This window comes from Catonella massiliensis (assembly GCF_016651435.1).
Classification (GTDB): Bacteria; Bacillota; Clostridia; order Lachnospirales; family Lachnospiraceae; genus Catonella; species Catonella massiliensis.
In genome coordinates this window covers 2,766,896-2,997,581 of sequence record NZ_JAEPRJ010000001.1, presented here as the reverse complement: position 1 = coordinate 2,997,581, position 230,686 = coordinate 2,766,896, and the positions used below count along the sequence as shown (strand labels likewise).

General features: G+C 37.5%; 227 protein-coding genes, 10 tRNA genes, 3 rRNA genes and 3 pseudogenes (2 of these 243 cut by a window edge). 89 read left to right on the top strand and 154 right to left on the bottom strand.

Annotated elements, in window-relative coordinates; genetic code table 11:
- A protein-coding gene (locus tag JJN12_RS13465; RefSeq protein WP_208430166.1) for a PDDEXK nuclease domain-containing protein crosses the window boundary here: on the bottom strand, positions 1-834 show its 5' portion. 192 nt of this gene lie to the left of the window's left edge; the window shows 834 of its 1,026 coding nt (coding positions 1-834); its start codon is at positions 832-834; the stop codon falls past the left edge of the window.
- 115 nt (positions 835-949) lie between these two features.
- On the opposite strand from JJN12_RS13465, the gene JJN12_RS13460 reads away from it, so the two are divergent.
- Positions 950-1,156, top strand: coding sequence for a hypothetical protein (locus JJN12_RS13460; RefSeq protein ID WP_208430165.1), 207 nt, complete (start codon positions 950-952; stop codon positions 1,154-1,156).
- A gap of 63 nt (positions 1,157-1,219) precedes the next feature.
- Here JJN12_RS13460 and JJN12_RS13455 read toward each other — a convergent pair whose 3' ends face one another.
- The 6 genes from JJN12_RS13455 to JJN12_RS13430 form a co-directional block, all read right to left on the bottom strand.
- The gene (locus tag JJN12_RS13455; protein WP_208430164.1) at positions 1,220-1,504 is read right to left on the bottom strand and encodes an RpnC/YadD family protein; all 285 of its coding nucleotides are present in this window, start codon (positions 1,502-1,504) and stop codon (positions 1,220-1,222) included.
- 115 nt (positions 1,505-1,619) lie between these two features.
- Positions 1,620-2,438: a PD-(D/E)XK nuclease family protein gene (locus JJN12_RS13450; RefSeq protein ID WP_328706825.1), complete on the bottom strand. Its 819-nt coding sequence runs from the start codon at positions 2,436-2,438 to the stop codon at positions 1,620-1,622.
- Positions 2,439-2,955: 517 nt separating this feature from the next.
- A complete protein-coding gene (locus tag JJN12_RS13445; RefSeq protein WP_208430163.1) occupies positions 2,956-4,383 on the bottom strand; it encodes an IS110 family RNA-guided transposase in 1,428 nt (475 codons plus the stop codon).
- Between the two features lie 81 nt (positions 4,384-4,464).
- Positions 4,465-4,869, bottom strand: coding sequence for a PD-(D/E)XK nuclease family protein (locus JJN12_RS13440; protein WP_208430162.1), 405 nt, complete (start codon positions 4,867-4,869; stop codon positions 4,465-4,467).
- A 33-nt stretch (positions 4,870-4,902) separates the two neighbouring features.
- Entirely contained in the window at positions 4,903-5,400 is a 498-nt protein-coding gene (locus JJN12_RS13435; RefSeq protein ID WP_208430161.1) for a hypothetical protein, read from the bottom strand.
- A 139-nt stretch (positions 5,401-5,539) separates the two neighbouring features.
- The gene (locus JJN12_RS13430; protein WP_208430160.1) at positions 5,540-5,791 is read right to left on the bottom strand and encodes a DUF1284 domain-containing protein; all 252 of its coding nucleotides are present in this window, start codon (positions 5,789-5,791) and stop codon (positions 5,540-5,542) included.
- A 116-nt stretch (positions 5,792-5,907) separates the two neighbouring features.
- On the opposite strand from JJN12_RS13430, the gene JJN12_RS13425 reads away from it, so the two are divergent.
- Together JJN12_RS13425 and JJN12_RS13420 are read left to right on the top strand one after the other, a co-directional pair.
- Positions 5,908-6,558 (top strand): IS1634 family transposase, encoded by a 651-nt coding sequence (locus JJN12_RS13425; protein ID WP_456298510.1) that lies wholly within the window; start codon positions 5,908-5,910, stop codon positions 6,556-6,558.
- A gap of 318 nt (positions 6,559-6,876) precedes the next feature.
- Positions 6,877-7,533, top strand: a complete 657-nt coding sequence (locus JJN12_RS13420; protein WP_208430158.1) for a hypothetical protein — start codon at positions 6,877-6,879, stop codon at positions 7,531-7,533.
- A gap of 144 nt (positions 7,534-7,677) precedes the next feature.
- Here the strand turns inward: JJN12_RS13420 and JJN12_RS13415 are convergent, their stop codons facing one another.
- From JJN12_RS13415 to JJN12_RS13400, 4 genes are all read right to left on the bottom strand, one after another.
- Positions 7,678-8,709: a DUF4179 domain-containing protein gene (locus JJN12_RS13415; RefSeq protein ID WP_208430157.1), complete on the bottom strand. Its 1,032-nt coding sequence runs from the start codon at positions 8,707-8,709 to the stop codon at positions 7,678-7,680.
- Entirely contained in the window at positions 8,702-9,178 is a 477-nt protein-coding gene (locus JJN12_RS13410; RefSeq protein ID WP_236013953.1) for an RNA polymerase sigma factor, read from the bottom strand. Before JJN12_RS13410 ends, JJN12_RS13415 begins: the two co-directional genes overlap by 8 nt.
- A gap of 66 nt (positions 9,179-9,244) precedes the next feature.
- Positions 9,245-9,751: a DUF2004 domain-containing protein gene (locus JJN12_RS13405; RefSeq protein ID WP_208430156.1), complete on the bottom strand. Its 507-nt coding sequence runs from the start codon at positions 9,749-9,751 to the stop codon at positions 9,245-9,247.
- 190 nt (positions 9,752-9,941) lie between these two features.
- Positions 9,942-10,013: transfer RNA gene (locus JJN12_RS13400), tRNA-Arg, on the bottom strand.
- Positions 10,014-10,287: 274 nt separating this feature from the next.
- Between JJN12_RS13400 and JJN12_RS13395 the strand changes: the two genes are divergently transcribed.
- A complete protein-coding gene (locus JJN12_RS13395) occupies positions 10,288-11,589 on the top strand; it encodes an IS30 family transposase (protein WP_208430155.1) in 1,302 nt (433 codons plus the stop codon).
- 361 nt (positions 11,590-11,950) lie between these two features.
- The gene (locus JJN12_RS13390) at positions 11,951-12,766 is read left to right on the top strand and encodes an alpha/beta hydrolase (RefSeq protein ID WP_208430154.1); all 816 of its coding nucleotides are present in this window, start codon (positions 11,951-11,953) and stop codon (positions 12,764-12,766) included.
- A gap of 74 nt (positions 12,767-12,840) precedes the next feature.
- Here JJN12_RS13390 and JJN12_RS13385 read toward each other — a convergent pair whose 3' ends face one another.
- From JJN12_RS13385 to JJN12_RS13375, 3 genes are all read right to left on the bottom strand, one after another.
- Positions 12,841-14,727 carry a heavy metal translocating P-type ATPase gene (locus JJN12_RS13385; protein WP_208430153.1) on the bottom strand — a complete coding sequence of 629 codons (1,887 nt, stop codon included), beginning with the start codon at positions 14,725-14,727 and terminating at the stop codon, positions 12,841-12,843.
- A gap of 74 nt (positions 14,728-14,801) precedes the next feature.
- The gene (locus JJN12_RS13380) at positions 14,802-15,020 is read right to left on the bottom strand and encodes a cation transporter (RefSeq protein WP_208430152.1); all 219 of its coding nucleotides are present in this window, start codon (positions 15,018-15,020) and stop codon (positions 14,802-14,804) included.
- A gap of 222 nt (positions 15,021-15,242) precedes the next feature.
- Complete coding sequence (locus tag JJN12_RS13375; RefSeq protein ID WP_208430151.1) at positions 15,243-16,691, bottom strand: ISLre2 family transposase; 1,449 nt, start codon at positions 16,689-16,691, stop codon at positions 15,243-15,245.
- 262 nt (positions 16,692-16,953) lie between these two features.
- Between JJN12_RS13375 and JJN12_RS13370 the strand changes: the two genes are divergently transcribed.
- The 5 genes from JJN12_RS13370 (at position 16,954) to JJN12_RS13350 (ending at position 21,139) form a co-directional block, all read left to right on the top strand.
- Positions 16,954-17,640: a response regulator transcription factor gene (locus tag JJN12_RS13370; protein ID WP_208430150.1), complete on the top strand. Its 687-nt coding sequence runs from the start codon at positions 16,954-16,956 to the stop codon at positions 17,638-17,640.
- Entirely contained in the window at positions 17,637-19,058 is a 1,422-nt protein-coding gene (locus JJN12_RS13365; protein ID WP_208430149.1) for a sensor histidine kinase, read from the top strand. Before JJN12_RS13370 ends, JJN12_RS13365 begins: the two co-directional genes overlap by 4 nt.
- A 99-nt stretch (positions 19,059-19,157) precedes the next feature.
- Positions 19,158-19,877 carry a coiled-coil domain-containing protein gene (locus tag JJN12_RS13360; protein ID WP_208430148.1) on the top strand — a complete coding sequence of 240 codons (720 nt, stop codon included), beginning with the start codon at positions 19,158-19,160 and terminating at the stop codon, positions 19,875-19,877.
- Between the two features lie 166 nt (positions 19,878-20,043).
- Positions 20,044-20,703 (top strand): DUF3990 domain-containing protein, encoded by a 660-nt coding sequence (locus tag JJN12_RS13355; RefSeq protein ID WP_208430147.1) that lies wholly within the window; start codon positions 20,044-20,046, stop codon positions 20,701-20,703.
- A 1-nt stretch (position 20,704) separates the two neighbouring features.
- On the top strand, positions 20,705-21,139 hold the full coding sequence (locus tag JJN12_RS13350) for a hypothetical protein (RefSeq protein ID WP_208430146.1): 435 nt from the start codon (positions 20,705-20,707) through the stop codon (positions 21,137-21,139).
- Between the two features lie 158 nt (positions 21,140-21,297).
- On the opposite strand, the gene JJN12_RS13345 is transcribed toward JJN12_RS13350, so the two are convergent.
- The 13 genes and pseudogenes from JJN12_RS13345 to cls all read right to left on the bottom strand — a co-directional run bounded on the left by JJN12_RS13345 (position 21,298) and on the right by cls (position 40,404).
- The gene (locus JJN12_RS13345) at positions 21,298-22,590 is read right to left on the bottom strand and encodes a TIGR02679 domain-containing protein (protein ID WP_208430145.1); all 1,293 of its coding nucleotides are present in this window, start codon (positions 22,588-22,590) and stop codon (positions 21,298-21,300) included.
- A gap of 2 nt (positions 22,591-22,592) precedes the next feature.
- Positions 22,593-26,678, bottom strand: coding sequence for a TIGR02680 family protein (locus JJN12_RS13340; RefSeq protein WP_208430144.1), 4,086 nt, complete (start codon positions 26,676-26,678; stop codon positions 22,593-22,595).
- Between the two features lie 111 nt (positions 26,679-26,789).
- Entirely contained in the window at positions 26,790-27,920 is a 1,131-nt protein-coding gene (locus tag JJN12_RS13335) for a TIGR02678 family protein (RefSeq protein WP_208430143.1), read from the bottom strand.
- The gene (locus tag JJN12_RS13330; RefSeq protein WP_208430142.1) at positions 27,895-29,403 is read right to left on the bottom strand and encodes a TIGR02677 family protein; all 1,509 of its coding nucleotides are present in this window, start codon (positions 29,401-29,403) and stop codon (positions 27,895-27,897) included. Before JJN12_RS13330 ends, JJN12_RS13335 begins: the two co-directional genes overlap by 26 nt.
- Positions 29,404-29,627: 224 nt before the next feature.
- Positions 29,628-30,344 (bottom strand): annotated as a pseudogene (locus tag JJN12_RS13325) (ABC transporter ATP-binding protein); the annotation flags it as partial.
- A gap of 66 nt (positions 30,345-30,410) precedes the next feature.
- The gene (locus JJN12_RS13320) at positions 30,411-31,580 is read right to left on the bottom strand and encodes an ABC transporter permease (protein WP_208430140.1); all 1,170 of its coding nucleotides are present in this window, start codon (positions 31,578-31,580) and stop codon (positions 30,411-30,413) included.
- Entirely contained in the window at positions 31,577-32,452 is an 876-nt protein-coding gene (locus JJN12_RS13315; RefSeq protein WP_208430139.1) for an ABC transporter ATP-binding protein, read from the bottom strand. Before JJN12_RS13315 ends, JJN12_RS13320 begins: the two co-directional genes overlap by 4 nt.
- A 210-nt stretch (positions 32,453-32,662) precedes the next feature.
- Positions 32,663-33,280: a response regulator transcription factor gene (locus JJN12_RS13310; protein WP_208430138.1), complete on the bottom strand. Its 618-nt coding sequence runs from the start codon at positions 33,278-33,280 to the stop codon at positions 32,663-32,665.
- The gene (locus JJN12_RS13305) at positions 33,252-34,754 is read right to left on the bottom strand and encodes a sensor histidine kinase (RefSeq protein ID WP_208430137.1); all 1,503 of its coding nucleotides are present in this window, start codon (positions 34,752-34,754) and stop codon (positions 33,252-33,254) included. Before JJN12_RS13305 ends, JJN12_RS13310 begins: the two co-directional genes overlap by 29 nt.
- 140 nt (positions 34,755-34,894) lie before the next feature.
- A complete protein-coding gene (locus JJN12_RS14670; RefSeq protein ID WP_208430413.1) occupies positions 34,895-36,562 on the bottom strand; it encodes an amino acid ABC transporter ATP-binding/permease protein in 1,668 nt (555 codons plus the stop codon).
- Positions 36,563-36,925: 363 nt separating this feature from the next.
- Positions 36,926-38,404: pseudogene (locus JJN12_RS14665) on the bottom strand (ABC transporter ATP-binding protein/permease); the annotation flags it as partial.
- Positions 38,397-38,825 (bottom strand): YbaN family protein, encoded by a 429-nt coding sequence (locus tag JJN12_RS13290; RefSeq protein ID WP_208430136.1) that lies wholly within the window; start codon positions 38,823-38,825, stop codon positions 38,397-38,399. The gene JJN12_RS13290 and the pseudogene JJN12_RS14665, both read right to left, overlap by 8 nt.
- A gap of 13 nt (positions 38,826-38,838) precedes the next feature.
- Entirely contained in the window at positions 38,839-40,404 is a 1,566-nt protein-coding gene (gene cls / locus JJN12_RS13285; RefSeq protein ID WP_236013804.1) for a cardiolipin synthase, read from the bottom strand.
- Between the two features lie 306 nt (positions 40,405-40,710).
- On the opposite strand from cls, the gene JJN12_RS13280 reads away from it, so the two are divergent.
- Positions 40,711-43,599 (top strand): transglutaminase domain-containing protein, encoded by a 2,889-nt coding sequence (locus JJN12_RS13280; RefSeq protein ID WP_208430135.1) that lies wholly within the window; start codon positions 40,711-40,713, stop codon positions 43,597-43,599.
- Between the two features lie 55 nt (positions 43,600-43,654).
- Here JJN12_RS13280 and JJN12_RS13275 read toward each other — a convergent pair whose 3' ends face one another.
- The 6 genes from JJN12_RS13275 to JJN12_RS13250 form a co-directional block, all read right to left on the bottom strand.
- On the bottom strand, positions 43,655-44,296 hold the full coding sequence (locus tag JJN12_RS13275) for a helix-turn-helix transcriptional regulator (protein WP_208430134.1): 642 nt from the start codon (positions 44,294-44,296) through the stop codon (positions 43,655-43,657).
- The gene (locus tag JJN12_RS13270) at positions 44,259-44,951 is read right to left on the bottom strand and encodes a DUF3990 domain-containing protein (protein WP_208430133.1); all 693 of its coding nucleotides are present in this window, start codon (positions 44,949-44,951) and stop codon (positions 44,259-44,261) included. The genes JJN12_RS13275 and JJN12_RS13270 overlap by 38 nt, the downstream gene beginning before the upstream one ends.
- Before the next feature lie 95 nt (positions 44,952-45,046).
- Complete coding sequence (locus JJN12_RS13265) at positions 45,047-46,174, bottom strand: metal ABC transporter permease (RefSeq protein ID WP_208430132.1); 1,128 nt, start codon at positions 46,172-46,174, stop codon at positions 45,047-45,049.
- Positions 46,167-47,054 carry a metal ABC transporter permease gene (locus JJN12_RS13260; RefSeq protein WP_208430131.1) on the bottom strand — a complete coding sequence of 296 codons (888 nt, stop codon included), beginning with the start codon at positions 47,052-47,054 and terminating at the stop codon, positions 46,167-46,169. The genes JJN12_RS13265 and JJN12_RS13260 overlap by 8 nt, the downstream gene beginning before the upstream one ends.
- A complete protein-coding gene (locus JJN12_RS13255) occupies positions 47,047-47,763 on the bottom strand; it encodes a metal ABC transporter ATP-binding protein (RefSeq protein ID WP_208430130.1) in 717 nt (238 codons plus the stop codon). The genes JJN12_RS13260 and JJN12_RS13255 overlap by 8 nt, the downstream gene beginning before the upstream one ends.
- Before the next feature lie 14 nt (positions 47,764-47,777).
- On the bottom strand, positions 47,778-48,716 hold the full coding sequence (locus JJN12_RS13250; protein ID WP_208430129.1) for a metal ABC transporter solute-binding protein, Zn/Mn family: 939 nt from the start codon (positions 48,714-48,716) through the stop codon (positions 47,778-47,780).
- 320 nt (positions 48,717-49,036) lie between these two features.
- Here JJN12_RS13250 and JJN12_RS13245 point away from each other — a divergent pair, with 320 nt between their 5' ends.
- Positions 49,037-51,268, top strand: a complete 2,232-nt coding sequence (locus JJN12_RS13245) for an alpha-galactosidase (protein ID WP_208430128.1) — start codon at positions 49,037-49,039, stop codon at positions 51,266-51,268.
- Positions 51,269-51,349: 81 nt separating this feature from the next.
- Here the strand turns inward: JJN12_RS13245 and JJN12_RS13240 are convergent, their stop codons facing one another.
- From JJN12_RS13240 to JJN12_RS13190, 11 genes are all read right to left on the bottom strand, one after another.
- Positions 51,350-53,125: a sensor histidine kinase gene (locus JJN12_RS13240; protein ID WP_208430127.1), complete on the bottom strand. Its 1,776-nt coding sequence runs from the start codon at positions 53,123-53,125 to the stop codon at positions 51,350-51,352.
- Between the two features lie 48 nt (positions 53,126-53,173).
- Positions 53,174-54,745: a response regulator transcription factor gene (locus JJN12_RS13235; RefSeq protein WP_208430126.1), complete on the bottom strand. Its 1,572-nt coding sequence runs from the start codon at positions 54,743-54,745 to the stop codon at positions 53,174-53,176.
- Positions 54,746-54,818: 73 nt separating this feature from the next.
- Positions 54,819-57,029 carry a glycoside hydrolase family 3 N-terminal domain-containing protein gene (locus JJN12_RS13230; RefSeq protein WP_208430125.1) on the bottom strand — a complete coding sequence of 737 codons (2,211 nt, stop codon included), beginning with the start codon at positions 57,027-57,029 and terminating at the stop codon, positions 54,819-54,821.
- A gap of 32 nt (positions 57,030-57,061) precedes the next feature.
- Entirely contained in the window at positions 57,062-58,399 is a 1,338-nt protein-coding gene (locus JJN12_RS13225; protein ID WP_208430124.1) for an MATE family efflux transporter, read from the bottom strand.
- An 11-nt stretch (positions 58,400-58,410) separates the two neighbouring features.
- Positions 58,411-60,369: a family 20 glycosylhydrolase gene (locus JJN12_RS13220; RefSeq protein ID WP_208430123.1), complete on the bottom strand. Its 1,959-nt coding sequence runs from the start codon at positions 60,367-60,369 to the stop codon at positions 58,411-58,413.
- Positions 60,370-60,414: 45 nt separating this feature from the next.
- Positions 60,415-62,001, bottom strand: coding sequence for an extracellular solute-binding protein (locus JJN12_RS13215; RefSeq protein WP_208430122.1), 1,587 nt, complete (start codon positions 61,999-62,001; stop codon positions 60,415-60,417).
- An 18-nt stretch (positions 62,002-62,019) separates the two neighbouring features.
- Positions 62,020-62,916: a carbohydrate ABC transporter permease gene (locus tag JJN12_RS13210; RefSeq protein ID WP_208430121.1), complete on the bottom strand. Its 897-nt coding sequence runs from the start codon at positions 62,914-62,916 to the stop codon at positions 62,020-62,022.
- A 19-nt stretch (positions 62,917-62,935) separates the two neighbouring features.
- Positions 62,936-63,865: an ABC transporter permease gene (locus JJN12_RS13205; RefSeq protein WP_208430120.1), complete on the bottom strand. Its 930-nt coding sequence runs from the start codon at positions 63,863-63,865 to the stop codon at positions 62,936-62,938.
- A gap of 211 nt (positions 63,866-64,076) precedes the next feature.
- Entirely contained in the window at positions 64,077-65,999 is a 1,923-nt protein-coding gene (locus JJN12_RS13200; protein ID WP_208430119.1) for a beta-L-arabinofuranosidase domain-containing protein, read from the bottom strand.
- Between the two features lie 67 nt (positions 66,000-66,066).
- A complete protein-coding gene (locus tag JJN12_RS13195; protein WP_208430118.1) occupies positions 66,067-67,062 on the bottom strand; it encodes an aldo/keto reductase in 996 nt (331 codons plus the stop codon).
- 59 nt (positions 67,063-67,121) lie between these two features.
- Complete coding sequence (locus JJN12_RS13190) at positions 67,122-68,216, bottom strand: glycoside hydrolase family 88/105 protein (protein WP_208430117.1); 1,095 nt, start codon at positions 68,214-68,216, stop codon at positions 67,122-67,124.
- Positions 68,217-68,633: 417 nt separating this feature from the next.
- Here JJN12_RS13190 and JJN12_RS13185 point away from each other — a divergent pair, with 417 nt between their 5' ends.
- Complete coding sequence (locus JJN12_RS13185; protein WP_208430116.1) at positions 68,634-70,166, top strand: hypothetical protein; 1,533 nt, start codon at positions 68,634-68,636, stop codon at positions 70,164-70,166.
- Between the two features lie 183 nt (positions 70,167-70,349).
- Here the strand turns inward: JJN12_RS13185 and JJN12_RS13180 are convergent, their stop codons facing one another.
- The 34 genes and pseudogenes from JJN12_RS13180 to JJN12_RS13020 all read right to left on the bottom strand — a co-directional run bounded on the left by JJN12_RS13180 (position 70,350) and on the right by JJN12_RS13020 (position 114,275).
- On the bottom strand, positions 70,350-70,562 hold the full coding sequence (locus tag JJN12_RS13180) for a hypothetical protein (RefSeq protein ID WP_208430115.1): 213 nt from the start codon (positions 70,560-70,562) through the stop codon (positions 70,350-70,352).
- 51 nt (positions 70,563-70,613) lie between these two features.
- Complete coding sequence (locus JJN12_RS13175; protein WP_208430114.1) at positions 70,614-71,465, bottom strand: CbrC family protein; 852 nt, start codon at positions 71,463-71,465, stop codon at positions 70,614-70,616.
- 28 nt (positions 71,466-71,493) lie between these two features.
- Positions 71,494-71,898 (bottom strand): hypothetical protein, encoded by a 405-nt coding sequence (locus JJN12_RS13170; RefSeq protein WP_208430113.1) that lies wholly within the window; start codon positions 71,896-71,898, stop codon positions 71,494-71,496.
- A gap of 92 nt (positions 71,899-71,990) precedes the next feature.
- The gene (locus JJN12_RS13165) at positions 71,991-73,502 is read right to left on the bottom strand and encodes an RNA-binding domain-containing protein (RefSeq protein ID WP_236013945.1); all 1,512 of its coding nucleotides are present in this window, start codon (positions 73,500-73,502) and stop codon (positions 71,991-71,993) included.
- A 95-nt stretch (positions 73,503-73,597) separates the two neighbouring features.
- A complete protein-coding gene (locus JJN12_RS13160; RefSeq protein WP_208430112.1) occupies positions 73,598-74,446 on the bottom strand; it encodes a hypothetical protein in 849 nt (282 codons plus the stop codon).
- Between the two features lie 475 nt (positions 74,447-74,921).
- On the bottom strand, positions 74,922-75,911 hold the full coding sequence (locus tag JJN12_RS13155; RefSeq protein ID WP_208430111.1) for a GNAT family N-acetyltransferase: 990 nt from the start codon (positions 75,909-75,911) through the stop codon (positions 74,922-74,924).
- A gap of 87 nt (positions 75,912-75,998) precedes the next feature.
- Positions 75,999-77,477 (bottom strand): RNA-binding domain-containing protein, encoded by a 1,479-nt coding sequence (locus tag JJN12_RS13150; protein ID WP_208430110.1) that lies wholly within the window; start codon positions 77,475-77,477, stop codon positions 75,999-76,001.
- A 62-nt stretch (positions 77,478-77,539) separates the two neighbouring features.
- Positions 77,540-77,728 (bottom strand): MerR family transcriptional regulator, encoded by a 189-nt coding sequence (locus tag JJN12_RS13145; RefSeq protein WP_208430109.1) that lies wholly within the window; start codon positions 77,726-77,728, stop codon positions 77,540-77,542.
- Between the two features lie 166 nt (positions 77,729-77,894).
- Positions 77,895-78,017, bottom strand: a pseudogene (locus JJN12_RS14745) (DUF6577 family protein); the annotation flags it as partial.
- A gap of 177 nt (positions 78,018-78,194) precedes the next feature.
- Positions 78,195-79,184, bottom strand: coding sequence for a GNAT family N-acetyltransferase (locus JJN12_RS13140; protein ID WP_208430108.1), 990 nt, complete (start codon positions 79,182-79,184; stop codon positions 78,195-78,197).
- A 101-nt stretch (positions 79,185-79,285) separates the two neighbouring features.
- The gene (locus tag JJN12_RS13135; protein ID WP_208430107.1) at positions 79,286-80,638 is read right to left on the bottom strand and encodes an RNA-binding domain-containing protein; all 1,353 of its coding nucleotides are present in this window, start codon (positions 80,636-80,638) and stop codon (positions 79,286-79,288) included.
- Positions 80,639-81,183: 545 nt separating this feature from the next.
- Complete coding sequence (locus JJN12_RS13130) at positions 81,184-83,082, bottom strand: ATP-binding protein (RefSeq protein WP_208430106.1); 1,899 nt, start codon at positions 83,080-83,082, stop codon at positions 81,184-81,186.
- A 20-nt stretch (positions 83,083-83,102) separates the two neighbouring features.
- On the bottom strand, positions 83,103-83,927 hold the full coding sequence (locus JJN12_RS13125) for an HNH endonuclease (protein ID WP_208430105.1): 825 nt from the start codon (positions 83,925-83,927) through the stop codon (positions 83,103-83,105).
- A gap of 9 nt (positions 83,928-83,936) precedes the next feature.
- Entirely contained in the window at positions 83,937-84,632 is a 696-nt protein-coding gene (locus JJN12_RS13120) for a phospholipase D-like domain-containing protein (RefSeq protein ID WP_208430104.1), read from the bottom strand.
- Positions 84,614-86,377, bottom strand: coding sequence for a DUF1998 domain-containing protein (gene drmB, locus JJN12_RS13115; RefSeq protein WP_208430103.1), 1,764 nt, complete (start codon positions 86,375-86,377; stop codon positions 84,614-84,616). The genes JJN12_RS13120 and drmB overlap by 19 nt, the downstream gene beginning before the upstream one ends.
- Entirely contained in the window at positions 86,377-89,844 is a 3,468-nt protein-coding gene (drmA, locus tag JJN12_RS13110) for a DISARM system helicase DrmA (protein ID WP_208430102.1), read from the bottom strand. The genes drmB and drmA overlap by 1 nt, the downstream gene beginning before the upstream one ends.
- A 19-nt stretch (positions 89,845-89,863) precedes the next feature.
- On the bottom strand, positions 89,864-92,593 hold the full coding sequence (locus JJN12_RS13105; protein ID WP_208430101.1) for a DEAD/DEAH box helicase: 2,730 nt from the start codon (positions 92,591-92,593) through the stop codon (positions 89,864-89,866).
- The gene (locus JJN12_RS13100; protein ID WP_208430100.1) at positions 92,593-94,278 is read right to left on the bottom strand and encodes a site-specific DNA-methyltransferase; all 1,686 of its coding nucleotides are present in this window, start codon (positions 94,276-94,278) and stop codon (positions 92,593-92,595) included. Before JJN12_RS13100 ends, JJN12_RS13105 begins: the two co-directional genes overlap by 1 nt.
- 9 nt (positions 94,279-94,287) lie before the next feature.
- Entirely contained in the window at positions 94,288-96,876 is a 2,589-nt protein-coding gene (gene drmD / locus JJN12_RS13095; RefSeq protein WP_208430099.1) for a DISARM system SNF2-like helicase DrmD, read from the bottom strand.
- Positions 96,877-96,894: 18 nt separating this feature from the next.
- A complete protein-coding gene (locus tag JJN12_RS13090; RefSeq protein ID WP_208430098.1) occupies positions 96,895-98,166 on the bottom strand; it encodes a DNA cytosine methyltransferase in 1,272 nt (423 codons plus the stop codon).
- 110 nt (positions 98,167-98,276) lie between these two features.
- On the bottom strand, positions 98,277-99,677 hold the full coding sequence (gene rlmD / locus JJN12_RS13085; RefSeq protein WP_208430097.1) for a 23S rRNA (uracil(1939)-C(5))-methyltransferase RlmD: 1,401 nt from the start codon (positions 99,675-99,677) through the stop codon (positions 98,277-98,279).
- A 1-nt stretch (position 99,678) separates the two neighbouring features.
- A complete protein-coding gene (locus JJN12_RS13080; protein WP_208430096.1) occupies positions 99,679-100,629 on the bottom strand; it encodes a 3'-5' exoribonuclease YhaM family protein in 951 nt (316 codons plus the stop codon).
- The gene (locus JJN12_RS13075; protein WP_208430095.1) at positions 100,626-101,912 is read right to left on the bottom strand and encodes a S1C family serine protease; all 1,287 of its coding nucleotides are present in this window, start codon (positions 101,910-101,912) and stop codon (positions 100,626-100,628) included. Before JJN12_RS13075 ends, JJN12_RS13080 begins: the two co-directional genes overlap by 4 nt.
- Before the next feature lie 2 nt (positions 101,913-101,914).
- Positions 101,915-103,330 carry a sensor histidine kinase gene (locus JJN12_RS13070; RefSeq protein WP_208430094.1) on the bottom strand — a complete coding sequence of 472 codons (1,416 nt, stop codon included), beginning with the start codon at positions 103,328-103,330 and terminating at the stop codon, positions 101,915-101,917.
- 98 nt (positions 103,331-103,428) lie between these two features.
- On the bottom strand, positions 103,429-104,112 hold the full coding sequence (locus JJN12_RS13065) for a D-lyxose/D-mannose family sugar isomerase (protein ID WP_208430093.1): 684 nt from the start codon (positions 104,110-104,112) through the stop codon (positions 103,429-103,431).
- Positions 104,113-104,123: 11 nt separating this feature from the next.
- Positions 104,124-105,398, bottom strand: a complete 1,275-nt coding sequence (locus tag JJN12_RS13060; RefSeq protein WP_236013802.1) for an ABC transporter substrate-binding protein — start codon at positions 105,396-105,398, stop codon at positions 104,124-104,126.
- A 14-nt stretch (positions 105,399-105,412) separates the two neighbouring features.
- A complete protein-coding gene (locus JJN12_RS13055) occupies positions 105,413-106,069 on the bottom strand; it encodes a response regulator transcription factor (RefSeq protein ID WP_208430092.1) in 657 nt (218 codons plus the stop codon).
- A complete protein-coding gene (locus tag JJN12_RS13050) occupies positions 106,062-107,396 on the bottom strand; it encodes a sensor histidine kinase (protein WP_208430091.1) in 1,335 nt (444 codons plus the stop codon). Before JJN12_RS13050 ends, JJN12_RS13055 begins: the two co-directional genes overlap by 8 nt.
- A 2-nt stretch (positions 107,397-107,398) precedes the next feature.
- Complete coding sequence (locus JJN12_RS13045) at positions 107,399-108,376, bottom strand: sugar ABC transporter substrate-binding protein (RefSeq protein ID WP_208430090.1); 978 nt, start codon at positions 108,374-108,376, stop codon at positions 107,399-107,401.
- 45 nt (positions 108,377-108,421) lie between these two features.
- Complete coding sequence (locus tag JJN12_RS13040; RefSeq protein WP_236013943.1) at positions 108,422-109,345, bottom strand: ABC transporter permease; 924 nt, start codon at positions 109,343-109,345, stop codon at positions 108,422-108,424.
- Between the two features lie 95 nt (positions 109,346-109,440).
- On the bottom strand, positions 109,441-110,925 hold the full coding sequence (locus JJN12_RS13035) for a sugar ABC transporter ATP-binding protein (protein WP_208430088.1): 1,485 nt from the start codon (positions 110,923-110,925) through the stop codon (positions 109,441-109,443).
- 210 nt (positions 110,926-111,135) lie between these two features.
- On the bottom strand, positions 111,136-112,173 hold the full coding sequence (locus JJN12_RS13030; protein WP_208430087.1) for a sugar ABC transporter substrate-binding protein: 1,038 nt from the start codon (positions 112,171-112,173) through the stop codon (positions 111,136-111,138).
- A 112-nt stretch (positions 112,174-112,285) separates the two neighbouring features.
- Positions 112,286-113,134: a class II fructose-bisphosphate aldolase gene (locus JJN12_RS13025; RefSeq protein WP_208430086.1), complete on the bottom strand. Its 849-nt coding sequence runs from the start codon at positions 113,132-113,134 to the stop codon at positions 112,286-112,288.
- 10 nt (positions 113,135-113,144) lie between these two features.
- Complete coding sequence (locus JJN12_RS13020) at positions 113,145-114,275, bottom strand: carbohydrate kinase family protein (protein WP_208430085.1); 1,131 nt, start codon at positions 114,273-114,275, stop codon at positions 113,145-113,147.
- Between the two features lie 286 nt (positions 114,276-114,561).
- Here JJN12_RS13020 and JJN12_RS13015 point away from each other — a divergent pair, with 286 nt between their 5' ends.
- Complete coding sequence (locus JJN12_RS13015) at positions 114,562-114,921, top strand: ArsR/SmtB family transcription factor (RefSeq protein ID WP_208430084.1); 360 nt, start codon at positions 114,562-114,564, stop codon at positions 114,919-114,921.
- An 8-nt stretch (positions 114,922-114,929) separates the two neighbouring features.
- On the top strand, positions 114,930-115,121 hold the full coding sequence (locus tag JJN12_RS13010; RefSeq protein ID WP_208430083.1) for a hypothetical protein: 192 nt from the start codon (positions 114,930-114,932) through the stop codon (positions 115,119-115,121).
- Between the two features lie 525 nt (positions 115,122-115,646).
- On the opposite strand, the gene JJN12_RS13005 is transcribed toward JJN12_RS13010, so the two are convergent.
- From JJN12_RS13005 to JJN12_RS12750, 52 genes are all read right to left on the bottom strand, one after another.
- Positions 115,647-116,351, bottom strand: coding sequence for an endolysin-like domain-containing protein (locus JJN12_RS13005; RefSeq protein WP_208430082.1), 705 nt, complete (start codon positions 116,349-116,351; stop codon positions 115,647-115,649).
- Positions 116,352-116,795, bottom strand: coding sequence for a phage holin family protein (locus JJN12_RS13000; protein WP_208430081.1), 444 nt, complete (start codon positions 116,793-116,795; stop codon positions 116,352-116,354).
- A 72-nt stretch (positions 116,796-116,867) separates the two neighbouring features.
- Entirely contained in the window at positions 116,868-117,017 is a 150-nt protein-coding gene (locus tag JJN12_RS12995; protein ID WP_208430080.1) for a hypothetical protein, read from the bottom strand.
- A 43-nt stretch (positions 117,018-117,060) separates the two neighbouring features.
- Positions 117,061-117,315, bottom strand: coding sequence for a hypothetical protein (locus JJN12_RS12990; RefSeq protein ID WP_208430079.1), 255 nt, complete (start codon positions 117,313-117,315; stop codon positions 117,061-117,063).
- A 17-nt stretch (positions 117,316-117,332) separates the two neighbouring features.
- Positions 117,333-118,232 (bottom strand): hypothetical protein, encoded by a 900-nt coding sequence (locus JJN12_RS12985; RefSeq protein ID WP_208430078.1) that lies wholly within the window; start codon positions 118,230-118,232, stop codon positions 117,333-117,335.
- Between the two features lies 1 nt (position 118,233).
- On the bottom strand, positions 118,234-118,698 hold the full coding sequence (locus JJN12_RS12980; RefSeq protein ID WP_208430077.1) for a hypothetical protein: 465 nt from the start codon (positions 118,696-118,698) through the stop codon (positions 118,234-118,236).
- On the bottom strand, positions 118,698-119,222 hold the full coding sequence (locus JJN12_RS12975; RefSeq protein ID WP_208430076.1) for a putative phage tail protein: 525 nt from the start codon (positions 119,220-119,222) through the stop codon (positions 118,698-118,700). Before JJN12_RS12975 ends, JJN12_RS12980 begins: the two co-directional genes overlap by 1 nt.
- Positions 119,215-120,279, bottom strand: coding sequence for a baseplate J/gp47 family protein (locus tag JJN12_RS12970; protein ID WP_208430075.1), 1,065 nt, complete (start codon positions 120,277-120,279; stop codon positions 119,215-119,217). The genes JJN12_RS12975 and JJN12_RS12970 overlap by 8 nt, the downstream gene beginning before the upstream one ends.
- Positions 120,272-120,676 (bottom strand): DUF2634 domain-containing protein, encoded by a 405-nt coding sequence (locus tag JJN12_RS12965; protein WP_208430074.1) that lies wholly within the window; start codon positions 120,674-120,676, stop codon positions 120,272-120,274. Before JJN12_RS12965 ends, JJN12_RS12970 begins: the two co-directional genes overlap by 8 nt.
- The gene (locus tag JJN12_RS12960) at positions 120,676-121,005 is read right to left on the bottom strand and encodes a DUF2577 family protein (RefSeq protein ID WP_208430073.1); all 330 of its coding nucleotides are present in this window, start codon (positions 121,003-121,005) and stop codon (positions 120,676-120,678) included. The genes JJN12_RS12965 and JJN12_RS12960 overlap by 1 nt, the downstream gene beginning before the upstream one ends.
- 9 nt (positions 121,006-121,014) lie before the next feature.
- Complete coding sequence (locus JJN12_RS12955) at positions 121,015-122,220, bottom strand: XkdQ/YqbQ family protein (RefSeq protein WP_208430072.1); 1,206 nt, start codon at positions 122,218-122,220, stop codon at positions 121,015-121,017.
- Positions 122,220-122,837: a hypothetical protein gene (locus JJN12_RS12950; RefSeq protein ID WP_208430071.1), complete on the bottom strand. Its 618-nt coding sequence runs from the start codon at positions 122,835-122,837 to the stop codon at positions 122,220-122,222. The genes JJN12_RS12955 and JJN12_RS12950 overlap by 1 nt, the downstream gene beginning before the upstream one ends.
- Positions 122,821-125,061 carry a phage tail tape measure protein gene (locus JJN12_RS12945; protein WP_208430070.1) on the bottom strand — a complete coding sequence of 747 codons (2,241 nt, stop codon included), beginning with the start codon at positions 125,059-125,061 and terminating at the stop codon, positions 122,821-122,823. Before JJN12_RS12945 ends, JJN12_RS12950 begins: the two co-directional genes overlap by 17 nt.
- A gap of 12 nt (positions 125,062-125,073) precedes the next feature.
- The gene (locus JJN12_RS12940) at positions 125,074-125,217 is read right to left on the bottom strand and encodes a hypothetical protein (protein ID WP_208430069.1); all 144 of its coding nucleotides are present in this window, start codon (positions 125,215-125,217) and stop codon (positions 125,074-125,076) included.
- Between the two features lie 23 nt (positions 125,218-125,240).
- A complete protein-coding gene (locus JJN12_RS12935) occupies positions 125,241-125,660 on the bottom strand; it encodes a phage tail assembly chaperone (protein WP_208430068.1) in 420 nt (139 codons plus the stop codon).
- A 10-nt stretch (positions 125,661-125,670) separates the two neighbouring features.
- Positions 125,671-126,111 (bottom strand): phage tail tube protein, encoded by a 441-nt coding sequence (locus tag JJN12_RS12930; RefSeq protein ID WP_208430067.1) that lies wholly within the window; start codon positions 126,109-126,111, stop codon positions 125,671-125,673.
- Between the two features lie 11 nt (positions 126,112-126,122).
- On the bottom strand, positions 126,123-127,187 hold the full coding sequence (locus JJN12_RS12925) for a phage tail sheath C-terminal domain-containing protein (protein WP_208430066.1): 1,065 nt from the start codon (positions 127,185-127,187) through the stop codon (positions 126,123-126,125).
- A complete protein-coding gene (locus JJN12_RS12920; RefSeq protein ID WP_208430065.1) occupies positions 127,187-127,627 on the bottom strand; it encodes a phage tail terminator family protein in 441 nt (146 codons plus the stop codon). The genes JJN12_RS12925 and JJN12_RS12920 overlap by 1 nt, the downstream gene beginning before the upstream one ends.
- Positions 127,624-128,061, bottom strand: a complete 438-nt coding sequence (locus tag JJN12_RS12915) for a hypothetical protein (RefSeq protein WP_208430064.1) — start codon at positions 128,059-128,061, stop codon at positions 127,624-127,626. Before JJN12_RS12915 ends, JJN12_RS12920 begins: the two co-directional genes overlap by 4 nt.
- Complete coding sequence (locus JJN12_RS12910; protein WP_208430063.1) at positions 128,054-128,413, bottom strand: phage head closure protein; 360 nt, start codon at positions 128,411-128,413, stop codon at positions 128,054-128,056. Before JJN12_RS12910 ends, JJN12_RS12915 begins: the two co-directional genes overlap by 8 nt.
- Positions 128,414-128,418: 5 nt before the next feature.
- Positions 128,419-128,712, bottom strand: coding sequence for a head-tail connector protein (locus JJN12_RS12905; RefSeq protein ID WP_236013800.1), 294 nt, complete (start codon positions 128,710-128,712; stop codon positions 128,419-128,421).
- A 25-nt stretch (positions 128,713-128,737) separates the two neighbouring features.
- On the bottom strand, positions 128,738-129,868 hold the full coding sequence (locus JJN12_RS12900) for a phage major capsid protein (RefSeq protein WP_208430062.1): 1,131 nt from the start codon (positions 129,866-129,868) through the stop codon (positions 128,738-128,740).
- A gap of 46 nt (positions 129,869-129,914) precedes the next feature.
- A complete protein-coding gene (locus JJN12_RS12895; protein ID WP_208430061.1) occupies positions 129,915-130,514 on the bottom strand; it encodes an HK97 family phage prohead protease in 600 nt (199 codons plus the stop codon).
- Entirely contained in the window at positions 130,504-131,730 is a 1,227-nt protein-coding gene (locus JJN12_RS12890) for a phage portal protein (protein ID WP_208430060.1), read from the bottom strand. The genes JJN12_RS12895 and JJN12_RS12890 overlap by 11 nt, the downstream gene beginning before the upstream one ends.
- Before the next feature lie 20 nt (positions 131,731-131,750).
- On the bottom strand, positions 131,751-133,436 hold the full coding sequence (locus JJN12_RS12885) for a terminase TerL endonuclease subunit (RefSeq protein WP_236013799.1): 1,686 nt from the start codon (positions 133,434-133,436) through the stop codon (positions 131,751-131,753).
- Positions 133,433-133,885: a P27 family phage terminase small subunit gene (locus tag JJN12_RS12880; protein ID WP_208430059.1), complete on the bottom strand. Its 453-nt coding sequence runs from the start codon at positions 133,883-133,885 to the stop codon at positions 133,433-133,435. The genes JJN12_RS12885 and JJN12_RS12880 overlap by 4 nt, the downstream gene beginning before the upstream one ends.
- 131 nt (positions 133,886-134,016) lie before the next feature.
- The gene (locus JJN12_RS12875) at positions 134,017-134,445 is read right to left on the bottom strand and encodes an HNH endonuclease (protein WP_208430058.1); all 429 of its coding nucleotides are present in this window, start codon (positions 134,443-134,445) and stop codon (positions 134,017-134,019) included.
- 74 nt (positions 134,446-134,519) lie between these two features.
- A complete protein-coding gene (locus JJN12_RS12870; RefSeq protein WP_208430057.1) occupies positions 134,520-134,948 on the bottom strand; it encodes a hypothetical protein in 429 nt (142 codons plus the stop codon).
- 5 nt (positions 134,949-134,953) lie between these two features.
- Positions 134,954-135,223, bottom strand: a complete 270-nt coding sequence (locus JJN12_RS12865; RefSeq protein ID WP_208430056.1) for a hypothetical protein — start codon at positions 135,221-135,223, stop codon at positions 134,954-134,956.
- A gap of 18 nt (positions 135,224-135,241) precedes the next feature.
- Positions 135,242-135,655 carry a single-stranded DNA-binding protein gene (locus JJN12_RS12860; RefSeq protein ID WP_208430055.1) on the bottom strand — a complete coding sequence of 138 codons (414 nt, stop codon included), beginning with the start codon at positions 135,653-135,655 and terminating at the stop codon, positions 135,242-135,244.
- 226 nt (positions 135,656-135,881) lie between these two features.
- Positions 135,882-136,085, bottom strand: a complete 204-nt coding sequence (locus tag JJN12_RS12855; protein ID WP_208430054.1) for a hypothetical protein — start codon at positions 136,083-136,085, stop codon at positions 135,882-135,884.
- 1 nt (position 136,086) lies between these two features.
- Entirely contained in the window at positions 136,087-136,281 is a 195-nt protein-coding gene (locus JJN12_RS12850) for a hypothetical protein (protein WP_208430053.1), read from the bottom strand.
- A complete protein-coding gene (locus JJN12_RS12845; RefSeq protein ID WP_208430052.1) occupies positions 136,268-136,426 on the bottom strand; it encodes a hypothetical protein in 159 nt (52 codons plus the stop codon). The genes JJN12_RS12850 and JJN12_RS12845 overlap by 14 nt, the downstream gene beginning before the upstream one ends.
- A gap of 10 nt (positions 136,427-136,436) precedes the next feature.
- On the bottom strand, positions 136,437-136,733 hold the full coding sequence (locus tag JJN12_RS12840; RefSeq protein WP_208430051.1) for a hypothetical protein: 297 nt from the start codon (positions 136,731-136,733) through the stop codon (positions 136,437-136,439).
- A complete protein-coding gene (locus JJN12_RS12835; RefSeq protein WP_208430050.1) occupies positions 136,733-137,578 on the bottom strand; it encodes a MazG-like family protein in 846 nt (281 codons plus the stop codon). The genes JJN12_RS12840 and JJN12_RS12835 overlap by 1 nt, the downstream gene beginning before the upstream one ends.
- Position 137,579: 1 nt before the next feature.
- Complete coding sequence (locus tag JJN12_RS12830) at positions 137,580-138,041, bottom strand: hypothetical protein (protein WP_208430049.1); 462 nt, start codon at positions 138,039-138,041, stop codon at positions 137,580-137,582.
- On the bottom strand, positions 138,038-139,369 hold the full coding sequence (locus JJN12_RS12825) for a ParB/RepB/Spo0J family partition protein (RefSeq protein WP_208430048.1): 1,332 nt from the start codon (positions 139,367-139,369) through the stop codon (positions 138,038-138,040). Before JJN12_RS12825 ends, JJN12_RS12830 begins: the two co-directional genes overlap by 4 nt.
- A 14-nt stretch (positions 139,370-139,383) precedes the next feature.
- The gene (locus JJN12_RS12820; protein WP_208430047.1) at positions 139,384-139,746 is read right to left on the bottom strand and encodes a hypothetical protein; all 363 of its coding nucleotides are present in this window, start codon (positions 139,744-139,746) and stop codon (positions 139,384-139,386) included.
- 14 nt (positions 139,747-139,760) lie between these two features.
- Entirely contained in the window at positions 139,761-140,015 is a 255-nt protein-coding gene (locus JJN12_RS12815; protein WP_208430046.1) for a hypothetical protein, read from the bottom strand.
- Between the two features lie 14 nt (positions 140,016-140,029).
- The gene (locus JJN12_RS12810; RefSeq protein WP_208430045.1) at positions 140,030-140,239 is read right to left on the bottom strand and encodes a hypothetical protein; all 210 of its coding nucleotides are present in this window, start codon (positions 140,237-140,239) and stop codon (positions 140,030-140,032) included.
- A 23-nt stretch (positions 140,240-140,262) separates the two neighbouring features.
- Positions 140,263-140,445 (bottom strand): hypothetical protein, encoded by a 183-nt coding sequence (locus JJN12_RS12805; protein WP_208430044.1) that lies wholly within the window; start codon positions 140,443-140,445, stop codon positions 140,263-140,265.
- Between the two features lie 14 nt (positions 140,446-140,459).
- On the bottom strand, positions 140,460-140,777 hold the full coding sequence (locus tag JJN12_RS12800; RefSeq protein ID WP_208430043.1) for a DUF7768 domain-containing protein: 318 nt from the start codon (positions 140,775-140,777) through the stop codon (positions 140,460-140,462).
- 9 nt (positions 140,778-140,786) lie between these two features.
- Entirely contained in the window at positions 140,787-141,143 is a 357-nt protein-coding gene (locus tag JJN12_RS12795; RefSeq protein WP_208430042.1) for an HNH endonuclease, read from the bottom strand.
- A complete protein-coding gene (locus JJN12_RS12790; protein WP_208430041.1) occupies positions 141,130-141,525 on the bottom strand; it encodes an RNase H family protein in 396 nt (131 codons plus the stop codon). The genes JJN12_RS12795 and JJN12_RS12790 overlap by 14 nt, the downstream gene beginning before the upstream one ends.
- The gene (locus JJN12_RS12785) at positions 141,522-142,115 is read right to left on the bottom strand and encodes a transglycosylase SLT domain-containing protein (RefSeq protein WP_208430040.1); all 594 of its coding nucleotides are present in this window, start codon (positions 142,113-142,115) and stop codon (positions 141,522-141,524) included. Before JJN12_RS12785 ends, JJN12_RS12790 begins: the two co-directional genes overlap by 4 nt.
- A 459-nt stretch (positions 142,116-142,574) precedes the next feature.
- Positions 142,575-143,318, bottom strand: a complete 744-nt coding sequence (locus tag JJN12_RS12780) for a rolling circle replication-associated protein (protein ID WP_208430039.1) — start codon at positions 143,316-143,318, stop codon at positions 142,575-142,577.
- Positions 143,319-143,637: 319 nt separating this feature from the next.
- Positions 143,638-143,850, bottom strand: a complete 213-nt coding sequence (locus tag JJN12_RS12775) for a hypothetical protein (protein WP_208430038.1) — start codon at positions 143,848-143,850, stop codon at positions 143,638-143,640.
- 194 nt (positions 143,851-144,044) lie between these two features.
- Positions 144,045-144,857, bottom strand: a complete 813-nt coding sequence (locus JJN12_RS12770) for a phage antirepressor (protein ID WP_208430037.1) — start codon at positions 144,855-144,857, stop codon at positions 144,045-144,047.
- Between the two features lie 21 nt (positions 144,858-144,878).
- Positions 144,879-145,829: an N-6 DNA methylase gene (locus JJN12_RS12765; RefSeq protein WP_208430036.1), complete on the bottom strand. Its 951-nt coding sequence runs from the start codon at positions 145,827-145,829 to the stop codon at positions 144,879-144,881.
- Positions 145,829-146,119, bottom strand: a complete 291-nt coding sequence (locus tag JJN12_RS12760; RefSeq protein ID WP_208430035.1) for a hypothetical protein — start codon at positions 146,117-146,119, stop codon at positions 145,829-145,831. The genes JJN12_RS12765 and JJN12_RS12760 overlap by 1 nt, the downstream gene beginning before the upstream one ends.
- The gene (locus JJN12_RS12755) at positions 146,103-146,453 is read right to left on the bottom strand and encodes a hypothetical protein (protein ID WP_208430034.1); all 351 of its coding nucleotides are present in this window, start codon (positions 146,451-146,453) and stop codon (positions 146,103-146,105) included. Before JJN12_RS12755 ends, JJN12_RS12760 begins: the two co-directional genes overlap by 17 nt.
- Before the next feature lie 103 nt (positions 146,454-146,556).
- On the bottom strand, positions 146,557-146,754 hold the full coding sequence (locus tag JJN12_RS12750; RefSeq protein WP_208430033.1) for a helix-turn-helix domain-containing protein: 198 nt from the start codon (positions 146,752-146,754) through the stop codon (positions 146,557-146,559).
- 157 nt (positions 146,755-146,911) lie between these two features.
- Here JJN12_RS12750 and JJN12_RS12745 point away from each other — a divergent pair, with 157 nt between their 5' ends.
- The 5 genes from JJN12_RS12745 (at position 146,912) to JJN12_RS12725 (ending at position 150,673) form a co-directional block, all read left to right on the top strand.
- Complete coding sequence (locus JJN12_RS12745; RefSeq protein WP_208430032.1) at positions 146,912-147,541, top strand: LexA family protein; 630 nt, start codon at positions 146,912-146,914, stop codon at positions 147,539-147,541.
- Between the two features lie 9 nt (positions 147,542-147,550).
- The gene (locus JJN12_RS12740) at positions 147,551-148,090 is read left to right on the top strand and encodes a TM2 domain-containing protein (protein WP_208430031.1); all 540 of its coding nucleotides are present in this window, start codon (positions 147,551-147,553) and stop codon (positions 148,088-148,090) included.
- A 545-nt stretch (positions 148,091-148,635) separates the two neighbouring features.
- Positions 148,636-148,887, top strand: a complete 252-nt coding sequence (locus JJN12_RS12735; RefSeq protein ID WP_208430030.1) for a DUF4160 domain-containing protein — start codon at positions 148,636-148,638, stop codon at positions 148,885-148,887.
- Positions 148,888-148,915: 28 nt separating this feature from the next.
- Entirely contained in the window at positions 148,916-149,338 is a 423-nt protein-coding gene (locus tag JJN12_RS12730) for a DUF2442 domain-containing protein (RefSeq protein WP_236013798.1), read from the top strand.
- A 237-nt stretch (positions 149,339-149,575) separates the two neighbouring features.
- A complete protein-coding gene (locus JJN12_RS12725; RefSeq protein ID WP_208430028.1) occupies positions 149,576-150,673 on the top strand; it encodes a tyrosine-type recombinase/integrase in 1,098 nt (365 codons plus the stop codon).
- A 143-nt stretch (positions 150,674-150,816) separates the two neighbouring features.
- Here JJN12_RS12725 and JJN12_RS12720 read toward each other — a convergent pair.
- The 14 genes from JJN12_RS12720 to gyrA form a co-directional block, all read right to left on the bottom strand.
- A tRNA-Lys gene (locus JJN12_RS12720) sits at positions 150,817-150,889 on the bottom strand.
- Positions 150,890-150,919: 30 nt separating this feature from the next.
- Positions 150,920-150,992 (bottom strand) — tRNA-Phe (locus JJN12_RS12715).
- Between the two features lie 6 nt (positions 150,993-150,998).
- A tRNA-Met gene (locus JJN12_RS12710) sits at positions 150,999-151,072 on the bottom strand.
- Between the two features lie 55 nt (positions 151,073-151,127).
- Positions 151,128-151,209, bottom strand: a tRNA-Tyr gene (locus tag JJN12_RS12705).
- A 5-nt stretch (positions 151,210-151,214) separates the two neighbouring features.
- Positions 151,215-151,287, bottom strand: a tRNA-Thr gene (locus tag JJN12_RS12700).
- Positions 151,288-151,312: 25 nt separating this feature from the next.
- Positions 151,313-151,385, bottom strand: a tRNA-Val gene (locus JJN12_RS12695).
- A gap of 24 nt (positions 151,386-151,409) precedes the next feature.
- Positions 151,410-151,483 (bottom strand) — tRNA-Asp (locus JJN12_RS12690).
- Between the two features lie 49 nt (positions 151,484-151,532).
- Positions 151,533-154,428, bottom strand: a 23S ribosomal RNA gene (locus tag JJN12_RS12685).
- A gap of 314 nt (positions 154,429-154,742) precedes the next feature.
- Positions 154,743-154,815: transfer RNA gene (locus tag JJN12_RS12680), tRNA-Ala, on the bottom strand.
- Positions 154,816-154,819: 4 nt separating this feature from the next.
- A 5S ribosomal RNA gene (gene rrf / locus JJN12_RS12675) occupies positions 154,820-154,937 on the bottom strand.
- 59 nt (positions 154,938-154,996) lie between these two features.
- Positions 154,997-156,530: ribosomal RNA gene (locus tag JJN12_RS12670) — 16S ribosomal RNA — on the bottom strand.
- The 16S, 23S and 5S rRNA genes sit together here with 9 tRNA genes alongside, the layout of an rRNA operon.
- Before the next feature lie 277 nt (positions 156,531-156,807).
- Positions 156,808-156,895 (bottom strand) — tRNA-Ser (locus tag JJN12_RS12665).
- A 703-nt stretch (positions 156,896-157,598) separates the two neighbouring features.
- Positions 157,599-158,189 carry a DUF6707 family protein gene (locus tag JJN12_RS12660; protein WP_208430027.1) on the bottom strand — a complete coding sequence of 197 codons (591 nt, stop codon included), beginning with the start codon at positions 158,187-158,189 and terminating at the stop codon, positions 157,599-157,601.
- Between the two features lie 80 nt (positions 158,190-158,269).
- Positions 158,270-160,759 carry a DNA gyrase subunit A gene (gyrA, locus tag JJN12_RS12655; RefSeq protein ID WP_208430026.1) on the bottom strand — a complete coding sequence of 830 codons (2,490 nt, stop codon included), beginning with the start codon at positions 160,757-160,759 and terminating at the stop codon, positions 158,270-158,272.
- Positions 160,760-160,908: 149 nt separating this feature from the next.
- Here gyrA and JJN12_RS14740 point away from each other — a divergent pair, with 149 nt between their 5' ends.
- The gene (locus JJN12_RS14740; protein WP_408610921.1) at positions 160,909-161,148 is read left to right on the top strand and encodes a DUF6199 family natural product biosynthesis protein; all 240 of its coding nucleotides are present in this window, start codon (positions 160,909-160,911) and stop codon (positions 161,146-161,148) included.
- Between the two features lie 137 nt (positions 161,149-161,285).
- On the opposite strand, the gene gyrB is transcribed toward JJN12_RS14740, so the two are convergent.
- The 5 genes from gyrB to dnaA form a co-directional block, all read right to left on the bottom strand.
- Positions 161,286-163,196, bottom strand: coding sequence for a DNA topoisomerase (ATP-hydrolyzing) subunit B (gene gyrB / locus JJN12_RS12650; protein ID WP_208430025.1), 1,911 nt, complete (start codon positions 163,194-163,196; stop codon positions 161,286-161,288).
- A 2-nt stretch (positions 163,197-163,198) separates the two neighbouring features.
- Positions 163,199-164,287 carry a DNA replication/repair protein RecF gene (gene recF, locus JJN12_RS12645; RefSeq protein WP_208430024.1) on the bottom strand — a complete coding sequence of 363 codons (1,089 nt, stop codon included), beginning with the start codon at positions 164,285-164,287 and terminating at the stop codon, positions 163,199-163,201.
- Positions 164,277-164,495 (bottom strand): RNA-binding S4 domain-containing protein, encoded by a 219-nt coding sequence (locus JJN12_RS12640; protein WP_208430023.1) that lies wholly within the window; start codon positions 164,493-164,495, stop codon positions 164,277-164,279. The genes recF and JJN12_RS12640 overlap by 11 nt, the downstream gene beginning before the upstream one ends.
- Positions 164,496-164,524: 29 nt before the next feature.
- Positions 164,525-165,637 carry a DNA polymerase III subunit beta gene (gene dnaN / locus JJN12_RS12635; RefSeq protein ID WP_208430022.1) on the bottom strand — a complete coding sequence of 371 codons (1,113 nt, stop codon included), beginning with the start codon at positions 165,635-165,637 and terminating at the stop codon, positions 164,525-164,527.
- Positions 165,638-165,879: 242 nt separating this feature from the next.
- The gene (gene dnaA / locus JJN12_RS12630) at positions 165,880-167,253 is read right to left on the bottom strand and encodes a chromosomal replication initiator protein DnaA (protein ID WP_208430021.1); all 1,374 of its coding nucleotides are present in this window, start codon (positions 167,251-167,253) and stop codon (positions 165,880-165,882) included.
- A gap of 431 nt (positions 167,254-167,684) precedes the next feature.
- Between dnaA and rpmH the strand changes: the two genes are divergently transcribed.
- From rpmH to JJN12_RS12575, 11 genes are all read left to right on the top strand, one after another.
- Positions 167,685-167,819, top strand: a complete 135-nt coding sequence (rpmH, locus tag JJN12_RS12625; protein ID WP_023355110.1) for a 50S ribosomal protein L34 — start codon at positions 167,685-167,687, stop codon at positions 167,817-167,819.
- A 57-nt stretch (positions 167,820-167,876) separates the two neighbouring features.
- The gene (rnpA, locus tag JJN12_RS12620) at positions 167,877-168,230 is read left to right on the top strand and encodes a ribonuclease P protein component (RefSeq protein WP_208430020.1); all 354 of its coding nucleotides are present in this window, start codon (positions 167,877-167,879) and stop codon (positions 168,228-168,230) included.
- Entirely contained in the window at positions 168,227-168,442 is a 216-nt protein-coding gene (yidD, locus tag JJN12_RS12615) for a membrane protein insertion efficiency factor YidD (protein ID WP_208430019.1), read from the top strand. Before rnpA ends, yidD begins: the two co-directional genes overlap by 4 nt.
- 24 nt (positions 168,443-168,466) lie before the next feature.
- A complete protein-coding gene (locus JJN12_RS12610) occupies positions 168,467-169,741 on the top strand; it encodes a YidC/Oxa1 family membrane protein insertase (protein WP_208430018.1) in 1,275 nt (424 codons plus the stop codon).
- Between the two features lie 17 nt (positions 169,742-169,758).
- On the top strand, positions 169,759-170,712 hold the full coding sequence (gene jag, locus JJN12_RS12605; RefSeq protein WP_208430017.1) for an RNA-binding cell elongation regulator Jag/EloR: 954 nt from the start codon (positions 169,759-169,761) through the stop codon (positions 170,710-170,712).
- A gap of 210 nt (positions 170,713-170,922) precedes the next feature.
- Positions 170,923-171,471 carry a GNAT family N-acetyltransferase gene (locus JJN12_RS12600; RefSeq protein WP_208430016.1) on the top strand — a complete coding sequence of 183 codons (549 nt, stop codon included), beginning with the start codon at positions 170,923-170,925 and terminating at the stop codon, positions 171,469-171,471.
- Positions 171,464-172,831, top strand: coding sequence for a tRNA uridine-5-carboxymethylaminomethyl(34) synthesis GTPase MnmE (gene mnmE, locus JJN12_RS12595; protein ID WP_236013797.1), 1,368 nt, complete (start codon positions 171,464-171,466; stop codon positions 172,829-172,831). The genes JJN12_RS12600 and mnmE overlap by 8 nt, the downstream gene beginning before the upstream one ends.
- A gap of 15 nt (positions 172,832-172,846) precedes the next feature.
- Positions 172,847-173,191, top strand: a complete 345-nt coding sequence (locus tag JJN12_RS12590; protein WP_208430015.1) for a phenylpyruvate tautomerase MIF-related protein — start codon at positions 172,847-172,849, stop codon at positions 173,189-173,191.
- Between the two features lie 123 nt (positions 173,192-173,314).
- Positions 173,315-173,542, top strand: coding sequence for a type II toxin-antitoxin system MqsA family antitoxin (locus JJN12_RS12585; protein WP_208430014.1), 228 nt, complete (start codon positions 173,315-173,317; stop codon positions 173,540-173,542).
- A gap of 87 nt (positions 173,543-173,629) precedes the next feature.
- Entirely contained in the window at positions 173,630-174,415 is a 786-nt protein-coding gene (locus tag JJN12_RS12580) for a class I SAM-dependent methyltransferase (RefSeq protein ID WP_208430013.1), read from the top strand.
- A gap of 33 nt (positions 174,416-174,448) precedes the next feature.
- Positions 174,449-175,114, top strand: a complete 666-nt coding sequence (locus JJN12_RS12575; protein WP_328706807.1) for a Fic family protein — start codon at positions 174,449-174,451, stop codon at positions 175,112-175,114.
- Positions 175,115-175,211: 97 nt separating this feature from the next.
- Here JJN12_RS12575 and JJN12_RS12570 read toward each other — a convergent pair whose 3' ends face one another.
- Positions 175,212-176,486, bottom strand: a complete 1,275-nt coding sequence (locus JJN12_RS12570; RefSeq protein WP_208429125.1) for an IS110 family RNA-guided transposase — start codon at positions 176,484-176,486, stop codon at positions 175,212-175,214.
- Positions 176,487-176,786: 300 nt separating this feature from the next.
- Here JJN12_RS12570 and JJN12_RS12565 point away from each other — a divergent pair, with 300 nt between their 5' ends.
- The gene (locus JJN12_RS12565; protein WP_208430012.1) at positions 176,787-177,107 is read left to right on the top strand and encodes a Fic family protein; all 321 of its coding nucleotides are present in this window, start codon (positions 176,787-176,789) and stop codon (positions 177,105-177,107) included.
- Between the two features lie 106 nt (positions 177,108-177,213).
- Here JJN12_RS12565 and JJN12_RS14305 read toward each other — a convergent pair whose 3' ends face one another.
- Together JJN12_RS14305 and JJN12_RS14300 are read right to left on the bottom strand one after the other, a co-directional pair.
- Complete coding sequence (locus tag JJN12_RS14305; RefSeq protein WP_236013796.1) at positions 177,214-177,957, bottom strand: transposase; 744 nt, start codon at positions 177,955-177,957, stop codon at positions 177,214-177,216.
- A gap of 135 nt (positions 177,958-178,092) precedes the next feature.
- The gene (locus JJN12_RS14300; protein WP_236013795.1) at positions 178,093-178,485 is read right to left on the bottom strand and encodes an IS110 family transposase; all 393 of its coding nucleotides are present in this window, start codon (positions 178,483-178,485) and stop codon (positions 178,093-178,095) included.
- Between the two features lie 297 nt (positions 178,486-178,782).
- On the opposite strand from JJN12_RS14300, the gene JJN12_RS12555 reads away from it, so the two are divergent.
- The 56 genes from JJN12_RS12555 (at position 178,783) to JJN12_RS12280 (ending at position 224,956) form a co-directional block, all read left to right on the top strand.
- Positions 178,783-179,583, top strand: a complete 801-nt coding sequence (locus tag JJN12_RS12555; RefSeq protein WP_208430011.1) for a Cof-type HAD-IIB family hydrolase — start codon at positions 178,783-178,785, stop codon at positions 179,581-179,583.
- Positions 179,584-179,777: 194 nt separating this feature from the next.
- On the top strand, positions 179,778-180,104 hold the full coding sequence (locus JJN12_RS12550) for a hypothetical protein (protein ID WP_208430010.1): 327 nt from the start codon (positions 179,778-179,780) through the stop codon (positions 180,102-180,104).
- A gap of 41 nt (positions 180,105-180,145) precedes the next feature.
- Positions 180,146-180,571 (top strand): hypothetical protein, encoded by a 426-nt coding sequence (locus JJN12_RS12545; protein ID WP_208430009.1) that lies wholly within the window; start codon positions 180,146-180,148, stop codon positions 180,569-180,571.
- A 26-nt stretch (positions 180,572-180,597) separates the two neighbouring features.
- The gene (locus JJN12_RS12540) at positions 180,598-180,942 is read left to right on the top strand and encodes an inorganic diphosphatase (RefSeq protein ID WP_208430008.1); all 345 of its coding nucleotides are present in this window, start codon (positions 180,598-180,600) and stop codon (positions 180,940-180,942) included.
- 64 nt (positions 180,943-181,006) lie between these two features.
- Complete coding sequence (locus JJN12_RS12535) at positions 181,007-181,498, top strand: GNAT family N-acetyltransferase (RefSeq protein ID WP_208430007.1); 492 nt, start codon at positions 181,007-181,009, stop codon at positions 181,496-181,498.
- A 25-nt stretch (positions 181,499-181,523) separates the two neighbouring features.
- Positions 181,524-181,961 (top strand): GNAT family N-acetyltransferase, encoded by a 438-nt coding sequence (locus JJN12_RS12530; protein ID WP_208430006.1) that lies wholly within the window; start codon positions 181,524-181,526, stop codon positions 181,959-181,961.
- A 31-nt stretch (positions 181,962-181,992) separates the two neighbouring features.
- Positions 181,993-182,247, top strand: a complete 255-nt coding sequence (locus tag JJN12_RS12525; RefSeq protein WP_208430005.1) for a hypothetical protein — start codon at positions 181,993-181,995, stop codon at positions 182,245-182,247.
- A 36-nt stretch (positions 182,248-182,283) separates the two neighbouring features.
- Positions 182,284-182,505 (top strand): hypothetical protein, encoded by a 222-nt coding sequence (locus JJN12_RS12520; protein ID WP_208430004.1) that lies wholly within the window; start codon positions 182,284-182,286, stop codon positions 182,503-182,505.
- A 653-nt stretch (positions 182,506-183,158) separates the two neighbouring features.
- The gene (locus JJN12_RS12515; protein WP_208430003.1) at positions 183,159-183,746 is read left to right on the top strand and encodes an MBL fold metallo-hydrolase; all 588 of its coding nucleotides are present in this window, start codon (positions 183,159-183,161) and stop codon (positions 183,744-183,746) included.
- Positions 183,747-183,774: 28 nt separating this feature from the next.
- Positions 183,775-184,272: a GNAT family N-acetyltransferase gene (locus tag JJN12_RS12510; protein WP_208430002.1), complete on the top strand. Its 498-nt coding sequence runs from the start codon at positions 183,775-183,777 to the stop codon at positions 184,270-184,272.
- Positions 184,273-184,304: 32 nt separating this feature from the next.
- Entirely contained in the window at positions 184,305-184,886 is a 582-nt protein-coding gene (locus JJN12_RS12505; protein WP_236013793.1) for a hypothetical protein, read from the top strand.
- 14 nt (positions 184,887-184,900) lie between these two features.
- Positions 184,901-185,293, top strand: a complete 393-nt coding sequence (locus JJN12_RS12500) for a hypothetical protein (protein WP_208430001.1) — start codon at positions 184,901-184,903, stop codon at positions 185,291-185,293.
- Positions 185,294-185,968: 675 nt separating this feature from the next.
- Entirely contained in the window at positions 185,969-186,592 is a 624-nt protein-coding gene (locus JJN12_RS12495; protein ID WP_236013791.1) for a DUF6630 family protein, read from the top strand.
- An 854-nt stretch (positions 186,593-187,446) separates the two neighbouring features.
- The gene (locus tag JJN12_RS12490) at positions 187,447-187,875 is read left to right on the top strand and encodes a hypothetical protein (RefSeq protein WP_208430000.1); all 429 of its coding nucleotides are present in this window, start codon (positions 187,447-187,449) and stop codon (positions 187,873-187,875) included.
- A gap of 53 nt (positions 187,876-187,928) precedes the next feature.
- Positions 187,929-188,132 carry a hypothetical protein gene (locus JJN12_RS12485; protein ID WP_208429999.1) on the top strand — a complete coding sequence of 68 codons (204 nt, stop codon included), beginning with the start codon at positions 187,929-187,931 and terminating at the stop codon, positions 188,130-188,132.
- Positions 188,133-188,166: 34 nt separating this feature from the next.
- Positions 188,167-188,559 (top strand): hypothetical protein, encoded by a 393-nt coding sequence (locus tag JJN12_RS12480; RefSeq protein ID WP_208429998.1) that lies wholly within the window; start codon positions 188,167-188,169, stop codon positions 188,557-188,559.
- 245 nt (positions 188,560-188,804) lie between these two features.
- The gene (locus JJN12_RS12475) at positions 188,805-189,617 is read left to right on the top strand and encodes a DUF6630 family protein (protein ID WP_208429997.1); all 813 of its coding nucleotides are present in this window, start codon (positions 188,805-188,807) and stop codon (positions 189,615-189,617) included.
- 34 nt (positions 189,618-189,651) lie between these two features.
- On the top strand, positions 189,652-190,473 hold the full coding sequence (locus JJN12_RS12470; RefSeq protein ID WP_208429996.1) for an alpha/beta fold hydrolase: 822 nt from the start codon (positions 189,652-189,654) through the stop codon (positions 190,471-190,473).
- 403 nt (positions 190,474-190,876) lie between these two features.
- Positions 190,877-191,380, top strand: coding sequence for a GNAT family N-acetyltransferase (locus tag JJN12_RS12465; RefSeq protein WP_208429995.1), 504 nt, complete (start codon positions 190,877-190,879; stop codon positions 191,378-191,380).
- A gap of 25 nt (positions 191,381-191,405) precedes the next feature.
- Positions 191,406-192,248, top strand: coding sequence for a DUF6892 domain-containing protein (locus tag JJN12_RS12460; protein WP_208429994.1), 843 nt, complete (start codon positions 191,406-191,408; stop codon positions 192,246-192,248).
- Positions 192,249-192,270: 22 nt separating this feature from the next.
- Positions 192,271-192,441, top strand: coding sequence for a hypothetical protein (locus JJN12_RS12455; RefSeq protein ID WP_236013961.1), 171 nt, complete (start codon positions 192,271-192,273; stop codon positions 192,439-192,441).
- A gap of 169 nt (positions 192,442-192,610) precedes the next feature.
- The gene (locus JJN12_RS12450) at positions 192,611-193,126 is read left to right on the top strand and encodes a hypothetical protein (RefSeq protein WP_208429992.1); all 516 of its coding nucleotides are present in this window, start codon (positions 192,611-192,613) and stop codon (positions 193,124-193,126) included.
- A 4-nt stretch (positions 193,127-193,130) separates the two neighbouring features.
- Positions 193,131-193,469: an immunogenic protein gene (locus JJN12_RS12445; RefSeq protein ID WP_208429991.1), complete on the top strand. Its 339-nt coding sequence runs from the start codon at positions 193,131-193,133 to the stop codon at positions 193,467-193,469.
- A 27-nt stretch (positions 193,470-193,496) separates the two neighbouring features.
- Positions 193,497-193,907, top strand: coding sequence for a DUF6608 family protein (locus tag JJN12_RS12440; protein WP_208429990.1), 411 nt, complete (start codon positions 193,497-193,499; stop codon positions 193,905-193,907).
- 141 nt (positions 193,908-194,048) lie between these two features.
- Positions 194,049-194,462: a DMP19 family protein gene (locus JJN12_RS12435; RefSeq protein WP_208429989.1), complete on the top strand. Its 414-nt coding sequence runs from the start codon at positions 194,049-194,051 to the stop codon at positions 194,460-194,462.
- 134 nt (positions 194,463-194,596) lie between these two features.
- Entirely contained in the window at positions 194,597-194,848 is a 252-nt protein-coding gene (locus JJN12_RS12430; protein WP_208429988.1) for a hypothetical protein, read from the top strand.
- Positions 194,848-195,075 (top strand): phosphohydrolase, encoded by a 228-nt coding sequence (locus JJN12_RS12425; protein WP_236013790.1) that lies wholly within the window; start codon positions 194,848-194,850, stop codon positions 195,073-195,075. The genes JJN12_RS12430 and JJN12_RS12425 overlap by 1 nt, the downstream gene beginning before the upstream one ends.
- 17 nt (positions 195,076-195,092) lie before the next feature.
- A complete protein-coding gene (locus JJN12_RS12420) occupies positions 195,093-195,869 on the top strand; it encodes a leucine-rich repeat domain-containing protein (RefSeq protein WP_208429987.1) in 777 nt (258 codons plus the stop codon).
- A gap of 115 nt (positions 195,870-195,984) precedes the next feature.
- On the top strand, positions 195,985-196,443 hold the full coding sequence (locus JJN12_RS12415) for a hypothetical protein (RefSeq protein WP_208429986.1): 459 nt from the start codon (positions 195,985-195,987) through the stop codon (positions 196,441-196,443).
- A gap of 53 nt (positions 196,444-196,496) precedes the next feature.
- Positions 196,497-196,700, top strand: coding sequence for a hypothetical protein (locus JJN12_RS12410; RefSeq protein WP_208429985.1), 204 nt, complete (start codon positions 196,497-196,499; stop codon positions 196,698-196,700).
- Positions 196,701-196,734: 34 nt separating this feature from the next.
- A complete protein-coding gene (locus JJN12_RS12405; protein ID WP_208429984.1) occupies positions 196,735-197,067 on the top strand; it encodes a hypothetical protein in 333 nt (110 codons plus the stop codon).
- Between the two features lie 31 nt (positions 197,068-197,098).
- On the top strand, positions 197,099-197,482 hold the full coding sequence (locus tag JJN12_RS12400; protein ID WP_236013789.1) for a hypothetical protein: 384 nt from the start codon (positions 197,099-197,101) through the stop codon (positions 197,480-197,482).
- Between the two features lie 172 nt (positions 197,483-197,654).
- Positions 197,655-197,951: a hypothetical protein gene (locus JJN12_RS12395; protein WP_208429983.1), complete on the top strand. Its 297-nt coding sequence runs from the start codon at positions 197,655-197,657 to the stop codon at positions 197,949-197,951.
- Positions 197,952-198,025: 74 nt separating this feature from the next.
- Positions 198,026-198,373, top strand: coding sequence for a hypothetical protein (locus tag JJN12_RS12390; RefSeq protein WP_208429982.1), 348 nt, complete (start codon positions 198,026-198,028; stop codon positions 198,371-198,373).
- A 21-nt stretch (positions 198,374-198,394) separates the two neighbouring features.
- A complete protein-coding gene (locus tag JJN12_RS12385; protein WP_208429981.1) occupies positions 198,395-199,246 on the top strand; it encodes a DUF2262 domain-containing protein in 852 nt (283 codons plus the stop codon).
- A gap of 37 nt (positions 199,247-199,283) precedes the next feature.
- Positions 199,284-200,045 carry a class I SAM-dependent methyltransferase gene (locus JJN12_RS12380; protein ID WP_208429980.1) on the top strand — a complete coding sequence of 254 codons (762 nt, stop codon included), beginning with the start codon at positions 199,284-199,286 and terminating at the stop codon, positions 200,043-200,045.
- A gap of 129 nt (positions 200,046-200,174) precedes the next feature.
- Positions 200,175-200,585: a hypothetical protein gene (locus JJN12_RS12375; protein ID WP_208429979.1), complete on the top strand. Its 411-nt coding sequence runs from the start codon at positions 200,175-200,177 to the stop codon at positions 200,583-200,585.
- 135 nt (positions 200,586-200,720) lie between these two features.
- Positions 200,721-201,785: an ankyrin repeat domain-containing protein gene (locus tag JJN12_RS12370; protein WP_208429978.1), complete on the top strand. Its 1,065-nt coding sequence runs from the start codon at positions 200,721-200,723 to the stop codon at positions 201,783-201,785.
- 16 nt (positions 201,786-201,801) lie between these two features.
- Complete coding sequence (locus tag JJN12_RS12365) at positions 201,802-202,878, top strand: ankyrin repeat domain-containing protein (RefSeq protein WP_208429977.1); 1,077 nt, start codon at positions 201,802-201,804, stop codon at positions 202,876-202,878.
- Positions 202,879-202,897: 19 nt separating this feature from the next.
- On the top strand, positions 202,898-203,488 hold the full coding sequence (locus JJN12_RS12360; protein ID WP_208429976.1) for an SMI1/KNR4 family protein: 591 nt from the start codon (positions 202,898-202,900) through the stop codon (positions 203,486-203,488).
- 150 nt (positions 203,489-203,638) lie between these two features.
- Entirely contained in the window at positions 203,639-205,057 is a 1,419-nt protein-coding gene (locus tag JJN12_RS12355; RefSeq protein ID WP_208429975.1) for an ATP-binding protein, read from the top strand.
- A gap of 17 nt (positions 205,058-205,074) precedes the next feature.
- A complete protein-coding gene (locus tag JJN12_RS12350) occupies positions 205,075-205,467 on the top strand; it encodes a DUF1294 domain-containing protein (protein ID WP_236013788.1) in 393 nt (130 codons plus the stop codon).
- Between the two features lie 234 nt (positions 205,468-205,701).
- A complete protein-coding gene (locus tag JJN12_RS12345; RefSeq protein WP_208429974.1) occupies positions 205,702-207,450 on the top strand; it encodes a sensor histidine kinase in 1,749 nt (582 codons plus the stop codon).
- Positions 207,447-208,931, top strand: coding sequence for a response regulator transcription factor (locus tag JJN12_RS12340; RefSeq protein ID WP_208429973.1), 1,485 nt, complete (start codon positions 207,447-207,449; stop codon positions 208,929-208,931). Before JJN12_RS12345 ends, JJN12_RS12340 begins: the two co-directional genes overlap by 4 nt.
- 148 nt (positions 208,932-209,079) lie before the next feature.
- Positions 209,080-210,426, top strand: coding sequence for an ABC transporter substrate-binding protein (locus tag JJN12_RS12335; RefSeq protein WP_208429972.1), 1,347 nt, complete (start codon positions 209,080-209,082; stop codon positions 210,424-210,426).
- Positions 210,427-210,535: 109 nt separating this feature from the next.
- Positions 210,536-211,441, top strand: a complete 906-nt coding sequence (locus JJN12_RS12330; RefSeq protein WP_208429971.1) for a carbohydrate ABC transporter permease — start codon at positions 210,536-210,538, stop codon at positions 211,439-211,441.
- A 2-nt stretch (positions 211,442-211,443) separates the two neighbouring features.
- The gene (locus JJN12_RS12325; RefSeq protein WP_208429970.1) at positions 211,444-212,298 is read left to right on the top strand and encodes a carbohydrate ABC transporter permease; all 855 of its coding nucleotides are present in this window, start codon (positions 211,444-211,446) and stop codon (positions 212,296-212,298) included.
- Positions 212,299-212,321: 23 nt separating this feature from the next.
- Complete coding sequence (locus JJN12_RS12320; protein WP_208429969.1) at positions 212,322-215,144, top strand: alpha-L-rhamnosidase-related protein; 2,823 nt, start codon at positions 212,322-212,324, stop codon at positions 215,142-215,144.
- Between the two features lie 218 nt (positions 215,145-215,362).
- A complete protein-coding gene (locus JJN12_RS12315; protein ID WP_208429968.1) occupies positions 215,363-216,079 on the top strand; it encodes a hypothetical protein in 717 nt (238 codons plus the stop codon).
- 130 nt (positions 216,080-216,209) lie between these two features.
- Positions 216,210-217,559, top strand: coding sequence for an ATP-binding protein (locus tag JJN12_RS12310; RefSeq protein ID WP_208429967.1), 1,350 nt, complete (start codon positions 216,210-216,212; stop codon positions 217,557-217,559).
- 76 nt (positions 217,560-217,635) lie between these two features.
- Entirely contained in the window at positions 217,636-218,100 is a 465-nt protein-coding gene (locus JJN12_RS12305) for an HpaII family restriction endonuclease (RefSeq protein ID WP_208430403.1), read from the top strand.
- Positions 218,101-218,148: 48 nt separating this feature from the next.
- Positions 218,149-218,589 (top strand): very short patch repair endonuclease, encoded by a 441-nt coding sequence (locus JJN12_RS12300; RefSeq protein WP_208429966.1) that lies wholly within the window; start codon positions 218,149-218,151, stop codon positions 218,587-218,589.
- A gap of 60 nt (positions 218,590-218,649) precedes the next feature.
- Entirely contained in the window at positions 218,650-220,272 is a 1,623-nt protein-coding gene (locus JJN12_RS12295; RefSeq protein ID WP_208429965.1) for an NgoFVII family restriction endonuclease, read from the top strand.
- A 119-nt stretch (positions 220,273-220,391) separates the two neighbouring features.
- Positions 220,392-221,372, top strand: a complete 981-nt coding sequence (dcm, locus tag JJN12_RS12290) for a DNA cytosine methyltransferase (RefSeq protein WP_208429964.1) — start codon at positions 220,392-220,394, stop codon at positions 221,370-221,372.
- A gap of 14 nt (positions 221,373-221,386) precedes the next feature.
- Positions 221,387-222,325, top strand: coding sequence for a hypothetical protein (locus tag JJN12_RS12285; RefSeq protein ID WP_208429963.1), 939 nt, complete (start codon positions 221,387-221,389; stop codon positions 222,323-222,325).
- A 135-nt stretch (positions 222,326-222,460) separates the two neighbouring features.
- Positions 222,461-224,956 (top strand): glycoside hydrolase family 3 protein, encoded by a 2,496-nt coding sequence (locus JJN12_RS12280; protein WP_208429962.1) that lies wholly within the window; start codon positions 222,461-222,463, stop codon positions 224,954-224,956.
- Positions 224,957-225,144: 188 nt separating this feature from the next.
- On the opposite strand, the gene JJN12_RS12275 is transcribed toward JJN12_RS12280, so the two are convergent.
- Positions 225,145-229,956, bottom strand: a complete 4,812-nt coding sequence (locus JJN12_RS12275) for a S8 family serine peptidase (RefSeq protein WP_208429961.1) — start codon at positions 229,954-229,956, stop codon at positions 225,145-225,147.
- 141 nt (positions 229,957-230,097) lie between these two features.
- Positions 230,098-230,686: the 3' portion of a sensor histidine kinase gene (locus JJN12_RS12270; RefSeq protein ID WP_208429960.1), read on the bottom strand. The gene runs 764 nt beyond the window's last position; only the last 589 of its 1,353 coding nucleotides appear in the window; its start codon lies beyond the right edge, outside the window; it ends in the stop codon at positions 230,098-230,100.

Here is a 230,686-nt window from a genome sequence, read left to right as displayed (position 1 = left end):
TTCGGCTTTATAGTAGTTAAGGTACATATTAAGCTGTCCTACTGCTTCCGGCATTAGCTTTCCTGTTTTTAACTCAATCAGAACATAGCTTCTTAGAATTTTATTGTAAAATACCATATCAACATAATAGTGGGTATTTCCAAGTGTTACCCTTTGTTGTGAGCCTACATACATAAATCCTTTGCCAAGTTCAAGCAAGAATTTTTCAATATGAGTTATTAGGGCTTTTTCTAAATCACTTTCCATAATTGGCTTTTCTTCAGGCAATCCTAAAAATTCAAATACATACGGATCTTTTATTACATCACTTGGAGTAGCTATTTCATTTCCCTTTAGAGCTAAATCTAATACTTTTTCTTTATTTTCATCTCCACTTGATAGCAATAATCTCTCAAATAATGATGTTTTTATTTGCCTTTTTAGCTCTCTTACAGACCAGTTCGCACTTACCGTTTTTTTTTCATAAAAACTTCTTTTCTTCTCATCGCTTATGGAAAGTAATTCACAATAATGCGACCAACTTAATTTTCCAGACACTGTCTGGAAAATCGGAAAACTCAAATAGAAATTTCTCATATTAAATAAGTTGGATTTTGAAAATCCCTTTCCATATTCTTTGGTAAGCCTCTTTGATAAGTCTGTTATTAACTGTTTTCCATACTCGGCTCTATCAGAATTTCCCTGTTCATCTTCTATGATAATTCGCCCAATCTCCCAATAAGTTTGAATGAGGATATTATTAACTTCTTTTGCAACACTATTTCTTGCATTATCCATCAATTCTTTAATGCTGCTATAAACATCTTTATGAATTTTATCTATTTCATTATTCATATAGCTACCACCTCTTTATCTGCTACGATTTTAATTATTTTAACACATATAAGTTGTATGGTACAGATATATTCTCAATCCGCCGAAAGGCATTACCAGCGAGGACATCCGTCACATGAGTGTTAGATACTTACTTGACAAGGATTACTTTCTAAACGATGAAGACACTTACGATGTAGGTAAAGAAGGTTTTATATCATTTAACCTCGCACCGCCTTGTTTTCTATGCCCGCATATTGGCGGGCATTACTGGTTTAAATGCCTTTACATCACTGAAAATGGAGGAATTTCTTATAAAATAAAAAGACAGCAAACCTCTTAGTTTACTGCCTTGTTTTCTATAATATCTTTCTTCAATAAAATATTTCTAAAAGCAAAATATTCCCTATAGCTTAGACACCTCATCTTCACTAAGTCCGGTAAATTTCATTATAAGTTCATTGTCCATCTTGCTATCCTTCATTTTCTTTACAATTTGTAATGAGTTTTCATATTTACCCATCGATTTGCCTTGTTCTATTCCTTGCTTTATCCCTTCTCTATATCTTGCTTTTAATACAAATTCCATTGCCTGCTCTTGCGAAAATACAGTCATCATAATGTCTTCGACCTCCTTCTTCTTTACTAAAAGTATATCCTTTAGTATATCATTATCTACACAATACTCCATTATCATTTTGAGTGTTGTAATATAATTCTAATAGGTCTTTGCAAGATAAATAAAAATCTGACTTACATACCAGGATTAAAGGTGCTTTAGACTTTCATAAAAATATCAGTCCATATTAATTTTTCATATAACCTGACAAAGGTTTTAATACATTGTAAAATATATTTTCTCCAATATACTTACTTTGTACATCCATCTCATCTATAAGTTCTAGCACCGAATCACTGTTTTCCTTAAAATTCAATTTACAGCCTTTTGTATTTTCGATATAAAACCATACAGAACGAGGGGAATAATGTAATTGAGGCAGATTTAGTTCTTCTATCTGTTTTATACAGCTTTTATAAAATTTAGGAAATAGCTTTTCAGCTTCAGTTTGTAGCAAAAATCTCTCTCTATATTCACAAAATCCAAAGCAGGCGTAAAGATTATGATCTATGACCAATTCGAATAATAAATAATATGTCTTTTTTCTATATTCTATTTCATCAATGTAAATATCAACAAAATTATCATAAAGTTGTATATCTAATTTACTTTTACGTTTTAAAATCTTTGTTGTATTTTTTAATAATTCCTCAGGAAGTTCTTTCATTTTTTCATCAAATCCATTTTTGATAAGTAATGCTGTCTTTGCCATATCTGTACTTATTATTAAATCTTTCACCTTCATCACCTCATCTTCAAGCTCAAGCATATGCCTGACTGATGCATCATATTGTTTTACAAAAGAGTAACTATAACTGTTATTGTCAACTATGTACATACAGGCTTGAAGCCAATTCAAAATATGCTTTTCAAAGCTTATTAAGCAAAGCTTTTCACTATTCATTCTCCCTATGCTTTGTTTTTCAGGCATACTTCCATTCAATGTTAAATAATATATGAGATAATCTTTCCCTTTTTTCTTACAAAATTTATCATACCTTCCTATAATGTCAAGCCCTAAATTATTGAATTTCAGGCTTTTATTTAAATATTTACCTCGTAAAACAGAGCAAAAAATGTATGACAGTCATTGTATTTTATACTGAACAGCTAAAAGAGAGTGTGGTTTATAAAGCATCCCATTGTTTTGCTTTATAAAGGCTATAAATACTCTGTTAACTATGATGGTGAACCTTCCGTGTCTAAAGGGATCGTATCCCAACTTCCTTCGTCCCACCTGTCCATACACCGAGTGCCTGCTAAGCTTTCTAACAGGGTCATGCCCTACGGAGAGAACTACTGCAAGCTACAGCTCTTGTTTGTTTTTTGATTTTACTGACCTGTCTACTCCGCAGGGTACGGATATTCCGTGGACGCTTACCCTGCCTCGCTTTGCTGGTCATTGTGATGATGTAGCGCTTGTAGCACTCCATCGTTATCGGGTTTCCTTCCAGAACCCTGCCCGATCTCGGAAGAATCCGACACCCGGCAAGGCTCTGGAATAAATTTTGCTGTCGACTGTCTTACGCTGCAGTCGATTCCTTATTTTCCGGACGTCTGATGTCCATCAACATCTTCTTCGGAGCATATTTCGTACCAGTATTCAGAATCGTATAGATAATCCTCAGAAGCTTGCAGGCTATCACAATCAATGACTGCATCTTTTTCAACGGATTATCGGCTCGTGTCGTATAATACATATGGAGTTCTTTGAATTCCTCTGCATGGGCCACTGCTGACTTTGCTGCCTGGAATAACCAATATCTGAGTCGTTTGCGTCCTCTATGACTGATTTTGGTTTCTCCCTTATGCTTTCCTGAACTGCATGCCACAAGGCCTAATCCGCTTAATTTCTGTATTTCCTTAACATCATCAAATCTTGAAATATCTCCCATCTCTGCAAGAATACCGGAAAGTGTATTTTCTCCAATCCCAGATATCTCCAGAACGTTACCTGTATGCGGTATCTCCTGACATTTCTGGTTGATCTGGTTCTCTATAACAGCAAGTTCAACATCCAGTTCCATGATTTTCTGCACGAACCACTTTACAGCTACCTTGCTTGCAATAGATCCATCCTTAATCCCAACACTTGCTTTTGCGTACTGTAAGATTTCTCTGGCTCTGCTGTACCCGCGTCCTCTAAGTTTAGCAGCATGCCAAATCTGTCTTATCCCTTCTTCTCCAAGTGCGGTCAGTTCATCCGGAAATGGTGCCTCTTTCAGCAGTTCAAGGCTAAATGCTCCATCGACTTTTCCCAATGCTTCCTTATACTCCGGGAAATATATCTTCATCTCCCTGTGCATCCGGTTGATTGTTCGAATTCTGTCTTCATTCAGTTGGTCTCTGAACATGGATAACCTACGAAGTTCAGCATAGATTTTTTCTGGAAGATATGGCATACCAAAGTTGCCATCCTTGACAAGATTTGCTATCAGTTTTGGATCCTTCCTGTCATCCTTGAGCTGGCTGTTATCTTCAACCTCCTTTGTCTGCTTAACAGCATAAGGGTTTACCTGAACAACACTGATTCCATTTGCAATCATCCAGGTAGCAAGGCAGAACCAGTAGTGACCGGTCGGCTCTAAGCCAAGTACTATCTGACTCTTATCATGTTCAGCAGCTATCTTTACTGCCCATTCTTTTGCACTCTGGAATCCCTCATAATCATTGTTGAAAGAATATGCGGACTTACTGAGTTCCCGTCCTCTGGTATCAATTGCTCTCACATAGTGCGTTTCGCTGCCTACATCACATCCCAAGATAAGCATGTCATCGCTGATAAAAGAGAGTTTTTTATTTTTATCGAACTTACCATTGGTTTCCAACTCACGCCAGGTTGAAGCTGTGAGATTTTCCTTAATCACCTCCGCTTTTTTCAAAAGCTCCTGCTGTTCAAAAATATTTGCTGTTACTACTTGATTTTTTTTCTTTGTGCCTTTAATATTCATTTTAGATACCTCTTGTATTTTTAGATTTTACCAACTGGCAGGTCAGTAATAATCTAAATTTACTTGAGGTATTTTTTTATGTCAATCTCTTGACCTATTTATAGTATACAGGAAGCTTTCTAACTGTCTATATCCATCTTCTGCATCTATTTTCATCTCAATAACTATCAAAAAATTTTCAGTTTCAATTACAAAATCTATTCTCCCTTCTTCAAAAACATATTCTCTGTATACTTTCCATAAGCATTCAGTATATTTTTTCGGTACTTTAATCTCTTTCAGAAATAAGTTTAAAAAATCGTTTTCTCCATTTTCATTATAAACTTTGTCTAACAAAAAATACATTATTTTTGAGTGAGCCTGTGCTTCATTTCGTTCTTCGTCGATTACTGCAAGAATATTGTAAGCTGATGTTTCTCTTGCCATATCAATTTTTCTTCTTTGGTCTACGATTTTTAATAAATCTTTCACTTTGCTATTGCTCATATAAACCTTTCCATATAATCAAAGCTTAATCTTCTAATCTTCTTCATAGCAAATTATATAAGCACTTATATTTTGGCCTTCCCCTGACCTGTTTAAAGGAATTGATAAGATATCTTTTCCAACATCTCCATTATAATATGCTTTTCTATCCTCAGGCGAATATAAATACATAGCCGCTGAGTAAGTATGGCCTTTTTCCAAATAGAGCTCAAATTGTACTTTTTCTGATTCTAAGTTCTTATTTGTTCCCATCCCTATATCTGTTGACTGGAAAATTCCTTCAAAAGAATGATTTCCTGCCTCAAGCGCCACTACCTTCTCAAGATTTTCTCCTGTTATAGGGCTGAATTCTGAGGCTTTCTGTCCATCTATACTTATATTTTTGCAATACAGATGTATAACAGCTTTGTCTTTGTTTCCCTCAGCAAAAGCCCCAGCCTTTGCTTTTCTCTTACTATTCATAATCATAAACGGTATAAAAAGCACTACCCATAAAATTAAAACAGCAGCAATAATGTAAATTGGATTCATAGTTTTTCCCTTCCTTTTAAGTAGCGTTATTTCAACGCCTTATTTTTCAAGATTATTATATAACTTTTAATGGGCTTTTACAAATATTTTTTATGTCTTTGTTTAACTTATTTAATTAAAACCGGCAAAGTTCATTCCACTAGCAATTACCACAAATTTCTTCACGCTTGCTTAAAAGTAAAATTTTTTCATAAACTTCTTTCTTAAAATCTAAATATGGCATAACAACTCCATCCTTAAATCCACATCTTTTAAGAACTTCTGTGTCATATCCGGTAACTTTCTTTTCTGCTTCACAGATTCCCTGTAAATTATGAGGGCATTTTGAGCAAATCGCATCTGTCTGTGAAGTAATACAGACTATGGGATTATTCTCCAGATTTGTTAGCATCTTTCCCATATAAGATTTATAAGGTTATCGAAGCAAGCACCCTCTTAGATGTAGGGCTTTATGAGGAAAAAATATTACAAAACGGTAAGATAAAAAAGATAAAATCCAAGGCATGACTGAAGCAGCATGTAAATATAACGTTTTCAAGAAAAAGTATGGAATATCAGAGATTTATCAGAAACCGCCAGATTGAAAGAGCAAAGTCAATCCTTGATAAAATGGATCCTGATGAATACAAGAAGGGACCAAATGACGTAACGCGCTTTATAAAGAAAGTTGGTAAAGTTAAAATCACATACGAAATTGACAATGACAGAATCCGTGAAGAGGAAAAGTATGACGGTTTCTACGCCATAGCAACAAATTTAGATGACGATGTCAAAGACATCATCGCAATAAACGAACAGAGATATCAGATTGAAGACTGCTTTAGGATACTTAAAACAGACTTTTCATCAAGACCGTACTTCCACAGGAATATAGGAAGAATAATTGCCCACTTCATGATTTGTTATACAGCCCTGCTGATTTACAGGTTACTGGAAGTCAAACTGAATTCATTCAATAAAGAAATCTACCCCACAACACACAACATAGTTGAAACAATGCAGAATATGCAGGTAGCAAATATCTCTGACATGGCATATGTGTCACAATATACCGGTTCCAAAGCACTGACAGCACTGGAAGGAGTATTCGCCCTTGGTCTTGACCGCAAAAACTTCCTACCGAAAGACCTTAATAAAAAATGTCGTAAAAAATTTTAAGATAAGCTTTGGATACAACATTTTTACAGCACTTAAAAAGGCGTAATATCCTTTAATTTTCAAGGGTTTACGCCTTTTAATATTTTTTTACTGTCGAAAACGGGATTATAGCGTGTAACAGGTCGGAGGTCTATGGGGTTTTGACCATTATTTAAATATTTTAAATAGCATTATCTTATTCTGATAAGTGACATCATAAGTGACATTTCGTGTCACTTATGAAATTCATTGTTGAAATATCTTGTAATTGTGATATAATATTTACATATTATATTGTTATATTTCGCATCAAACATATCAAAGTGAGGTGGATAATTTATGACTTATACAGACTATATTCGTGAGCTTTTATTGCAAAAGCCGATTGGAATGCCAATATATACAAAGATAATTGCTGCTTCATTAGCAGAAAAATTTAATTTGAAAGATAAAGATGCTGTAGCAGCAACTGCTGTGGCAATGAAACGCATTATGGATTCTAAAGTGATTCCTGAGCTCAGATTCTACCAGAAAGGAATTTATTTCAGAACAGTTACCACTCCGTTTGGAGAAAGAGGAATCAACAAAGAGAGCCTGATAGCTGATAAGTATTTGCTACCAGACAAAGGATATGAGACTGGATTTGCCCTCCTTCATGATATAGGGCTTGCAACACAAATGCCAAAAGAGCGTGTTATTGCCACTAATATGGCAAAAGATTGTACTCGCATGGATAAAAAATTGGGAGTAACAATCCGTCCTCCAAAAGCGGAGATTACTGCTGAGAATAAATCATATTTACAGACGCTTGATACGCTTGAGCTTTTGGATAAAGCTCCCATTGATGCAGAACATCCGTATTCCGTTATTGCCAGCCATATACACAAACTTAAGCTGCAATATGAAAAGCTTCTGTTCTTAGCAGACCGTTATTATAATAAAAATACAGTAATTCAGCTTGCACATACAGCAGGAGAAGGAGGCTATGCACTATGAAACTCCATATTGATATATTCATATGATAAATATATACCCAGTATAATAGCTTATTAAAGCCTACTATACCGGGTATATTACTTTATCTACCATAAGTTTATTATATTCTATTTACCATTTCTATATACATTCATTTACAATCCTCTATTTATCTATCGTAATATCAGCTGAAACTATAGCGTTTTCCTCTGATACTTTTTGTGTCCCACAGGCTAAACCGTCCTCACCTAAAGTAGGGCTGTCTACCACATATATATGCAGGTCATTATTTACGCGGATTCTTGGAATCTGTGTAATACCGGAAGTACGACCATATTCTCCCTGACTTGATATATCTTCATCTGCATATCCATCTGTATAAGTCCGGACTTCATAACTCGTTGTGTCACCATAAATATCAGGATAAGAGGTGTATATTGTTACATAGATCGGAGTAACAACAATCTTATCAATAGTATGGCCTTTTGCCTCTTTATTAATTTCATAAGTTACAACATCACCCGAATTTACATTTATTGACGGAGCAAAATGCCAATCCCCTTTTACATACTCTGTGTCTGCCTTTCCGGTAATTAAGCTTACAGAGTTTATTTTCATATCAAGCATAAACTTATCCGGAAAAACAGCCCCACTTAACGAAAAAGATTTTACACCTACAAAAGTAAAAGCATCTGTAAACTTACCTTCTAAACCGGTTAAGCCGGAATCATTCAGTGGCTTTCGTCCCTCACTGCTCTCAATATACATTGTTCCATCATAGTTTAACTGGCTTTTTATATATTCATCTGTTGTCCATGTGTCAAAAGCAGTTTCACTTTCTATAACAAAGCTTACATATAAATTAACACCATCACAGTATGCTTCCGACATTGTCATGGTTATTCCATTATCAGTAACTTTGTCTCCTATCTTAAAGGCATAGTTCGAGTACGCACCACCTGTATGAAGCCTGTCTTGGATAAAAGCAAACGCATTTCCGACAAAAGGAAGATTTCTTGCATATATCGGCATAAACACATTAAGTGATAGTCCTGTAATAATTATTGCCAACAAAATAGCTGCGGCTGCTTTGCTAAAATATTTAACCATCTTTTTTCTTTCACGATAAGACAATGCCTCCAACAAATATTCATCACTGATATTTCCCACAGCATTGAGAAATTTATAATCACTCATGATAAAACTTCCTTTCTATCAACCAGCTCCCTAATTGCTTTCTGATTCTGCAAAGTATAGTTTCTACCTGACTTTTTGACATTCCACACTCTTCTGTAATTTCTTTTACACTCATCAGCTGCCAATACCTTAAAACAAAGATTATCCTCTTTTTCTTTTTCAATCTTCCAAGAAACTCATCTATGCATTGTGACAAATCAGATTCTTTGTCATCCCTTATATGAAGTTCTAAATCAGAAACTTCATTTAATACATCCTCATAATATATTGTTTTAGCAAAGTCCCGCTTCTCTGCCCGATAATAATCAAGTTTTTTCATGGCAAGGTTTCTTGTTATCTTAAGACAAAATGCTTTAAAGTTTTTAGGCTCTGCTGGCGGTATTGACTTCCATAATCCTAAGTAGGTGTCATTCTCACATTCTTCTGCATCAGAATTATTCTTAAGAAGGTCTTGTGCAACAAAAAACAGTAAACCAATTTGATTTACTGTTTTTTGAAATATTATATGATGACTGTTATCTATTTTTTATTTAGATTAACTTTCATGTGTTACATAAAATACCTGTTTTTCTAAATTAAAATAAATAACCATCAGTTCATCTGTTAATTCCGGATTAAAACTTAAATCCATAATAAAAGCTTGCTGATTTGTTTTATTATCAATTAAGCTCCCAAAACGTATCATTTTTAAAAAATCTACCATTTCTATAAATGTTATTGTATCAACATTACTTGAAGGAAACAGCTCCAATACCGTATCAGCATCCATTTCATCTCTATGATATTCCATAAAATATGCAACAGTGCCATAGTATTCATTTTCCTCATTCGATAATGTATTTTTCAAAAAATCTTTAGCTGCTTCTACTAATGTATCCACTTCATCTATAATAGAGGCTACAATCGCCATAGCTTCATCATTTGAGGTTAATTCCTCTTCAACATCAAAGTAAAAAGAACTATTAATTTCCTCTGGTGACAAAAAAATTTCTTCTCCTTTTTCATATTCAATGGTTGGATAATTATTACTTTTTAAATTCATCTCAATCTCCTTAAATCTGTTGCAAAGTTGAAACTATTCATCATAACTGTATCAAAATACCTTCTTTTAGTGGACACCTTGAGGGACATCTGGCTGTCATTCCAGGTGCCAGCCGAAGTGCCGAATCATAAATATAAGTTTTGCATGAAAAAACGGTAATAATCTTATCTTCATTACCGCTTACAATAAATGTTCCCTGCGGGAATCGAACCCACAACTAGTGCTTAGGAGGCGCTTGTTATATCCATTTAACTAAGGGAACAAATGGCCTTGCCACCTCAACTATTATAATAAGGCAGGGACGCAAAGTCAAGAGAAATTAAAAATCAGATATGTCTGTGTTATTTGAAAAAGTAAAGTCCGCATTAGTATGGATTTTACTTATTCTAAATACCATGATTAACTCACTGGACTTTACTAATTCTAAAGATTGCATTTATACCTATGGACTTTACTGATTACATATTTAAAATATATATAGTGTGAGAACTCATTAGGTTAGGGTTATATATTATAAACCAAAGGAGTTTTTAACTATGAGCAAATATTTACATCTTTCTTTAGGCATGCGTTCCGATATAGAGGTTATGCTGGCTAAAAAATTAAGTTTCAATAGTATTGCGCAGGCCTTAGGAAAAGATAGTACGACCATTTCTAAAGAAATAAGGAAAAATATAATTATTGAACAAAAAGGCGGGTATGGGAGGTCTTTTAATGACTGCATAAAAGCGGCAGAAAAAACCTGCACAAAGAAGCACACCTGCGGCAGATGTTTAAGCAAAAGCAGGAACTGCATGAGCTGTGGTAAATGTATACCGTTATGTGATGAGTACGTTAAACGCATCTGTCCTCTTCTACTTAAGCCACCTTATGTATGTAACGGATGCCAAGATAGAAATAAGTGCCGTCTGGAAAAAAGATTTTATAGGGCAAAGGAGGCAGATAACAGGTACAGGAAAACATTATCCGTGTCAAGAACAGGTGTTAACATAACCGTGGAAGAAATTAAACATTTAGACGGAATAGTGAGTCCGCTTTTGCTAAAAGGACAGTCCATAAGACATATTTTTAATAACCATTCCGATGAAATCATGATTTCTGATAAAACACTTTATTCATATGTTAACAACAGCCTGTTTACCGCCAGAAACATTGATATGCCACGCACTGTAAGAATGAGTCCAAGAAAAAATAAAAGCAAGACATTAAAGGTAGACAAGGGCTGCAGAAACGGCAGGACTTACAAAGACTTTGTGAAATATATAAACGAACACCCTGACTCTATCATATGTGAAGGTGACAGTGTGGAAGGAAAAAAAGGTGGTAAGGTACTTCTTACGCTATTCTTCGTACAGCAGAACTTACAGCTTGCTTTTCTTAGAGACTACAATGATGCCAGATCTGTTACACATATATTTGAAAAGCTCTACATTGAGCTTAGGTCGGACATTTTCGGGAAAATATTCTATGTACTGCTCCTTGATAACGGAAGTGAGTTCTCAAATCCTGAAGCACTTGAATACGATATGCAGGGAAATAGAAGGCTTAGGGTATTTTACTGTAATCCTGCCTCTCCTTATCAGAAAGGCGGTTGTGAAAATAATCATGAAATGATAAGAAGAATAATACCAAAAGGTGTGGACTTTAGTAATTACACACAAGAAGACATAAACCTAATGATGAGCCATATCAATTCTTATTCTAGAGCGAAGTTTGGAAACAGGAGCCCTTATGATGTTTTTGCGTTTCAATATGGCAAAAAAATATTAAAGAGCTTAGGAATACAAAAAATTTCCCCAGATGAAATTACCCTAACCCCTAAGCTCCTAAAGAGATAAACCGGTATTTCCGGTTACAAGATGAGTTCTCATACCACAATAAGGGAGGGGGCGGAAGTTACTTATTCCGGATTCTGGAATGTATCCTCGGCTCCTGTTTGCTATGCGGTAAATAAGAGAAATCTATTCTTGTAAGGCTGATTATAACATTTTTTTCTGACAAAGTACATATTTACTCAGAAATATTTTTTAAATTTAGAAAAAGTAAGTTCCAGTCTTAACTTGAATATAAATAAAGAAGCCTAGATGTGGAACTTACTTTTTCAGTTCACCTCAGATATGTCTGTAGTTGACACCATAAGCTAAAAAGACTATTATTCACTTAAAGATGGTATAGATATAAACCAGGAGGTAAAAGATTATGTTAAATCAGACTATTCCAATCAAAGTAAATGGTAGTGAGGCTAAACTTTATACCTATCTGCTTGATAATTCGAAGGAAATCGATATATACAGAGAAAGGCCTTTAGCCTTAATATGTCCGGGTGGAGGCTATGGTTTCACTTCTGACAGAGAGGCAGAGGCAGTAGCTATTCAGTATCTTGCAAGAGGCTTTCACGCCTGCGTTCTTAGATACAGCGTTGCCCCGGCTGAATTCCCTCAAGCATTGTGTGAGCTTGCCATAAGCGTTGCTCATATAAGAGAGCATGCAAAAGAATATCATGTAAATAAAGATAAAATTGTAATTGTCGGTTTTTCCGCAGGAGGGCATCTTGCTGCAAGTCTTGGTGTGTTTTGGGATAAAGAGTGGCTAAGTAAGGAAACAGGTTTATCCTGTGAAGATATCAGGCCAAATGGGCTTATTCTCTCATATCCCGTTATAACTTCAGGTACAAAGACTCATGGAGGCAGTATCACAAACCTCATGGGCAAAAAGGAGAGCCCTGAGCTTAAAGAACTCCTAAGCTTAGAAAATCAAGTCACCGCCAATGTTCCTCCGACATTTATTTGGCATACACTGACTGATTCCGCTGTTCCTGTGCAGAACTCTCTTTTATTTGCTGAAGCACTGATAAACAACAAAGTGTCCGTTGAGCTGCATATTTTCCCGACAGGCGAACATGGTCTTGCCCTTGCAAATGAGGAGACTGCCGCCAAGGGAACAAGTTCCGGTATAAACAAACGCTGTGAGGACTGGATGGAGCTATCCTGTGACTGGCTTCAGCAGTTAGGGTAAATAGATATGGCTGAATAACAAAATGTGAAGAAACTTCTATCCCTTGCTTTTCACGGATAGAAGTCTTCTATATTCTACAAATCCTTAACCCTCAAAGCCCTTATAGCATTTAACACCGCAATCACCATTACACCTACATCAGCAAAGATTGCAAACCACATATTTGCTATTCCTATAGCACCAAGGAAGAGACAGCCAAACTTGATTACAAGTGCAAATACAATGTTCTGATACACTATTCCAAGGCATTTTTTGGAGATTTTAATTGCCTTTGCTATCTGCATAGGGTTGTCATCCATCAGCACTACATCTGCTGCCTCTATCGCAGCATCTGAGCCCATAGCACCCATGGCTATACCTATGTCTGCCCTTGTAAGCACAGGAGCATCGTTTATTCCATCACCCACAAAGGCAAGCTTTTCCCTGTCTGACTTCCCACTCAAAAGCTCTTCAACCTTTGATACCTTGTCTGCAGGAAGAAGCTCGCTGTATACCTCGTCTACACTAAGAAGCTCTGCCACCTGCTCTGCAGCTTTCTTCCTGTCTCCGGTTAGCATTATTGTCTTTCTTACTCCGGCTTTTTTTAGCTCATCTATAGCGGTCTTAGCATTAGGCTTCACTACGTCAGATATTACAATATGTCCTGAGTATTCTCCATTAATAGCCATATGTACTATGGTTCCTGATAAATGACATTCATGGTAAGGAATATTAAGTCTCTCCATCAGCTTTCCATTGCCTACAGCTACATCACTTCCGTCAACCTTTGCAAGTACTCCCTCTCCGCTTATCTCTTCGATATCCGTCACACGAGACCTGTCAATTTCCTTTCCATAAGCCATTTTAAGGCTCTTGCTGATTGGGTGGGAGGAGGCGCATTCTGCAAGGGCTGCATACTCTATAAGCCTAGCATTTTCCATCTCACTGTGATGAACTGCACTCACCTCAAACACTCCCTTAGTCAGAGTTCCTGTCTTGTCAAAGGCCACAATCTTAGTCTGAGACAGGGTTTCAAGGAAGTTCGAGCCTTTTACCAGTATGCCCTCCTTGCTTGCACCACCTATTCCTGCAAAGAAGCTAAGAGGTACACTTATTACTAAGGCACAGGGACAGCTTATTACAAGAAAGGTAAGTGCCCTATATACCCATACATCAAAGTCAGGGGAAAGGTTTAAGAAAAACATTCTCACAAGCGGAGGGATAAAAGCAAGTGCAAGTGCGCTATAGCATACAAAAGGAGTGTACACCATTGCAAACTTTGAAATGAACTTCTCAGACTTTGACTTTCTAGTCCCACTATTCTCCACAAGCTCCAGTATCTTAGACACTGTAGACTCACCAAACTCCTTGGTTGTACTAACCTTTAGCACTCCATTTATATTAATACAGCCACTTATAATCTCATCACCCTCTTTAACATCTCTTGGCAGGCTCTCTCCTGTGAGTGCACTGGTATTGAGGCTTGAATTCCCCTCTATAATGACGCCGTCAAGAGGTACCTTTTCTCCGGGCTGAACTACAATTACACTTCCTATGGCTACCTCATCAGGGGATACCCGGCTAATCTGACCGTCTTCCAAAAGATTCGCATAGTCAGGGCGGATGTCCATAAGCTCGCTGATATTTTTACGGCTCCTTCTCACTGCATAGCTTTGGAAAAGCTCTCCTATCTGATAGAACAGCATAACTGCAATCGCCTCATTATAGTCTGCACTCTTCTCATAGATAGCCAAGGCAAAGGCTCCAATTGTAGCAACTACCATCAGGAAGTTATCATCAAATACCCTCCTGTTTAGCATCCCTATTCCTGCTTTTTTAAGTATGTCATAGCCGATTATGACATATGTCACAAGGTAGAGACCTAAGTTTATCACTCCCTTAATGTGGAGCAGGTTCAGCGCCACAAGAAGGACTATTGTAATAAGTATTCTGATGAGCATTTTTTTCTGTTTCTTATTCATACCGCTCCTTTTAAGTTTCTATTTACAGTCAGTCTTAGCATTCTAGCAAGTTTATTGCCCCACTTCAGATATTATTAAATATCTATCTCACAGTCAGGCTCCACCTTCTTGCAGGCCTTAAGCACCTCTTTCATAACAGCCTTCTCATTCTGTCCGTCTTCAAACTCAACAAGCATTTTCTGAGCCATAAAATTCACTGCAGCATCCTTTACTCCGGCAGTCTTCTTTGCGACATCCTCCATAAGGTTGGCACAGTTAGCGCAATCAACTTCGATTTCATAGGTTTTCTTCATAATAATCTCCCGTCATCAGCTTTATTTATCAAACGATTAAATATATGTTTAATCGTTGCTATTATATTATCACTCTTATTTCATCTTGTCAACCCTTGGTTTATCCTAGTTTGTGTCAAGTACTCGTTGGCAAATTTCCTTACCTTTTTCTTTTATCATTGTTTTTTTATTTTTTTGTATCACAAACAAGCCCAGATTATGCACTGAACAGATATTTTTTCTTTAGTTGCCAAGTATAAAATTTCTTAATGCCTTTCTACCTGCTGTTAATGGCGTACCGGTTAGTGGAAGGCTTCCTCTGCCTACTTCCATATATGGAAGCCCTTTACCGTCTCGTAACGGTGATTTTGAAGCGCTGAGAGGCTCTTTTATCTCGCTCTGACTCTCATCAAATATCAATTCCCCAGAGTAACGGCAGACGGTCTCTATAAGGTCTTTGTTTTCTTTCCTGCACAGAAGCTTCGCAAGGTTATCAGCTCCTGATTCTGACCATCTCATGCGCCTGTGCTTCATTCTCAGCGTTATCAGTGTACAGTTTTGTGTTTCCTGTATACCCATGTTTTTATAAATGATGCCTTCTACAGGTTCTGGGAGTTTTATTCCCCGCTTGTAGTACGGCAGCAGCCCTTCTCTGTTATTGTGAAGGTAGGCGTACAGTTCCTCGGCTTTTTTACAGGTTTTATCGCTTTCATCTTCGCTTTTACTTACTCTTATATACTCACGTATATAAGCAAACATTTCTTCAATCTTCTCAGAATCAAAGAGCCTTCGTATATCCTTTTGTACAGCTTTACTGCTTATTTTCCTTAAAATTTCCTGATAAATATGGTATCTGTCAAGCTGAAACTCCGCCTCGTCATCATAAGGCTCTTTTATCCAGCTGCCACCATCTCCATTTAAGATACGCCTGCCTATTTCGTCAGGGTTATATTTCTTCTGTATCACGGCCTCTCTTTTATTGTGGAATCCGCTGCTTCCATCCATGCCTGCAAACACCACTTTCTCCACTAGAGTGCTGCGCCCTTCCTTTTCCTTCTCCGCATCCCAGCCTTCATACATGGTAAAGACCTTCATCTCCTTTTTACCCATGCGTTTATGCCCTCTGCCCTGCATCGAAAGCCATACTCCATCCATTTCCTCAAAAAGAACTCCGATTTCCCTTTTCCCATCAGGTCTGCCTGCCTTCATCTTCTTCACATCAAGGTCTTCCTCTGATGTTATCCTCTGGCCAAGCTTCTGGGCTATATTCCACACGCCTCCCGCACTTATGGTCTGTCCTGTAGAAGAGCTTAACATCTCAGCAGATGCCCTGTACGGGAGTTCCGTAACTGAATTGGCGATCTTCTCTGCAAGATTAGTAGATATTAAGCCTATCTTCTCCATACCCATTTGTTCATCAAGAAGATAAACATGGGCTTTCGTTCCATCTCTAAGCCTTGTCTGGTACACCCTTCTTTCATACTCGACATCTCCATATACGGTTCTTATCGAAGTCTTTCTCTTTCCTTTATTCCTATATTTAGAAGTATCCCTCTCTTTTGAAAGAATATCATCATAGTTTTCAAGTATGATTTTAGTGTGTTCCCTGGCAAGCTTGCAGGCCTCTTCAAAAATTTTCTTCTCTAAGGTCTTGAATGAAATCTTTTTTTCTTTTACAATAGCATTAGTCATACAGTTTTTTTCCTTTATGTTATTTTTTTCTCAAATCAATAATAAAATAAAACTGTATGATTGGGAAGGGGGCAACCCCTTCTTTTTTTGCTATTGCCAATTATAATTATACACTAACTTTATCCTATAATCAATTTCGTATTCTCTAATGTATTTAGCATCATTATAAAAGAATTGGAATCTATATATGGAGACTTATCTTTCTTGTAATTTCCCCCAAAATGTGCCAATATAGTAATAACAACTTTTTTAAGGAGTTACTATGGGAAAAATATTTATAGCTGATGATGAAAGGAATATAAGGGATTTACTTGGCAAATTCCTCGAAGATGCAGGGCACGAGGTCAGGCTTTTTGAAAATGGTGATTCTCTCCTTACAGAGCTTGATAATTCAGTCCCTGATATAGTGGTTTTGGATGTAATGATGCCGGGGATTGACGGGTTTACAGCCTGTGGCAGGATAAGGAAAGCCTATCCGGACATCACCATTCTTCTCCTTACTGCAAGGGATACGGATGCAGACTTTATGACAGGATTTATGGCAGGCTGTGACGACTATCTCACCAAGCCATTCTCCCCTCTAAAGCTAACACTCAAGGTAAATGCAATACTTAGTAAACTTGGGAAAAATGAAAAAAACACAGATGAAATGGCTTTTGGAGACCTCTCCGTTGATGTCTCTTCATTTTCCTGCAGGGTGCTTGACAGCGAGCTTAAGCTTACAAAAACTGAGTTTCAGGTGCTTTCCCTCCTACTTTCCACCCCTGAAAAGGCTGTCTCAAGGGATAAACTCCTTTCCGATATCTGGGGCTACAGCGAGGTCGAAACAAGGGTTACTGATGACACTATGAAGAGACTTAGAAAAAAGCTGAAAGATGCAGGAAGCAGAGTTCACATAGAAACTATCTGGGGCTTTGGCTTTAAGCTAACCTTATCGGAGGCAGTATGAAGAAGAAAAAACTTTTACACAGAATCTTTGTTGTACCCTCCTTTATAGTGTTATTTTCGCTTCTTGCCGTATTTATTCTCTTTCAGATAATTTCCGACCAGTATGTTAAGGCACTTACAAGTGATGCCCTTAAAAATGAAATGGACAATATTGGAAGTGTTACATTTTTTGCAGAAAGTGATGACGAAGATGTGGAAGACACCGCCCTCATAGTTCCTGTCATGCACCTTGTAATAGATGCAGGCGGCAATCTCGTCTCCCCTACTCCGCCTTGGTACTATGATTATGAGGTAAAGACAGCCAGTGCCCTCGCAGGAATAATAGCGGATTCGCCTGATGCCTACAAGGATTCCCACCACAAGCTGAATGTAAACGACAATTTTTATCTGGTTCAGGCTGGGGATTACAAGGGCTTTATTGAAAATGGTGTCTTCGTTCCTGACAATGAGAGCAAAGACAGCAAGGACTACTATGTACTCTTTTATATCAATATCACCCCTATGCAAAAGTTCATAGACAGGGTTAATCTGGTGCTAATGGCAGCTCTCGTGCTCTCAGGCATTGGCTCCATTTTCTTCCTTTTTCTTACCACAAGGCAGGCAAATAAGGACTTTGAGGCCCTTAAAGACTACCTCATTTCTATCGGTAAGAAAGGCAGAGAAAGCTTAGCAAGCCCTGAGTCCAATTATTCTGAAATAGAGGCTGTTATAACAACAGTCAATGAAATGTCTGAAATGCTTGCGGAGAGCGAAAATATACAAAAGAGATTTTTTCAAAATGCCTCCCACGAGCTTAAAACTCCCCTCATGTCCATTCAGGGCTACGCAGAGGGGATTAAGTACCATGTCATACCTAAAGAGGAGGCAACAGATGTCATCCTAAAGGAAAGTGCAAAAATGGCTGACCTTATCAATGAAATCCTCTTCCTTTCCAAGATGGAGGCTTGCGAGCCTGAATTTGAAGATGTAGATATATCAGCAATTATTGCTGAAGTGGCAGACAATTTCAGGCTTATGGCTAAAGAAAAAAATATAAATATCATCTGTGAAACCAAGACAGCATCAATCGTATCCGCTGACGTTAAGCTCATTGAGAGGCTTATATCCAATCTTCTTTCAAATGGGATAAGATATGCAAAATCAGAGATTACACTCTCTTGTGAAACTTCTGACAAAGAGACGATTATTAAGGTTTCTGATGATGGAGACGGTATAGACAAAGAGGATATCCCACATATTTTTGAGAGATTTTACAAAGGAAAGGGAGGTAAGTTTGGCATAGGACTTTCTATGGCAAGCGATATAGCAAAGCTACACAAAGGCAGGCTGGAAGTGGTTTCAGGAGAAAATGGTACCATCTTCACTCTCATTTTGCCACAGATTTCCCACACTTTTTCCAAGAACTCCTTACATTTTTAAGGAGATTTTACCTAAATTTCTAAGCTATACTACATACAGATAAAGGATAACACATAAGTTATCAAGAATAACACAAATATAGAAAGGACGGTAAATATTATGAAAAAATTAGCGATTTTATTAGTAGCAGGAAGTTTGATTGTATCAGGAGCAGCTTCCGGATTAAGCACAGCTCGTGCAGCTGAGGAAAAGAAGCCTTCAAGCAACAAGATGGTAGATAAGGATATGAATTTTATGGAAACCGATGAAGATTTCTTTGCTTATCCAAGTGATATGCCATCTAAGGCTGATCAGATGAAGGCCCTTGAGAACTTCTTAAAAAATGATGGCAAGCTCACACAGGCTGAAAAGCAGTCCTTGACCGAGAACTACAAGAAGCTCTTAACCACACTTGAGAACATCGACAAAACCTACGAACAGATATACAAGGTTACAAATAAGCTTACCAACAACTGGGAGATAGAAGATAAGTTTGATGTTCTTTCCAACAAGAATGTAGAGCTTTGGAACAAGATATATGATAATGCGACTGATGAGGATCTTGAGATAGAAGATAATATAGAGTTTATCAAGTCTTCAAAGGCTCTTACCGGCAAGGAAAAAGATACTCTTATCAAGACTCAGAAGGAAATCGATGCTCTCGTTGTAGAATATGACAAGCTCTATAACAAGGTTGAAAAGGCTACAAAGGAGCTTAATGCTAAGCTTGACTCTCTGTATGAGGATTCAGAGAAGCTTATGAATAAAATGCAGCCTTTAGCAGACAAACTCGGCAAGAAATTCAAAGAAAACTTTGGTTGCTGTGATTTGTACCGCTAACACCTGTATTATAAAAAATGTATGTGGAAAATACAGTAACAAGGGTTACGCCTTATCTTAGGGCGTAACCCTTGGTTTGTCCTATAATTGACTTCTACTCTTGTCTTAAAGCATTTCGTATGCGATAATGTATATAACATCATTATAAAAGAATTGGGGGCTATATATGGAGACGTCAAAGCTTATACGCATTAATGAGTCTATAACTCTTTATCATGGCTCAAAATCCGGCATTAGTGGGAATATTACACCAACAAGCAGAGAACACTGCGATTTTGGAAAAGGATTTTATATGGGCACCGAAAAATCGCAGCCTCTCACACTAATTTGCAATTATCCAAATGCCAGCCTTTATACCCTGAATCTGGATTTAACAGGTCTTGATATTTTAGATTTGAATCTGGATTTGGACTGGGCACTGTTTGTGGCATATAATCGTGGTAAAATGGACCTTATTAAAGGCTCTTCGCTATACAACAGGTATGCTGACTTAGGTAAAAACTGTGATATAATAAAAGGCTATATTGCAAATGACAGGATGTTTATTGTATTAGACCGCTTTTTCAGTGGGATAATCACTGATATTGCACTTATTCACAGCCTCTCAGCCTTAAAGCTCGGTGAGCAGTATGTAGCCTTAACAAAGAAAGCCTGTGATAAAATTGAAATTATTAACAGCCAAGTCTTAACAGATGGCGAGCGTGAAAACTTAAAGCAAGAAAGCGAAATAAATCGTTCAAAAGGTGTTAGCTTAGCCGAGGAAATCTGTAGAAAATACAGGCGAGAGGGCAGATTTTTTGATGAAATCTTAAATATGGAGAATTGAGATGAAAAATTTTACACTCGAAAAAATGCAACTCTGTGATATACAGGGAAGACTTTTTGAACTTGCACTTAAAAAAGGTTATGACTGTCCTTCTTTCATAGAAGCCTTTATGAATAGCAGGGTTGCTGCCTGTCTTGATGATGTTTACGACAGAATGCAATGGGCAGGCGAAGAATATATGCTCGAAGAACTAGGTGACGAGGTAAATGGGCTTAAAAAAGCAGGTACTATTTTTGATAATGAGGTAATGTATTGGACGGGCTATTGCTACCGTTATTGGCATTATTATACAAATGAGTCAAGCAAGAGGATATATACAATCGCAGACGCTAAAACCATGAACGATTGCTGGCAAGGTTTTCACACCCTCGATGTAGAGATGGCAATTGAGAACTTGAAGGAAATATACGCTCAAAAACAGGCTATGAATATTTAATATTCCACTTAACAATTAAGCTTATAACCAAGGATTACGCCTTATCTTAGGGCGTAACCCTTATTTTTTACCGATTATTTGTCTTTTTCATCACTTATATAATGTCTTTGTCCTTATTTGCCTGAGTTTTACAACCTGTTCTTCTGCTTATATTCTAATCACATAGGAGAGTTTACATATTCCTCTAGCATACTCTCCTGGTAGGCCGCACGCCCCTCTTCTCTCATAAGCTCTGCAATTTTAAGGAGGGTAGCATCCCTAACTCCATCCAGTTTTTTAATTCTCTGCTTGGTCAGTTTCTCTTCCGACATATACTTTAGATATATGTCCGTTTCATACTTCCAAAAGATCAGCCTTTCTCCATATCTTTTCTTAAGTCTCTCCGCTATAAGAAGACCTTCAGGATCAAAGTCTCCCGCATAGGAAAATACTGTATTTTTGTCAAACAAGTCTAAAAGCATAAATACTGCCCTTCTTATCTGTCCATAACTGCATATGAAAGCCTTTTCCGGAAAACGGCTTGTAAGTATGGAAAATACTGCCGGATTCTCAACTATATATACCCTTCTATCTACGCTGTTTGTGAATGTTTCTTCCAGATTCGCAAGTGTAAGCAGGCTTAACTTAACCGGTTCTTTCTGGTGAAGAAAGCCTTCCATCCCCTGATGCAAACTGCCATCCACGCATCTTCCTCTTATTCCGTAAGCTATTACATCATTCGACAGAGTATCCTTTATAATGCCTGCCTTAAACAACACCTTACTTCTGTTCTCAGCTTCTAATAAATCATCTTCATATCCGAAGCGAAAATAATCTCTAAGAAATGCTGTAAGAAGATTCCCTGCCAAGGTGTTATCATCAAAGAAATGCGGATTCCCGGCAGTTTGTGCGGCAAACACAGCAAGAAGTTCTTTCTTTTTACCTCCCTGAAAGTAAGGTAGCATAGGAATTGCTTTAATTAGCTTTTGTAAAATAATCTTAAGCTCGTTTTTATCTGCATTGTAGCTCCTTGCAATGACCACTGCACCATCTGCACCTGTGCAAAACACCCCGGTTAACCACTCCTTTATATATGCTTTATCTGCATATCCCGTTAGTTCTGCCAGATATTCTGCCCTTTTGCCCACGTCCTCTTCGCTCTTTTCTTTATTGGTACGAAGCTTTATCCCAAAGTAGTGGGTAATTATATCTAGGATAGTTAGACTACTAAACCTGCTTTTTAGTAATGCCTTTTCAAATAATTTTGCAGAAACTCTTACCTCTTCTTCTGATGTAAAGTCCTTCATCAAAAAGCTTGATATATCCTCTTTATCACCTGTGCTAAGTCCTGTAAGCACTGCTATCCCGCCTATCTTTCCATGACTTTCATATTTCTTTTTAAATTCATTAAATAGCTTTTCATAGACAGGCTTTTTCTTAAAATACTCTACCGCTTCATTTATCTCAGACAAAATTAGCCCCTTTCACTTACACCATCAACCAGCTCTCTCCTTGTTCCATTCCATCTGTATCTGATAACTGTTACATACTTTGCATTTTCAGGCCTTACAAGCTGATAGATAGCAAGAGCAGGAACGGTATCATAATCTCCCCACAGACTTTGTGAGTTAATCACGAAGTTGAACTCAAACTCCGACATCAGCCTAAACATATCCCTGATATTGGTCTCGTCAACTCCTGCAAAGGCCTCATCCAGTGCTACGAGTCTAGGCGCATCCTCCCTTGCTCCCTGGTACTTGGCAACAACAGCAGAGAACAGCGGCACATACATAGCCATAGCCTTCTCTCCACCACTAAAGGTAAAGAATACCCTATCCGTTAACTCCTTCTTGTTCTCTCCTGCCCTCTGATACATCAAAGTAAACTCATACCATTTTCTATAGTCAAGTATATCCCTTATTACCGCATAAAAGCTCTTCATTCCGCCTGATTCTTCTGTCGCCTTCTTTGCTTCATTTATCTTAGAGCGAAAATGCCCCGACAGATTAGCGGAGTCCTCAGGCCTAAGTATCTCCTCATCCCTCATAAGTATATCAACCAGAACCTTCGTCCCAAGCTCCTCTTCCTTTTCCGCCTTCTTTGGCTTCCAAGCAAGGCTTAAGGTTAAACCACTGGAGGTTTCCATTGATTCCATCAACAGCTTAATCTTTCCTACCCATTTTTCTGCAAGACGAATCTTTGCCCTTATCTTCCTACCCACAGTCCCTATCAATATGTCTTCATAGATTTCCCTGTCACTTTCTTTAAGGATGTTTTCAAGCTCCAAGACCTCACCATCAAGTGCACTTACAAGGCCACCGAATTTTACCTGGCTTCCCTTGTATTTTGCAGAGATATCAAGCCTTTTCACATTTTTAACACTTCCGTAGTCCACAGCTTCCCCGGTAAATAGATATTTCATATTTACGTTATATCTGGTAAGTCCTCCCCTGTATTTATGGAAGGTTTCCTGCAGTCTCCCAAATACATCTTCCTGCTTTGTATCGCCCACCGCCTCTCTTAGGCTTAGTCTAAGCCTTTCTGCAAGCTTTAACACTTCTTCATTTAGCTCTAGTACCTCTACAAGCCCTAGCTTTAACTCATCCTTAAAGGCTCTTTCCATATCATCTCTATGTTTTAGTCTTGACTCAAGCTGTGGCTTAAATCCCTCAAGGCTCTTTTCGATATCAGCTTCTTCCTGCTTTCTTCTTCCAAGAGTCATAGAGGCTTCCGTTCTTACCGGTGGTATCTCATTAAGCCTTTTTTCTATACTGTCAATCCTATCCTTTATCTTATCATAATCCGTAAGTTTTAACTGCTCCCTTACCGAATCAAGCCTTGCTCTTACGTCCTTAAGCTCGGCTCTGTCTGTAGAGAGTTCATAGCGTATATTGTCAAGGTACTCTTCTACCTCAAGAAGATTTGTCTCCTTGGAGCATATCAAGTCAAGCTTTGCAAGGTATCCTTTGTGCGAAGAAGATAGATTAACAAGTAGAACTCTATACTCCTCAAGCGCTGTATTAAGTTCTTCAAACAGACGAAGGTTTGCCTTTACATAGCATTTTCCACAAGCTTCACTGGCTGCAAGCCTTATTTCATCCAAAGCTTTTTTCTCACTGTCTAGCTCTGTTTTAAGCCTTGCTATATCCTCTAGTATCCCCTTAAGCCTTTCCCTTACTTTATTTAATTCTCCAAGAGCTGTATTCATACTGTCAGGCTTTGGAAAACTCTCCCATTCCTTATTAAGCTCTTCCTCCCTCGCCTGTATTATCCTAAGATTTTCTTCCTTAAGCCTTATTCCCTCCTGTAAATTCCTAATATCATTCTCAAGTTCATTTATTTTTTCAATCCTGTAGTTTTCTCTGGAAAGTGCTCCTATGAAGCTTGCCTTATATTCTCCTGTGGTTTTTCCCTCTATTACTCCCAGTCCATAGCTTCCGTTTTCACCTATCCAAGTTCCGCTGTTTTCGGTTTTCTTTAGGGAAATGCTTGAGAGAGCTGCATTTATCTTGAAATTTGAGAAAATATTATTGTACTCTTCCTCGATTTCAAATTTGTTAAGTATATTATCATTTACAGCCTTGACATCATCAAAAATGTACCTGTCACCAAGTCCCTTGTCAAAAGCTAGCACCTTATCCCTGTCCTTACCCGAAACTATGATAGCATCAAGGATTCCCATGTCAAGCAGAGCCTCTTCAAGACTGTTTCTCTCGTCTTCCGCAAGGTTTGCTGCAAAGTCCACCGTCTTATAAAAGTTTAAGAATTCAATGCCCTCTGACCTTAGTTTTTCTCTATTTTTTATTACACTTTCCTCTCTTAATGGCTCAGGGTCTTTTTTATTCTGCCACTCTGCTAGTTCTAACTCCTTACCTTTTATTTCTTCTTTCAGAGCAAGGGTCTCATTATCTATTCTTAGCTTCTTCTCAAAGATTTCTCCATAAACTCTTTCATAAGCGGGCTTTAGAATATTTTTTATATCATAATAATTCTTGTTCTCGTCATAGTATTCTATTTCTCTTTCTATACCCTGTAAATGTGCAGTATCGACATGTAGCTCTACATTCCCCTTTTCCCAGGCATATACCTCTTCCGTAAGCCTTTGTTTTTCGTCATGTAAGAGTGTCTCACACTGCCTCTCGGTCTTTTCTAAATCATCCTGCTTACTCTTATATTCATCAAAGACTTTTAGGACTCTGTCATATTTATCACTTTGTTTTGCCTCCTCTTCAAGAAGCCTCTTTCCTTCCTTTGCCTTGGACGCATAGTCCTCGAAGGTCTTGGTGTGAGGCTCAAAAGAATATTTTTCATTTTTATTCTTTTCAAGCTCCTCCCTCATAAAAGCAAAATCATCAAAAGGTACTGACTCAAGCTCATTATCCATCTCATTAAGGATAGACTCACAGGCCTCCCACAAGGATTCCGCCTCGTCTTTGTCTTCTCTAATCTCCTTTTGTAAGCTTCTCTGTCTTTCCTTCTTATCCTCTTCCCTCTTTTCTTTATCCTTTATGGTATCTTCCAAAGACAGAGCTTTGCCTTCAAGTCTTCCTTCATTTTCCTTAAGCTTTACTATCTCTTCACTTCCTAAGGAGTTCTTCTCTTCCTTTAATCTGTTTTCTTCACTCTCAAGCTCTTTTAACACAGTATCTTTTGATTCAATCTCCCTTTTTACGTCTTCAAGCCTCTTTTGACTCTCTGTTTCTTCTTTTTTAAGTTTCTTGTAATCACCTTCCGCTTCCAAAAGAAAGCCTGCCTTGTTAAAAAGCACAACTTCGTTATATAGCTTATATACTTTTTCTATCTGCTTCGCCGAAGCGAGGCTATCCTGCAGATTCTCAAGATTTAGCTTAGTCTCATCCATCTTCTCAATTGCATCTGACATAGGCTTTAAGTCGTCATCTGAAAGAGGCTGCAAAGAACCGCTAAGTATCTCACTTATAAGGGTGGGCTTGAGGTCTTTAGACAGCTTTGGCGCTCTAAGCCTTATAAGTATATCGATAAGTTCCTTATATTCATCTTCATTTTCAAACCCAAAAAGTGTCTTATTTACCGCAGTCAAGTACTCACTCTGGCTCTCCATCACCCTTCCACCCTCTGCTAACTTGTTCTTAAGCTCAGTCTTTGAAAGGGTAATCTTGCCATCCATTTCCTTGTACAAAAGTATATCTTTCCCTATCCTTCTGCTGTCAGTAATCTGAAAATACCACGACTCTAAGGATTTATTTCTTCTTGCCCTTATACCTATGCCAAATGAAGCATACTCTTCATTTTCTTCTCTTTTAAGCTCCATATAGAGGTAACCTGTTCGCTCTTGTCTGTCATCATCCTCTTCAAGAAGATAGTTCTCCATTTTCCTTGCCTTTGTACCAAAGGCATCAAGCCTCTCAGGCCTCATATTTCCGTCTAAAAGCAGGGGGATGAGGCTCTGCATGGTTACAGACTTACCTGAGCCATTCGCTCCCCTAAGGAGCATCCTCCCATCATCAAACACAAATTCCTCGTCATCATAATACCAAAAATCCACAAGACCTACCCTGTTTATCTTCCAGTTGCTATTCATCTGCCTCTCCTTACTTTTCCTATTCCACACAGCTACACCAAACTTATTGCTAAGAGTGCAAACCTCTTCACTTATAACTGCTGCTTTTTACTATATCTATACAGTGTCCGTCTACGCATCTGTTGCTAAGTAATCCTTTGGATATCTTCCTGCCACCTTACCTACGATTGGATTGATTCTTACATCGCCACCAATATATTCTACAAATTGAAGCTCCTTCATATACTCTGCTGTCACAGTGCACATTTCCTTAGTTGTCATATCTCTGTAGGTCTTTGCAAATCCGCTTCCATACAGCCTCTTCGTTTCCTCAATCAATTCATCAAAGCTTTCTAGCGATAAAATAATGCTCTCATCTATACCCGGTTTAAGTTTATTTTCATCTATTCTCTTAAGGATCAGGTCATTTACAAGGAGTACTATATCAGACAAAGTATTGTCCTCAGGAAATGACCTCCCTAGTCTTGAACCCTCGTTTAACACCAGGTAGGCGCTTGATTTATGTAAATGAAGACTACAGTCAAACAGTCCCTCAAAGTCATCTGCTATTATCCCCCTGAAATTTCTTATATAGTTAAAATCCTCTTCCGTCTCTTCATTCCTATAAAGCCCGGGCGAGAGCAACAGCTTTCTGTAGACTCTCTGCCTGCGCACTATTCCCCTGTCTTCGTTGGTATCTATAAAGTCTCCCTCTTCAAATTCAGATATGGACTTGAAGTTTGATATGTCCTTAGTGAAATTCCTTACAAAATACCTGGATGCTCCCGTATTTTCATATAGCACTTCACTTACCCCATCCTTAGCAAAGTCTTCTTCATTGCCATCGTTAAGCTCTAATATTCCTGATGAGACCAGATACTTCATAACTTTGACAAGATACTTTCTACTCCTGTAGACTGTCCAGTCAATCTGCTCCACCTCTACTGTTGTCTGTATGTATTCTGTAAGCTCTGAAAGGACAAACTGCTCTCCCATATCCTTTTCTTCTAAAAACATAAGGGTAGTCAGGAAAATCACATATTCCATCTTGTCGCCAAATTCTCTTATTCCCATCCAGCTTTCAGCTACAGCGGGGATTTTCTCAAGCTTTATAAGATATGGATTGACAATCACCTGAAATCCAAGCTTCTCTATCAAAAACTGCTTAAACTTAGGCAGCTCATCTCTTACAGAATAATACAGCTCCCTGTCCTTTGACTTTAATATCCATCTTTTACTAAGCAATACTTCCAACGCCTTCATCTATTTCATCCTCAAATATAATTTCATAAGACGGCATGTACAACACTCCGTCTTCACTTTTAATCTCACACATTTCATCCTTAACAGGATATATAAGCCTGAATCTTTTACCCTCTTCAGTCTTACCCCTGCCATCTTTATTTTCCAAGGCCTTTGATATCCAAGTTAAGAATACATCCCTCACAAAAGGAGTTATCTCAGGTAAATCCTTAAATACAAGCTTCCCGTCTTTTATATAGCTTGTTAAGAGTTCTCTTTCAGCTGCAAGCTTTTCTATGGTTGCAAGCCTAAGTTCTTCTTTTTCCTTATAGTTATCCTTAATTCCGCTTCTTTTTGCTTTTTCCCTATAAGTCCTAACCCTAGGTATAACAGTTTTTATAGAAGCCTTTTCTTCATATACTCCGCTGTTTATGCTCTCTGTCTGCCTTTCTCCTATTCCCTTTAAGTGGAGTACTGTCTCTGTACCAAAGACAAGTCCTGCAAAGCAGTGAGCTTCATTTATATCCTCACATTCATAAAATATCTCTGCCAGCTTTTTGTATTCTTCCCTCCTGTTGGCACTGCTGCCTCCGCTCTCGCTTATCCTCGCTGCATAACCTGTTATTTTGCGGATTATCTCATTGGTTGTATCAAAGACCTTAACTACCTCGGACTCCTTGCTGCCATCACTTACAAACCAGTCTTTTATACTATTAAATCTTCCCTTTATATTATCAAGAATTATCTCCACATCCACAACAGTTTCAAGCCTTGGGATAGATAACTCATACTGAAATATCCTGTTTATAAGCGACTCTACCATTGTTTCCTCAAAACCCTTGATGATAGCCTCAATAATCCCTACATTTGTCTGAAGTCCCTTTACAAAACTCCTCAGATATTCAATCAATCTGTCCTTAAACACCAAGAATTCCTTTGTACGCATAAGGTTTTCAGCCTTCACACTGTTTAGCTCCCTCATATAGTCCTGATAATTCTGATTAAGCCTCTTAAAGTCATTGTTTAAATCATTCCAGTACGAATACAGCTTCTCATCATTTTCCTCTAACATCGAAGGAAGACTTGCCAGGCTCATCCTTATTCTCTCAAGGAGGCTCGGCTCTAAGGAAGAGCTTTCTATGAAGAGATTCTCTATCCTTATTATCATTCGCTCTATTTCTACTGCTGTCTCGGATAGCTGATAACGGAATTTTTTATTGGCGAATTCCTCCAGAGTTGCTGCCCTTCTTGTATCCTGCATAGCCAGAAGGTTGCCCCATTCAGTAAGAGTCTTTAAGTCCTGCTTACACTGTTCTATGTTGTATTCTGCAAAGTATGCATCTTCTTTTAGTTCCTCAAAAACCTCTTCCTGATATAACCAATATTTCAATTTCTCATAATTTAAATAAAAGAGCCTGATAATGGGGCGGTATCTGTCTGAATTGTCCACATTCAGATACTTCGCCTCCACTACAGGCTTCTTAATAATCTCACTGACCTTCATAAGCGTTTCCCTTCTCAAGTTATATAAACTCTTAACTAAATCATACGCTTATTATATGCCAAATACCCCATTTTTACAATGTACCTTTAGAGGCTATTTCCTTCTCTTTTGTTTTTGCGATGCTCTAGCTTACCAGACTTAACCAAGGGTTACGCCTTATCTTAGGGCGTAACCCTTGGTCTACTCTCTAATAGTTATCTTTAATCAGGTTTAGTCCATATTCTTTACCCCATCTCCACCATTTCATCCACAATATTCATAGTGGAATCCCTGTGTGAAACAAGGAGAATGGTTCTGCCCTTGCTCCTCTCCTTTAGAGCCTTCAATATGATTCCCTCATTTAATGAATCCAGATTGCTGGTTGGCTCATCTAAGAGGATGAAAGGCGCATTGTAAAGGAATGCCCTCGCAATACCAAGTCTTTGCTTTTCTCCACTTGAAAGGGTATCTCCAAGCTCGCCTACCTTAGTATCATAGCCCTTTGGAAGCCCCAAAATAAACTCATCTATTGAAGCTGCCCTTGCAGCCTCCCTTATTTCACTAAGCGTGGCATCAGGCTTACCAAGTGCGATATTTTCAGCTATAGTACCTGTGAAAAGGTGGGTTTCCTGAGTCACATAGCCCTCAAGCTTTCTTAGATCCTCAGTAACTATCTTCTTTATATCCTTCCCTGAAATGAGAATCTCACCACCATCAGTCTCCCAGAACCTCATAAGAAGCTTAAGGAAGGTAGACTTACCTGAACCGCTTGCTCCGTGTATGCCTAATATCCTGCCCTTCTTTATCTCCAAAGTGAAGTCTTCAAGGATAATCTTATCACCATAAGAGAAATCTACATTCTTTGCCTTTACTCCCGAAAACTCCTTAAGAGACACCCCGTTCTTACCCTTTTTAACCTCAACAACCTCAGGTTCCTCCTCAAGTAAGGCAAGCACACGCTCTCGACCTTTTGCTCATATCATACTTCATAATATTTCTTTTATAAATTGTATTTCTACTTACAGTAATCATTTATTCATTATTGTATTCATTGAATTTTTATATTTTATATATATCAACGGTAATATTAAAATCGAAACGCAAGTATAAAAAACAAAAATAAAAGGAATTTGTTTAAACACTATATTTCCAATCTGATATATATACGGAATACGAACACTATTCATTACGTTTGTCAATTGATCCGGAGTCAGACTAAAGAATGTTTTAAAAGGTAATGCTCGCCCAATGAATGGAGATACAAAAAACAAGACAAACGATAAACCAATAGCAAGACTTGAGCTTTTGAAAACAGTCGCAATCAACATGGATACTGCTCCTGATAGCAAACAAGCTACATATCCGGATAAAACAATAATCATATATAACCCTCTCATACTAACTACATACATTGAAAAAGGACTGTATACTTGGTATAAGGTTGATGCGCCGCTTGTTCCCATTACTCCAAAACATATAATTGATAATAAGCTTATGCCGATCCAATAAACTAAACTTGTAACAATTAATCCTGCATAGATTTTACATTTGACACATTTACTTTTTCCATATTTGGTAGAAAACAATACAAGGTATATATTGTTCTTAAACTCATCGGAAAATATCCCTGATGTCAAAAAACTTGTAATAATAATTAATATTAAACTATAAGTTGTTGCATATAAAAACATCGTTTCCCAAGAATCCGCTGCTTCATAATAGAATGGTGTCTTTATTTTTTTATATTGTTTCTGTAAAAAATCTATCTTTTCAATAGTATCTCCGTTATCTTTGCTTTCTAAATCCAAATTCTTTCTATAAATCTCATAAATTGATGATATCTCATCAGAAGTTGCCTTTGCTATTTCATTCCCGCTAAAATTTTCTTCCAGATTACCTTTTAACATTTTACTTGCTCTGAAAATAATATCATCCGTTGATTGCCATTCCCCATTCTTATATGATTTAACAATTTCAGAAAGAGTATCCGATGTTATTTCCCCCTTCCATTTATTTTTTTCTTCTATTAATAAACGTGGGGAAGATATACCTTTTTTGATGTTATCATTAGAATCAACAAATCTGAAACTATCTATGGCAAATATACTAAAAACTATAGCACCTAAAAAAGCCGCTATAATTAGTAAACGATTTTTTCTATTGTTAAATACTTTTTTTATTTCTAATTTAGTCATCATAATATTTCTCCTTCTCTTCCAAAATAATATAAGAAAGCATCTTCAAGAGTTTTTTCTTCTTCCTTAGCACCTGATATAGGAGTTTCTTTGGAAATAATTCGTAGTTCTACTCCATTTGAAGTAGATTTAGAACTGACGACAAGAAAATTTTTTAAGTAAAAATCAACTTTATCCCTATGAATATTACAAGTCCATGCTTTTGTATCCAAAGATGATATTATTTGCATAGGTTGTCCTTGCAAAAAAATTTTCCCTTTATTAATCATTATTACTTCTTCTGCTATGTGTTCAACATCCGAAACGATATGTGTAGATAAGAGGACAATTTTATCTCGTGCAATTTCACTAATCAAATTTCTAAATCTGATTCGTTCATTTGGATCCAACCCTGCTGTAGGCTCATCTAAAACCAACACTTTAGGATCATTAATCATCGCTTGAGCAATCCCTACACGCCTTAACATACCACCTGATAAGCTTCTCATTTTCTTCTTTATTTCTTTCTCGAGCCCAACTTTTTTTATTAAATAATCAATTCTTTTTTCTGCTAAATCAGTCTCTATTCCTTTTAAACAAGCAATATACCTCATATAATCAAAGATATTCAAGTCCGGATAATATCCAAAATTTTGAGGTAAGTATCCAAGTATTTCTCTGTATTTTCCATCAAGCTTATAGATATCTTTTCCGTTAAACATAATGCTTCCACCACTCGGTTTACTTAGAGTACAAATCATATTCATTAATGTCGTTTTACCTGCACCATTAATTCCTAATAGTCCATACACACCGTTTTTCAAAATAAGACTCTGATTGCTAATCGCCTCATACTTACCATACTTTTTAGTTACATTGGTTAAATTTAACTCCATCTAAACCTCCTCCTTGTTTATGGTCTTTGATTTTGTAAAAATAGAATAACCTATTAAATACATAAAAAAACCACCTTCAAATCGAAGATGGATTAATAAACCACAAAACTCACTCAGTAACCATCTTTCGATCTATTCGTTATACTATTTTCAGGATAATAACAGTATATCTTTGTATAAATCAAAAGTATTGGTACTAATGTGCAAAGTTTAAAAGATATTTTTTTTAATATAGCCAAGCAGCGTTGCTTTTCTAAGCATTTCTTGATAGTTTTTCACATCAAGCTTATCATAAATTATATTCAAATGATTCGCTAATGTTCTTAATGAAATAAATAATTTTGAAGCAACCTCATTTCTTGTAAATCCTTGAGCATATAAGTTTATAATCTCTAATTCCTTGTCAGTTAAATCAGTTAACTTATCTTCACTTATTTTAAAATGTCTTTTGCCTTTTATTATTTCTTTTATAATGTTGTATAACTTATCTGTTCCAATATCCTTATTAAGAAATCCAACCGCTCCGCTCTTTTTAGCCTCCTTTTCAAATGCATAATAATCATATCCGGTCAAAATTATAATTTTACAATCGGGTTTTTCCTTCAAAATATTTCTGCACAATTCAAGACCATCTATATCCAGTATTTTTTTTATATTGATGTCTATTAAGAGCAAATCAAAACTATTACTCAATATCTTGCTAATTATATCTCTTTCAGTAGTCTTATAATCAACAGTTTCAACACATTGAATATCGGAATATCTTAACAAAGAGTTTTTTAAGCTTTCAGACAAAAGCCTATGATCTTCTATTAATAGAATTTTCAATGATATCTCCCCCCTTTAATGGAATGTTTATTATTATAGTAACCCCTTCATTGTTCTCTACCATAATCTTTCCTCCTATCATTTGAACTGTCTTATAAATTCCAATTAGCCCGGAAAACCTGTTATTTTCATATAACAAGTTCTCATCCAAGAATCCCTCATCATTAAACGCTTCAATGCTAAGAATAGATTTTTCTATACATATTTTTATTTCGGCAAAATTAGATTCCGTATGCTTATAGATGTTATTTACCAGTTCCTTAACCACTCTTAGCAGCAATTCATCATATGGGTTTTCTAAATAAGCTTTCTCATCACAAAATAGATCTAAAACAATTTTTTTATCAAAATGACGATTTTTTATCTGCTCAATATTTAAACATAAATTTTCATATAACGATTTATCTAAATATATAGAAGGCGTCAAATTATCAAGCTTTAATCTTAACTCATTTATGATATTAGATAATATCTCAGAAACTTCTTCTTTGGATACATTCTCATCATCCATAGATTTCTTCAAATAAATAATATCTTGTAGGATCGAATCATGTAGATAATCTGCTATGTCCTTATTATATTTTAATTCATTACTCAGATGACTAATCCTCATCAAATATGTATTTTTAATTTTTTCTTTTGAATGTATTCCAAATTTCGTATAGTTCACAATAACATAAACAAAATTAACTGTTAATAAGAGCAATATCTGAAGATAATAAAAATTTGTAAGAAATACTAAGATGCCAGCAACCAATAAACCCATCAAATATTTTTTTATTCTAAAAACAATTCCAGCGTAATAACTCAAAAAAATATTTTGAATAGAATACTGGAAACAACTGATAATTAAAAATAGTCTTACTGCCGAATAGCTACTATCTAATAATCCCATTTTTATATACAAGACTCCAGAAAAAAGCCACGATACAATCAGAAATGTTATTATGTTCTTTTTGTATTCCATGTAGTTTGTTATTCTTCTGTAATGTATCATAAAATATATAATCGGAATAAACATTACAGCTAAAACAGATATAAACAAATACCACTCTAATAATTCATTTTTTGATGAGAATATAATATACCCCACCAGCGAATAAATTGTAACCACTATAGAGATAACTATATTGTAAGTACGATAAATCTTATTATCCAATATAAAATGCCAATTGCTTAGTAGCAATAAAACCATTATTAATAATAGAATATGTGCGAAATAGCTATCTACATCTTGTAGATAAATAAAAGAAACAAATAATAATATAAAACTTGAAATCCCGAATTTATATATCAAAAAATTACTCATTCTTGTTTCAAACATTTCCATTAACTGTATACAAAAAACATTAAAAAAATACATAACGATATAGTGTCCACTGCTTAATTTATGATATGAAGTAAGAATCAAAAAAATACCCATTACTCCAATATATCCTATTTCCAAAAATACTTTCAACGCTTTATTATTCATTTTATCAATTCCTTTATCCTATATATTAAATAATAATTATGTTAATCTTCCTAATAAATGTAGTCTGATTAAGATATTTATGTTTTAATCTATTTAAAAGCATTAAAATTCTAATCTAAAGAGACGGCAGTTCAGACTCTTTACCCCATCTCCACCATTTCATCCACAATATTCATAGTAGAATCCCTGTGTGAGACAAGGAGGATGGTTCTGCCATTGCTCCTCTCCTTTAGAGCCTTCAATATAATTCCCTCATTTAGAGAGTCCAGATTGCTGGTTGGCTCATCTAAGAGAATGAAAGGCGCATTGTAAAGGAATGCCCTCGCTATACCAAGTCTTTGCTTTTCTCCACTTGAAAGGGTATCTCCAAGCTCGCCCACCAAGGTATCGTAGCCATTTGGAAGCCCCGAAATAAACTCATCTATTGAAGCTGCCCTTGCAGCCTCCCTTATTTCACTAAGTGTGGCATCCGGCTTACCAAGTGCGATATTTTCAGCTATAGTACCTGTGAAAAGGTGGGTTTCCTGAGTCACATAGCCCTCAAGCTTTCTAAGATCTTCAGTAACTATCTTCTTTATATCCTTCCCTGAAATGAGAATCTCACCACCATCAGTCTCCCAGAACCTCATAAGAAGCTTAAGGAAGGTAGACTTACCTGAACCGCTTGCTCCGTGTATGCCTAATATCCTGCCCTTCTTTATCTCCAAAGTGAAGTCTTCAAGGATAGTCTTGTCACCATAAGAGAAATCTACATTCTTTGCCCTTACTCCCGAGAACTCCTTAAGAGACACCCCATTCTTGCCCTTTTTAACTTCGGCAACCTCAGGCTCTTCCTCAAGTAAGGCAAGCACACGCTCTCCACTTGCAAGGGTCTGATTCAGATTATTGGAAAGGGATGAAAGCGCTACAACAGGTCCAAAGGAACTCATCATAGCAATAGTTGATATCACCACAGCTTCAAAGCTTATCACTCCATTACTATAGAGAATGAGAGTTAAGAATAACATTCCATAAGAGAATAACTGTATTGCTCCATTGGTAAAGCTGCGCTGTCTTCCCTCTGCCTCAGCCAGCTCTTCCTGTATCTTAGCAAGTTTCACCGACTTTTTATAAATTGCCTTTTTCTTCTTCTCTCCCGCACCATATTGAATGGTCTCATCTATACCACGAAGCTCACCAAGTACAAAGCTAGACAGCTCTCCCACAGAGTTTCTAAACTTCATTCCAAGGGCACTTCCCCTTCTGCCATTAACGACAGGGATGATGGCACCTATTACCACATAGGCTATGAGTGCAAATACACCTGCTACTACCGAATAACTGCCTATAAACACCGTCATTATAAGAGATACGATGGCTGCAATGGCTATCGGAGATATTGTATGGGCATAGAAAACCTCCAAAAGCTCAATATCAGTAGTTATTATAGAAATGAGGTTACCCTTGTCCCTGCCCTCAAGCTTAGCAGGGCAGAGCTTCCTAAGTGCCTCAAATATCTTATGTCTGATAACCGCAAGTAGCTTAAACGCTATGAAATGATTGCAATACTGCTCGATGTAGTGGAATACCCCTCTAAATACAGCCACAAGTACCATAGCTGTCATTATCTTGCTTACTTCCGCACTAACTCCCGCATTTTTAGAGAGATAATCCACAGCGCCAGTGAGGAAGCCTCCTGTAGCAAGGCTAAGCGCCTTCGCTCCAAGTATGGTAAGTGAGATGGCACAGAGATAGCCGGCTACTCCAAGCAAAATAGCAACAGCCATTATATGCAAAAGTGGCTTTATAAGGACTATAAGCCTGCCCATAATAGCAAGTCCGCTTCTTCTTTCTTCTACATTTGGTTCTGTATACTCTATTTCTTCACTGTGTTCTACGCTATCAGCCACTACAGCCTTTCTGATATTAGGCTTAAGCTCCTTCTTCTTTGCATAGGCTTCAAGGGCAGTCTGTGAGTTAAATAGCTTTGCATACTTGCCGTCCTTTGCCAACAGTTCCTCATGCGTACCGCTTTCAGCTATCTCACCCTTCTCCATCATATAGATATTGTCAGACTCTATTACATTGTAAAGTCTGTGAGAAATCATAATTACGGTTTTCTTGCCTGCAAGGCTCTTTATAACCTCCATTATCATCTCTTCGCTTTCAGCATCTATATTTGATGTAACCTCGTCAAATATCATGACCTCAGACTTAGAGAGCAATGCCCTTGCAAGTGCCAGTCTTTGAGCCTGACCGCCTGAGAGATTGCCTGCCTTTTCACTAATCCTTGTATCAAGTCCGTCTCTCTCCTCAAAAAGCGTATCAAGCCTTACCTTTCTTAGAACCTCCCATAGTCTTTCAGGTGTGGCATCCTTGTCAGCCATTCTAAGGTTTTCCTCAACAGTTCCCTTAAAAATATAGCCATTTGACTTAACTAGGGTTACCTTTTTAAGAAGGTAAGTCTCATCTACTTCCCTAAGCTCCTTACTGCCTATCTTTATACTGCCGGTGTAGCCCTTATTTCTCCCTGAAATTATACCTACAACCGTACTCTTGCCGCAGCCCGACTCACCAACAATGGATGTAAAGCTTCCCTTAGGAAAGAGCAGGTTTACTTTTTTTAATATATTTCTTTCTTCTTCATACCTAAAGCCCACATCATAGAGGCTTATTACAGGAACGCCCTCATCTAACTCTTCGCTTCCCTTCTCTCCCTCATCGGTATCAAGAAGCTCAAATATCTTGTCGGAAGCTGACATCCCGTTCATAGCTATATGGAAATACGAACCTAGTATTCTAAGAGGAAGGAAGAACTCTGATGCAAGGAGAATCACCGTAAGCATGCCTGCAAGGCTTATCTCTCCCTTAAGAAAATACCCTATGCCTACTAACATACCTACTGCTGCCCCGCCATAAGCCATAACATCCATAACAGTTGTCGAGATTAGCTGCATGGTAAGGACCTTCATTGTTATCTTCCTAAAATGAGATGCCTCCACGTCCATTTCTGCAGCTTTTCTCTCGTCTGCCCTGTATATTTTGGAGGTGGTAAGTCCCTGTAGATTCTCCAAAAATGTATCTCCAAGCTCAGAATACACTCCCCAGTATTTCTTAAAGAGCTTTCCTGCTATCTTCATAACCGCCACTATTGAAACAGGAATGAGTGGTACAAGAAGAAGGAGTACGAGGCTGACTGCAAAGTTTACCTTGATGGCAAGCACCACAAAGAGAATAAGCGGTGCTGACATACTGTAGGCAAACTGTGGAAGGTACCTGCCAAAGTAGGTTTCAAGCTGCTCCACTCCCTCTGAGCTAAGCTGAACTACCTGAGAGGTAGACACCTTTTCCCTGTACCCTGCACCAAGTCTAAGGAGCTTGTCATAGATTTTCTCCCTTATTATCCTCTTCACATCTACGCTTGCAAGGTAGGACTCCTTTGCTTCAAGCTCTTCACAGGTAACTCTTATTATATACACTACTACAAAGGTAATGATTGCTATAAGGACAGCATTCCTGTCAAGTGCACCTCCTACAGCGTCTTCAAGCACATTGGCAAGTGTAAATACAAGGACTATCTGAGCAATTAACGACAGAATCTGCAACAATATATGATAAATAATGTGCTTCCCGGCGTGTGACAATAGTCCTATCAGTCTCTTTTTAATCATTTTCCTCTCCCTCACTCTCTATACCGGGTGGATTCTCCCCCTCGGTGTAGTTCTTTACCCCAAATATAAAGTAAACCACATGGCAGACCCACACTATAGCGAGTACTATCCTGCCAATAGGCACATTTTTCATCATAATAAAGCCAAATCCCATTACCAGTGTAACGCTGACAATAATCCTGATCTTGGTTTTAACTGTCATTCCTTCTTTCTTTACAAAGCTTTCAAGGTTTTTCTTGTAAAGATTGGTTGATATAAACCACTGATGAAGCCTATCCGAGCTTTTTGCAAATGCAAAGAGAGTTAACATATAAAACGGAAATGAAGGTAAGAGGGGAACTACAACTCCCACCGTACCTATACCAAAGCCAATAAAGCCGAGTATTATCCAAAATATCTTTATAATCTTATGTTTTTCCATGGTCTTCCTTTCACTACAATAATGATGCAAACAGCCTTAAGAAGAGCTGTCCAAGCCTTATTACCGATCTTTTACCTGTGCTGTATTCTTCTGTCACCTCTCCGCACTGCCTAAATGTCTTCTCAAAGTCCTCTCTCATTTCAGTTGCGATACCCTCATCTACTATAAAGCAGGCATTTTCAAAATGATGGTAAAGGCTTCTATAGTCCAGGTTTATAGTGCCGCAGACAGCCATTTTATCATCTACCACATTCATCTTCGCATGGCTAAACCCCGGAGTCCACTCGTATATCCTCACTCCATTTCTTGCAAGACCGTTGTAGAAAGAGCGGGTTACCTTATATACCAGCTTTTTATCAGGTATGCCGGGAGTTACTATCCTCACATCCACTCCACGCTTGGCCGCAAGGGAAATTGCCTGGCTCATCTCATCTGTAATTATCAGGTAAGGAGTCATAAAGTAGCAGTATTGCTCCGCCTTATTTGCCATGCTTATATATACATTTTCTCCCACCTGTTCTTTGTCTATCGGGATATCAGCATAAGGCTGTACAAAGGCCTTACTCTTTGCCACATAGTCAGTCCTTGGAAGGTATTTTTCAATGTCAACATCATCCTTGTCCGAGCGCTTTACTGCATTCCACATCTCTAAGAATGATATTGTAAGAGACTTAACAGCATCTCCCTCAAGCCTTATTCCTGTATCCTTCCACATTCCATAAGGATGGGTTAGGTTGAAATACTCATCTGCAAGGTTATAACCGCCCGTAAATCCAACCTTTCCATCTACTATAGTCATCTTTCTATGGTCTCTGTTATTTAAGAACACATTGATACCGGGCATAAACGGATTAAACACCCTGCAGTTAATCCCAAGCGACTTAAGCCTTTTTGCAAAGTCTCTATTTACAAAGCTCACAGAGCCTACATCATCGTAATACACTCTGATTTCCACGCCCTTCCCAGCCTTCTCCACAAGTATCTCTTCTATTCTTCCCCAGGCAACTGTATTCTGTATGGCAAAGTATTCCATAAAGATAAATTTCTCCGCCTGTTTAAGTGCCTCAAGCTGTGCCTCAAGCCCATCTTCAGCCCTGTCATAGTAGGTTACATCAGTATTTTCATATACGGGATAGTGCGAGTACTTACTTAAGTAAGCTGAAATACCGTAGGCATTGGGGTCACTCTCTTCAAGTTTATCTAATACATGCCTATTCTCAGGTAAAAGTGGAAATATCTGCTCATCCACCTTCTTATAACGCTCTCTCATCTTCTTCGTACCGCCATTTAAGCCGACAAGCAGGAAAAGGGTTACTCCCACAACATGAGTAGCCAGTATAAGCAGTATCCAAGGCATTTTCATAGAAGCCGTCTTATGTCCACTGTATATATATAAGCCTAAAGGTATGGTAATAATTCTAATTATAATCTCTACCAGCACATAGTCCATGTAGAGAAAGTTTATAAGCATCAGTATAAGTCCTATCTCAAACAGAATTGACAAAGCAATAAAGCTCATTCTCTTGATGCCGTTTCTGGTCTTACTCTTACTTTCTATTGTCTTTATTTTATCCACCATCATACCTCCATATCATGTAAAATAATCAATGACTTTCAATATCGTATACTATTTTAACCTAACAACGCTTTTAATTCAATGATATGGACTCTAAATGTATATGAGATCCTTTGTAAATTTACATTTTTTAATGACAAAAGAGAAAAACTGTGATACACTATAGTTTGACTGGTTACTTTTTGAGTTTTTGTCTTTCTAGCAAATACATTTATGTAACCCTTTGTATTATAAGTCATACACTACTCAACAAATCAGCCGATATAACCGACATTATTAACAGATAGTCATTGAAGGAAGGACGGAAAAATGTTAAATAATAAGAACCAGAAATTATTTACTCTCTCAGCAAGAGGAATTTGCTGTGGTTTACTTGCAACAGGATTGCTTATACAGACCGGCACTTACCCGGCTTATGCAGCTACCTCCGGTCATAATAATAATTATAGAAATGCTCTCGCCTCTCTCTCAGACAGCAAGCTTCAGACTCTTCACGAGAAAATATGCAGTCTATGGGCTTATACTCAGGCTGAGGACGAGGATATCCTTATAAATGAGCATGAAATCACCCTAGATGTGGGCGATACCTTTAAGCTTGAGCTTAAAAGAACAAACGGTGAAGCAGTACACGGTGTGGAATGGTTTGTAAAGACAAGGATTCCTTATGATGAGCTATTTACTGCCGAAAGCTACAATCTCCAGGATGGTGCCTGCTCTATAACAAGTGACGGACTTGTGACCGCCAAAAAGGCTGGAACCACCGAGTATTGGGCAAAGTATGGAGATGCCCTTTACAGATGTGTTGTAGTGGTAAATCAGGCAGGAGAAACCGCTCTTTCCAAAAAAGTAGTTGAAATAGCTGATAAGTTCAGGCATTTGAGCGATGTAGACAAGGTAATGGCTGTCCACGACTATCTCATAGACCACATAGAGTATTCCAATCCTCATATCAGAAGCTTTGCCTACGGCGCTTTGATTGAGGGAAAGGCAGTGTGTCAGGGCTATGCCCAGTCCCTTGCCATGATTCTTAATAACCTGAATGTTGAATGCCATACAATAGTAGCCATGACCAAAGGCTCTAATCCTGTGCTGCACGAGTGGGTAAGGGTGAAGCTTGATGGAGAGTGGTACTACATTGACCTCACCTGGGACGATACCCCTTGGGCAGAAGACAAGAACTATAAATACTTTTTGATAAATACTGATATGATATCAAGAGACCACGAAACAGGGTATTCTCTTGCAGGCGGACCAGAGGTAGATGGAAGTAAATATCTCTACTACGCTTACAAAAAGCAGGGCATATTTGCAGAGACAAAGGATGATATCGATAAGATTATAAGAGACCAGATTAATGCTACAAATCAGTCATATACTACGGTAAAAATAGCTGTACCTGCCTCAGTCCCTGACTATGAGATTCATGGTGCGATAAGGAGAATAGCAGGGAGCCAGGCGACCTTAAAAGAGTTAAATGATATTAAAAATACAAGTGGCAGTTATCATCATTACGGCTTTAATGTAGGCTTTATAAAGGCGGTTCCTTCAGTAAACGCCGAGCTTACGGGAATCAGGCCTATAAATGCTGCGGGTGGTACCACTACGGGCTTAGAGCTTACTTTTAGTGAAGATATAGGAGAGCTTACCCCTTTCAATGTAAAAATTGGTGACGCCCATATTACAGATATCAAAAAAACAGGAGCAGGCATTTACGAGCTTAAATTAGGGGAGCTTTTATCAAGAAATGATACTGACCTTACTGTATCAGTAAGTAAAAGAGGATATAACATCTCAAACAGCGAAAAGACTGTTCATATAAGCGTAGCTAAGGAGGCTACACCCGATGTTGGCTTTGAAGCTACAGGGCTTAAGGAGGGCAGGCTTGTAGGTGTAGAGCCCGGGCTTAAATACAGTGTGGGAGACGGTATCTGGCACGATATAACCTCCACTTCTCCTGTTAATGTTACAACAATTTATAAGACTCCCATAGCTATCGTTAGAAAAAGCACAGTGGATGGCAGACTGGATTCAGAGCCCCAGTTTATTCGTCCCATCAATACCAGAGAGCCTATAAATCTAAGAGCAGTTAACTGCAGCACAAATAACAATGACGGTAAAATCCTCTATCTAAACCGTCAGATGGAATACCAAAAGAGTGGCGGCAGCACTTGGCTGGCAAGTCCCGGAAAAGAAGTTACAGGACTTTCAAGCGGAGAATACAAGGTAAGATATAAGGCTAGTGGCCTGAACCTGGCCTCAGGCGAGGTCACAGTGACCGTAAATGCAGGCCCTGCAAACACGGATGTACAAAGACCTTACACTCCTATATTTAGACCCGGTGTAAATGCCGGTACAGGCAGTCCTACAGGCGAAAATAATGGTTCAGTGGGCGGCTCCTCTGCCGGTGAGGTTGGAGGCTCTTCCGGTGGCGGCTTCGCTGGGGGCGATTCTTCTAGTGGCGGTGGCTTTGTAGGTGGCGGCTTTGCCGGTGGCGATTCTTCTAGTGGCGGTGGCTTTGCCGGTGGTGGCTTTGCCGGTGGTGGCTTTGCAGGTGGCGGCTTTGCAGGTGGCGGCTTTGCAGGTGGTGGCGGCTTTACCGGTGGTGCTGATACCGAGGCTGATAGCAAGAAAGTTGAGACCTCTAAGCCTGATGATACAAGCGTAAAAGAAGTAGAAAGCAAGGACAATACAGCCTCTTCTACCGAAGGCACTGATGTTATAAGCATCTCAAAAAAGGTTGCTTCTTTTTCAAAGTCTGACCTTAGTGACATTGTTAAATCAGGTGTTAAAGCGCTTAACATTATCGGCAACAAGGTAAGGCTTAGCTTTGAAGCAAAGGCAATTAAAGCGATTAGCAAGCAGACAGAGGAAGATATAAATATAAAGGTAACAGGCAATAATACCGTAGGACTTTCCTCTAAGACAAAGAAGCTTATAGGCAGCCACCCTGTATATGATATCAGTATTTCAGGAAAATACGGCACAAAAATAACCAATCTCGGTAAGGGATATGTGACAGTATCCATCCCTTACAAGCTTGGCAAATCAGAAAAAACTGAAAATTTACTCATATATTACATTGACAAAAAGGGTAATGTTAAAAAAGTATCAAAGGCAGTTTATAGCTCTAAAACAAAAACCATAACCTTTGCAACAGGCAGGCTTACCCGCTTTGCTGTAGGGTATAAAAAGAAGTAAACTCCGCTAAATATGGTTTTACTTTAATAGCCCTCCGAATACCCGGAGGGCTTATTTATCTCTCAATCAAATCCTCTACCTCACAGCCGAAGACTTTAGCAAGGCGGTAAGCTGTTTCAAGACTTGCTTTGTTTATATCTTTATTGCGTTGCTCATACATTTGAATTGAACGAAGGCTAACACCTGAGAGCTTGGATAATTTTGATTGAGAACAACCATAGGTTTTACGAAACCGTTTTAAGTTTGTTTCAGGAAAAAAGCTCTTCACCCTCTCGTCTATAATTTCAGCTGATTTTGTTATGTCTGCCTCATGTAAGGTATGGTACATTCTCTGTAAATCTTCAAATGACACAGCTCTTAATATTTCGCTAAATTTCCTGTTTGTATACCATTGATAATAGGCTACAACCCAGCCAATCCAGTACTCCTCACTACGTCCATAGGACTCTTTAGCCTCTACCTCAAGTATTTCTCCTTTAGTCTCAAATACAATTTCTCTCACAATTTCAATGCCGCTTTTGCCCACTATACTGGATGCTTCCCCATTTTCAATATGTCTGCTTACAGAACTTGTTGCAAATAGTTTTACAAAGTCATCACCTAATATTCCACAATCGTTTACAGCGTAATCAAAAGCAGTCCCAAGTACTGACTGTGCTTTACTCAGATATATTTCTTGGTATGCATGGATTGTCATTTGTTATGCCTCCTCTTATAATATCCTGAATATATAGTCCGTCGCTTTCTTTATCCAACATTTCAAAATACTGCCTATTAGCCTCATCATTTCTCGATTTGCGATGTACATAATATTTTCCCTGTTCTGCAACCTCAAAACCTTTGTACTTTAGCTTTGTAAATGCATACTTTGATTTGATAACAATCTGCTCTCCTAATTTGCCAAGCTTCATAGCCTGTGCAAGCTGTTCGACAGAAATAGCATTATTGATAAACGACTCTGCATAGTCAAAATATGAATCATCCGCACGATAGCCCCTAATAATATCAAAGGCATTGACATTTACGCCAAACTTTTCAACAAGATAGCTTTTTGCCTTTCTTGCGACAGGCGTTGTAATTGAAAATAAGCGATGCTCCACTAACACAGCAATCCAGTTAAGTATAGTGTAAGCAGAACTATTTAAATTCAATATATTTAGATATTTGGTATCAAGTGTGTATTTATTGGCAAACCCATCGCGTAAAGATGATACTGCCCATTCTTTTGCCAGTTCAAGACTTTCAGTACAATAAAAGCCTATCCCAAAGTCATTATTCTTCCTGCCTTCACCCCATATTGGATGCTCGATAATTTTCTCTGAACCATGAAAAATAGTGATATAATCTTCCATCTTTTAACCCCCTTTTTGCGGTTGCTTTGATTATATCACTATAGTGATAGTTTTTCAATTGATTTAATTAGGCTTTGTGTTATATTCCGTAGGATTTATTCCCCAATCTCTACAAACTTCTCCCTGCCTCTCTCAGTCAAATCATAAATATTCTTATCTGTATCTATTCTTATTAACCCATTATTTATAAGTCTTCCTGCTGTCTTATCAACCTCAGCCTGTTTCCACTTAAGATGGTCTCTGATTGAATCTAAGCCCAGCTCCTCTCTTTCCTCCTTTTTGCCTGAATGGTTACCTATATGGGTAAGGAAAAGTTCGGATTTTAACTCACTCTTTCTCTTAAGCCTTATAAATATAGCAGTAATCAGCCCCTCTCTATTAAACAAAAAGGTAAGCAAAAATGTAACTCCTGCGACTGCTGCCGTCATTCCCGACATAGATACATTCATAAGAAGCGAAAGCACATAGCCTATACTAGAATTGATAACCGCATAGCCAACAGATATGGTTATCATCACCTTCAAATCTTTGCTTACAAGATAGGCTGCCGCCCCCGGAGTAATCAAAAACGAAACCACTAAAATAGCCCCAACCGCATCAAAGGCTGTAACCGCTGTAAGCGATGAAAGAGTCATCAGTGCATAAAATAAAGTTCCCGAAGAAAACCCTGCAAGCTTTGCAAACCCTCTGTCAAAGGTAGTTACCTTAAGTTCCTTAAAGAAAATTATGACAAAGAGCAAGTTTACCACAAGCAATATTCCCATCTGTACAAATGCCTTAGAGAGGTCGATTCCCATAAATTCTATCCTGTTTAACGGCGCAATGATGACCTCTCCCATCAGCACTACGTCTGTATCCAGATGTACATTCCTTGCAAATTTCGTAATCAGAACTACTGCAAGGGCAAAAAACATCGGGAAGACTATACCAACCGCATCATCATTTTTTACAAGTCCTGTTCCCGAAAGTAATTCTACCGCAAATACTGTAATCACGCCAAATATCGCCGCTCCCACTATTAAAAACGGAGAACCCACATCCTTTACTATGAAAAATGCAATAACTATGCCCAGTAAAACAGAATGCGAAATGGCATCTGAAACCATTGAAAGCTTCCTTAAGACCAAAAACGGACTTAACACCGCACAGGCTGCGGCAGTTGTAAGAAGTACAAAGTAAGACTCGTAGGATATGGCAAAGTAAGATATTAATGACTCAATCATTTCCTCCATGCCTCCTCATCCTAAGGTTCTTTATCATCCCATGCGGCCCTGTTACAAGAGAAATGATTGCAAAGCTTCCCATTATGAGTATTATGGTTGCACCTGTGCTCATTCCGTTAAAAGCCGTTGAAATATAAGTTCCGATAAGTGCTGATACTCCGCCAACCACACCCGCTATTATAAGTACCCGACTGAATTTTTCACTCCATTGAAGAGCTGTAATTGCGGGTATTATAAGCAGTGATGATATGAGGATCGCACCAACAAGCTTAAGCCCTGCGGCTATTATTCCCATTGTCATTATAAGAATTATCCCATACAGCAAAACCGTTCTTATTCCTATGGTCTTTGCATATATTTCATCAAATAAAAACAGCTTGATTTCTTTATAAAATAAAACAAGCAAAAGCAAAGTAGGAACACCAATATACACTATGAGCTTCACATCATCTTTCATTATATATGCTGCCTGTCCAAAGATATAGCTTGAAAGCCCCGACTGAGCAGCATCTTTATAATTGCTGTTACCCTGAATGTAGCTTTTTAGCACCATTCCCACTCCAAAAAATGACGATAAAACTACTGCAAGTATCGCATCTAATTTAAGCTTTGAATTCTCCTTTATGACCTGGATGAGCATGAAGGCTGTAGCGCCGGAGGCTACTGCTCCCAGCGTTAAAAGCACAGGCTCCCTCTGCATAAAAAGCATAAAAGACAGGATTATACCCGGAAATGCAGCATGTCCTATGGCATCTCCTATCAGAGACTGTCCCTTAAGTACTGTAATACAGCCCACAGCCCCTGCTATGGCTGCAAGCAAAAAAGTCCCGCTGCCAACTATGATAAATGAATAGCTTGTAAGTATGTCCATGTTAAGCATTTTTCATCATCGCCTTTTCTAAGTTTTCATTTGTAAACGCCTCACTAACCCTGCCCGTGGCTACTACCTTTTTGTTGATAATTACAACATGGTCAAAATATTCCCTTATGGTGGCGAGGTCGTGGTGGACTATTACTGCAGTTTTCCCCTTTTTCTGCTCTTCTTTAATAAAATCTATGATTACCTTCTCCGTAACCTTATCTATGCCCGCAAGAGGCTCGTCCATAAAGTAAATATCCGCCTCCTGTGCTATTAACCTTGCTATAAATACTCTCTGCCTCTGTCCTCCTGAGAGCTTTGATATCTGTCTGTCCCTATAGTCATACATGCCTATTCTTTTTAGCGCAGCCTCTGCCTTTTTCCTATCCTCCCTTCCGGGATGTCTAAACCAGCCTAGGTGTACATATCTGCCCATTAGCACCACATCCATAACAGTGGTCGGAAAGTCCCAGTTTACCTCAGAAGTCTGCGGAATATAGGCTATTTTCTTCTGAACCTTTTTAATGGGCTCTCCCAAGATAAGAATCTCACCTGCAAGCTTATTTTGAAGTCCCAATATTCCCTTTATCAAGGTGGACTTACCGGCACCGTTTGGTCCAATAACGGCTGTAATCGATCCTGCCATTATATCTATATCACAATCCTTTAGCACAGGCTTGTCGTGGTAGGCTATGGTCAAATCCTCCACCTTTACTATCACTTCTTCCATGCCCACCACTCCTTTTATCTTAAATTCTCAGTAATCAGTTTAACATTATGCTTATACATATCTATGTATGTATCGCCGCTTTGTCCCTCGGTTGCAAGCGAGTCGGAAAACAGCTCATTTCCCTCGCCGCTTACAACCTTTACATCAAAGCCCTTAGCCCTGCAGGCCTCTTTAAGCTTCTCCATCCTTGCAGGATCTGTGGTAGATTCTGCAAATATAGCTTTGACCTTATGCTCCACTATAAAATCCACAGTTTTGTCTATATCCTTATTTGCTACTTCTGAATCTGTACTAACCCCCTGTGGCGCTACAACTTCAATGCCATACCTCCTTGAAAAATAATTAAAGGCATCGTGTGGCGTAATCAGGTACCGTTCGCCTTCAGGAATCTCTGCAAGTGATTTTTTATTTTCTTCATCAAGAGCTGACAGCTTTTCTAAGTAAGCTTTTGTATTTTTATCTATTTCATCTTTTTTATCAGGTAAAAGCTCAGAAAGCTTTGCGCCTGCATTCTCGGTGGCTTCTTTGTAAAGATCTATATCAAACCAAAAATGCGGATCTATTATTACCGCCCCATCTTCCTCCATCTTGCCTATTTTGTCCTCAGGAAATGTGGATGCTACCGCATATCCCTTCTTTTCAAGCACCTCCTGCATCTTCCCCTCAAAGTGCAGTCCATGAAAAAGCAGCAAATCAGCCTCTGCTATCTTCTTTAAGTCCTCAGGCTTTGCTACATATAGGTGAGGATCCTCTCCCGCAGGGATAATAAGCTCTTTATCCACCATGTCACCTGCAAGCTGATTTACCATGTCGTACAGAAATGAAGTTGTTACTGTTACCTTCTTTTTAGGTTTAGAATCAGCATTACTTACAGCTTCCTTAGTACTACCCATATTCCCACAGCCTGTTAAAAGCAATACTCCAAGTAGTAAAAATAATATTGTTTTTCTCAATTTTCTATTCTCCTTTTAGAAAATAATTTAAAGCATGGATTGGTTAGTTGTAACTAACTTATGCTTAGTATATTCTTATAGAGATTTCATGTCAAGTAGATTTTTCAGGAAGGAGTTTTCAAAAGCCTAAGTAAGCCTATTTTTAGGTTCTTTTCAAAATTTTAATCAAGGTATTGAAACCCGTCATATTAAACTGTAGAATAGACTTAAGTGGGAAGAGGTAAAGCCAACTTCCCCGTTTATAGGCAGCTTAAACCCTGCTTATATCTGTTTCAGAGTTTTTAACATTTGAACTTACACCACTTAAACAGGAGGTATCTATGCCAATAGTATTTCACGAAAGTTCTATGACCTTCCATTTGTCAAATGGAAAGATAAGCTACATAATAAGCGTCATTCAAAATGGAGGAATCGAGAACCTCTACTATGGAAAGGCCATAAAGGACAGGGAATCATTTGCACACCACCACGAAGAAACTTACCGCTCACACAGTGCAGTTTGTGTACCCGAGCCTGGAACCCTTGCCAGACAGTACATTAGAAATGACTATCCAAGTTATGGAACAGGCGATTTTAGAAGCCCTGCCTACACAGTTTTGCATGAAAATGGAAGCCGCATAAGCGATTATAAATATATTGGCTACAACATACTCAAAGGTAAGCCAAGTCTTGCACCGCTTCCTTCTACTTATGTAGAATGTGATTCTGAGGCTGACACCCTTGAAATTACTTTGGTTGATGATGTAACAAATACTGAAATGATACTCTCCTATACCATTTATGCTGATTATCCTGTCATAACGAGGCATGCCCGCTTTAATCACAAGGGAGAGTCCCCGATAGTTCTCACAAAGGCTCTAAGCTTTGCCGTAGACTTCCTTGATATGGATTACGAAATGATTCATTTCTCAGGAGCTTGGGCTAGAGAACGTTACCTAAAGAGAAGAAAACTTGAAATGGGTATCCAGTCGATTGGAACCGTTACAGGAACAGGCTCCGGCGCTGACCACAACCCTTTTATAGCCCTTGCCAGACCTGAAACCACAGAAAGTTCAGGTGAGGTCTATGGTTTTAGCCTTGTCTACAGCGGTAACTTTTTAGCTCAGGTTGAAGTTTCTACCCACGATATGACCAGAGTTATGCTTGGCATACATCCTGAGAACTTCGCATGGAAGTTAGAAAAGGACGAAAGCTTTGTTACTCCTGAGGCTGTGCTTGTGTACAGCGAGAGTGGCTTTAATTCTATGAGTCAGTCCCTGCATGACCTCTACAGAAACCGCTTGATGCGTGGAGAATGGAGGGATAAAGCTCGTCCTATACTTCTTAATAACTGGGAGGCTACTTATTTTAACTTTGATGAGGAGAAGTTACTTAAGATTGCTTCAAAGGCTAAAGAAGTAGGTGTTGAGCTCTTCGTCCTGGATGATGGATGGTTTGGAGCAAGAGATGATGATTACAGGGGACTAGGTGACTGGTTTGCAAATACAAGAAAGCTGCCTGGTGGTGTTCCCGGACTGGCTGACAAGGTAGAGGCTCTCGGGCTTAAGTTTGGTATCTGGGTAGAGCTTGAAATGGTGAATAAAGACAGTGACCTCTACAGAGCTCATCCTGACTGGCTAATAGGTGCACCGGATAGATTTGAATGCCACTCAAGACATCAGCATGTTCTTGATATGTCAAGGGATGAGGTGGTTGACTATCTCTATGGCTGTATGGATAAGCTACTCTCAGAGTCAAAGGTCTCTTATATCAAATGGGATATGAACCGCTATATGACGGAGCCTTTTGGTAGGGAGCTTCCTTGTGACAGGCAGGGAGAGTTCATGCACCGCTACATCCTAGGCGTGTACAAGCTCTACGACAGGCTTACAAAGAAGTTCCCTCACGTTCTCTTTGAGTCCTGTGCAAGCGGTGGGGCAAGATTTGATCCGGGTATGCTCTATTATGCACCTCAGACCTGGACCAGTGATAATTCTGATGCAAATGAAAGAACCAAGATACAGTATAGCACTTCCTATATGTACCCTATCGTGTCTATGGGCTCTCACGTATCCGCAGTGCCTAACCATCAGATGAGCAGAATAACCAAGCTTTCAACCAGGGCTTCTGTGGCTTACTTTGGTACCTTCGGATATGAGCTTGACCTCAATCTCCTAAACGCAGAAGAAATTGAAGAGGTGAAGAAGCAGGTAAGATTTATGAAGGAACACAGGGAACTCATCCAGCTAAAGAGTGACTTCTACAGGCTAATCAGTCCTTTCGACCACAATGAAACTGCCTGGATAGTTGTTGCAAAGGATAAGAGCGAAGCCATAGCTATGTACTATCAGAGGCTTTGCAAGATAAATGGTGCCTTCCTAAGGTTTAAGCTTGAAGGACTTTGCCCTGAGACCTGCTATGAAGTATCCTACAATCTCTTAGGTAAAGATATATCCTATAAGGCTTATGGAGATGAGCTTATGTCTATGGGTATCCCTGTAAATAAGGGAGACCTTGGAACTATGGGTGGTGATTTCTCGGCTATAATATTTGTGATTAGAAAAGCATCATAAACTGCAATTAAAATCCCTATCCTTTAGAATGTATTAGAAATAGGCTAAAAATTAAACAGGACTGTTATATGGCAGTCCTGTTTAATTTTCTTTATATGGTATAGCCGGTATACTCACTGTTGCTACAGTGCCGACATTTTCCTTGCTTTCAAACACTAAGCCAAACTCGAGACCATAGTATAGCTTAATTCTTTCATTTATATTTTTAACCCCGTAACCTGACCCTGCATGCTTTATCTCGTTTGTATCTTTTAGCAGATTATCTATCTTATCTTTGGACATTCCTACCCCGTCATCTTTGATAATTATATAGATTCTGTCTCCTTGATGTACGAAGTTAATTTTTATTATACCTCTACTGTCCTCTTTTTCAAGGATACCATGCATGATGCTGTTTTCAACCAGAGGCTGAAGTATTATCTTTAATATAGAATACTCCTTAAGCCACTGTTTTTCCTCTATATCAAGACTGATTTTCTTTTCAAAACGCATATTTTGTATACGCACATACGCCTGTACATGGCGGACCTCATCTTGAAGCGAGAATATCTCTTTTCCTCTGTTTAGACTTAGTTTATAAAATTCAACCAAGCTATTAATCATATCTGCTATTTCCGGAACATCATGCTCGATAGCAAGGCAGTTAACCAAATCCAAGGAATTATAAAGGAAATGTGGATTTATTTGCGCCTGAAGAGCCTTTAATTCAGCATTTTTAACCTCCTTACCCATCCGATACTTCTCATCTATCATTTCTTCCATACGAAGTGTCATTGCCTTAAAGCTTCTCATTAACTCTCCGATTTCATCTGAACCTACAGGCTTGATTTTGTGCGAAAAGTCTCCCGATTCCACACGTTTCATTTCTTTATTCAGAATAAATATCCGCTTTAAGTTGGAATTTATGGTCAAATATGCAAGACCATATGACACTGCTGCAATCCCAAAAAGCGCTATTAAAAGAGTCAGATATAAGGCCTGCTGCTTCTCTAGCACCGATGCTTGTGGCACAAGAACATTCAGATGCCATCCATTGGCACTTAGCATTTCTGTCCTAAAAATATATTTAACATTACTATATTTAACAAAGCTCCAGTCCTTACCAGCCTGCTCACCCCTTATCTTATCCAGTTTTCCCGTTTCAAATTCTTCTCCATTTCCTTTAAGGCCATAAATAATATCTTTCCCATCACTGAGTAATACAGATGTCTCCGGATTAAACTTAATTCTCTTTAATAACTCTTCTATTTTACTTTTGTCTATATCTATTCTTAGCACTGCCATAGGCTCGCTTAATGAATCAGGCCTATAAATTATTCCCAAATACGAGAAAAACCTTGAGCCCTCTCCATCCGGTTCAATAATAAAGCCCGGCTTTACCCAGTGCCTGCTGTTCATTTTTGTATTAAGCTTCTTATACCACTCTGATTGTTCAGCCATATTTAGTGAAAATATCTCTTCATCATTTATGATAGATGGCCTGTCGCTTTTTACATAAAGCCTTATTCCATCAATTTGTGATGACTGATTTATATAACCTATTCTTTTCATAAATGCATTATAATAAAATCTCTGACTAAATACAGTATCACCATCTATACTTTCTGCAGCTAACTTATATACCTCGTCATTTGATAATATATTTCCGAGGGCTGTTTCCATAGCATCAAAATATCTATCTAAGATATATATTGCTTCATTATACGTATATGACATCGTATTTATCGTTTGTTTAAGGATTAACTGGTTGGTAAAATAATATGAAACTGCAGTAAAAAGAAGCAGTGGCAGCACAAGGAAGAATACAAAAACCAAGTTGATTTTTGTACTTAGAGCTGTATGTGCCAAGATTCCCATCCACCTTTTATAAAATGATTTCATACTTTTAGCCTTTCTAACCGCCCTCTATATGCTCTCCCTATATGCCTTTGGTGTTACACCTGTTTCCTTCTTAAATGCCTTAGAAAAATAATTTGCATCATGATATCCTATTTTCTCAGCAATAGAACTAAGAGGCGTCCTATCCTTTTTTAACAGCGCCTTCGCCTTTTCTATTCTTACCTCGGTTATAAACTGATTTATGGTTTTGCCTGTATCCTTCTTAAATAATAAGGACAAATAATTGGGCGATAAGTACATTTTACCCGCTATCTGTGATATACTAAGTCTCTCATCTGAATAATTGTCGAGTATATATTTTGCAACCTTTTCGGAAAGCTGTGAATACTGAGACTTACTGTCTTTGTTATTGAAATATAATTTTGCCGTATCCTTCAGACATTCACCCATTTCTTCAAGGCAACAAGCTTCTCCAAGAGCAGATAAAGCCGCTGCACTTATATCTCCAAAGTCAACGCTGTTCTGACTTTTAGCCCTTTGTGTCAAAGTAAGTAAAAGAGTAAGATAATAGCCACGTACGCTGTCTACTGTGGTTTCCGTGAAAGGTGATATCTCATCTGCAAGTGTGGATAATGAATTCTCCAGTTCAGCGTAATTCCCATACCTCCACAAGTTAAGTATTTCAATGGGTAGTTTACCTGAAAAATCATACCTTCCCATCCCCTGTTCTTTTGCATCCTTTATCACTCCACCTAAGAAACATTTCCTCCTTGCAGCCTTTGCCTGTATAGCAGAATCTTTTAACTCTTTTACGTCTCTTACAGATAATCCCACTCCCGCAAATACACGGCGTAGCTGTGGCAATTTATGCAATAATCCTTTCCTTAGTTTTTCAGTAAGACTATATACCTTATCCTTCTGTAAGTCATTATCTATATTGAATAAAACAACAATATGATTTAAGTCTTTTACTGTAAACAGGCAATACTTGCGAAACATTGCATCATCAGAGTCATTTATATCAGGAACTCTGCTTTTAAGCAGTGAGGCGATTAATTCTTCCAATACTAATGACAGTGCATTCTCATCATATTCTACTTCTGCTGAAGGATCCTGAGGATAAATCCTAAGTTCAGATGCAATATATTCCAAACCTCGTAAAAAAGGGTATTCTTCGATGTCAGCGCTTACTTTCTCTCCTGTCAGAATTTCCATACATATCTTTTTCTGCTTGGCATAGTAGTTCCTATTCTCAAGCCTTTGCTGTTTCTTAATTTCATCAACCGCTGATTTGACTACCTCTTTTATCTCGTCAGGCTTGATAGGTTTCTCAACGTAGCTTACTGCTCTTAACTGTATTGCTTCTTTCAAATACTCTCTATCAGAATAAGCGCTAAGGAAGATAATTCTACAATCCTCCTGCTCTGCCTTTAAGCATCTTGCAAGCTCTAAGCCGTTCATTTTAGGCATTCTTATATCGCTTAGTACTATATTAGGCTTGAAGCCTTTGGCTATCTCAAGGGCTTCTTTTCCGTCACCGGCAGTTTCAATTTTAGTGATGCCTATTTCTGACCAAGGTATATGGTTTAATAGTACATTTCTTGTGATTCTCTCATCATCTACAATCAAAAGCCGCATACCTGCTCCCCTTTTCCATTGATTCAAATATTGGAAAATCACGGGACCAAAAAAGTCCCGTGAAATTTACCCCTTATATTAGTTCAAATGAAGCTTTATTTTCTGTAGCACTACTGTTTCCTATAAACAGATTGAAGTGCCCCTTCTCGCTGCCTACTGTATAATCAGCTCTTACAAAGCGAAGCATAGGCTCTGTTATCCTAAAGCTAACCTTACCTTCTTCTCCAGCCTCTAACGTAATCTTCTTAAAGTCTTTAAGCTGTTTTATTGGCCTTGCTACACTCGCTGCTATATCATGAATATAAAGCTGAAGTGTTTCAGTTCCCTTTGCACTTCCTAAGTTTTTCACAACAACCTCGGCTGTTATTTCCCCATCACCGCTAAGTTTATCTGACGACAAGGTAATAGGAGAAATACTGAAATCAGTATATGTAAGACCATGTCCAAAAGGATACAATGCCTCATTTGGTGCATCTAAGTACTTAGATACAAATCTCTCTCCCGCGTCTTCCGGTGTGAGTGGACGGCCTGTCTGTAAGATATCATAGTGAATAGGAACCTGCCCCACATTGTAAGGGAAACTCATAGGAAGTTTGCCTGAAGGTGCATATTTACCTGTAAGTACATCCCAGATTGCAGCGGCTCCCATGGTTCCAGGCATCCACACTACAAGTATGGACTTTACTTTATCACAAATATCGGTTAAAGCAAGAGGTCTTCCTGTAAAAAGAACAAGACTTACATTGTCATTTAATTCACAGATTTTCTCAAGCAGTCTTACCTGATTTTTAGGTATTGTAATATCTGTCCTGCTTGCAGCCTCACCGCTTTGTAAGAAGTGCTCACCCATAAAAAGAAGTACTTCATCTGCCTCTTTTGCTGCCTTAAGAGCATCTTCTTCCATAGCACGGGTTCTATCTGCATTATAATCTATTTCTTCCAGCTGCACAAAACCAGGCATTTTAGTTCCTTCAGGAAGTATTTGACAGCCTTCGTGGAATGAAAGTTGATAGCCATCAAGCCTCTCTCCAACCTCTTTTACCGTCTCCACAGGACCTTCATCACCCATTATCGCCCAGGAGCTTAACAGCTTTTTACGGTCTGTATATGGTCCTATGCAGGCAATCTTTTTTCCCTTCTTTACTGGAAGGCTTCCTTCATTTTTAAGCAGTACAAATGACTCGCGTGCTGCTTTCTTCGCCAGTTCCTTATGCTCATCACAGAGGCATAATTCTTTTTCCTTAACTAAATCCAGTCCTTTGAATGGATTCTCAAATAAGCCCAAATCATTCTTTAGCTGAAGGATTCTCATTACGCTCTCATCAAGCAGTTCTTCACTAACTCTTCCCTCATCTATAAGTTCACTAAGATGCCTTGAATAGTCACCTGCCATCATATCAATGTCACAGCCTGCTTTAAGTGCCATTTCGGCGGATTCCCTATGGTCCGCGCATACTCCATGCATAACGGCTTCTCTGATGGCCGCAAAGTCAGATATAAGAACTCCCTTAAAGCCCATCTGCTCTCTTAATACATCCCTCATAAGCCTTTTATTGACTGTTGTTGGTATACCATCAATTGTATTAAATGATGTCATTACCATCGCTGCTCCCGCATCAATTGCAGCTTTGTATGCAGGCATATAGTATTCTTCAAGCGTATGTTCAGACAGCTCAACTGTATTGTAGTCTCTACCCGCCTCTGCTGCTCCATATCCTGCAAAATGCTTCACGCAGGCTGCAAGAGTATCCTCTGCCTTAAGATCATCTCCCTGATAGCCTTGTACTGTACTTTCAGCCATTACTTTATTAAGATAAACGTCCTCGCCTGTTGACTCAACAACTCTTCCCCATCTTGCATCCCTAACCAGATCAACCATAGGTGAAAATGTTACGTGAAGTCCGGCTGCTGCTGACTCTCTTGCAGCCATCTTAGAGCACTCTTTAAGTAATTCCGGTGAAAATGTCGCTCCCATCGCAAGCGGCATAGGGTAAATGGTTTTATATCCATGGATAACGTCAACCATAAATATAAGAGGTATATGGTGAGGATGGTTCTCCATATATTTTTCCTGAATCGCCTTTAGCTGTGCTCCACCACTGCTGCCAAGTCCAAGGATGGTCCCACATAGTGCTAAATCCTCATCCGACAGCCCAAGATCCTTTAGCGGACCTGTAAGCACCGCATCGTCTGACAGCATATGTCCCATAATCTGAAATAGCTGTCCTATTTTTTCTTTCCTACTCATAGAGTTAAGAAGTTCTTTTAACTTGCTCTGTTCCATATTTTTTCCTTTCTCGTTAGGATGGTTGATATTTAAGTTAGATTATGTATCCATTTATCAGACAGGACTCTCGGGATGCCCCATATAGGTTTAATCATATCTTCAGCATTGACAAGCAGGAAGACTATCCATAGCGGAAAGCCTAGTTTCACGCCTATAAATCCAAAAGGTACACTAAAAAGCCAAACCGGCAATATATCCAGGAAACAGGCAAAGGTCGTATCACCGCCACTCCTTAGAATGCCTACAACCATGACCACACTGAAGGCCTTCGGTATAAAAAGTATAGCATGTAAAAATAAGAGCAATCTGACACTTTCCATCGTTTCCGCACTAACTTCGTATATTGATAGCAGTAAAGGCCTGCTTATAATTAGGATTATACCGACAAACGCTGCCAATATGGGGAGGATAACAAGAAACCGCCTGCTGTCTCTTTTCGCGTCTTCTTCCCTTCCCTCTCCTATTGTATTACCAAGCATTACCGCAGTAGCATTCCCGGCACCCCTTACAAATACAAAAAGGATTTGTGCAACGGCAGAAGCAATCTGTACTGCTGCTACCGTGGATGTGCCCATAAGCCCAAAAGCAACCATGTACAGGGATGTTCCTACTGACCAGGCGATTTCATTAAATAACACCGGGGCTACTTTGCTAAAGTACTCCTTTACAAAACCTCTTTTCCACCCTGTAAGCTCCCCTACATTGGCCGCTCCTATAAGCTTCTTTTTATAAACTGTAATTAAAATTATAAGCATTTCTATGAGTCTTGCAATCACCGTAGCTATCGCAGCTCCCGTAAGCCCTAAGGCAGGTGCCCCGAAGAGACCAAAAATAAGTATAGCGTTACCAACTATATTGGTAGCCATAGAAATGAATCCGGCAACCGTAGGAAGCCCGACATTCCCCGTACATCTGCAAACAGTTGCAAGAGAAGTGCTTATTGCTGTAATTATATAGCTTATACTCACAACAAAAAGGTAACTGCTCCCATACTTTACAGCATCCGCATCGTGAATATAAAAACGTATAACCTGCTCAGGTAAAAATAATCCTAAGCAGGTAAAAAGGGATGATACACCTCCACTTAATACATAGATTAGACCAAGCACCTTTTTTATGTTTTCATTTTCTCCCGCTCCCCAGTACTGGGCGATAAACACCGAAGCTCCGGAACTTATACCAAACTGTATAATTGTTAACAGGAAAAATATCTGATTAGCTGCCCCTGCCGCAGCTATTTGAGCATCGCCAAGCTTTCCTATCATCATAACATCAATCAGGTTAACAGTAGATGATATTAAAAACTGGATTGAAAACGGCAGGGTCAGTCTAATAAATTTTCTTAAAAAATCTTTATCCTTTAGCACTCAACATCTCCTTAGGACAAGTATCTGACTGATTCTGTATAAACCTTGCAATTCTTGTCTGGATAAACTTCTGTCCTGAAATCCTTAAGCACCTTTTTAGGTTGTGGATTTGCCACAAGGCACTTATAAACTGTCTCTTCGCCTTTTTTAAGAGGGAGAGTAGCAAAAGACATTTCAAGAAGATGATCTGCAAGCTTAAAACCGTGATTATATCCCGGGTCTCCGTCCTTGTTTCTCTCCCATTTCACATCTTTATTGCCTATGTTGTACCCATAAGTTAGAGGTACCTTTTCAGTCTGTCCATCTTCATATTCAAATACCAGCTGACCAATCTCATATACTTCCTTTTCAGGGAATACTCCATCTACAAAGAACTTAAAGTCAACAAAGTAGTCAGTAGTATGAATAAGCTCTACATACGCAGGATGTCCATCATGGCTCTCCTTTGCCTCAAGTCCCTGTGCGTCTGCATATTTATAATGATAGAGATATTCAAAGGTCTTGTCTCTAATTGTCTCATAATCTCCATCTTCATAATTATGATTCCAGAACATTTCATACGCATAGGAAATACCGAAGAATATAGTATTTCTCTGTAAAATTACCTCATTTAATGAACTCCAGTTGGATATAAATGCTCCGTGGCGGCCACTCTTTTCAATATGCTCTTTCCAGTTTGAGAAATAATATCCTTCAAAGTTACCATAACGGATATTAAAGTTCTTATCCAAAAACTCATCTTCAAGATGCTCTCCAAGATTCCAGTTCCAATGTAAGATCAGAAGATCCTTAGGCACCATATCGATTGCCTGGTATGTTGCAGGCATAATACCTATCTTTTTGCCATCTTTTTGGTGGAACTGAGGCATATACATCTGTATCTCAGCCCCGCCAAAAGGTCCTGCATTAGGTACCTTAGCATTCTTCAGAAGCTTATCACCCCAAAGTAAAGTTTTTACACCCTTTGATTTCAGGTAATTATATATCTTATTCACATCACCTGCAAAGATGTCAGCCCCACTCTTTCCTCTGCATTTTTCACAAACTCCAATTGTATAGTATTCATCATGTCCTATATTAATAACTTCAGGATTAAATACCTCTATAACTTCATCAAGTACATCAAACAGAAGCTCATAAGAAGCCGGGTTTGAAGGGCAGTAGGTGTCCGCATATGGGTCCTCCGGTCTTTCAGCTATGTCCATGTGTCCCATCATAAGATAGTCACAATGTCCAAGTGAAGGTACTTCAGGAATAACTTCTAACATCCTACTCCTACAGTAAGCTGCCAATTCTCTGACCTCATCCTGTGTCAGGAAATTGCCTCCCCCGTTTTCCATATGTATGGCATTTTTGTACCATGGATAGGTGTAGTCCTGTATCTTTGTTGTTTTTCCTGAGTATTCGCTCATTTCTTCACAGTACTTAATCCATCCTTCATTTATCTCGGGATGTCTCTTGTACTCCATTGCACCGCCGATTTCTATCATGATGCTGTTAAACTTAAAGTAACAAATCATATCGACGAATTTCTTGAAAAATCCTATATCCTTTGATGCAGGTAGAAATACCTTCATTCCTCTTTCATCACATACCGGATAGTCATAAGCAAGAAGCTCATCAACACAGCCTTTTTCCATCAGGTGGATTATAGATACTGCACCGTAAAACAAACCTCTTTCACTTAGTGCATATACCTGTATCTCATCACCTTTAGCCTCAATTATGTGGCATTCACTATGCGAAGGCTTTGGGACATTAAACTCATTGCTTATACGCTCACCAATAGCGGCAGGTATTTCCTTATGAAAGCAAATAACTTTGAAACCTTCTTCAGTACCGGTATTTTTTATCTTTTCCACAAGGATTTCCTGTATCACCGGGATATCTGTCTGTATTTTAGTCTGCTTGTTTATGTGTCTTGCTGGACCTGTCCTTTTTATATACTGCGGAACAATTCCTCTGCTCATCAGAACCCCCTTCTATTGTTTCTAGTCTTTTTGTATAAAAGCAGATTATTTTTTAGCAGCATCAAAAACTGCCTGTGCCTGCTTGGTTATTTCCTGATTAAATTTCTCCTCACCAGCTGCTTTAAGCTTTTCTTTGAATTCAGCTAAGGTTGCCATAGGGTCTTCAGCAAATCCCAAGTATAAGATAGGTGAATACTCAGTTCTTACATTATATACATTTGCCTGCTCGGTATTTACAGAATCAAGGACGAATGACATACCATCTACCGGGTTAAATACAAGCTGCTTAAAGTAATATGATGCCTGAATTTCACCGTACTTAGGGAAAGAATCTATAGGAAGACTTGGCGCATTTGCAAAGCACCAGGTACTGATTCCGCCGTAAGCATCAGGTTTAATTACTTCTATCTGCTGGAAATCATGTCCATCTATCTTAACAGTTCCAAGAAGCTTACTGTGTACTCCAGGTATACCGTTGTTAATAAGGAAATTAAGATCCTTATCATAGTTAAGAAGGTCTGTTGCCATCAAAGCTCTTTCAATATTTTTACTTCTTGCATTGAAGCCAACGCCGTTACCGGTAAATCCTGCAGAACCAAGTGGTTTATTTTCAAGAAGATTGATATACTCTACTTCCCAGTCAGGGTGATTCTGTTTTGCGTTCTGCCAAGCTGTGTTTGCATCACCTATATTGCCGAATTTAACTGCACTCTTACCGGAATCAAAACGGTTTGTATTAGATGATGTAAGATCACTCTTTGAGATATAGCCTTTCTGGTTCCAATCCTTCATACGCTTGATATGCTCTTCAAATCCAGGAAGGTCATAAAATGGTACAAGATCAAGCTTTTCTGAATTGGTATAATCGTATGTCAAGGTATGTGAGAGATAGTAACGTCCCTGTGGATACATAACGAGAGCTCTCATAATAATCTCAGCATTGTTACTTGAGACATCTAGAGGAATCATTCCAGGCTCATTCTCTTTAACCTTAGCCATAAACTTCTCTATATCCTCAACTGTCTTAAGTGGCTCCATACCGTATTTTTTACGAAGGTCACCACGGACAAATGCGCCGTAATGATTTGCCCAGTAGTTATTCTGTGGAATCATATAGTTCTTTCCCGCTACCTGGGTATTTACCCATGCATTCGCAGGAAGTGCTGCCTTTGCAAGAGGACAATATTTATCTACCATCTCAGGTGTTATTTCATAAAAACCGCCCTTTGATGCTGTCTCGGCATAAAACGCCCAAGCAGCAGTATAAATCATATCAAAGTCTTCACCTGATGAGAATAAAAGCGGATATCTCTGCTGATAGTCTCCCCAAGATAAGTAATGAGGCTCAATTGTAGCGTTGATTTTCTCTTTCAAATGCTTGTTGATTTCTTCAAAAACCATGTCATTGTCGGACTGTGGCTCACCTATGAAATACATCTTAAGTGTAACCGGCTCCAATGTACTTGCCTTGCTCTCTGTGCCTGATGACTTAGACTGAGTGGAAGCCTGCTTTACGGCACTTCCATTTGCATTGCTTTTGGTATCATTCTTTGCCCCGCTTCCACACGCAACCAAGGCTAATGCCATAGTCATTGACAGTCCTGCTGCTAACCATTTTCTTAACTTTCTCATAGTTCTCCTCCTTTTATTTTAACCTTTTACTGCTCCGATCATTATTCCGCTTACAAAGAATCTCTGTACAAACGGATACAGTAATAAGATCGGTCCTATTGTTACCAGTGTCATCGCCATCTTAAACGATTCCTCCGGTGGTGTTACAGCTGCTAACTGTGGCACCTTTGCTATCAGATTCCTAAGCATTGATATCTGTGACAGCATCCTGTAAAGATAATACTGTAAAGGAATCAGCTTCTGCTCATCTACAAACAGCATAGCGTTAAACCAGTCATTCCAGTAGTTAAGAGCCGTGAACAATCCCATTGTCGCCAAAATAGGCTTTGAGAGCGGAAGTATCATTTTAACAAAGATATGAAATTCCCCGGCTCCATCAATCTTGGCTGACTCTGTTATTGAGTCCGGAATACTGTTGCTTATAAAGCTTCTTATGATAATGATATAAAATACGTTGAAGAGGTTTGGCAAAATGAGAGCCATAATATTATTCTTCATGTTAAAATATCTAATCATAAGGATGTACCATGGAACTATTCCACCATTAAATATAGTTGTGAAATAGAAGAAGAAGGAAAAGAAGGTCCTTGGCCTAAATTCTTTTCTCTGTAGTACATAAGCTGCCATTGATGAGAAAAATATACCTACTACAGTACCAACTATTGTGATAAATATAGTAACCCCATAAGCATTAAAAATATTTTCAGGTACCGCAAATACTGCTCTAAATGCTTCAAGTGAGTACTCAATCGGAATCAACGAGAAGCCGTGTTCCAGAATTGACTGTTCCGATGAGAATGCACCTGATATGATAAACAGAAAAGGAATCAGACAGCAAAGTGATAAAAATGTAAGTATCGTATATGCGAAAAGTCCAAATCCCACATCTGCTTTTGATATTTTTTTAGTAAGCATATAAGTTCACTCTCCTTTCTCAGAATAATGCGTAATCTTTCTGGTATCTCTTCACCAGGCTGTTTACCCCGAGAAGGATAACCAGACTGATTAATGACTGAATAAGACCTGCTGCAGATGTCATTCCCACATCCTGTATCTGTAAGAGAGATCTTACTACATAAGTATCAATTACGTCTGTACTATCGTATAAAAGAGGATTATTTGCTGTAACCTGATAAAACATATCAAAGTCACCCCTAAATATCCTACCTACATTAAGCAGGGTCATAATTATAATCTGAGGTGTAATAAGCGGTAGTGTAATAGAAAATATCTTACGTACTCTTCCTGCACCGTCTATTGCTGCTGCTTCATACATCTCACTATCTAGCCCGGTAATGGCTGCCAGATATATAACCGAGCCATAGCCGACCCATTTCCACGCGTTAGCCACTACAAGTACATACTTCCATACACCAACATTATTATACATATCAACAGGTGTAGCACCTACAGCCTTAAGCATAGTATTTAATGAGCCGTATTCGTAGTTAAACAAATTGTAGAGGAAGCCACCCACAATTACCCACGAAATAAAATATGGTAAAAATATTATGGACTGTGAGGCTTTTTTAAAAAACTTTGATTTTATCTCAGTAAGTAAAATAGCTACTCCTACCTGTAGAATGAGGTTTACCACAATGAATACTGCGTTATAAGCTATTGTATTAAAGGCAACCTTGAAAATCTTGCCACCACTGAAAAGAAATTCAAAATTTTTGAAGCCCGACCATGGTGAAGCAAGTATTCCATCTGCATAGTTAAACTGCTTGAATGCAAGTACCGTTCCACCCATAGGAAGATAAGCAAAAATCAGATAATAAATCACTGCCGGAAGTATCATAAGATATAACGTGAGGTTTAACTTCTTAAAACCCTTTTTGGCAGTTTTTTTAGGTTTAACCATAAAACCACTCCCTTCTCAACTTTCTCTTTGTGTATCTTGCTCTATATCATATGTATTATTCTTATGCTTTTAGTATATTTTACGTAAAATATTATTTCAATGGTAAGAATCTATGATTAAGGTAATTTTCTACTTATCAGGCCGGGTGCTGTAAAAAAGCTGCCACGTCATAATTAAACGCAGCAGCTTTAATATATAAACTTAGTTAGGATTACTTAGTTAAAAGCCATACAGCTATTTCTTTCTTTTTGTCTTTTCCCGCTGAAGCATAGTCTTTTAGGTGTAAATCACCATCTCTAGTCTTAACATTTCCTTCAAAAATCGAATGGCAGTCTTCCTTGTCTGAAAGAGTCTCAAGACTAACTGATAAATTATCATCAGTTTCAATTTCTATCTCTCTTGATGCCTTTGACTTTGAAGAATCTTCTACAGCCAGCATAAGCGGACCACGTTCAAGTGCAATATGTCTCTTTGCAAGCGGATCCTCCAAATCAAAGGTAGGTACAAGATAGTCATACTCAAAAAGCATGTTATTTACAAGCAAATCTTTACCGTATGGAACAGGATGTAAAACAAAGGTTCTCATATCAAAGGACAGCAATACCTCGTCACCCTTTTCCCACTTTCTTTTTATTCTTAAATATCCACTTCCTTTTGTAAGATCAGAAGTATCAATTATAGGCTTCTCGCTCAGAGCTTCATCTTGTATCTCTTCACCATTAAGGCTTGCAGTAGTAACTCTGCTCCAAGCAGGAATTCGGAAATTCATAGCAAATTCATCATCTCCACTTTCTTCAATCCTTATTTTTACATCTCCTTCAACCGGATAAGCTGTTTCTATGCTAAGGCTTAACTTTGAACCTGACTGGCTGACAGCCTCAATTCTCCCTTCTTCGTAAAAGTTAAGATTATATCCTTCACTGGAATGAATAAACATTATTTTAGGTATGATGCCAATTCCTGCGGAGGCTATACTTGCACAACAGCCATAAGTATTTCCTTCTTCAAGAATCATAAATCCACCAGCCTGCTTTCCTCTTCTTCCCAGAGTTAAAGGTGCATAACTGTCATAAGGAAATCCTTTTTTTACAATTCCCTGCATTTTTTCAGCCCTATCATCCATAAATCCTTGTGGATTTTCTGCCCCAAGATAAGCATTGTAAAAAGAGCGTTCAATAGCATCTGCAAAGCGGCTGTCTCCGGTTATCTTTAATATTCTGCCAAAGAACTTCATAAGTGTAACTGTTACACAAGTTTCCTGCATAATAAATTCATTGGTTGTGTTCGCCTGTCTGACTGTTGAATGATCAAATAACTCGTGAGTACATCCAGCACTTCCTATAACAGTAAAATCTGTATCAAGAATCTTGTAAGCATAGTTTATAGCGGCCTGTTCCCATTTTTTATCATTTTTTACCTCTGCATACTCCAAAAGCCCCTCAAAGCAAGAGGTCATTTCATAAGCCTTTGTGACCGGAAACTGATAAGGACTTGCTTCATTTTCCATGGCAAGTTCAAAGATATTGGCAATTGACGTTCCTCCATGGCTTACTATATGCTCCGCAAAGTCAAGATACCTTCTTTCTCCTGTTAGTTTATACAGTTTCACAACAGGCTCAAGTATCGAGCTTGAATTAAGCCCCCTCCAGCAGCCTGACGCAAAAACTATCGGTGTTTTCCCATCCTCATCTCCAATAAACTTCATTATGTAGTCTACCTGTTTTTTAATGCAATCTATTACATTCTCCTTAAGCTTTTTATCCTTACATATCTCAAGGAAATACTCCATACCTAAAATTACATATTTTCTGCACCACAGATCCCACCCATTGAACTCGGTTTCTACAGAGTAGCTGCTTATACGTCCGGTAGGAGCAGTAACTAAAATCATCTCCCTAACAGTTTCATCAAGAATCTTATATAACTCCTCATTTTCAGTATAGCTGTATACAAGCGACGCTCCACGCATCATTTTACCCCAGAACTCGCCTCTCCAGCCTCTGTCACCTTTATCTGTCTCTCCCTTAAATTGACTTACAAATCGTTTCCATAGTTTAGGGTCAATTAGCTGTTTATTTTCTGCAAAATGCATTGCTTTATCCGCTAAGCCCTTTAATGAATATTTTATCTCCATTTTTCCACCCCTTTATATATGACTACAGGGGACTGTACTTAAGCACAAATCCCCTGATTATTAAATTTTACCAATTTTCTGTTGTAATCTTCTCAATTTCTTTAAGCTCTTCCTCAGAGAATGGAGCACTGTGTATGGCGCGAATATTGGTAAGCAGCTGCTCTGCTCTGGAAGCCCCTACAAGCACAGAGGTTATTCTAGGGTCTTTTAATAGCCAAGCAAGCGACATTTCCGCAAGGCTCTGTCCTCTCTTGTCTGCAACTGCCTTCAGCTCCTTTGCCTTCAAGATGTAGAATTCAACATCCTTCTCCTTAAGGAACCTTCCGTCTGTTTTTACACGACTGTCTTCAGGAATACCATTTAGATATCTGTCAGTAAGCACACCCTGTTCAAGCGGACAAAAACAAATTATTCCCTTTCCTAATTCTCCGGCAGCATCCTTAAGTCCGTTCCTTTCAATCGTCCTATCAAAAAGATTGTATCTGTTTTGATTAATTATAAATGGAACATGACGTTCTTTAAGAATAGCAGAAGCCTCAGCCATCCTTTTACCATCGTAGCTTGAGAGCCCAACATAGAGTGCCTTACCGCTCTTTACTATCTGTGCAAGAGCCTCCATAGTCTCCTCCAATGGAGTATCAGGATCAGGCCTGTGATGATAAAAAATATCAACATAATCAAGTCCCATACGCTTAAGACTCTGATCTAATGACGCAATCAAATACTTCCTGCTGCCAAAATCACCATAAGGACCAGGCCACATGTCATATCCTGCCTTGGTGCTTATAATAAGCTCATCACGGTAAGCACTTAAGTGCTCTTTTAAAATCTTTCCAAAGTTAATCTCAGCCGCACCGGCTTTTGGACCGTAATTATTAGCAAGGTCAAAATGTGTTATACCATTATCAAATGCTGTAAAGCATATATCTTCCATATTTGAATACGCAGCAGTGTCTCCAAAATTATGCCATAATCCGAGGGATACTGCTGGAAGCTTAAGCCCGCTGTTTCCTGAACGGTTGTAGATCATACTTTCATATCTTGATTCATTTGCCTTATACATATTTACCTCCTAAGTAAATTAATATTTTTTGCGTGTCAAAAGATAATAAAAACGGTTACTTATATTGTATCAGTTCCCTCTTCACAGGCCACCAACGCCCAAAGAACTGCAGCAACGGCCTCTTTAGCATTTACACATCTCGTATAGTCCACATACTGATCATAGTTATTCTGAACACATAACCCGTCACAGGCATCTGATATATTGTATCCGCCATCAATCCCGGCAGAGCATTTTGAGAGAATTGCTTTATAGCCCTTATCTATAACCTCTTTTGCATATTCATTGTCTATGAGTAAGAGATCATACGCCTTTTTTAGTGTATACACAAACATTGCACTCCCGGAGGTGTCATGGAAATTCCTTGGGAATCCGGGTTTGTCAACCACTTGATACCATAGTCCACAGTTCCAGTCCTGAGTTTTCAGCAAATCCTCACATAACAGAATAAGTTGATTTCTAATTTCCTCCCGCCCATTAAAATTCTCGGGGATTATTCCAAGTGCTTCAACCAAAGCCATACCATACCAGCCAAGCCCTTCACTCCAGACCTCCGGGGAACAACCGTTTAGCGGGCTTGCCCATTTTGTATACGGATTATCACTATAAGCATGGTACACAAAGCCTGTTCTATCCTTCCTGGCATTTTCAAAATATAAGCTTAATTGTTTTACCACCTCTTTATAGCTATTCTCTTCATCCCCTATGTATTTCCCATATCTTACCAAAAACATCAATTCCATAAATAGTCCATCTGCCCACATTTCTCCCGGAAGATGCTTTCCATGTAAGAATCCACCTTTAGAATTCCTCGGATATGAGTCTAGTGCCTTACGAGCCTTTTTAGCAGCAAGCTTAAACCTTTCTTCACCTGTTTTTGTATATAGCCAGATAAGGATAGATGCCGGCATAATATCATCAAGGCAGTCTCCAACAAAGCAGGAAATTGTCCCATCATCTCCTACGTGAGTGTTACCATAAGCAAGCACATAATCGTAGTATCTTTTATCTCCGGTTTTTTCAAATAACCTAACTATAGCCCATAGATAAAAGCCCTGTGGATAACTCCAGCTTTTATAAGGATAACTATCAGCCAGAGGATATTTTCTCATTAAATACTCTGCTAATTTAGTAGCATTACAGCTCAAGCTCATCCCTCCTATCTCATTGTTTCACCATTTTTGTTTATAGTTATTTCAAGATGTGGTTGTCAAATGTACTGGCAACCATTGATACAGGATTGCTACAGCTATACTTTTGACATTTGTATCAGTATATTAATCTATATCATATTTTTCAACAGTAATTATCTCTGAAAATAGCTTTATTCTACTTTTATCCCATTAATTATATAAATTTTTATTGAAAATAACATAAATATCAAGGTTGAAATATGTGTAATCCTAATATTAATGGTAATTTTCAACAAACATTTTAGATATTATAACATTTTTATTGACAAATATAAACCTTGAACATTATAATTATCGAAAATTATCATGATAATTACATAGTGTTATAAACAAACTTAATATTGTGGGTTCAAACTATCAGAAAGGGGTGTTATTCTATTGAAAAGAAAAACAGGTAGTATGAAAAAAAGTGCTATGGGACTATTTTTATCCACAGCTTTGCTTACATCTGCAATCTTTCCGGCAAATGCTCTAGCTGGAGAAATGTCAAAAAGCCTCAATATTTTTGAGACTGCTGAAAACGCCATTCCACTTGGCTCTGCACTTGCAGAAAATACTGAGATGGCTGTCCAAATGTCTAAGGCAGAGAAGAAACGCGCTATAAAACAAATGGGTAAAAATCAGGGTAATGTTTGGGTTTGGTCAAAAGAAAACGTGGTAAAAGATCAGGAGCGTGGCCCAAACGGCGGACCCGGACAATTTAACGGCGGCTCTGTAGTATTAGGTGGTAGAGCTTCTTATGACCCACCTGCTGACTGGTATTATTTGGGCTATAAGCGTGATGGTATGACCGATGAGCAGGCTAAAGAGCTGTTTGACAGCCAGCGTGGTAAATACTTAGACCGTATGGATCCTTGGGGAGTTGTCATGGAAATGCAGGATAACAAAGCCAAAAATGCCTGGTTTGATGTACGGAATATGCAGGCTTTTGTACTGCGTGAAAATGAAACAACTTGGGAAAATCTTATAAACGATCCTTTAGCTGTTGATTGGATTGATTATTTTGAAGGAAATATGTACGGATGGATAGGACCGGCCGAACGCGAGAAAGTATACGGCTTTGGTACCTCTGTAAAAATGCGGCCAAAAGAAGACAAGGTTGCACATTGGGGCTCTAAGCAGATTTTAAGTGTTCCAAGTCCTGAAAGTATCCGTGCAGTATTGATTTCAGTTGAAGCGAGGATATCTGAAAAATCCGATCCTAAGGCAAAATTAGGCATACAGGTAGGTGCAGATTGGAAATTCTCAGATGAGAGTCCTGCTGAGCATCCACTATGGTATCCCGGCGCAGGCCTTTCAGGTGTACAGCGATTAACAAAAGACTGGGCAAGGTATTACTTCGTAAGTGTAGAGGGTATCCAGGATGCAATGCCGGAAAGAGCAATTTCTAAAGATAAATTTTACTCAACTGTTGTTCCTTTAGCTGATCTTAGCACAAGTAATGATGAGAGTACAACCGTTACAGTTAGCAAAGAGGACTTAAAGAGCACCATAGAAAATAAGGAAAAAACAGTGACTTTGGCAACATCTGCCGCTAAGTTTGAGCTTGATAAAAAGGCATTTGAACCACTTTCCAAAAAAGGTGATGTTTCCATTTCCCTGACACCTGCAAATAAGCTTAATGGACTTGTCAAAAAAGCTGTAGGAAATAGACCTGTATATGATATTGTCTTAAAAGCAGGGGATAAGAAGGTTGCTAATCTTAATGGAAAACTGAATATCAGCCTTACTTACAAGAAAAATGCTAAAGAAAAAGCAAAAGGACTTTTTGTTGCTTATGTAAATAACAATGGAAAACTGGTTAGGGTAAAAGATTCTTCCTACAATGGCAAAACCGGTAGAATAACCTTTACTACAAAGTCCTTAAAGAGATTTGTAGTTATGTATAAAGCCCCTAAAAAGGCCAAATAAAAATCAGAACTTCTGATTTTTAGTCAAAATTTGAGCTGTGCAGCCAAAATCGGTGCACAGCTCAAAATATTAGATTCTTAGTACATTTACCTTCTATTTCTCCAGCTAACAGACTTCCGATGTTCTTGATAAATTTGTTTTATAGTGTTAGTGAGGTACATACTCTGCATTACCTCCCTGTGCCTAATCGACCTCCCTGTTTAACCTGCGTAAAAACCTCTCAGTTCTAGGATTTGCTGCAGGTCTTTTTGCCTTTGTATCAGCTATTACTTCAGCTACTCCATTTAATCTCCTGCCTTTATTACAGGAGAGCTTATCTAACGGACACTGCCAGCCACAGCCCTTACAGACTCCTGTAGCTGTTTTTTTCTCTAAAATATTGCTATTATTTTCCATTACTATGTTCTCCTATATCCCAATTAAATAATCTTTTCCAACTCTCTTACACTAATCCGCATCCACCCACAGGTGATATTTTTTACAATGCAGGCAACGGAATAAATAACCGCAAAGAGAGCCGTCTTTTACAAGATATTCCTCTATATCTGCATACTCGTCTCTTTTGGCATACTCGCTAAAGACCTCATCTGCTATATCCATAGCCTTTAATTCCTTTGTGCCAACTGTTCCCAGATACTCACAATAATCATTACAACAGGAGAGCCAATGCTCACCCTGCCAGCTTAAATACCCGGGTGTACGGCAGAAAAGCTCTTCATCCTTCTCTTTATCCGGTTCACCACTCCACTCTGCATCCTGTATGAAGCTGGCATCATATTTTCTTGCAGCCTCACCCGATGCAATGCAAAAAGGACAGAGATTCTCCACATTTTCAATACAATATGGCTCACTATAATAGTAGACTGTACTCTCCTTGCCGCAACATGGACAGGTCCTTGCCTCCCCCTCTTCAAATACACCGGTACCCACAGGATCCGGATAATAGCGAAACTTAGGTAAGTCTTTTAAGCGTTCATTCCTTGCAGTTTCTTCCTTTTCTGTAAGAGGACGAGGAAGAACAAAGTTATCACCCTCATCTTTACTTGCCTCCTGTAAAGTAGCAAGCTTTTTTAATTGCTTCCTATCCGCCTTATTGACAATGGTTGAGAATAACTTGTAAGCACTCTCCATAATCCCCAATAAACTGTATACATCCACCAATACTGCTTTTGCTTCTTTTTCATCTATTGCAGAGAGTTTGTCTGCAAATTGATAGAGAGCCAGCACGCTGGATTTACTCCCGTCTTTTTTATAATAATTTTCTTTCAAGCTAATAAATTCTTTAAGATACTCGTTCATTTTGGCCTCCCTGTTTTATTTCAAACCCTTAATAGGTTTCATAAATTAATTCTTTATCAGCCCGTAGCTGCTTATCAAATTTTACCAGTATATACAGCCTGCCAGCAGGTGATTCTCCCATATCATATCCGAGAGCAAACTCTTTATAACAACCACTTTTATCAAATATAATCTCCGTCAGATTTAACTTAGACGCATCTTCATCCGGATGGACAGCTTGTATTACCTCATGGGCATTATAGTCTAGCTTCTCCAATTCCCTAAAAAGTCTTTGCATAAAATCATCCGGTATTAGAGACATATCCTTCTCCGTAAATCCGGTGAAGTTAAAATTTACCTCTTTATTACAATATTTGCCTGTAAAATATATCCCTGCGTTATTTTTATCCCAGTCTTTTACATTCCATAATGTGAGCAAATCTTCTTTTTTCATTTCGCAAATGCTAAGTATACGGTACATTCTTTTTCTGCATCATACTGATTTGGCTTCCTATCCATCACCTTATTCTCAAGCTTAAATGCATCTCACATCATTTCAATATACCGCAAATTACTTGTTGCTCCCTTCTTCTTTAAATAGTTCTTATTGCACATCTCTGATAATATTTTTCTAGCCCTTCGTTCCTTTATATTCAGTAATTTACAAGCTATAGCAGTTGTTATCATTTTCTGTTCTCGTACATATTCAAATATTATTTTCTCTTGTTCTGTCATATATTCAACTTCGGCACTCTTCGGCATTTTTTCGGCACTCTTCGGCACTACTGTAGCTTGCTCTTCAACACTCTCAACCTTTACCATATCAAGTTTCAAAGTAACCTGATTTAGTATAGTATCTTCAATCAGCTCAGGTTTCACCCAGCCTTCAGCATCCCACGCTGCAACTATAGTAGGAAAACCAGAGCCAGCATTATCACCAAAGCCAACCATTCTAAGCATAGTCTGCATATGTGAGTTACGGGGTTTAGAATTACCGCCACGAAAAATATCTTCAATCGGCAGTTTAAGTATTCCAGGGTTGGTAAATTCAAATGACTTATTCTTCTTTATTACCTTCAACGTACCCGCATCCATCAAATAATCTGCATGGATTATAAGATTAACAAATGCCTCTCTAACTGCTTTATGAAGCGGAGTTTCATCAATTCGTTGTATCCCTTCAAGCTTAAATGGCTTTGGTAAATCCTCAGTAAGTTTTGGCGTTACTTTAGAAAAGAAATTAAACAAATTATTCTCCCAAGTTCCATCATAGGTAATTCTATCGTTCCAGCGTACATCAATTGTAACTTTAGACTCTTCACGGTAATCCATGAAAATGTTAGAGAATCTTTCCCTTATAGCACGACCTGTACCGAACATTAAAAGACCTGCAACTGTAAGCCCTTCTACGCCGGTTTTACGATCACGATTGTACCCACCTAGCTGTTCAAGAAAGGCCTTATCATCCAATGGATTCCAGACATGTCCGTCATTTCTAATTTCAAAAATCTGACGATACTTTCTCAGGGTTTCTTTGTCAATGTCAGCCATAGTGTAGTGTTCCAAAATCGTTCCATCATTACCTTCCAAGCTCTGATCTCGAATCATACTTCTAGTCTCATGTTCTGTTGCATGATAATCACCATCGTGATTTCTCTTATATGTACCTTTGTACGGATTCTCACCAACATATACCGGACGCATATTAAAGTCGGCTCTAGGCACGTGAATAACAAGAAGTTTTATATCCCCGTCTTCAACTACAAAAACATCTTCATCTTTTAAAACGTTAACATTTACTTTATTACCATTGATGGTGTTCCAAAAGTCCTCTTTTTGAGCCTCAGGATTTTTAATTCCTCGAATAATAAAACGTTCCTCCAGAACAGTTTTTGTTTTGTCTTCTATAACACCCAATATAATATATCCGCCCTTTGTGTTTGCAAATGCAGAATATGATTCATATACAGATTTTGGCACGTTACCATCCGCTTTTTTACATTCTATATCCACTTTTTCGCCCTGATATATAAGGCTTTTTAATTCCTGTATGTTCATTGCCACACCTTCTTCCCTAAGACTATACTCTATATCTCTCTTTTAGGGAACTTTTATGTGTTTTTACATTCAAAAAGTTCCCTAAACCTCACCAGTCACACCCCAAATCCTTCTAAGCCTTTAATATATCTTATATTCTTACCAAACACAAATATTCTATAGGCGGTTTTCCCATCCAGACTGTAGCCCGGCACATCATTTCGTATAAAAGGGATGAACATTTCTTTAAGCTTCTTTTCCGCCTCCAAAATCTCTTCCTCATCCATTGTAAAAGCTGCCAGGTGAGAGTCATCTACTTCTCCTTTAGAAATCTGCTCAAGTACATAGGAAACCGCTGCCTCCTCATTGTCAAAATGCTTTATTATATCCCTATGTCCTCTCTCTTCATAGCCATAGATAAAGCCGTTTCCGTCCCTATCCAAAAATAAACCCTCTAACGCCCTATATTTCCCAATTGAAAATGAATCAAAGGAATAGCACTCCTCTTCCATAAATTCCACCAGCTTATCAATTGTCTTTATCCCAGATGCAATGTAATTAAACAAGATTCCACTTATATAATTCTCTTTATTTCTGCTAATACATTCAGTAGCAATAGCCATTGGTGCAATCTGGGACTCCCCTTTATAGGATGCATCTGTTAGTGTAATTACGGGATGATGCGCATCTTCCTTATTATCAATATCTATATCCCACTCACCGCCAAGATATCCTCTAAAAGTTTCGCCAATATATATTGTCAGATAGTCCAACATACTACTGTCATCAAGCAATTCGTTAGCATCCTGATAGTGACTTAGAATCCATCTTTCTAAATCATTAAGTGAAGCCATAGTATAATCAAGAATCAAATGATTATTTCCTGCAAATTCATGCGTAAATCTATCCATTTTATCAGGTATATATGATATCCATTCTTTACAATTTTCCTTTGTATCTGCCATAGTTTCATTCCCTCCGGCGGTCTGAGATTTTTCTGTCACTGCAAATTCTAAGTTGTAGGGCTGTTGTGTTTGTTTTTTGACTAAGTTACACCTTCGCTGATAAATGTCCAGACTCGCTCCGGTTTTTCTGCAAGGTGCTATTTTTAAGTTTTTACAGGATGACGAAAAACCTGATGCGCTCGCTTAGGCATTATCAGCTCCGGCTGTTTAATTGATGAATAATTGCAAACAAACACATCAGCCACATGTGGGCAGGTTGGGGGAGCTGCCTTTCATTTGGTATTCTAGTTATTATTTGTATAAATTTAAGGTGCCAGCTACGAATGATAAATTCTAAGCGAGCGCATTAGGCGTAGCGAAGCGGATGCCGGAGCGAGTCTGAAATGTTATCATTCGGAGCGTCACCTAGGTAAGTTTATATAACTCGACAACAGGTGCTATCTTTGATAGCGGTATGGCTATCTTGGGACAGTCTTTATAGTTCTTTTTTAAGCATGATAATTTCGCTTGTTCTGTATTCTTCAATAAATCCTTTCTTTAGAAACATCGTGACGGCTGGATTATCTATTGCGATATCGTCATACAACAGCTTTATGCCATTTTGTTTAGCAGCACTACATAACAAATCCAATCCAATACTGCCATAGCCTTTTTTTCTATATGGTGCATAGACTATAACATCAGCTATATAAAGGTTTCGATTGCTATCGTAATGATAGGCAATCTCTCCAATAAAATGGCCAGCATTATCCTTTAAGTATCTGTAATAACGCTTGCCCTCATGATTTACTATCCAATAATCATACCAGCCAAGCCACTCCTCTTTCGGAAAAGGAATTGTACCTCCCCAAGCGTGGTTATACGACATGGTTTCCGTATCTGCCATCATTTTCTGCCGAAACCAAAGTTCTTCCAAAGACGGTGTATATAGCGTGATGAGGTTTTCCCATTCTTCTTTCGTTAATAGGCTTACGTGTCCATTTCTTATTTCGCCCAACAGCGGAACCGGCACATCCTCAGTAGCCCATTGATACTTGAACCCAAGCTTTTCCTGAACACACTTTGATTTCTCGTTGCCATCATAATAGCCACACCAGATGCGAACAAGGTTCAGATCCTCAAAGGCATGACGCAGCAGCTCTCTTCCCGCCTCAGGCACAAGACCCTGTCCCCAATAATCAACTCCCAGCCAATAACCAAGCTCCGCTTCATCATCCTTTTCTGCAAGGTCATTGTGGTGAAAGCCGATGCTGCCTATTGGAAGTCCTGTTTCCTTCAGTACAATAGCGTAGGTCTCCGGTGCCATCAGCACATCCCTAATTAGCTGTCGGCTGTTCTCTTCACTTGTATGCACAGGCCACCCTGCAACCGGACCTACTCGTGGATCTTTTGCGTATTTATAGCATTCCTCCGCATCCGATTCTTCCCACGGACGAAGGATAAGCCTATCTGTTTCTAAAATCATATCTACCTTTCCTCTCTCTTTGTAGCTGGAAGTGGTTCTTGCTCACCATGGCCTCAACTTTTTTACCTACAAAATCTTATACTTCGATTATTCATTTTTTAACTTATACATTCGATTTCTATTTTCACCAACAGGGATAATATCTTCCATCTTTGATAGAATTACTCGTGTTCTTTCAGCGCTTAATTCAATTATGATGGCAAGTTCTTTAGCACTTGCTAGCTTGTTAAATGCTAGATATTTACGTATTTTCTCCCTATGTATTTCTGTTTTTGATGTTTGTTTTTTATCGTTTGTTTTTATCGTTTGTTTTTTATCGTTTGTTTTTATCGCTTGTTTTTTAGCAAATTCAAGCGATAAACGAGTTCTATCCGGATTATAGCTTTCCTCGACAACAGGCACTGCCCATCCCTCATTTTCCCATACATTGTAAATATCAGGTATCCCGCTGCCTGCTCTTTCACCGATACCAATCATATTGAACATTTTCATCAATATTTTATTTCTAGGATCTGAAATACCCCCTCGAAGCATCTGTTTCTTGCCAGTGCGTATGCTTCCAGGGTTCTCCATTACCAACTTATCCTCTTCCTTTTTAATCACTACCCCACAAGGCAGAAAATAGTCCGTGTTAACCAAACAATTTACCAAAGCTTCTCGAACTGCCTTATGTACAGGTGTGTCGTCAATCCTTGTAATACCCTCAAGCTTAAATGGTTTCTTAATATCTTTTGCAATTTTACTGTTTACCCTAAAAAAGAAATCAAACACATTGCCACTCCAATCACCTGAACTAGACTGAAGACGGTCTGTCCAACGTATTGTAGGATCAAGCATCTCCCTATAATCCAGAAAATACTCAGGAAATTCCCTGACTATGTGATATTCTTCACCAAACATAAGTAACCCTGCCGTTGTAGGATGAAGTTTACCGTCTTCACCATATCCTGCTGCACCAATTCTCTCCAGATATTCTTCCCACGGTAAATTGTTAAATACATGCTCTGGACGGTAGCTTTTATGATGATTTCTAAATCCCTTTAATGACTCTGTATCAATTACAGAAACGTCAAACTGCTCTACAATCTTCATATCCTCTGTCTCGTCTGCTGCATCACGAAGCATACCTTTAATTTCTGCCTTTGAGCAGTGATAATCACCCTCCCAATCTCTACGGTAACATCCACCGAATAAGTCATTGTTGATGTAAACAGGCTTTTGCTCACGCTTAGCTCTTGGCACATTAATAACCAGAACCAGGTCTCCATCAACCTCATAAGACTCTACATTTTTATCTGATAAAAGATTGATGCTTACTTTCTTGGTATCATGGATAATATTCCAAAAATTTCTCTTTAGCTTGTCCACATTCCTTAAACCTGTTGTGTACCAGCTTCCATCCTGACGCTCTCCAACACCAAGTATAATAACTCCACCATTAGAATTTGCAAATGAAGAATAAGACTCCCACAATGATATAGGAAGTCCACTCTCCGCCTTCTTCACTTCCAGACAGTTGTCTTCTTTATATTTATTAAAGTTCGATAAATCAAATAATCCTGACATACGAGAATCTTAGCTCCTTTCTAACAAATCTATAAGCATAGTTTTAGTGCATATCCCATACACTACTTTTCCTTTATGTATTTTCCACTTTTTATGCGCTCATCGCGCGGTTTTTCTGCATCAGCAGGAATTACCCAGTAAAAGCCTATTTTCGTCGCTCCTTGGATGCGTCCTTCTGAACATAAAACCTGTATTCTCCTGGCGGAAATTCCCCACTTCTCAGATGTTTGTTTTATAGATAAGTATTCCATACCATCCTTCCTTAAACTATAAAAAGTCATTAATAAAATCTAATAATTATTATATGCTAAACTACGAATAAAATCAATATTTATCATCTATATGGTTTTATGTACTACCTTTTCCATAGTTTTTCAAATAAAATGCAACATGGTGTTGAGCCTACTACTGATTTCCTTAATACCCTTCAAAATATTTCAATAGTATATCCTGTCGATTGCGCCTACGGGCATATCTTAGCATCCTCACTTTATCTAAACGATACCGACTCTGTGCCTGTTCATAAATATCGGGCAACTCCGCTTTTCTGAAAGTTTAAGTCCGATCAATCCTTTGGCTGCATCAGAATATACCGACATATACAATTCTTCATACCAAGGCATAATATCAACTCCTTTGCACCAATACGTATATCGGCAAACCCAATATGTTTTTGCCGATATGTAGTATAGCTCTCTTATAAAAATCTGGCAAATTTCATAGTTCTTTTTTAAGCATGATAATTTCGCTTGTTCTGTATTCTTCAATAAATCCATTCTTTAGAAACACCGTGACGGCTGGATTATCTATTGCGATATCGTCATACAGCAGTTTTATGCTATTTTGTTTAGCAGCACTACATAACAAATCCAATCCAATACTGCCATAGCCTTTTTTTCTATATGGTGCATAGACTATAACATCAGCTATATAAAGGTTTCGATTGCTATCGTAATGATAGGCAATCTCTCCAATAAAATGGCCAGCGTTATCCTTCAAATATCTGAAATAACGCTTGCCCTCATGATTTACAATCCAAAAATCATACCAGCCAGGCCACTCCTCTTTAGGAAAAGGAATTGTACCTCCCCAAGCGTGGTTATACGACATGGTTTCCGTATCTGCCATCATTTTCTGCCGAAACCAAAGTTCTTCCAAAGATGGTGTATAAAGCGTGATGAGGTTTTCCCATTCTTCTTTCGTAAGTAGACTTACATGTCCATTTCTTATTTCGCCCAACAGCGGAACCGGCACGTCCTCAGTAGCCCATTGGTACTTGAACCCAAGCTTTTCCTGAACACGCTTTGATTTCTCGTTGCCATCATAATAGCCACACCAGATGCGAACAAGGTTCAGATCCTCAAAGGCATGACGCAGTAGCTCTCTTCCCGCCTCAGGCACAAGACCCTGTCCCCAATAATCAACTCCCAGCCAATAACCAAGCTCCGCTTCATCATCCTTTTCTGCAAGGTCATTGTGGTGAAAGCCGATGCTGCCAATTGGAAGTCCTGTATCCTTCAGTACAATAGCGTAGGTCTCCGGTGCCATCAGCACATCCCGGATGATCTGCCGGCTGTTCTCTTCACTTGTGTGCACAGGCCACCCTGCAGCCGGCCCTACTCGTGGATCTTTTGCATATTTATAGCATTCCTCCGCATCCGATTCTTCCCACGGACGAAGGATAAGTCTCTCTGTTTCTAAAATCATACTACTGTTCCTTTCTCTCTACGGTTTTACTGTTTCAATTCAACCGCTCTTCTCTTGCTAACTATTCGTTTGCCTGACTCTATTTCCTGTATAAATCAAATTTATTCGTTGATTTGCCAATGCCCATAACGCTTGCCACCAATGCGTTCTATACGGCCTTCTTTCCTCAAGATATCCATATAACGTATCAATGTTCTTCTTGCTATTTCAGTTCTTGCAGAAATCTGGTCAATAGTGCATGATGAGTCTTCCTTTATTGCTTCAATAATCTTTAGTGCCAAAGTGCCATCCAAAGTGCCACTAAGATTGGCACTTTGAGACTTTAGCTCTTTAGTTTTATCTATAAGCGCATTTGGGAGTGCCTTGAAATGTATCCGAAGCGCAGTACCGTTCAGCTCATAAACCGGAAGCTCTGTACCAAGTTCATAACATTCATCACAGATCTTCTGAATACCCTGTCCCCAGTTTTCAATATATCCAGCACGATAAAAGACATTTGCCATGTCAGGATTATAAGGTTGCGAACGATGAGGCTGCATAAATGAATCCAGCGTCCAACCATCCGGTAAAATACAAGAATTACTAATAATCATTGCGTCCTCTTCAATGCGAATCTGAATCGGAGCTCCGAACATGTAGCAGTTATGAATGATAGCATTATAAACCGCTTCACGGATGGCCTCCCGGGCGAATGGATATGTTTCGACACGGCGGTCATGCTCATAGGTTATTTTAGCTTTCAGGTACATCAAATAAATCAGATCAATGACTTTGCTCGCATTAACAATCAGCGATTCCTCCAAATCGTGGTGATAGACCACTCGTCCTCGTACATCAAATTTCCCAATCTTTACAAAACTGCCATTCTGAACTACGCTTGGATCCTTATAAAATAACAGCACAGCTGAGCGTTTCAGCTTACCATCAGACATCAAGTGCAATTTCTCAAGCAATTCTTTATTAGAAACATTCAGTTCTGCTTCGCTCATTCGCTTTCTTTTCAGTGCTTCAGTTCGAAAAATCTTAAAGCTTTCCTCATCCAAATCTTCTACAGTTAAATTGTCAACAGTGACATCTTCCCAGCGGAACCCCGTCTTTTTCATTATGAACTGAGACAGTGCGATCCCAGTCAACTGCTGCTTTGTAGCACCGCTTCTGTAATGAAATTCTCCGTGATAACTAATCGGAAAACTACTCGGCTCAACTTTGATTTCAATATAATCAAGTCCATCCTCGGTATGCTTATTGATATCTGCAATAATTCCAAGTCCAGCTTGAATCTTATTTGGAATATCTTCAAGCAGTTTCTTTACGTTCTTAACCCCTACAACTCTCCCATCATCATGCACACCAATATAGATAGTGCCACCTTGCGCATTGGCAAATCCGCACACCCATTTCAGGTATTCGTCACGCCATGATTCTTTATATTCAATATTTTGGCTCTCTGCCATGTGCTACGACCTCCTAATCTCATTACAAAAACTCAATATTTAATCTCTTCGGACGAAGTGCTCCTACAGCCGCAAAGTGGCTTGCTGAAATGATTCACTCGTTTGTATATTTGGCAATTATGTTACTGTTGTTAAGTGTAATATAGTGGTTATGATTCATGATATCTATCTCCCAAAACCATTAATTTACAGGACTATTATATCATGATATGGTTTTACCTTACAGGTGAATTGTAATAAAATATAAAACTATTAATAAGCCATGGTATTGTAGGCATTTTCATAAAAGTAAGGTTTTTAACTTCATGGGTTCATGAAACTTCTTAAGAGGACGTCCACTCTTTCCATACCATTCCGTGAGCTCATCATATGTAGGATTAGCATCTAAAATATGACGCTCATCTAATAAATTCATTTACTATAGAACCAACACGAGTGGAATACTTTACCTTTTTATATTCCTTAAGTAGTAAACGCGACTTTTATTTATCTCTGTTTCAAGTTAATCCTTACCACCTCTACAAGTTTTTCTTTGAATACAAGAATTATTCACCAACATTTTCATTTTTCTTGCTTGATATATTTTCATACATTCTGTACAAATCATCATTATATCTTCTTGCTTCAGCCAATAAATCAGAATAAGATTTCACGAAAATATCAACAGACTCTAATCCTTTTCGAACCTTTTCTGCTCCCGGTTCATATGTCATATTATCCGATATTAAGAATCCCTTAACATGACCCTGTGTTTGTGGAAATTGTGTCTCAATGAATTCTACATATTCAGAAATCTGTTGTATTTCCTTTGTTTTCAGTCTGATTCTTGGTCTCTTTAATTCAATAATATGAATAACTCCCGCACTATTGGTACACAAAAAGTCCAATCTTCTGTTACTGTCTGGAAGATCAGTTTCATCAGAGAAATTTCGTTTCAACAAATTTGTATAAGTTATTTCTCTTTCAAATTTAGACATCTTGGGATCTAATAACCATGGAAATTCTTCCAAGAATTTCTGGATTATATCCCGTTCCGATGCATTATCTTTAATAAATTTCTCAAACTGTTCAATAGTTTTTATTCTGCCAATTGTTATCTTAGCATACTCTTTAGCTTCTATGTTATTCCAGTCTGTTAGCAACCTTATAGCATGTTCATTATCTAATTCCTGAAGTTCATCTAATTCAGCTGTGAATTGTTTAAAACCCTCAAAACTGTACATATCTTTAATACAGCCAATATATTCTGCCGCAGTCTCTTCATTTATATCATCATTGTCAATAATTGCATCGGTTAGTTTTTTAGCTAATGTTTTTTCTGCTGGATTTAAAGTTTTTATCCATTCATCAACATTATGTCCATGAGAAGAAACCTTCTTTTTCTTTTCTGCTTTTCTTTCTTCTCTCCACTTCTTTTGAGACACAGACACAAGTTTTTTTAAAAGTTCCTTCAATTTATATAATTCTTCATTTTCATCTATATCCCAGGCAAGTGATTTTCTATCTGTAGAACAGTTGTCTACTTCAAAACTACTATCAATAAAATCAACATCAAAATACCCTGACATATATTGAAAAAAATTGTCATTTGCTCTGTCATCAAATGTGCTATGTTCCTGAACAAGCTTTCCTCTCGAAAACAAAACGATTCCTTGTACGGCCTTATTTAATGGTGTTTGAGAAGTATAGATTTTACCATGTACTCCCTTCTCTTTCCCAAACTCAAATAAATCCTTAAACTTATCAATTTCCGTATCAAAATCCTTTTCAAAGTCTTCTGGATATCTCCACACAAACTGGAATTTATCATCTGGAATATCATTTGACTTAATTTTATATTTTTCATCATCGTTTATATGTACCACAAATTTATCCGAATAAATATGAAATCTAGTCTGCAAGTTCCTGTATAATCTCTCGATATCAAAGTCTGACTTTCTTGATAATTGCTCAATTAGGAATGATGTTCCATTCTTTTCATCAGTTTCAACACAATAGTCTATGACAGAAGGTTTGTATACATTGCCTTCACAATCTTTTAATTGCTTATAATCCATAACAAAAGTATTTTTGATTCCAGATTTAATAGTAGAAATAGTTATTTTTTTACCAATTCCAAACATAGATAATTTGCCCAATCCTTTTTTCCCCAATACTTTTCTTCCACCTTCAGTTTCATCTTTATGCATTTCAACCCTACGATTTCTTCCGACCTTCAGAAAATGCTCATTTAATTCAGAAAAAGTCATACCCGTACCATCATCTGAAACCGTAATTGTCTTTTCACCTTCGTTATTGAAATTTATATATACATTACTTGCATCGGCATCCCAAGCATTAGATACAAGCTCAGCAATCATTGGTGGAATTGTCGAATAAAGTTTCACCCCTAAATGATCTATCGTATTTATATCAAATGTTACTTGTAATTCTTCCTGCGCCATTCTATAATACCACCTTTCTCCTAATTATCATAATAAAAATGATATATATTATTTGTATATGTCTTTATCCCTTTCTTTTGATTGCACTTACTGCACATTAACTGTAAATTAGAAACATCATTAAATCCGCCAACTTCTAATGGAACAATATGATCAAACTGTTTGTCACGATATTCTTCTACATCCATTATTCCAGATAAGTCTTTTTGGAACATTACACACTTGCACTTGTCTCGGTATTTTACCGCCGATTTTACCCAAGTCGGTATATTTTTTCTTTCTGATTTACCTGGATGAATATCTGAAATTAAAACATTAAATTGCATCAAAAAGTATCTATTTTGAAACAATAAATAAAACACTTCATTCTTAATACTGTTAATAACATCATAATAGTTACCTTCAAGATAATTAGTGTAATTTATTGCTACATCCAATGCATCAAACTCCTCTGGTGCTACATTCTTTGCAATCCAATCTTGCATCTTCTCTTTACAACCTTGATAATGTATTATTGCCAATTCAAATATAGTATATTTATATTCATGACTGTAAAAAACCTCATGATTATTATTAATAACATTTTCATATCCATCAGCTTCTATGGCAGCCGCTATATCTGATGCCTTATACTCATTTTGTTCAAAGAGAATTCTTTCCACTGTAAAATCAACAAAGCTTTGAAGATATGATTCTTGCGGGAAATCTTCTCTTTTACATTCACTTAGCAGCTCCGTAAACTCAGCTAGCGTTCCTACATAATCTAAATCAGAATCCTCGATAATATATTGAATCACAGAACAAAAATAATATGTATTAAAATACTTCATTTCTAATCTTCTCAAATATAACACCTACTCTCTCAATCTACTGAATACCTTCATCCTCACCATTTCCTTCATAACCTCTTCTATTTGCTTTGCCTTATCATGAGACTCAATCAAGAATCCCATCTCAATATTCCCTTGCATTCCATGATATGAGAGGTTTGCAGATGACACCAATGATTTCTTCACATCTGATACGATAAGCTTCGCATGTAAGGCTGCCATTTTGTCATCTTCCTGTTTCTGATATTCATATACCTGTAAAAACCGAGAACGATACGCCATCAATCTATCAAGAGCTTCCTTCTGCTTTTCAATATCATTTACATACATTCGAACATATATACCCTGCTGGCTTTTCTTGATAATGGCATCTAGCATTTCTGCAAAATAATCTGAAATTGAGTATCCAGTTATAGTAAGACTCTTTTCTGTATTCTCTATCAGCATTCGCATAGTATCTTTTGTTCTTAATGTTTTTACTCGGAATGAATCTGGTGCAGTAAGAACAAGGTCTGCATGTTCAATTTTCCTTGATGAATACATCTTCATACAGAGGCTGATTATATCTGTAATTTCTTCTTCGGAACAGTTAGTAAAATGATTCCTAAGTTCTACAATTACCTGGTTAAACTGCGCATTCACTCCATTTACGGAGTAATTCTCAAGTGCATCTGCAATTAGCCCTGCAATATATTCAATCTTTACACTTGTATTCCACATAAATCTCTCACCAGTTCCCTGAAATATCCCATTTCTTCATGTTCTGGCACAGGTACTACCAATGCTCTGTCAAGAAGTCTATTACCATTCTCACATGCAGTTTCTGAAATCATAGTGCACGAATGGCAGGCAGCCCCATTTAATCTGTCACTTGTTGGGTTTTTCATAAAACATTCTGGATCCGTTGTACAAGTTAGCCCATTTTCTAATGCACCTTTTAATAATGGTAAAAATTTATTCAACCCACCAAGTTCAACAAGTCCTCCTAATGAACCTTCCTTATCAGCTGCACCTGTATAAATTAATATACCACACATATCCTCACTACTATATATGCGCTCATGTAACGCAGATGACGAATATCCTGACTGCATAGACATTTCCTTGATTAGCATGTGAGAAAGTGTATGCAGCAATACATATTCTGCATTTCTTGGTTTGAAGTTTTCCCATCCCTTCTTCTGACAATATGCAGAGTAGCATTTCTCATATTTATCTGAACGTGTTTTTACACTCTCAATATGCATCCACTGGTTCAGCTTTTCTCTGCTCAATTCTATGAATATGCCTTCACCATTGATTTCAACTGCCGGAAGCCACTTCTCTACAGATGAACTCTTCAGCTTAACTATATGCGACTGCTCATCAACCTCTGGTTCTGGCGCTTCCAATCTTGTAAATCCAGTCAAAACCCTTACCTCACGTAATCTATGTATTTTGACAATTCTGGAAATATACTCTTTTATACTATCACTCAAAGCCACCTCTTCTGCCTTGAAATACTTAACATCATGCTGATACTCTACATCTTCATGATGTGTAATAGCTGCGTATTCCATTTCTTTAAGTTCAGTAATTTCCTTGATATTTTGGCTTAATCTATCATATGCTGCCTTGAAATCTTCATAAGCATATTTATCTGCAAAGTACTTATGATATGCAAATGAAAGACCCGCCTCTTCACCCATAGCTTCTACCAAGGTCTCAATTGTTGCTCTTTGCGCCTCCATAATATCATTAATAGGATTTGTCCATGGTGGAATTGATATAGCATTTCTTGTAACTGTAAAGTACACATTAGATGCACCACGCTGGCTAGGAACAACACTCTTTTTACATATTTTTGCTTTAGCTCCAGGTCTATGTGGATGATTACCGGAACAACACAAACCTGCAAATTTCTCTTTTTGCATGGCACCAGACATAACTCTCTTCGCGCCGCATTTACACTCCACACGAAGTTCTGCAAGCGATGAGGTATTACCCATAGATTTTAGATACATATCATCCTTACAACTTTCTTCGCCATAATGTACCCACCATCTCCAAGGAAAATCGTCCATATGTCCATCTTCGCATACTGTTATAAATCTTGAAGGATATGCCGGGAACCCACACTTAGGACACTTAACTTCGCCTTGATTATTCTTATACTGGTCAATGTCAAAGTAGTCCCTCATATCAAACAAGAACTTGCATGTTCCTTTTGAACACACATGGTAATAGGGGAAGGAGATAACTGGAATGTCCTCTTTTCCACCTGTCTTTGGCATAAAAAATCTACGCACTTTCATATAACTAGCCAATCTTGCATCTCTAATTTCTTTTCCAATATTATTAGTATCCCAGTACTCAATATCTAAAACTGTTAATGAATCATTAACAGCATCCATTATTGATCCTGGTCCATATGTAGTTATTAACTGATTTGGACGTACTTCGCCCAATTTCTTATAAAAATTCATCAGATACCCTCCCAATAAAATACTGTCGATGATTGCTCAACATCACGCATAGAGTTTAAAGTAGGCTTCTCCTTATCTCCAAAATATACGCCATAATATGTCAGTAATCTCTTCTTATCACCTGCTATTGTGTGAACAAAGTAAGATAACTTATCATCTTTTGCTATGCTCTTCCAAGTATTAATAAATTCATCAATTTCCTTTTCAGTATCTACATAAGATGATGGCGCAATTATCTTAACTCGCCCAAGAATCTTATCTTTAATTTCTTTAATCTGTTTATCAGATATTTCATTAATCCTTGAAGCTCCATCATTATCTGCCATTGATTCAACCTGTAATCTAAATAAAGAAACCACCAATGCATGTAATACTCTATCTCGTGCTCTAGCCGCAAATGGTGTTGCTGTGGTTCCTTCAACATATCTATACATCTGTGAATGGAAACCAACAAAATTCTCATAGTTGGATAAATCACGTGGTCTATATGGATTGTAAACTGTAAATATAATCCCAGGGTGCTGACGTCCCACTCGGCTTGTTGCTTGGATATATTCCGAGTTCTGTTTTGGCTGACCAACAACAGACATAAGTCCTAATCGGTCAACATCCATGCCTACAGCTATCATATTGGTTGCAATTACAACATCGTAGCAACCTTGTTTTTCTTTGTTTTTATCATAAGCAACTGCTAATTTTTCAAGAATCTGTGAAATCTCGTATGAAGGAATACGAGATGTAATCTCCTTTTTCCCTTCAAAGCTAAGATATCTCTGTTCCGGACTATTATATTTATTCTTAACAACACGAATACGGCTTGCAATATCGTCATCAAGAAGACGTATCGCACCGCCAAGTTCTCTTATACTATTAAAGTATCCTATTAAGGTATAATATGGATCAATATAGTCTTCATACTCTGGTTCTTTTGCTATATCCAATACTGTCTGTAAAATAACCGAATATAAACGAGTAAGTGTTGTCTTAACAGATTGCCCACTTGCACATATACCAGCATACTTACGGAATGGTTTTTGTCCTTGATTAACCATTTCTTCTATTTTTTCTTCTGAAACATTAGCTAAGTTATCTGTTGGAAGTGGTATTTCTTTAATAAAAAATGAGTCCCTAGTATCAAATCCACTTGGTGGAAATTGAACAAATTCATTTCTGCCATAAAGGAACTTAATCTGCTCTCCGGCATTTCTAATGGTCGCAGTAGAAACAACATATTTAGGGCGAATCTTCTTTCCATTCCTCTCAATACAGCACATTTCTTCTACTACAGTTTCATAACCGCCATAAATTGTTCCAAGTGGACCTGTAATGAGATGCAACTCATCTTGAATAATTAACTCTGGTGGATAAAATGGTTTACACTCAACTACTTTAGCCATTTCTAACCCTACTTTTGTATCTGCATTATGTTTTCCATAATGTTTCTCTCCAATAGCGATATGTCCACATCTATCACAAAATCTATTTGTCCTGCCAAAAAGCAAACCAACTTTCTCTGACCATGGAAGTCTCGCAAATTTATCTACAGTTGAAATAATCACGGTCGGACACTTTGCATAAATTTCCTCATCAACAAGGTATACCGGTATAGTTCTCCCAGTTTTTAATGAGAACATACAATTATCATCTGCACAGTGTATTTTTACATACTTTCCTTTTTCATTGATGTCATATTCACCTCGTGTGATTTCCTTACCACAATATGGACATTTAATAATCTGCTTTGTAAGCTTTCTTATAAACTCCTTCTTTTTAAATTGGTCAGTATTACTATAATCACTGAAATTGTTAGGAGTAACATTACCACCAACCCAAAATCCTATCGAGATTCTCTCCTTACCATATAACTCCTGATTCTTTTCGCGCAATTGTTCCATCGCAACAATAAGACGCATCAACCTATCTCTCTGCTGAGTTGTTAGTAAACGAAGTGTGTATCTTAAAAATACTGTCACACCACCGTCTTTCTCATATTCACTTTCATCTGAAGCAGTCAACCTTCTATATGCAATAGTAAATGCAATTAATCCTAAATATGCTTCCGTTTTTCCTCCACCAGTAGGAAAGTATAGCAAATCAACGATATCTCTCTCTAATGATTCTCCATCCATAATTCCATATAAATTCAAAAGTATAAAAGCAATCTGGAATGGTCTCCAGTCACTATGATCTTGTTTTCTGCCCTTTTCAGGTATATCCGTCATATAATCTCTGAGGCTGCAAGGAATTCCATTACCATAATCTTTTGAGAATGATGTAATACTCCTCTGTAAATACATTGCCTGATTCATAAATACAAAAGCCTGATAAGCCTTGTCATTTCTTTCGATTAAGTCGATTCCTGCATTCATTCTACGGTTAGCATCATTGCATTTATCTATAATTGAGCAACCCATGCCCTTAAACTTATCGTCTAGCATGGCTTCATTATTTACCAATATGTCTGTAATCCAACTTCCATACATAGCTGTCAATGTACGAAGATTTTCAATAACCTCCACTTTATTCTTTGGCGTGCCCATCTGCAACATAGAAAATGCATGCTCCGGCATATCATCTATCTGTGCACTTACACTAGGTATTTCATAATCAGGTATAAATGAAGATTTTATAGCAGTAGCATTTACATCTTCCTCTTTCTTTTCCCAAGTAGCAGCACACCCTCTACCTCTTGCATAAACCGGTCTGCCCTTATAGTAATATTCATCCTCTAATTCTACTTTTCTACAGATATATTCCGGTACGAATATAGGACTCATCAAATCATCTGCGATGAGTATCTCTACCTGAAACATTACTTTTTCATATTCTTTTTCATCACAATTTGACTTATCATTATTATGCAAATAAACTGATACCATCTTGTATCCGTTATCTAATTGCATCTTCATAACATAGATATAGATGTTTCCATTTGATTCAAGTGGAATCTGCTTTGAGTGACTAATCTGATTAAAATCAATTTCCACAACATCATTCATCTGCTCACGAATATATACAGTGTGTTTTTTCTTTTTCTTATTTTCAGCATCTTCCTCTAATGTTCCATCAACCACTTCACCCTGTACCTGCTCTGCATAATATTTGCCCCAATTAATATAAGCATTAATCTTCTCTACATCGTCTGGAACATAGAAAGACACGCCTATAGAAGACGGCTTTTGAAAACCACCTTTTATTCTATCCTCTGGTTCATCATCTTCAAAAATTCCTGCCTCCATAGATTCTCCATCAGCATCGAACTTCTTTTCCGTAAACTCCACATCATAATAATTTTCGTCTTCCGTAACAGCTGTATCAGCAGGATACAACATTCCTGTAATATAACTGCTTGTCGGAATTTCTTTCAATTCTTCGTTCGCATAAGAAGGTCCAATTAAGTCCTTTCGTACTGCTTCTAGTATCTTCTGACGAACAATAGCATGTTTAAAATCTCTTATATTTGCCATCTACACCCTCCGATTATTCTTAATCTTTAACAACAGGAACAGCCATACCTATCACATACTTGAATGTATTACCAACCACAATTTTGTCTCCAGGCACCAAACGATACTCCCAAGTTTTTCCGTCAGCATCTACCTGTGATGCACATTCGCACCACTTAATTGCAGCTCTTGCTTTTTCTTGAACCTCTTCGTTATCAGTTTGATTGACAGCCTTAACTTCAATCATATATTTTTTATTAGTAGTCTCCACCAAAAAATCTGGATTATACTGCTTTGCGGCCTTATAAAATAATCCAAGTTGATTTAATGGCGGCTTAATGTATCTAATTACTTCAGAATCCTCTTCTAGTACGACCGATAATCTTCGTTCATCATCACTATCAAACGCATTTTCAGCATAGTATGATTTCTTAAAGCCTTCGAACAAATACTGCTTAATATTTTTTTTGTCAGGTACTTCCTTCTTAAAATTCAAGCGTCCATTTTCCTTCATATTCTTTACAAAGGTTCCAAATACGATGAGAGCTTGCTGGACATTAAACACAAACTCAGTGTTCTCTTCCTTGGATGCATATATTTGTTTTTTTAAATCCTCAACCATCACAGTTGCATATCTGCGTACTATTTTCTTTTTCTCTTCATCTGTTCCACCAATCAGTGCTAAATACCTTTTTACAACATCAATGATAAATTCTGCATCATCTGAGCTAAATTCAGGAATGCTCTCCAACAATGAAACTGCAAGCATGTTCTCAGGATTATCAACAATAAGTGCATCTGCATCCAATACTTGTAACAGTTTTCCATTTATAGTGTCGTATCTTTCAATCCTTGACACAGCTACATCAAAGTCAATAATATTTCTTTTAACTGAAAAAGGCTTAAATGTGATTGTGGAACTATAACTAATTCCTATCTTAGGAACTGAAATAGCCACTCGCTTTAATTCCTCAACTTTTTTAATAAATTCCTGCTTCGCATATGGCAATACATTCTTCCCGCCAGATGATTTCTGTAAATCAACCTGTCTTACATTATCATCCCATTGTAAAATTAATGACTTCTCAGCTCTATCAGAAGGATTACTTATTTGAGAAGTCTCTGACTTGGGGCTGGTATTACCGCAGATTTCTACACTTTTGTTTTCGTTATAAAGTGAATCAAAAATAGACATCTGTCCACTGTTATCCTCAGATTTCTTTATAATATTATTCTTCACAAAAGCCTTTTGATACGCAGCAAATACACTTTCAACTGATTGTTCGTTATTCAAGTCCTGATATGACTTTACATTACTTTCTCGCAAGGCTTCATCAAACAATGAAATCTGTCGATTCTCAACAACAGGTTCTACCTTAACCATTTTAGTATCTGGTATATCTTCCTCATCAAGATTTCTTTTCTTAAATACAGGATTATTCCTAATATCATCTATAATTTCTCGATAATGATCATGTGCAACAATATCCAAAGTATCGAGTTCTTCTATTCCTGTTATTTCACCAAAAGGAAGCCTTAATCCTCTACCAATTGTTTGAAGCGCTAAGATGTCACTCTTCGCTGCATTAAGTGGAATAATAGTAAATAAGTTATTTACATCCCATCCTTCTTTAAGTTTATATACATGCAACACAATCTCGATTGGATTGATATTCTTCTCAATAGTAAGTAATTTCTGAATATTTTCCTCTGTCTCAGCACCACTGGTACTAGAATCAATTTCTATTACCTTACCTACATATCTTCCCCCAAAAAAAGAATCTGAATCTATCTTTTCCTTTATCTTTTTCGCATGTGTTGTATCTTTACAAGCAACCAATACAATTGGTTTTACCTGTTCCAGATTATTTTCAATACAGTATTTATACACGATGGACTTTCTTCGTTCATGAAGCTTAATTCCATCTTTAAGTTTCATTTCTTCAATATCATCATCTGAATATCCCGCTGTATTGGTTCTTCCCATTACAACAGGGATTTTCAAAAACTTACCCGCACCCTCTTCAAGACCATAGTGATAAATAATATTTTTATTTGTACTCTTAGGTGTAGCCGTAAACTCTAATCCAAGTACTGGATTTAAGTAATTAATAGCCACTTTTGATGCAGGTGCATAATATCTATGTGCCTCATCCATGCATATAACCAAATCATCAAAAGAACGGAGTACTTCAGCAAATGAGCCTCCCAAGTTCTCATTGAACTTATGAAACTTAAATTCCAAATCACCACGAGTAAAAATCTTCGAAATATTAAAAATGAAAATCTGTATTTCTGATGTTTTCTCTACTACTAATTCCTGCTGCACATACTTTACAGGATATGACAAATAGTTCTCTCCATCATATACCTTAGGTCTTCCCATTTCTGCTTCAAGACCTTTAAACATGTACTTTGGATGCCCTGGCACTGACTCTCTACGCATTTTGTCATAGATAGTATTTCCAGGAGCCAAGATGAAGAAATGCTTATATCCCTTGGTTTTATACAAATAATAAATACAGGCACCCATCAATCGAGATTTACCAATACCGGTTGTCATATCAAAACAGAATGACGGAAAATCAAATTCCTTATCTACTGCTATAGTATGTGGTTCTTGGCAATTCTCTGATGCTATTTTTTCAGCATCTATTTTAGAGCTAGTTCTATACTCAATCTTTGAGCTGATTGCATCAAAATATTTTAATGCCTCATATTGAGGGTCGCGCAGGCTCATAGCCCATTTGATTTTATCCACTGAACTCATTATTCCTGCACCTCACTTTCAAATTTACACTTATCCAATAAATCCTTCGGAATCCTCTTCACTTCAACATTTTCAGGAAGTATCATATCTGCCTGATTCTTCTTGCAATAAATAAGCAAACTCTGCTTCTCACCTAAACTCTTCATAACCGACATCACATATTTTGTATTCACGAATTCTTCTGTAACATGTATAAATCTATTTTCTGACGGATGACCTTGGAATTCACCAGATGGCTCATAAGTAAACCCCTCAATCTTACAAATAGCTTCACATACCATATCCCATGTATAAGATGGATTTATCTGATAAACTGGAAGTGCAGTGTTTTTTACAAGGAGTGGTTCAGCAAGTTCGTAAAACTTGTATCCTCCACCACCTTGCCAGTTTACTTCTTTTGAAATTCCACCTTGTTCACCGTTAATTACATTATCAAGTCTCACCTTACAATGAGTGTATGCTTGTTCTCCCATCTCTATTCCTATCCATCTGCGCCCCATTTTATGTGCTGTTGCAACTGTTGTGCCAGATCCCAAAAAACTATCCAGAACCAGATCACCCTCATCAGATGCCATTTCCAAGATTTGTTTTAAAAGACCTTCTGGTTTTTTGCCATTTGGAAATAAAACCAAACCTTCTTTTGTAACATTAATCCAACTAAATCCATCCCAATATGTTCCTATCCTCTCTTTTTTATATATTTTGCCTTTTATCAATTCAGCTGTATCTTTTAACCAAATAACTAAAACTTTCTGTTTTCCCATCAATAATAACTCTGTTTCTTTACCTTTATTTTTACCAGTTTTTGGAATATAAACTGCTCTATACATATTATTTTCACTATCTGTCGCATCCCAAATTCTTGTTCTTATTGATGTTTGTGCGTTTGTTGTTGTCATTATTTTTTTATAATATTTGCTATATACTTCTGCTTCAGTAATGCCTTCTAATTGAGCTACCTGTTTAACACTTTTTACTTCATAATCATTTACCTTAAAAATTTTTATATCATCACCAGCTCCATCTTTAATAGTTTTATAATATTCAAAGTCTTCACAACGATATAAGATTGATGTATACTTATAACTTTTCCCATCTTCTTTCATATTTTCAATATATTTCATCAACTCAGTTTTTTTATAAATTGGCTTAAAGCCAGGAAAAGAATCCATATTCTTACAATATATCAAGATATATTCTATATTCTTTTTTAATTTCTTATCTTCACCACCGCCGGATGCCCCAGCGCTAACTTTTGTGTTTACTGAAATCATGTTCAAAAAATTCTTGCGTCCAAATATTTCATCGCATAGTACTCTCAAATATGCCTGTTCATTATCATCAATCTGAATAAAAATAGTACCATCTTCTCTCAGGAGAGTTTTCAAACACTTTAATCTTTCATTCATCATACTTAGCCATTTAGAGTGTTCTACTCCATCATCATAATACTCAAATGCAGTACCAGTGTTATATGGAGGATCAATGTATATGCACTTAACATTTCCAGCAAATTGTAGCTCAAGCGCTTTCAATGCCAGTAAATTGTCGCCATGAATTAACATATTTCCATTACTGCTATTTCCAGTTGAATTATCTTCAACTTCTATCAAAATCCTTGGTTCCAATCTTGAATTTTTGTACTTGTCTGTCCAAGTCAGCTCTAACTTTCCCTTCTTCTCCATGGTATCCTCCTAAAACTTAATCACTATCTTTGTTATAAGTTGTGGCTTTACCAATATGCTTTCTTCAAATTCCTTCTGCATATTTACAGCCTCATCTTCCAATAATGACATTTTATCATGAAATGCCTCTATCATTTTTTGTTTCTGTATTTCTATATTCTCTATTTGTTTCTTTAGTGCAATCTTCAGCCTAAAATCACTTTCAGCTGCATATTTTTCTTTAATTTCATCTAATTCTGATGTATCTTTAGCTTGAAGTAAATATTCTTCTTTTCTTAGCTGTAGCCAATTATCCATCTTTTTCTTATTCGTGGTTACAACTGTCCTTTTAGACTCTGCGTGCTTCTGCTGCATAAATTCATCTACTTTATCAATATATGAAAGAATTTCTCGATTGTTTGGTGTATTCTCTTCCAGATACTGCTCCTGCAATTTCTCACAAAGAGCTCTAGCCAATTTATCCGTAACACCATATATTCTTCCAGTCGAATCAATAATTTCAAATACAGCCTCTTCGAGCAATTCTCCAACATATGAACCGCCTAATATCAAATAGCCATGTTGAATCCCCGGGATCTCCAAATCCATATTAACTTCGTAATACTTTGGATATGTTGCTTCTCCCTTTTTGCATCTATTATTCCAGTATTCGCACTGTGAACTATATTCTGCAATTTCTTGCATTATAGCGCCAAAATGAGATTTATGCTGTTCTTCTGTCTTATATGTAAATATGGATTTCAGCTCATCCATCTTCTTGTTTCTTTTCTTCTCTAATTCCTTTTCTAAAGCTTTGAATTGCTTTGTAAAATCAGCTACCGTTTTACATTCCTGATAAATGAGTGTTACTCTTTTTTCAAAATCTGCTCCACCTTCTAACAATCCAATAGCCTTATCCGATGCACCAAATACACCTTGAAATAGTTCAAATTTTTCTGAAAGAATTTCATATACTCTCTTGTCTGCTATATTCTGTGTATTTAGTAGATTGATAACTACAACATCATTCTTTTGACCGTAACGATGACATCGGCCTATTCGCTGTTCAATCTTTTGCGGATTCCAAGGCAAGTCATAATTTATAATAGTGTTGCAAAACTGTAGATTTAATCCTTCGGAACCAGAATCAGTTACAAGCAATATCTTGTATTCATCCCTAAATGCTTCTACTATTGCATTCTTCAATTCAACATTTCTACTGCCCACATACTTACCATAATTTCTAGCTTTCCATGCCTTATAAATCTGTTTCGTAGTAGGGTCATTTGTACTACCATTAAATTTAAGTATCCGCCCTTTATATCCGTCATGAGATAACTCTTCGTACATATACTGCTGCGTTCTAATAGATTCTGTAAATACAACAATTCTTTGCTGTATATCAGCCTCTTCTTGGAACGCAAATGCCTTTTTCACCGCAAGTTTTAAGGCTGTCATCTTCGCATTCCTTTTTATACCTTCAGCTTTATTAATAATATCTATTACTTCATCTATTTCATGCTGAATAAATTCATTTACCTTTTCTCTAGTATATAATTCATCCTGCTCACTATCATCAACTGTTTCTATTTCTTCATCGTCAAAGAAGCTCAGAAAGAAATCAATACTCTCATCTGCTGATTCAGTTCTAGTTGTCTCCTTTAAAATTTCAAGTCTTCCTTTTAACACCTTAAACGTCTCTGCAACTGCCATACTTGAGGATGCAAGTAATTTTCTAATAACAGAAGTAATAAGTGTTCTGTGAGAGTTGGGCAAAGCATATAAGATTTCCTTTTTCAGATAATTATTAATCATCACATAAAGCTCTATCTCCATTGGCGATAATTCAAAGTCAATCGTCATCTCTTTACGCTCAGAAAATTGAATGTATTCTGCTACTTCTTTTCTTAGAGTTCTTTGAACAACAGGTTCTAAACAAGCCTTCAAGTCACTATAATCTTCTCCACGCAAATACCTTTCTGAAAATACTGACTTGTTATAGAAAATCTTGTCATCGATATATTGAACAAGTCCATATATATCAAGCAAGGTATTTTGCATTGGTGTTGCAGTTAATAAAATCTTAGGGATTCCTTTTGTTAATTCATATAATACACTAGCCATTTTAGAGCCATTTTTATGAACATTTCTAAGTCTATGAGCTTCATCAAATACACAAAAATCCCAAGGTATTTTTGTTAATTCTGCTTTTCTCTTAGATGCAAAATGATATGAAACAATAACAACCACCTGTTTGTCATTAACTTTAATCAAATAATCATCCCAGTTGGAACTATCCACAATTAATGACTCAATATCAAATTTTTCTTCTAATTCAACCTGCCATTGCTTACGCAAGTTTGATGGCATAACAAGTATTATCTTATTTTTGCCACTACACAATAGATACTTAATAACCAGCCCTGCTTCAATGGTTTTACCAAGACCTACTTCATCAGCTAGAATAGCACCACCAAGTTCCAGAGAAGATAGCGCAAATGTGAATGCCTCAATCTGGTGTGGATTAATATCAATATCTGCCATGTGTAAGCAACTATAAGGATTATTATTTAATTCTTGCTGCTTTAACTCTGAATATGTTGTTTCAACAATTCCCATTTGCGAATTCCCCCTTTCTTATTGTCCTAGCTGTTCTTTTATCTTATCTGCTATTATTTTTGCCATCATTGGAGGTACTGCGTTTCCAACCTGAACAAATTGAGAAGTTCTCGGCCCCTCAAAAAAATAGCTATCTGGAAATGATTGTATTCTTGCTGCTTCTCTTACAGTTATAGATCTATGTTGCTTAATGTCCGGGTGTATGAAGTAATGTCCATCTTTTGATAAATGAGCTAATATAGTATGGCAATAGTTCAAGTCGCCTTCTACAACCTTAAATCTATCTACAAAAGATGTTCTATTTTTATGGGTTTTCAGCTTATCTGGTAGATTATTATATTTAAGTCTCTCATGTCTTGCATTTTCAAACCACAAATTAATTGTTTTCTTATATATCTCTATATCTTGTTTTGTATGCGGTCTTGCAACATGACTAGTCAGAACATCTGACTTGGTTCTAATCTTATTATCCTTAACATATTTTTTTAATCTACGCATATCTGATATTATATAATTATTCGCTGATTCCCCCGGATATAATGGTGGCAAATCATCCAACAAATCCCACACCTTGGCATCGCTATGAATAATTTCAAATTTGGGATACTCATATTTCATTTCTTTTAACCAGCCAATTATAATTACTCTTTTTCTGTTCTGTAAAACTCCAAAATCATTTGCATTAAGTTCTTTATAATCTATCTCATATCCTACCCTACGCATATACTTTTGAAGATTCTTAAAAGCTTGTCCACCACGCGCAGTTTTAATACCCGCAACATTTTCAAATACAAACATTTTAGGCTTGTATTTGTTTAAAAATTGGACATACATCTTGTATAGCTCATTTCGAGTATCCTCTTCCATAGGCACTATCATGTGACTACTCTGTGCCCTACCCACTAATGAATATGCTTGGCATGGAGGGCCTCCAACAATTACATCTACTTTACCAATTTTTTTCTCATCAATAATTTTATTTATTGACTGAAAAATCTCCTTAATAGTTGACTTTGACATTTCCTTGTTAATGACAGTCTTCAATTCACTTCTAGGAATTAACTCTAATAACTGCTCACGCGATATTTCATTCCTCTCATATTGATAATAGCTTTTTAAGTTGCCATTTTCTTTAAGATAATAATAGGCAATTCTTGTTTCTAATGTTTTTGCTGCATACTCATTCATTTCCACATGTGCAATTGGTCTATAACCACTTTGAATGAAACCTTCTGACAATCCCCCTGCACCAGCAAAGAGGTCGATATAACTTAAGCCATTATCATTCATTGCTACCCTACCTTATCATATCATATTTGCTATACTAAATCAGTAAAATTATTATTTATATCTTATCTATTTCTTAACGGTATCTAAATCCATTAACTATATAAATAAAACTAATATTCTATACTTAGCCTCACCACACTCTCCACATGCACCCCCCTAGAAAACTGATCCACTGCCTGCACCTTATCCAGTCTATACCCCCCATCTCCACATAGCACCTTCAAGTCCCTCGCAAGTGTAGCCGGGTCGCAGGATACATATACTACTCTTTCCGGCTTATAATTCATTATCGTCTCAAGGAGCTTTTCATCGCAACCCTTTCTTGGCGGGTCTACTACTATTACATCAGGCTTTGGGAGTTTTTTAGCCTCATCCTCAGCTTTTCCTACTGTGAAATGCACATTCTCCATTCCATTTAATTTAGCATTTTCCCTAGCATTTACCACTGCTGCCTCTACTATCTCCACCCCGTAGACTTCCTTAGCCTTCTTAGCTAAAAACAGACTTATGGTACCGATGCCACAGTAGAGATCCCAAACCACTTCTTCTCCCGTAAGATCTGCAAACTCCAAAGCCTTACCGTAAAGTTTCATAGTCTGGGCAGGGTTTACCTGATAGAATGAAAATGGAGATATCTTAAACTTAACATCCTCTATCATATCCACTATGTAAGGCTCTCCGTAGATGCATTTAAGCTCATCCCCAAATATCACATTGGTAACCTTCTTATTTACATTTACGCAAATGCTACTTATCCTTACATCACTCCTGCCCTCAAATGCCTTAAGCACTATAGCTGTAAACTCATCATCCTTTGGCAGTACATCCCCGTTGATAACCACACAGATGCCTATTTCACCGGTTGCAAAGCCCTTTCTGGTCATTATATGTCGGACTAACCCCTTGGCTTTTTCAGGTTTTTTCGTCTTTGGATTTATTTTTTCCTCGTAGGCAGATATTTTATACTTCTTCATAAATGCCATAAGGGTATCCAAAATAAGCTCATTCTCCTCAAACTGAATGTAGCATTTGGTCGTATCCACTATCTCGTGGCTCCTCTCAGCGTAAAAGCCCGTAACTGTCTCGCCCACTTTATTCACACCAACAGGAAACTGCGCCTTATTCCTATAATGCATAATCTCTTCACAGCCAATTATAGGGAGCATAGGTATAGCCTCATCGCTAAAACCACCTATTCTCTTTATGCAGTTAAACACTTTCTTCTGCTTGAACTTAAGCTCTGCCTCGTACGAAAGGTGCTGGAACTGACAGCCTCCGCATCTCTTTGAAATGGGACAGACAGGCTCTATCCTATCTGTTGACGGCTCTATAATACGCTCGCATCTGGCATATCCATAGTTTTTTCCTGCCTTTACCACCCTAGCCTCTATCCTATCCCCCGGAACTGTATCCTTCACAAAGAGGGTATAACCATTTGCATGCGCTATACCCTCTCCCTCACTTCCTATTGCCTCAATCTGAAGTTCTAAAATTTCATTTTTTTCAAACATATTATTCCTTATTCTTAGTAGCTATTCTTATATTCGACTCAAAAAACTTGTTGTAACCAAGCCAGTCCGTTCTGCCCTCATTTACCTCCAAAAGCTCGGTAAATGTCTCCATCTTCGCATCCATGTTGTCAGCAAGGCTGAGTGCAAAGGCTTCCATAAGTGCAGGCATCTTAGGCGAACCAAATTCCAGAGAGCCGTGATGCGATAAAATGCAGTGAATAAGCTCATCTGCCAGTCTTTTTGGAAAATTTTCAATGCTGTTAATCTTCTCATTTATCATATTTGCACCAATGTAAATATGACCTAGAAGCTGGCCTGAGTCAGTATATTCATTTGTTGGAAATCCGCTAAGCTCAACCATCTTTCCTATGTCGTGCAGTGGTGCCGCCGTTATAAGCAAATCTCTGTTAATCATAGGATATTGATTAGACATGAAATCACAGACCTTTACCACTCCCAGAGAATGCTCCAAAAGCCCTCCCACAAAGCTATGGTGGACTGTCTTTGCCGCAGAATGATTCTTAAACTTCTCTGCAAATTCCTTGTCCCTGAAAAATGTATCCAATAACTTTTTATAATAAGGATTCTTTACTGTATCGATGATGTCTAAAAGCTTCCCATACATCTCATCTCTATCGTACCTTGAAGTAGGTATGTAGTCCGCCAGGTCATATTCGCCTTCACCACATCTTCTGGCTCTGATAATTTTGCCCTGCAAAGCTCCCATATAGATAGAAACCTGCCCCTGAACACAGACAAAGTCGCCACCTGCAAAGTCCTCTATTCCATTTGAATTCGTATCCCATACCTTAGCATCAAGACTGCCTGTTTTATCCTGCAAAGTCATTGAATAATATGGTTTGTCATTTTTACTTCTAAGCTCCTTCTTCTCCTTACAGTAATAGATGCCGTTTAACTGCTCTCCGTCCTTAATATCCTTTATATATCTCATTTTATACCCCTGCTGTCTCCTATCTCTACTTCTAATTCTATTTTCTTACCCTCATTCCTTGTTACCCTGTAAATGAGGACTTTTACCTTATTCTTTGGCTTTTTACTTTCAAGGAAGCTCTCATAGTCGCTCATATTTTCAATGTGTACGCCGTCCATCTCGTATATTATATCGCCTTCCTTAAAGCCCGCATCATCCGCAGGAGAACCCTTGGTGACGCTGTCTACCATTACTCCTCCTGATATTCCTGTCTTCTCCTCAGCTCCGTCAAAAGCCTTGGACTTAATTCCTATATAAGGCAGGGGCTCATCATTCATCATTTTCTCAAGTAAGGTCATTATCTTTGAAATGTTAATTATCTGAGTTACATCCTGATTTCCCTTATAATATATGCCTACGACATTTCCATCAAAATCAACAAAGACAGCATCTCCGTTCTTGGCAATATCTATGTCTGTAAACTGCGAATCAAAGCTATAGTCATCTTCTATCAGGGATGTCTCAGCACCTGTTATAACTCCCGGTAATACTGAATAGATGTTTCCATTCGGATTACCTATAGCCATAATAGGCTCACCTATGCTCTTGTAGCTAATTCCTCCAAACTTAAGAGGTTCAATATCATCCTTCTTTGCAATTCCCTTTAGATTGACCATCACAAGAGCAAGCTCCAAATTAGCCGAATAATTCTTAATTATCCCCTCTGCAAGGAAGCCCTGCTTAAATTTAACCTTTATATTATCAGCAGACTTAATGCTCTTATAATCCGTTAATATATAAGCCTCGTCGTTCTGAACCGCAATTATATATCCTGCAGCTTTATTTACAGCGTCATAAGGATTTTCAAACCAGTCCTTTCCCTTTACCACAGATTGCACTTCAACTACAGACTGATTCTGCTCATTGGCTAACTTACCAAACTGGCTTAGAGCCTGCTTATAGTCGGATAAATCAGCAGAAACTCTTTTCTCAATTATCTTAACCTGCTTTTTATCTGTCTCAGGCTTACTCTCCTTAGCTTCCTTTACAGAACTTTCAGTAGCTATCGAAGCTCCGCTCGCCACCTCTTCATTTTTCCTAAGCTCAATTGAGTGATTTTTCTTAAATAAGTTAAAATGCGGTAGCACCTCACCTGTAACTTCAAATACAATTCTTTCCGTAACTCCGAAAACAACACCCAAAAATAAAACTACAATCAAGCCAATAAAAAATTTCTTAACAGGATGCATCTTCTTTTGAACTATTTTTTCATTAATGAATTTATAATCCTTATCATCACTCATAATCATACCCCTGCTTTACTAATTGTAAATACAAACTCAGTTCCTGCATTTTCAGTGCTGATTACATCAATTTCTTCTCCATGCGACTGGATAATTTCCTTAACTATAGCCAGTCCCAGACCACTGCCCTTCTTGTCCTTCCCCCTCGAAGTATCCGTTTTATAAAACCTCTCCCATATTTTCTTAAGACTTTCCTTCGGTATACCAATGCCATAATCCTTAACGGACACTATTACCTTATTTCCCTTAGATTTTGTAGTTATATTTATATCTGAATCGTTGTGGCTGAACTTGATTGCATTGTCAATCAGATTGTAAAATACCTGCTCAATCTTTCCCTTGTCAGCCATTACAAGCGACTCATCCCCTTCAAATATAAGATTCAGCGAAATATGCTTGTCCCTGCATTTTCCCTCAAATGCCTCCACTGTCTGCTTTATCATACTATGTAGGTCAAACTCTCTGATGTCTAAGAGAGCCTGATGACTGTCAAACTTGTTAAGCTCAATCAATCCGCTTGTAAGCTTGGTAAGTCTGTCTGTTTCAAAGCAAATGGTACTAAGGTACTTATTGTAAAGCTCAGGAGGAATGGTTCCATCCATCATTGCCGTAGCAAAGCCCTTTATAGAGGTAAGCGGTGAACGAAAGTCATGAGAAATATTTGAAATAAATTTTCTCTGATATTCTTCCATAAGGCTCAGTTCTTTAGCCATGTATTCAATGGTGTCCATCAAATCCCTAAATTCATCGTGTCTGTTTTCCTCAGTGGCAAATACATAGTCAAAATTTCCTCTGGCATATTCTCTGGCAGCCTTAATTACCGCTCTTAAAGGAATAATCGATATCCTGTAAAGAAATAGCAGGGCTATGAGAAATACTACTCCAAGTATCAAAAAGCAAATATTCAAGGTATCTATACTATACGAGGCGTCTTTCTCAAGCTCTGACACCTCCATGGAAAGCACTACATATCCTTTAAGTACAAAGTCTATATCAATAGGGGAAATTACCGCCACTATAGCTTTATTAGATAATTCCTTGATATTGCCACCCACATATGAATCCTTCTCTAAGAGCCAGGCAGGAAGCCTTCTTCTCTCATTCTTATCGTTAAAAGAAGTTCCTCTTGTATCAGAAACTACTTCACCTACAGCATTTATTATCATTATTCTTGCATCTGCAAATGTATCGATAGTCTTTAGCCCATTGTCTACGTCAAAAAGAGACATATTTCCGGAATAATACCCCTTCATATAATCGCTTGTTATTGTCTCTGCCTCTATCTTCATAGACCTGATATTATCGTTTATAATTCCATTTCTGATACGCCCTGCTCCTACTGTGTTTAGTATAATAAGGGAACTAATAACTATTAGGAGGTAGCAAACCAGATACTTAAAAAACAGATTTGCTTTCATAAAAATGCACCTTCACCCATTGTTAATACACTTAACTACAGTATAGCGAAATTTGATGTATTTTACAATAATTATGTGATTTTATTTATATTTAACAATTAGTTTTTTGCATCTGGATATTCATTGCATAAAAGCCTGTATGGAGGCTCATCTTCTTCAATTTTGGGAAATCTTCCGATTTTCTCATAGAACCTATTATCTGTTTCATCATCATTGCACTGCGAAACTTCGCCAATAAGCACACTTCCACTGCTAGGAACTACATGGAATTCATGATAAAGATAAGGAGTTATAGTTATACTTTCACCCGGTTTTAGCTCAACCATTCCACCCGCCTCTATAGTATATTCTCTTCCATCGGAATGTACTATTACATCTGTGTCCAAAAGATTTCCATCTTTGTCAGAGTTATACAGTTTAATAAGCATGGTGCCTCCTCCCCTGTTTATTATATCCTCCGACTTAAACCAATGAAAATGCATTGGTGCCATCATATTATCTCTTAAAAAGAGGATTTTTTCTGCATATACTTTTTTATATTTCGGATTATGCTGGTTTCCATTTCTTATAGTAAAAAGTCCAAATCCAACTTTATTAAAGTCACCCAACCCAAAGTCAGTTATATCCCATCCCAGCCTATTATCTCTTATCTCATCATATTCTCTTCCTTTTGTTTCCCATTCTTTTGGAGTCCATTCTGCAAAAGGAGGTAGTTTAAAGCCATTTTCCTTAATAAGTATTTCCATTTCTTTTATTATATTATTGATTTCTGAACGCTTCATTTTAATTCCTCCTATTTTGATATATATTCCTGTACCTTTCTTTGGATAATCCTCATTGCATTGTCCAAGTCCACATCCTGAGTATAATAATTGTTTATTTCTGCATCTGCTATCTGTATAGCGCCTTCATATCTTTCAAACTTTGGCTTTACACTTCCACTATCTATGACTTTTCCAATAAATTCTCCATCAATATCCTTTATAAGATTTTTATCTTCAGTCACAGAATGTAGTACAGATGCTGCTGGTGCATTTAAAAACATATCTTTTTGAACTTCTTCATTTCCTGTCATATATTTAAGAAATTCCCAAGATAATTCCTTATGTTTGCTATCTTTTCCCATCCCTATATTTAAGCTGTCGACCACTGAAGAATTGCTTCCTTTTTTACCTCTTGGAAGAGTTATACAGTCCCATTGAAAATCAGTATATTTTTTAATCTTATAAGGGTATGCCTTATAAGTTCTATATTCAGCATAGCTAAGTGGCATAAAAGCAACTTTGCCCTTATCAAAAAGCTCTTTTGTGACTTTTTGATTTTCATCTAATTCACTTAAAGCTTTCGTAAACTTAATAGCTTCCTGTAGTTTGGTGCTAGTAAAATAACACTGCTTCCCATCATTTGAAAACAACCTAGCTCCGTTAGAGACTGCCGCCTCCTGCCAACTATACTTAAATATCCCAAACTGGTCTATAATTCCATCTCCATCTAAATCCTTTGTTATTTTTTTGCAGATATAATATAAGTCATCAAAAGTATAATCTTTATCGGGAATATCTATGCCCTCTTTATTCAGCAGAGTTTTGTTTACAAACATAAGGTATGGGACGGTTTCAAAGGGCAATGCATACTGTACATTTGCTATTTTCCCCGATTTTAATGCAGTTTCATAATATCTATTAGCATCAAATTCCTTATCCTTTTTCAAATAATCATCCAGATTTTCCAGTATTTCAAGCTCTGCAAAGCGGTTGAAGTCCTCATCCTTTATCATCATGACATCAGGTGCGTCCCCCTTTAGTATCTTACTACTAAGCCATTCTGAATAATCTTCTTTAGGTATGCCACTTACGTAATGTACCTTCACACCCGGATGCTCTTTCTCAAACCTATCAATAGCCCTGTCTATAAAACTATAACTATCCTGTATTTCCACATTCCAATTGCTACCGTTAAACATAGCAAATTCTAGAACCACAGGTCTTTGATTTAACCAAATGGCATATGACAATATGACAATGGCAGTAATTATCATCCCTATTACTAATATTTTCTTCTTAATCAAGCAAATCTCCTATCTTAATGGCTTCTATGTGACTGTATCGCCCAAATCGCAAGCTGAGTTCTGTCTCTTAAAGACAGCTTTTCAAGAATAACTGACAGATAATTTCTTACTGTTCCCTCTGACAAAGCAAGTGTTTCTGAAATCTCTTTATTTGATTTTCCCTTTGCCACCTCGTCTATTATTTTCCACTCACCTGTGGTTATATCTTTGACCTGAAAGTCTTCGATTTTTATTAGCGATTCATCCTTAGCCATATCTGAAAAAAATTTCAATACCTTTGTAGCAACATCAGGATTAATCATTGACTGTCCCTGATATGCCGCCCTTATGGCCTCCTGTAGTCCTTCCATGCTTACTCCCTTTAGCAAATAGCCGCTCGCACCAAATCTCAGGGCATTATAAACATATTCATCATCATCAAAAGTTGTAAGTATAATAATTTTTATATCCGGATATCCCTCCTTTACCATCTGAGTACACTGAACCCCGTCAACCTTGGGCATTCTGATATCCATAAGTATAACGTCCGGTTTATTTTTTCTTATACTCTGAATGACCTCAAGTCCATTTGCTACTGCATCTGTAACCTCAAAATCTTCTTTACTGTTTAATACAATTTTAAGGCTTTCTCTAATCATTTCCTGATCATCCGCTACCAATACTTTAATCATATTCTTTCCCCCATCTTATTGGAACCACTGCCTCTACCACAAAGCCATCCTTATTGGCAAAGTTAACAGTTCCATTCAACATTTCTACTCTTTCTTTCATATGTCTTGTTCCAAAGCCTTCTTTAATTTCAGCGCAACCTATACCATTATCTGATATTTTCAAATATATTTCAAACTGTCTTTTTTCAAGTAAAACCGTTATTTTCGTAGCCATTCCATGCCTTATCGCATTGGTAATGCATTCCTGTACAATTCTATAGATTGCATTTTCTTCATCCTCGTCTAATTTCAGCTCTTTTTCATTGCAATAATAATCTACCTCAACCCCCATAACCTTTCTTGTATTTTCAATGAGGTTGTACAGGGCTTGGTTTAGATTCAGCCTCTCTAAAGTATCAGGTCTTAGAGAACTTACTGAAGCCCTAATATCTTCAACTCCTTTACGGCTAATCTCTGAAATCAATTTTAGTTGCTCTCTTAAGATTTCAGGCGAGTCTTTTGCAAGTGCTATACAAGCGTCTATTCCAGCAATTATTCCTGTTAAAGTGTGCCCCATGGTATCATGAATTTCCCTAGCTATACGGTTTCTTTCTCTTATTTCTGCCAATTTTTCATTTTCTTCAACCATGCATTCAAGTTCTTTATTAACTTTGATAAGATTGCTATTGGCAAGTGATAACTGCTCGTATAAATCCTTTGTTTTCTTTATTGTTTCATCCTTTTTCATTATAATAAAAAGGCAGCATGCAAAAAATGCAATTATTGTCATAATGTTTAGTATATTATAAGTGAGATAGAAGTAGCTCTGCTCATCCTTAGAATATACCGAAATATAATCTGCAATATTATAATTCTTTAGCCACATAGATGCAAGGTTTTTATCTGTAATTACATAGCTGATTACCCCTCCTCCAATGTATAATCCTGAGAAGCGGCTCTTTATAAGATGTGCAAGGAAGTTTGTAAATACCCATAACAAAACCCCATTATAATTAAAGTTTAATAAAATAATAATACGAAATGCTATTAAATAATCTACAACAAGAGTAATCGTTATTATTTTTTTTACTTTTTTACCAAAATAGGTCCTAAGCCCAAATGTAACTCCAAACATTAGCATGTAAAAAATAGTTTTTTGTGCCAAAACCTCAGCATTGCCTGGTAGTCCACTTATCTCAGCAATAAATTCCCTTGCACCAAAGTTAAGTGTTACCTTGGCTATACTTAGGCATACAAACTGGGAAATCCAGATTGCTGTAGAAAAGCATATAAAATACATAAAGATAAGAATCTTGTTTGTTTTAATACTAAGAAGTTCATTTTCCATATCTATTGCCATTCATTTATATTGGTTTTATCCATATTTTCTTTAGTTACCATATCAACATCTATAGTAATATTTTTTTCAACTTTTTTATTTTTTAGATATTTATACGCTGTATCTGCTGCAGTTCTTCCCATGATTATAGGATGCTGTGCTGCAGTACCAACCATATATCCTTTTGATATTAACTGTTTGGCATAAGGCGAACCATCAACTCCATATACCATTATCCCTTTTTCTGTCAGCTTATTTACCTCAAGAGCTGCAAGCGCCCCAACAGCTGTTGGATCATTATTTCCAAAAACAACATCAATCTTAACTCCCGATTTAATAATCTTATCCATCTCCATATTTGCAACTTCTATTTCTGAACTATTATACGAATTTGCTACTATTTTGTACTCAGTATGTCCTTTTATCTTGTCTAAAAAACCCTCTCTTCTTACCTGAGTAGATTGTACACTATAATGGGATAAAAGCACAATATTAGCGCCTTGCGGAAGCCTTTTCATCATGTCTTCTGCCACTAGTTCACCCGCTTTGTAATTATCAGACTGAATAACCGAAACAACATTATCTGTATCCTGAACCTCGGTATCTACAACAAATACTGCAACTTTAGCCTTCTTACATGCCTCAAGCGCAGGCTCTATGGTCTTAGAATCTACAGGGTTGGCAAACAATACTTCAATGCCCTCATCTATCATTTCAAGTATTTGTTGATTCTGTCTATCCTGACTTTGTGCAGGGTCTCTTGTAAGCAATATATCTCCATTTGCTTCAATTACCTCCCTAAGGCTTTCATTAAGCACGGAAAAATAGGGATTATTCATAGTCATATAGGTAGCACCAAAAACTCTCGGTACATGCTTATGAATACTATTATACGTTATTTTTAGCCCAATTAACACCGAAAAAAGAATAGCTCCCGAAATAATAGGAATTATCCAATCTTTAAGGTATGTTCTTACGTTGTTTATCATTTTACCTCTAAAATAAGGGGTGAGTCATCCCCACCCCTTTTATATTTATTTATTCTTTTTAAGTGTACGGATATAGTCTAAAAATACTGCAAGAAGTATAACTACACCCTTTACTACAGTTTGCCAAAAAGAATTGACATTCATAAGGTTGAGTCCATTACTAAGTATACCTATAATCAGCGCACCAATCAAGGTACCTCCTAATTTACCCGAACCACCTGACATAGACGTTCCACCAACTACAACTGCTGCAATTGCATCCATTTCTGCACCGTCACCCGCTGTAGGCTGTCCGGAGTACATACGTGAAGCAAGAATGATACCTGCAAGGCTCGCCATTATTCCGGAATAAGCATATACAAAAAATTTTACTTTTGATACATTGATTCCCGAAAATCTTGCTGCCAATGGATTCCCACCTACTGCATATATATGTCTTCCCATTTTGGTTTTATTCATAATAAGTATTGATAGTATAAAGACTATTACCATTATTATAACAGGAACAGGAATACTTGCAATATAGCCTGCACCTAGCCACTGCCATTCCTTGGATACGACTCTCACTGGAGAACCACCTGTGTATACTCCTGCCAGACCTCTTGCTATATTCATTGTTGCAAGGGTTACTATAAATGGTGGTATAGTAGTTTTTGAAATAACAAGACCATTAAATGCTCCTGAAACAACTCCAATAACAACACCAACAAGCAGGGCTACCGGTATACTCATTCCATTTCTTGATACCAATCCTGCAGAAATAACACCCGTAAGTGCAATAACCGAACCAACTGACAAATCAATGCCACCCAGTATAATAACCATTGTCATTCCACACGCTAAGAGCATATTGGTAGAAATCTGCCTTAATACATTTAGCATATTTTTCACAGTTGGAAAAGTTCCGCTTGTTCCTGGAAAAATAGAAAGGAATATGCATAGAATTACCAAAGCCACCATTATTCCCATATTCTCCTTAAAGAATACGGCTACCTGGTTAGCAGATACCGCTTTACTGTTGGCTGTAACAATTTTTTTATCTTCCATCTTATTCACCTCTGTTTTTAGATTGCTGCAAGATGCATGATACTTTCCTGAGATATTTCTTCCCTGCTTATGCATCCTCTTACTACTCCACCTGCCATTACATATACCCTGTCACTCATATTAATAATTTCAGGCAATTCCGATGAAATCATTATAATAGAAACTCCCGTTTTTACGAGATTATTCATTATCGCGTATATTTCTGATTTAGCTCCTACATCAATTCCTCTTGTCGGTTCATCCAATATCAGCACCTTAGGCTTTGTAGCAAGCCACCTTCCTATCATCACCTTCTGTTGATTTCCACCAGAAAGATTTCCTATTTCCTGTGCCTGCGATGGAGTCTTGGTAGACATAAGATCTATATATTTCTGAGTAATTTCAGTTTCTCTTTTGTCATTAACCCTAAACTTGCCTATAAACTCCTTAAGTACCTCAATTGTAGTATTATATTTAACACTTTGTACAAGGTATAATCCCTGCTCCTTACGGCTCTCTGGAACCAGCGCAAGCCCATATTTAATGGCATCTTCAGGATTATTTATTTCTACTTTATTTCCTTGTATATATATTTCACCCGTCACATTTTGTGTGAGACCAAAAATAGCCTGCATTGTTTCACTTCTTCCGGCTCCTACAAGTCCCGCAAATCCAACAATCTCACCTTTTCTTATATTAAAATCGACACCGTTTACCTTGTCTCCATCAGAAAGCCCAACTACCTTTAGTATTTCTTCTCCTGGCGTGCCATAGTCTCTTACATAATAATTAGTCAGAGTTCTTCCAACCATCATTGCTATAAGCTCGTCTTTAGCTGTTTCCTTTACATTCTTAGTACCAACATATTCACCGTCACGCATGACTGTAACTCTATCACATATCTCATCAAGTTCACTCATTTTATGTGATATATAAACTATTCCAACTCCTTTTTTAGTCAAATCTCTCATTATCTTAAATAGGTTTTCTACTTCCTTGTCACTTATAGAAGAAGTTGGCTCATCCATTACCAATATCTTAGAATTTACTGATACTGCTTTGGTTATTTCCACCATCTGTTGCTTGGCTATAGGAAGATCCTTAATTAGACTTCTTGCATCTATATCCATTCCCAAATCATCTAAAATCTTCTGTGCATTTTTAGTCATTTCTGATCTATTTACAAATATACCACTTCCAACCTCACGTCCCAGATAAATGTTTTCGGCTACACTCATATGTGGCACCAATACCAGTTCTTGGTGAATAATAGCAATTCCATTCTGCTCCGCATCTTGAACACTTGCTATGCTTACATTCTTGCCTTCAATCTCAATATCACCCTCTTCAGCATGATATATACCGCCAAGTACCTTAATCAAGGTAGATTTACCGGCTCCATTTTCACCAAGTAAGGCATGTACTTCTCCACTCTTTAACTCAAAGTTAACATTTTTTAATGCATACACTCCGGGAAAGCGTTTATTAATGTTTTTCATTCTAAGAATAATATTATCGCTCAACTAATCATCCCCTTACTCTATAAATTTACATGAAATCTTCATGGTTCTTCCAAAACCAAATAATCCATTTTTTTCATATAGGCACCAAACTCCTTTGGCATCTACATACAGATATAAAAACTTTAATAGTTTGTAAAAAAGGTGCTAACTCCTTCCCTCCGGACGAAGAAAGCACCTTTGCTTCCTAATACAATTTATTATTGTTAAAATTTACTGCCAACCATCTGTGCCATAGTCTTTTACATTATCTGCAGTAATAAGGAAGGTATCTACCGGATATTCTTTATCTACAGCCTTTCCTTCCACATGATTATACATAATCTCAACTGCCTTTTCTGCAATTGCCACTGGAGACTGGGCACCTGTTCCTTCTATAAGTGATGTTCCAGAAGCAAGTTCTTTCTTGATATCAGGAGAGCCATCGATACCATAAATGAAGCATTTACCCTTCTTGATACCTGCTGCATTAGCTGCTGCAAGAGCTCCAAGAGCTGTAGGATCATTTCCTCCGAAAATAGCAACTACATCACTATGTGCTTGGAGTAAGTCTTCTGCAATACCCATGGCAACCTGTAAGTTACCCTTTGCATCCTGCTGTGCAACGATTTCGAAACCATGATCTTTAATCGCATCTAAGAAACCATTAGTTCTATCAACTACCGACTGCATTGTAGGAGAATCAAGAACTATAATCTTACCACCCTTTGGGCACTTCTTAACTAAATCCTCACCAACGACCTTTCCTGCATTGTAGTTATTTGAACCTGTATATGACACGAGGTATGACATATCACCAACCTGTGTGTCAAAGCCTACCATTGGAACATTGGCCGCCTTAGCCTGATCAAGTGCAGGAATAATTCCCTGTGCATCTACCGGATTCATAAATAAGCCATCAAGATTTTGTGAAAGCATATCTTCAACCTGTGAAATCTGCTTTGTAACATCATTTCCAGGATCTGTTGTTACCAGTTCATCCCCCTTTGCTGTAATTAGCTCTTTCATCTTATCCTGAATCGTAACAAAAAATGGATTGGTTCCATCCATACAAGTATAACCAAATTTATAATGTTTACCTGTTGTACTTGTTTTACTACTTGCCTGAGTACTTCCTGTTTTACTTGCAGTGGTACTTGCTGCACTTCCACTTTTTGTAGTACTTCCACTACTTGCATTACCGCTTCCACAAGCAGTAAGTGAACCAACCATAGTTGCTGCTAAAATAAGTGCTAGAATTTTTCTTTTCATAAATCTTCTCCTCTTCAGATCCATATTATTTTTTAGTTCTAGGTATATAATACCTGTTTTTTAATTTCGATACACCTGTTTTTTGTAATCATTTTTTATTACATTTGTCATTTTACTTCAAATTTGCAAATATCTTGATTGTATCAATATATGTCTTTTTCATTGATTCTAACCCCCATACAGCCACGTCATGATAAAATACATATCCTGAACTTTCTTCTAGCTTTTTCTTTACATACTCTCCTGCATATTTTGCCGCATATGTATAAAAATTAATCTTTCTAACTCCATTTTCAATGCATTTTCTAAAATCCTCATCGCTAATGCCTGAACCACCATGCATGACAACAGGAACTCCAGTTACCTTACGAATTCTAGCTATTCTATCTATATCTAGTTTTGGCGCACTCTTATAGATTCCGTGTACAGTACCAAAAGAGCAGGCAAGTGCATCAATCCCAGTTTCTGCTACAAATTTTGCAGCTATAACGGGATCAGTATAACAGCTCTCATCTGCCTCACCACCATCTTCACTTATTTCTGCACCCATTGAACCAATTTCAGCCTCAACTGAAGCTGAGTACTGACTTGCCAAATCAACCACAGTCCTTGTATTAGCAGCATTAATTTCATAAGGAAGAGCAGAACCATCATACATGACGCTTGTAAAACCTAAATCCAATGCTCTTTTAACTTCTTCAAAGTCTGCACCATGGTCAAGATGTACACAAACTGGAACACTTGCTTTATCCCCAAGTGCTAACATGGCTGGTGCAATATTTTCAAGAGATACATACTCCTTATGTGCTGCATTTGCAAACTGTAAGATTACAGGTTGTTTGAGTTCCTCAGCAGCCTCTATAACCGCCCTAATTCCTTCCAGTGTGGTAAGATTAAATGCTCCTATTGCGATATTTTCTGCTTCCGCAATACCTAAAACTGATTTTAACGTAACTAACATAAACTCCTCCTTATTTATGAATAAAATTTTGTTCCTTCCAACCGTTTTGTATCTTATTTTTAAGTATACTTATCGGTAGCAATCCCGACAAAGTATCATATTCTGTTATACATGATGCACCAGTACCCGCAGCTATCCTTAAAGTATCTTCAGGTGTCATTCCTTTGCATATCCCATATATAAATGCCGCTATTGACGTATCCCCTGCTCCTGTACCAGACAATATTCTATCTGGTGTATAGCTATTTTGAAATATTCTCTTGTTTGACCATTCTTCTATGCTTATTTTACCATCGAGTTCTTTCATTCTTATGCTGTCTGATGTCATGAGATACATTCCTGCTGCACCGCATTTTATGAGTACACCTTTACAACCGAGAGTTATCACTTTTTCTGCCATAGGAACAATATCTTCTGATAGTGATAAATGCATACAGACATCATCACTTGCTCTATTTTGGATCTCGTAATATTTATTCTTATCTAACATAAAACAAAGCTCTTCAACACTTGGTACAAAAAAATCTACATAAGGCAAAACCTCAGATAGCCTTTGATTCCAGTCAATGTCTGCCTGCTCACTGTCTGGATCTATTGTTGTTACATCTAGACTTGTTATAAGTCCAAAATCCTTCACCTTCTGAAACATCTTTCTTAGTTCATCTTTATCTTCCCTAAAAAATTCTTTCATTAAGGTAGGGTATCCAAAATGAAAATAGTCCGAGTTCTTTACTACTTCATAGTCTATATCTTCTTCACAAAAGCTGTCATTAGCCGCGCTATCATGGAGAAATGCCCTATCACATCCATTGAGTGCTAAAACTATTGTATATGATGTGGTATCTTCCCCACTTACTATAAAATTTGGTTCAACACCTTGTTGTCTATATTTCTCGTATAAAATTTCTGCAAATTCATCACTACCAACTTTTGCAATAAGTTTAACATCCACACCAAATTTTTTAAGAGCCAGTCCTGTATTGGTAACACAGCCTCCAGGTGCAATAGCCACTTGACCTACATTTACCAATTTACCTGCTTTTATTACACTGCCTATTGAACTTACTTTAGTCCTCATATTGAACTTTGGTGTAAGATCAAGCGATACATGCCCCACCACTACAATCTTTTTCTCTTCCATACCAATTCTCCATTTTATATTTTAATAAGCGTTACAAATTTAATTGACTAAAACACTGTTGGGCATTTTCAATCAACAATATCTTTACATTATTATAATGATATTTTTTTAAGATTAAAGTTACAATAGTAATCTTTTTATATAATTCTATATATTGATGTGGGTGTCAAAAGCATTTGTAGATTTTATCTCAATATGCTATACTTCTATAAATTGATATGAGTGTCAAACACAAATGATACTTATATCATAACATTATTTAATAACAACTTTTGTGAGACAATATATGTTACATTTACCTCATGACCATCACAACAATAAACAGCATGAAGACGCAATATCCCGTCTTGCAGTTATAGATGATTTCAATTTAACTGCTGAAGTTTTTAAGCAGCTTGGAGATGGCAGCAGACTTAGAATATTCTGGCTTTTATGCCACTGTGAAGACTGTGTGCTTAACATCAGTGCAATGGTAAATATGTCTAGTCCTGCAGTTTCTCATCATTTGAAGCAGTTAAAAGCAGGTGGACTTATTACAAGCAGAAGAAGTGGTAAAGAAATGTTTTATAAGGCTGCTGATACTGAAAGAAGCAGGCTCTTACATTGTATGATTGAGAAATTGATGGGTATAGTTTGCCCGGAATAGGAGAATACATGGACGACAAGAAGAAGTATGATTCACAGCTCAAACATTTGCGTTCGAAATATGTACGCTTTTCTCTCGACTTTCGTCCTGATGAATTAGAAGAGTTTAAGCAGATTTGTAAGGACATTGGTACAACGCCAACAACTGAGATAAAGAAATTTGTCAGGACATTTTGTGAGGAAAACAAAATACATAACTAATTTTTTGAAATTTTACCAAACTTAAATTTTTAATATGATATAAAACTGGTTTATAAGTCTAACGCATTATTAAATATTGTCACCACAAGATATAGTGGTTAAGATATTATTTTTTTATACCTGTCATGATACGAAAATGATATATTGATATGAAAATGATGCATTTATTTTCGGCAAAATCGTCAAAATCAGGGCAAAAATCAAAAATAAGAAAAAGGCTCAAACCCTTGAAACTACCGAGTTTAAGCCATTTTTATCTTCTGAGACATGGGGGAATCGAACCCCCGACACCTTGATTAAAAGTCATTCCGAAAACACTTGCTAAACAGCCTATTTACTGCGTTTCTGATAAAAAAATGATATGAAAATGATATATTATTTTTTTATGCTGATTTTAGTCTGTCTATATATAGTGTTCCACATCATGCCTAAAGGCAGCCAGCATCTACTGGTTGCCTTCTTCGAGGTCTTTTCTAGCTTTAGTGGCCAGATACAAGTGTTATTACCTGTATCTGACCTAAAACATCATTTGAGAAGCTTATTCACTACCGCCTGCACCTCCGCAGGCGCATAGCCAGCCTTAATAAGTTTATCTTTTCTTTCGGGGTTATTGCCCCACTTGCCAGCGATTACCTCTCTAGCCACATCTTCAAGGCTCTTTCTGCCTGCCTTATTAGGCTTTGGCTTTACTGATGGCTTAGTGGTGGGCTTAGCAGTAGACTTTCCATCCTCTCTTGGATAGCCTTCGGTTACAATTACGGTATGCCCCTTGGCTCTTGTTACAAGCACATCGCCCGCACAAAGCTTAGTGTCGTTAGTTACAGTTACAGCCTTTTGGAAGGCTCCTGTCTTTTCAAGGACAGATACTTCGCTTGAAGTATTGAAATCACCCATCTGTATTCCTGCCTGAATGCAACAAGCTCTTACAAGTGAGCTACAGTCTGCCTCTGTAGGCTCGTTGATTTTTGCGATTCTTCCGTACTTCTTAAGGCAATTAATCACTCCGTAGCGTTCGGACTGGTCGTAGCCGATATTGTTGTTAAGGCAAGCCTCAACCATCGCAAGACCTATCTTTCTTGCAACTGCTGCATCTTTAGGACGCAGCAAATGCCAGCCTAGCCTATGCTTATAGTAAGGCTCTGTGGCTACCTCTTTACAGGTTTGGTCGCCAGCTTTGCCCTTGCTGGCATTCCCACGCTCATCTATTCTTGCTGAACCTATAATAACCATCTATTCGCCCTCCTTCTTGTTAGTTTCCTTTTCATCTTCTTTTCTCTTTAATATGTCTATAGCTTTTATAATTGCTTTTGGTACAGGTATGCCCATAAGCCCTGCGTTTTCTATAATTGAAATACTTTCATTGACTATATATGCAATTACGACAGCATCCCTGATAAAATTTGTGTGCATTACTAAATCCATTCTGCAAGCGATTAGCACGATTAAAAGTGTCATACCTTTTCTGAATAACCCCTTAAACCCCGCCCTACTCTCCAAGGCACCTGTTTCTGTCTTAGGGCTTTTCTTGAATACTGCTGCCACTATAAGACCGCTAATGTAGTCAATCGCCATAAATATAAGTAATGTCACCATTGCCGTATCCCATCCTCCAAATAGTGAAGCGATGGAAGCTCCTAATATCCCTATCACCGCTTTTATAACATTTAATTCCATTTAACACCTCCACTTTTTAATAAAAATATCCCATATCACCTTAAGCGATATGGGATATAGACTACTGCCTATTTAGGCATTGCCCTTTGGTTCTTCTTCTGTTGCAAGTTCAGGATGCCCAAGCTCTTCAAGTCTAGCCTTTACTTTTGGCTTTAAAAATGACAATACATCTTTAAACTTTTTAAGCTCTGATACAACAAGAAATGTATAAAAGTCTACCATGTCGCCACCTCCCTTCATAAAAATTTTTATAATAACGCATATGTCATGCATTATTTGCCATAGTAGCTTCATAAAATTCGGCGAGCGCAAGCGCCGTCGAATTAAGATGTGTCTTAAGCGCCTGATTCTCCTCCGATAGGCTTGATATTGCCCTCTTATTCTCCTCATCTTTTCTATTCAACTCCTCTTTAAGCTCTTCTATTGTCTTATTTTTTTCGCTTAGCTGAGCTTCTAGCTCATTAATTTGAGCGTTCATGCTGTCTGTCCGCTCATTAAATTCGTCTATAAATCCTTTCATTGCTTTCCTCCTTACTATTAGGCGCATATGATTGATACATTTTTACAATATTGTGGGTAACCAAAGTTATTTGACACTAAACTGTCTCTATTGTAATCAAAATCAGTTATAAATTTATTCTTAACAGATATGTTTAGTTGAGCACTCTCGCCAACTAATGTTATTGTGCTTTTACCTATGGCGCCAGCTCCGCCACCAGTGTACCCCGCACCATTTGTATATTCACAAAGTAATGTTGGGGTCTGAATTATATGCCCGCTTGTATAATATTCATGATTAATATTTCTTTTCTCGACTTCATCCGCAAACTTAGCCCTTAATACATCTGATAATTTATTAAATTTAATCATAATGGTTTCGGAACTCTTAAATGTATTTAGAGCTACTTTAGATTTTCCCATTATAGTAAGCATTTTCTCAATGTATTCACTGGACTTAAATATTTCTGTTATCGCTGTACTTGAAGAGGCTACTGCCTGCATCGCTGTACTTGAAGCCAATACTGCCTGCATCGCTGTACTTGAAGCCAATACTGCCTGCATCGCTGTACTTGAAGCCAATACTGCCTGCATCGCTGTACTTGAAGCCAATACTGCCTGCATCGCTGTACTTGAAGAGGCTACTGCCTGCATCGTCCGCAATGTTTTGAATTCGTCTTTTCTCCCAAGGTCAAATATTTGCGTTAACGTTTCCCCTGCGTGCTTATTATTCTTCAGCAAATACTCAAGAGCCTCTCCGTTGATGTCTTGGTCGTTCATGGAAATATACGTACATTCGTATATCCCATGTAGCAAGTCCTTGATTTGGAATACATAGGACTTCTTCCCATGCATCTTGTAGTCCGTTAGATGCATCTTTATATCCAAGGATGCATTAAGGAAATCTCCATTAACTTTTGATACTTCTGCCCAACTCATATTATCCCACCTCCGTTGTTCTTATAGATTTACTTTCAAAAACAATCTTTAAGGTCTTGCTTGTTCCGTTCTTATATGCGTGTTTTTCAAGGATTGACTTATCAGCCTTATTGAAGGTTGTAGTAATTACTTCAAGGCTGGTCTCGGTTGTTATTGAGCCGTCAGCATTGAAGGTTGTTGTAGACGCTCCCTTGCTGTCGGCTATGTCCTTGATGGCCTTTGCAACCTCTTTTTTTACCTCTGCCATCTGCTTGGCAACATCTTCTTTCTGCTTAATCAACAACTGCTCTGCTTGTGTTTTAAGCTCTTCCTTTATCTGTTCAGAGTTTACGGCTAACTCAGGCAGCTTATTATTGAACTCAGTCAGCTTACGATCGATTATCTCCGAGTTTTCGTTGAAGTCTTCGATATTGAAAAAGTCGTCTCCTTCAGGAAGCTTCAACTGTAAATTTGTGCTTCTCCTCATTATTCAAATATCCTTTCTCTTAATTCACTGCACTTATACACCTTTACATCCTTATACTTCAAATGGCCAAACTTAAAATACTGATTGAAAAGAACACTTACCACATAAGTCATATTAAGGGGCAAGGCATCCTCTAAAAAGCTCTCAACCGTTTTTTGCATCCTCCTCGACTTAAGTCCTATCTTTACATCTACCGACAGCCTATCATCCGAAAAGGACACTCTACAGCCCTCTTCACAGAAGTTACTTATTCTTCTTTTAACAATCCTTCGGGAATACGGAGCCTTTTCAAGGCTTTTTGCGTGTACCCTAAGCCGCCTTTCTTCGAGGGTATCATCATCTAAGGGAATGATGTTAAATATCTTTTCCCACCTTTTTATCCCTGATTCCCTCATTTGATCAAAACTTGTATTATCATCGAAGGCATTCAAAGCCTCGTCAAGCTCTATTGCCTGCTTATCATTTCGCTTGTACAAGGTTGATATCTCAGGGATTTCAAGAATTATCTCCGGCGCATTAAACATTTATAACCACCTCACCTTTTACTGGTATTTTTTCATATGTCAAAGTTGTGTTGCCTGGCACACCATTTAGAGTTGTGTTTTCAATATCAAGAATACCCGGAATATTAAGGATATTAGCCTCAATCCTTGAAAGCCTTACCGTCATGTCGTTGAACTCGTTAGCCTCCCATCCTTTCCTTAATTCACTTAAATACTTCTCAATAGCTTCCTCAATATGGCTTCTTGAGGTTTCGGCAGAATAGCCACCCTCAAATACAATTTTAGCTGATATGTTGATTTTTACGCTTTCAGCCCCTTTTATCTGTACAGAATGGCAGCACGGAGCCATCCCATCGCCTTCGCCATGCGTAGCCTCAGGATCTATATACTCTTGAATATCTTTTATGACCTCAGCAGACGGAGTGTTGAAGGTACTTGATATTACTACAATATCTACCCAAGGACTGCCCTCCGCTCTTCTCTTAGGCTTACAACCTCCAACTTCCTTGCGATCGTTTAGCAGCTTTCGGTAATCCGCTTTATTCCCGCCAAAATGAATATTCTTAAAGGTGTCAAGGAGCCTCTTTCTAAACACTTCTTCCTCTTCATCATCTGCACCTTGAATTATAATCTCAGTAATCTCTCCACCCTTGTAGTCATCAATGTAGTTAGCAGGGATAAGCTCGCCCTTATTGGTGTTCACCTCAGCCCCATCCGTATCACAGGTGAGCTTGTAGGTGTGCTCCTCAATCTTTTCAGATACAGTATAGGTATAATTGCCACAGATAAACTGTTCTCCTATTTCGATATCCTGCTTAAATACCCCCTTTACCACGGCAGGATAAGCATATAAATACTCAATCTTACCCTTTGCGTTCCTTATCAGATGAGGCAGGTCCTGAGTATCCGGATACATGTTTCGCTCCAACTCGTCCATGTCGCCATAGACATCTTCCAGCTTTTCGGCAATTTTTGCACACGCGTTGAAAGCAAGCGAGCCTTCATCTGTTCGCACATCTGCGCCGAAATCCGCCATCATTTCAGCCATAATATTATTGTAGGTCTTATCCTCATACATCTATATCACCTCTTCCGTATATAGTCTCCAGCCCAAAGGATGTCTTGAGCTTTTCGCCGTTAGTATCACATTTCAAATCCTCAATACCCTTTATAGCCTCATTTATTAACAAGGCTTCATTTAATATCCTTTTTACTTCACTTTCTATATAGTCTTTTGAATGGTTCTTCCCTATAAGGTTCTGCAGCTCACTTCCATAGTCCCAACTATATTGACTATAAAAGTACCTTTCAGTCGCTAAGGTAAGCCTTGCCCATTGGACTACTGCTGCCAATCCTGTAATTATTCGCCCGGTCAATCTCCCGGTGTTAAAATCTATCTCATAATCTGTATTAAGGTTGCTTTCGCCCTCAATAACTTCTTCCTCATCCTCTATGTCTATGTCAAAAGGGAACACTACAAACTCACCACCCTTTCTATTACTACATATTTTTCTTCACCAACTTTGTAAAGTAGTACTTTGTCGCCCTTCTTAAGTGGCTCAATATACTTACATTTATCATTTGTGCCTGTCTTGCTTACTCCTTTATCGTCTGCCTTTATATCAAGCTCACTTACCACTCGCTTAGTTAAGTGCTCAGCAAATAGCAAATCCTCTTTATCAAGGCTCAAGCTACCTATTGCACATTCGTTCTTTGATGTCATTTCTCCGATAAAAAGAGAGGGTGGATTGTTCCTTGCCCCCTCTTTTCTTATGGTCATTATTAGCTTTTCATATCCATTCATAGGCTCTCCTTAATCAGTCTTGCAGCATATCTTGCAAGCTCTATACTTTGACTTGCCTTTATTCTTGCCTTTCTTAAGTGTCTCTTTCAATAATTCCGATAATATAGTCTTTTTAGGAGTATTCCCCTCGAGCACACGGCAAGATGAATTTGAATGATACACATTTCCGGACTTGAGGTAATACACGGTAGATGTAGGAGTAACCTTCTGCTTAGCTGTTCTTCTGCCCTTTTTCTTTTTGGACTTCTTTCCTTTCTTCTCTTCTGCGTCTTCAGAAGCTTCTTCGTCAAATAACTTCCAAGCGAGGTCTAAGTCCATCATGTGAGTTCCGTTTTCAAATCTATGACTATCATTGGTGATATAGAACATCCCTTTTAATCCGGTAGCACCGTCTTTTATCACTATGCTTTTCCCTGCCACAGCCTCAATATAACCAATAGCTGATACAGATACCTCTCGTGTCACACCTACAAGCATCTTGCCTGCCTCTGTGTTAGCATTTACTCCATCTTCCTTCTGATAAGTGGATTGATAAATGCCGAACTTATCTATATTGTCTTTATGCCTTACCTCTCCTATCTGCTTCATACTATCGTTGTAGATTTTTACAAGATTAACCATGTTGTCAGTAGTATCCGAATAGGTCGCCCCGGTTATATCCTGCGACTGGTTAAGTGTTATCCCGCTTTTTAGACCTTTTTCAGATACAACCAGCTTATCAGCGTTCATAGACAGCAGATACCTTTTGCCAGTCTTAAGAAAAGCCTTTCTGTATGCCTTGGCAATGATGTCATAAAGGCTCATATCCTCACATATCATCTTGGGTATTACTACCCCTGTAGTAGCAACCTTTTCTATCTTAATGCCTACACTGCCACAGATTTGTTTAACAATCTGCTCAGGAGTCTTATTCTTAAATTTATACATGCCCATAGATCTAAGCAGATAATGTAAGAAGTCTCTTGCGGTGTAGCTTTCTGTACCTATCTCTGCCGACTTTTCCCTTGCTGTTATAACTCCTAAGAAAAGCCTTGTCTTACTATCATACAGGCTTACGATATCACCAAGTTTGATATTTACATTCTTAAAGCCTTTATCGTAACGGTTGGCCGGCAATGAAAAGGTAATCTGCCTTGAACTTTGATTGTGCGAGCCTGACCATTCTACGCTTGTATAATCAAGCCACTTCTTATTCCATAAAAGCTTAATAGCCATTATCTAATCACCACCTCATATCCAATAAGAGCCACCACTTCTTTTACTTTTGCCTTCTTCCTCATAGCCTTTTTGATAACCGCCTTGTTGTTGTTCCTGATTTTTTTCCATCCATCAGATGTACCGGTGCACTTCTTTACAACCTTGCTCCAGGTGTCGCCTTTCTTCCAAGAGTAATTTGCTTCTCTTGTCTTGGTGGTTATTCTCTTTTTAGCTGCCGTTTCTCTGTACTCCTTAAAGGCTAACGAGTATTTAACATCGCCGTTCCTCTCTGCTTCACCATACTTAAATGCTTCAATTGTGCAGAACATATTTATATCCGATTGCGTAATGATTAAATGAACTGTAGTATTTTTTTCATACAGTTTCTTTAACTTCTTGCAGTAGTATTCATAAGGTGGATGATATTCTCCATTTATGAAATCATAATCCGTGGCAGGGAAAAAGGACTCCAGTGTAATTGCATAGAGCCCTCTCTTGCCTTTAAGGTTAACTTCACCCTTGTTATGAATGTATACAGAAGTGTTATTCTGTGCGCCTTCAATCTCAAAGCTAGCAGGATTCACTGGGAGAAGTATAGAGTTTTTTTCATTATTCCAATTAATAAATATATCCAATCTCTTCCCCTCCCATATTGTCGCTTGTCTCAAATATTTTCTTAGCTAATGCTTCAGCTATCTTATCAATGTCGCTTTCGCTTTTTACAACTATAGAATCTGCAAGCTTTGCGATATATACCGACTTACCATCGTTTCTCTTGGCACCATCTGCGTATGCTTTCCTTACAGTCTCATCGTGTGGATATACTCTAGCTCCTGAAGGAAGGTCTACAATCTCGCCACCTTTCTCAGAGATTTGAGCAAATCCACCTTTCCAGTTGTCCGTGCCTCGTGCAAGCATAGGCAACTGCGGGATATTGATGCCGAACTTCTCGCCACCGATACCGGGCACCCAGTCAGGGATATCAACACTTATACTGTTTATGCCCGCAATAGCTCCATTTATCATAGAGATTACGCCATTTATTGGCATTTTAAGCATTCCACCTAGTCCCTCAAAGATACCGCCGAAGATGTTTTTTACACCTTCCCAAGCCTTGCTCCAATTGAGTGTAAATACTCCTGTTATAAAGGTTATAATCCCATCAAATGCTGTTAGTAGACCGCTAATCATAGTTGTTATTCCGTCGAAAAGTGAGTTAAAATATCCAATTGCAGAACCTATGGCAGCTCCGATGAGAACAGAGAATACAGCATGCACTGCTTCACCTATCTTGCTGAGCAAAGGACTGACAACCTTCCAAAATCCTTGTATATGCTCCCCTATTGCGCTGAACTTCTGCCCTATAGGTGCAAGTTTTTTCTTAAGACTGTCTCCTGAGATTCCAATTCTTTGAAATATATTCTTAACAAAGTTCCACAATCTGCCGGCTGCTGCCTTTATCTTATCCCAGTTTTTATATATAAGAACTCCGGCAACTACTACCGCTGCCAAGCCTAGTACCACAGCATTTGCAGGGGCTGTAACTAAGCCCATTACTGTTTTGGCTGTTTTGAACGCATTGCCAACCATTCCAACTGTCTTAACAAGCTTACCAACAACCATGACCGTTCTACCAAAAAGGAAGATAGCAGGACCTACTGCGGCTGCTATAAGTCCCACTTTGATGATAGTATCCTGCTGAGCTTTAGTCGGTGAGTTGAACTTATCCGCTAATCTCTGTATAAATTCCGTGCCTTGCTTAATATATGGCAGTAACCGCTCACCAAAGGATATCCCTATACCTTCAATTGTTGACTTTAATATGGTAAGCTGGCCCGATAGGTTGTTATTTGCCGTGTCATACATTTTTTTACAAGCACCATCTGAGTTGTAGATAGCCGTTGAAAGCTCGTTAAAATCGCTATCGGCAGAGTTGACTATTGCAAGCAATCCACTCATTCCGGTTTTACCTGCAAGAGCCGCAGCATACTGTGCCTTCTGCGATTCGGTCAGCCCTGCAAAGCTCTTTCTTGTCTCCCTCATAATTGTATCAAGGGATTTCATGTTGCCCTTAGAGTCTGTTAGAGATATACCAAGAGCGTCCATCGCTGTTTGTGATTCTTTTGTAGGCTTTGCCATCCTTGTGAATAAACTTCTTAAAGCAGTACCGGCAGATGATGCCTTTATACCACTATTCGCCATAAGTCCAAGGGCAGTAGATACATCCTGAGCATTAAACTTCAATGCTCCAGCTACAGGAGCCACATACTTAAAGGATTCTCCCAGCATAGACACACTTGTATTTGATTTGTTCGCCGTCTGCGCTAATACATCAACAAATTTATTTGTGTCCTTTGCCTGCATACCGAAGGCTGTAAGGGCATCTGTAACGATGTCGGAAGTGCCTGCAAGGTCTTCTCCTGTAGCTCCTGCAAGGTACATTACTCCCTCTATACCATCTGCCATCTCCCCGGCTTTCCAGCCAGCCATAGCCATGTACTTAAATGCTTCTGCGGATTCACTTGCTGAATACTTTGTTTTTAAGCCCATTTCCTTAGCTTTCTTCGACAGCATTTCAAGGTCTGTCCCTGTTGCTCCGGATATCGATTGGACGGTACTCATTCCCTTTTCAAAGTCTGCTGCCAGCTTTACTGAAGCAACTCCAATTCCCGCAATAGGGGCAGTAACTGTTTTTGTTAGATTAGCACCCACGCCGGCAATGGCTTTCCCTGACCTTTCTATCTGCTTGCCAGCCTTCATCCATTGCCTTGCATTATCTTGTAAATATGTGCCTGCAATCCTTAAAGGACTCGACATTTTATCAACAAGCCGTAATGTTACATCAACTATTTTTCCCATTTATCCACCTTCTTAGCCTTCATACATTCTCTTAAGCTCTTCCTCTCTGTCTTGCATTTCCTGACTTATAAAGGCTTTCAGTATCGTTCTTTCGCCTCGCCCCATCTCTTTGACACAGCTTGGCAATATGTCGTGATAGCGAAAAAGGAGGTACATAAGTTGTACCTCCCTATTCGCCTTTATAAGTTTTTTATTTCTTCCTCTTCATTCTCATCCTTGGTGATTCCGCAAAGGGCAGATATTTCATCGCTTAACTCGTTTACCTCAATTCCGAAGAGCTTTTCGCAAAGGTCTCTCGCGGTCTTGCAGTCAAAATGTGCCTGTAGGCTCTTGTTCATTAAGTCCGGCTCTACAAGTGCCTCGGTGCAAAGAATAAGCTTTGCATCATAAGACTTTGCAATATCAAAGCTACCGTTTTTATTGAACTGATAACCGATTATGTCGTTGATTCTTCTTGATGGAATCTCACTTATGGTTACATCAACAGTCTCTTCTTTGCTACCTAAGAGTGTCGCAAGTCTCTTTGACTTAAACACACCCTTTTTAAGCTCATCCGCCTTTTTGGAATCTATCTTTAATAACTCATCAACTAAATTCATGTATTCCTCCTTACTGTGCAGGGACATAGTCAAGGACTTCCCAGCCTGTGAATGTGAATGGGATTGATTCCTCACCAAGTTTCTTTACTTCCCAGTTAGCAAGAGTAATCTCATCAAATACGCAGCCTGTGAGCTTTACCCTTTCTATTCCGTCAGAGTCAGGATCTGCAAGCTTTGATATAATGGTGCACTTAACTACTTTTCCCTTCTTTATGCTCTCTGAAAGCTTAGTTAAGAAGTAGCTTGTAACCTTGTTTAGCTTCAGCGTTCCCTTGCAGTCTATACCTGTCACTTTGTAACCCTTGACAAGAGTTCTTGCCTGGTTAACTTCCGTTTTTTCAAGTGAGGCCTTTGCCTCTAATGATAAAACCTCGGCTAAGTAGTAATCATCAAGCCACACTTCGCCAAAAGTACCATTCATTACCTTTTCAGGTGATAGCGTTCTCTCCATGTCTAACCTCCTTAAATAGTGATATTTAATGCCACATCTTCAATGGCATCTGTCATTGTGAGGGCAACCTTTAGGAATACATTTGAGCCTGTATTCGCTCTTTTAATTTCCTCATCACTCATTTTAGTTACATCTGTACCCCTGCCCTTTAAGAAGCTCCTATTTGCCTCAATGTCGATTTCAAGGGTATATCCTTCGATTACTGAAAGCCTCATAAGCTCGTCAAAGTAGTTGCCGATTGCTGACATAAGAAGGCACTTGTTATCATAATTATTTGGATACTTACCGATATAGTTATCCTCGGTTGTCCTGCGGATGTCATCTGAGATCATATCGAGGGCATCCATGATTTTTATTTTTTGGAACTGTGTATTTTTCTCCGGAGTAAGGGTAGTAAGTGAATTAACTCCCCTGCCTGTCTTTACCTTTTCACCGTCCCACCAAACGATAAACTCTCCGCCATCTACTGCAGTATCCATTCTTTCCTTCGTAAGCCTTGTACAGTCTGTGAGTTCAGGAAGTGGCGCATAGGTGCTTGACATCTTAAGCGGTGTGCCTGCTATTATGCCGGCTATTCTGCTACAAAACTGTTCTGCAGTGTAGGCTTTATCACCTATAAAAGTCTTTTCAGTGGTGTAGTTGATAATAGCCTCATTATCTCCCTTTGTATTTGGTAAAACTGCCTTAATAAGTTTTTTAGCTGTTCTCTCCGCCTTTACATAAGACACAATTTCAGCTGTCTTTTTATCTGTCCCAACACTTGGAACTACAAGGTAGTTAAATTTGATGGTTTTAAGGTAATCAAGTGCAGCCTTGTAGTTATCCGCCGTTTTATTGAGCACATAAGCAATAACCTTGCTAGGTGCATTTACATAGCCCCTTAAGGCAAGCCTAATCTGTTCCTTGTTGTCATCACTAAGGTTTGCAGGGATATCCGCTTCAGATACGCAGACAACCGGATTAACTTCCGGGATATTGGTGTCTTTTAATATCATTGCGATAATCCCTCTGTCTCCTCTTTTTATAGCCGTTGCAGCTATCTCAGAAAAGGAGATTGAAATACTTGGCATTCCCATTATTCGTCCTCTACTTTCTTTGTAAATTCAACATTATCAATAACTTCGCTATCGTCCTGGTGTGTAATTAAATTACACCATTCTAAATTTATGGTTATCTGTGGGATATTCCTGTCTATTCCCACATAATCCCAATCAAAGCCTTTTACATCTATTGCCCTGCTGCCTACTTTCACGAAAAGTCCAAAGATGTCTTTTATCCTGTCAATTACTCTTAAGGTCTCAACTTCATCCTTGCTTTTTTGCAGATAAGTTATATAAAATGCCATAGAGTTGTACATCGTGTTATAATTGACAGGCGAAACCTCCAAGGGCTTTAGCTGCGTAAAAAAACACGGTCTGTCATAGGCTTCAATGACATCCGTGCTATAGTATTTATAGTCAGGAAATTCACTTTTTAGCAAATCAAGCAGGGCTTTCTTTACATCTATCAGAGTCATATAAGCCCTCCCTCTTTTAATAGTGCTTCTACCATGTTATCCACATGTTCCTCGAATTTATCCTCATAGACCTTAGTAGCCTTATCAAGGTAATGTACACCCTGTACAAAGCCTATAGTCTTTCCCTTAACCTTTAACTCGTGCCCCTTCTCTACAAGGTGGAAATGCGGAGACTTTGCAGAAATCTCAACAAACTGGTTATTCATAAGCCCCTGAACCTGCGACACTCTAAAAGATGACAACTTTCCAAGCGACTTTTTATGCTCGCTCTTCGTCTTTGTGAGTTCTTTAGCGTTATTTACTATATTGCGCCTAAGAGCCAAGGCATCCTTTTTCAATAAATCGCCTGCCTTATCCGGGTACTTAGCCACAAGCTGGTCAAATGACATCTTTAACTCATCTAATCCCTTGACTTTCAATTCTGCGTCAGCCAATATCCATCACCTCTTTGTTGACATAATCCACACATCTGATTTCAAGCAGTTTACGCTCAAAATCCACATCTATAACGCTTTCTATTGAAAAGGTCCTGTCTTTATACTTCAAAAAACAGTTAGTGTCTATCCCTTCTGTATAGCGTATATAGCATTTGTGGGTTACTTTGCTTTGCACCTTTTGCACTTCGTAATATTCAGCCCCTCTAAGTGGCTGTAGCGTACCCCATACAGTCTTAATCAGTTGCAATTCCTTTGTAGTTTGCCCCAAACTGTCTTGGATATCGGCTAATTTATAAAAGGAAAGCCGTTTATTCAGCTTTCCGATTACTAAAGTTCTTATGACAATCACCTCCGTTACAAAAGGTTAACGCTGTGAGAGTTTAATATCGTCATCACCATTCTGTTTACTCCTCCAGCCTTATCAAGCTGATAATTCCTATTGTCAAACATATCTGCGATAAGGACAAACAGTGCCTGCGTAATATCCGGATATTTATCAAGGCTCTCATCATCAAGCCCTGTATAAGTTTTGATATGCGCAACAGCACTGTCTTTCATCCTTTCAAGTTCAGAGGTTTCAATTTCGTTTGGCTCGTCAAGACGGATAAAATTTACAAGGTCATCAACCGTAACTTCACTAACTTTCATTTTTACCGCCTCTTTCTAAGTGTGGTTAGCCCTTAATTACAAGCTTTGCGATCTTCTGTGCGTTCTGCACCTTTGCATCAAGTTCAACAAAACCAAGTACCTCAACAGCATGCTGCCTTGCCTTAACTTCTGTAAGTACCTTGATATTGATGTTTTCAGATATCTTTGTAGCAAGTCCGGTATAGTCGCCGTAATACATTACGGTTGCGCCAGCTTTAACATCATCCATATTTTCAGAGGTATACACATCATGGCCAAATAAGGTATAGCCCCATCTTGAATTGGCATCCTTATTAAGCAAATAGTTACCCTGTCCGTCTTTAAGCTTTCTGACTGCAGTTCTTGTTTTTCTGCTCATAATAAAATACGCATTTGCCTGATAAGCATCAGGGATAAGCTCCTGAAGGTCAATGATCTCATCCGCTGTAAAGTTTGCCCCGGCTGTTTTTAACTCCTGCACTCCCTTTGACAGTCCATCGATCTTATTAGGTGTTCCTTTGAGAAGCTCCTTCTCTATAAACCTTGCAATGCTCCCTGCCATTCTCCTAACTACAAATCCCACAACATCAAAGCTAGAATCATTGATAAGGCTGATAGATACATCTGAAATTGCTCTGCCAAGGAATCCTGTTAAGTTGATTGATTTAAACTTACCTGTCTTGCTTTCACCATCTGTAAACTCGTCAGCGTATTCCATAGTTATGTCAGAAGTGCTTTCATCGTAATATGGAATGCTTAAGGTTCCTTTCACATTATATCTGTCAGAATCCTGAAATATAGGGCAGATTTCAACAACTTTCTCAATAATCTTGTTTGCGATTGTTGTTGGGATAACGGCTCCATTCTCTCCCTTAGTCAACTCTCCTGCTCTTGTCTCCTCACTTCTGATAAGCGCATCAAAAGCCTCGTAATCTCTTTCTTCAACACTTCTTTTCTCTTCTTCTACAGGTACCTGTGGCTCGCTCTCTGTTAACTCCCTAGTCTTTTCTAATGCTGCGATGGTCTTATCAAGTTCTCTTATTTCAGTTTCAAGGGCTTCAAATGATGTGATTTCATCCTGATTCATTGCCCTTTCTTCTGCCTTAGCCTTTTCAATAAGTGCCTTAAGCGCTGCAAGTTTCTGTGCTCTCATTTCAAGCATTTTCTTCAAATCCATTTTGTTTACCTCCGTAAAATTAATTTTGATAATAAAAAAAGAGCGGTTATATCGCTCTTAATTCCATGTATCTGTTTTCATAGATGTGGTTGTTGTTAGGTTCTTTTTCCTTAACTTCAACCGTTTCAACTTCATCCGGTAAGAATCTAAGTTCAATCAAGTTATCAAACTCTTCTGCCCTTACCTCGATACTTGTGCCGTTATAGGCAGGCTTCCTTGTATCATCTAATATTGATACCTCTTTAAGCTCCAGTTCTCTGATTGTCCTATGCGGTATGTCTTCGTCTGTCCTTTCCTCTTTTATAGGGATAAAGCCAAATGACCATCCAACCAATTTTTTGTTCCTAGCCTTTTCAATTACCTCCTTATCTCTGATTTCACATCTACACCTTAAGCCTATGTTGTCCTCACTTATATGGGTTTTATCATCGGCGTTTGATGATAAAACTCTTGTATAATTGTGATTTAACAACACCTTTACCGGGCACCCTGTCCTATTGGCTCTTTCAAGTGATCTTCTGAAAGCTCCTGATGCTATTTTTTCTATGAACTTGCCCGATGTGTCTGTAAGTACCTTGCTGTCTCTTTCAACGGCATTAACATAGCCATCAATCAAAACCGAATCGTCTCTAACTTCAATCCGCATTAGTTTCATCTCCTTTCTTTGTATCGTTTATGTTGGTGTATTTGTCCGTATTTGGTGTATATACCTGTCCTGATTCAGGATAATAAAGCACATCCTGCAAGCCTAACTTGATAAAATCAAGACCGAACTCTGGCAGCCTTTCCTTTTTTCTTACTTCGTCAAGCTGCATAAAGCCACTATCAAGAGCAACTTTATATGCTGCGAAACGCTTTTCTATATCCGTCTTAGTCAGGTCCGTATCGTCAAAGGCAAAGAACATTACATTCTTTTCATCCTCTTGTAATAATACACTATTGATTGCTGTCACAAACCTAGCTAATATTGGATAGATGCAGACCTCGTAAAAGCGTTTTTTATCTTCCTCCGTAGCTCCTCCGTTTATGATTGACGGTGGTACAAGGAATATTTTGCAAATATCACGGTTATTTGTTTCTTTATTCTCATTAAGCTGCAGCTCTACAGATGAGTTTGAGGCTTCTTTGAAGGACAATCCATCATTTAACACAACAACATTCTCTGTGCTATTGGAATAAAGGTTGTGGAAGGCTCTTTTTAACGCTTCCATTGCCTCAGCACTAAGTCTTATTGCCGATTGAATAAAGCCTTTTTTGTTGCCTCCAGTTTGGACAAGATTCTTTTCAAACTTCTGTGTACTGAGTATTATCCCCAACAGTTCAGGTGTTTCAGCTATGATAGATTGTCCACAATATCCATTTTGCGTATTCCGAAGTATTTTAATAAACTGCCAGCCCTCATAACTTACTCCGTTAACCAGTATTTTATAATCCTTGAATATCGGATCTGTATTGTACATAAAGCTAATCTTTTCAGGTTCCACATAATGAAGAGATTTAACCTCATTATTTACCCTGTTTATGTAGACATACCCGCCTTTCGATAGAAACATGTCCATAATCAGGGCTTTTTTCATTTGGCTAGCGTCTAAGGTGTCTCCTGTGTCGTCATTTAGCAGGGTGGTCCTGATGTCGTCAACAATCTCCTCAACCTTATCACCATCCTTTTTATACAACTTGATTTTTAAGGATGATACTGTGTCCGAAATCATATTTATACAAGCTGACAGAGCCGGGATATTCATTGCAGTTCTTCGACTTACTTCTTCATCACTTAGCAGCATCCTCAAAATGTCACTTGATACATCTGGCTCATTATCAGCCTTTTCTCTTTTTTCTTTTTTCCAGTTAAATAAACCCACTTTTTTCACCTCCTTTCAGGCTATACCACCTGTACAACAAATCCGTCATTAAACATAATATCCTGTTGCACAAGGTAGATAGCATTGATTAAGGCCACGACCATATCCACCTTACCGCTTGACTTCTTTTTATTAACATATCTATTCATATTGGTATCATAGGTACATTTTGCGTTTTCAAAATTGATTTCAAGCAAGGTATTAGCCTCATATCTAAATTGTCCGTTTTCAACCTTTTCAGCCAATAACTTGGTAGGCGGATGCAATGTATCCGAATGCTGCCTTATTTCTACAGTTGTATATTTCTGATTCCACTTTTGCGCCGAACTCATAGCATTGTATCGGTCATAACCAATAGCCACTACCTCACAACCAAGCTTTGCCTCCACGTTAAAAACAAACTCCTCTATTACTCCATAATCAACTACCATATCGCCACAGGCGATACATTTCATTTGCTCTACAAATCGCCTGTAGTCCACATGTTCAAACTTACTCTTTTCATCTATCCGCCCTTCCGGTATGAATGCCATAACTGATGCAAGGATATTATCCTCATCATCTACACCGGCAATAGCCACTGCGCAGTTGTCATTTGTCTGAGCAAGGTCTACACCAAGCCATACCCTCTTATTAGTCCAGTCAATTTCTTTTACGCTGCACTTCTTAACCTTGTTTATGTCAATATAACTTTCTGTTCCTATGCCCTGATAGATGATATTGCAATGCTTGGTAAGGAAGTTCTCCCTTGCACTTTCAACCTCTATAGCTCTTTGCCTTTTAGTAAGTAAATCCTGCCACATCTCCTTTATCTCAAGGGCTAAAGGATTAGCGTGTGCAAGTATATTGTCATTATCAGTCCAATTTTCTTTGTCATCAGGTTCGTAAAGCAGTGAAAACACCTTATCATCCTTCACGAAGCCATCAAGAACTTTCTTGCAATACAAGACTTCATCCTCAAATGGGTTATTGGCTGTAGGGTACTTTGTGGATATGATGAAGCCCAGCTTATTTAATATAGTAAGCTGACCGGAGCGCATAGCCTCAATAGCATAAGGATTTGGCAAGGCTCCCACCTCATCAACAAGGAAAACATTCGGCAACTTTCCGTCAAGCCTGCTATTTGAGTAGTTCAGAGGGATATATTTTGAATTAGTCAAAAAGCATTCAATATCATCTCGCCTTACCTTAAACATCCTATCCTTTCCCTCTTTGGGGAAAATCTTAGGATTGTAGCCTATAATCTCCTCAATTGCCTTTTTAATCTCCCTTGACAGCGAGCCATCAGGAGCTACTGAGTAAAAATATGAATACATAGGCTCCAGGAAAAAGAGCAAAATAAAAAGAACGGCAATTGTAAAGGTCTTGCCATTCTTTCTTGCAATCTCAAGCACAACAGTTTCATACCTTCGCTTTGCCTCGTTATCGCTACACATAACGCATAAGGAGGCTATTATAAGCACCCATTGAAAGCCTGCCACGCAGTCATATATGCTATGATTAATCTTAAGCCCCTTAGGCATCCTGATAAACATAAGAATCTTATCAATCTTTTCTACTCGGTCTGTATTGATAAAAAACTTCTTGCTCTTACCATCACAGATTTTAATAAATTCTTTACATTGTTTTTTGACATAAGCAGGCACTTTTGATTTACTGCCACAAGCCTTTTTAGCGTATCTATAGGAAGGATGCTTTTTAATCAAATACCTAATACCTCTAATAGTGGATTTTGATTATCTCTTATTGCTTTCACATTCGCTATAGATATCTTTGCTCTTGCCTGCGGTGATAAGGACAACTCGTTGCAGCATCTAAAGAAGTCTTTAGCTAAATTTGTCCTTGCTGCTATCAGCTTGCTCTTTTTCATTATGTCATCGACCTGATTCATAGCCTTATCAATTTGGATAATGCTATCTATCGTGACTGCGGTCATAGCCAGTATATAATGGTCTAGGTTACCCAATATTTCTGCCTCTTTTAAGTTGTCAACAATGTATTTATATATAGCTTTCTGCTCTTTCGTCATATACCGTGGCGGGATAAGTTTATCCATCCCACCTCTTGCCTTTTCCTCTGCTGCCTTGCGTATTTCTACATCTTTTTTGGTGTTATGCCTCGAATTTGTTGATATAGTTTTAGCCGGTCTACCCATCTTTTTCCTCCTTTTCCCTCTTTAAATCTCATTTTGGGAATTTTATGTGGAAAAAGGGTGCGCGTCGGTCTTGGTTTTTTTCAATTTTCCCCTCTAAAAAGGTAGGGGGGATACTATAATTTTTTTTATATTCACACAACAACCACTCCTCTTCCTTCTGCGTTAAATTTCTCTATAGATTCCCTCACGAGTTGTCTTTGATTGTCTCTTGTAATCTCGCCTGCTTCGCACATCTCATGATGCACTGCACATAAAGTTATTAGATTTTCATTCGACAAACGTAGTTGATAATCCTCCTCGATTGGCACGATATGGTGTACCGATAAGTCATACGTGTTAAGCTGTCTTGTTGTGCCAATTAACATTGCCTTACAACATAAACAACAATACTTGTCTCTGTCTCTTATCTCTCTGCTCTTTAAGGTCCAGTCATTAGTTTTCCTAAAGGAGAAGGCCTTAGTATTGCGACGGATGCCCCACCGCTTACTTGCCTTGTCCTTAGCCTCGCAGACTTCTTTCTCTTCGTGTATGCGCCCGCAATATTTACAGCTCTTAAGCATATACTCACATCCTTTAAAATGTAAAGAACCGGGAAGGAGGAAACCCGGCTCTTTGTTGTATTTCAATGATACCATTATACCACATTACCAACCGACATTGTATGGCATGTTTCAAAATCTACTAAGGCTTTCTTATGAATCCTTGTCACATGGTCATAGCTGTAATTTAATTCAACTGCAATGCTTTCAAAGCTCATATACCTTACATAGCGCCTATAAAGCACTTGAATACACCTTATGTCTGTCAAAGCCTGAATCCTTGATATGATTATATTTTTCTTGTTTGTAAACTCCTGTATCTGTTCCCTTATCTGTCTTTCCAATTCAACACACTTAATAGCTTCATTCTCAAGCCCATCTCCTCGTTGACTCGTCTGCACCCTCTCAGAGAGTCCGCAGCCTTTTAGCCCATATAATTCTTTAAGGCTAGATAGCTCTTCCAGTCTTTGGTTGATTTGCTCCTCCATTCTTTGAATCTCCTGTAGGTACTTTTTCGCCCACATTGGCATCACCTCCCTGTATTGGTTTTCTTATTCCTTTTCTTGGTCTTTTTTACTTCTTTCTCTTTGATGGCTGCAATCAGCTTGTCTCCATCTATTCCCGTCCAGTATTCAAAGTTTTCAGATTGGAAAAACTTTTCTACAGGCGATAGGTCTGATATGTTCTGATTGGGTAGCCTTTTCTTTTTTCTAAGCTCTGCCTTATAGTCTTGTACTGCACACTTAACTATGGCATATACCAGCTTTTCAACATTGTATAAGCTTTGTACTTTTTGCATCCTACACCTCTATTATGCTTAATTAAAAGGCAACTCACTCTCTACCCCATCAGGAATATTCATAAATCCATCACCTGGCATAGAATCATTTTGCTGGCTTTGTCCTGCTGCCTTGCTTTCAGCGAATTCTATCTCTTCAACCATAATCTGAACGCTGTACACCTTCTGACCGTCTTTATTAGTGTAGTTGTCATTCTGAATGCGTCCAGTAACTACTATCTTAGTACCCTGTTTAAGATACTTCTCTACAAATTCCCCTTGCTTGCCAAAGGCTGTACAATTAAAGAAGTCGGCCGTGGTTTCATCACCCTGCTTTTTATACCTTCTGTCAACTGCAAGCGAAAACCTTGCTATAGCCATATTGCTGTCAGTCTGCGAATATCTAACATCAGGATCTCTTGTAAGCCTACCCATTAAAATCACTTTGTTCATTTTCTATCCTCCATTTTTCTTAAGTATCCAAACATTCTTTTTTGCAATCGAACTAGTATCATGTGATGTTCACTTTCGGTTATAAGCTCATGTAAGCGACAAGTTATTAGCGTCTCCATTATTTTTTGTGCTATACCTGCATACTCCCCTAGTGTATACCCTTGTTCATTTGCTTGCGATTCTAACGTGCCTTTTGACAACCCGTAGTAAAAGCCTACATTCATTCTCAACCCTCCTTGCCCTCAATAAAAGCCTGTACTTTTACTAGACACTCTGGGCAAAGGTCATAGGCGTCATTACAGAAGTATTCCCCTTCATCGTTTGCTAACACAAATGCCACTGAATTAGCATCTGATAAGTTGCAATAGCCTTCTATCCCTTCATAAAGTTCGTACAGTTTCCCACATTTATCACACTTTTTTGCTAACATGTTATTCCTCCTCAAATTCTATTAAGCCCTCTTTTACCTCTGTAAGCTCCTTAACGATATTGCTATAGGTATTAAGGTTGTTAAGATAAATCTTGCAGTTTTTTTCTAACAGCCTGATTATATCTACAAGCTCCTTCTTTGGTAAATTCATCAAGGTGCTATCTCTGTAGGTCTCCCGTCCGTCACCTATCCCCATTACTTACCTCCTGTTTAGCCGTTTTTCTGCCCTTATTAAATCCCTCGCTGTGTGCCTTCTTGACTCGATTCTCAACATAAGCCACAAGCTCCTCATCTGTCATTGCGCGTATTTTATCTGCTTTTTCTTTTATTTTATCTGTCATAGCTCCTCCATTAGCAAGAATATTCTATAGCCAAATATCTGCCATCTTCTGTTGGAAAATAATATGTACCCTCAAACGAATCGCCAGTCCATCCTACAGAATGCTGGTTGCAATATTGACCATATCCTTGATGTTTCCCTTCGGGTTCGTCAACTATTGCCATATCTGTAACAAATAAATCTTCAAAGAATCCTTCATACAGTTCGTCTATTTGTACGACTATATACTCCCTATCTTCTTCTGAAAGCTCATCAAAATCACCACATTTTTCAACAATCTCAATTACATCGTTTGGTAATTTGTCCATTACAAGTCCTCCTCTTTTACAAATAAGCCGTTTATCATCTTGCCTTTTCTGTCTTTGATTTCATCGTAAGCCACTCTAATGCAGTCGTTTATATCAAACCCTAACTGCATACAGAGGACGACCAAAACAACATACATACCACCTATGTGTTTAATTATCTGCCCTTCCTTGCCCTTATCGATACCATTTGCCAGCTCTACCAGCTCCTTCACTATCTCTATCACTTGAGCTTTTGGGTCGCCCATATTGAGATTTCTGTCAGCAGCCCACTTCTTTATAAGATCCGTTATATCTTCTGCATCTGCCTCGATCTGCTCTATTGGCTTTTCATCGGGTATATCAACTGGTGTATCCTCTTTCAGTTTACAAACAGGTCGGACACCATTGTCACGAATCCACCCATATAAACTGCTTAATAGTCCATCAGTACCCACATACATTACGACATCATCGTTATTAGCTGTGTAAGATTTTGGAGTTGCCAACCACCATCCATTGTCAATAGGCTTCAACCAACGTCTATTTTTTCGGTACAAGTCAGCAGTTAACAACCCTATCTCCACATTAAATGGTTTACTTTCATTCGTACCGTCATCTGCTGTTAAATCTAGTTGAAAATTCTCAAAATTCGTTGACAACGCTCCATTTTCACAAAGACAATCCGCGAATGCGTCTGTTAAGAAGGTCTTAATATCGCTTATCGTATATTCATTGCTTTGACATACGCTAAATTTCATATCCTCAACTGTATCTTTGGTTATTGCAAGGCCATCTTCTAACTTTATCCACTCATACCCTGCGTAGGTAAATATCCTGCCTGGCTTAATCTCTTTTATTTTCCGCATATTATTCTCCTTTCGCTCTATCCCTATTTGCCGACCTAAACATCATCAGCAACATTTCAGACACTGACCTTTGTCTGTTCATTCTCCTAGCTTGTTTAACAGATTCAAGGGTACCGCCTGAAGGACAATACACTCCAACGCTGAATGGGATTTCAGCGGATACCTTTTGATAAACCTCGCTAGGCATCACATAATAGTTATAATCTCCGATGAAGTTATGCCCATTCTTTGAGTGAAAGTCCTCCGCAGATGACTTAATTTCGTAGCAATAAAAATCTCCCTTTTCGATACCGCTTACAGTGGTATTTAGTGGCTCAAATTTCATATAGTCAACCCTAACACGATTAGATGTGGCATAGTCAAAGGTTACCTCTCTAGCCCAATACATGCGGCTGTCATTGTTAGGATTGATTAGCTTTTCTGTAAGTTCTGACAGCCATTTAGTTATCTCCGGTCTGCTCAATTCCCCTCCTTCTCATAAAGCTCATGCTCTCCGTTCATAAGTTTATAACTTTCCTCATCTGCAAAGGAAAATCCAAAGTTGCTAAGAATGTAATGCATTGCATTAAGCTTCTCTCCTGCTGCCTCGTTGTACAACACTCCGTAATACCCAACAAGCGTTAAATATTCTAAACTGCTGAATGCTACCGCTGTCATTTGGTATAGAATTGGCAATGCCGTTGCTCTCTCTGTGGCTTTCTTTTTCTCTTCTTCATCTGCATTTTTATATGCTTGCGCACCTATTAAGACACTTGTCAAATTGCACTCTAAAACTGCTACCCTGTATTTAAGGATAAATTCCCATGTCAGCTTACCTATATACTCAGCATTATCAGGAGGTTCCACTTTACCCTCTAGGATATTTCTAACAAAGTCCTCCATATCCTTGTGCATTTCTTCGTACTTTGCCTTTATTTTTGCCCTTTTCTCTTTGATTTCTTCTTGGCGAAGATCAATTTCTTTCTCTTCCTTTTGCTTTTTCTCTTTTTTTATTATGTCAAGGCTAGTGTATGAAACTACATAATACAGTCCTTCTGTATGCTTTATCCCTATTTCAGCTTCGTCGGAATCTAGGCTAATGTGTTTAATCTGTAACCAGCCATTAGAATAATAATTTACTCCGTCAGGGGCTTTATTTATTCCCAGCTTTTCGCATTCCGCTATCAGCTTTCCCTTATTCTTTTCCCGTATTTCTTCCCTTGCTGCTTGCCTTGCTTTGTTGGCAAGGTCTTTTGAGTCCCAAGCCTCTTTTAGAATCTTATTCCTTGTATTTACATCCTTAACCTTTTCAAGGGCATACAGGTCTGAAAGTGATAGCTGGAACTCTTTATCTTCTACTTTTTCTACAAGTGTCTCCTTGTCGAGCTTAGCAATATTAAGCCTGTGGTTGATGGTTGTCTTTGAAAGTCCTGTTTTTTCCTCTATATCCTCTACCTTCAGACCGAAGTCCTCAAAGCACATCTGCATGGCTTCTGATTCTTCATAGACTGTAAGGTCTTTACGGTTCATATTCTCCATAAGCATGGTTATAATCTGCTCTTTTTCGGCCATATCTTCTACTACCACACAAGGAGCAGTCTCAAGTCCTGCCTCTCTTGCAGCCGTTAGCCTTCGGTTGCCGATTACAACCAAATACTTGCCTTCTTCCTCTTTATCAGGCACAACAGTTAAATTCTGCATGATGCCATTCTTTTTTATACTCTGTGCCAGTTCCTCTATACCCTCGTATTTTTGCCTTACATTCTTAGGGTGTATCTTTAAATTTTCAATTTTTATCTCAACAACTGCCATCTCAACCTCCTTAATTATTCTTCTTCGTTACCATCAAATATTGTCCTTTGTGCTGTACCGGTTATAGGCATCAATATATATTGCTCTGCGCCATCATCCCATACCATTTCACAGCCTCCACAGTTTTTCTTGCCTTTGATTTCGCTCTTTAAGTGCATTGCGGAACTTATTTTGTAGGTAAACTCCGGTGTTATGCTTACTGTCCCTACAGATGCATCATCTACAAGCTCAACATCTACCTTAATTGTCATACATCCTGCCTTACTTCCTTTTTTCATCATAGATTCCAGTAAGTCTCGTAGAATAACATTTGCACCTGCTCTTAGTTCTGAAAAAACTTCACCTTCAAAGCTTATCTCCTGAGAATATTTATTCATTCTTTTTCACTCCTTTACTTGTACAATGTGCCTATCTGCTCCATTATTGCCTTAAGTTTAACCTCGCCTATGCCCTTTACATCTTTTATCACTTCTCGTATATCCTCCGGGGTAACTGCTGCCTCCCTATTGTCGTTACCTGCCTTTACTCCGTTATCAAAGCCTTCCTGCCATACTTTCGTGTAGAACTCACTCATGCTAGTATGGTCCATTCTCTTTATCTCTTTGTATTTATCTCTGCTTATCAGATTTTTAGACTTTTTTGACATCTTCTCTCCTTCCCTTACTCAACGCACACAGTATTACTCTCAGACAATCCCTCAGCTTTTAACTCTTTGATAAGCTCCGTCAAGTCTGCACAAGTTTTTCCAATCTTTACGGCGCGTTCATAGCCTCTTGCAGACTCTCCCGCATAACTAATTATCATTTCATCAGATAGCTCTAAAAATGAGTTCATCCGCCTAAGCCTTTTCAAAATCTCTTCAAGTGTCATATCTAATCCCTCCTTGAATTACCCTACTCTTCTTTTTCAAGCTTTATCTCTTCGTTACAATAAGATAATGCCATAGCTGTAAATATAAGGACTGCTCCACTTCCCGCTATCTTAAGCCCTACTAAGCCACCCCATATCGCTGTTAATGCTCCCAGTGTGAGTAATAGCACTCCTGCATAAGTTATAATATTGACTGCTCTATCCATTTTCATATCCTCCATTATTCCAATATGTATAAAATCTTAATTCCCATCTTCTCAGCCAGTTTTATCTCTGCTGCCATACCTTCGCTGATTCCGTACTTTGTGCCAACAAGCACCACATCACACATCTTTAAGAGCTCAAGGCTTAATCCAGTTCCTTTTTTCCGCTCTTCCGGATTGCTGTCCTTAAGGACTGCAGTAAGATACAGGTGTGGTGTGATTGGAATAGTTTCAAAATCAACCATTAGCTTAGTTAGATGTCTTGCATATCTCTTATTCCTGATTCGCTTAAATATATTCCCTCTGTAAGGGCTGCATACATAGCCGTATAACATAACTCCTCCTTAATATGTTCTGTCTCCCATCAATGCCCTTACAATGTCTTCACGCTTATAGAGGCCTGCAACATTGGGCACTTTTCGGAATTTCTTTTCAAGTTTCTTTTTATCCTCGCCTATAAGGTCTATTATCTGAGAAAGGGTATAGGTATCTTCAAAGAATAATGCCAACAACTCCATCTGCATTTCCCTTTTGTACCTTAAGTCAATCTCTTTCTTTTTGTGTGGGCTTTCATTTCCTGTATGGTGTTCGGGACATAGGTATTTATAATTTAACTTAAAATCAAGCCCTCCCTGAGACCTAAACACGATATGGTGCCTTTGCCCTGGCTGATTACAACCCTTTACTTCACAGATTTCCATCACTACCTCCTATGAATTTGACATTATGCAATTTCAAGGACATATCAAGCAGCTTCCACAGCTCCACATTTGCAGGAGGCTTGCCATCTGACTTCTTCCACCCTGACTGCTGCCAACTTGTTAACCAACCATTATTGATACAGTTCTTGATATATTTACAGTTAAGGCTAAGCTCTACTTCACAAGGTTTTATAAGAGCCTTTAGGACCTCTACGCTTAGCTTTAATGCAAGTGCGTTCCTCGTGTCATTATCTATATCTGTCTTAATCTCCTTCTCATGCCGTTCTCCCTGTTCATCCACATAGATAATCAGAGCTTTAGCCGTTCCGCTACCTTTGGGATTGCCCTTGTGGTCTAGACTGGTGATTACTTTAATTTTCATTCTGCCACCTCGTACAATCTGCTTAACTCAGCCGCACGCTCAGATACTTTAAGAGCGTAGTCGCTAGGAGTATTTATGTTCCTTTTTGCGTATGCCACACCTCCGTTACATGCCATAAGCACAAAGTAAAGGTCGCTATCTTTTTCTTTGTATTCCAGTAATATATCTATTGCTACCTTTACGCAGCCTCTTGGCTCTCTTAGGTCATCCACTCCAAGCATCTTCATCCTTCCCCAGCTCCACCTTGGTTGTATCTGCATTAAGCCTATACTTGCTCCATTGTCTCCTACTGCATTAGGATTCAATCCGCTTTCTCTTTCTGCTATCGCAAGTATTAGAAAAGGATCTATGCCTTTACTAGCAGAGTATTCTATTATCCACTCCCCTAAGGAAGAGTTCATAAAATCCACAGCCTTTTTATCTGCTGCCTTTAGCTTGGCTTTCTTAGGCTTAGCCCTCTTTACTTTAGCTTGCTTTGCTTTGTCAGGCATTACAGGGCTTATCTTCACCGCCTGTATAGATTCCTCTATAGGCTTACCCCTGATAGTTAGCGACAGGATAATTAGTAATGCGATAACTCTTAGATTCATGTTTTTTCCCTCCTTAAATCTTTCCTTCGTCTAGCGTTTATCACATTTATTAAGGTTTTGAACTAATGTGTTCATTGTGGATAAGTCTGCAAACCCTATTAAACGCTGATCGAAACGGCTTTTTTGATAAATTGTAGAATGTGTCGCAAATCTTTGGTTCGTTTAGCGTTTATGCACCTTTCAGAAGTTTTTTAGTGCTTTTTCAACATGCCTACTTTCCGCAAACCCTATTAAATGCTAATCGGGGCAGACTTTTTGTATTTTTCTTTATTTCTTAAAATCTTTCTCCCGATTAAGGTTTATGCACCTTTCCGAGTTTTTGAACATTTTTGAACTGCCTAAAAATGCCCTCAAACCTTATTAAACTTTAATCGAGACAGACTTTTATATAAAATGTAGAATGACTTGCATATCTTTGATTCGTTTAGCATTTATGCGTCTTTCAGACTTTGAACAGTTTTATCCACTTTTGCCCTTTATCTCCGGGAGCTTAACCATCGTATACTTTTGGATAGGTGCACCCGTAAAAGGATTGATTCCGTTATAAACTGTATCTTTATCTATGTAATATCCCTTTTTAGGTTTAGGTATATCCAGCCAATTTATTGACTTGATGATGGTAGTCTTCTTTACCGGCTTGATTAAATTCCTGCTACAGGTATAATGCTGTTTAGCCCCTCCATCATTTGCCTTGTAAGTCTTGGATGTCTCTTTTATAAAATACGCTGCCAGCTCTCTATACTGGCCCGTATCATCTAAAGGGGTAAAGTGAGGGCTACCCCATTCCCAACAATCCCTGACTATCTTATTTATATTAGCCTCTATACCATTTATGATTAGGTGGTGGTGGATAGCTGTGTTTAAATACTCAGTCACGCAGATATATTTAAGCTCTTCCTTGTATTTTTTATACTCTCTTCTAAGGACTCTTAAAAACTTAGCCAATCTTTTTTTGGCTTCTTCCGGACTTGGCCTTAAATCTTTTCTGTAAGTAAGGACTAAGTGATAATCTCCATATCCGAAGTTAGCATTTATAAGCCTTGCTAATCTCGCCTCAGTATTAATCCTATTTATTTTTTTCATATCCTCAGGAGTAATCTTTTCCCTGCCCTCTCTAGGTCTATGATCATTTAAACTCCTGGTATGACTTTTTATAACTTCTATAGTTTTTCCTGCTTCTATTTCAGTTTTATAATATGGCATGACTTTATACCCCATTTCTTTAAATATAGTCGTAAAGTTAATAGTTTGAACAAGTGCTAAAAGCGTATAATTACGCGGTTTTTCAAACTTTTTTCTTTACTTTTTTGCCGAAACGTAGTATAATAATCATGCAGGATATTAAACTACGTTCCAACTTAGAGGCGGTCTTCCTATCCGCCTCTTTTTTTATGTCATGGTGGCAAGCATCTTTTTCTCAAAGGCTATTTGCTTTAAGCGGTACAACTCTAAGGCTTCAGTATCAAACATTATTTTGCTGTTAGCTCTAGTGGGGTCTGCCCTCCATGCTATCTGTGTACTCTTATCCACATATGCTCTTCGCAGAAAAGATTCTGAGATTCCCATTTTTACGAGTGCCTTCATTGACATGACTTTGGCAGGATAGTTCATGACTTTCTCCTTTCTTTGTATCCGTAAACTTTATTCCTCTTTTTTCGTGCCTTTCTTGGCAGTTGCACTTCTCGCCCGGATCTAAATTACCTCCACAGCCGGGGCATATCTTAAAATATGGCATGCCTGTCCTCCTTTCCCTTTAGTTGCCTTATCCTTCTAATTCCTCTTTCATCTCTTTGCTGACTTTAGCAAATGCCCACACCATCAATATTATTGGTAATGTGACAAATACGATTTTTACTCCCTCCAATACATATCCCATAGTTACCTCCTCTTGTAAGGGTGTAGATTGTGTCTACCCCCTTTTTCACATCCTTAATAGGTTAGTCTCTTAAGAAAATAGTTGATAAAGTATCTCTGTCCTATGCCAGTAACCTTTGTAGTCTTGGTTATCCTTATACTTCCATCTGGATTATTTATTGTGGTTTCTTTGACTTCAAAAAGCTTCATCTCCATAGCCTTTTGTGTCGGCATGTTCCTGCTTGTCCCTGACTTCATTAAAAAGCCTTTGCTTCTTAAGATTTCAAAAAGTCTTTGCTGTCCTGTATTGTAGCCATTCTGCTTAAGTATCTTAGCAAGGTCACCTATAAGTATGGAGGTGTTGCTTGAGCTTACTGCATCGGCAAATATAACCTTTGGTTTATCCTCTTCAACCTTTGCTTCAAGTTTCTTTCTTGCTTCCTTTTCTTCTTTCAGCTTCGTTAGAAGTTTTATACCGAAGTCCGGATTTGCAAGAGCTTCTTCAAGTGTGCTATCCGTCATATATGCCCCATGCTTTCTTATAGTTGGAAGCACTTCCCCTGTAACCCACTTTTTGAACTTCTTGGCACCTTCTAAAGTACTTCCAAATATTGCTTGATATAAACCACTCTCATTTACTAAAAGCATTCTCCTAATATTTTTGTTGGGTTCTAAGCTCATTCCATTTTGGACGAACCCAGTAAACAAGCGATTTTGAGGGTCTATCTCTTTGTATTCCGTCTCATCTAAAAGTTTTCTCATGTTTGCGGTTTCAGCATACCCTAATATCTCAGCAACATCTTTACCGACAAACCAAGGCTCATTATCAACCTCAATAACTCTTACATTCCCAAATTCTGAATTACTAAATGTTTTTAGCTCTGTCATCCGCTCTCCTTTCTAACAGCATTAACCAGTTTTCACTATTTCCAACGCAAATTTTTTAATGACATTTACAGCATCATCGCAAAGCTTAAAAAAATCATTCTTTGCTTCTTTTCGCCCTAGTACATCGGACTGTAATTCTGCATCAATGCGGTAGAACTCAAGTGAGTCCTTTAGGTTCTTTAAAAACAGATGCTTACATTCATTTGAATTTATAACTGGATCAATACATTCTTTTTGGATATCTTCAAAAATGTAGTTAGACACCGCAAGGTTGAAATCATTTCCTTTTATCTCATCCAGTGAAGCCCTTATTGATTTGTTAAGCTGTAGGTCTTCAAACTCAACAAATCCATCAGTTGGAGCCTTTGACAAAATAAGCAATGATGTTGCTATGTTAGTATCTTTGAAATAACCGCCCGGTATCTGTATAACCTTTTTTACATAGCCTCTTGCTACCAACTCCGCCCTTATCTTCCCTTCTCTTGCACCTCTGTATAGAATGCCCGGAAAACTTAAACACACACATATACCATCATCTGCAAGCAGATACATCATGTGCATTATGAAGGCAAAATCTGCCTTGGATGGTGGGGGTACCGTACACCAGTCTTTGAATCTTATGTCATCTTCTGCTGGCTCCCACTTAACGGAAAATGGATAATTGGCAACTATTAGGTCAAACCTTATATCCATAAATGCCGGAGTTGTAAGGGTGTTGCCTAATGCCCCCGTAAAGTTCCTTAAGCTTTTCTTTGCCTCGTTTAAGTAGCTTTCTTCTAATTCCTGCCCATACTTTGGAATGTCGTCATCAAATGCACTAAGCAGGCTGCCAACTCCACAGGTAGGATCATATACATTCTTGGGGTTCTTCTTCCCATAGTTTTTCATAATTTCCGCAAGCCTGCTGTCTGTATGGAATACACCATTTTCTTTTAGTTTTTTCCTATACGCTTCAGCACTAAAATCTTCCATTAACTTCCTCCGTGTCTTGTCTTCTTTGTCTTTACATGCTCTCTGTGTTGTTTCGCAGTATCTAAGTCCGTCTCATGTGGAAAGCGAAAAATAGTATCATTTGCAGTAATCGCACTATATAATGCTTCTAACGCAAATTTGGTATTTTCAAGTTTTTCATATCCTGCAAGGTGACACCCTCCTCCATTTGGAAATGTGGCACTAATTGCCTTTGTTCTCTCTTTAATATAAATGGTTTCGACTTTGTCCATATTGATTAAAGACAAGCCATCTTTAGACATTATGTACATCTTCTATCTCCTTCCTATTTCTTTCTATTGCTCCGTTTATTGCCTCGCTCAACCCTTCGCTAATATCTACAAGTTTTTCAGTAATCTTTCCTGCCAAGTCCGTAATGCTGACTAATTGAGGTTCTATAATTTTGTTCCTGTATCTAATCTCTGCCATAATAGCCTCATCAAAAGCCTTTCCCAATGTTTTATAACTTTCAAATAGTTCATCTTCATTGGGATAAAGGTTTTTTAATTCAAGCAGCATTTCCCTGTTATGCTTTAACAAGATGTACATCCTTTCATTGCTGAGTGCTTCCATAGTCTCTCTTTTTCTCTGTTCTTTATCTTCCATCTCTCCTCCTAACTTCTATACCTTTTAACTGCTGCCTTGGTTTCTTTGTATGTTTTAATATCTATCGCCTCCTTTTATCTGGTATTCGTTGCGTATTTGGGATTTATGCGACAAAAAAATATTCGCTAGGATTATTTATATCTAGAGCCTTGCACACAACAATAACCTCATTGACTGTAAACTCACGCTTTTTATTTAACTTAGCGTTTAGCGTGGATACGCTTACATTTAGTCTCTTAGCCATTTCACCTTGTGTTACTTTCTTTTCTACCATTCTTCCTTTTAGCTTATCGTATGCCATTTTCCTCACATCCTTTCGTTGCGTATTTGGGATAGTTTAATAATACCACTCCGCTTTTTTCTTGTCAACCCATTTTTGCAACTATTTTTTTATTTTTCAAAAATAAATGTTGCATATTTGATATATTAGTTATATAATCTAGTCAAGGAGGTTAGTTATGGAAGAGGTCAATAATATAGTAAAAAGAATTAAAAAGCGTCGTCTTGAGCTGGAATATTCGTTTCAAGATTTGGCAGATAAAACTAATATGAGTAAATCTACATTGCAAAGATACGAAACTGGCGCGATTAAAAATCTGCCACTAGATAAATTAGAGGTATTAGCTTCTGCACTGCAAACTACTCCGTCTTATCTTATGGGCTGGGATGAAGTCAAAGAAGAGCCTAAGAAAAAAGGAGTTAAAATCCCTGTCCTTGGCAGAGTTGCCGCAGGGGTTCCAATTGAAATGATTGAGGATATCCTTGATTATGAAGAGATTACTGAGGATATGGCTAAGCATGGCGAATACTTTGCTCTTAAGATACAAGGCGACAGCATGACGCCTAGAATCTGCAATAATGATGTAGTCATAGTTCGCCAGCAAGATGATGCTGAGAATGGCGATATTGTTATAGCTGCAATTAATGGTGATGATGCTGTATGTAAAAGGTTGCAGAAGTATAATGATGGCATAGCTCTTATATCGCTCAATCCACTATACGATCCTATATATCTTAAAAAAGATGAAATAGACGGAAAGCCTGTTAGGATAATAGGGAAAGTGGTAGAGCTTAGAGGGAAATTTTAAGGAGGGGATATGGATATAACTGGTGTTTTATTTGCTGTTTTTTTAGGGCCATTGGGCGCTTATAGATTTTATCGAAAACAATATTTTTTAGGAGTAATTTATCTTTTTACAGCCGGACTTTTAGGAATTGGATGGATTATTGACATCATAGCAGCAATCAAATATAACCCTAACGAGGCTGTAAGCTCTGCTCAAACTTTTGAAATGGAAGGATATACTGAAGTAGTGAGAATGCATACTAGAGTTGTAGGCTCATCATATCCTTGTATAAGACTTGCTGATTGCTCCCGCCAAGATATTTTACATGGTCTTTCGATGCCTTTTAGAAAAGACCGTATAAATATTGAATATACAGAATATGACGGAGAGCCTGCCTATTTAGTAGTTAGAGATGATGGAGTAGACATCGGATATCTAAAAAAAGAACTATCAGCAAAATTGGCAAAGAAGTATCCCGGCTGTCCACTCAAGGTAACTAAATGGGTTGTAACTGGTGGCGATGGCCGTTACTATGGCTGTAATATTGAATTTGTAGTTTTATCTAAATAAAAAGTGGGCTGTCACCTACCTGAGTAAGGACAACCCGAATTAACAAAGCATGTATAGTATAGCACAATATATTAAGCTGTACAAGAACTAAAATAGATAAAGCTATAGAGGCATATCATAACAGCAACATTGATGTACAGGAACATTTTGCCATTGTTGGCAAAACGATGCCTTTGCTTCAATACGTGAGGCTCTTAATCTTATAATTTTGTTGACGTCAACAAAATAGTACATCTTGGTGTTGCCGACAGAAAAATACAAGATATTGTGTTATCACGCTATGCCTGTTATCTCATAGTTATGAATGGAGACCCGCGAATTGACATAAGCTTATAAATAATTTATAATCACAACATACCGAGTGAGTGGACGCAGATTAAGTTCTTGTCCAGCAAAGAGTCTTGTTGTGATTTTACAGCAAGGCTCTTTTGCTTTTGTTTAGGATAAATTTATGCTTTACGATAAACCCTTTAAGAATTCTGAATTTTCTATTGACTTAGTCGTACGACTGCGTTATAATATTCTTATAGAAAGGAGTTGATACTATGCCTGAAGTTACAAGATTTTATGGAATTGTCATTAAAATATTTTTTCTAAGAGAACACAATCCACCACATTTCCACGCTGTATATGGTGAACATAATGGTATTTTTGAAATTGAAACTCTAAAAATGCTTGAAGGTGACCTTCCTAAAAAAGCTCAATCACTAATAGTTGAATGGGCAGGCAATTACAAAGCTGAACTAATGGAAATGTGGAATAAAAAACAATTACAAAAGCTACCGCCCCTTGAATAAAGGGGGTAGCCTTTACTGGAGGATGCTCATGAATATAAAAGTAAAAGAAGTTAAACCTCTTGATAATTTGAAGCTGGATGTACTTTTTACAAATGGCATACGAAAAATATATGATGTTAAAAAAGCTATGTCCCACTATGAGCCGTTCAAAGAACTGGAAGATAATCCTTATCTCTTCAAACAGGCAAAGGTTGACTGTGGAGGATGTGCAGTATGTTGGAACGATGAGGTAGATGTTACCGAATACGAATTATGGGAAATGGGGGAAACGGTTCAGACTGCTGAAAAAATAAGTAATATCCATTTCAATCGCAATGGACAAGGACGGATGGGCACTAAAATCACTCTCCCTCTTTCTTGGATTGAAACAATGGGATTTAACGAAAACAACAAAGAAGCCTGCCTTTTCTTTGATGGGGATTCCATATCAATAAAGTCTAAAAATGCCTAAAAAGTGGTTGTAAACCATTAGTTGACAACCATTCAACTGTAAACCATCATTTGACAGTTCAATAAGAAGGATTGAGCATAATTATTTTATATTACTACTCAAAAACAAAGAGCCGCCAGTGCTGGAACACTGAGCGACTCAAAGGCTTATAGTATCACGCAAATATATTATACCATAAGCCTTTTAATTTGTGTAGGCTTATTTTTTATGCTCTTTTTTAAAGAAAGTAGGTATAATATGGCAAAAGCTAAATATGTTAGACAAGCTAACGGATATTTTCAGACTTCAATTTGGGATGGTACATATGTAAATGGCAAAAAGCGCCGTATTATTTTGAGGTCTAAAATAAGCAGTGCAGCACTTGAAAAACTGGTCGTAGAGCATAACAACAAACTTAGGGAACGTGAATATATACAAACTTCCAACCTCACTTTTTTAGACTACGCAAATCAATGGTTAGAACTTTACAAATCAAGAACTGCTATAAATACTATTGCAATGTATAAAAACATCATAAATAAGCACCTTGCCTGCATTGGATGTAATATATCAGAAGTTAACCGGCGACATTACTTTTTTATGATTAACAACATCGATGGCGACCGGACAAGACAGCAGGCCGCCATGACATTTAAGCAGATTATTAAAAGTGCTGTCAGGGATAGGCTTCTTCCTGCATCCTTGATATCTAATATATTTGACGACACCTCTGCGAAAGTAAAGTATACTGCACCAAAGAAAAGAGCTCTTACCGAGGCAGAAAAGACCGCTGTATTTACTGCGGATTTCAAGCCACATGATAAAGCCTTTATATATATCCTATATGGCTGTGGCCTTAGACGAGCAGAGGCTTTAGCCCTTACCAAGTCAGATATAAACCTTGAAACGCACGAGCTAACGGTAAATAAGGCATTGGCTTTTACTGATACAGAAACCTTCGTTAAGGCACCTAAGACAGTGCATGGACACCGTACAGTTCCAATACCCGATAAGATATATGACTTTATAGCTGAATACATTGCCTCTATAGATACGGATATACTTTTCCCATCCGGGCGCAAGTCATATATTACCAAGTCGATGTATACGAGGAAGTGGGCAAGGATTGTTAAGGCTATGCAGAAAGCAAGCAAAGAACCAATTGACGGGCTTACAGCTCATATATTCAGACATAACTACTGCGCAAGCCTCTGTTATATGATTCCTGAGATATCTATCCCTAAGATAGCAAGGCTCTTAGGCGACACTGATAAGATGGTAATAGAGGTTTATAATCATGTTATTGAGGAGAGGGAACAGACACAAGATATAGTGGGTAAGGCATTAGATTTTTAATCTTCTCATGATACGAAAATGATACTTTGATACGAAAATGATACTTTTATTTTCGCCAAAATCATCAAAATCAGGGCAGAAAGCAAAAATAACAAAAAGGCTCAAACCCTTGAAACTACCGAGTTTAAGCCTTTTTTATCTTCTGAGACATGGGGGAATCGAACCCCCGACACCTTGATTAAAAGTCAAGTGCTCTACCGGCTGAGCTAATGTCCCATATTAAATTAACGTCTTTACAAGACAAAATGCCCAGAGCCGGAATCGAACCAGCGACACAGGGATTTTCAGTCCCTTGCTCTACCGACTGAGCTATCTGGGCAAAAAATTGCGGGGACAGGATTTGAACCTATGACCTTCGGGTTATGAGCCCGACGAGCTTCCAGACTGCTCCACCCCGCGATATTAAGTTTAGAAAATATCTTGGAATATTGCACTGTCCTACTATTTTCTAAAGTGGGTGGAGAAGGATTCGAACCTTCGAAAGCTATGCTAACAGAGTTACAGTCTGCTCCCTTTGGCCACTCGGGAATCCACCCAAAAAAGCCGATGATCGGACTCGAACCGATAACCTGCTGATTACAAATCAGCTGCTCTGCCAATTGAGCCACATCGGCATATCTAATATGTGATTAAAGTAAATGGGGCCTACAGGGCTCGAACCTGTGACCCTCTGCTTGTAAGGCAGATGCTCTCCCAGCTGAGCTAAGACCCCATAAATAATATCCGAAGATATTAACGACCCAAGCGGGACTCGAACCCGCGACCTCTGCCGTGACAGGGCAGCGCTCTAACCAACTGAGCCATTGGGCCAACTAATATACCTTGAAAACTGCAACCGAATCAACATCTTTCCTTTTCTTTGGTCAAGCCTTCGACCTATTAGTATCAGAAGGCACACGGATTACTCCGCTTACACCACTGACCTATCAACCTCATACTCTCTAAGGGGTCTTATTAGCCTACGCTATGGGATATCTTATCTTGGAGGGGGCTTCACGCTTAGATGCCTTCAGCGTTTATCCCTGCCAAACTTGGCTTCCCAGCCGTGCAGCTGGCACTGCAACTGGTCTACCAGCGGTTCGTCCATCCCGGTCCTCTCGTACTAAGGACGGCTCTCCTCAAATATCCTGCGCCTGCGCCAGATAGGGACCGAACTGTCTCACGACGTTCTGAACCCAGCTCGCGTACCGCTTTAATGGGCGAACAGCCCAACCCTTGGGACCTACTACAGCCCCAGGATGCGATGAGCCGACATCGAGGTGCCAAACCACTCCGTCGATGTGAACTCTTGGGAGTGATAAGCCTGTTATCCCCAGGGTAGCTTTTATCCGTTGAGCGATGGCATTCCCACTTACATACCACCGGATCACTAAGTCCTACTTTCGTACCTGCTCCACCCGTCGGTGTCGCAGTCAAGCTCCCTTCTGCCTTTACACTCTGCGAATGGTTTCCAACCATTCTGAGGGAACCTTTGAGCGCCTCCGATACACTTTCGGAGGCGACCGCCCCAGTCAAACTCCCCTCCTGGCATTGTCCCCTGCCCGGATAACGGGCAAAGGTTAGAAACCAGATACACGAAGGGTGGTATCCCAACATTGACTCCGCAGAAACTGGCGTCCCTGCTTCTTAGTCTCCCACCTATCCTGTACATCATATATCTAATCCCAGTACCAAGATGGAGTAAAGCTCCATGGGGTCTTTCCGTCTTGGCGCAGGTAACCAGCATCTTCACTGGTACTTCAATTTCACCGGGTGCATTGTTGAGACAGCGCTCAAATCATTACGCCTTTCGTGCGGGTCGGAACTTACCCGACAAGGAATTTCGCTACCTTAGGACCGTTATAGTTACGGCCGCCGTTTACTGGGGCTTAAGTTCGTACCTTCGGATTACTCCTAAGCACTCCCCGTAACCTTCCAGCACCGGGCAGGCGTCAGCCCATATACATCACCTTACGGTTTCGCATAGACCTGTGTTTTTGCTAAACAGTTGCTTGAGCCTATTCTCTGCGGCCTGTATCTCTACAGGCACCCCTTATCGCGAACTTACGGGGCCATTTTGCCGAGTTCCTTAACAATGCTTCTCCCGCCGGCCTTGGGATACTCTCCCCATCCACCTGTGTCGGTTTACGGTACGGGCTCTGACTACACAATAGCGGCTTTTCTCGACGGCTCTCCCAGGAGCTTCCCTACTTATATTTCGGTCCGCATCACACAGTCCACTTACCCGGACGGATTTGCCTGCCCGGCATAAACCATGCTTGCACCTGAATCCTTTACAGGCACTCCCTGAATCTCCGTGTCCCCACATTTCTGATAGCCAGAGGTACTGGAATATCAACCAGTTGTCCATCGCCTACGCTTCTCAGCCTGAGCTTAGGTCCCGACTTCCCCAGGGAAGATCAGCTTTACCCTGGAAACCTTGGATATACGGCCTGAAGGATTCTCACCTTCATCTCGCTACTCATTCCGGCATTCTCTCTTGATAACTCTCCACGGCTCCTTACGGTACCGCTTCTTCGTGTTATCAATGCTCCCCTACCAACATACCTTACGGTATATTCCATTGCTTCGGTGTTATGTTTCAGCCCCGGACATTTTCGGCGCAGGACCTCTCGACTAGTGAGCTATTACGCACTCTTTGAATGAATGGCTGCTTCTGAGCCAACATCCTAGTTGTCTTCGAAACCCCACATCCTTTACCACTTAACATACACTTTGGGACCTTAGCAGATGGTCTGGGCTGTTTCCCTTTTGACTGTCCGACTTATCTCATACAGTCTGACTCCCGGTAAACATCTATATGGCATTCGGAGTTTGATACGCATTGGTAGACTTTGACGCCCCCGCAGCGATTCAGTGCTCTACCTCCATTAGACTATACCGAGGCTAGCCCTAAAGCTATTTCGGGGAGAACCAGCTATCTCCGAGTTCGATTGGAATTTCTCCGCTACCCACAGCTCATCACCGCCTTTTTCAACAGACGTGTGTTCGGACCTCCATCCACTTTTACGCAGACTTCATCCTGGCCATGGGTAGGTCACCCGGTTTCGGGTCTGCCGTTACTGACTTACCGCCCTATTAAGACTTGGTTTCCCTTCGGCTCCGTACCTTAAGTACTTAACCTGCCAGCAACGGCAACTCGCCGGACCGTTCTACAAAAAGTACACGGTCGAGCGTTAGTCGCTCTTCCGCAGCTTGTAGACACAGGGTTTCAGGTTCTCTTTCACTCCCCTCCCGGGGTTCTTTTCACCTTTCCCTCACGGTACTATACTCTATCGGTCACCAGGTAGTATTTCGCCTTGGGGGGTGGTCCCCCCTGCTTCCTACGGGGTTTCTCGTGTCCCGTAGTACTCCGGATACCACTGAATCACAGTCTGTTTCGCATACGAGGCTTTCACTCTCTATGGCCGGCTTTCCCAAAACCGTTCTGCTACCTACTGCTTCTTCGTACGTGGTCCTCAACCCCAAGGATAAATCCTTGGTTTGGGCTTCGTCCCCTTTCGCTCGCCACTACTTAGGGATTCGATGTTTCTTCCTCTTCCTCCGGCTACTTAGATGTTTCAGTTCGCCGGGTTCCCTCCGTATGACTATGGATTCATCATACGGTGACAGAAGTTCTTTCTGCCGGGTTTCCCCATTCGGATACCTGCGGATCAATGGATATTTGCTCCTCCCCGCAGCTTTTCGCAGCTTATCACGTCCTTCTTCGGCTCCTGGTGCCAAGGCATCCGCCCTGCGCCCTTTGTAACTTGACCTTAGTTGAGATTATTCGTTTCGCATTTCTGCGAGTGACCCATCTCAACGGTATTTTAGATAACTCATTATGGTTCTCTTAATGATTCTATAACAGCTAGCGTACTGTTATAAAATCTTTTTAATAAATACATTGTTTTATTGAATTCTAAATCACACTTGTTTTTCAACTTGTGCTAATCAGAAATTCAATTTCTCGATGTTGTTTCATATCTAGCTGTATATCCCTTAATGAATAAATCATCAAAAGCTATACTTGCATAAATATTTGTTCGGTATGCAGTTTTCAAGGTACATTTCAGGATGTTATCCTGAGTGGAGATAAAGGGATTCGAACCCTTGACCCCCTGCTTGCAAGGCAGGTGCTCTCCCAACTGAGCTATACCCCCATAAATCTAGCAGCCACCTACTCTCCCACACCGTCTCCAGTGCAGTACCATCGGCCGCCTAGGCCTTAACCTTCGTGTTCGGGATGAGAACGGGTGTGACCCCTAGACGCATCGCCACTAGAAATATAAAGTTATCATTGATAACTAGACAGTAAGACAATCTTTACTTCTTCTTCCTTAGAAAGGAGGTGATCCAGCCGCACCTTCCGATACGGCTACCTTGTTACGACTTCACCCCAGTCACCAGACCTGCCTTCGGCAGCTCCTCCCTTGCGGTTAGGCCACTGACTTCGGGCATTTCCGACTCCCATGGTGTGACGGGCGGTGTGTACAAGACCCGGGAACGTATTCACCGCGACATTCTGATTCGCGATTACTAGCGATTCCAGCTTCATGTAGTCGAGTTGCAGACTACAATCCGAACTGAGGCAGCCTTTCTGAGATTCGCTCCGGCTCACGCCTTCGCTTCCCTCTGTAACTGCCATTGTAGCACGTGTGTAGCCCCGGTCATAAGGGGCATGATGATTTGACGTCATCCCCGCCTTCCTCCGAGTTATCCTCGGCAGTCTTTCTAGAGTGCCCGGCCTAACCGCTGGCTACTAAAAATAGGGGTTGCGCTCGTTGCGGGACTTAACCCAACATCTCACGACACGAGCTGACGACAACCATGCACCACCTGTCTCTCCTGTCCCGAAGGACTACAGGCATTACCCCGTATTCAGGAGGATCTCAAGACCGGGTAAGGTTCTTCGCGTTGCGTCGAATTAAACCACATGCTCCACCGCTTGTGCGGGTCCCCGTCAATTCCTTTGAGTTTCATTCTTGCGAACGTACTCCCCAGGTGGAATACTTAATGCGTTTGCGACGGCACCGAAAGGCTTATGCCTCCCAGCACCTAGTATTCATCGTTTACAGCGTGGACTACCAGGGTATCTAATCCTGTTTGCTACCCACGCTTTCGAGCCTCAGCGTCAGTTTTGGTCCAGCAGGCCGCCTTCGCCACCGGTGTTCTTCCTAATATCTAAGCATTTCACCGCTACACTAGGAATTCCGCCTGCCTCTCCCATACTCAAGTTTAACAGTTTTGGGAGCAGTCAGGGGGTTGAGCCCCCTGCTTCCACTCTCAACTTGCCAAACCGCCTGCGCTCCCTTTACACCCAGTAAATCCGGATAACGCTTGCCCCCTACGTATTACCGCGGCTGCTGGCACGTAGTTAGCCGGGGCTTCTTAGTCAGGTACCGTCATCATCTTCCCTGCTGATAGAGCTTTACATACCGAAATACTTCTTCACTCACGCGGCGTCGCTGCATCAGAGTTTCCTCCATTGTGCAATATCCCCCACTGCTGCCTCCCGTAGGAGTTTGGGCCGTGTCTCAGTCCCAATGTGGCCGTCCGACCTCTCAGTCCGGCTACCGATCGTTGCTTTGGTAGGCTTTTACCCTGCCAACTGGCTAATCGGACGCGGGCCCATCCTATACCTGATTGCTCATTTCCCGACAAAACCATGCGGTCTCGCCGACTTATGCGGTCTTACCAGCCGTTTCCAGCTGCTATCCCCCTGTATAGGGCAGGTTGCCCACGCGTTACTCACCCGTCCGCCACTAAGAATTACAGTCTTCCATCCGAAAACTTCCGTCCGTAATCTCCGTTCGACTTGCATGTGTTAGGCACGCCGCCAGCGTTCATCCTGAGCCAGGATCAAACTCTCATAAAAAGTGTTTGCCTTCGTCAGAACAAGCTGACATTTATCATCTCTTGCTTATTCCGTTATTGACCGGCTAAAGTCAATAATTTTTACTGTTTTTTAAAAGGTGTACAAGTATTACTACTTATACGCGTTCGTTTGAATTTTCAAGATTGTCTCACTATTTAGTTATCAAGGTTCTGATTGCTTATTTGCTTTTCGCAATTCAGCTTTGTTATTCTATCACATCGTCTGGCTCCTGTCAACACCTTTTTTAATTATTTTTAATTTAATTTGAAAAAAGGAACGGAGAAAGAGGGATTCGAACCCTCGCGCCGCTTGCGCGACCTACACCCTTAGCAGGGGCGCCTCTTCGGCCTCTTGAGTATTTCTCCAAAAACCGAACAATGCGATATAACTATAAAGTTTTATACACTCGCTAAGCGAATGCATATATAAGTGTATCAAAAGAGAAAGTTAATGTCAACAGCTTTTTTAAAATTTTATTAATTGTTTGCTCATTTAATACAATTTGTGGTCATGGTTTTATTTCTACCTATATATAGTGTTATATTTTAATATTCTCTTCTAAATTCTAATTTGTAGGGCTGATGTGTTTGTTTGTTGACTAAGTTACGCCTCCACTAATAAATGTCCAGACTCGCTCCGGTTTTTCTGTAAGATGCTGCTTAAGAATAGTTCCGTTGACGAAAAACCTAATGCGCTCGCTTAGGCATTATTAGTTCCGGCTGTTTAATTGATGAATGATAACAAACAAATGCATCAGCCACATGGGGGCCGGTGGGGGGGGCTGTCTTTAATTTGGCATTCGAGTTATTATTTGTATAGATTTACGGTGCCAGCTACGAATGATAAATTCTAAGCGAGCGCATTAGGCGTAGCGAAGCGGATGCCGGAGCGAGTCTGAAATGTTATCATTCGGAGCGTCACTGTGTGGTAAGGTAACAGATGACAGCAAAAACTGATAATGCCTAAGCGAGCGCGTTAGGCGGAGCGAAGCGGATGCCGGAGCGAGTCTGGACATTTATCAGTTTTTGCGTCTACTTTGCAACTTATTTTAGCCCTACAAATTAGAATTTACTGTAGAGAGATAACGTATTCCCTTATCTTTGCTTCAAGCTCATCCCTGTTATTAACTAACTCCGGACAAAAACCTGTTATCCCATATCCAATCATGTTGTAAAGTGCAGTTAGACGCGTAGCATTGGCTGATTTCTTATTGCCTTCTGCCTCAGCTTCTTCTATTTCCTTTATGTCACAAACATCTTCAAAAGTTTTTCTTGCAAATATCTTCTGCATAAAAGCCCAGGCTTTCTCTTTTGTATCTGAAGCATTTTTTGGCGTTGACCACACTTTCTTCATCAGTGATACCCTGTATTCCTTATCTTCGGTTCTCCCATCTTCATTATATATATATGCCTCAAGCCCCCATATAAGTAGAATAAAATCCCATACTCTATAGTTTACTTTGTTTGGAATATTTATATTAGTAAATTCACAAACCTTTAAGGCATCTTCCTTAGCTCCCATAACATAAAGCCTATAAGCAAGTTCACATAAATAAGCTGCGTCCACGCCACTTCCAAATGAGCACTTCTTATTTAGCTTCTTACAAAGACTTATTATCTTCTTGTCACTATATCTCTCCATAATTTCTTCAAATAACATATAACCTCATTTCTATTAAAAATGCTAAGTCTGAGTTTCATCCCTTACTTAGCATTTTCAAGTTTAATTACTTTACTATCTTAGTTATCATTGATTTCAGTTTCTTCTGTGTCTTCTTCAACTGCCTTGTCATCCTCACGCACCTTTGCAATTTTTGCAATTACATTGTCTCCGTCTACATTCATAAGTTTAACACCTGATGTAATTCTTCCAAGTATTGAGATGCTTTCCACTGCCATGCGGATAATGATGCCTGCCTTTGTAATGAGCATAATCTCGTTATTGTCATTTACTGACTTAGCACCTATTACAAGTCCTGTCTTCTCCACTATCTTGTAGCATTTAACACCCTTTCCTCCACGGTGCTGGGTGGTAAATTCTTTTATTTCCGTTCTCTTTCCAAGTCCATTTTCAGAGACTATAAGGAGCTGTTCACCCTGATCGTCAAGCTGCATAGCCACTATTTCATCGGTGTCGTCTATAGTCATACCGATTACACCCATAGAAGCTCTGCCTGTAGGACGTACATCTTTTTCGTTAAATCTAATGCACATTCCGTTCTTTGTTATAAGGAAGACATCGTTTTCGTTGTTAGTAAGTTTTACTTCTATGAGGTCATCATCTTCTCTTAGATTAATAGCCTGCAAGCCTGTCTTTCTTATATTTGCATATTCACTAAGGGCAGTCTTTTTAACTATTCCCCTCTTTGTAGCCATAAATAAATATCCGTCAGTTGTTTCTTTTCTGATGTTTATAACTGCAGTTACCTGCTCCTCCGGCTGAAGCTGCAAAAGATTTACCATAGCTGTTCCTCTGGCTGTACGGCTTGCCTCGGGTATCTGATAAGCTTTAAGCCTGTACACCCTGCCCTTGTTGGTAAAGAAAAGTATATAGTGGTGGGTTGTAGTCATAAGAAGATCTTCTATAAAATCCTCCTCAATTGTCTGCATTCCCTTTATTCCCTTACCGCCTCTGTTCTGGCTTTTGAAATTATCGGTTGTCATTCTCTTGATGTAGCCCATATTTGTCATTGCAATTACGGTATTTTCATCAGGAATGAGGTCATCATTGGTAATATCTGAATCGTCAGCTACTATCTGGCTTCTTCTTTCATCACCGTATTTATCACGGATTACATTTATTTCTTCTTTTATTACTCCAAGTAATTTCTTGACATCCGCAAGTATTTCTTTTAATTCTTTAATTCTTTCCTGTAAGCTGTCATATTCGCCCTGAAGCTTCTCTCTTTCGAGACCTGTAAGAGCTCTAAGACGCATATCAACTATAGCCTGAGCCTGTACATCATCAAGGCTGAATCTCTCGATGAGTTTTTCTTTTGCCTCTGCAGTAGTCTTTGAACCTCTGATTATGCTTATAACTTCATCTATATAATCAAGAGCCATAAGCAGTCCCTTTAATATATGGGCTCTTTCTTCTGCTTTGTTAAGCTCGTACTGACTTCTTCTTCTTACTACATTTTCCTGATGCTCAAGGTAGAAACCAAGCATCTGCTTAAGGTTCATAACTACAGGCTCATTATTTACAAGCCCGAGCATATTTGTACCAAAGGTAGTCTGAAGCTGGGTGTGCTTATATAATTTTTTGAGAATGATATTTGGATTTACATCACGCCTTAATTCGATACAAATGCGCATACCACTTCTGTTTGACTCATCACGCAGCTCGGTAATTCCGTCTATTCTCTTGTTTTTCACCATGTCGGCTATATATTCTATAAGCCTTGCCTTATTTACAAGGTATGGAAGTTCGGTCACAACTATACGGTTCTTGCCATTTGCCATAGGCTCTATGTCTGTCACCGCACGAACTATAATCTTGCCTCTTCCTGTTCTGTAAGCCTCTTCTATACCGGCTCTTCCTAAGATGTGCGCACCTGTTGGGAAGTCAGGACCTTTCACTATCTGAAGTATTTCATCTATTTCAGTATCTCTGTCTTCTAAAACCTTATTGTCTATTATCTTATTTACTGCATCTATAACCTCTGTAAGGTTATGTGGCGGAATATTGGTAGCCATACCTACTGCTATACCTGAAGCTCCATTTACAAGGAGGTTAGGATATCTTGATGGAAGCACTGTAGGCTCTTTTTCTGTTTCATCGAAGTTAGGAGTGAAATCAACTGTATCCTTTTCAATGTCAGAAAGCATTTCTACGGAAATCTTGCTAAGCCTTGCCTCTGTGTACCTCATAGCTGCTGCCCCGTCTCCGTCCACAGAGCCGAAGTTTCCATGTCCGTCTACAAGCATATACCTGGTAGACCAGCTCTGAGCAAGATTTACAAGGGCTCCATAAATAGAACTGTCTCCATGTGGATGGTATTTACCCATGGTATCGCCGACAATTCTGGCACATTTTCTATGTGGCTTATCAGGAGTATTGGAAAGCTCCTTCATTGCATACAGTATTCTTCTTTGTACAGGCTTAAGTCCGTCCCTCACATCAGGAAGGGCACGAGACGCAATTACTGACATAGCATAGTCTATGTAGGAATCTTCCATAGTCTTCTTTAAGTCTACTTCGTTAATCCTGTCAAAAATATTCTCGTCCATTCTCTTATCCTTTTCCTTGAAATATTTATATAAGTCTCAAATTTCAGTTATCTCACTCTAATACAGTATTATACCATAAATTCAAATTAAATAACATACTTTAGAAAAATCTTATTTTGTAATATACTGATGATAATGGAGGTGATTATATGGTTGAATTTATAATATACAGTTCAATTCTTGCACTAATAGCTTACTTACTTTTTTTCAAATATGAATTAGTTTATAAAATTACTGAAAGTTGGAAAAGTTACAGTTCATCAGACTGTTCAGATTTGTATAAAATATCTTGTCAACTTGGAGGCATTATTACTTTTATAATTGATTTACTTTTAATCATAAGTTATATTACAAATATTAATTTATTTAGTTATTTCGGTTTAGACTAAATATTTTGCAATTGTTTGGTAATATCCCTCATGGTCACAGACCTAAAATACAGTATTCTATTGTGTTATTCGAAACAACAGGTCTGTGACTTATGAGGAATTATTAAAACTTAGACGTTTTTTTTAATAATTTGGTTTTATATATCCAAATTTCTTACATACTTTGCATTCTGCTCTATAAATTCCCTTCTTGGCTCAACCTTGTCTCCCATAAGGGTATTAAAGGTTAAATCTATCTCAGAAGCATTTTCTTCATCCATCATAACCTTAAGAAGCACACGCCTTTCAGGATCCATAGTTGTCTCCCAAAGCTGTTCTGCATCCATTTCTCCAAGACCTTTATAACGCTGAATCTTATTGTTGTTATCCCTTCCGATTTCAGACATTATGTTATCAAGCTCTTTATCATTGTATGCATACCAGATTTTGTTGCCCTTTTCCACCTTGTAAAGAGGCGGCTGTGCAAGGTATACATGTCCCTTTCTTATAAGCTCAGGCATGAAACGATAGATAAAGGTGAGCATCAATGTATCTATGTGAGCTCCGTCTATATCCGCATCAGTCATTATAATGATTTTCTTGTACCTAAGCTTAGTTATATCAAAGTCTTCATGAATTCCTGTACCAAAGGCAGTTATCATGGACTGAATCTCTTTATTTTCTAAGATTTTATCCAGTCTTGATTTTTCTACATTAAGGATTTTGCCTCTAAGCGGAAGTATAGCCTGTGTTGCCCTATCTCTTGCATCTTTTGCTGAACCGCCCGCAGAATCTCCCTCTACAAGGTAAATCTCGCAGTTATCAGGGTTCTTATCCGAACAGTCAGCAAGCTTGCCCGGAAGATTCATATATTCAAGGGCTGTCTTTCTTCTGGTTAAATCCCTTGCTTTTCTTGCTGCATCTCTAGCTCTTTGAGCTAACAGTGCCTTTTCAACTATCATCTTACCAATAGCAGGATTCTGCTCAAGGAAAATCATAATCTGCTCACCGGCAATGCTTTCAACTGCTCCCCTGGCCTCGCTGTTACCAAGCTTTTGCTTAGTCTGTCCCTCAAACTGTGGCTCAGGTATCTTGATGCTGACTATGGCTGTCATACCCTCTCTGATATCCTCACCTGTTAGTGCCGGGTCGTTTTCCTTTACAAGCTTCATAAGCTTTGCATATTCGTTGAAGGTCTTTGTAAGTGCATTTCTAAAACCTGTAAGGTGAGTACCACCCTCAGGAGTATTGATATTATTTACGAAACTATAGCAGCCCTCGTTATAACCATCATTGTGCTGAAGTGCCACTTCTACCTGAACTGTACCCTTTTTTCCCTCACAGTATATAATCTTGTCATAGAGAACTGTTTGATTTTTATTAAGATAACTGACATACTCCATAATTCCACCCTCATAGTGGAAGCTATCAGTCTTTTTACCCTCTTCTCTTTTGTCTGTAAGGCTGATTCTAAGGCCCTTTGTAAGGAAAGCCATTTCTCTTAGACGTTGCTTAATAGTTGCATAGTCAAAAACAGTATCCTCAAATATCTCTTCATCGGGTAAAAATGTTACAGTAGTTCCATGTCTGTTAGTAGGACCTATTTCCTCAAGTGGGGTTACTACCTTTCCTCTTTCATAGCGCTGTTTATAGGCCTTTCCGCCTGTTTCAACCAAGACCTCAAGCCATTTAGAAAGAGCATTTACAACGGAAGCACCTACTCCGTGAAGTCCTCCTGATACCTTGTATCCACCGCCGCCGAACTTTCCACCGGCATGAAGAACGGTAAATACAACCTGAACCGCAGGAAGACCTGACTTTTTGTTAATTCCAACAGGAATACCTCTTCCGTCATCTACTACAGTTATAGAATTATCTTCATTGATAAATACTTCTATATGGCTGCATTCTCCTGCCAGAGCCTCGTCAACAGAATTATCCACTATCTCATATACAAGGTGATGAAGTCCCTTAAGAGAAGTAGAGCCTATATACATACCCGGTCTTTTTCTAACCGCTTCAAGCCCTTCAAGTATCTGAATCTGATCAGCTCCGTATTCTGCACTCATTTTTACACCTCACTTTTATCTATTTTACCGCTGTTTATCTTATATATTCGTCCGTTAGCCTTTTTATTTTCAACAAATTCCTCAAGACCTGTACAGGTAATGATAGTCTGGATATCTCCTATGCTTTCAATGAGATAATCCTGCCTGCTTCTATCCAGTTCTGAAAGCACATCGTCTAATAATAAAATGGGATTATCACCTGTTTTAACCTTAAACAGCTCAATCTCAGAGAGCTTAAGTGAAAGAGCCGTACTCCTTTGCTGTCCCTGTGAGCCGTATTTTCTCACATCATTTTTATTGATATAAAAGGTTATGTCATCTCTTTGAGGACCTGTCAGGGTGGTTTTCTGGTAAATGTCACTGTTTCTGCCTGATTTTAATCTATCTCTAAAATCCTCTTCAGTAACATTTGGATTGTACTCTATCTCAAGTTCTTCTTTTCCACCGGTAAGCCTTTCATGGATAGGCTTTATTATCTTTCCCAACTCACCTATGAATTTTCTTCTGCTCTTTATAATCTCAGTGCCTGTAGTCACAAGCTGTTCATCCCATATATCAAGGGTGTCTGAGAGCCTGTTATCTGCATATATCTGTTTAAGAAGATTATTTCTTTGTAATAATATTTTATTATATTTTGAAAGATTATACAAATATATCTTCTCTATCTGGGACAGCTCCATATCTATGAATCTTCTTCTTTCAGCAGGACCGTCCTTTATCATACTAAGATCCTCAGGAGAAAAGAATATGAGCTGGACTATACCAAATACATCGGCAGAGCGGTGAACAGGAATTCCATCGATTGCAACTCCTTTAGACTTACTTTTTTTAAGATGCATGTCTATTTTTCTATCCAAACCATCTTTTTCCAAAATAAGCCTTATATGAGCCTCATCTTCTCCTATTCTTATCATTTCCTTGTCTTTGCTGCCCTTGTGCGACCTTGTAGTACCTGCAACATAGATAGACTCAAGGATATTTGTCTTTCCCTGTGCATTGTCGCCATATATGATGTTGAGCCCTTTATCAAACTCAATATTCATATCTTGTATATTTCTAAAATCATTAAGTGCAAGAGACTTAATTATCATTTGCCTCTACCTTTATCTCTTCATCCTTATATTTAACAATGTCTCCCGGAACTATCTTTTTGCCCCGTCTGGTATCTATCTGACCGTTTACAAGTACAAGACTGTTCTGAATGGCGTATTTTGCCTCAACTCCGTTATCCACCAAACCTGCAAACTTTATAAGCTGCCCTAATTTGATATGTTCGTCTTTTATTTTAACAACCTGCATAGATACCTCCATTTTGAATAGAATTCAAGTTAAATGTCTTCAGGATTGAAGTTTACAGGAAGAATTATGTATAAATAACTCTCCTCTTTATTTTTAATAAAGCAAGGTGCCTTTGGATTGAAAAGGAAAATGTCTATGTTTTCATCTTCAATTACCTTGAGTGCATCCATAATAAGAACTGGATTGAAGCCTATAATTATGTCTTTTCCCTCTTTAGTAAGCTCCATATCGGTATTCATATTTCCTACTGTGGTCTTGATACTTAAGTTTAGGTTATTTTCACTTAAATTGAGTATTACAGGCTTTTTCTCCTTTTCAGTAATGAAAGGAAGGGCAGAATCCATATTTTCAAGCAATTCTCTTCTGTTTACATTTATCTTAGTCTCATAATCACTTGATATCATCTGGTCTACATTGTAGAATTCTCCGTCAATAAGCCTTGAATTAACAGTAGTATTGCTAAATTCAAATACTATATGCTTGTTTGAAAAATAAATAACTACCTCGTCAGCTACCTCGCTTGAAAGAATCTTACTTATCTCACTGAGAGTCTTACCGGGTACAACTGCCTTTATATTCTCGTGTTCACCCTCAATTGCTGTCTTTCTTATAGAGATTCTATGTCCGTCAAGAGCTATGATTCTGAGGTTATTATTGTTAACCTCAAGAAGTTCACCTGTCATTACTTTCATGTTTTCATTATTTGATATTGAAAATAATGTCTGTCTAATCATTTCCTTAAGAGAAAACTGTGAAAGAGTAATGCTCTTAATCTTCTCTATTTCAGGAAGAACAGGGAATTCTTCAATACTTTGTCCTGATATTGTAAATACTGACTTACCGCATTTGATGGTAGCCTTATAATTATCGTCAGTCCTAATTTCAACCATGTTGTTTGGAAGCTTCCTCACTATGTCAGAAAATAGTCTTGAATTAAGGGCCATACTTCCATTTTCAACAACCTCACCCATCACTATGGTTTCAATGCCAAGTTCCATATCATTGGCAATTAACTTGATGCTATTATCTACTGTCTTAATAACTATACATTCAAGTATAGGTAAGGTGGTTTTGGTAGAAATAGCCTTAATTACAATATTTATGCTTTTAATTAAATCACTTTGATTTACTCTTATTAACATTAGTTTCTCCTTAGTGGTAGTTGTTCTTGTCAGAGTGGATAATTCCAATATAGATATAATATATACCTAGTAGTAGTAGGTCACGTGGATATGGTTATAAGCGTAAAAAAACAGTTAAAACCAGTATTTTACGCATTTTATAAGACTGTGGAAAATAAATTTATACAAAAATAACTATTCACAGCTTATAAACAAAGTTTCACATATTATACAAAATTTATCACAAGGTTATACACAGTGTTTTAAGAAGAAATAAGCTTGGTTATTACATCCAGTTTATTGGACAAATCGTTCTTATTAGCCTTTTTTTCAGCCTCTAAGTCTTCTTCTATCTTCTTAATTCCATGTAGTATGGTAGAATGGTCTTTTTTGCCAAGCTTTGCAGCTATTTCCTTAAGAGAAGCAGGTGTAAGCTGCTTACATAAGTACATGGCAATCTGCCTTGGATAAGCTACATTGCTGCTTCTGTTGGCAGAACATATCTGGTCGATTGAAAGCTCATAGTGGCTTGCAACTACATCTATAATACTATCAATGGTGATTACATTTTTTACATTTGGATTGATAATGTCCTTTAAGGCATTTTTAGCTATATCAAGAGTGGCCTCTGTATTGACATTTACAAGCTTATTGAGGGCGGTAACTTTCTTATAAGCACCCTCAAGCTCTCTTATATTTGAATTAACATTGGTAGCTATGTAGTCGAGAATCTCATCACTTAGATGCTCGTGTTCAAGCTCACAGCGCTTCTTTAAGATAGCCATTCTGGTCTCATAGTCGGGAGGATTTATCTCAGCCATCATACCATTACCAAATCTTGACTTTATTCTGTCTTCAATATTTGTAAAGTCCTTAGGAGGGCGGTCTGAAGAAATGATTATTCTCTTTCCTGCCTGGTAAAGGTCATTGAAGGTATGGAAAAATTCTTCCTCCGTACGCTCTTTTCCTATAACAAACTGAATATCATCGATAAGAAGTGCATCTATGTTGCGGTATTTCTTTCTTAACTTGGTAGAGGCAAGCACACCCTCTTTGATAGACTCAATAACTTCATTTGTAAACTGTTCACTTGTAACGTAAAGTACTCTTGCATCCTTTTGATTCTCAAGAATTGAGTGGGCAATAGAATGCATAAGGTGAGTCTTTCCAAGTCCAACTCCGCCGTATATAAAAAGAGGGTTCCAATCCGTATTAGGATCCTTTGCTACAGCCTTTGCAGCGGCTGCAATAAAGTCATTATTAGGTCCGACTACAAAGGTATCAAAGGTATAGTTAGGATTGAGATTTGCACTTGCAGCCCTCTCTATAAGCTGATTATTCTCGTTTTTTTCAGTATCGTAGGATTCAAGCTCTTCCTTAGATATGAAATCAAGACTATATGACTTCCCCGTAACAGCCTCAATGGAGTTCTTTATAAAGGTATAGAACTTTTCCTTTATATAAGAATCGTAATGCTGGTATACATCATCATCTAAAAGAATAGTTACCTTATCATCGTCCTCGTCATATACCTTAAGAGGTTCAATGAAGGTTTTAAATAATACCGGCTTTATCTCAAAATCATTTTTAAGCATTTCCAGTATCGCATCCCAGTTTTTGCTGACTAATTGTTTCATAAGACAAAATACTCCTTTATACTGTTATATTTTATCGCAAACCAAAGAAAAAAACAACTAAAAGAAATATATACTTATTCAACTTATCCACAATAAAATGTTGATAAGTTGTGGAAATCCTGTCAATTTAGTGTTAAGTTAAAAGTTGTCAACAACAGTAGAATAAATTTATAAACATGATTTTATAGGAGTAGAAAGTAATAAATATCCTAAAATTTATTAAAATAATAATTTATCCACAACTTATAAACAAATTGTGGATAAGTGAGTACATCGTTGTAGAATAAATGTGGATAAGTTGAAAAAATATATTCTATAAATGTAGAATTAAAAAAATGAAAGTTTTTCTTGATTTTTCGCTTAAATGCTGATATTATAAGGGTTGATTGTATTTAATCGTAATATTTGATTTTATTAAGGAGGTGTACCAAATGAAGATGACATTCCAGCCTAAGAAGAGGCAGAGATCAAAGGTTCATGGATTCCGCAAGAGAATGAAGACAGCTGATGGCAGAAGAGTATTAGCTAGAAGAAGAGCTAAGGGTAGAAAGAAATTATCTGCATAATCAGTTACAATAAGGACACAGGCCTTGCCGGTGTCCGTTTGTTTATCAGGGAAAAATATGTTACCTAATTCGTTGAAGAATTCGACAGAATTCAAAAGAGTCTATGACTACGGTAAATCTTTTGCCAACAAATATCTGGTTATGTATGTGTATAATAATGAAACAAATAGTAACAGGATAGGAATATCAGTTAGTAAAAAGGTTGGCAACAGTGTAGTCAGACATAGAGCAACCAGATTAATAAGGGAAAGCGTGAGGCTTAACAAAGAGATTGTTAAAGAAGGTTATGATATCGTTATTATAGCCAGAGGAAATATTAAAGATAAGAAATATGCAGATGTGGAGAGTGCTTATATTCACCTTTGTAAATTGCATCACTTGCTTAATGAGAAAAGAGATGATAATAGTTGATAAAGAAATTTCTTATATTTTTAATAAAAATTTATAAAAATCATATATCTCCTTATAAAGGGGCCCCAATGTGCAGGTTCATTCCATCTTGTTCAACCTACGCCGTACAGGCTATTGAAAAGTATGGAGCCTTAAAGGGCTCTTATTTGGCTGTAAAGAGAATTATGAGATGTCATCCTCTGTCTAAGGGCGGTGTCGATTTTGTACCTTAATGAAAGATTTAGGAGGACGGTAGTTTGATCCAACAGGTATTTGCACTGACACAGTATAATGGTGCTATAGTGGGCCCTATTGCAAGAATACTTGCATACATAATGAATGGGATTTATTCTGTATTTTCTGCAATCGGTATTGAAAATGCAGCTATTTGTATCTTATTATTTACATTTATAATGAGAGCTTTGATGATGCCTATGTATTATAAACAGCAGAAAGTAGGCAAACTCACTTCAAGAATGAGTCCTGAACTTCAGGAAATAACAAAGAAATACAAGGGAAAGCGTGATCCTGAGTCACAGAGAAGGATGCAGCAGGAAACTCAGGCAGTATATGAAAAATATGGATCAAATCCACTTGCAGGCTGTCTGCCTATTCTTATTACGCTTCCTATCATGTTCGGTCTTTATAGAATAGTTCAGAGTATGCCGGCTTACATGCCAGCTATAAGAAGCTTGTATGAGAATATAGCTACTCCTCTTATGGGACAGAGCAATTATGCGGCTACTTTAACTGAGATAGCTAACAGCAATACAGTTAAACTGGTTACAGAGGGCGATAAAACTACTATATTAAACTCTGTAATAGATGTACTTGCTACATTTAACCATGACAAATGGGAGGCACTTAAAACAAGTTTTAGTGGTATTTCAAACGTAATAGCTGCTAATTCAGCTGAGATAGAGCATATTAACAGTGTATTCGGACTTTTTTCAATATCGGATGTACCGGGATTTGCTAAGCCTCTTACACTTATAGTACCACTGCTTGCAGGTGTACTTCAGTATATCAACGGTAAGCAGATGGTGAAGAATCAGCCACAGACAAACGGAAATGATCAGGCTGCTGCGCTTAATAAGGGAATGATGAACTTTATGCCGTTTATGCAGGCTTTCTTCTGTATTACATTTCCAATCGGTATCGGTGTATACTGGATTGCAGGTAGTATATTTATGATAATCCAGCAGTATTTCTTCAATAAGATGCTTGAAAATGTTGACGTTGACGAAATGATAAGAAAAAATCAGGAAAAGGCTGCAAAGCTTCGTGCGAAAAGGGGAGAAGCGCCTGTGGCTGAGAAATTTAATCAGTTTGCAAATACTTCAACCAGATCCATAGCGGCCACAAATACAAAGAAGATTGATGATGATTCTTCAGAGGCTCCAAAGAGCACTGAAAAGGGGATTACAATTAAGGCAAAGAACAACTACAAGATAACGGACTATAAAAAGCGCGAGGGTGAATATAAGGCTGCCAATATTTCTGATGTAGCCAATATGTTAAAGAGAGACTAGGTATTGGAGGGTAGATTATGAGTAATGAATGGATTGAGATTTCAGCAAAAACAGTTGATGATGCCATAAACGAAGGTCTTATAAGACTTGGTACAACCACGGATAAGATGGATGTGGAAGTGCTTGAGAAGGAAAGTGCAGGATTCTTAGGATTTATAGGTAAGCATAATGCAACCATAAGAGTAAGAATTAAAGAGACTAAACCTGCTTCTATGCCACAGAAAAAAGAAGTTAGACAGGCAAAGCCTGCCACAGTTAAGAATTATACTGAGGCTAAGGTTGAAGAAAAGCATGTGACTGAAGTTCATAGAAAGCCTAAAAAGAAATTTGATGATAATGACAAGGGTGAGCCTGTATCTTCTGAAAGACAGGAAAAGGCTAAGGCTGACGCAGTAAAATTCCTTACAGATGTATTTAATGCTATGAAGCTTGAGGCATCTATAAATGTGGAATTTGATTCTGCTGAAAATGAGCTTACAATTGATGTAAAGGCTGAGGATATGGGAGTTCTTATAGGAAAGCGTGGACAGACTCTTGATTCACTTCAGTATATTGTGAGCCTTGCAATCAACAAGGATTGCAGTGAATATGTAAAGGTTAAGCTTGATTCTGAGAACTATAGAGTAAGAAGAAAAGAGACTCTCGAGAACTTAGCTAAGAATATAGCTTCCAAGGTTAAGAGAACCGGAAAGGCTGTTTCACTTGAGCCTATGAATTCATTTGAAAGAAGAATAATTCATTCTGCTCTTCAGGGAGATTCTGATTGTGAGACCTATAGTGAGGGTGCTGATCCTTACCGAAAGGTTGTAGTTAAGCCAAAGAATGAAGGAAAATCTTACTATAACAGCAGATACAACAAGGGTTATAGTAAGAAGCCTTATGGAAGAAAGCCATATCACAAGAATGGCTACAATAAGAATTATTCGAAGAAGTACAACAAAATTGATTACGATTTAGATGAAGAAGTATAGTAAGTATCCCCGTAGAACCAGTTGATGGTTTTGCGGGGATTTTGTTGTATGTATAGGGAATTTGTGATAGTATGGGATGAGAAAGTGTAGCTAAATAAAATGTTCCGGAATGGGAAAATTATTGTAAAATTAAGAAAAATATTTTGAAATGGGAATATTTACTTATGCAAGTCAAAAATTTGATGTAATAGCTATTGGAGGATGGTATAGATGAATGAAAGCATAGTTTTGCTATGTCCTTTTGATGAAAATATGTTAAAAGAAATCTGGAAAATTGGTTTCACTGAGATTAATCCTGAGTGGAAAGAGTGGAACGCTCCTTATTTTGATGATTATACTAAATATGAGTCATTTGAAGAATTTAGTAACTCTAATGAAAGAAAATTTTTTATGAGAGAAAATGTACTTGGAATAAAGGTTGATGGAAAGACAATCGGAATGGTTTCAAGATACTGGGAAGATAAAAAAACCAGATGGCTTGAAATAGGAATTGTAATTTATGATAAAAATTACTGGAATGGCGGTTTTGGTACAATGGCTTTAAGAAAGTGGATAACAAAAACGTTTAGAGATTTTAGTGAGATTGAACATGTAGGACTGACTACCTGGAGTGGAAATATTAGAATGATGAAGGCTGCTGAAAAGCTAGGTATGTTACAGGAAGCCAGAATTAGAAAAGTAAGATATTACAATGATGAATATTATGATAGTGTAAAATACGGAATTTTAAGGGAAGAGTGGAGTGATAATTATGAATGATACAATCACGGCGATTTCCACTGCGGTTGGAAATTCAGGAATAAGTATTATAAGAATAAGTGGTGAGGATGCCTTTAATATAGCGGGAAAGCTGATGAAACTATCTTCTACTGATGTAGATAAAATAGACACACATACCATTAAATACGGGCATATTTATAATGAGACAGATGTAGTAGATGAGGTCTTGGTTTCATTTATGAAGGGACCAAGGACTTATACAAGAGAAGATGTAGTGGAAATAAACTGCCACGGTGGAGCATTTATAACAAAAAAAGTGCTTGAAACTGCTATAAAAGCTGGAGCAAGGCTTGCAGAACCCGGAGAATTTACAAAAAGAGCCTTTCTTTCAGGACGAATTGACCTCACACAGGCAGAAGCGGTTATGGACATCATTAGAGCGGACAGCGACTATGCCATAAAGAGTGCAGGCAGAAGGCTAAACGGTGGAATAGGGGATAAATTAAAACCTGTAAAAGAGAGCATTTTAACTGATATGGCTTATATAGAGGCAGCCCTTGATGACCCTGAGCATATGTCACTTGATGGTAAGGCGGAAGAAATCAGGGAAAATGTTGTTAATAATATAAATGCCTTGAATAATATTTTGGAAAATGCAGGTAAAGGAAGGATAATTAAAGAGGGCATTAAGACTGTAATAGTTGGAAAGCCTAATGTGGGTAAGTCTTCATTTCTTAACTACATTTCAGGGGAAGATGTTGCCATAGTAACCGATATTCCGGGCACTACAAGGGATGCTCTGATGCAGAGTGTAAGCCTTGGGGATATCTCTCTTAATATTGTGGATACAGCAGGAATTAGGGAGACTGACAATGAGATCGAGAGAATGGGAATTGAGAGGGCGAAGGAACATCTTAGTGATGCAGACCTTGTACTCATGATAATAGATGTATCTAAGCCACTTTCCACAGAGGACAAAGAATTATTAGAGGAAATTAAGTCTAGGAAGTCCGTTCTTATCTTAAATAAAACTGACCTTGAAAGAGGCTTAACCGATGATGAATACAAGGCTTTTTCGGAGTTCAATCCTGTAGAAATATCGGCAAAGAAGAGGGTTGGAATAGAGAAATTAACTGAGATAATAAAAGAGATGTTCTTTAACGGGGAGTTAGACTTTAACAATGAAATCTATCTCTCCAATCTGAGGCAGGAGGGCGCAATAAGAAGGGCTAAGGAAAGCCTTAATATGGTACTTGAGTCCATAGACTCAGGAGTTTCTGAGGATTTTTACACTATTGACCTTATGAATGCTTATAATGCCATTGGAGAAGTTACAGGGGATACCACAAGCGAGGATTTGGCTGATAAGATTTTTAAGGATTTTTGCATGGGGAAGTAGGAAAGGAGAAATGTTATGCCATTTATTAATTCTAAAATTACTAAGAAGATTACAAGAGAAGAGGAAGCTGTAGTTAAGGAGAAACTGGGAAAGGCTATAGAGCTGATTCCTGGGAAAAGTGAGGCTTGGCTTATGCTTAATTTTGAGGTTGAGAGCCATCTTTACTTTAAGGGAAGTAATGATAAGGATATAGCCTATGTTGAAGTAAGTGTATTTGGCAGTGAGAATAAGGAGGCTTTTAATAATTTAACTTCTGAGATAACAAAGATATTTAACGAGGTTCTTGGAATAGAGCCTGATAGAATCTATGTAAAATACGAAACAACAACAAACTGGGGCTGGAATGGCGGGAATTTTTAATGGAAAGATTTTGCATATAGTTGCTGGATGTGATAATATGAAAATATATGTGATAACCGTGTATTATCCTGACACAAAAAAATTCGAAGATGACTTAAAAACTAGGAGGAAGGAGTAAAGAATATGTGTATGTATTGTAAAAATAGCACAACAGTAGCAAGTACGACTACACATGTAGTAAATTATAATAATTGTATTATTGTTATTAAAAATGTTCCTTGCCTTGAGTGTGAGCAGTGTGGAGAAAAATACTATACTGATAAAGTTGCTGAAAGACTCGAAATGATTGTAGATACAGCTAAAAAAATGATGCAGGAAATTGCTGTAATTGATTATCCACAGGTTGCTTAGAGAATATAGATTTAGGAGATGGTATGTAATTCATCTCCTTTTCTGTTATTTTTTAATAGTACTAATAATGTAGAAAGGATAAAGTATATGGCAGAAAGAATTGAAATGCTAAAAACCATATATGGTAGGTTTGATGAGGATAAAAGGCTTACCTCAAGCAGACAGGGGCAGCTTGAGTATTTTATTACGATGAATTATGTGGATAAGTACATCAAGTCTGGTGATAAGATACTTGAAATAGGGGCAGGGACAGGCAGATATTCCATAGCACTTGCAAAAAATGGTTATGATGTTACTGCGGTTGAGCTTGTGGAAAGTAATCTTGAAGTCTTAAAGAAAAATGCTAAAGGTATAATGAATATATCAGCTTTTCAGGGTGATGCACTGAATCTAAGTATATTTGATGACAATACCTTTGATGTAACCCTTTTATTTGGTCCCATGTATCATCTATATGAAGAAAAAGACAGGCATAAGGCCTTAGATGAAGCAATTCGTGTAACAAAGCCTGATGGAGTTATACTTGTAGCATTTTTATCAGCGCATGCAATTATGATGAGTAATTATCTTTCAGGCAATTTTAAAGAGGGTTTTACAGCTAATTTTGATGAAGACTATAAGGTGAAGCATTTTACAGAACAGGCATTTACAGGTTTTGATATAGTGGAATTTGAAGGTATGTTTGAGGCTAAACCAGTGAAGTATATAACTACGGTTGCTGCAGACAGTGTTTTAGAAATAGTTGAGAGAAATCCTGATTTTAAAATGTCAGATGACGATTTTAAATTATTTTTAGACTATCAGCTCCATATTTGTGAAAAAAGGGAAATGCTGGGGTATTCTTGCCATTTGTTGTATATTTGTAGGAAGTAAATGCGGAAGATAATACGGAAGTAAGGTGAAATTATGGAGAAGTATAAACCGCCTTTTATAATTACAGATAAGATATTGATGTATGTATCGTCTATTTCAGAAAAAATAGGACGTATTACTGCAACTGGTAATCTTGATACAAGACCATATCTTAGAAGAAATAATAGAATTAAATCCATTCATTCATCACTTAAAATTGAGGCAAATTCACTTTCTTTGGGACAGGTAAGAGATGTAATAAATGGAAAGACTGTATTAGGAGAGCAGAAAGAAATTCTTGAGGTCAAGAATGCCTATGCTGCTTACGAACATTTATCTGATATTAATCCTTATGATATCAAGGATTTGAAAAAAATTCATGGAATTATGACAGAATGTATTTTGAGAGAATCAGGTGAATTTAGAACCGGTGAAGAAGGTGTATTTAATGGTGAAGAATGCATATTTATGGCACCGCCTGCAAAGTTTGTCCCACAGCTTGTAAGTGAACTATTTGATTGGATGAAGAAAAATCATAATCAGGTTCATCCGCTTATAATGAGTTGTATATTTCACTATGAATTTGTGTTTATTCATCCATTTTCTGACGGCAACGGCAGAATGGCAAGATTGTGGCAAACAGCTATTTTATCGAAGTGGAAGACGATATTTGAATATATTCCTATTGAAAGCCAGATAGAGAAATTTCAGGAGGAATAGTGTGAAAGAAAGTATAGGAAAGCCATAGATTGGCGCACTTAACTAAGCTGTCTAAGGCAGGCAACTTTTTGAAGTGTTATTGAGTTAGAAAATTCGATTAAGAAGCTACTGGCTCATCAGGAGGAAGTAGTCCCTCTCGTTGCAATAGTTTCTTGGCTTGCTTGATAGCTTTTGCCTTTTGTTTTTCAATAAGAGCTTCAGGCACATCGATTTTATAAAGGTCGCTCGGATTCCACTGCTCGCCAGTAGACAGCATTTGGTAGATGGCAGTAAGAATCATACGGGCAATAGCGATAATGGCTCTTTTCTTGCCACGACGTTTAACAAGAGATTCATATTTCTTTTTGTAGTAAGGAGATTGGTCAGATTTTACGGCTGCATGAGCACACTGTACTAATGCAGGTTTGAGGTAGACTCCGGCACGTGTAATCCGAACAGATTTCTTCTTACCAGCAGATTCATTGCTGCCAGGTGTTAAACCAGCCCAACAGCATAAACGTTTGGAACTTGAGAACTGAGACATATCCGTACCGATTTCGGAGATGATAGTTATTGCACTATCACATTTGACACCCGGAATGGTACAGAGGAACTGGACAGCATTTTCAAAATCAGGATTAGAAGAAATCATATTTTCTATCATTTTATCAACATCTTTGATTTCTGCTGTGATATAATCCATATGTGCGCGGACGAGGCGCATACGGTATTTTTGGGCATCAGTCATCTGATATCCTTCGACGGATTCTATAACAGCATCTTCTTTGGATTTGAGGCTCCGAAGAAGCTTAGATGCGATTTCTTCGTGGTTAATGGATGTACCCGATTGTTCAAGTAGATAGTCGATAATGGACGTGGATGACTTCCCAAAGATATCGGAAACAACAGAATCTAATGCAACATTACAAACAGTAAGAGCATTCTGGTATCGATTCTTTTCACTTGAACGGCAGGAAACAAGCTTGCAACGATAGCGAGTGTATTCCCTGAGAATACGGACTATCTTACAAGGGATATAGCTGCCTTTGACAAGTCCGAGACGGAATAAATCCCCAATCCATTTAGAATCTTTGGTATCATCTTTGTTGCCTTTCACAGCCTTTACCCACTTGGGATTGGCAATGACAACATTGATCTCATCTTCCAGAAGATTAAAGACAGGAACCCAGTATTTGCCTGTGGATTCCATACAAACATCATGGCAGTCATTGTCAAGAAGCCATTGCTTGAATTCAAGAATTGAATTGTTAAAGGTGGAAAAGCGTTTCTTTTGGTAAGATGGTTCAATGCCACCGGTGGTTTTGACGATTGTGGCAACGAGAAAAGATTTGTGAACATCGACACCACAACAGATTTGGTAAGTAACTTTCATAGTCAGACTCCTTTCGTAAATGATAAGAAGCCATTGACTGAACTGCCACACAATTAAACTAAGGCGCTTAAACAATTCTTAGTGTACGGATTCGTAATACCACTCATTTGTGCTTGAAAAGGCAGAACTTACACTGATTATTATGCTGTCTAAAACGAAGAAAGTTATTACAACTCCTCCTCACGTGCTTTGTAGTATAGCTTCTTGCAAACCATTTTAAAGCAAAACGTAGAGAGTTGAAACACTTTCATTACTATTTGTGCCGCCAGCCGAAGGCGGCGGAATGGAGATTATTATGAAGTGATTGCAAAATGTCATATTAATGGGGATTCTACGATTTTTATAGAATTTATGTTGTCACAGCTTGATAAAATTTTAGACGATATCTCTATTCAGTTTAATGAAGCAAATGAGCATATTTCAGAAGCTGTTAAAAGGTTACTTGATGTGATGGAATATGACATTCCATACACGAGTAAGACACTTATGGAAAAGCTTGGTTTGAAATCAAGAGAGGGATTTAGAAAGAATTATCTAAATCCTGCAATAGATATGTGTGTTATTAAAATGACAGCTCCGGATACACCAAGAAGCAGAAACCAGAGATATATCAGAGTTTAACTTGAGGGAATATAGGGAGTAAAGAGTGAAAAATAACTTATATTTTTGGGCGCACTTATATAAGGGGTCGCAAGATCCCTAAAATTGGTAACTATATAAATAAATGTTAGTTATCGTTGCGTTTTACTAACTTTGAGCTATCATAACCAAGGCTTTCAAGATAAGCAAAGACATTGTTTTCATTTAGAATCACACGCTCTATTTGATTTTTCGGAGACATAAGTTCTTCATAATCAATAGGATTAAACGGTTTTTCTTCTGAAACCATGTGATAAATGCATACTATCATCATTCGTGCTATGGCAATGATTGCTTTCTTATGACCACGGCGTTTTTTAACTCGACCATATTTGATTGCAAAATAGGTCTGCTTTTTGCTCTTGATTGCTGCAAGCGCACATTGTACCATCATAGGCTTTAAGTAATCTCCTGCTTTTGAAATCCGCACAGACTTCTTTTTACCGGCTGACTCATTGTTAGTAGGTGAAAGCCCACACCATGAGCACAGATGCTTTGCGTCATCAAAGATGCTCATATCTACGCCTGTTTCGGCAAGAACGATTGTTGAACTTAGTTCGGTCATCCCAGGCATTGTAGAAACAAGTTCAACGAACTTGTAGTAAGGCTTCATCCTTACATAAAGCTCAACTTCAGATTGAGTAATCATGCCATCAAGATACTCCAGATGGCTGCGGGCAAGTTCAAGCTTTTTAGCCTGATCAGATTCTATGTTATACCCCCTGATTGCCTCAATGATTTCATCGGATTTAGCTTTTGCCCCTTTTTTAATGAGTCTGCGGACAGCTTTTTCATCAATGGAATCAGAAGTATGTGTAAGAAGATACGACATGATTTCTGTGGCTGTTTTGCCAAAAGGATCAGACAGTACACTGGCAATGCCGACATTGGAAAGAGTTATGGAGTTTTGTATGAGGTTTTTGTCAGAAGATTTAATACATATGAGTTTGAAATGGTATCTTGTGATTTAATGCAGTTGTCTGAAGTCTTTAGGGGGAATGAACGAGCATCTGACAAGGTGGAATTTGTAGAGGTCAGTAATCGATTTGGAGTCTTTTTTATCAGTTTTCTTTCCCTTGATGGCTTTGACATATTTAGGATGGGTAAGGCAGACTTCTATGTCATTCTCGAGATAATTAAAAATAGGAATCCAATATTTCCCAGTGGATTCCATACATACATGATAACAATTATTCTCGATTAGCCAGCTGTGAAATTTTCTAATATCTGAGTTGAAAGTAGAAAATGATTTTTGCTTGTACTCAGAGATTCCATCAGCATTTGTGATTACGATGGTTGCAACGATAACATTTTTGTGGACATCAAGCCCACAGCAGATGGAGTATTTTAACTTCATCATAAGTATCACCACCTTTATAAAAAAAGGATAGCAACATTGACTGTCATCCTGCGACTGAATAAACATGGTTTATTACCAATGATAAGAGTCCGGGCTCAATGTCCCACTTGTTTGTGCTTGTAAGGATGACGGCACATATAAATATACGGGGTCGAAAATAAATTCGCCACTCCTCCTCCCGTGCTCTGTAGTATATTGCTATCCTATATAGATATTATAAGACAAAGCGAGGAAAGGCACAACATTTTTTCATAACTTGTTTGAGCCTTGAGCGAAGCGAAAGGAATGGTAAAAAATATGGATTTAGAAATAGTTTTTAGTGATGTAGACGGAACCTTATTAAATAGTGAACATAAGATGCTTGATGGAACAAAGTATGCAATACAAAAATTACATGAAAAAGATATTCCTTTTGTAATAATATCAGCCAGGAGTCCATCTGGAATCTATCCTATTTTAGAGGAAAATGGATTTTCCTGCCCTATTATATGCTACAGTGGAGCTTTAATATTAGATGAGAATAAGAATACTGTGTATTCATCAGGTTTTAATAGGGAAATAGCAGAGAAAGTGATTAGTTTTATTGAGAAAGAGAACTTCGACTGTTGTTGGAATCTTTACTCAGGTGATAACTGGATAGTTAAGGATAAGAGCGATGAAAGAGTGATAACTGAGGAAAATATAGTGAAAACAGAGGCTGCCAGAGGTTCTGTAGAGTCATTATCTATCGATGCAAAGATAGGAAAAATTCTTTGTATCTGTAACCCTGAAAAGACTGATGAAATTGAAGATAAGATAAAGAAGAGCTTCCCTGATTTATCGGTAGTTAAATCATTTCATACTATGATTGAGATTATGGCTCCCGGTATAACAAAGGGAAGTGCGGTTTTGGAATTATGTAGATTGTGGAATATAGATGTGAAAAGGGCAGCAGCTTTCGGAGATAATTTTAACGATGTGGAAATGCTTGAAGTAGTCGGATTTCCATTTCTTATGGAAAATGCACCTGATGAACTTAAACAACGCTTTAAGACTATAACTGATAGCAATAATGATGAAGGGATATATAAGGCTCTTGTCAAAATTGGAGCTATTTAATTGAAGCAAAATCCATGGATAAAATTATAATTATTTGTAAAGAGTAAATATTTTGGATATTCATTTGTATTAAAAAATAAAAAAGATAAAATAGAATTAAAAAGCTGTGATATGATTGATTTAGATGTGTTTATTGATGAAGTATGTAAATTATTTTCGCAGGAAACAGAAAAGGTAGCAATAAAGGAGGCAGGATGAAAGCTTTTATAAAGAAATATTATGTTTATATTTTAGTAATGCTTGCATTTTATGTGGTAGCACCGTTGTTGTGTAGGGATACAGGGAGTGCTATGTTTACACTGCTCTGTCTTTTACCGGCTACATTGTTCATACTTTCATTGATATATGCCAAAATGAATGGATTTAAATGGTATTTATCTCTGGCAGTTGCATTACTTTGGTTACCGACTGTTTTTATCTATTATAACGAAAGTGCAATGATATATGCTCTTATTTATGGAGTTATAAGCTTTGCCGGACAGGGAGTAGGGTTTTTGATGAATTGCCGGTTCCGAAGGTAAGAAAGAAACAGTAGAATATTAACTTTTATGGAGGTATGAGAATGGACAGATTAAAAGAACTTTATGAAGCAAAGAGGGCGGCTGAAGAGGTAATTGCAAGGATAGATAACGCCATATCTTCTTTAGACAGTGCATCATCCTGGGGATTATTTGATATTTTTGGTGGAGGAATGATTTCAAGCTTTATTAAAAGGGGTAAAATTCAGGATGCAAATGCTGATATCGAAGAAATTTACTCTTCACTAACTGTATTAAATAAGGAGCTTGAAGATGTTGATATGCATTTGCCGACAGAAATAAGCGATACCATTAGCGATGGTGCTTTTGATATCTGGTTTGACAATATATTTACGGATATTAGGGTACAGGGTGAAATTAAAGATACATTGTATGAGTTAAAGGATTTCAGAAGAAATATAATTAGTTTGATAGAAAGGTTAAATGCTGAAATAAGACAATATCAATAATTTGGGTTAAATATTGGAGTAAAACTATGCTTTGTAAGCTTGTAAAAGTGACAGTTGACAGACCGCTCGGGAGCTATCATCCTAAACATAAGGATATGTATTATCCGATAAATTATGGATATATAGAAGGAATAATTGTAGGAGATGGTGAAGAACAAGATGCCTATATAATAGGTATTGATGAGCCGGTAAAAGAGTTTACGGGAAGGGTAATTGCCATTATTCATCGTTACGATGATGTAGAAGAAAAGTGGGTGGTTGCACCTGAAAACAGTCATTTTACAAAGGCTGAGATTATGGAAAAAGTAGAGTTTACAGAAAAGTATTATGACTCTGAAATTATAATGATGGATGATAATACAAGCAGTTAATATTAGCGTTTTTGATAACAAAAACAAAAACACCAACATTAAAATTGCAATTATAGGAGATTATATGGGGAAATTTTTATCCGAAATAAAACAAAATTTAAGCAGTAATTCACTAGTTTGGATAAAGCCGATAGAAGATGAAACTGACCTTTGGTATGCGGTAGAAGAATGTAAGATAACAAGTGGACAGATGGAATATGTAAATCCTGCAAGTTTTTCGGTAGGGAGAGCATATTTAGATCCGGAAAATAATGTGCCTTGTGTTATTTACAATAATGAAAATAAAAGAGTGGGCTTTATTTCGTTTAGAAAAATAGTACTTAATAAAAAAGGGTTTAATTGGAGTTTTTATATAGATAAGAATTATCAGAATAAGGGTTTAGGAAGGGCAACCGCTGAGAGTGCGATAAAAACTTTGAAAAATGTGGACAGCAATATGCCGATTTTCCTGACTACTGAACAAAATAATGAGTTGGCTCAGAGATTATACATTAATTTAGGATTTAGAAAAGCGGACTTTTTGGATGGGGATGATTTGGTGTTTATACATGAATAAATCTGTATTTTGGAGATATTAGAATATGAAAATTATACCTTTTGAAGAAAGCTATAGAGATGATCTAATATTTATGATTTTGCAAGCTAAGGATGCTTTGGGAAGAAAACCGGGATTAAATGAAGATTTATTAGATATAAAATCAAATTATTTTGATAGAGATGGCAGATTTTGGATTGCCGTTGATGAAAATGATAGAGTTATAGGAAGTATTGGATATGTAAGAGTTGATGGCGCAAATGAAGCATTCATTCATAGGTTATTTGTTAAGGTGGCGGAAAAACGTAAAGGAATAGGTAGTGCGTTACTTAAAATTGCAGAAGAAGATATGAAAAATAATGAGATATCTGTTGCAAAGGTGCATCTTGGCATACCTAAAGATGATTGGTTTGGGTCTTATTCTTTTTATCAAAAACATGGCTATGTTGAATATGAAGAGAGGTATATGAAGAAATTGTTGTAAGATATGAATATAAAACCGAAAGGAGGATTTTATGATAAAAAAGAAAAAACTTTATTCTGCATATATTTGTGTAATAGTTTTTAGTGTTTGTATAATAGGTGGATTCTTTATTAAAACTTTGTTTGCTTTTGCTATTGTAGGTTTAGCAGGATATATTCTGATTGATAAAAAGTATTTGAGATGCCCACATTGTGGTGGTTTTGAAAATTTGGAAAGACTCTTATATGCAAAAAAACATATTTATCACTGTAGTCATTGCGGTGAAATCATAGAGATTGAAAAATAAAAGAAATGTAGAAATTCATCTTTGGAGGGGTTAAACATGAAAAAACGAAATGTGGTTATTGTATGCATCTTGTTAGCTGTTTTTCTTCTTATACCAATTCCGTTGCGATTAAAAGATGGAGGTACTGTGGAGTATAAAGCTTTAGTTTATAGAGTTTTAAAGGTTCATAGGTTAGCACCTGTTGAATCGGGAAAAGAATATGAAGAAGGAATTATTATTAAAGTTCTGGGTATTGAAGTTTATAATAATGTTGAATAGAACAATGTATCTATTTTGAAAATAAGAATAATATTTTTACAAGCATTTTATAATAGATTTAATTATGCATCTAACTTGTTTGTAGACTATTATGATTATGAAAATGTTTCACGTGAAACATTTATAAGATAAATTCTAATTTGTAGGGCTAAAATTAGTTGCAAAGTAGACGCAAAAACTGATAAATGTCCAGACTCGCTCCGGCATCCGCTTCGCTACGCCTAACGCGCTCGCTTAGGCATTATCAGTTTTTGCTGTCATCCGTTATCTTACCACACAGTGACGCTCCGAATGATAACATTTCAGACTCGCTCCGGCATCCGCTTCGCTCCGCCTAATGCGCTCGCTTAGAATTTATCATTCGTAGCTGGTACCGTAAATCTATACAAATAATAACTAGAATACCAAATTAAAGACAGCCACTCCCACCAGCCCCCATGTGGCTGATGCGTTTGTTTGCAATCATTCATCAATTAAACAGCCGGAACTAATAATGCCTAAGCGAGCGCATCAGGTTTTTCGTCAACAAAGCCAGATTACAACAGCATCTTACAGAAAAACCGTAGCGAGTCTGGACATTTATTAGTGAAGGCGTCACTGAGTGTAGCAAACAAACACATTAGCTCAACAAATTAGAAATTCGGGAGGTGAGCATGATTATTAAATTGAGATATGGAAATACAAATACTTTCTTAATAAATGGAGAAAATTGTTATCTACTTTTTGATACAGACTATGCAGGTACAATTCAGGCATTTTATAAGGAATTAAAAAAGAATAAAATTAAACTGAATGATATCAAATATTTATTAGCTTCTCACTACCATCCTGACCACATCGGCTTAGTTAGTGAGTTAATGAAACAGGGTGTGGAACTACTATTAGTTGATACACAGTATCCATATATTCATTTTTCGGATTATATTTTTAATAGGGACAATAAGGTGAAATATGAACCAATAGATGCTGATAAGGCCAAGATTTTAAGTGAAAAGAATAGCAGAGAAATTCTTAAGTGTATAGGAATTGATGGAGAAGTTATTTGTACAACAAGCCATAGTCTTGATAGTATTTCTCTGATTCTTGACGATGGTAACTGTTTTGTAGGGGACTTAGAACCTTTTGAATATCTTGATGCATACGAAGATAATAGCAAATTAAAGGAAGATTGGGAACTTATAATGAGCTATAACCCTAAAACAATTTACTATGCTCATGCTAATGAAAAAAATATACGATAGACAAGAGATACTCAGATAAGGAGAAACAATGGAAATAAGATATATTGATTCGTCTGATGACAAAATGAAAATTAGCAAAATAATGGAGGATAGTTGGAAATATGCTTATAGAGGTATCATTCCACAGGAATTTCTAGATAAAATTCCAAGAGGACATTGGAGTAACAGATTGGGAAGTCCTGGCTTGTACACTATGGTATGCATTAAAGATGGTGAGTATATCGGGACTGCAAGTTTTGGTAGAGCAAGAATTGATAATTGCAGTGATTTTGGAGAAATAATTTCAATTTATTTGTTGCCTGAATATATAGGCAAAGGTTATGGAATAAAAATAATGGATTCAGTAATAAATGAATTAAGAATACATGAATATAAAGAGGTTATTCTTTATGTTCTTGAAGAAAATACCAGAGCCAGGAAGTTCTATGAAAGGTATGGATTTGAACTTTGCAATGATGATAAAGAAGTGATAATTGGTGGCAAGAAATTAACAGCTGTAAGATATGCCATACGAGATATACAATAATAGAAAGCCAAGTAGTTAGTCGGAGGACTATTATGTTAGATAAAGTAAACAACGATATATCAAAACAAAGAAAATATATGGATTGGAATAATATGTTAATACATTTGGAAGCCTTATATGTTTTAGACAATGCATTAACTGAGCCAGAAGATGATGACTTGAGATTGATACGGAAGTACGAGACTGATAATATGATAAAGTATATTGTTGATAATGGTGCAGGAGATAAGTTAACAGTATTATTTACAGAAACTGCAGTGCTAATAAAAGGCTTTGCTCATGAAAATAGTCTTAATCAGTTTGCTGCTGGTGAATGGAATCAGGGCATTATTGATATGATGTATGATGGCTTAGACGAGAAAATGAAAAATATGTTTACAGATGATGAGAGACAGGAAACTACTTTTTTTATTTGGTATGACGGCGAAGTTCATCAAAATCAGATAGAAGGAAATGATGGAGGACGCTGGTTACTCGGATATGCTTTCGGTACTTATGAGAGATTCGAGGAGTTTGCGACAGACTATTATGATATGGTATTTGACAATGACTTACTTAGAAAATTATACACTTATTCAGCTTTGTCAGAATTAGAATTGTCAAAACTGATATAGGGGGTGTAGATAAAATGGCTGTAACACTGTATGTTCACTTGAATGAAGAACAAAATTACAAATTTGATCTTAAGAAATTTAATGAAGATATTGATGCAAAATATCCCGGCACTAATATTGAAGTAAGTAATACTGCCAGAACTTATGACATTTGCTGGGAGAACTATTCAGAACCATATCAATTTGAACTCAGAATGGATAGAAATCGCTGTACATTTGCAATCGAGTATTTTAATTCTGATAAAGATTTATACGAGTTTGCAAGATTCATAGCTTGGCTTAGAACTTATTTTGATGAAGATAAGAATGTGATATTGCTATATGAGACAGATTGCACTCAGTTGGATTTATCTTGTGATAGGACAATTGATGATATAAGGATATGGCTTGAAGAAACTTTTGGTTAATTTCTTATGTGATAGTAAGGATAGAATAATTAGAACAATAAAATGTTTCACGTGAAACATTTTAATTTCATAGACATTTGCAAAGATTTCTTTATAGATAAAAAAAGAGGGTATCTTATAATAAAATAAACTTAAGACAATATTCGACTTCAAAAATATATGGGACTACTGTATAATATGTTTAACGAACAATAAGTAAGTTGAATGACAAAACAGGGAAACTTCGTATTGTAAGTGTTTGTATAATGCTGTTTGCTATTAACTTGATTTTTGACTTTAAAAACATTATTTATTTTAACCAAGTAAGCTCAACATTAGTTATATGGATAGATATATAGCATTTAAGCTATCTATATTTTAGAGCTGTGAAAAGCTGAAAAGACTTTTGTATGCTAGAAGCTTATATACATTTGTAGATATTTTGGTGAAATAATAGAGGTTGAATAATAAAAATGTTTCACGTGAAACATTGGAAATGAGGTTAGTATGAGCATTTATAATTGGCTTCAAAGAAAATTGCTTGGGACATATGTAGAATGGTAGATTAAAAATCCAAATTCTAATCATAAAGAGTTTCATATTGATGGTATTAATAACACACTAAAAGCTATGAAGGATGGATATATTTACTATACAGAGATACGTCCGCCTTATGCGATAAAAGGCTGCACCTCAATGAAGGCAGTTGTAGCAAAAAATAAAGATTATGTGAATTTATACCTTGAAATAAACGGTAAAAAATACTGTATATATGACTTAGGATATGAAGATGCGATAAAAATAATGAGAACTTTTATGCAAAAAGAGACTCTTCCTGATGAAAAAAGCTATGTAGAAGTTGTGGACGATGAGAATGAAAAGATGCAGAAAGCATTTGTTGAATTAACAGAACTATTATTAGGAAATACTAAACATACAAAGCAATTTCTTAAGAAAGTAAAGCCTGAGAATGAAGAAGACATGGAAGATGCCTGGCTTGAACTTTATGAAGAGTTGTTGCGAAAAGGTATAGCAATAGAACTTGACTGGAAAGTAAGAAAAGATGATTTTATGAACGCAATTAAAAAACTAAGTAAAGGTATTGAACTTGAGATAGATGGTGAGATATTGGATAGTGAGGAAGATGTTCCCAGATGGGGCAAAATCATCAATTCAATCTGGAAGGATTATGTTTTATCAGATATGGATGTGGGGAGTGACAGCTATGTATTGATGATACTTACTAAAGAAGATTTTATAAAGGCTAAGGAGCTGGCAAGAGAGATATTAAATAGGATAGCAGTTGTTGAAGAAACGTAAAAATGAAGAACAGCAAGATAGGCGAGAATGGGTTATTTGATGGCTTAAAGAAAACAAAGGTAAGAAATTAAACTGCTTGTAATTTGTGATAAGATGTTTTATGATGTGGTAGTATATTTGATATTTAAATGTTTCACGTGAAACATTTTAGTATTAATATTAAATGTAATTGATTTCTGATGCAAAATAAATGATTGACTGTGATTCAAGTTAGATTTTATTTTAATGACAAATTCTAAGTTGTAGGGCTGATGTGTTGTTTGACTTACTAAGTCACGCCTTCGCGGATAGCATACCAGCTAAGCAATTGCTAAAAATATAAGTGCATAATATTTCGATTAGCCAATAAAGTGACGCCTTCACTAATAAATGTCCAGACTCGCTCCGGTTTTTCTGAACGAAGCTGTTTTAGAATAGTTCTGTTGACGAAAAACCTAATGCGCTCGCTTAGGCATTATTAGTTCCGGCTGTTGAACTGAAATCTAAGTGAATAGTCCTATTTATATAAGAGCTGTAAACAATTGGTGAAATATGCGATATTATCAGCTCAGGCTGTTTGATTGATAAGGCGGCACAAACAAACATATCAGCCGCATGGGGGCAGGTGGGGGTGGCTGTCTTTAATTTGGTATTCGGGTTGTTATTTGCATAAATTTAAGGTATCAGCTACGAATGATAAATTCTAAGCGAGCGCATTAGGCGTAGCGAAGCGGATGCCGGAGCGAGTCTGAAATGTTATCATTCGTAGCGCCACTTAGTTTAGATTATATAACTCGACAAATTAGAATTTGTTTGGTGCTTGGTATATAATTATGAGTGAGAAATTTACTTAACTATCAGGAGGTATAAGAAGTATGCTGCTAGACGATGAAAGATATGAAGCCATTATAAATTATGGTAAGGAGGCTATAAATAAGCTAAATGCTAACGAATTAGAAGAAGGTTTTGATTTAGCTGAACAAGGGTGGAAGGCATTTCCGGAATCAGGAGCAAAGTGGAATCAGGGCTACAACTATGCTAAGATGTTTTTTGGACGTGCGCTTCAAAATAACAATCTGAATTTTGCTAAACTTTGGTTAGATAGAATGACAGAGAATAATGACACTTTACATTTGTTTGATTTTGAAATTGATCATATGAAAGCAAAATATGAATTTGAAGCCGGAAATATGGATGAAGCTTTTCAAATATGGAATAATCTTGTCAAACAAAAAGGGGTTAAGTATAGATACTTCGAATATGACGATCCAAAATACTTGGAATTTTACAAGTCAAAAAAATAAAATAAGAGTCTAAGTCAATGCAATAAGGCAAATCAAAAAATAGAGGGAAATATATGTTAAAAGAAAAATCTATGTCAAAGCAGGAAAAGTATATGGACTGGGATAATATGCATTCAAGCCTAGAAGCCTTGTTTGTTTTAGACAATGCTTTAACTGAGCTGGAAGATGAAAGGAGTTTGCTACAGACTACTATGATATTGAATTTGATAATGATTTACTTAGGCAATTATATACTTGTTCCAATTTGTCAGAATTAGAATTGTCAAAGCTAATACAGGGGGTATAGATAAAATGGCTGTAACACTGTATGTTCACTTGAATGAAGAACAGAATTACAAATTTGATCTTAAGAAATTTAATGAAGATATTGATGCAAAATATCCCGGCACTAATATTGAAGTAAGTAATACTGCCAGAACTTTTGACATTTGCTGGGAGAACTATTCAGAATCATATCAATTTGAATTGAGAATGGATAGAAATCGCTGTACATTTGCAATAGAATACTTTAATTCTGATGACGAGTTATACGAGTTTGCAAGATTCATAGCTTGGCTTAGAAGATATTTTGATGAAGATAAGAAAGTGATATTGCTTTATGAGACGGATTGTTCACAGCTTAATTTATCCTGCGATAAGACAATTAATGATATAAAGAAATGGCTAGAAGAAACTTTTGGTTAAGCTATATTTGATAGAGGGGAGAGTATAGCTTTAGTCTGGCTTATTTTAGTATCATAAGAACTATAAAATGTTTCACGTGAAACATTTTAATTCAAATACAATTGCTATTGATAAAATTATCGATAGACAAAACTCAGAAAAGCTTACTTATGTAAAAACTATATTTACAATTGTAGGCATTATAGTGAAATAAAAGAAATTTAAAATATAAATGTTTCACGTGAAACATTTTTGGGGAGGTTGTTATGAGTATTTATAATTGGATTCAAAGAAAATTGCTTGGGACATATGTAGAATGGTGGATTAAAAATCCAAATTCTAATCATAAAGAGTTTCATATTGATGGTATTAATAATACACTAAAAGCTATGAAGGATGGATATATTTACTATACAGAGATACGTCCGCCTCATGCGATAAAAGGCTGCACCTCAATGAAGGCAGTTGTAGCAAAAAATAAAGATTATGTGAATTTATACCTTGAAATAAACGGTAAAAAATACTGTATATATGACTTAGGCTATGAAGATGCGATAAAAATAATGAGAACTTTTATGCAAAAAGAGACTCTTCCTGATGAAAAAAGCTATGTAGAAGTTGTGGACGATGAGAATGAAAAGATGCATAAAGCATTTGTTGAATTAACAGAACTATTATTAGGAAATACTAAACATACAAAGCAATTTCTTAAGAAAGTAAAGCCTGAGAATGAAGAAGACATGGAAGATGCCTGGCTTGAACTTTATGAAGAGTTATTGAAAAAGGGTAGAGCAATTGAACTTGACTGGAAAATAAGAAAAGATGATTTTATGATTGCTGTAAATAAACTAAGTACAGGACTAGAGCTTGAAGTAAACGAAGAAATATTGGATAGCGATGAAGATATTCCAAGGTGGGGCAAAATAATTAACACTCAATGGACTGACTATGTTTTATCTGCAATGGATGTGGGTAGTGACAGCTATGTATTGATGATACTTAGTAAAGATAATTTTATAAAGGCTAAGGAACTGGCAAAGGAGATATTACAAAGGATAGCTGTTATAGAGGAAATGTAATTTATGTTTAAAAGATGTAAGGGAGGGTATGAGTATGCTGGAAAAAAAGCTAGAAACTTCGTTAGGAGTAATTCATTATTGGGTAAATAACCCTAATAAACAATTAGAAATTACTCTTATATTTTTGCCTGGACTCACTGCTGATCATCGATTGTTTGATAAACAGATAGAATATTTTGAGGATAAGTTTAGAGTATTGGTTTGGGATGCACCAGGACATGCATCATCATATCCTTTTAAACTCGATTTTGATTTGTTTGATGAAGCAAAATGGCTGAATGAAATATTGATAAAGGAATGTATTGATATGCCTATATTAATTGGTCAATCAATGGGTGGATATTTAGGACAGGTTTACGCAGAATTATTTCCTGAAAAGCTAAAGGGTCTTGTTACAATTGATTCGCCCTCGCTTCAAAGGAAGTATTATACTGCAATAGAGTTATGGTTGCTAAAAATTGTGGAGCCAATTTATAGGATTTATCCTTGGAAAAAACTATTAAAGGAAGGTGCAAAAGGTGTATCAACTACTGAATATGGAAGAAAGTTAATGTTTGATATGATGATGGTTTATGATGGAAATAAAAAAAGGTACTCTCGTCTTGCCGGACATGGCTATAAAATTTTAGCAAGTGCAGTAGAAAAGAATTTAGCATATGATATAAAATGTCCTTATATTATAATATGTGGAAAAGAAGATCGTGCAGGATCTTGTGTTAGATATTTAAAATCATTTGAGAAAAATACAGGAAAGAGTGTTGAATGGATTGATAATGCAGGTCATAATTCCAATACAGACAAACCTCAGATAGTAAATGAATTGATTAATGAGTTTGTAAATAAGAGTGTTGTATAAATTCTAAGTTGTATGGCTGATGTGTTGTTAACTTACTAAGTCACGCCTTCACTAATAAATGTCCAGACTCGCTACGGTTTTTCTGTAAGATGCTGTTGTAATATGGCTTTGTTGACGAAAAACCTGATGCGCTCGCTTAGGCATTATTAGTTCCGGCTGTTTAATTGATAAGTCAGCAAAAACAAACACATCAGCCACATGTGGGCATGGGGGGCTGTCTTTCATCTGGTATTCGGGTTGTTATTTTCATAAGTTTAAGGTATCAGCTACGAATGATAAATTCTAAGCGAGCGCATTAGGCGAAGCGAAGCGGATGCCGGAGCGAGTCTGAAATGTTATCATTCGGAGCGTCACTTAGGTTAGATTATATAACTCGACAAAATTAGAATTTGCGGAGGTATTTATGTTTGATTTTAGTATACTATCTACAAAATACAAAGTCAAAAAAATGGGAGAAGAGGATGCTCCAATTATTTTTAATTTGTTATCCGGAAATCCATTATATTTTGAGTATTGTCCACCAAAACCAAGCATCGAATCTGTACTCAATGATTTGAGGGCACTACCACCGGGGAAGAGCTTAATAGATAAGTTTTATCTGGGATTTTTTAATGATAATCAGCTAGTGGCAGTGATGGATTATATCGTATCTTTCCCACAAGAGGATACCATTTTCATAGGATTATTTATGGTGGATATTAAAGAGTCCGGGAAAGGAATAGGCAGTTCTATAATTGATGAAGCCTTAAATGTTTTTAAGCGAGAAGGATATGTAAAAGTGAGGCTTGCCTATATGAAGGGAAACCCACAAAGCAGTAGATTTTGGCAGAAATGCGGGTTTGTTGAGACCGGAATTGAAAAGGAAAATGAACATGGAGTAGCTGTAGTTTTAGAGAAAATAATTTGAATTATAATATCAAAGGAGAAGGCTAATGACAAAAGAAGAGAGAGCAGAAACGTGGTTTAGAGGTATCCAAGATTCTGAATTAATCAGTATCGAAGAAAAGATGGATATATGTGACAAGGCAGCAAGGGAGATGATGACTGAATTTTTTTGGATGTCAGCATTGGGTTGTATTTCGCTGTTAGTGATGTGTGGTAAAATGATATTTGATTTTATAGTAGGATTAATTAATTACATTTCTGGAGAAAATGCCGGAAAAAATTATTATATTGGTATTGTATATATAGGAGTGGTTATAGTCTTTTTAGTTATAATATATCCTTTAATATCTGCTATTTTAGATAAGAATAAATATATCAAATCTGAAGCAGAAAAAATTATTAAGGCTATAGAAAAAAACAAGGCGAATGAGAAATATAGTGAAGATTTTTATAATAATATGGAAGAAGGCTATCTACAGTTTGACAATTTTAATTTTAAGCTTGCAATCATCCAAGAGTTGATGTATGACATAAATGTATTACAGCCTGAGTTTGATATTTATGAATTTGCAAAAGAGTATAAGGGTGAAGAGATTGACACAGAAAGTGAAACTGTAATTGAACCTGCACTTGAGTATTTTAAGAATTTGCAGATACCTAAGAGCTTAGCAAAAGAAGTCGGATCATTTTACATGGATGGTGGTAATGAAGTGTATATGAATATCATTCCGCTGTGGGACGGCGAAGACGGATATTTTGATTTGAACGATGTAAGCCTCACGGAGCTTAGACAATTTCCAAATCTAACTGAAGCAACAATTCTGACGGATGATTTTGATAAAATAAAGAAGATATTCGATGCAGCAGGTATCAAGGTGGAATTATTATAATACAAGAAATAGTGAGGTAACGATGGATTATATAAAAGAGTATTCAAACGTAGAATTTGAAATTTTGACAGAAGGATATTTTGGATATTCTACAACTTATACAGGATGGATTTGGGCAGAAGGAAAAGAGCCTGTGTCTGCAATTATGTATATTTGGAATAACGGCAATATGGTTTATCGTATAAACTTCTAATTTGTCGAGTTATATAAACTAACCTAAGTGACGCTCCGAATGATAGCATTTCAGACTCGCTCCGGCATCCGCTTCGCTCCGCCTAAGCGAGAGCTTAGAATTTATCATTAGGAGCTGTCGTGAAACATTTATATATAAAACATCATTTTATGAATAAAAGGAGAGAAAAATGTTAACCAATTTATCATTAATAGGAGGTTCAGATGGACCAACAAGCATATTTCTGGCAGGTAAAATGAATTTTGGTTGGATGAATGTATTTGGGCTGATAATTATAGTTTTATTTCTTATTCCAAATATTATTTACAGGGTTAAAGTAAAAAATTATCAAAAGCTGTATGCCAATAAGTTTATGAAAATTTTAGGACAAATTGGTCAATATGGTTGTATGTTTCTTATGGTATTTGATTTTGGAATGGGTGAGTTGGGATTTGGCTCTATTGAGGCATTCTTGGTTTATGCTTTTGGAAATATTATTTTGCTGATTTTTTATTGGATACTGTGGATGTTATATTTTATCAAGGAAGCATATTGGAAAAAGATTACATTGGCAGTGATAGGCACTTGTCTGTTTCTGTTAAGTGGAATAACAATGATGTACACTCTTTTGATTATATTTGGTATAATATTTGGAATAGGACATATATACATTGTAAGTAAAAATAAGCCAAAATTAAAGGAGTAAATCTATGAAAAGAGTTATTATATTATTAACCTGCCTGATTTTAATATTTAATATAACAGGCTGTAAAAAAGAAGTTGTTGTAAAGAATACAATAGAAGGAAGCCGCAAAACCTATAGTGAAATGAGTGATGGTAGTTGGACTTGTGGTAATTATACATATAAAAATTGTCTTGAAATAAGTGGTAGAATACCTAATGCTGCTGTAGACACGACCTTTGTATATCTAAGTAATCTTAAAGAGATAACATTTGAACAGGCATGGAATGCTTCTGGTCTTAGCAGTAATATGAACGATTATTTTTCTTTGGAAGATGCTGTACTTGTGGATGTTAAAGACGAATGAAAAATTTAATTTTATGGAGGAAGAGTAATGAAATCTATATGGAACAGTTGGCTAAAGCAGGCGGTTTTTCTTTATTCCGCGTTATACACATTTGCGACAATCTCTAATAGCGTGTTATATCTTTTAAATGGATATTACGAAGATCCTAATGGAAATTGGCATGAATTGGATAGAGCTATAATTGTATTTATTATCACCCTTGCATATATCTTGGTTAAAACTTTGAAGCTTAGAAATTATTGGTTAAAGGCTCTCGTGGTATATGTTCCTACACTACTGCTAGTGTTTGTCTATATTTGGGTAACAGGGATTAGGGAACCGCTTGCAGCCAATGCATATAGAGATATATTCATAAATTATACGATAGGTTATACGGCTGCTTCTGTAGTTGGATGGTTTAAAACTTTCATTAAGCGTAAGAATATAGAAAACAATTAGTTCCAATCAAGTTGTAAATAAGTGTAAGATTAGATTATCGAAAAAGAATATTATGTGGATTTATGTGGATAAATTGATTAGAGAGTAAATCAAAAATCAGTAAGTATTTAAAAGTGGCTTAGTTGTAGGGAGAAACATAGGATGAATTTTATAGACAAAGCATTTGCACAAAACTTAAAAGGTGATGATTTCTTGCAGGCAATGGCAGATATTTATTCAGAGCCGGAAGTGTATAAAGAGTTAAAAAAATATCCACGCTTTGTTGCAGACATAATTACTATTATTGATTATGATACTGCATTGCAAATAGATGGCTTGGATGATGTTATAAGTGGTAATTTAAGTAATAGGTATAAGGAAATCATAAATGCTCTTGAGAATTGTGGTGCAAAAGATGAAGCAGATGTTCTAAAAAAGGCTAAAGAATTATATATTTTGGATGACGGTAGTTATGATAAGGAGTATAATAATCTTAGCAGCCGGCTTGCTTTAAATAATGATTATGATAGATTTTGGGATATGGTAAGAGCTTATATTGACAGAAATTTAAGCTGATTAATTTATTGGGAGAGTTCGAGGAATAATATGATTTATGTTCATCATTATGCAAAGAACAAAGACAGTTTTTTTACTGAAAATAACCAATGTACTGTAAAGGGGTGCAACTGTAAGGGAGACGGTTATTAAAAATGAAAAATATAGACATAATATATAAAGGTCAAAGCCTAACTCTAACCAGATTTTGGGGTAACAAAAAGCTCTGTTTGTGGATTAAAAATCCGAATCAGAGAGATATGCCTAAAATGGAATTTGTCGGGGGATATCCTGATGAATGGTGTATTTTCATAGAGAATTTGACAGAAGAGGAAAAAGGACAGATTATGGATGTAAACGGAGAACTTTTGGATGTAGACAGTATATTAGAAAGCGAAGATATATAATGAAGATGGAAATAGGGAAGACTTATATTGTTAAAAAAGATATTTTTGATTTTATAAAAGGAGAAATCGTAGTATTAGAAGATAAAGGTTATCAAGCTTACTATGGTGAGCATAATTTTGTTTTCGTTAACGAAGAAAACCAAAGAAAGTGGCTGGTATTGCGGGATAACGAGGAGGATGATAAGAAGTTATATTATAATTTGGAAGAGTATTTCGAAGAAAAATGAAGATTAGGAGAGTAAAGATGCCTGTTTTAAGCCAAAAGCAAATTGAATATGGATTTGACTATTTTCATAAAGATGAACCACAGAAAAAGTCAGTAATAGAAGTTTCTGAGTATAATGGTGAGAGTGAACTTATAATAAACTGCACACAGTTAGGTGATAGCTTTACACCTCAGTATAAGAGCGCAAAAGAGAAAAAGCGTGTATTACAGGAGTGGTGTGACTTTTTAAGGAACAATAAGACGGCCTTTACAGAGCTGTCATTTTGTACAAGGATGCCTCAAGAATTATTTGATGCAGTTTGTGAGCAGGAAAATCTAATAAGTCTTGATGTTAAATGGGGTGTATATCCCGACATTTCAAAGCTTGCCAACCTCACTAAGCTTCGTTACCTGTCTTTAGGTTCAGGTGCAGGTGTAAGCAGTATAGAGCCTATTTCAAAGTTAAACAGCTTAGTAGCTCTATCAGTTGAAAATTTCCAAAAAATCGTGGATTACAGTCCGTTTGCCATGCTTAAAAACCTGGAGAGTCTTTCTATTTGTGGAGACGGACTTGGACCTAAGTACATTCAGGTAGATTCTCTGGACTTTTTAACTCGGATGAAACAGCTTAGATTCTTTTCTTTTTTAATGGCTAGACTTAAAAGCAAGGACTATACTCCGGTTTTAAGCCTTGAAAATGTGGAATATCTAAGCCTTAGACCATGCAAGGAGACAAAAAAACTCTACAATGATATAATTAAACTACCAAAGTTAAAATATGGATTAATAGTAAAAAAGCCTGAATTATATGTATAACAAGATGAGCTTGAATAAAACAAAGGATGTAACAAGTGAAATATTTAATATTAGGATGATATTATTAGAACTATAATTACACAGATATTTGCAGGCAGATAAAAGGAGACTGATTATGCTTAAAATAGGAGATAAATATTCATTTGAAGTAAGTTACGCTGATAGGCAGAGCTGTCTGATGTTCTTTAAGGAAGATGATTCCTCGTCTTGGTCATTGGATATTGGCTTTTGCGAAGGAGATTTTGGTGATGAAAGTGTAGCGCCTGCTATATGCATTAATCCGATAGATACAGATAAAAATTCAGTAGAAGAATTGGTGGGAGAAAGATTTGAAGTAACCACAGTAAAAGAGTGCGATGAGAGAGAAGATACATTTTATATTTTTGAATCTGAACCAATGGTTTCATACGAGGTAGAAGTCTTTGAAATAAAGGATAGCAAGGCTCATATCCGCTGCCGTGGTATAATGATAGTGGATGGGTATTCTGATCCTTATGAAGAGGAAAAATTTGAGATAGACTGTCTGGTGCCTATTATTGAATCTGCTAGTGACTGGGCAAAATTTGAGAATTGATAGAATTTTTATACTATGGTTTAGAAACTAAAAGAACTTAGAAAGGCGGCATTATGAGCAAGTTAAGAGAAAAGACTTTGGTTACAACAAGAGAAGAGGTAACAAGTGAGTATCCGTTTTATGGTGACCTGCCTATGATATATTTAGGTGAGATAGCCAATATGAAGGAGCATGGAATATTTATAGGCAAATCGGGTAAATGTTATTTTGGGTATCATATTTCTAATTTTAGAGAATTAAGCGAAGAAGAAGTATAACAATACTAACAGAAAATATTTGAAGGGGGTTATAATGAATAATCAGATAGATTTTGTACTTCCTGCTTTATATGATAAGTTTTTATCAGAAATGGGAGAGGATGGAGAATTTATAATAGAGGACAGCGGTATCACCTTATATTCAAAGGCGGATTTGGTAGAAAGAAATACCACTTATCAGATAGAGGAATGGGAGCCTGATTACCTTATGATTGGGCAGGACGGTGATTTGGCTTTCTTTATAAAAAAAGATTCTGATGATACTATTTATATGAATGATTTGGGAGCTTTGGGTTTGATTGAAATGAAGCGTACATCCTCAGATGTGTATGAGTTTGTTAAACATTCAGGTGAGGATTTTGATTAGGGTGTAAATGATGTTGAAAGTAGGGAATATAATGAAATGTTCAAAGTACACAAGTTTGAAAAATGAAATAACACATCAATTATTTGATAATACTCTTGAAAATGTATTAAACGAAATATACGCTAAATCTCTGGAATTTGGAGATAACATTTGTACACCGGTAGGCGAAATTGTTAAAAACCTTTATCCTAATATTTCAAACGAAGATAAGATTAATCTTGCTGATTATATTGAGCAAACCAAGGATTCCATAGAAAAGTATTTTTATGACAACTATGATTATAAAAATGAAGGAACAAATGTGGAATTACAGTATAAAGGGGAGCAGTGGATTAAAGAAAACTACTGTTGGATGAATAGTGAAAATATTAAGCGTGCTGTCAGCCAGGGAATGTATTATGCTTGGCATGGATAATAACTGCCGATATGAATGATTATTCAAATGTACCGGATATTCCTGAAAATTATAATCGTTTTGAAATTGTTTGAGATTGATTGGTTTGATTTTAGTTGTATAAAGTAGAAAAAATAGTTATAATTAAGGAAAAGAAATAATTATATTAGGGATAGGGAAAGGATGTGGCATTATGGTAACAACAGAAACTATAACCATTGAAGTTCCGGTAGGAATGTCAAAATATCTGGAAGTTATAGATCCTAAGTCAGAGCTTACAAGAAATGCTTTGTTGCTATATCCATATATATTAAATCAAACAATATCACATGGTCGTGCAGCAGAAATTCTTGGAATTAGAAAGTCAGAATTGATTGCTCTGTATGATAAGCTAGGCTATTCTTATTTTGATATAATTCAGGATGACCTAGACGATGAACTGAACTCCTTTAGAGAGCTCAAAAAGAAGGATTATAACTTTAATACATAGTAGGTAGTCAATAAGATTGCCTGCTATGATTTTAGGGATAATTATAAATCGTTTGAAACTAAGTGGAGGAAAGAATGGAATTTGACGAAAGCTTGCAGCAATATACTTACAGTTATGAAGACTTGATTTTTGCCTGGGATGAGGAGCCTACAGAGGAATATATAAATAAGGTGAAAGCTTTAGCAAAGAATTATAAAGATAATTTTGATAGAATAATTGACTTTATCTTGCCTGACCTTAGGGAAATGTACGGAGATGTAAGCAAAGAAGATGTGAAGAATAGTCTTGGGAAACCTATCATAGACTATAATCGGGGAACGGTGAGCTATTGTGACCAGACCTTTGATGACTGGCATATATTTGAGTTTGAATTTTTAGATGAAAAATTTGAAAAAATAGAGCATTTTTCAGTTGATGGTTAATAGATTTATCGGAGGAAAGCTATGGAACTACTAGAGTATATGAGAAAAAGAAATAAAATGACAATCTCAGAGTGGGAAGATACTTTTGAGAAAGAAGAAAGAGAGATTATTATTCTAAGACATGAAGGTGGTGGTGGAAGTCTTAGAAACGGTTTTTGGGACTGGGAGGCTTATTTTTTAGCCTATGTGGACTGTAAAACAGGTGAACTGCATAAGGAGGAAGGGCGGATAGCATTTCCTGTCACAGACACAGAAAATCTGCCATATCAATTTGAAGATGAAACCATTTACAGATTAAAGGTACGTGAAAAGCTACCAGAGGAAGTTCCAAATGGTGCACTGCCGATAAAAAACTTGTTTTTGGTTGTGGAAGTTCTTGAAAAAAACGTAGCTTGTCCGGAACTTGAAGAAATACTTACAGAGTATAGAAAGCCGATAATTTTGCAAGATGATGTCTTGGGAGAGCTTACTTATGATAAGCAGCTTAAAAGCTTTGAGGGAAATCTGTCTTGGCTTGGTGGCAGGATACATATATCTTTATATGTAGACAGGGATAATAAGAGCGGTATAACAAAGGCTAAAAAGGCTATAAAAACAATGGTTTTGGAACAGGAAAAATGGGACATGGACCTGCGTAGTTTTGCGGCAAAGAAGCTTACAAAACTTGCCTGTGAATGGGCAGAATCTGATGAAGAAGCTGCTTTAATTACAGAAGAAAGCTTTGCAAAGAGAATTAGCTTAAGCTTAATATGGGTGACATCGGGAGGTTCATTTACAGCTTATCTTGATGATGATGACCTTTTCTTTGGACATAGCATAGCAGTTAATGGAAGCCCTAAGAAGGGGCTCTTGTCAGCTGATATTGAGGGATAAAACATATACTGATATTTTGGGTAGTGAAAGGAGAAAAATGGAAAAACAAGCACTTATAAATCAATGGTTGCTTGAGCAGGAAATAGCGCATATTAAGGGTTGGGATTTCTCACATATTAGAGGAAGATATAAAGAAGAGGATGATCTCCCTTGGGATTTTGAAAACATTATAAAATCCTATTTGAATGATACAGATTATTTATTGGACATGGAAACAGGAGGTGGCGAATTTCTTTTGTCTTTTATGGCAAACGCTAAATGTACTGCTGCGATTGAAGGGTATGAACCAAACATTAAAATATGTGAGGACAGACTTCTTCCTTTAGGAATAGATTTTAAAGCATGTGACGGAGGAGATATTCTTCCTTTTGAAGATAACTACTTTGACATTATTACTAACAGGCATGGTCAATATAACATAAACGAAATTAAAAGAACTCTTAAAAGTGGAGGAGTATTTCTTACGCAACAAGTCGGTGCAGAAAATGACAGAGAACTTGTAGAACTTTTGATAGGTGATGTTGAAATTCCTTTTCCGGAAGCATATTTAAGTATTGCAAGACAGAAATTTGCTGATAACGGATTTGACATTGTGGAAGCAGATGAAGTCTACAGACCGATAGAGTTTTATGATGTAGGTGCATTGGTTTGGTTTGCCAGAATTATTGATTGGGAATTTCCGGGTTTTGAAGTGGAGAAATATCAGGATAACCTTTTTAAGGCACAGGAAATTCTTGATAAAGAAGGTGTAATTAAGGGGAAAATTCATAGATATTATTTTGTGGCTAAAAAGAAATAATAAATTTATGAAGAGGTTGATTATTCCGGATTAGTCTGCGGAACTGAGTTTTATATAATGGAAGGACAAAATAAAGTTGGAGAGGGAATTATAGATGAAATTATTTAATCCAAGTATAAGGAGGACGCAATGGAAGAATTTATAGTAGCTGAGGAGGGCATTCCTTACAATATTGGTTGTAAAGGGGCAACGATAGCATATTATGGAAGTGAGATAGAATTTCACTATGAAACTGTACCTCCACATGGAGATGAAATATTCTCTGCAAAATTGCCACTGCTTAATGTTAATCTTCCATTTTGGATGTATGGGAGAAATCTTATATTTTTAGACGCATATTATATGCTCGCAGAAACTGTAGAGAAGGGTACTTGGGATCCTATAACGAGCAGGCTCATCAACATACATACGGGAGAATATGTGGGCCTTGGCGATTGGTATAATAATGTGAAAGTTAAAGAAAATGAAGTTGAATTAAAAAATGATTATAGCGGGAAATCAATGATATTAAAAAATGTTAAAGAACTGAAATGGAGTTAAAATATTAAAATAACAATAATTTTGTAAGTAGAAATCGATGTTTTATGCTAATGAAATGTATATTATAACTTATACCTGATAAAGGATATAAAGGATGTATTACAAATGATTTAAATAAAACGAAGGAGAAGAATAATGGCTAAGAAAAGAGTTACCCTGCCAAAAGACTTTGATGAATTGCTTAAAGCGGGAGATATTGAAGCACTTAAAGCTGTCTATGATAAATGTGAGCTTACTGCCTATGATGGAAGATTCGGTCTGCACACTGCACTTCATTACAAGGGTATACCTGACGAGCTTGTTATCTGGCTCGTTAAGCAGGGCCTTGATGTAAATATACCTGATTATTATGGCTGCACACCTTTGTACAGTCAGGCAACCTTTGGCATGGATACAGTAAAACTGCTTTATGAGCTGGGAGGAGATATACAAAAGCCAGATAGATATGGAAATACGCCGCTTCATATGGCAGCAGAGTATTTCCGTCCTAATACAGTACGCTTTTTGATTGAAAAGGGTGCAGATGTCAATGCTAAAAATGAAAGAGGCGAAACTCCTTTACTAGCCGCTCTTACAGTGTGCGGAGGAATAAGGGTAGTGCCTATGGCCCAAATAGCAGAAATGTTAATAAAGGCAGGTGTAGAAATTACGCCTGAGATGGCAGAAAAAGTAGAAATAATCGGTAAGGATTTTGAATTCCACAGGGATAACTTTAGTGAAGCTTCCTGTGAAGATGTAGATACAGCCCTGTCAAAGCTCTACAATATCTTTGGTGCAAAGCCTGTGGCAAAAAGAATAATACATGACGGCGTTTCTCCTATTCTTGTAAAGGGGAGCACTTGGAAAGAGCAGTATAATGAGCTTTGGGATTTACTAATTCCATCTACAGGAGCCGCAAAAACGGTGCAGGGAGAGGTTATCCGCATAACAGGCAGGGTGGACGATGAAATTAATAGAAACGGTGGAATAAACTGGGATAGGAGTTATAGAAATATGCTAAATTCGCTGCCGGTTCATTTTGCAGAAGGAAATGCGCTGACAGAGAAGGAGATAGAAGAGAGTAAGGTGCTTATTTCAAAGATATATGGAAAAGGGTTGGCTGAAGACTCTGTAATCACCAGATTATGTGAGCTTGCAGTCCGCTGGGTAATCTTAAATCCTAATCCGCTGCCACTCGGGGAAATAAATTACAGCAGATAAAACGATAGGAGATTTTATGGTGAAAATAAAAGACATTGGAGATTTTGAGTCTGTTCCCGCCATTGTAAATGACATTTTGCAGGGAAATACCGAGGCTTTAGATGAGTATTTATCAGAGGGCTTTGATATAGAAGAGGATATAAAACTCGGTAAATATACAAGACTTTCCCCCTTAGGCCTTGCCCTGATTATGGAAAGCTTTGATTCTGTAAAGTGGCTGGTGGAAAAGGGAGCAAATCTGAATGTAAAAGGTAATCCTTCATTCTTACTTGCAGTGAGGTACTGCGATGAAGAGATTATCAGGTATCTTGTTGAAGAGGGTGCGAAGATAAATGTTGTAAATGCTGTAAAGTCAGAGGCTTTTAGTCAGGCTTTATATGGACATAAATATGAGAATCTTCCTCTTATTCACAAGCTTGGCCACAGTGTAGAAAAGTACGGTGGAGAGGCCTTTAGAAGTGCTGTAGATGATGGGAATTATGAGGTGCTTGATTTTTTCATTAAAAACGGAGTTGATATTAACTACAATGCCCCTGACTCAGTATATCCGTTTAAGCCTACTCCGCTTTGTGTGGCTGCCAGATACGTGGATCTTAAAATGTGCAAATATCTTGTGGAAAATGGAGCAGATGTGACAATTACGGAAAAAGACGGTATGCGTCCGTACAGCATAGCAGTCGAAAAAGGCGATGAGGAAATGGCCGCATATTTTAAGGAGTTAGAGCCTGAAGAGTTTCATAGCCTACATAACAAATTAGATGAGCTAAAGCCATTTAAGCTTCCTAAGACAGTAATGGATTTTCTTCAAGGTGAAGAACTGCATTTTGAACTTAAAGACTGTGATTTTAAATGGATTGAGTTTTTCTCTCTGACGGATACGATACCTATGAAGAAAGGCAGAGCCAAGTTTCTTCGTATATCAAAGTCTACAGGAGATTATGACCATATCTGCATTGTGTGGAATCCTAAAACCAAGAAGGTAGCTTTTTATGATGAGGAACATGAGGAAATGAAGGATATGTGCGATTTCTCTGAATTTATAAATGATATGCCGTTATATATGCAAAACATAGTTGAGGGAGAATACGAATAAATATTACAAGGGTGAAACTATGAAGATAGATGATAAATTAAAAAAGATAGCAGACTACATTTGCGAGAATTTTGAGGATTTGGATATGGATGACCCTGTAGAAGAGGGTTATATAGATGATTATGTAGAAATCTGTGGTGCAACAGATGAAGAGATAAAGAACTTTGAGGAGAAGTTTGGCATAAGCCTGCCAGAGGATGTGAAAGAGCTTTACAGATATAAAAATGGAAGTAAGTTTTTTAGCATCCTTCCTTGTGTCATTGATAAAAGGGATATGGCCTTCAACCTTATGAGCCTTCAGGCGATGGAGAAGTCAAAGGGATATTTCCAAAATAAGGATGCACTTTTAACAGATTTTCCTGATTATTTTACTAAAGAAGATATTGAGAAAATGAAGGATGAAAGGATAAAGCCTTATCTTTTCAATAAAAAATGGTTTCCTTTTGCTGAGTACTGTGACAGCTGCTATCTTATGCTTGACTTTGACCCGGGGGTAGAGGGAAAAGAAGGGCAGATTATCTGCTACATCCATGATCCTGATGAGGTGGTGTACGTGACAGGAAGTCTTACAGAGTTGGTTGAAAATATCATGGAGGAGATTGAGTCCTGAACTCTAAAGGCGTGATTCCAAACTGCTTTTTGCATCGTGGGATAATGTGAGAGATAGCCGCATGGGCTTGAAGAATATGAAAAAACATGATATATTTAGTTCAAATTGATTTTAATAAAACTGATTTGAACTAAATACGAGGGTACAGATATGTTTATAGGAAGAGAGAAGGAATTAGCTTATTTAGATGAATTTTACAGGAAACCGGGAGTTGGCCTTACTGTAATATATGGTCGTAGGCGTATAGGTAAATCTACCTTAATCACGGAATTTGTAAAAGATAAAAAAGTGATTTTTTATACTGCAACCAAGGTTGGTAAGGAGAGAAATCTGGAGTTATTTTCAAAGCAGGTAACAGAGATGTTCTTTGAAGGCATCGAAAATATCAGCTTTCATACAGATGAGGCTGTATTTGACTTTATTGACAGGAATATGACAGAGGAAAGACTACTACTGGTAATAGATGAGCTGTCTTATTGGGCTGAAAAAGATGAAGCTCTGCTTTCTGTCTTACAGAAGTATATCGATACAGTATGGAAGGATAAAAATCTGAAAATAATACTCTGTGGTTCTGCGTTAAGCTTTATGGAGAATAAGGTACTTAGTGAAAAGAGTCCGCTGTTTGGCAGAAGAGATTCACAGATTAAACTGGAAGCTTTTGATTATCTTGATTCAGCAAAATTTGTCCCTGACTATTCATATGAAGATAAAGCAGTATGCTATGGAATCACAGGAGGGGTTGCAAAGTATTTATCAATGATTGATCCATCAAAAAATATTGATGAAAATATAATAAGCCTGTTCTTTAGAACAAATGGATATATGTATGATGAAACCAGAAACCTGCTGATACAGGAATTTTCAGATATAACGCTTGTTAATAACATAATCGAGCAGATTGCATCAGGCAGCAATACCATTAATGTGATAGCTAATAAGATAGGTGAGAAGGAGCCAACCATTTTGTACTCCATCGAAAAATTAATAGCTGTTGGCTTGGTGGAAAAGAAAAAATGCATCACCGAAGAAAAGAACAAGAAAAAAACGCAATATGTCTTGAAAGACTATATGTTTAAGTTTTGGTATAAATTTATCCCTAAGGCCGTTAGCGTGATAGAGATGGGGCAGGGAGAATTGTATTATAATAAGGTGGTTAAACCTACTATACACACATATATGGGACAGGTATTTGAAGATATGTGTAAATACTATACTTTGAAGCAGGGAATTACAGGAAGTTTTGATTGCTTTATTACTACAGTAGGCAGCTGGTGGGGAACGGAGACAGTAATAACTGATAATGGTGAGAAAGTGGTACAATCCGCGGATATTGATGTGGTCGCACTCTCAGAACTTGAAAAAAAAGCAGTAATAGGTGAGTGTAAATTTAAGAATGAGAAAGTAGATAAAGCTATATATGACACTTTACTGCGGAGAATGAAAGTTATATCTGCAAAATATAAAGTAGTAAAACTAATTTTATTCTCTCTATCAGGCTTTACAGATTGGTTTGACACTCTTAGTGATGAAAAGCTTGAACTAATAACACTTAAAGATATTTATCACTGATAAGTAGGGGGATAAGCATGAATATGATGTCTAGGGTATTTCTAATCTGTGTGCTAATAATTCAGATTATAGCCATGCTATTTATCAAGGGCTTCCATGGAGAAGAGATAAATATTGCCTTCTGGGAGTTTTTTGGCAGGAATAAAATTCTTATGATTTATTTGGGAATTATAAATGTTATTACCTTTTTAGCCTTTGCTATTGATAAGCTTCACGCTATAAAAGGCAAGAGACGAATAAGGATAATTACACTACTGGGGCTTGCCTTTGTAGGAGGTTCGGCAGGCGCTTTGCTAGGAATGTACACTTTAAGGCATAAGACTAAGGTATACTATTTCACTGTAGGAGTACCGCTTATTATGATAATGCAGGCAGTGGTGGTGTTTTTCGTGATGAATATTAGAGGGTGATGCTAATATAAAAGCAGACACTTTATAACAAATAATAATTGTCTGAACAAGTGAAAATAATTGAATAAATGATTTAACAAGCTTAAAGTAAATGCAAAATAACGAAATTTAGTAGTAAAATAATGGCATTTATAGTATAATTGACCTATCTAATAGAGATAGGTCTTTTTGTTTGACATCTGGACAAAAGACTGTATAGATATGTAAATGCTATATGGAAATGGGGTGTTTTCTATGCAAATTTACAAGCTATTTATGGGGAAAAAGCATAACACAATAGGCAAACAAATTATAGGAATTATATTTTTCACAATCATTTGTCCAAGTATTATTTTTTATTGGGTTGTAGTAAAAAAATATTCAGATGATTTACTACAATCTGCTATTAAGGATAGACAGAATTTGTTGACGGCTATCAATAGAAGTCTGTCTCTGCAATTCGATATAACCAAAGAACTCTCAATGATGATTTATTATGACAAATCTGTAAAGGAATATATTGACAATGGAGATTATAGCAGTATACCCAATAATGTAAAGGAGTCATTAGAATCAATAACGAATTCATATATATCCGTAGATAGTATCTTGTTGTGTTTTAAGGATAATGTCTATACTTATGGAAAAACATTCACAAATTTAAATGAGATTAGGTTAAAGTATGAAGGAGATATTATTAAGAGAAAAGGGAAAAGCATATGGCTGCCAACAACGATTATGCAGGGTGCTTTTGCTAGGAAGCCGAAAGATTATATATTATCACGTGCTGTTAACTCAAAGGATGGTATGGTAGCAATTATGTATATGTTTTTTTCAAGTGATTCTTTACAAAAGATAATTGCCAATCCACTATTAAATAAGGGAGGGAGTTCATTTTATTTGTTGTCATCAGAAGGGCAGGTAGTAGTATCCAAGTCAGAAAAGGAGATAGGAAAGAAAGTTAATATCAAACTACCTAAGGAAAATTTTGATGGTAATGAAGGACATTTTTTTATTAAAGATGATAGTGGAAGTGAACGACTTATTTCATATGCCAAAATGACCGATCCACATTGGATAAGCGTAATTATTGATAAAAAAAGTGAAATACTTTTTGATGTTAATAATATAACTAAATTAGCTGTGATTTTTACAGTATTTTACTTAGCTGTGATATTGCTAGGAAACATCGGGATATATATTTTTATCATTCGTCCAATAACAAGGCTTAGTGAAGGTATGGATAAAGTTGGTAATCAGGAGTTTAGTAAGCTCAAAATACCTTACGGAGGAAACGAAATCAAATATTTGACCGAAAGATTCAACCAGATGTCAGGAAAAATTAGAGAACTAATCCTAAGGGTACGAGAAGAAGAGGCAGAGAAAAATGAGCAAAGACTTAAGGTACTGTATATGCAAATTGGACCTCACTTTTTATATAATACCTTAAATTCTATTAAATGGTTAGCCGTGCTTAACAAGCAGGATACAATCAGGCAAATGATAGAATCAGTTATGAAAATAATGAACGGAGTAACTTATGAAAGTGCACAAGACATGATTACTATTGAACATGAGCTTAAACTCCTTGATAGCTATATTTATATTCAAAAAGTTAGATTTATGGGTTTTGATGTATATTATGATGTTCCTGAGGAGATATTGAATTACAAAATAGACAGATTTATACTACAACCTTTTGTAGAGAACAGTATTTTGCATGGAATTAGGGATATGCAAGCAGGAGGAGCGATACGCATTGTAATTAGACTACACGATGAGAAGAGTCTACAAGTAGACATCTATGATAATGGTAAAGGGATTGAGAAGAATGAAGAGATAAATTGGTCTCGAGAGAGAAAGGATTCTATAGGAATTAAAAATGTAAGAGAAAGAATATATCTTCATTATGGTAATAACTATGGTGTTGTAGTGGAAAATAATCCGGATAAAGGAGTACATGTAAAATTAAGCCTACCAGCTATTAGAAAGGAGGCAGAATGATTAATGTTGTGATTGTTGAAGATGAGAATCTGGTGCGATTGGGGATAAAGGCATGCATAGAAGCGGATGATAATTTCGTGGTGTCAGGAGCATTTGCAACAGCCGAAGAGGCAGAGGAGCAAATAGAAAAAATACCTGTGGATATTTTGCTTACAGACATAAGGTTGCCAAAAAAATCAGGATTAGAATTAATGAGGGATATAAGGGAAAAGATTCCAAGAGCTTTGTTCATTGTTCTAAGCTGTTATGAGGACTTTAGTTATGCACAAAAGGCCATAGAATATGGTGCAGTAAGATATCTTCTTAAACACGACTTAGATGAAACAAAACTTCCATTAATTATTTCTGAATTAATTGCAGGAAGAGAAATATCAAGTGTATCGCAGAAAATCGAAGACCCAAATGACCTTGATATATACATTAACAAGACACTTAGCGATAATGTGCCTCATAGAATTTTGCTGTTTAGATTTATAAAATTTTCAGATACGGACCAAAGAGCACTTGAAGCAAATCTTGATATGGAGCTTGCACGTTGTATGATTCAGGAACAATTGGATATTTATAAGTTAGGTAAAGCATTTTTATATATGAGTGAAGAGTTGATTGCTGTTGTGAAAGAGGAGAAGCCACAAGAAATTGATGATTTTCTAGGCAATGTCAGAACGCAAATAAAAATGTATACAAATAGCGATTGTTTTATTGGAGTATCTGATTATATAAAAACTAAAGATGTAAAGGAGATGGTTTTTAAGGCAAGATCCAGATTACAAAGTGCATTTTATTATGAAACAGGTAGAGCAATTTATGATGATATTATGGCACAGGATTGCCCACAGCTTAAATTTAATAAAGAAGATGCATGGAGTGGAAAGTGGTTTGACGACACAATAAAGGATATCAAAAGATTTACTGCCTTATGTAGAAAAATAAAGCCGAAGCCGGATGAAGTGTTTGAAGTATCAATGAGATTTATTCAGGAAATGATTTTTTATGGTGAAAATTATTATGGTTTGAAGCGGGAAGAAATTTTTATTGATAGTATTAATCCAACATATGCAAAGATACATCAGTTCTATTCAATTAATGATCTTGAAATATGGATTATAAATATGGTAGAAGTTATGGTTAAGCATGTTAGGCGCAGACTAGATATACATTATAAGATTAAACGGTTTTTAGATGAACACTATATGGATGAACTGGCACAGACAGAAGTGGCAGCACAATTTAAAATGGGTGCAACATATTTTAGCTCATATTTTAAACATGTTTTTGGAATCAACTATATTTCTTATTTGAACCGAATAAGAATTGATAAAGCAAAAATTTTATTGGCAACTACTAATGATTCAGCGGAAAAGGTAGGTACTATGGTAGGTATTACAAATGTTAACTATTTTTTTAGATTATTTAAAAAGTTGGAAGGGTGTACAGTTGATGAGTATAGGAGAAAATACAATGAAGATATAATTTTGTGAATAAAAACTATAAAAAAATGACTATAGAGAAATGAAACATTAAAAATGATTATAAAATATGAACAAAATAATAAATAATTGCATAGCTAAATAAAGTGAAATGTACTAAAATATAAATATCTTAAATTAACGGAGAGAAGGAGGTATTATGAAAAAAAGATTTGGAAAGATATGTGCATTTACACTTGTTTTGGCTACAATGTTACAAGCCTGTGGAAGTAATGGTGAGACTGCTTTGAAGAAAACTTCTGCAAAACCTTCTGACAGCAGCAAAGTAGAAAGTAAGATTGCCACTGGAAGTACCGAAAAGGAAATTGGAGGTAAACTAGTTGTATGGGAACATGATGCATCATTTGAAGATGCTCTCAAAGATGTTATAGAGGGCTTTCAGGAAAAATATCCGGCAGTTGAAGTTGAATATTCGATAAAAACATCTGACCAGTATTACAACTTGTTGCAAACGGCAATGCAGGCAAACGAATGTCCTGATTTGTTTTGGACAAATGGACAGGCAACAACAAATTTCCAGGCCTATATAGATCAGGGTTTAATGATGGATTTGACAGATAAAGTTGATTTTAGCTTATATGATGGAACTCCAGCATTAAAGATTGTTACAGGAAAAGACAGGAAAATCTATTCTACCCCAACCGCTGAAACAGGCGGTAGAGCAGTATTTTATAACAAGGAGATTTTTGAAAGTAAAGGATTTAAAATACCTAAAAAATTTTCAGAATTTGAAAAATTACTTGCAGACATATCTAAAACAGAATACACGCCTATCTCAATAGGAGCTACTGATCCTTGGAATATTCTATTTATTTGGGAGCCAATTTTAGCCGCTACTCATTTAGATTGGATACAGGAGTACGAAAAAACAGGATATGCAGCTGTTAATGATCCGCGGGTTGTTGACGCTTACAACAAAATGATTGAATGGGGTAATAAAGGATATTTTGGTGATAACTGGACAGGTATAAGCGGTCAGGGAACCAGTCTAGCGTTCTCAACAGGTAAAGCGGCAATGTATATAGGTGGAACTTGGAATATTTCTACATTTAAGGAGAATAATCCTGCACTAAAGTTTGGTGCGTTCCAAATACCATGTGAAGATGGTCAAATACCTTTTGTATCAACAAGTTCTTGTGGATTGGGTGTTTCCAGTAAAACAGAAAACCCGGAAGCAGCTATTGCTTTTGCAAATTATTTTGCAAGTCAGGAAGGACAAAGCAGATGGTTGGGAACTCTAGGTGCCATTTCCTGTGTACCATCCATCAAATCCGATCAGGAAGTTGTAAATGACATTCAAAGTAACTTTACGGTTCAGGCTACAAGTTATTATGACATTCTAGGCAAAGAAGCAGGAAAAGGTGACTCTCCTTGTAACTTGTGGGAAGAGGATCAGTGCAAAATCTTTACTGGTGGAGAATCGGTGCAGAAGTTTGTTGATTCTTTACAGGCACTATGTTTGACTAAGGAAGAAATGAAAAAATAAGTCAAAAAAGTAAGGTGAGAACGCAGGAATTTATAGTATGGCTTTGCAATACATATGCATTGAACATATGAATTCCTGCGTTTTTAACGGCAATGGAGGATAAAAGTTAATGCAAAAAAGAAAAAAGGTGACTGCGTACCGATGGTTTATTGCTCCAGGATTTATATTATACACCGGTTTAGTGATGGTTCCTATTGTATGCTCTATATTTTATAGTTTTTTTAAATGGAGCGGTATTGGCTCAATGGAATTCGTTGGTATTGATAACTTTAAGTATTTATTGTTTGGAGAAAGGATGGCCGGTATATTTTTTAATGCATTAAAAAATAATTTCATTTATTTATTATGTGTGCTCGTTATTATAACTCCTATCCAAATATTTACAGCATATATGTTTTTTGTAAAAATACCATTCACCAGATATATTCGTACGATGATTTTTGCACCTTATGTTCTTAGTACATCAATAGTTGGATTTTTCGCATTACTTCTTTTCGAGGGTAATATTGGAATATTAAATGAATTTATTGCCAAAACTATAGGGCAACAGTATACAAGAGCATGGCTTGGTGATGATAAAGTGATGTTTACGGTATTCATATTGATAATAATATGGCAGTGTGCAAGCTCGGGAACAATGATATTTTTTGCAGATATGCAGGCGACTCCAAAAGAAATAGTTGAGGCTGCAATAGTTGACGGATGTAGTGAGTGGAGCTGCTTTTTCAAAATTATATTGCCTGGGATAAGAGCATCAATGGTAACTAATATTACATTGAGTGTTATCTATGCAATGACAATGTTTGGACTGCCATATGTTTTGGTCGGCACATCAGGTGGAGTTAATAATCGACTTGATTTTATAGCAATGGTTTTTTATAGATACGCTTTTGGTGGTACATATTATGGAACAACTGATATTGGGTTTGGTTCTGCGATTAGTGTGGTAATGTTGATAATTATTGTGATTGTTTGGTCTATTACTAATCAGTTTTTGAAAAAAATTAAGGAGTAATCATGAAGAAAAATTTGGAAGATTCAAGTGGAGCGGTTACCAAGAGTGGTTGGAAAACTGTAATATCAATAATACTAATTATATATTCATTAATCACAGTTTTTTTAGTAGGTGAAACAATAGCATCATCATTTAAAACAAAAATAGAATTGGTTGATAACCTAATTGGTTTGCCCAAAGAACCTACGCTAGCAAACTACTTTACTGTTTTTGTAAAAGAAGGTTTTGGAAGATACATTATGAACAGTATTAGTTTAGTGGCAATATCGCTAATTTTGTTAATAATCGTTTCTTCTATGTTGGCGTATGGTATGGCACAATATACATTTAAAGGCAAAAAGTTTTTACAGGCATATTTCCTGATTGGGCTTATGATGCCTGTTCAGCTTAGCATACTTCCACTTTATCTAATGCTTTCAAGGCTGAAAATGACAAATAGTTTTTTGGGATTAGCACTTTTATATGCGGCGAATCTCTCATTCTCGTTCCTTGTATTTAATCAGTTTTTTTTACAACTTCCACAGGCTATGATTGAATCAGCACACATGGATGGAGCGAGTGATATGTGCATTTTTTGGAAAATTGTAGTACCTATATCTAAACCGGTATTTTCCACTGTAGGGCTTTTACAGTTTGTTACGATATGGAATGATTTTTTTCTCCCAATGGTATTTTTACCTAAAAAAAATGCTCATACATTGACATTGGCAATATATAGCTATACCGGAAATTTCCTGAAAAATTGGGATAAAATCTTCGCTGCGGCTACTATTGCACTTGTACCTATTTTGATTATTTATTTTTTGTTTTCAGAGCAGATTGTTGCAGGACTTACTGCAGGTTCAACAAAAGAATGATACTTTACTAGAAAGGATATGAAATGATAATTGATGGCAAATGGATTTGGATAGATAAAAATCCAAATTGTGACAATAGAAGAGTATGCTTCTATGATGATTTCTATATAACAGACAAGGATTTACAATGTGAACTTTATATCTGTGCAACAGAAAAATACATGCTGTACATTAATGGTGTATTACAAGGATTCGGGCCAGCACGAAGTATGAAAGAAATAGGATACTTGGATTGTTATGATATCACCCCAATCCTTAATGAGGGAAAGAATGAAATAACAGTTGAGGTATGGAATTATGGTTGTTCAACATATCAGTCTATTTATGATAGTGGAAAGTTAATTTTTGAAATTAGACAGATGAATAAAGTGATATCTTCATCAGATGAAAATACCAGATGCATAGATGATAAAGGATTTATTTCGAATGCACCGAAAAGAAATGTAAATTTGGGATATTCAGACTACTTTGATGGGAGACAGTCTGACCAAAAGTGGTTAGTAAAACCGGCAGAATTATGCGGATGGGGCAATGCAGTTATTTGTGAAGGCGTAAAAAAAGAATTAAAAACATTATCTGAAAGAAAGAGAACTATTGAAAGTAAACGGCCAAAGAGAGTTGTCAGGGTTCAAGATGTTAAGAAGAACTGTAAAGTATTTACAGTTAATACAAGAAGAGCATTTTTTGGAAATAGAAAAGATGCAAATGAGACTAATTTTAATGCTTTTCTTGGGTGTATTATCATTAGTCCGGTAGCACAGAGCGGAAGGATTAGCTTTCCAAATCGTACTTGGAATGGTATTTTTGGAAGTTTTCGTATAGGGAAGAATGAATATAGTGTAAGTGATAGAAATAGAGATATTGTCGTAGAATTGCAAGAGGGTGATAATTTTTTCATGATGCAAATTCATGGAAAGTACGATGATTTATATAGTCACATAGAATTTAGGTTTGAAAATTATATAGTAATCAGGAGTACTGATCAGGAAAGCGGATTTTTTGTAATTGGTCCGACGTCACAAATTACGACAGTACAAGATGGTATACATGAAATTTTTGATGATATAGATTATTTTACCGAAAATGAAAAATATATTTTCTCCTGTACCTCAATAGAGGAATTAAAAGAAAAACAAATTAATATTAAGGCAATTGCAAAAAATGATGTAATGGAAGATGCCTATATTCTTTCTTTGTCCCGACTAGGCATCCCAATAAATGATTACAGTATTAAGAAAGACCTCCTGGGAATGATGTGGAGTGGCGATGAATCAACCACAATAAAGATACCCAAATCAGGCAATTATAAAAGAATTATTGTCGACTTTGGAAATATATATGTGGGGTACCTAAAATTTGTGATAAAAGCACCTCAAAATACAGTCTTGGACATTTATGGATTTGAAAATATGTATAGAGGAGAGCCGGATTACACTATTGGCTTAAATAATGGAGTACGTTATATATGTAAGGATGGATGGCAAATCTATACTTGTATGGCTAAGATGGGGATGAGATATGCAATGCTAAATATTTATGGAAATGAAGATGAAATTGTTCAAATTAGAGAATTTGAAATTATGCATGAGATGTATGCAGTAGCAAATAGGGGATATTTTGAATGTGACAATGAAAAACTAAACCGCATTTGGAAGATGTGTGAACAGACAATGAGAGACAGCGTGTCTGATGCTTATGCAGACTCTCCAACATATGAACAGGCATATTGGTTGGGTGATTCACTGGTTAGTATGAATGTAGGTGCATATATGTTTGGTGACTATGAATTTATCAGGCATAATATTATATTGGGAATGACTGCAGGAATATCGACTCCTTTAGGTAATGCTTTAACGCCTACAGACTGGATTGCGCCTATCCCGATGTGGACAATGAACTGGATTATTATGATTGAGGAATACATTGAACTGACAGGGGATAAAGAGATACTTAGAGAAGTATATACACGTATTAGAGAATATTTAAACTATTACAACAGTCTCCTAACGGAAGATGGTGGATTTCTCGTTAAATCTTGGAACTTAGTAGACTGGGCTCCAATGGATATATCTAATAATTGTGTATGCACAGCATACCAAGGTATTTTAGCACATTGTTTTGAAGTTGCAGCTAAGTATGCGAGAATCCTTGGAGATGAGGATGAGGGCAAGTTATTTGAAATGACTTCAAATAGAATGCGTACTTATTTATCGACAGTTTTATGGGACGATGAAAGGAAGGCATATAGAGATGGCTGGAGTCCAGTAAATGGGTTATCAAAAACATTTAGTATACAAACACATACTTTACTGCTTAGTTACTCAGTAGTAGAAGAACCTGAAAGAAAAGAGTTATTAAAAGGCTATATAACGAACAGACCGGAGGACTTTTTAGATGTTGGCTCGCCATTTTTATTATATTATTTGTATGGAGTTTTAGCTCAGATGGGTAACCTTGAAATAGTTATCAGAGATATGGAAAAGAGATGGGGAGAAATGTTGAGATATGATTCAACTACTTGTTGGGAGGTATTTCCAGGATTTTATGAAAATGCAAGAACCAGGAGCTATTGTCATGCATGGTCCTCTGCACCAGCATTGCTGATGCAGAAATATTTGTTAGGAATTAAGAGAGATGGGGAGGGATTTAAGAAGATTTCAATATGCTTACCTGATACTGATATAAGGTGGTGCCGTGGCAGTATACCTACACCTTTTGGTAATATAGAATCAACATGGGATAAGAATGATAAAGTATTTTTAGTACGTATCCCAGAGCAAATAGAAATAAATGAGGTAAAAGTGGAAGATTTTAATGTTATTGTTGAAAGAACTTTAAATGGATAAGATGGTTAGAGTTAATCGCCAGACCAACTAGAATACACAAATTTTATATTCTAGTGGTGTAAAATGTACATTTATAGTATAATTGACCTATCTTTAGAAGGATAGGTCATTTTTTGTGTAGTGTATTATATACTATGGACTGTATTTAACGGTAACAAGAGCAGTGAACACAATATCCATAGTGTATCATATAAAAGTATTTGATAATGAGGTAAGTTATGGAGGAGAAAGGCAATGTAGTAACCAAGTTAAAGAAGATTATTAACGCTAACGGGCTGGGTTTCTTAGGTAAAAATCCATATCAGACATATACAGAACTGATGAAAGATGGTGCTGTAGACAGAAAAACAGCCGGTGCAATACTGTGTTTCTTGGTAAACGGCCTATCTAAATATCTAGATTCCAAAAACGATATCACTGAATTAACTAAAATAATACAAGATGAATGTGGATTTAATGAAGATATATCTTATAGTATAGCAGAGATATTTGTTAATTTGTACTCAAAAGAGAATGTTAAAAAATGGAAAAGCAAAGAAAAAGAAGGACTAAAACAGTTTTTACATGATGAATTTACATATAAATGGACTGGGTTTACGACTTGGTATGTGAGTAATGTGAGCATGGACTGCCACTACCAAGCAGAAATAGTATTATCTCCAATCCAAGATGTAATCAAGGATAATGAACTTGCGCAGATGCTTGAAGCAAATCCATTTTTAAAAAAGAAAGCAATACGTGAATATTTTGAGAAAAAACTTAAGAATTATCTTGATGATCAGTTTAATGAGTACTGTACCTGTGAAGAGTATTATGAACCTGATGTAGAAGATTTTTATCTTGATGATTGTGTAGAAGAATGGTGTAAGATGAATGGATTTAAGTTTATATCCTGTGATGGTAGTGGATATGATGACGGATATGAGCCAAATTAGGGCTGCATTACTACCTGATTGGTACAAAATATGGAAAAGTGTCAAAGTAGGGGGATAAAAGTATTGGAAAACGTACAAAATTAGGGTATAATAATACCAGAAAACGCACAAAACAGTGTGGAGGATTATTATGCTAAAGAGAAAAATTGAAAAAGATATTGAAAAATGGATTGAAAACAGTGAGAAAGCTCTTCTCGTCTACGGGGTACGCCAGGCGGGAAAGACATTTATTATTCGTGAATGCTTGAAGAGGAATGAATGCGAATATATTGAATTTAATCTTATTAATCAGCCTGAACTTGTGGAGATTTTGAGAGATTCAACGGGAATAGATGACCTGATATTAAAGCTCTCGTTATATAGCGAGAAGAAGATAATTCCCGGGAAAACTATTTTCTTTTTTGATGAAATACAAAGATATAAAGAAATTGTGACCAAGATTAAATTCCTCGTTGAAGATAAAAGATACAGGTATATTTTATCAGGTTCATTACTAGGGGTAGAAATAATTAATCTCAAATCAGCACCTGTCGGATATTTGCAGACTCTAAATATGTATCCTATGGATTTTGAAGAGTTCTTGCAGATATTTAGCGTCGACGAGACTATTATAAATAACCTGCGAAATTGCTTTCTAACCAAGACGAAGGTAGATGAGATTATCCATAACAAAATTATGGAAATGTTTAACATTTATCTAATAATCGGTGGTATGCCTGCGGCTGTTGAAAGGTATCGTAATACTGAAAATATAGATGATGTAATGGAAGAACACAGGGCTATTATAGAGCAGTATAAGCTGGATTTTACGCAGTATGAGGAGGATAACCGTAAACTTATTATTACTCATATATATGAGCTTATTCCAGCAGAACTTAACGAGAAAAATAAGCGGTTTATGATAGCAGATATTAATAAAAATCTCCGTTATGACCGCATATCAGACAGTTTTGTCTGGTTATGGAAGTCTGGGGTAGCACTGGGAGTATTTAATACTACAGAGCCTACGATTCCACTTATGCTTAATGAGAAAAGTGCTTTATTCAAGCTATTTATATCGGATGTCGGTCTGCTTACCACAATCTATGGCAAGTCCTGTAAACTAAAAATTGTAAATAAAGAAAGCGACATCAACAAGGGAGCAGTATTTGAAAATGTGGTAGCACAGGAGCTTCATGCACATGGATATCCTCTGTATTACTATAACAGTAAAAAACTGGGAGAGATTGACTTTATAGTAGAACAGAGTGGCAAAACATTACCAATCGAGGTAAAAAGCGGTAAAGTATACAATAAACACTCTGCCCTTAACAATTTGATGAACACAAAGGAATACGGAATTGAAGAGGCTTTTATCTTCACAAATGATAATGTGAAGATAGAGGGGAAGCTTAATTATCTCCCTATCTATATGGTTATGTTCTTAAGAGATGAACCGATGGAGTTTGCTGATATAAGGGTGGGGAGGTATAGGATATAGAGTTATAAGAGGATAATGGGGTTTATAAAGGTGTCAAAATAGGGGGATAAAAGTATTGGAAAACGTATAAGGTGGCATTGGGGATATTAAATTCTGCGTAATTGAGCCAACTATTTTCAAACACAATCTGATTTTGATTGATAGTGGATTACCGACAATTATTGATAACCTGCTTTTTGCTATGCATCAGACGGGGATTAAAGAATGTAAAAAGCTTATAGGACTATTACAAGAATCTAATCCACTCATGTATGAAGATAATTGTATGTATGAATATAAATTGAAGAAATTCCTTTGCCTTTGTGCATTAGGTGTAAATCCTACGAAGAAGTGGATTAGAATTGACGAGGCAGCAGGTGGCTTCTTACTTGTAGCCTTAGAAAATGAAACTCTTGAATTTAGTATCAACAATCGGGATTCATTTGAACAAAATCTACTGGACATTACCACTTTTGAGGTAGATAATGGTGGTAGTACTATAAAAATCTTTGATGAAAAAGGAAAGGCTTGTGTTAGTGTTGGTTTGAAAGCGGAGACTTAGGAGCTTCAGTTTTAACGGTAAAAATGTAAGTAAGAGGCTTAATTCGTTATGGATAATCTAAATAAAGAACAAAGAAAAAGGAATATGCAACATATAAAATCAAAAGATACTAGCATAGAGCTAAAGCTATGTAAGGCGCTGCATAACTGCGGTATTCACTACTATAAAAACTACAGAAAGCTTCCAGGGAAACCGGATATAGCCATCACAAAGTACAAAATTGCTGTTTTTTGTGATAGTGAATTCTTTCATGGTAAGGACTGGGAACTGCTAGAGCAAAGACTTGCCAATGGAGAACATAGTGATTACTGGATTAGAAAAATCAGAAGGAACAGAGCTAGAGATAGAGAGATAAATGAACGGTTATTCTCCATGGGATGGACTGTAATTAGATTTTGGGGTAAAGAAATAAATAAGGATATTGATGGATGTGTTAAAGCCATTAAAGAACTGATTTGGGATAATAATACTAATTATTCAGATGACTAATAGAAATTTATAAACGGTTAATTAGTGCTAATGAATATATGATAAAGTGAGGTATAACTTATGTGGAATGATTTGCCAAGTGTTCAGAAAGACGCATATAAGAGATTGATACTGGCATTTGCAAGCCTAACGGAGATGTTTGCGCAAAAATCAAGTGAAAACGATAATACAGAATTAGTTCCTATAATAAATTCAAAATTTCAGGAAACAGCTTTTCAGAAATCATTTAAGGCTTATGCGGAAGATATAGGCAATACTTCTTATGACGTTTCGTTAGAGCATAATGGTGTAAAATATCTTGTAGGAATAAAAACCTTTGGGATAGCGTCAGGGGATCAGAAAGTTGCTCAGTTTAAAGCAAAGCATGACGATTGGGCTGAAATTATTGATGAAATAAAAACTAATGCAAATGGAGTAACTGATAAGCAAGTAATAAACTCTTTGAACAAAGATTTATACCTGAAATTAGCTAAAGGTATAGCAGAACTGCGTAATGCGAGGATTGAGTCGTCCTGTGCCAATACAAGGGGATTTAAGGTAGAGGCTGGTGATGAAGACTTGTGTTCGGTTTATCATGTTTTGATGCCATCAAGTAAAAATGAAAAAGCAAAAATCTACGTAGGAGAGACATCATACGATAAGATAGATATTGAAAAATTATCTATTATTGGCTGTACAAGCCCTAACAATCCAACGAATTTTTTGTTTAGCGATGGAAATCATGTATATAAGTATACATCCGCAGACAGCCAGTTACATATGAACTTTAAAAATAAAGATATAGTTTGTGATGAATGGGATGTAAAGTACGCTGATGATGCACATGATATTTTTGAAAAAATTGCAGATATGGTATATCCTAGACAAAGTGGTGCCAAGGTTAACGAAGAGGATAATGATTCGATAAATGCTGAGAATTATAGTGATAGGATAGTAGAAGAAACTTATTGCTGGACTATTTGGAATAAAAATAAGGAAGTGGAAATGTTCTCCGGATTTAACAGTTTTTTTGGTACAGGCTCAAAGATTGGGAAAGAACAAAGGAAACAGAGGATTGACAAGATATGCGATGAAAATATAGAACAAGTAGACAACAAGCTCCTTAATAAACTTAAGGCTGGAATGAGTGAGTATTTGTTGGACTCAGCCACATCTTCGGATGAAAAAGAACAAAAGGTGGTACTTAGAAGTTACTTGTCTGAACTATTAACGAAATCGGGGACACCTGAGCTTAAAAGACACGCATACAAATTGTTATATCGTCCAATGGATGAAATGTACATTCCAATACCAGACTCAGCAAAGTTTCATAAAGAACATCCTGATTTTTTTGGTCCTGGGTTCGGAAGACTAAAGACAGGAACTAATAAGCTTGAATTGCCAAAGGAGAAGAGGAGGTTCAATCTGGTATTTGAACCATCGGGAGATGTACTGCCTGCGTATATTACACAAGATAATGGAAAAGCAATAGAGTCAGTAGAGAAACAATCGTATTTAGGGGAGTGGATTCTTAGAGGAATATTCCAGTTGAAGGAATATGAGCCATTGACATCTAAAAGACTCATCGAATTAAATATTAATGGCTTAAGATTTACAAAATATAAAGGATCTAATGATATTCATGTGGAGTTTATTTGGATAGATGAGGATAATCCGCCAACTGGTTTTATACCAAGAAAGTAAAAGAAAATATAAAATTTTATATTTTCCTTTACTATCACTTCATTTTATGCTTTAATAAGAATTGCGGCGCGCCGCGATTTGAATAAAAGTATGTTTACTAAGATATAAGGAGTTAATATATGTTTAGGTGTGCTTCTTTTTTTGCGGGTGTAGGCGGAATCGACTATGGATTTGAGAGTACTGGCGCATTTAAGACTATATATGCGAATGAAATTGATCCGTATCCGGCTAAAACATTTGAGCTAAATTTTGATATTAAAGTAGATGTCAGGGATATTCATGAGGTTAAAAGCGAAGAAATTCCGGACTTTGATATAATGCTTGCAGGCTTTCCTTGTCAGGCTTTCTCAATAGCAGGATACCGCAAAGGATTTGAAGATGAGAAGGGAAGAGGAGAATTATTCTTCGAATTAACAAGAATATTAGAGGATAAAAAGCCAAGGTTTGCTTTCTTTGAAAATGTCAAAAATTTAGTTGGGCATGATAATGGAAATACATTTAGAGTGATATGTGAACAGCTTGATATATTAGGGTATAAGTATACATATCAAGTATTAAATGCTATGAATTATGGAAATATTGCCCAGAACAGAGAGCGCATTTACATAGTGGCTTTTAGAGATGAACCTGATTATGACAAATTCAGGTGGCCGCTATCAATCAGGCGTACAAGCACAGTTAAAGATATCATTGATTTTGAGATGAAGGTGGATGAGAAGTATTATTATACGCCGGGCAAGTATAAAGGGGAAATCTATGATGCATTGGCAGAAGCGATGAAGGACGATGATTCGAGTAATCCTGCAATTTATCAGTGGAGACGAAAATATGTCAGGAAAAATCAGTCAGGCGTGGTTCCTACTTTAACTGCTAACCAAGGCGAAGGTGGACATAATGTTTGCTTAGTAAAGACCAAATTTGGAATCAGAAAAATGACTCCTAGAGAATGTTTCAATGCTCAAGGTTTTCCTATAGAGTTCAAGTTACCTGAAGATATGAGTGATGCTAGACTGTATAAGCAGGCAGGAAATTCAGTCTGTGTTTCAGTGATAAAGAGAATAGCGGATGAAATGGCGAAATGTAGTTATGTTAAAGCATAATGGAGGATAAAACCATGGATTATGATGCAGGGGACTTAAAAATAGAGGGGAATAATTATTTTGTTCAATATACGAAAAACTTTAAGGCATATGACAAAATAACAGATAACGATAAAAACAAGTGTTTTGACTTTGCATATGACATGTCTTATGGCAATATAGGTAAACAACGAAATTCAAGGAGTGGAGGATCAGTTCATCGAACAAAAGGACAAATTTTTATAAATACTTTTCAAGGTAAAATGGCTGAATTTGCATTATATCGTTTTCTTGAAAACAAAAATATACAAGTCAATGCTCCGGACTTGAGGAAACATAAATTAGGAATATGGGATTCTTTTGATTTTGAGTGCCAAGGGAAAATAATTTCGGTTAAGTCCACAAAAAAATATGGAAACCTTTTGCTCCTTGAGACTAAGGATTGGAATAATAATGGAGAGTATATACCTAATTTGGGAAATGGAAACTCTAAATATGATTACACTGTTTTAGTTAGATTTAACCCAGATGGTGAAATGATTATGAGAGATAGTGGATTATTGCTGCAGAGAGAAGATGATATTCAATCAGAAATTAAGAGATTACTGATTGAAACTATATGTAATAAAGACTGGGAATACGACTTCCCTGGATTTATATATTATTCTGAATTAGTAAAAATGGTTAGACAAAAGAGGATAATTCCTAAAGGTGCTAAGCTTAATAAAAATGCAAAAATGGATGCAGAAAATTATTATTTTCAAGTGGGTAAAATGCATTCTATTATTGAAATGTATACAAGGGATATTAAACAAGAGACAGATGATAGGTTTAGATTTAAAAGAAAGTGCCCTATGTGCGGTGAAACGCTTACTTTACGACAAGGATATAGCTGGTTTTGGGGATGTGAAGGGTATAAAAGAGGTTGCCGATACAACGAGCAACTGGAAAAATACAAAGCTAACAAAATTTAATGTAGTTTGATTCAGAATATTGTCATATATAATTGGATAAGTACTGGAAAAGTGTCATTTTATACCCTAAAAATCATTGGAAAACGTACAATGAATATTAATAAAATCAACTAATGTAAGTCACAGGAGGCCACTATGAGAAAAATCAAAAAAAGAACCTTTACAGGAACCACAGACACAGCCGTTTCTGAGCGTGAGAAGCTTGGGATGGAGATTGCGAGGGAGGCAGCTGCAGCAGGCATTGTGCTTCTTAAAAATGAGAATAATGTTCTGCCGATTGAAAAAGGCAGTAAGATTGCACTCTATGGCATAGGTGCCGCCAATACATTTAAGGGAGGCACAGGTTCAGGTGATGTCAATGAAAGGCAGAGCGTTAGTGTGTTTGAAGGCCTTAAGAATGCAGGCTTCATCATCACCAATGAAGAGCAGGTAAGAGATAGTGTTAAGCTCTACAATAAGGCAAGAGAAGACTGGAGAGATGACATTCTTAAGAAATGCGAAGGTAAAGGCGGAGCAGAATTTTTCATCATTTACTCAACCAATCCATTTACACTACCTGAAAACAAGCAGGAGATTACAAAGACAGACACTGATACCGCTATCTATGTTATCAGCCGTATAGCTGGAGAAGGTGCGGACCGCCACAATAAGAAGGGTGATTTCCAGCTTACGGATGCAGAGGAAAAAGAAATCTCTGCCATCTGTGGCCTGTATGAGAAGGTAGTGGTTGTGCTAAATGCGGGAAGAGTCATGGATGTATCCCCTCTTGATAAACATCCTAATATATACGGAATCATAAACCTCGGACAGGCAGGCATGGAGGGAGGCAATGCACTTGCTGACATAGTATCAGGCGCTGTTAATCCATCGGGAAAGCTTACTGCAACCTGGGCCTATAAGTATGAGGACTATCCTAATGCGGCCGAGTTTTCGCATAATAACGGAAATGTAAATGAAGAATATTATAACGAGGGAATATATGTAGGCTACAGGTATTTTGACAGCTTTGACATACCTGTACGCTATGGTTATGGTTTTGGACTTTCTTATACCGAATTTTCCCTTGAATTCAAGGGTATTCAGGAAGATAAGGGAAGAGGAGTTATACTTGATGTAAATGTTAAAAATACAGGCAAGGTAGCGGGGCGTGAGGTAATTCAGGTCTATGCAGCCTGCCCGGATGAAAAACTTGCGAAAGAAAGAAGAAGGCTGGTTGCATTTAAGAAGACGAAGCTGCTCTCTCCGGGCGAGGAAATATGCCTCTCACTGGATGTACCGTTTGAAAGGCTTACTTCTTACAGCGAGAATGAGTCAGGCTGGTGCTTAGAAAAGGGATTATACGCTTTCTACGTGGGTAATTCTCTCACTGACTCGGCTCCCCAGGCACTTATGGAGCTTGATAAGGATGTAATCACCGAGAAGACAATGCATATATGTAAGCCTGAAAAGCCTGTAGAAGAGTATAAGGCTGACCTTAAGCTTGTAGAGGGAAGAAGGACAGAAATAAAGCGATTAGCAGGCACTCTGCCTGTAGTTAGCATAAAGGCTGAAAGCATAGCAGTAAAAGAGATAAAATATCTTAGCAATGAAGAGCTTGCGGCAGTAAAGGAGATGGAAATAGTCAAATCTCTTACTGAAGAACAGCTAAGAAGGCTTGCTACAGGAGATCCGGGAAGGGCACAGGAAGAATCAGCCCTTGGTGCGGCAGGAATCAGTGTTCCGGGCTCAGCCGCAGAAACTTCATTCTGCGCAGAGGATAAGGGTATAGCAGGAATTGTGCTGGCTGACGGCCCTGCGGGACTTAGACTTAACAGGTATTATTTTGTGCGTGACGGGAAAATGGTTCCTATTTCATTTATGTTCAGCCTCGAGGGAGGCCTGCTTGTACCTGATGTGGACAAAACGGAAGGAGAGCGTTATTTCCAGAACTGTACTGCATTTCCGGTGGGCACTGTACTAGCACAGACTTGGGATGAAGAGGTTGTGAAAAAGGTTGGGTGCCATGTAGCAAAAGAAATGGTTGAGCTTGGAGTAACTCTTTGGCTTGCACCGGGCATGAATATCCAGAGGAATCCGCTTTGTGGCAGAAACTTTGAGTATTATTCAGAAGATCCGTTCATTACCGGTAAGATAGCTGCTGCCATGACAGAGGGAGTGCAGTCTGTAAAGGGCTGCGGAACTACCATAAAGCACTTTGCCTGCAACAACAATGAAGATAACCGTATGGGCTGTGACAGCATACTTTCAGAAAGGGCTCTTCGAGAAATTTACTTAAAGGGCTTTGAAATCGCTATCAAAGAGGCACAGCCTATGGCTATTATGACATCCTACAACAAGATTAATGGTATCCACGCTGCCAACAACTACGACCTTTGTACCAATGCTGCCAGAAATGAATTTGGCTTTAAGGGAATGATAATGACAGACTGGGCTACCACCCACAATGGACCTGATTGTACGGCAGCGGGCTGTATGAGGGCGGGAAATGATGTGGTTATGCCGGGCTGTGAAAATGACCAGGTAAATCTTTCCACAGAACTTGCCTCAGGAAGTCTTAAAAAGGCAGACCTTGAGGCCTGTGTATCAAGACTTGTAAGATGTGTGCTGCAGTCTAATGAATATGTAGAATAGGCTAAAATACGTGCACACGCTAAACAAGAGGTGCTGTAAAGGCAGATAGTATCACTAAAAAATTATCATTAAGAAGTTTTCAATGAAAAAAACAGGGGCTAGACGATTGACCGTTAGCCCCTGTTCTTCTGCTTGGCAGTTAATTTCACATATTCTGCATGAAAATACGCTTAGTGAAATTAGGAACATTATTTTTTTATCTTCACGATTTTTGTATAACTTCCCTTATACCTGCCCTTTCCGAGTATAATGATTTTTATCTTTTCCTTCATCTTCCTAAAGAATACCTCGTAGTCTCTACCTTCTTTAAGTCCTTTGATACTGATTTTAATATGTTCAGTATCTTTAGTAACCTTAAATGAACCAAGATTAATCTTAAGCTTCTTATATGCCTTCTTTATTAAGGTTTTAATGTCCTTCTTCTTTGCCTTTTTGTCAAGGGCATTAAGCTTCTTTTCGATATTTTCAAGGACTTTTAGCTTCTTTTCAATTTTTTCAAGAACTTTAAGCCTCTTATCGAAAGAACCAAGAGGAGTAGACTTTTCATCAATTATGGAAATCTGCTTTTCAAGTTTATCCTCCATTTCCTTTAATTTGTTTACAGCTTTATCGTCTTTATTTTCTCCTGCCGTCTCCCCGCTAGGAGCTACACTCACAGGTGGAATGTAAGAGGAACCAGGGTTGTAAGAAGGTGCGGGTGGAGTTGAAGGTGTGACAGGTGGGGTTTCAGGCTGTTTAGCAGATGAGACCTTCTCGGTTTCTATCCTCACCATATACATACCAAGTTCGCCTGCTTCATACCAGGCACCATTTATTAGCTTAAATATCTTACCTTCTCCCCTTGTACTTTCATCAACAGCAATTCTTGGAACTGTCTCACCTTCGCCAACCTGAGTGTAGGCTACATAGATATCGCCCTTTACAAATAAATCAGGGATGTCTATGTCGGTAAAATTGTTGTCAGCCGCTACAGTGGTCGTAACAGGTCCAAGAAGAATGTTTCCGGGATAGCCGTCTTTTTCATTTTCTCCGTAAATGCTGTAGGTAAATGGCTTTCCGACTATGCTTTCGCTAGTTGCCTTTTTTAGTCCTATGCGAAGCTTTTTAAGGAGGACTTCTTCGTCAAAATGATATTTTACAGCAACGCTTGCACCGTTCTTTAGAGGTGCAAGAATCCTAGCATTTGCAAAGTCTCCGCCATCATTTGCTATCTCTTTCTTCTCACCGTCTGTAGCAAGCTTTGTAAGTACGATGGTAGGAAGAGAGGTATTGTCCTTTATGGTTATCGTCTGCTCGTAGGTCTTATAGTCTGCTGCAAGGACGATGACTTTATACTCTCCCTCAGGGATATTTGTAAGTATCACAGTTGATTTGGAGGAAGAGATGTACTTAGGAATATTACTTCCCTTTTCATAAATCTTCACATCACTTTTTACGCTGTTACCGTTTGTATCCTTGATATCAAAGGATAAGCCATAGGTCTCAAGCGAAGTCATAAGGATGTCCTGCTTAAGCACCTCTCCCTCTTTAAGAGTAATCTTAACAGGCTTAGACTTATAATTCTCGTTATATGCGACCACTGTGTAAGTGCCAGCAGGATGCTTTATTAAGAACTTCCCGCTTCCTGCCTCGCTTCTTACATAGGTATTGGTCTCAAGTATCTTCACGATGGCAGAAGAAGGGATGGTAGAGGTGTCAGGGGCATCTTCACCCGCCTCGTATAACTTTGTTCCAAGCAGGGTGAATTTCTCACCTGAAATATTTACCGGTGTAATAGTCTCATGATTTTTAATAGTTTCATCAGAGGCATACTCACCGCCGGCATTGTAGGCTACTTCTTCGTTTATAGCGTTTGCCGTATTAGTGGTTGTTGAAGCTTTTTCGTTTATGGCCTGTAACTCATTAGCGGTAGATGTTTCTGCCACATTAGCTGTGTTGAAAATGGCTACATCGTCTATGTACCAGCCCGGGTCTGAGGAATATTTTGCAGTAGTTAGCTTAAACTTCATTTGGAAGTTTTTGGTTAAGTACTTTGAATCAATGGCAATGCCGTCAATCACCCAGGAATACCTGCTTCTTTTATGTCCGTTTATATTGAGATTATCCATATTCTCATTCAGACTAAACACCTTGTCCCAAGTACCTTCAGCGTTCTTAAACCAGATTTCGTAGGTGTCGGAAGTATCACTGCTAAAGTTGTACCAGTTCTGATAATAAAGGTTTGCCTTTGTAAGCCCTGATAAATCAATGACAGGAGATACCAGCTCGTAGGTCTTGCCTCCAAGAGCGTTCTTATTGAGGCCCGTCATAAAGACGTTAGGACTGTTTGGATTTTTGGTCTTTGAAGAATAGGTGGTTGGACCATCAGAATAATCGTCACTGGTCTCTCCCCTTTCCCACTTTGCCTCTGAAGGCGAAGTCCAGCCCTGTTCACCGCTTTCAAAGTCATAGAACTTGAACTTATCACCCTTTGTAAATGTTACGGAAACCGCCTCGCTAAGTGCACTTTCTACACTTCCCTTAATCGATGCAACCTTATAATAGTAGCTGCCTTCCTGTGGAAGAGGGATATCCTCGATATGGGAGGCATAAGCAGAGAGCTTTTGTTCTTTTACCTTTTCATACTTGCCATCAATAGTTTTGGAGCGGTAAAGGGCATATTTTGTGATGGCAGGATCATTTATCTTTTCAAAATTAACTCTTACCTTTCCTGAGCCAACGAAGTTCTCGGCGGAAAGTCCTTTACTTGGAGGAAGAGGTGCCTTGCCTGAAAGGGCTTCAAGCTTGAAATCATCTATATAGTAGCCTGCAGCCTTTCTTTCGCTGTAACCTGACCACCTGAGGGCAAACATCACAACGATTTTTTTACCCTTGTAAGGAGAGAGGTCGATATGGCGCTCTTCCCAGGTACGCTTGCTGTAACGGTTAATCAGCGCAGGCTCCTTAGGGTATGAAATTTTGTCTACTGATGAATCATTTTCGTTTATCTCCCCAATCCAAACCTCAGCTGTATCTTCAAAGCCTCCCATATAGTTGTCAAGCTCTGACCAGTCCTTAAAGCTTAGCTCTACATCATCTCTTACATCGCTTAGGTCGATAGGAGGGCTGATAAGTAAAGAGTTAATAAGACCGTCATATTTGCCTTTAAGCCTTGTGCCGACTACATTTTTGCCGCTTGGCGCTGATGTTGGTCCATAGGTTGGCACTCCAACCTCCCACATAGGTGTCTTTCCACCAAAGACAAAGCCGTCTGCACCATTCTCAAAATCATTGAAATATCCCGGCTTTATGCCTGTTTCAACAGTAGCTGAGATGGTATCGGTCTTATATTTATTACCGGAGTAGTCGACAGCCTCAATGTAGTAGCTTGCATTTCCCACAGGTAAATCAGAAGGATGGATGGTAACGGTATAGGTTCCACTCTTTTTATTACCTGAGTAGAGTTCAAAGCTTTTTGATGTAAATGTCTCAGTTACGCCTGATTTGTAGTAAAGAGTCACGCTTTTAACGCCTACATTGTCTGAAACCTTAGCCTCAAACTCGTAGTCATAGGCGTTGTACAGCTTCTTAGGTGTTGTCGCTTCGATAGCAGGAAGGATGTTGTCTGTTCCCGGAATAAGAGTTTGTCCCGTAAATGCAGCAAACTTATCTACATCCTTTCCAAGAGCTGCTTCCACCGCCTTGTACACATTTAACTTACCGTAGCCATAGCCCATATTTGGCGAACTTATGTAATGGTCGTCAGTTAGCGGAGTAGCGGTTGATTTAAGGATGTCCTCAACCTTATCCACACTAAGATTCTTGTTTGCCTCCAAGATAAGGGCAACTGCTCCTGTAACGTGTGGCGCAGCCATAGAGGTTCCTGTTTTAAGCACATAACCACCCTTGTAGTCAGCAGATAAGATATTTACTCCGGGAGCGGATATCTCAGGCTTAAATTTAGCGGTTAACTTGGAAGGACCTCTAAGAGAGAACTTGGCCAGCTTATCCTCTTTTGTTAAGGCACCTACTGAAAATGAATCTTCAAGGGAGGCAGGACTTCCTATAGAGCCCTCACCGCCTGCATTGTACTCTCCTGTATTGCCTGAGGAGAAGATAGGGACTATACCAGCGGCCTTCCATTTTTTAACAATGTCATCATAAAAGCTGTCATCCCTGTTACCGCCCCAGGAGTTGTTGACAACCTGTGGTTTTTTCTCAAGTATCCACTGTCCTGCGGCAAGAAGTCCTTCATCACTGGCTTCGCCTGACTTGTTAAATACTCTGGCTACGATGAGCTTTGCATCCCTTGCAATACCTATGGTGCGGCCAAGGATGGTTCCTGCTACATGGGTACCATGCCCGGTTTCATCTATTGGCTCTGTATTGGAAGGCTCAACGAAATCCTTGAAGCCTCCCGGAAGTAGGGCATCCTGAAGTTCCGGGTGATTTGCATTGACACCGGAATCAATAATACCGACTACAATATTCTTGCCGGTCTTTGTCACGCGGTCTGCCTGAATGGATTCAAGATTCCAAGGAACATAAGAAGTGGCTTCAGATAGGCTGCTTTTTCTTTTTACAATTTCTTCTTTATCAGAAATGATGGTATGATTTAAGCGAATGCTTTCTACATCACTCCTACGGGCGATTTTCTCTATGAGTTCTGCCCTTCCTTTGATGTAGATACTGTTTATAATGAAGAATGAATTGTACTCGGATATGTCTCCGTCTTTTACTTTTCGTTCAACAAATGAAATAAGGCTTTCCTGGCTTTTTTCACTTGTATCCCTTAGGGTATCCACGACATCTTCGGGCTTTACTTTAGTTAAGTCTGCCTCTGCCTTCAAGGTGACTATGAATTCGACCTCTTTAGATGCCGGGACTTTTTGCAGTGATTTTTCTATCTTATCCAAATAAGAGGAATCTGTTTTTGCAAATAGATTCATAGGAAAGATAGAAATCACCAAGAATAATACAAGAAATATTGATAGTGCTTTGGTAGATTTTCTGACTTTCATTTTACTGTCTTCCTTTCTCTTTGTTAAAAATGCAAATTTTAGTTTAACAAGTAGACTGAATAAATGCAATATAACAGTTAGTAAAATCTAACTTATTGATAAAAAAAGTCAATATGACTAAAGGTGGCCCTCTTCTTCCTGTTAACTTAGATTTTTCCTAAAAACCATTTTTACCTCGGCGCCGCTTTTTGTATCTGAATAATTCTTTAAGTACAAATCTCCATCATTTGCAGTAACTATCCTTTTTACGATTGACAGACCGATACCGTGTTTTGAAGTCTCATCAGTCTCCTTGCTTGATATGAATTTTTCGGTAAGTACAGGGATTAGGCTCTCATCAAAGCCATTTCCTTCATCCCTTATAACTATTTCAAACTGAGTTACAGTGTCGTTAAATGCAACTGAAATATCGCTGCCCTTTGAGGAATGTTCGACAGAGTTGTTTACGATGTTTTGCAAAGCTACGGCTATTGCTTCCTTATCAAGCTTCACCTCTGAAGAGTTCCTTTGCGCTATATTCACATTAAACTCATTTGCCCTGCATATGGCTGAAATTACATCTATCCAGTAATCAATAACGCTCTCGCTTACTGTATCCTTCTTACCCTCTATTAGATATGAAAAGTTCGTTAGCTTACGAATATAGCTTTCAAGCCTTGTCATACCATTTGTAATATCTGCAAACCTCTCAGATGAAAGGTCAGGGTTTTCCTCCTGTAAAAGCTCAAAA

What these genes read in the sequence shown, in the direction of transcription:
- JJN12_RS13460 (WP_208430165.1), top strand. Translation starts at nt 950, where the DNA reads ATGAGTGTTAGATACTTACTTGACAAGGATTACTTTCTAAACGATGAA.
- JJN12_RS13455 (WP_208430164.1), bottom strand. Translation starts at nt 1,504, where the DNA reads ATGGAGTATTGTGTAGATAATGATATACTAAAGGATATACTTTTAGTA.
- JJN12_RS13445 (WP_208430163.1), bottom strand. Translation starts at nt 4,383, where the DNA reads ATGAATATTAAAGGCACAAAGAAAAAAAATCAAGTAGTAACAGCAAAT.
- JJN12_RS13440 (WP_208430162.1), bottom strand. Translation starts at nt 4,869, where the DNA reads ATGAGCAATAGCAAAGTGAAAGATTTATTAAAAATCGTAGACCAAAGA.
- JJN12_RS13435 (WP_208430161.1), bottom strand. Translation starts at nt 5,400, where the DNA reads ATGAATCCAATTTACATTATTGCTGCTGTTTTAATTTTATGGGTAGTG.
- JJN12_RS13430 (WP_208430160.1), bottom strand. Translation starts at nt 5,791, where the DNA reads ATGCTAACAAATCTGGAGAATAATCCCATAGTCTGTATTACTTCACAG.
- JJN12_RS13420 (WP_208430158.1), top strand. Translation starts at nt 6,877, where the DNA reads ATGACTTATACAGACTATATTCGTGAGCTTTTATTGCAAAAGCCGATT.
- JJN12_RS13415 (WP_208430157.1), bottom strand. Translation starts at nt 8,709, where the DNA reads ATGAGTGATTATAAATTTCTCAATGCTGTGGGAAATATCAGTGATGAA.
- JJN12_RS13405 (WP_208430156.1), bottom strand. Translation starts at nt 9,751, where the DNA reads ATGAATTTAAAAAGTAATAATTATCCAACCATTGAATATGAAAAAGGA.
- JJN12_RS13395 (WP_208430155.1), top strand. Translation starts at nt 10,288, where the DNA reads ATGAGCAAATATTTACATCTTTCTTTAGGCATGCGTTCCGATATAGAG.
- JJN12_RS13390 (WP_208430154.1), top strand. Translation starts at nt 11,951, where the DNA reads ATGTTAAATCAGACTATTCCAATCAAAGTAAATGGTAGTGAGGCTAAA.
- JJN12_RS13385 (WP_208430153.1), bottom strand. Translation starts at nt 14,727, where the DNA reads ATGAATAAGAAACAGAAAAAAATGCTCATCAGAATACTTATTACAATA.
- JJN12_RS13380 (WP_208430152.1), bottom strand. Translation starts at nt 15,020, where the DNA reads ATGAAGAAAACCTATGAAATCGAAGTTGATTGCGCTAACTGTGCCAAC.
- JJN12_RS13375 (WP_208430151.1), bottom strand. Translation starts at nt 16,691, where the DNA reads ATGACTAATGCTATTGTAAAAGAAAAAAAGATTTCATTCAAGACCTTA.
- JJN12_RS13370 (WP_208430150.1), top strand. Translation starts at nt 16,954, where the DNA reads ATGGGAAAAATATTTATAGCTGATGATGAAAGGAATATAAGGGATTTA.
- JJN12_RS13365 (WP_208430149.1), top strand. Translation starts at nt 17,637, where the DNA reads ATGAAGAAGAAAAAACTTTTACACAGAATCTTTGTTGTACCCTCCTTT.
- JJN12_RS13360 (WP_208430148.1), top strand. Translation starts at nt 19,158, where the DNA reads ATGAAAAAATTAGCGATTTTATTAGTAGCAGGAAGTTTGATTGTATCA.
- JJN12_RS13355 (WP_208430147.1), top strand. Translation starts at nt 20,044, where the DNA reads ATGGAGACGTCAAAGCTTATACGCATTAATGAGTCTATAACTCTTTAT.
- JJN12_RS13350 (WP_208430146.1), top strand. Translation starts at nt 20,705, where the DNA reads ATGAAAAATTTTACACTCGAAAAAATGCAACTCTGTGATATACAGGGA.
- JJN12_RS13340 (WP_208430144.1), bottom strand. Translation starts at nt 26,678, where the DNA reads ATGAATAGCAACTGGAAGATAAACAGGGTAGGTCTTGTGGATTTTTGG.
- JJN12_RS13335 (WP_208430143.1), bottom strand. Translation starts at nt 27,920, where the DNA reads ATGAAGGCGTTGGAAGTATTGCTTAGTAAAAGATGGATATTAAAGTCA.
- JJN12_RS13330 (WP_208430142.1), bottom strand. Translation starts at nt 29,403, where the DNA reads ATGAAGGTCAGTGAGATTATTAAGAAGCCTGTAGTGGAGGCGAAGTAT.
- JJN12_RS13320 (WP_208430140.1), bottom strand. Translation starts at nt 31,580, where the DNA reads ATGATGACTAAATTAGAAATAAAAAAAGTATTTAACAATAGAAAAAAT.
- JJN12_RS13315 (WP_208430139.1), bottom strand. Translation starts at nt 32,452, where the DNA reads ATGGAGTTAAATTTAACCAATGTAACTAAAAAGTATGGTAAGTATGAG.
- JJN12_RS13305 (WP_208430137.1), bottom strand. Translation starts at nt 34,754, where the DNA reads ATGAATAATAAAGCGTTGAAAGTATTTTTGGAAATAGGATATATTGGA.
- JJN12_RS14670 (WP_208430413.1), bottom strand. Translation starts at nt 36,562, where the DNA reads ATGGGCAGGCTTATAGTCCTTATAAAGCCACTTTTGCATATAATGGCT.
- JJN12_RS13290 (WP_208430136.1), bottom strand. Translation starts at nt 38,825, where the DNA reads ATGGAAAAACATAAGATTATAAAGATATTTTGGATAATACTCGGCTTT.
- cls (WP_236013804.1), bottom strand. Translation starts at nt 40,404, where the DNA reads ATGGTGGATAAAATAAAGACAATAGAAAGTAAGAGTAAGACCAGAAAC.
- JJN12_RS13280 (WP_208430135.1), top strand. Translation starts at nt 40,711, where the DNA reads ATGTTAAATAATAAGAACCAGAAATTATTTACTCTCTCAGCAAGAGGA.
- JJN12_RS13275 (WP_208430134.1), bottom strand. Translation starts at nt 44,296, where the DNA reads ATGACAATCCATGCATACCAAGAAATATATCTGAGTAAAGCACAGTCA.
- JJN12_RS13270 (WP_208430133.1), bottom strand. Translation starts at nt 44,951, where the DNA reads ATGGAAGATTATATCACTATTTTTCATGGTTCAGAGAAAATTATCGAG.
- JJN12_RS13265 (WP_208430132.1), bottom strand. Translation starts at nt 46,174, where the DNA reads ATGATTGAGTCATTAATATCTTACTTTGCCATATCCTACGAGTCTTAC.
- JJN12_RS13260 (WP_208430131.1), bottom strand. Translation starts at nt 47,054, where the DNA reads ATGCTTAACATGGACATACTTACAAGCTATTCATTTATCATAGTTGGC.
- JJN12_RS13255 (WP_208430130.1), bottom strand. Translation starts at nt 47,763, where the DNA reads ATGGAAGAAGTGATAGTAAAGGTGGAGGATTTGACCATAGCCTACCAC.
- JJN12_RS13245 (WP_208430128.1), top strand. Translation starts at nt 49,037, where the DNA reads ATGCCAATAGTATTTCACGAAAGTTCTATGACCTTCCATTTGTCAAAT.
- JJN12_RS13240 (WP_208430127.1), bottom strand. Translation starts at nt 53,125, where the DNA reads ATGGGAATCTTGGCACATACAGCTCTAAGTACAAAAATCAACTTGGTT.
- JJN12_RS13235 (WP_208430126.1), bottom strand. Translation starts at nt 54,745, where the DNA reads ATGCGGCTTTTGATTGTAGATGATGAGAGAATCACAAGAAATGTACTA.
- JJN12_RS13230 (WP_208430125.1), bottom strand. Translation starts at nt 57,029, where the DNA reads ATGGAACAGAGCAAGTTAAAAGAACTTCTTAACTCTATGAGTAGGAAA.
- JJN12_RS13220 (WP_208430123.1), bottom strand. Translation starts at nt 60,369, where the DNA reads ATGAGCAGAGGAATTGTTCCGCAGTATATAAAAAGGACAGGTCCAGCA.
- JJN12_RS13215 (WP_208430122.1), bottom strand. Translation starts at nt 62,001, where the DNA reads ATGAGAAAGTTAAGAAAATGGTTAGCAGCAGGACTGTCAATGACTATG.
- JJN12_RS13210 (WP_208430121.1), bottom strand. Translation starts at nt 62,916, where the DNA reads ATGCTTACTAAAAAAATATCAAAAGCAGATGTGGGATTTGGACTTTTC.
- JJN12_RS13205 (WP_208430120.1), bottom strand. Translation starts at nt 63,865, where the DNA reads ATGGTTAAACCTAAAAAAACTGCCAAAAAGGGTTTTAAGAAGTTAAAC.
- JJN12_RS13200 (WP_208430119.1), bottom strand. Translation starts at nt 65,999, where the DNA reads ATGGAGATAAAATATTCATTAAAGGGCTTAGCGGATAAAGCAATGCAT.
- JJN12_RS13195 (WP_208430118.1), bottom strand. Translation starts at nt 67,062, where the DNA reads ATGTATAAGGCAAATGAATCAAGATATGAAAGTATGATCTACAACCGT.
- JJN12_RS13190 (WP_208430117.1), bottom strand. Translation starts at nt 68,216, where the DNA reads ATGAGCTTGAGCTGTAATGCTACTAAATTAGCAGAGTATTTAATGAGA.
- JJN12_RS13180 (WP_208430115.1), bottom strand. Translation starts at nt 70,562, where the DNA reads ATGGAAAATAATAGCAATATTTTAGAGAAAAAAACAGCTACAGGAGTC.
- JJN12_RS13175 (WP_208430114.1), bottom strand. Translation starts at nt 71,465, where the DNA reads ATGAACGAGTATCTTAAAGAATTTATTAGCTTGAAAGAAAATTATTAT.
- JJN12_RS13170 (WP_208430113.1), bottom strand. Translation starts at nt 71,898, where the DNA reads ATGAAAAAAGAAGATTTGCTCACATTATGGAATGTAAAAGACTGGGAT.
- JJN12_RS13165 (WP_236013945.1), bottom strand. Translation starts at nt 73,502, where the DNA reads ATGAACATACAGGAATTAAAAAGCCTTATATATCAGGGCGAAAAAGTG.
- JJN12_RS13160 (WP_208430112.1), bottom strand. Translation starts at nt 74,446, where the DNA reads ATGGCAGATACAAAGGAAAATTGTAAAGAATGGATATCATATATACCT.
- JJN12_RS13155 (WP_208430111.1), bottom strand. Translation starts at nt 75,911, where the DNA reads ATGATTTTAGAAACAGATAGGCTTATCCTTCGTCCGTGGGAAGAATCG.
- JJN12_RS13150 (WP_208430110.1), bottom strand. Translation starts at nt 77,477, where the DNA reads ATGTCAGGATTATTTGATTTATCGAACTTTAATAAATATAAAGAAGAC.
- JJN12_RS13145 (WP_208430109.1), bottom strand. Translation starts at nt 77,728, where the DNA reads ATGGAATACTTATCTATAAAACAAACATCTGAGAAGTGGGGAATTTCC.
- JJN12_RS13140 (WP_208430108.1), bottom strand. Translation starts at nt 79,184, where the DNA reads ATGATTTTAGAAACAGAGAGACTTATCCTTCGTCCGTGGGAAGAATCG.
- JJN12_RS13135 (WP_208430107.1), bottom strand. Translation starts at nt 80,638, where the DNA reads ATGGCAGAGAGCCAAAATATTGAATATAAAGAATCATGGCGTGACGAA.
- JJN12_RS13130 (WP_208430106.1), bottom strand. Translation starts at nt 83,082, where the DNA reads ATGGCGCAGGAAGAATTACAAGTAACATTTGATATAAATACGATAGAT.
- JJN12_RS13120 (WP_208430104.1), bottom strand. Translation starts at nt 84,632, where the DNA reads ATGTGGAATACAAGTGTAAAGATTGAATATATTGCAGGGCTAATTGCA.
- drmB (WP_208430103.1), bottom strand. Translation starts at nt 86,377, where the DNA reads ATGAATTTTTATAAGAAATTGGGCGAAGTACGTCCAAATCAGTTAATA.
- drmA (WP_208430102.1), bottom strand. Translation starts at nt 89,844, where the DNA reads ATGGCAAATATAAGAGATTTTAAACATGCTATTGTTCGTCAGAAGATA.
- JJN12_RS13105 (WP_208430101.1), bottom strand. Translation starts at nt 92,593, where the DNA reads ATGAGTTCAGTGGATAAAATCAAATGGGCTATGAGCCTGCGCGACCCT.
- JJN12_RS13100 (WP_208430100.1), bottom strand. Translation starts at nt 94,278, where the DNA reads ATGGAGAAGAAGGGAAAGTTAGAGCTGACTTGGACAGACAAGTACAAA.
- drmD (WP_208430099.1), bottom strand. Translation starts at nt 96,876, where the DNA reads ATGGGAATTGTTGAAACAACATATTCAGAGTTAAAGCAGCAAGAATTA.
- JJN12_RS13090 (WP_208430098.1), bottom strand. Translation starts at nt 98,166, where the DNA reads ATGAATGATAATGGCTTAAGTTATATCGACCTCTTTGCTGGTGCAGGG.
- rlmD (WP_208430097.1), bottom strand. Translation starts at nt 99,677, where the DNA reads ATGTTTGAAAAAAATGAAATTTTAGAACTTCAGATTGAGGCAATAGGA.
- JJN12_RS13080 (WP_208430096.1), bottom strand. Translation starts at nt 100,629, where the DNA reads ATGAGATATATAAAGGATATTAAGGACGGAGAGCAGTTAAACGGCATC.
- JJN12_RS13075 (WP_208430095.1), bottom strand. Translation starts at nt 101,912, where the DNA reads ATGAGTGATGATAAGGATTATAAATTCATTAATGAAAAAATAGTTCAA.
- JJN12_RS13070 (WP_208430094.1), bottom strand. Translation starts at nt 103,330, where the DNA reads ATGAAAGCAAATCTGTTTTTTAAGTATCTGGTTTGCTACCTCCTAATA.
- JJN12_RS13065 (WP_208430093.1), bottom strand. Translation starts at nt 104,112, where the DNA reads ATGAAGCGTTCAGAAATCAATAATATAATAAAAGAAATGGAAATACTT.
- JJN12_RS13055 (WP_208430092.1), bottom strand. Translation starts at nt 106,069, where the DNA reads ATGATTAAAGTATTGGTAGCGGATGATCAGGAAATGATTAGAGAAAGC.
- JJN12_RS13050 (WP_208430091.1), bottom strand. Translation starts at nt 107,396, where the DNA reads ATGGAAAATGAACTTCTTAGTATTAAAACAAACAAGATTCTTATCTTT.
- JJN12_RS13045 (WP_208430090.1), bottom strand. Translation starts at nt 108,376, where the DNA reads ATGATAAACAACGTAAGAACATACCTTAAAGATTGGATAATTCCTATT.
- JJN12_RS13040 (WP_236013943.1), bottom strand. Translation starts at nt 109,345, where the DNA reads ATGGGAATAATGGTGGCTTTGGTAATTCTATGCATATTCCTTTCTATT.
- JJN12_RS13030 (WP_208430087.1), bottom strand. Translation starts at nt 112,173, where the DNA reads ATGAAAAGAAAAATTCTAGCACTTATTTTAGCAGCAACTATGGTTGGT.
- JJN12_RS13025 (WP_208430086.1), bottom strand. Translation starts at nt 113,134, where the DNA reads ATGTTAGTTACGTTAAAATCAGTTTTAGGTATTGCGGAAGCAGAAAAT.
- JJN12_RS13020 (WP_208430085.1), bottom strand. Translation starts at nt 114,275, where the DNA reads ATGGAAGAGAAAAAGATTGTAGTGGTGGGGCATGTATCGCTTGATCTT.
- JJN12_RS13015 (WP_208430084.1), top strand. Translation starts at nt 114,562, where the DNA reads ATGTTACATTTACCTCATGACCATCACAACAATAAACAGCATGAAGAC.
- JJN12_RS13010 (WP_208430083.1), top strand. Translation starts at nt 114,930, where the DNA reads ATGGACGACAAGAAGAAGTATGATTCACAGCTCAAACATTTGCGTTCG.
- JJN12_RS13005 (WP_208430082.1), bottom strand. Translation starts at nt 116,351, where the DNA reads ATGGTTATTATAGGTTCAGCAAGAATAGATGAGCGTGGGAATGCCAGC.
- JJN12_RS13000 (WP_208430081.1), bottom strand. Translation starts at nt 116,795, where the DNA reads ATGGAATTAAATGTTATAAAAGCGGTGATAGGGATATTAGGAGCTTCC.
- JJN12_RS12995 (WP_208430080.1), bottom strand. Translation starts at nt 117,017, where the DNA reads ATGGTAGACTTTTATACATTTCTTGTTGTATCAGAGCTTAAAAAGTTT.
- JJN12_RS12990 (WP_208430079.1), bottom strand. Translation starts at nt 117,315, where the DNA reads ATGAAAGGATTTATAGACGAATTTAATGAGCGGACAGACAGCATGAAC.
- JJN12_RS12985 (WP_208430078.1), bottom strand. Translation starts at nt 118,232, where the DNA reads ATGAGTTGGGCAGAAGTATCAAAAGTTAATGGAGATTTCCTTAATGCA.
- JJN12_RS12980 (WP_208430077.1), bottom strand. Translation starts at nt 118,698, where the DNA reads ATGAGGAGAAGCACAAATTTACAGTTGAAGCTTCCTGAAGGAGACGAC.
- JJN12_RS12975 (WP_208430076.1), bottom strand. Translation starts at nt 119,222, where the DNA reads ATGTTTAATGCGCCGGAGATAATTCTTGAAATCCCTGAGATATCAACC.
- JJN12_RS12970 (WP_208430075.1), bottom strand. Translation starts at nt 120,279, where the DNA reads ATGTATGAGGATAAGACCTACAATAATATTATGGCTGAAATGATGGCG.
- JJN12_RS12960 (WP_208430073.1), bottom strand. Translation starts at nt 121,005, where the DNA reads ATGAATGGATATGAAAAGCTAATAATGACCATAAGAAAAGAGGGGGCA.
- JJN12_RS12955 (WP_208430072.1), bottom strand. Translation starts at nt 122,220, where the DNA reads ATGGCTATTAAGCTTTTATGGAATAAGAAGTGGCTTGATTATACAAGC.
- JJN12_RS12945 (WP_208430070.1), bottom strand. Translation starts at nt 125,061, where the DNA reads ATGGGAAAAATAGTTGATGTAACATTACGGCTTGTTGATAAAATGTCG.
- JJN12_RS12940 (WP_208430069.1), bottom strand. Translation starts at nt 125,217, where the DNA reads ATGTACCTCCTTTTTCGCTATCACGACATATTGCCAAGCTGTGTCAAA.
- JJN12_RS12935 (WP_208430068.1), bottom strand. Translation starts at nt 125,660, where the DNA reads ATGAATTTAGTTGATGAGTTATTAAAGATAGATTCCAAAAAGGCGGAT.
- JJN12_RS12930 (WP_208430067.1), bottom strand. Translation starts at nt 126,111, where the DNA reads ATGGAGAGAACGCTATCACCTGAAAAGGTAATGAATGGTACTTTTGGC.
- JJN12_RS12925 (WP_208430066.1), bottom strand. Translation starts at nt 127,187, where the DNA reads ATGGGAATGCCAAGTATTTCAATCTCCTTTTCTGAGATAGCTGCAACG.
- JJN12_RS12920 (WP_208430065.1), bottom strand. Translation starts at nt 127,627, where the DNA reads ATGACTCTGATAGATGTAAAGAAAGCCCTGCTTGATTTGCTAAAAAGT.
- JJN12_RS12905 (WP_236013800.1), bottom strand. Translation starts at nt 128,712, where the DNA reads ATGAAAGTTAGTGAAGTTACGGTTGATGACCTTGTAAATTTTATCCGT.
- JJN12_RS12900 (WP_208430062.1), bottom strand. Translation starts at nt 129,868, where the DNA reads ATGGATTTGAAGAAAATGCTTGAAATGAGAGCACAGAAACTTGCAGCG.
- JJN12_RS12895 (WP_208430061.1), bottom strand. Translation starts at nt 130,514, where the DNA reads ATGCGGATTGAAGTTAGAGACGATTCGGTTTTGATTGATGGCTATGTT.
- JJN12_RS12880 (WP_208430059.1), bottom strand. Translation starts at nt 133,885, where the DNA reads ATGGGTAGACCGGCTAAAACTATATCAACAAATTCGAGGCATAACACC.
- JJN12_RS12875 (WP_208430058.1), bottom strand. Translation starts at nt 134,445, where the DNA reads ATGCTTAAGAGCTGTAAATATTGCGGGCGCATACACGAAGAGAAAGAA.
- JJN12_RS12870 (WP_208430057.1), bottom strand. Translation starts at nt 134,948, where the DNA reads ATGTGGGCGAAAAAGTACCTACAGGAGATTCAAAGAATGGAGGAGCAA.
- JJN12_RS12865 (WP_208430056.1), bottom strand. Translation starts at nt 135,223, where the DNA reads ATGCAAAAAGTACAAAGCTTATACAATGTTGAAAAGCTGGTATATGCC.
- JJN12_RS12860 (WP_208430055.1), bottom strand. Translation starts at nt 135,655, where the DNA reads ATGAACAAAGTGATTTTAATGGGTAGGCTTACAAGAGATCCTGATGTT.
- JJN12_RS12855 (WP_208430054.1), bottom strand. Translation starts at nt 136,085, where the DNA reads ATGTTAGCAAAAAAGTGTGATAAATGTGGGAAACTGTACGAACTTTAT.
- JJN12_RS12850 (WP_208430053.1), bottom strand. Translation starts at nt 136,281, where the DNA reads ATGGGGATAGGTGACGGACGGGAGACCTACAGAGATAGCACCTTGATG.
- JJN12_RS12845 (WP_208430052.1), bottom strand. Translation starts at nt 136,426, where the DNA reads ATGACAGATAAAATAAAAGAAAAAGCAGATAAAATACGCGCAATGACA.
- JJN12_RS12840 (WP_208430051.1), bottom strand. Translation starts at nt 136,733, where the DNA reads ATGGACAAATTACCAAACGATGTAATTGAGATTGTTGAAAAATGTGGT.
- JJN12_RS12835 (WP_208430050.1), bottom strand. Translation starts at nt 137,578, where the DNA reads ATGCGGAAAATAAAAGAGATTAAGCCAGGCAGGATATTTACCTACGCA.
- JJN12_RS12825 (WP_208430048.1), bottom strand. Translation starts at nt 139,369, where the DNA reads ATGGCAGTTGTTGAGATAAAAATTGAAAATTTAAAGATACACCCTAAG.
- JJN12_RS12820 (WP_208430047.1), bottom strand. Translation starts at nt 139,746, where the DNA reads ATGAATAAATATTCTCAGGAGATAAGCTTTGAAGGTGAAGTTTTTTCA.
- JJN12_RS12815 (WP_208430046.1), bottom strand. Translation starts at nt 140,015, where the DNA reads ATGTCAAAAAAGTCTAAAAATCTGATAAGCAGAGATAAATACAAAGAG.
- JJN12_RS12810 (WP_208430045.1), bottom strand. Translation starts at nt 140,239, where the DNA reads ATGACACTTGAAGAGATTTTGAAAAGGCTTAGGCGGATGAACTCATTT.
- JJN12_RS12805 (WP_208430044.1), bottom strand. Translation starts at nt 140,445, where the DNA reads ATGGATAGAGCAGTCAATATTATAACTTATGCAGGAGTGCTATTACTC.
- JJN12_RS12800 (WP_208430043.1), bottom strand. Translation starts at nt 140,777, where the DNA reads ATGTTATACGGCTATGTATGCAGCCCTTACAGAGGGAATATATTTAAG.
- JJN12_RS12795 (WP_208430042.1), bottom strand. Translation starts at nt 141,143, where the DNA reads ATGGAAATCTGTGAAGTAAAGGGTTGTAATCAGCCAGGGCAAAGGCAC.
- JJN12_RS12790 (WP_208430041.1), bottom strand. Translation starts at nt 141,525, where the DNA reads ATGAAAATTAAAGTAATCACCAGTCTAGACCACAAGGGCAATCCCAAA.
- JJN12_RS12785 (WP_208430040.1), bottom strand. Translation starts at nt 142,115, where the DNA reads ATGAATCTAAGAGTTATCGCATTACTAATTATCCTGTCGCTAACTATC.
- JJN12_RS12780 (WP_208430039.1), bottom strand. Translation starts at nt 143,318, where the DNA reads ATGCCATATTATAAAACTGAAATAGAAGCAGGAAAAACTATAGAAGTT.
- JJN12_RS12775 (WP_208430038.1), bottom strand. Translation starts at nt 143,850, where the DNA reads ATGCCATATTTTAAGATATGCCCCGGCTGTGGAGGTAATTTAGATCCG.
- JJN12_RS12770 (WP_208430037.1), bottom strand. Translation starts at nt 144,857, where the DNA reads ATGACAGAGCTAAAAACATTTAGTAATTCAGAATTTGGGAATGTAAGA.
- JJN12_RS12765 (WP_208430036.1), bottom strand. Translation starts at nt 145,829, where the DNA reads ATGGAAGATTTTAGTGCTGAAGCGTATAGGAAAAAACTAAAAGAAAAT.
- JJN12_RS12760 (WP_208430035.1), bottom strand. Translation starts at nt 146,119, where the DNA reads ATGTACATAATGTCTAAAGATGGCTTGTCTTTAATCAATATGGACAAA.
- JJN12_RS12755 (WP_208430034.1), bottom strand. Translation starts at nt 146,453, where the DNA reads ATGGAAGATAAAGAACAGAGAAAAAGAGAGACTATGGAAGCACTCAGC.
- JJN12_RS12750 (WP_208430033.1), bottom strand. Translation starts at nt 146,754, where the DNA reads ATGGCATACGATAAGCTAAAAGGAAGAATGGTAGAAAAGAAAGTAACA.
- JJN12_RS12745 (WP_208430032.1), top strand. Translation starts at nt 146,912, where the DNA reads ATGGAAGAGGTCAATAATATAGTAAAAAGAATTAAAAAGCGTCGTCTT.
- JJN12_RS12740 (WP_208430031.1), top strand. Translation starts at nt 147,551, where the DNA reads ATGGATATAACTGGTGTTTTATTTGCTGTTTTTTTAGGGCCATTGGGC.
- JJN12_RS12735 (WP_208430030.1), top strand. Translation starts at nt 148,636, where the DNA reads ATGCCTGAAGTTACAAGATTTTATGGAATTGTCATTAAAATATTTTTT.
- JJN12_RS12730 (WP_236013798.1), top strand. Translation starts at nt 148,916, where the DNA reads ATGAATATAAAAGTAAAAGAAGTTAAACCTCTTGATAATTTGAAGCTG.
- JJN12_RS12725 (WP_208430028.1), top strand. Translation starts at nt 149,576, where the DNA reads ATGGCAAAAGCTAAATATGTTAGACAAGCTAACGGATATTTTCAGACT.
- JJN12_RS12660 (WP_208430027.1), bottom strand. Translation starts at nt 158,189, where the DNA reads ATGTTATTTGAAGAAATTATGGAGAGATATAGTGACAAGAAGATAATA.
- gyrA (WP_208430026.1), bottom strand. Translation starts at nt 160,759, where the DNA reads ATGGACGAGAATATTTTTGACAGGATTAACGAAGTAGACTTAAAGAAG.
- JJN12_RS14740 (WP_408610921.1), top strand. Translation starts at nt 160,909, where the DNA reads ATGGTTGAATTTATAATATACAGTTCAATTCTTGCACTAATAGCTTAC.
- gyrB (WP_208430025.1), bottom strand. Translation starts at nt 163,196, where the DNA reads ATGAGTGCAGAATACGGAGCTGATCAGATTCAGATACTTGAAGGGCTT.
- recF (WP_208430024.1), bottom strand. Translation starts at nt 164,287, where the DNA reads ATGATAATTAAGTCTCTTGCACTTAATGATTTTAGAAATATACAAGAT.
- JJN12_RS12640 (WP_208430023.1), bottom strand. Translation starts at nt 164,495, where the DNA reads ATGCAGGTTGTTAAAATAAAAGACGAACATATCAAATTAGGGCAGCTT.
- dnaN (WP_208430022.1), bottom strand. Translation starts at nt 165,637, where the DNA reads ATGTTAATAAGAGTAAATCAAAGTGATTTAATTAAAAGCATAAATATT.
- dnaA (WP_208430021.1), bottom strand. Translation starts at nt 167,253, where the DNA reads ATGAAACAATTAGTCAGCAAAAACTGGGATGCGATACTGGAAATGCTT.
- rpmH (WP_023355110.1), top strand. Translation starts at nt 167,685, where the DNA reads ATGAAGATGACATTCCAGCCTAAGAAGAGGCAGAGATCAAAGGTTCAT.
- rnpA (WP_208430020.1), top strand. Translation starts at nt 167,877, where the DNA reads ATGTTACCTAATTCGTTGAAGAATTCGACAGAATTCAAAAGAGTCTAT.
- jag (WP_208430017.1), top strand. Translation starts at nt 169,759, where the DNA reads ATGAGTAATGAATGGATTGAGATTTCAGCAAAAACAGTTGATGATGCC.
- JJN12_RS12600 (WP_208430016.1), top strand. Translation starts at nt 170,923, where the DNA reads ATGAATGAAAGCATAGTTTTGCTATGTCCTTTTGATGAAAATATGTTA.
- mnmE (WP_236013797.1), top strand. Translation starts at nt 171,464, where the DNA reads ATGAATGATACAATCACGGCGATTTCCACTGCGGTTGGAAATTCAGGA.
- JJN12_RS12590 (WP_208430015.1), top strand. Translation starts at nt 172,847, where the DNA reads ATGCCATTTATTAATTCTAAAATTACTAAGAAGATTACAAGAGAAGAG.
- JJN12_RS12585 (WP_208430014.1), top strand. Translation starts at nt 173,315, where the DNA reads ATGTGTATGTATTGTAAAAATAGCACAACAGTAGCAAGTACGACTACA.
- JJN12_RS12580 (WP_208430013.1), top strand. Translation starts at nt 173,630, where the DNA reads ATGGCAGAAAGAATTGAAATGCTAAAAACCATATATGGTAGGTTTGAT.
- JJN12_RS12575 (WP_328706807.1), top strand. Translation starts at nt 174,449, where the DNA reads ATGGAGAAGTATAAACCGCCTTTTATAATTACAGATAAGATATTGATG.
- JJN12_RS12570 (WP_208429125.1), bottom strand. Translation starts at nt 176,486, where the DNA reads ATGAAAGTTACTTACCAAATCTGTTGTGGTGTCGATGTTCACAAATCT.
- JJN12_RS14305 (WP_236013796.1), bottom strand. Translation starts at nt 177,957, where the DNA reads ATGTCGTATCTTCTTACACATACTTCTGATTCCATTGATGAAAAAGCT.
- JJN12_RS14300 (WP_236013795.1), bottom strand. Translation starts at nt 178,485, where the DNA reads ATGATGAAGTTAAAATACTCCATCTGCTGTGGGCTTGATGTCCACAAA.
- JJN12_RS12555 (WP_208430011.1), top strand. Translation starts at nt 178,783, where the DNA reads ATGGATTTAGAAATAGTTTTTAGTGATGTAGACGGAACCTTATTAAAT.
- JJN12_RS12550 (WP_208430010.1), top strand. Translation starts at nt 179,778, where the DNA reads ATGAAAGCTTTTATAAAGAAATATTATGTTTATATTTTAGTAATGCTT.
- JJN12_RS12545 (WP_208430009.1), top strand. Translation starts at nt 180,146, where the DNA reads ATGGACAGATTAAAAGAACTTTATGAAGCAAAGAGGGCGGCTGAAGAG.
- JJN12_RS12540 (WP_208430008.1), top strand. Translation starts at nt 180,598, where the DNA reads ATGCTTTGTAAGCTTGTAAAAGTGACAGTTGACAGACCGCTCGGGAGC.
- JJN12_RS12535 (WP_208430007.1), top strand. Translation starts at nt 181,007, where the DNA reads ATGGGGAAATTTTTATCCGAAATAAAACAAAATTTAAGCAGTAATTCA.
- JJN12_RS12530 (WP_208430006.1), top strand. Translation starts at nt 181,524, where the DNA reads ATGAAAATTATACCTTTTGAAGAAAGCTATAGAGATGATCTAATATTT.
- JJN12_RS12525 (WP_208430005.1), top strand. Translation starts at nt 181,993, where the DNA reads ATGATAAAAAAGAAAAAACTTTATTCTGCATATATTTGTGTAATAGTT.
- JJN12_RS12520 (WP_208430004.1), top strand. Translation starts at nt 182,284, where the DNA reads ATGAAAAAACGAAATGTGGTTATTGTATGCATCTTGTTAGCTGTTTTT.
- JJN12_RS12515 (WP_208430003.1), top strand. Translation starts at nt 183,159, where the DNA reads ATGATTATTAAATTGAGATATGGAAATACAAATACTTTCTTAATAAAT.
- JJN12_RS12510 (WP_208430002.1), top strand. Translation starts at nt 183,775, where the DNA reads ATGGAAATAAGATATATTGATTCGTCTGATGACAAAATGAAAATTAGC.
- JJN12_RS12505 (WP_236013793.1), top strand. Translation starts at nt 184,305, where the DNA reads ATGTTAGATAAAGTAAACAACGATATATCAAAACAAAGAAAATATATG.
- JJN12_RS12500 (WP_208430001.1), top strand. Translation starts at nt 184,901, where the DNA reads ATGGCTGTAACACTGTATGTTCACTTGAATGAAGAACAAAATTACAAA.
- JJN12_RS12495 (WP_236013791.1), top strand. Translation starts at nt 185,969, where the DNA reads ATGAAGGCAGTTGTAGCAAAAAATAAAGATTATGTGAATTTATACCTT.
- JJN12_RS12490 (WP_208430000.1), top strand. Translation starts at nt 187,447, where the DNA reads ATGCTGCTAGACGATGAAAGATATGAAGCCATTATAAATTATGGTAAG.
- JJN12_RS12485 (WP_208429999.1), top strand. Translation starts at nt 187,929, where the DNA reads ATGTTAAAAGAAAAATCTATGTCAAAGCAGGAAAAGTATATGGACTGG.
- JJN12_RS12480 (WP_208429998.1), top strand. Translation starts at nt 188,167, where the DNA reads ATGGCTGTAACACTGTATGTTCACTTGAATGAAGAACAGAATTACAAA.
- JJN12_RS12475 (WP_208429997.1), top strand. Translation starts at nt 188,805, where the DNA reads ATGAGTATTTATAATTGGATTCAAAGAAAATTGCTTGGGACATATGTA.
- JJN12_RS12470 (WP_208429996.1), top strand. Translation starts at nt 189,652, where the DNA reads ATGCTGGAAAAAAAGCTAGAAACTTCGTTAGGAGTAATTCATTATTGG.
- JJN12_RS12465 (WP_208429995.1), top strand. Translation starts at nt 190,877, where the DNA reads ATGTTTGATTTTAGTATACTATCTACAAAATACAAAGTCAAAAAAATG.
- JJN12_RS12460 (WP_208429994.1), top strand. Translation starts at nt 191,406, where the DNA reads ATGACAAAAGAAGAGAGAGCAGAAACGTGGTTTAGAGGTATCCAAGAT.
- JJN12_RS12455 (WP_236013961.1), top strand. Translation starts at nt 192,271, where the DNA reads ATGGATTATATAAAAGAGTATTCAAACGTAGAATTTGAAATTTTGACA.
- JJN12_RS12450 (WP_208429992.1), top strand. Translation starts at nt 192,611, where the DNA reads ATGTTAACCAATTTATCATTAATAGGAGGTTCAGATGGACCAACAAGC.
- JJN12_RS12445 (WP_208429991.1), top strand. Translation starts at nt 193,131, where the DNA reads ATGAAAAGAGTTATTATATTATTAACCTGCCTGATTTTAATATTTAAT.
- JJN12_RS12440 (WP_208429990.1), top strand. Translation starts at nt 193,497, where the DNA reads ATGAAATCTATATGGAACAGTTGGCTAAAGCAGGCGGTTTTTCTTTAT.
- JJN12_RS12435 (WP_208429989.1), top strand. Translation starts at nt 194,049, where the DNA reads ATGAATTTTATAGACAAAGCATTTGCACAAAACTTAAAAGGTGATGAT.
- JJN12_RS12430 (WP_208429988.1), top strand. Translation starts at nt 194,597, where the DNA reads ATGAAAAATATAGACATAATATATAAAGGTCAAAGCCTAACTCTAACC.
- JJN12_RS12425 (WP_236013790.1), top strand. Translation starts at nt 194,848, where the DNA reads ATGAAGATGGAAATAGGGAAGACTTATATTGTTAAAAAAGATATTTTT.
- JJN12_RS12420 (WP_208429987.1), top strand. Translation starts at nt 195,093, where the DNA reads ATGCCTGTTTTAAGCCAAAAGCAAATTGAATATGGATTTGACTATTTT.
- JJN12_RS12415 (WP_208429986.1), top strand. Translation starts at nt 195,985, where the DNA reads ATGCTTAAAATAGGAGATAAATATTCATTTGAAGTAAGTTACGCTGAT.
- JJN12_RS12410 (WP_208429985.1), top strand. Translation starts at nt 196,497, where the DNA reads ATGAGCAAGTTAAGAGAAAAGACTTTGGTTACAACAAGAGAAGAGGTA.
- JJN12_RS12405 (WP_208429984.1), top strand. Translation starts at nt 196,735, where the DNA reads ATGAATAATCAGATAGATTTTGTACTTCCTGCTTTATATGATAAGTTT.
- JJN12_RS12400 (WP_236013789.1), top strand. Translation starts at nt 197,099, where the DNA reads ATGAAATGTTCAAAGTACACAAGTTTGAAAAATGAAATAACACATCAA.
- JJN12_RS12395 (WP_208429983.1), top strand. Translation starts at nt 197,655, where the DNA reads ATGGTAACAACAGAAACTATAACCATTGAAGTTCCGGTAGGAATGTCA.
- JJN12_RS12390 (WP_208429982.1), top strand. Translation starts at nt 198,026, where the DNA reads ATGGAATTTGACGAAAGCTTGCAGCAATATACTTACAGTTATGAAGAC.
- JJN12_RS12385 (WP_208429981.1), top strand. Translation starts at nt 198,395, where the DNA reads ATGGAACTACTAGAGTATATGAGAAAAAGAAATAAAATGACAATCTCA.
- JJN12_RS12380 (WP_208429980.1), top strand. Translation starts at nt 199,284, where the DNA reads ATGGAAAAACAAGCACTTATAAATCAATGGTTGCTTGAGCAGGAAATA.
- JJN12_RS12375 (WP_208429979.1), top strand. Translation starts at nt 200,175, where the DNA reads ATGGAAGAATTTATAGTAGCTGAGGAGGGCATTCCTTACAATATTGGT.
- JJN12_RS12370 (WP_208429978.1), top strand. Translation starts at nt 200,721, where the DNA reads ATGGCTAAGAAAAGAGTTACCCTGCCAAAAGACTTTGATGAATTGCTT.
- JJN12_RS12365 (WP_208429977.1), top strand. Translation starts at nt 201,802, where the DNA reads ATGGTGAAAATAAAAGACATTGGAGATTTTGAGTCTGTTCCCGCCATT.
- JJN12_RS12360 (WP_208429976.1), top strand. Translation starts at nt 202,898, where the DNA reads ATGAAGATAGATGATAAATTAAAAAAGATAGCAGACTACATTTGCGAG.
- JJN12_RS12355 (WP_208429975.1), top strand. Translation starts at nt 203,639, where the DNA reads ATGTTTATAGGAAGAGAGAAGGAATTAGCTTATTTAGATGAATTTTAC.
- JJN12_RS12350 (WP_236013788.1), top strand. Translation starts at nt 205,075, where the DNA reads ATGAATATGATGTCTAGGGTATTTCTAATCTGTGTGCTAATAATTCAG.
- JJN12_RS12345 (WP_208429974.1), top strand. Translation starts at nt 205,702, where the DNA reads ATGCAAATTTACAAGCTATTTATGGGGAAAAAGCATAACACAATAGGC.
- JJN12_RS12340 (WP_208429973.1), top strand. Translation starts at nt 207,447, where the DNA reads ATGATTAATGTTGTGATTGTTGAAGATGAGAATCTGGTGCGATTGGGG.
- JJN12_RS12335 (WP_208429972.1), top strand. Translation starts at nt 209,080, where the DNA reads ATGAAAAAAAGATTTGGAAAGATATGTGCATTTACACTTGTTTTGGCT.
- JJN12_RS12330 (WP_208429971.1), top strand. Translation starts at nt 210,536, where the DNA reads ATGCAAAAAAGAAAAAAGGTGACTGCGTACCGATGGTTTATTGCTCCA.
- JJN12_RS12325 (WP_208429970.1), top strand. Translation starts at nt 211,444, where the DNA reads ATGAAGAAAAATTTGGAAGATTCAAGTGGAGCGGTTACCAAGAGTGGT.
- JJN12_RS12320 (WP_208429969.1), top strand. Translation starts at nt 212,322, where the DNA reads ATGATAATTGATGGCAAATGGATTTGGATAGATAAAAATCCAAATTGT.
- JJN12_RS12315 (WP_208429968.1), top strand. Translation starts at nt 215,363, where the DNA reads ATGGAGGAGAAAGGCAATGTAGTAACCAAGTTAAAGAAGATTATTAAC.
- JJN12_RS12310 (WP_208429967.1), top strand. Translation starts at nt 216,210, where the DNA reads ATGCTAAAGAGAAAAATTGAAAAAGATATTGAAAAATGGATTGAAAAC.
- JJN12_RS12300 (WP_208429966.1), top strand. Translation starts at nt 218,149, where the DNA reads ATGGATAATCTAAATAAAGAACAAAGAAAAAGGAATATGCAACATATA.
- JJN12_RS12295 (WP_208429965.1), top strand. Translation starts at nt 218,650, where the DNA reads ATGTGGAATGATTTGCCAAGTGTTCAGAAAGACGCATATAAGAGATTG.
- dcm (WP_208429964.1), top strand. Translation starts at nt 220,392, where the DNA reads ATGTTTAGGTGTGCTTCTTTTTTTGCGGGTGTAGGCGGAATCGACTAT.
- JJN12_RS12285 (WP_208429963.1), top strand. Translation starts at nt 221,387, where the DNA reads ATGGATTATGATGCAGGGGACTTAAAAATAGAGGGGAATAATTATTTT.
- JJN12_RS12280 (WP_208429962.1), top strand. Translation starts at nt 222,461, where the DNA reads ATGAGAAAAATCAAAAAAAGAACCTTTACAGGAACCACAGACACAGCC.
- JJN12_RS12275 (WP_208429961.1), bottom strand. Translation starts at nt 229,956, where the DNA reads ATGAAAGTCAGAAAATCTACCAAAGCACTATCAATATTTCTTGTATTA.